Annotated in this window: 183 protein-coding genes and 19 pseudogenes (1 of these 202 only partly in view); 82 read left to right on the top strand and 120 right to left on the bottom strand. The window is 69.4% G+C overall.

What is annotated here, in order from left to right:
- On the top strand, positions 1 to 290 hold the final stretch of the coding sequence (locus tag NUT86_RS01505; protein ID WP_274732834.1) for an ABC transporter permease. The gene continues 622 nt to the left of window position 1, outside the view; 290 of the gene's 912 nt are visible here — the last part of the coding sequence; the start codon falls outside the window, past its left edge; the stop codon is at positions 288 to 290.
- A complete protein-coding gene (locus NUT86_RS01500; RefSeq protein ID WP_274732832.1) occupies positions 287 to 1906 on the top strand; it encodes an ABC transporter ATP-binding protein in 1620 nt (539 codons plus the stop codon). Before NUT86_RS01505 ends, NUT86_RS01500 begins: the two co-directional genes overlap by 4 nt.
- 31 nt (positions 1907 to 1937) lie before the next feature.
- Here NUT86_RS01500 and NUT86_RS01495 read toward each other — a convergent pair whose 3' ends face one another.
- The 3 genes from NUT86_RS01495 to NUT86_RS01485 all read right to left on the bottom strand — a co-directional run bounded on the left by NUT86_RS01495 (position 1938) and on the right by NUT86_RS01485 (position 4814).
- On the bottom strand, positions 1938 to 3230 hold the full coding sequence (locus tag NUT86_RS01495) for a cytochrome P450 (RefSeq protein ID WP_274732830.1): 1293 nt from the start codon (positions 3228 to 3230) through the stop codon (positions 1938 to 1940).
- Positions 3227 to 4015 carry an alpha/beta fold hydrolase gene (locus NUT86_RS01490; protein WP_274732827.1) on the bottom strand — a complete coding sequence of 263 codons (789 nt, stop codon included), beginning with the start codon at positions 4013 to 4015 and terminating at the stop codon, positions 3227 to 3229. The genes NUT86_RS01495 and NUT86_RS01490 overlap by 4 nt, the downstream gene beginning before the upstream one ends.
- A gap of 217 nt (positions 4016 to 4232) precedes the next feature.
- Positions 4233 to 4814, bottom strand: coding sequence for a helix-turn-helix domain-containing protein (locus NUT86_RS01485; RefSeq protein ID WP_159491886.1), 582 nt, complete (start codon positions 4812 to 4814; stop codon positions 4233 to 4235).
- Positions 4815 to 5039: 225 nt separating this feature from the next.
- On the opposite strand from NUT86_RS01485, the gene NUT86_RS01480 reads away from it, so the two are divergent.
- Positions 5040 to 5417 carry a hypothetical protein gene (locus NUT86_RS01480; protein WP_159491888.1) on the top strand — a complete coding sequence of 126 codons (378 nt, stop codon included), beginning with the start codon at positions 5040 to 5042 and terminating at the stop codon, positions 5415 to 5417.
- Positions 5418 to 5795: 378 nt separating this feature from the next.
- A complete protein-coding gene (locus NUT86_RS01475) occupies positions 5796 to 6494 on the top strand; it encodes a hypothetical protein (RefSeq protein ID WP_159491890.1) in 699 nt (232 codons plus the stop codon).
- Between the two features lie 279 nt (positions 6495 to 6773).
- Here the strand turns inward: NUT86_RS01475 and NUT86_RS01470 are convergent, their stop codons facing one another.
- The 3 genes from NUT86_RS01470 to NUT86_RS01460 all read right to left on the bottom strand — a co-directional run bounded on the left by NUT86_RS01470 (position 6774) and on the right by NUT86_RS01460 (position 11024).
- Complete coding sequence (locus NUT86_RS01470) at positions 6774 to 8852, bottom strand: ABC transporter ATP-binding protein (RefSeq protein WP_274732825.1); 2079 nt, start codon at positions 8850 to 8852, stop codon at positions 6774 to 6776.
- Positions 8853 to 9438: 586 nt separating this feature from the next.
- Complete coding sequence (locus NUT86_RS01465) at positions 9439 to 10662, bottom strand: RNA polymerase sigma factor (RefSeq protein WP_274732824.1); 1224 nt, start codon at positions 10660 to 10662, stop codon at positions 9439 to 9441.
- An 8-nt stretch (positions 10663 to 10670) separates the two neighbouring features.
- On the bottom strand, positions 10671 to 11024 hold the full coding sequence (locus tag NUT86_RS01460) for a YciI family protein (RefSeq protein ID WP_148592909.1): 354 nt from the start codon (positions 11022 to 11024) through the stop codon (positions 10671 to 10673).
- A 471-nt stretch (positions 11025 to 11495) separates the two neighbouring features.
- Here NUT86_RS01460 and NUT86_RS01455 point away from each other — a divergent pair, with 471 nt between their 5' ends.
- Complete coding sequence (locus NUT86_RS01455; RefSeq protein ID WP_266437684.1) at positions 11496 to 12563, top strand: AI-2E family transporter; 1068 nt, start codon at positions 11496 to 11498, stop codon at positions 12561 to 12563.
- A gap of 156 nt (positions 12564 to 12719) precedes the next feature.
- Here NUT86_RS01455 and NUT86_RS01450 read toward each other — a convergent pair whose 3' ends face one another.
- Positions 12720 to 13307 (bottom strand): AAA family ATPase, encoded by a 588-nt coding sequence (locus NUT86_RS01450; RefSeq protein WP_274732819.1) that lies wholly within the window; start codon positions 13305 to 13307, stop codon positions 12720 to 12722.
- Between the two features lie 527 nt (positions 13308 to 13834).
- On the opposite strand from NUT86_RS01450, the gene NUT86_RS01445 reads away from it, so the two are divergent.
- Positions 13835 to 14659, top strand: coding sequence for an LLM class F420-dependent oxidoreductase (locus tag NUT86_RS01445; RefSeq protein ID WP_159491900.1), 825 nt, complete (start codon positions 13835 to 13837; stop codon positions 14657 to 14659).
- Positions 14660 to 14684: 25 nt separating this feature from the next.
- Positions 14685 to 15107, top strand: coding sequence for a TIGR03668 family PPOX class F420-dependent oxidoreductase (locus NUT86_RS01440; RefSeq protein WP_202465703.1), 423 nt, complete (start codon positions 14685 to 14687; stop codon positions 15105 to 15107).
- A gap of 20 nt (positions 15108 to 15127) precedes the next feature.
- Here NUT86_RS01440 and NUT86_RS01435 read toward each other — a convergent pair whose 3' ends face one another.
- Positions 15128 to 15625, bottom strand: a complete 498-nt coding sequence (locus tag NUT86_RS01435) for a peptidylprolyl isomerase (protein ID WP_093635967.1) — start codon at positions 15623 to 15625, stop codon at positions 15128 to 15130.
- On the bottom strand, positions 15618 to 16418 hold the full coding sequence (gene yczE / locus NUT86_RS01430) for a membrane protein YczE (protein ID WP_446750815.1): 801 nt from the start codon (positions 16416 to 16418) through the stop codon (positions 15618 to 15620). The genes NUT86_RS01435 and yczE overlap by 8 nt, the downstream gene beginning before the upstream one ends.
- 303 nt (positions 16419 to 16721) lie before the next feature.
- Between yczE and yczR the strand changes: the two genes are divergently transcribed.
- From yczR to NUT86_RS01400, 6 genes are all read left to right on the top strand, one after another.
- Positions 16722 to 18209 (top strand): MocR-like transcription factor YczR, encoded by a 1488-nt coding sequence (yczR, locus tag NUT86_RS01425; protein ID WP_274732814.1) that lies wholly within the window; start codon positions 16722 to 16724, stop codon positions 18207 to 18209.
- A 445-nt stretch (positions 18210 to 18654) separates the two neighbouring features.
- Entirely contained in the window at positions 18655 to 20043 is a 1389-nt protein-coding gene (locus tag NUT86_RS01420) for a sporulation protein (protein ID WP_266437698.1), read from the top strand.
- Positions 20040 to 20627, top strand: a complete 588-nt coding sequence (locus NUT86_RS01415) for an EF-Tu C-terminal domain-related protein (protein ID WP_274732811.1) — start codon at positions 20040 to 20042, stop codon at positions 20625 to 20627. Before NUT86_RS01420 ends, NUT86_RS01415 begins: the two co-directional genes overlap by 4 nt.
- A 120-nt stretch (positions 20628 to 20747) precedes the next feature.
- Entirely contained in the window at positions 20748 to 21635 is an 888-nt protein-coding gene (locus NUT86_RS01410) for a DUF2268 domain-containing protein (protein WP_274732809.1), read from the top strand.
- Between the two features lie 335 nt (positions 21636 to 21970).
- Positions 21971 to 22939 carry an LPXTG cell wall anchor domain-containing protein gene (locus NUT86_RS01405; RefSeq protein ID WP_274732807.1) on the top strand — a complete coding sequence of 323 codons (969 nt, stop codon included), beginning with the start codon at positions 21971 to 21973 and terminating at the stop codon, positions 22937 to 22939.
- Between the two features lie 117 nt (positions 22940 to 23056).
- Positions 23057 to 23653: a hypothetical protein gene (locus tag NUT86_RS01400; RefSeq protein ID WP_159491914.1), complete on the top strand. Its 597-nt coding sequence runs from the start codon at positions 23057 to 23059 to the stop codon at positions 23651 to 23653.
- Positions 23654 to 23701: 48 nt separating this feature from the next.
- Here the strand turns inward: NUT86_RS01400 and NUT86_RS01395 are convergent, their stop codons facing one another.
- From NUT86_RS01395 to NUT86_RS01385, 3 genes are read right to left on the bottom strand one after another with little or no spacing between them, the layout of a single operon-like run.
- A complete protein-coding gene (locus NUT86_RS01395; protein WP_274732805.1) occupies positions 23702 to 25801 on the bottom strand; it encodes a serine/threonine-protein kinase in 2100 nt (699 codons plus the stop codon).
- 51 nt (positions 25802 to 25852) lie between these two features.
- The gene (locus NUT86_RS01390; RefSeq protein WP_274732804.1) at positions 25853 to 28039 is read right to left on the bottom strand and encodes a protein kinase domain-containing protein; all 2187 of its coding nucleotides are present in this window, start codon (positions 28037 to 28039) and stop codon (positions 25853 to 25855) included.
- Positions 28040 to 28043: 4 nt separating this feature from the next.
- Positions 28044 to 28916, bottom strand: a complete 873-nt coding sequence (locus NUT86_RS01385; protein ID WP_274732802.1) for a serine/threonine protein kinase — start codon at positions 28914 to 28916, stop codon at positions 28044 to 28046.
- 288 nt (positions 28917 to 29204) lie between these two features.
- On the opposite strand from NUT86_RS01385, the gene ggt reads away from it, so the two are divergent.
- Positions 29205 to 31049 carry a gamma-glutamyltransferase gene (gene ggt / locus NUT86_RS01380; RefSeq protein ID WP_274732801.1) on the top strand — a complete coding sequence of 615 codons (1845 nt, stop codon included), beginning with the start codon at positions 29205 to 29207 and terminating at the stop codon, positions 31047 to 31049.
- Between the two features lie 374 nt (positions 31050 to 31423).
- A complete protein-coding gene (locus tag NUT86_RS01375) occupies positions 31424 to 32698 on the top strand; it encodes an APC family permease (protein WP_274732799.1) in 1275 nt (424 codons plus the stop codon).
- A gap of 216 nt (positions 32699 to 32914) precedes the next feature.
- Here the strand turns inward: NUT86_RS01375 and cynS are convergent, their stop codons facing one another.
- Both cynS and NUT86_RS01365 read right to left on the bottom strand, forming a co-directional pair.
- On the bottom strand, positions 32915 to 33385 hold the full coding sequence (cynS, locus tag NUT86_RS01370) for a cyanase (protein WP_093635949.1): 471 nt from the start codon (positions 33383 to 33385) through the stop codon (positions 32915 to 32917).
- 189 nt (positions 33386 to 33574) lie between these two features.
- Positions 33575 to 34174, bottom strand: a complete 600-nt coding sequence (locus tag NUT86_RS01365) for a carbonic anhydrase (protein ID WP_274732796.1) — start codon at positions 34172 to 34174, stop codon at positions 33575 to 33577.
- Between the two features lie 122 nt (positions 34175 to 34296).
- On the opposite strand from NUT86_RS01365, the gene cynR reads away from it, so the two are divergent.
- Positions 34297 to 35241, top strand: a complete 945-nt coding sequence (cynR, locus tag NUT86_RS01360) for a transcriptional regulator CynR (protein ID WP_274732795.1) — start codon at positions 34297 to 34299, stop codon at positions 35239 to 35241.
- Positions 35242 to 35541: 300 nt separating this feature from the next.
- Complete coding sequence (locus tag NUT86_RS01355; RefSeq protein WP_274732794.1) at positions 35542 to 36225, top strand: isochorismatase family cysteine hydrolase; 684 nt, start codon at positions 35542 to 35544, stop codon at positions 36223 to 36225.
- Between the two features lie 126 nt (positions 36226 to 36351).
- Here the strand turns inward: NUT86_RS01355 and NUT86_RS01350 are convergent, their stop codons facing one another.
- The gene (locus NUT86_RS01350) at positions 36352 to 36807 is read right to left on the bottom strand and encodes a GNAT family N-acetyltransferase (RefSeq protein WP_274732792.1); all 456 of its coding nucleotides are present in this window, start codon (positions 36805 to 36807) and stop codon (positions 36352 to 36354) included.
- Between the two features lie 592 nt (positions 36808 to 37399).
- On the opposite strand from NUT86_RS01350, the gene NUT86_RS01345 reads away from it, so the two are divergent.
- Positions 37400 to 38398 (top strand): DUF1259 domain-containing protein, encoded by a 999-nt coding sequence (locus tag NUT86_RS01345; protein WP_093635939.1) that lies wholly within the window; start codon positions 37400 to 37402, stop codon positions 38396 to 38398.
- A gap of 133 nt (positions 38399 to 38531) precedes the next feature.
- Here NUT86_RS01345 and NUT86_RS01340 read toward each other — a convergent pair whose 3' ends face one another.
- The 4 genes from NUT86_RS01340 to NUT86_RS01325 all read right to left on the bottom strand — a co-directional run bounded on the left by NUT86_RS01340 (position 38532) and on the right by NUT86_RS01325 (position 41655).
- Complete coding sequence (locus NUT86_RS01340) at positions 38532 to 39155, bottom strand: SUKH-4 family immunity protein (protein ID WP_148589187.1); 624 nt, start codon at positions 39153 to 39155, stop codon at positions 38532 to 38534.
- A 217-nt stretch (positions 39156 to 39372) separates the two neighbouring features.
- Complete coding sequence (locus NUT86_RS01335) at positions 39373 to 39558, bottom strand: hypothetical protein (RefSeq protein WP_274732791.1); 186 nt, start codon at positions 39556 to 39558, stop codon at positions 39373 to 39375.
- Between the two features lie 200 nt (positions 39559 to 39758).
- The gene (locus NUT86_RS01330; protein ID WP_274732790.1) at positions 39759 to 40355 is read right to left on the bottom strand and encodes a GNAT family N-acetyltransferase; all 597 of its coding nucleotides are present in this window, start codon (positions 40353 to 40355) and stop codon (positions 39759 to 39761) included.
- Between the two features lie 364 nt (positions 40356 to 40719).
- Positions 40720 to 41655: an alpha/beta fold hydrolase gene (locus tag NUT86_RS01325; protein ID WP_274732789.1), complete on the bottom strand. Its 936-nt coding sequence runs from the start codon at positions 41653 to 41655 to the stop codon at positions 40720 to 40722.
- 106 nt (positions 41656 to 41761) lie between these two features.
- On the opposite strand from NUT86_RS01325, the gene NUT86_RS01320 reads away from it, so the two are divergent.
- The 5 genes from NUT86_RS01320 (at position 41762) to NUT86_RS01300 (ending at position 47317) form a co-directional block, all read left to right on the top strand.
- On the top strand, positions 41762 to 42493 hold the full coding sequence (locus NUT86_RS01320; protein WP_274732787.1) for a TetR/AcrR family transcriptional regulator: 732 nt from the start codon (positions 41762 to 41764) through the stop codon (positions 42491 to 42493).
- A 608-nt stretch (positions 42494 to 43101) separates the two neighbouring features.
- Entirely contained in the window at positions 43102 to 44115 is a 1014-nt protein-coding gene (locus tag NUT86_RS01315; protein ID WP_308433055.1) for a PP2C family protein-serine/threonine phosphatase, read from the top strand.
- A gap of 445 nt (positions 44116 to 44560) precedes the next feature.
- Entirely contained in the window at positions 44561 to 45547 is a 987-nt protein-coding gene (locus NUT86_RS01310) for an MsnO8 family LLM class oxidoreductase (protein WP_274732785.1), read from the top strand.
- A 437-nt stretch (positions 45548 to 45984) separates the two neighbouring features.
- Positions 45985 to 46722: a VOC family protein gene (locus NUT86_RS01305; protein ID WP_274732783.1), complete on the top strand. Its 738-nt coding sequence runs from the start codon at positions 45985 to 45987 to the stop codon at positions 46720 to 46722.
- A gap of 160 nt (positions 46723 to 46882) precedes the next feature.
- Positions 46883 to 47317 carry a GNAT family N-acetyltransferase gene (locus NUT86_RS01300; protein WP_274732781.1) on the top strand — a complete coding sequence of 145 codons (435 nt, stop codon included), beginning with the start codon at positions 46883 to 46885 and terminating at the stop codon, positions 47315 to 47317.
- Positions 47318 to 47352: 35 nt separating this feature from the next.
- Here the strand turns inward: NUT86_RS01300 and NUT86_RS01295 are convergent, their stop codons facing one another.
- The 3 genes from NUT86_RS01295 to NUT86_RS01285 form a co-directional block, all read right to left on the bottom strand.
- Positions 47353 to 48297 carry an HpcH/HpaI aldolase/citrate lyase family protein gene (locus NUT86_RS01295; protein WP_274732779.1) on the bottom strand — a complete coding sequence of 315 codons (945 nt, stop codon included), beginning with the start codon at positions 48295 to 48297 and terminating at the stop codon, positions 47353 to 47355.
- On the bottom strand, positions 48287 to 49504 hold the full coding sequence (locus tag NUT86_RS01290; RefSeq protein WP_274732777.1) for a CaiB/BaiF CoA transferase family protein: 1218 nt from the start codon (positions 49502 to 49504) through the stop codon (positions 48287 to 48289). The genes NUT86_RS01295 and NUT86_RS01290 overlap by 11 nt, the downstream gene beginning before the upstream one ends.
- Before the next feature lie 202 nt (positions 49505 to 49706).
- On the bottom strand, positions 49707 to 50630 hold the full coding sequence (locus tag NUT86_RS01285; RefSeq protein WP_159491946.1) for a LysR family transcriptional regulator: 924 nt from the start codon (positions 50628 to 50630) through the stop codon (positions 49707 to 49709).
- A gap of 168 nt (positions 50631 to 50798) precedes the next feature.
- Here NUT86_RS01285 and NUT86_RS01280 point away from each other — a divergent pair, with 168 nt between their 5' ends.
- Positions 50799 to 52142 carry a CitMHS family transporter gene (locus NUT86_RS01280; protein ID WP_274732775.1) on the top strand — a complete coding sequence of 448 codons (1344 nt, stop codon included), beginning with the start codon at positions 50799 to 50801 and terminating at the stop codon, positions 52140 to 52142.
- Positions 52143 to 52291: 149 nt separating this feature from the next.
- On the opposite strand, the gene NUT86_RS01275 is transcribed toward NUT86_RS01280, so the two are convergent.
- Positions 52292 to 52801, bottom strand: coding sequence for a hypothetical protein (locus NUT86_RS01275; protein WP_274732773.1), 510 nt, complete (start codon positions 52799 to 52801; stop codon positions 52292 to 52294).
- Positions 52802 to 53089: 288 nt separating this feature from the next.
- Here NUT86_RS01275 and NUT86_RS40565 point away from each other — a divergent pair, with 288 nt between their 5' ends.
- Positions 53090 to 53938, top strand: coding sequence for a hypothetical protein (locus NUT86_RS40565; RefSeq protein ID WP_446750744.1), 849 nt, complete (start codon positions 53090 to 53092; stop codon positions 53936 to 53938).
- 200 nt (positions 53939 to 54138) lie between these two features.
- On the opposite strand, the gene metC is transcribed toward NUT86_RS40565, so the two are convergent.
- The 9 genes from metC to NUT86_RS01225 form a co-directional block, all read right to left on the bottom strand.
- Positions 54139 to 55329, bottom strand: a complete 1191-nt coding sequence (gene metC / locus NUT86_RS01265; protein WP_274732771.1) for a cystathionine beta-lyase — start codon at positions 55327 to 55329, stop codon at positions 54139 to 54141.
- Entirely contained in the window at positions 55326 to 56579 is a 1254-nt protein-coding gene (locus NUT86_RS01260; RefSeq protein ID WP_274732769.1) for an MFS transporter, read from the bottom strand. The genes metC and NUT86_RS01260 overlap by 4 nt, the downstream gene beginning before the upstream one ends.
- Positions 56579 to 57448 carry a sulfurtransferase gene (locus tag NUT86_RS01255; RefSeq protein ID WP_274732767.1) on the bottom strand — a complete coding sequence of 290 codons (870 nt, stop codon included), beginning with the start codon at positions 57446 to 57448 and terminating at the stop codon, positions 56579 to 56581. Before NUT86_RS01255 ends, NUT86_RS01260 begins: the two co-directional genes overlap by 1 nt.
- Entirely contained in the window at positions 57445 to 58656 is a 1212-nt protein-coding gene (locus NUT86_RS01250) for an ATP-grasp domain-containing protein (protein WP_266437781.1), read from the bottom strand. Before NUT86_RS01250 ends, NUT86_RS01255 begins: the two co-directional genes overlap by 4 nt.
- A gap of 15 nt (positions 58657 to 58671) precedes the next feature.
- On the bottom strand, positions 58672 to 59940 hold the full coding sequence (locus tag NUT86_RS01245) for a radical SAM protein (RefSeq protein WP_109886604.1): 1269 nt from the start codon (positions 59938 to 59940) through the stop codon (positions 58672 to 58674).
- A 140-nt stretch (positions 59941 to 60080) separates the two neighbouring features.
- On the bottom strand, positions 60081 to 61370 hold the full coding sequence (locus NUT86_RS01240; RefSeq protein ID WP_274732764.1) for an ATP-grasp domain-containing protein: 1290 nt from the start codon (positions 61368 to 61370) through the stop codon (positions 60081 to 60083).
- 610 nt (positions 61371 to 61980) lie between these two features.
- Entirely contained in the window at positions 61981 to 62727 is a 747-nt protein-coding gene (locus NUT86_RS01235; protein WP_274732762.1) for a right-handed parallel beta-helix repeat-containing protein, read from the bottom strand.
- A 292-nt stretch (positions 62728 to 63019) separates the two neighbouring features.
- Entirely contained in the window at positions 63020 to 63580 is a 561-nt protein-coding gene (locus NUT86_RS01230; RefSeq protein WP_274732760.1) for a hypothetical protein, read from the bottom strand.
- A 115-nt stretch (positions 63581 to 63695) separates the two neighbouring features.
- The gene (locus NUT86_RS01225) at positions 63696 to 68078 is read right to left on the bottom strand and encodes a hypothetical protein (protein ID WP_274732759.1); all 4383 of its coding nucleotides are present in this window, start codon (positions 68076 to 68078) and stop codon (positions 63696 to 63698) included.
- Between the two features lie 283 nt (positions 68079 to 68361).
- Between NUT86_RS01225 and NUT86_RS01220 the strand changes: the two genes are divergently transcribed.
- A complete protein-coding gene (locus tag NUT86_RS01220) occupies positions 68362 to 69246 on the top strand; it encodes a SigB/SigF/SigG family RNA polymerase sigma factor (protein ID WP_274732758.1) in 885 nt (294 codons plus the stop codon).
- Between the two features lie 121 nt (positions 69247 to 69367).
- Here the strand turns inward: NUT86_RS01220 and NUT86_RS01215 are convergent, their stop codons facing one another.
- Together NUT86_RS01215 and NUT86_RS01210 are read right to left on the bottom strand one after the other, a co-directional pair.
- Positions 69368 to 70513 carry an ABC transporter substrate-binding protein gene (locus tag NUT86_RS01215; protein WP_274732756.1) on the bottom strand — a complete coding sequence of 382 codons (1146 nt, stop codon included), beginning with the start codon at positions 70511 to 70513 and terminating at the stop codon, positions 69368 to 69370.
- Between the two features lie 457 nt (positions 70514 to 70970).
- Positions 70971 to 73655, bottom strand: a complete 2685-nt coding sequence (locus tag NUT86_RS01210; protein ID WP_274732754.1) for a SpoIIE family protein phosphatase/ATP-binding protein — start codon at positions 73653 to 73655, stop codon at positions 70971 to 70973.
- Positions 73656 to 74253: 598 nt separating this feature from the next.
- Here NUT86_RS01210 and NUT86_RS01205 point away from each other — a divergent pair.
- Positions 74254 to 74898 (top strand): LysE family translocator, encoded by a 645-nt coding sequence (locus NUT86_RS01205; protein WP_159491974.1) that lies wholly within the window; start codon positions 74254 to 74256, stop codon positions 74896 to 74898.
- A gap of 407 nt (positions 74899 to 75305) precedes the next feature.
- The gene (locus NUT86_RS01200; protein ID WP_244967550.1) at positions 75306 to 76721 is read left to right on the top strand and encodes an MDR family MFS transporter; all 1416 of its coding nucleotides are present in this window, start codon (positions 75306 to 75308) and stop codon (positions 76719 to 76721) included.
- Between the two features lie 155 nt (positions 76722 to 76876).
- On the opposite strand, the gene NUT86_RS01195 is transcribed toward NUT86_RS01200, so the two are convergent.
- From NUT86_RS01195 to NUT86_RS01180, 4 genes are all read right to left on the bottom strand, one after another.
- Positions 76877 to 77152, bottom strand: a complete 276-nt coding sequence (locus NUT86_RS01195; protein ID WP_093635886.1) for a hypothetical protein — start codon at positions 77150 to 77152, stop codon at positions 76877 to 76879.
- A gap of 12 nt (positions 77153 to 77164) precedes the next feature.
- Positions 77165 to 77413 carry a hypothetical protein gene (locus NUT86_RS01190; protein ID WP_127148888.1) on the bottom strand — a complete coding sequence of 83 codons (249 nt, stop codon included), beginning with the start codon at positions 77411 to 77413 and terminating at the stop codon, positions 77165 to 77167.
- An 865-nt stretch (positions 77414 to 78278) separates the two neighbouring features.
- Positions 78279 to 78518, bottom strand: coding sequence for a hypothetical protein (locus NUT86_RS01185; RefSeq protein WP_148588066.1), 240 nt, complete (start codon positions 78516 to 78518; stop codon positions 78279 to 78281).
- Positions 78519 to 79364: 846 nt separating this feature from the next.
- Entirely contained in the window at positions 79365 to 80258 is an 894-nt protein-coding gene (locus NUT86_RS01180; protein ID WP_266437818.1) for a methyltransferase domain-containing protein, read from the bottom strand.
- A gap of 223 nt (positions 80259 to 80481) precedes the next feature.
- On the opposite strand from NUT86_RS01180, the gene NUT86_RS01175 reads away from it, so the two are divergent.
- From NUT86_RS01175 to NUT86_RS01150, 6 genes and pseudogenes are all read left to right on the top strand, one after another.
- Positions 80482 to 81021: a putative immunity protein gene (locus NUT86_RS01175; RefSeq protein WP_266437821.1), complete on the top strand. Its 540-nt coding sequence runs from the start codon at positions 80482 to 80484 to the stop codon at positions 81019 to 81021.
- Between the two features lie 142 nt (positions 81022 to 81163).
- Positions 81164 to 82195: a hypothetical protein gene (locus tag NUT86_RS01170; protein WP_274732746.1), complete on the top strand. Its 1032-nt coding sequence runs from the start codon at positions 81164 to 81166 to the stop codon at positions 82193 to 82195.
- Positions 82196 to 82529: 334 nt separating this feature from the next.
- The gene (locus NUT86_RS01165; RefSeq protein WP_148588069.1) at positions 82530 to 83285 is read left to right on the top strand and encodes a (5-formylfuran-3-yl)methyl phosphate synthase; all 756 of its coding nucleotides are present in this window, start codon (positions 82530 to 82532) and stop codon (positions 83283 to 83285) included.
- An 8-nt stretch (positions 83286 to 83293) separates the two neighbouring features.
- Positions 83294 to 84697: an aldehyde dehydrogenase family protein gene (locus NUT86_RS01160; RefSeq protein ID WP_274732743.1), complete on the top strand. Its 1404-nt coding sequence runs from the start codon at positions 83294 to 83296 to the stop codon at positions 84695 to 84697.
- Between the two features lie 2 nt (positions 84698 to 84699).
- Positions 84700 to 85802: pseudogene (locus NUT86_RS01155) on the top strand (NAD(P)-dependent alcohol dehydrogenase).
- A gap of 318 nt (positions 85803 to 86120) precedes the next feature.
- Positions 86121 to 87035: a class I SAM-dependent methyltransferase gene (locus NUT86_RS01150; RefSeq protein WP_274732741.1), complete on the top strand. Its 915-nt coding sequence runs from the start codon at positions 86121 to 86123 to the stop codon at positions 87033 to 87035.
- A gap of 202 nt (positions 87036 to 87237) precedes the next feature.
- On the opposite strand, the gene NUT86_RS01145 is transcribed toward NUT86_RS01150, so the two are convergent.
- Positions 87238 to 88191, bottom strand: coding sequence for a hypothetical protein (locus tag NUT86_RS01145; RefSeq protein ID WP_274732739.1), 954 nt, complete (start codon positions 88189 to 88191; stop codon positions 87238 to 87240).
- A 1274-nt stretch (positions 88192 to 89465) separates the two neighbouring features.
- Between NUT86_RS01145 and NUT86_RS01135 the strand changes: the two genes are divergently transcribed.
- Positions 89466 to 89819: a beta/gamma crystallin domain-containing protein gene (locus NUT86_RS01135; RefSeq protein WP_093635867.1), complete on the top strand. Its 354-nt coding sequence runs from the start codon at positions 89466 to 89468 to the stop codon at positions 89817 to 89819.
- A 379-nt stretch (positions 89820 to 90198) separates the two neighbouring features.
- On the opposite strand, the gene bla is transcribed toward NUT86_RS01135, so the two are convergent.
- Positions 90199 to 91143: a class A beta-lactamase gene (gene bla, locus NUT86_RS01130; protein ID WP_274732735.1), complete on the bottom strand. Its 945-nt coding sequence runs from the start codon at positions 91141 to 91143 to the stop codon at positions 90199 to 90201.
- A 650-nt stretch (positions 91144 to 91793) separates the two neighbouring features.
- Between bla and NUT86_RS01125 the strand changes: the two genes are divergently transcribed.
- From NUT86_RS01125 to NUT86_RS01115, 3 genes are all read left to right on the top strand, one after another.
- The gene (locus NUT86_RS01125; RefSeq protein WP_274732733.1) at positions 91794 to 93377 is read left to right on the top strand and encodes an alpha/beta hydrolase; all 1584 of its coding nucleotides are present in this window, start codon (positions 91794 to 91796) and stop codon (positions 93375 to 93377) included.
- 353 nt (positions 93378 to 93730) lie between these two features.
- Positions 93731 to 95293 (top strand): alkaline phosphatase D family protein, encoded by a 1563-nt coding sequence (locus NUT86_RS01120; protein WP_274732731.1) that lies wholly within the window; start codon positions 93731 to 93733, stop codon positions 95291 to 95293.
- 777 nt (positions 95294 to 96070) lie between these two features.
- Positions 96071 to 96676, top strand: a complete 606-nt coding sequence (locus NUT86_RS01115) for a hypothetical protein (protein ID WP_274732729.1) — start codon at positions 96071 to 96073, stop codon at positions 96674 to 96676.
- A gap of 69 nt (positions 96677 to 96745) precedes the next feature.
- Here the strand turns inward: NUT86_RS01115 and NUT86_RS01110 are convergent.
- Positions 96746 to 96859 (bottom strand): annotated as a pseudogene (locus tag NUT86_RS01110) (TetR/AcrR family transcriptional regulator); the annotation flags it as partial.
- A gap of 200 nt (positions 96860 to 97059) precedes the next feature.
- On the opposite strand from NUT86_RS01110, the gene NUT86_RS01105 reads away from it, so the two are divergent.
- On the top strand, positions 97060 to 97704 hold the full coding sequence (locus tag NUT86_RS01105; RefSeq protein WP_274732728.1) for an SRPBCC family protein: 645 nt from the start codon (positions 97060 to 97062) through the stop codon (positions 97702 to 97704).
- A 648-nt stretch (positions 97705 to 98352) separates the two neighbouring features.
- Here the strand turns inward: NUT86_RS01105 and NUT86_RS01100 are convergent.
- A complete protein-coding gene (locus tag NUT86_RS01100) occupies positions 98353 to 98616 on the bottom strand; it encodes a transposase (protein WP_274732727.1) in 264 nt (87 codons plus the stop codon).
- 219 nt (positions 98617 to 98835) lie between these two features.
- A complete protein-coding gene (locus NUT86_RS01095; RefSeq protein WP_274732726.1) occupies positions 98836 to 99729 on the bottom strand; it encodes an NADP-dependent oxidoreductase in 894 nt (297 codons plus the stop codon).
- Between the two features lie 70 nt (positions 99730 to 99799).
- On the opposite strand from NUT86_RS01095, the gene NUT86_RS01090 reads away from it, so the two are divergent.
- Complete coding sequence (locus tag NUT86_RS01090; protein ID WP_274732725.1) at positions 99800 to 100375, top strand: TetR/AcrR family transcriptional regulator; 576 nt, start codon at positions 99800 to 99802, stop codon at positions 100373 to 100375.
- 327 nt (positions 100376 to 100702) lie between these two features.
- Here the strand turns inward: NUT86_RS01090 and def are convergent, their stop codons facing one another.
- Positions 100703 to 101362, bottom strand: coding sequence for a peptide deformylase (gene def / locus NUT86_RS01085; RefSeq protein ID WP_187412883.1), 660 nt, complete (start codon positions 101360 to 101362; stop codon positions 100703 to 100705).
- Positions 101363 to 101463: 101 nt separating this feature from the next.
- On the opposite strand from def, the gene NUT86_RS01080 reads away from it, so the two are divergent.
- On the top strand, positions 101464 to 102081 hold the full coding sequence (locus NUT86_RS01080; RefSeq protein ID WP_274732724.1) for an ArsR/SmtB family transcription factor: 618 nt from the start codon (positions 101464 to 101466) through the stop codon (positions 102079 to 102081).
- 405 nt (positions 102082 to 102486) lie between these two features.
- On the opposite strand, the gene NUT86_RS01075 is transcribed toward NUT86_RS01080, so the two are convergent.
- The 3 genes from NUT86_RS01075 to NUT86_RS01065 all read right to left on the bottom strand — a co-directional run bounded on the left by NUT86_RS01075 (position 102487) and on the right by NUT86_RS01065 (position 105807).
- Positions 102487 to 103191, bottom strand: coding sequence for a Clp protease N-terminal domain-containing protein (locus NUT86_RS01075; RefSeq protein ID WP_274732723.1), 705 nt, complete (start codon positions 103189 to 103191; stop codon positions 102487 to 102489).
- A 751-nt stretch (positions 103192 to 103942) separates the two neighbouring features.
- Complete coding sequence (locus NUT86_RS01070) at positions 103943 to 104662, bottom strand: HAD family hydrolase (protein WP_159492005.1); 720 nt, start codon at positions 104660 to 104662, stop codon at positions 103943 to 103945.
- A gap of 224 nt (positions 104663 to 104886) precedes the next feature.
- Positions 104887 to 105807: a ScbA/BarX family gamma-butyrolactone biosynthesis protein gene (locus NUT86_RS01065; RefSeq protein WP_274732722.1), complete on the bottom strand. Its 921-nt coding sequence runs from the start codon at positions 105805 to 105807 to the stop codon at positions 104887 to 104889.
- A gap of 105 nt (positions 105808 to 105912) precedes the next feature.
- Between NUT86_RS01065 and NUT86_RS01060 the strand changes: the two genes are divergently transcribed.
- Positions 105913 to 106527, top strand: a complete 615-nt coding sequence (locus NUT86_RS01060; protein ID WP_371874954.1) for a ScbR family autoregulator-binding transcription factor — start codon at positions 105913 to 105915, stop codon at positions 106525 to 106527.
- Between the two features lie 400 nt (positions 106528 to 106927).
- Here the strand turns inward: NUT86_RS01060 and NUT86_RS01055 are convergent, their stop codons facing one another.
- From NUT86_RS01055 to NUT86_RS01040, 4 genes are all read right to left on the bottom strand, one after another.
- Positions 106928 to 107881 carry a phosphotransferase family protein gene (locus NUT86_RS01055; RefSeq protein WP_274732720.1) on the bottom strand — a complete coding sequence of 318 codons (954 nt, stop codon included), beginning with the start codon at positions 107879 to 107881 and terminating at the stop codon, positions 106928 to 106930.
- 641 nt (positions 107882 to 108522) lie between these two features.
- Positions 108523 to 108969, bottom strand: a complete 447-nt coding sequence (locus NUT86_RS01050; protein WP_274732719.1) for a hypothetical protein — start codon at positions 108967 to 108969, stop codon at positions 108523 to 108525.
- A gap of 411 nt (positions 108970 to 109380) precedes the next feature.
- Entirely contained in the window at positions 109381 to 109770 is a 390-nt protein-coding gene (locus NUT86_RS01045; protein WP_148588086.1) for a VOC family protein, read from the bottom strand.
- Between the two features lie 92 nt (positions 109771 to 109862).
- Positions 109863 to 110423, bottom strand: coding sequence for a transposase (locus NUT86_RS01040; RefSeq protein WP_381679079.1), 561 nt, complete (start codon positions 110421 to 110423; stop codon positions 109863 to 109865).
- A gap of 58 nt (positions 110424 to 110481) precedes the next feature.
- Between NUT86_RS01040 and NUT86_RS01035 the strand changes: the two genes are divergently transcribed.
- On the top strand, positions 110482 to 111246 hold the full coding sequence (locus tag NUT86_RS01035; protein WP_266438033.1) for a GNAT family N-acetyltransferase: 765 nt from the start codon (positions 110482 to 110484) through the stop codon (positions 111244 to 111246).
- Between the two features lie 48 nt (positions 111247 to 111294).
- On the opposite strand, the gene NUT86_RS40560 is transcribed toward NUT86_RS01035, so the two are convergent.
- From NUT86_RS40560 to NUT86_RS01015, 4 genes are all read right to left on the bottom strand, one after another.
- Positions 111295 to 111534, bottom strand: coding sequence for a hypothetical protein (locus NUT86_RS40560; RefSeq protein ID WP_381679077.1), 240 nt, complete (start codon positions 111532 to 111534; stop codon positions 111295 to 111297).
- Positions 111535 to 111928: 394 nt separating this feature from the next.
- Positions 111929 to 112579 (bottom strand): LysE family translocator, encoded by a 651-nt coding sequence (locus NUT86_RS01025; protein WP_148588087.1) that lies wholly within the window; start codon positions 112577 to 112579, stop codon positions 111929 to 111931.
- 318 nt (positions 112580 to 112897) lie between these two features.
- Complete coding sequence (locus tag NUT86_RS01020; RefSeq protein WP_274732717.1) at positions 112898 to 113593, bottom strand: alpha/beta fold hydrolase; 696 nt, start codon at positions 113591 to 113593, stop codon at positions 112898 to 112900.
- A gap of 420 nt (positions 113594 to 114013) precedes the next feature.
- On the bottom strand, positions 114014 to 114145 hold the full coding sequence (locus tag NUT86_RS01015; RefSeq protein ID WP_274732716.1) for a hypothetical protein: 132 nt from the start codon (positions 114143 to 114145) through the stop codon (positions 114014 to 114016).
- 574 nt (positions 114146 to 114719) lie between these two features.
- On the opposite strand from NUT86_RS01015, the gene NUT86_RS01010 reads away from it, so the two are divergent.
- Both NUT86_RS01010 and NUT86_RS01005 read left to right on the top strand, forming a co-directional pair.
- The gene (locus tag NUT86_RS01010) at positions 114720 to 114977 is read left to right on the top strand and encodes a hypothetical protein (RefSeq protein ID WP_093646262.1); all 258 of its coding nucleotides are present in this window, start codon (positions 114720 to 114722) and stop codon (positions 114975 to 114977) included.
- Between the two features lie 342 nt (positions 114978 to 115319).
- Positions 115320 to 115685, top strand: a complete 366-nt coding sequence (locus NUT86_RS01005; protein ID WP_274740346.1) for a hypothetical protein — start codon at positions 115320 to 115322, stop codon at positions 115683 to 115685.
- A 169-nt stretch (positions 115686 to 115854) separates the two neighbouring features.
- On the opposite strand, the gene NUT86_RS01000 is transcribed toward NUT86_RS01005, so the two are convergent.
- From NUT86_RS01000 to NUT86_RS00980, 5 genes and pseudogenes are all read right to left on the bottom strand, one after another.
- Complete coding sequence (locus NUT86_RS01000) at positions 115855 to 116823, bottom strand: alpha/beta hydrolase (protein ID WP_274732715.1); 969 nt, start codon at positions 116821 to 116823, stop codon at positions 115855 to 115857.
- Between the two features lie 533 nt (positions 116824 to 117356).
- Complete coding sequence (locus NUT86_RS00995) at positions 117357 to 117821, bottom strand: cupin domain-containing protein (protein WP_274732714.1); 465 nt, start codon at positions 117819 to 117821, stop codon at positions 117357 to 117359.
- A gap of 30 nt (positions 117822 to 117851) precedes the next feature.
- Complete coding sequence (locus NUT86_RS00990) at positions 117852 to 118583, bottom strand: SDR family oxidoreductase (protein ID WP_274732712.1); 732 nt, start codon at positions 118581 to 118583, stop codon at positions 117852 to 117854.
- 228 nt (positions 118584 to 118811) lie between these two features.
- Complete coding sequence (locus NUT86_RS00985) at positions 118812 to 119606, bottom strand: oxidoreductase (protein WP_159492017.1); 795 nt, start codon at positions 119604 to 119606, stop codon at positions 118812 to 118814.
- Between the two features lie 195 nt (positions 119607 to 119801).
- Positions 119802 to 120033, bottom strand: a pseudogene (locus NUT86_RS00980) (hypothetical protein); the annotation flags it as partial.
- Between NUT86_RS00980 and NUT86_RS40420 the strand changes: the two are divergent.
- Both NUT86_RS40420 and NUT86_RS00970 read left to right on the top strand, forming a co-directional pair.
- A pseudogene (locus NUT86_RS40420) lies at positions 119960 to 120418 on the top strand (NAD-dependent epimerase/dehydratase family protein); the annotation flags it as partial. The pseudogenes NUT86_RS00980 and NUT86_RS40420 sit on opposite strands and share 74 nt — an antisense overlap.
- Positions 120419 to 120486: 68 nt before the next feature.
- Positions 120487 to 120753, top strand: a complete 267-nt coding sequence (locus tag NUT86_RS00970) for a hypothetical protein (protein WP_274740774.1) — start codon at positions 120487 to 120489, stop codon at positions 120751 to 120753.
- 246 nt (positions 120754 to 120999) lie between these two features.
- Here NUT86_RS00970 and NUT86_RS00965 read toward each other — a convergent pair whose 3' ends face one another.
- Positions 121000 to 121239 (bottom strand): hypothetical protein, encoded by a 240-nt coding sequence (locus tag NUT86_RS00965; protein WP_274732711.1) that lies wholly within the window; start codon positions 121237 to 121239, stop codon positions 121000 to 121002.
- A gap of 56 nt (positions 121240 to 121295) precedes the next feature.
- On the bottom strand, positions 121296 to 122435 hold the full coding sequence (locus NUT86_RS00960) for an inorganic phosphate transporter (protein ID WP_159492021.1): 1140 nt from the start codon (positions 122433 to 122435) through the stop codon (positions 121296 to 121298).
- A 702-nt stretch (positions 122436 to 123137) separates the two neighbouring features.
- On the opposite strand from NUT86_RS00960, the gene NUT86_RS00955 reads away from it, so the two are divergent.
- Positions 123138 to 124205, top strand: a complete 1068-nt coding sequence (locus tag NUT86_RS00955; RefSeq protein ID WP_159492023.1) for an NAD(+)/NADH kinase — start codon at positions 123138 to 123140, stop codon at positions 124203 to 124205.
- A 68-nt stretch (positions 124206 to 124273) separates the two neighbouring features.
- Here NUT86_RS00955 and NUT86_RS00950 read toward each other — a convergent pair whose 3' ends face one another.
- From NUT86_RS00950 to NUT86_RS00920, 7 genes and pseudogenes are all read right to left on the bottom strand, one after another.
- Entirely contained in the window at positions 124274 to 124624 is a 351-nt protein-coding gene (locus NUT86_RS00950; protein WP_266437912.1) for a UBP-type zinc finger domain-containing protein, read from the bottom strand.
- Positions 124621 to 126078 (bottom strand): ATP-binding protein, encoded by a 1458-nt coding sequence (locus tag NUT86_RS00945; RefSeq protein WP_266437915.1) that lies wholly within the window; start codon positions 126076 to 126078, stop codon positions 124621 to 124623. The genes NUT86_RS00950 and NUT86_RS00945 overlap by 4 nt, the downstream gene beginning before the upstream one ends.
- Positions 126075 to 127751 carry an FAD-dependent oxidoreductase gene (locus NUT86_RS00940; RefSeq protein ID WP_159492383.1) on the bottom strand — a complete coding sequence of 559 codons (1677 nt, stop codon included), beginning with the start codon at positions 127749 to 127751 and terminating at the stop codon, positions 126075 to 126077. The genes NUT86_RS00945 and NUT86_RS00940 overlap by 4 nt, the downstream gene beginning before the upstream one ends.
- Before the next feature lie 282 nt (positions 127752 to 128033).
- The gene (locus tag NUT86_RS00935) at positions 128034 to 128285 is read right to left on the bottom strand and encodes a hypothetical protein (protein WP_274732710.1); all 252 of its coding nucleotides are present in this window, start codon (positions 128283 to 128285) and stop codon (positions 128034 to 128036) included.
- Positions 128286 to 128325: 40 nt separating this feature from the next.
- The gene (locus NUT86_RS00930; protein WP_274732709.1) at positions 128326 to 130530 is read right to left on the bottom strand and encodes a heavy metal translocating P-type ATPase; all 2205 of its coding nucleotides are present in this window, start codon (positions 130528 to 130530) and stop codon (positions 128326 to 128328) included.
- 380 nt (positions 130531 to 130910) lie between these two features.
- Positions 130911 to 131448, bottom strand: a pseudogene (locus tag NUT86_RS00925) (metal ABC transporter permease); the annotation flags it as partial.
- Positions 131448 to 133679, bottom strand: coding sequence for an NACHT domain-containing protein (locus NUT86_RS00920; RefSeq protein WP_274732708.1), 2232 nt, complete (start codon positions 133677 to 133679; stop codon positions 131448 to 131450). The gene NUT86_RS00920 and the pseudogene NUT86_RS00925, both read right to left, overlap by 1 nt.
- A 601-nt stretch (positions 133680 to 134280) precedes the next feature.
- Between NUT86_RS00920 and NUT86_RS00915 the strand changes: the two genes are divergently transcribed.
- Positions 134281 to 134736, top strand: coding sequence for a hypothetical protein (locus NUT86_RS00915; protein WP_274732707.1), 456 nt, complete (start codon positions 134281 to 134283; stop codon positions 134734 to 134736).
- Between the two features lie 238 nt (positions 134737 to 134974).
- Here NUT86_RS00915 and NUT86_RS00910 read toward each other — a convergent pair whose 3' ends face one another.
- A complete protein-coding gene (locus NUT86_RS00910) occupies positions 134975 to 135511 on the bottom strand; it encodes a hypothetical protein (protein WP_266437930.1) in 537 nt (178 codons plus the stop codon).
- Between the two features lie 458 nt (positions 135512 to 135969).
- Between NUT86_RS00910 and NUT86_RS00905 the strand changes: the two genes are divergently transcribed.
- Both NUT86_RS00905 and NUT86_RS00900 read left to right on the top strand, forming a co-directional pair.
- On the top strand, positions 135970 to 136221 hold the full coding sequence (locus NUT86_RS00905) for a hypothetical protein (RefSeq protein ID WP_266437934.1): 252 nt from the start codon (positions 135970 to 135972) through the stop codon (positions 136219 to 136221).
- A gap of 166 nt (positions 136222 to 136387) precedes the next feature.
- Positions 136388 to 136555: a hypothetical protein gene (locus NUT86_RS00900; protein ID WP_274732706.1), complete on the top strand. Its 168-nt coding sequence runs from the start codon at positions 136388 to 136390 to the stop codon at positions 136553 to 136555.
- A gap of 66 nt (positions 136556 to 136621) precedes the next feature.
- Here the strand turns inward: NUT86_RS00900 and NUT86_RS00895 are convergent, their stop codons facing one another.
- Both NUT86_RS00895 and NUT86_RS00890 read right to left on the bottom strand, forming a co-directional pair.
- Positions 136622 to 137518, bottom strand: coding sequence for an aminoglycoside phosphotransferase family protein (locus NUT86_RS00895; RefSeq protein WP_274732705.1), 897 nt, complete (start codon positions 137516 to 137518; stop codon positions 136622 to 136624).
- Positions 137519 to 138103: 585 nt separating this feature from the next.
- Positions 138104 to 138706: a TetR/AcrR family transcriptional regulator gene (locus tag NUT86_RS00890; protein ID WP_274732704.1), complete on the bottom strand. Its 603-nt coding sequence runs from the start codon at positions 138704 to 138706 to the stop codon at positions 138104 to 138106.
- Positions 138707 to 138779: 73 nt separating this feature from the next.
- On the opposite strand from NUT86_RS00890, the gene NUT86_RS00885 reads away from it, so the two are divergent.
- Both NUT86_RS00885 and NUT86_RS00880 read left to right on the top strand, forming a co-directional pair.
- Positions 138780 to 139601, top strand: coding sequence for a class I SAM-dependent methyltransferase (locus NUT86_RS00885; RefSeq protein WP_274732703.1), 822 nt, complete (start codon positions 138780 to 138782; stop codon positions 139599 to 139601).
- 547 nt (positions 139602 to 140148) lie between these two features.
- On the top strand, positions 140149 to 140745 hold the full coding sequence (locus NUT86_RS00880) for a DUF1707 SHOCT-like domain-containing protein (protein ID WP_159492039.1): 597 nt from the start codon (positions 140149 to 140151) through the stop codon (positions 140743 to 140745).
- Between the two features lie 42 nt (positions 140746 to 140787).
- Here the strand turns inward: NUT86_RS00880 and NUT86_RS00875 are convergent.
- A pseudogene (locus NUT86_RS00875) lies at positions 140788 to 141069 on the bottom strand (IS5/IS1182 family transposase); the annotation flags it as partial.
- A 259-nt stretch (positions 141070 to 141328) separates the two neighbouring features.
- Here NUT86_RS00875 and NUT86_RS00870 point away from each other — a divergent pair.
- Together NUT86_RS00870 and NUT86_RS00865 are read left to right on the top strand one after the other, a co-directional pair.
- Positions 141329 to 142231: an FG-GAP repeat domain-containing protein gene (locus tag NUT86_RS00870; RefSeq protein WP_274732702.1), complete on the top strand. Its 903-nt coding sequence runs from the start codon at positions 141329 to 141331 to the stop codon at positions 142229 to 142231.
- A 199-nt stretch (positions 142232 to 142430) separates the two neighbouring features.
- Positions 142431 to 143245: pseudogene (locus NUT86_RS00865) on the top strand (SDR family NAD(P)-dependent oxidoreductase).
- A 437-nt stretch (positions 143246 to 143682) separates the two neighbouring features.
- Here the strand turns inward: NUT86_RS00865 and NUT86_RS00860 are convergent.
- The 3 genes and pseudogenes from NUT86_RS00860 to NUT86_RS40555 all read right to left on the bottom strand — a co-directional run.
- On the bottom strand, positions 143683 to 144435 hold the full coding sequence (locus tag NUT86_RS00860) for an alpha/beta hydrolase family protein (RefSeq protein WP_093646237.1): 753 nt from the start codon (positions 144433 to 144435) through the stop codon (positions 143683 to 143685).
- A gap of 135 nt (positions 144436 to 144570) precedes the next feature.
- Complete coding sequence (locus NUT86_RS00855; RefSeq protein ID WP_274732701.1) at positions 144571 to 146115, bottom strand: FMN-binding glutamate synthase family protein; 1545 nt, start codon at positions 146113 to 146115, stop codon at positions 144571 to 144573.
- A gap of 549 nt (positions 146116 to 146664) precedes the next feature.
- Positions 146665 to 146853, bottom strand: a pseudogene (locus NUT86_RS40555) (VOC family protein); the annotation flags it as partial.
- Positions 146854 to 147747: 894 nt separating this feature from the next.
- Between NUT86_RS40555 and NUT86_RS00850 the strand changes: the two are divergent.
- Positions 147748 to 148100, top strand: a pseudogene (locus NUT86_RS00850) (transposase); the annotation flags it as partial.
- A 294-nt stretch (positions 148101 to 148394) separates the two neighbouring features.
- Here NUT86_RS00850 and NUT86_RS00845 read toward each other — a convergent pair.
- From NUT86_RS00845 to NUT86_RS00795, 11 genes are all read right to left on the bottom strand, one after another.
- Positions 148395 to 149372, bottom strand: coding sequence for a LacI family DNA-binding transcriptional regulator (locus NUT86_RS00845; protein ID WP_148588237.1), 978 nt, complete (start codon positions 149370 to 149372; stop codon positions 148395 to 148397).
- The gene (locus NUT86_RS00840) at positions 149369 to 151825 is read right to left on the bottom strand and encodes an ATP-binding SpoIIE family protein phosphatase (RefSeq protein ID WP_274732700.1); all 2457 of its coding nucleotides are present in this window, start codon (positions 151823 to 151825) and stop codon (positions 149369 to 149371) included. Before NUT86_RS00840 ends, NUT86_RS00845 begins: the two co-directional genes overlap by 4 nt.
- Positions 151826 to 152149: 324 nt before the next feature.
- Complete coding sequence (locus NUT86_RS00835; protein WP_274732698.1) at positions 152150 to 154216, bottom strand: glycoside hydrolase family 31 protein; 2067 nt, start codon at positions 154214 to 154216, stop codon at positions 152150 to 152152.
- Between the two features lie 74 nt (positions 154217 to 154290).
- A complete protein-coding gene (locus tag NUT86_RS00830) occupies positions 154291 to 155175 on the bottom strand; it encodes a carbohydrate ABC transporter permease (RefSeq protein ID WP_266437967.1) in 885 nt (294 codons plus the stop codon).
- Positions 155172 to 156071, bottom strand: a complete 900-nt coding sequence (locus NUT86_RS00825) for a carbohydrate ABC transporter permease (RefSeq protein ID WP_381679043.1) — start codon at positions 156069 to 156071, stop codon at positions 155172 to 155174. Before NUT86_RS00825 ends, NUT86_RS00830 begins: the two co-directional genes overlap by 4 nt.
- A gap of 130 nt (positions 156072 to 156201) precedes the next feature.
- Positions 156202 to 157446 (bottom strand): sugar ABC transporter substrate-binding protein, encoded by a 1245-nt coding sequence (locus tag NUT86_RS00820; protein WP_274732693.1) that lies wholly within the window; start codon positions 157444 to 157446, stop codon positions 156202 to 156204.
- Between the two features lie 465 nt (positions 157447 to 157911).
- Positions 157912 to 158295 (bottom strand): VOC family protein, encoded by a 384-nt coding sequence (locus tag NUT86_RS00815; RefSeq protein ID WP_159492055.1) that lies wholly within the window; start codon positions 158293 to 158295, stop codon positions 157912 to 157914.
- Positions 158292 to 158462, bottom strand: coding sequence for a hypothetical protein (locus NUT86_RS00810; protein WP_274732690.1), 171 nt, complete (start codon positions 158460 to 158462; stop codon positions 158292 to 158294). The genes NUT86_RS00815 and NUT86_RS00810 overlap by 4 nt, the downstream gene beginning before the upstream one ends.
- Before the next feature lie 217 nt (positions 158463 to 158679).
- Complete coding sequence (locus tag NUT86_RS00805; RefSeq protein ID WP_266437982.1) at positions 158680 to 159894, bottom strand: cytochrome P450; 1215 nt, start codon at positions 159892 to 159894, stop codon at positions 158680 to 158682.
- 34 nt (positions 159895 to 159928) lie between these two features.
- Positions 159929 to 161323 carry an NAD(P)/FAD-dependent oxidoreductase gene (locus tag NUT86_RS00800; RefSeq protein ID WP_274732687.1) on the bottom strand — a complete coding sequence of 465 codons (1395 nt, stop codon included), beginning with the start codon at positions 161321 to 161323 and terminating at the stop codon, positions 159929 to 159931.
- Complete coding sequence (locus NUT86_RS00795) at positions 161323 to 161547, bottom strand: ferredoxin (RefSeq protein ID WP_148588245.1); 225 nt, start codon at positions 161545 to 161547, stop codon at positions 161323 to 161325. The genes NUT86_RS00800 and NUT86_RS00795 overlap by 1 nt, the downstream gene beginning before the upstream one ends.
- Before the next feature lie 851 nt (positions 161548 to 162398).
- Here NUT86_RS00795 and NUT86_RS00790 point away from each other — a divergent pair.
- The 3 genes from NUT86_RS00790 to NUT86_RS00780 all read left to right on the top strand — a co-directional run bounded on the left by NUT86_RS00790 (position 162399) and on the right by NUT86_RS00780 (position 166016).
- A complete protein-coding gene (locus NUT86_RS00790) occupies positions 162399 to 163235 on the top strand; it encodes an SDR family oxidoreductase (protein WP_274740344.1) in 837 nt (278 codons plus the stop codon).
- A 253-nt stretch (positions 163236 to 163488) separates the two neighbouring features.
- Entirely contained in the window at positions 163489 to 164976 is a 1488-nt protein-coding gene (locus NUT86_RS00785) for a cytochrome ubiquinol oxidase subunit I (RefSeq protein WP_274732686.1), read from the top strand.
- The gene (locus tag NUT86_RS00780) at positions 164976 to 166016 is read left to right on the top strand and encodes a cytochrome d ubiquinol oxidase subunit II (RefSeq protein ID WP_159492071.1); all 1041 of its coding nucleotides are present in this window, start codon (positions 164976 to 164978) and stop codon (positions 166014 to 166016) included. Before NUT86_RS00785 ends, NUT86_RS00780 begins: the two co-directional genes overlap by 1 nt.
- A 22-nt stretch (positions 166017 to 166038) precedes the next feature.
- On the opposite strand, the gene NUT86_RS00775 is transcribed toward NUT86_RS00780, so the two are convergent.
- The 4 genes from NUT86_RS00775 to NUT86_RS00760 all read right to left on the bottom strand — a co-directional run bounded on the left by NUT86_RS00775 (position 166039) and on the right by NUT86_RS00760 (position 171069).
- Positions 166039 to 167619 carry a GMC oxidoreductase gene (locus NUT86_RS00775; protein ID WP_274732684.1) on the bottom strand — a complete coding sequence of 527 codons (1581 nt, stop codon included), beginning with the start codon at positions 167617 to 167619 and terminating at the stop codon, positions 166039 to 166041.
- A gap of 169 nt (positions 167620 to 167788) precedes the next feature.
- Entirely contained in the window at positions 167789 to 168295 is a 507-nt protein-coding gene (locus tag NUT86_RS00770; RefSeq protein ID WP_159492075.1) for a gluconokinase, read from the bottom strand.
- 5 nt (positions 168296 to 168300) lie between these two features.
- Positions 168301 to 169245 carry a cyclase family protein gene (locus tag NUT86_RS00765; RefSeq protein WP_274732683.1) on the bottom strand — a complete coding sequence of 315 codons (945 nt, stop codon included), beginning with the start codon at positions 169243 to 169245 and terminating at the stop codon, positions 168301 to 168303.
- Between the two features lie 3 nt (positions 169246 to 169248).
- Entirely contained in the window at positions 169249 to 171069 is a 1821-nt protein-coding gene (locus tag NUT86_RS00760) for a glycoside hydrolase family 15 protein (RefSeq protein WP_266438003.1), read from the bottom strand.
- Between the two features lie 348 nt (positions 171070 to 171417).
- On the opposite strand from NUT86_RS00760, the gene NUT86_RS00755 reads away from it, so the two are divergent.
- The 3 genes from NUT86_RS00755 to NUT86_RS00745 all read left to right on the top strand — a co-directional run bounded on the left by NUT86_RS00755 (position 171418) and on the right by NUT86_RS00745 (position 175284).
- Positions 171418 to 172371 (top strand): DUF389 domain-containing protein, encoded by a 954-nt coding sequence (locus tag NUT86_RS00755; protein ID WP_148588252.1) that lies wholly within the window; start codon positions 171418 to 171420, stop codon positions 172369 to 172371.
- A gap of 185 nt (positions 172372 to 172556) precedes the next feature.
- The gene (locus NUT86_RS00750) at positions 172557 to 173477 is read left to right on the top strand and encodes an aldose 1-epimerase family protein (protein ID WP_266438007.1); all 921 of its coding nucleotides are present in this window, start codon (positions 172557 to 172559) and stop codon (positions 173475 to 173477) included.
- A gap of 31 nt (positions 173478 to 173508) precedes the next feature.
- Entirely contained in the window at positions 173509 to 175284 is a 1776-nt protein-coding gene (locus NUT86_RS00745; protein ID WP_159492083.1) for a cation:proton antiporter domain-containing protein, read from the top strand.
- A gap of 357 nt (positions 175285 to 175641) precedes the next feature.
- On the opposite strand, the gene NUT86_RS00740 is transcribed toward NUT86_RS00745, so the two are convergent.
- The 8 genes and pseudogenes from NUT86_RS00740 to NUT86_RS00705 all read right to left on the bottom strand — a co-directional run bounded on the left by NUT86_RS00740 (position 175642) and on the right by NUT86_RS00705 (position 184148).
- Entirely contained in the window at positions 175642 to 176769 is a 1128-nt protein-coding gene (locus NUT86_RS00740) for a tetratricopeptide repeat protein (protein WP_274732679.1), read from the bottom strand.
- The gene (locus NUT86_RS00735) at positions 176766 to 178100 is read right to left on the bottom strand and encodes an ATP-binding protein (RefSeq protein ID WP_274732678.1); all 1335 of its coding nucleotides are present in this window, start codon (positions 178098 to 178100) and stop codon (positions 176766 to 176768) included. The genes NUT86_RS00740 and NUT86_RS00735 overlap by 4 nt, the downstream gene beginning before the upstream one ends.
- A 92-nt stretch (positions 178101 to 178192) precedes the next feature.
- Positions 178193 to 178444, bottom strand: a pseudogene (locus NUT86_RS00730) (transposase); the annotation flags it as partial.
- 139 nt (positions 178445 to 178583) lie between these two features.
- On the bottom strand, positions 178584 to 179402 hold the full coding sequence (locus tag NUT86_RS00725; RefSeq protein WP_274732677.1) for a thioredoxin domain-containing protein: 819 nt from the start codon (positions 179400 to 179402) through the stop codon (positions 178584 to 178586).
- A gap of 48 nt (positions 179403 to 179450) precedes the next feature.
- Positions 179451 to 180089 carry a hypothetical protein gene (locus tag NUT86_RS00720; protein WP_274732676.1) on the bottom strand — a complete coding sequence of 213 codons (639 nt, stop codon included), beginning with the start codon at positions 180087 to 180089 and terminating at the stop codon, positions 179451 to 179453.
- A 904-nt stretch (positions 180090 to 180993) separates the two neighbouring features.
- Complete coding sequence (locus NUT86_RS00715) at positions 180994 to 181221, bottom strand: hypothetical protein (RefSeq protein ID WP_274732675.1); 228 nt, start codon at positions 181219 to 181221, stop codon at positions 180994 to 180996.
- 135 nt (positions 181222 to 181356) lie between these two features.
- A complete protein-coding gene (locus NUT86_RS00710; RefSeq protein ID WP_274732673.1) occupies positions 181357 to 182544 on the bottom strand; it encodes a M20 family metallopeptidase in 1188 nt (395 codons plus the stop codon).
- 50 nt (positions 182545 to 182594) lie between these two features.
- Positions 182595 to 184148 carry an AbgT family transporter gene (locus tag NUT86_RS00705; RefSeq protein ID WP_274740343.1) on the bottom strand — a complete coding sequence of 518 codons (1554 nt, stop codon included), beginning with the start codon at positions 184146 to 184148 and terminating at the stop codon, positions 182595 to 182597.
- 115 nt (positions 184149 to 184263) lie between these two features.
- Between NUT86_RS00705 and NUT86_RS00700 the strand changes: the two genes are divergently transcribed.
- A complete protein-coding gene (locus NUT86_RS00700) occupies positions 184264 to 185289 on the top strand; it encodes an Lrp/AsnC family transcriptional regulator (protein WP_093647420.1) in 1026 nt (341 codons plus the stop codon).
- 228 nt (positions 185290 to 185517) lie between these two features.
- Here NUT86_RS00700 and NUT86_RS00695 read toward each other — a convergent pair whose 3' ends face one another.
- The 4 genes from NUT86_RS00695 to NUT86_RS00680 all read right to left on the bottom strand — a co-directional run bounded on the left by NUT86_RS00695 (position 185518) and on the right by NUT86_RS00680 (position 189629).
- Positions 185518 to 185718 (bottom strand): ferredoxin, encoded by a 201-nt coding sequence (locus tag NUT86_RS00695; RefSeq protein ID WP_093647418.1) that lies wholly within the window; start codon positions 185716 to 185718, stop codon positions 185518 to 185520.
- A 46-nt stretch (positions 185719 to 185764) separates the two neighbouring features.
- The gene (locus tag NUT86_RS00690; RefSeq protein WP_274732671.1) at positions 185765 to 186985 is read right to left on the bottom strand and encodes a cytochrome P450; all 1221 of its coding nucleotides are present in this window, start codon (positions 186983 to 186985) and stop codon (positions 185765 to 185767) included.
- Positions 186986 to 187120: 135 nt separating this feature from the next.
- Entirely contained in the window at positions 187121 to 188326 is a 1206-nt protein-coding gene (locus NUT86_RS00685; protein ID WP_274740341.1) for an NAD(P)/FAD-dependent oxidoreductase, read from the bottom strand.
- A 703-nt stretch (positions 188327 to 189029) separates the two neighbouring features.
- Positions 189030 to 189629: a TetR-like C-terminal domain-containing protein gene (locus tag NUT86_RS00680; RefSeq protein ID WP_274732669.1), complete on the bottom strand. Its 600-nt coding sequence runs from the start codon at positions 189627 to 189629 to the stop codon at positions 189030 to 189032.
- A 164-nt stretch (positions 189630 to 189793) separates the two neighbouring features.
- On the opposite strand from NUT86_RS00680, the gene NUT86_RS00675 reads away from it, so the two are divergent.
- Positions 189794 to 190606, top strand: a complete 813-nt coding sequence (locus tag NUT86_RS00675; protein ID WP_159492099.1) for an SDR family oxidoreductase — start codon at positions 189794 to 189796, stop codon at positions 190604 to 190606.
- A gap of 257 nt (positions 190607 to 190863) precedes the next feature.
- Here NUT86_RS00675 and NUT86_RS00670 read toward each other — a convergent pair whose 3' ends face one another.
- The 5 genes and pseudogenes from NUT86_RS00670 to NUT86_RS00650 form a co-directional block, all read right to left on the bottom strand.
- The gene (locus NUT86_RS00670; RefSeq protein WP_159492101.1) at positions 190864 to 191304 is read right to left on the bottom strand and encodes a VOC family protein; all 441 of its coding nucleotides are present in this window, start codon (positions 191302 to 191304) and stop codon (positions 190864 to 190866) included.
- 537 nt (positions 191305 to 191841) lie between these two features.
- A complete protein-coding gene (locus NUT86_RS00665) occupies positions 191842 to 192831 on the bottom strand; it encodes a glycine betaine ABC transporter substrate-binding protein (RefSeq protein ID WP_159492108.1) in 990 nt (329 codons plus the stop codon).
- A pseudogene (locus tag NUT86_RS00660) lies at positions 192831 to 193031 on the bottom strand (ABC transporter permease); the annotation flags it as partial. The gene NUT86_RS00665 and the pseudogene NUT86_RS00660, both read right to left, overlap by 1 nt.
- 77 nt (positions 193032 to 193108) lie before the next feature.
- Positions 193109 to 193755 (bottom strand): annotated as a pseudogene (locus NUT86_RS00655) (ABC transporter permease).
- 58 nt (positions 193756 to 193813) lie between these two features.
- Positions 193814 to 193975 (bottom strand): annotated as a pseudogene (locus NUT86_RS00650) (Lrp/AsnC family transcriptional regulator); the annotation flags it as partial.
- Positions 193976 to 194757: 782 nt separating this feature from the next.
- Between NUT86_RS00650 and NUT86_RS00645 the strand changes: the two are divergent.
- The 4 genes and pseudogenes from NUT86_RS00645 to NUT86_RS00630 form a co-directional block, all read left to right on the top strand.
- Positions 194758 to 195156, top strand: a complete 399-nt coding sequence (locus NUT86_RS00645) for a MerR family transcriptional regulator (protein ID WP_274732666.1) — start codon at positions 194758 to 194760, stop codon at positions 195154 to 195156.
- 33 nt (positions 195157 to 195189) lie between these two features.
- The gene (locus NUT86_RS00640; protein WP_159492112.1) at positions 195190 to 195471 is read left to right on the top strand and encodes a hypothetical protein; all 282 of its coding nucleotides are present in this window, start codon (positions 195190 to 195192) and stop codon (positions 195469 to 195471) included.
- Positions 195452 to 196942 carry an MFS transporter gene (locus NUT86_RS00635; protein WP_274732663.1) on the top strand — a complete coding sequence of 497 codons (1491 nt, stop codon included), beginning with the start codon at positions 195452 to 195454 and terminating at the stop codon, positions 196940 to 196942. Before NUT86_RS00640 ends, NUT86_RS00635 begins: the two co-directional genes overlap by 20 nt.
- A 122-nt stretch (positions 196943 to 197064) precedes the next feature.
- Positions 197065 to 197604: pseudogene (locus NUT86_RS00630) on the top strand (Tn3 family transposase); the annotation flags it as partial.
- Positions 197605 to 197657: 53 nt separating this feature from the next.
- Here the strand turns inward: NUT86_RS00630 and NUT86_RS00625 are convergent.
- A complete protein-coding gene (locus tag NUT86_RS00625; protein WP_274740772.1) occupies positions 197658 to 198092 on the bottom strand; it encodes a hypothetical protein in 435 nt (144 codons plus the stop codon).
- Between the two features lie 37 nt (positions 198093 to 198129).
- Positions 198130 to 198252 (bottom strand): annotated as a pseudogene (locus tag NUT86_RS00620) (phosphatase); the annotation flags it as partial.
- A 169-nt stretch (positions 198253 to 198421) separates the two neighbouring features.
- On the opposite strand from NUT86_RS00620, the pseudogene NUT86_RS00615 reads away from it, so the two are divergent.
- Positions 198422 to 198834, top strand: a pseudogene (locus NUT86_RS00615) (MerR family transcriptional regulator); the annotation flags it as partial.
- 280 nt (positions 198835 to 199114) lie between these two features.
- Positions 199115 to 201019 carry a S9 family peptidase gene (locus tag NUT86_RS00610; protein WP_274732659.1) on the top strand — a complete coding sequence of 635 codons (1905 nt, stop codon included), beginning with the start codon at positions 199115 to 199117 and terminating at the stop codon, positions 201017 to 201019.
- 525 nt (positions 201020 to 201544) lie between these two features.
- On the opposite strand, the gene NUT86_RS00605 is transcribed toward NUT86_RS00610, so the two are convergent.
- Positions 201545 to 202525, bottom strand: coding sequence for an alpha/beta fold hydrolase (locus NUT86_RS00605; protein WP_446750743.1), 981 nt, complete (start codon positions 202523 to 202525; stop codon positions 201545 to 201547).
- 638 nt (positions 202526 to 203163) lie between these two features.
- Between NUT86_RS00605 and NUT86_RS00600 the strand changes: the two genes are divergently transcribed.
- Positions 203164 to 203886: an SDR family oxidoreductase gene (locus tag NUT86_RS00600; RefSeq protein ID WP_274732655.1), complete on the top strand. Its 723-nt coding sequence runs from the start codon at positions 203164 to 203166 to the stop codon at positions 203884 to 203886.
- 778 nt (positions 203887 to 204664) lie between these two features.
- On the opposite strand, the gene NUT86_RS00590 is transcribed toward NUT86_RS00600, so the two are convergent.
- Positions 204665 to 205117, bottom strand: coding sequence for a VOC family protein (locus NUT86_RS00590; protein WP_148589518.1), 453 nt, complete (start codon positions 205115 to 205117; stop codon positions 204665 to 204667).
- Positions 205118 to 206850: 1733 nt separating this feature from the next.
- Here NUT86_RS00590 and NUT86_RS00585 point away from each other — a divergent pair.
- Positions 206851 to 207006, top strand: a complete 156-nt coding sequence (locus NUT86_RS00585) for a hypothetical protein (protein ID WP_159492127.1) — start codon at positions 206851 to 206853, stop codon at positions 207004 to 207006.
- A gap of 742 nt (positions 207007 to 207748) precedes the next feature.
- Positions 207749 to 208033, top strand: coding sequence for a hypothetical protein (locus tag NUT86_RS00580; RefSeq protein ID WP_274732650.1), 285 nt, complete (start codon positions 207749 to 207751; stop codon positions 208031 to 208033).
- Positions 208034 to 208051: 18 nt separating this feature from the next.
- Here the strand turns inward: NUT86_RS00580 and NUT86_RS00575 are convergent.
- Positions 208052 to 208967: pseudogene (locus NUT86_RS00575) on the bottom strand (IS982 family transposase).
- A 70-nt stretch (positions 208968 to 209037) separates the two neighbouring features.
- Between NUT86_RS00575 and NUT86_RS00570 the strand changes: the two are divergent.
- From NUT86_RS00570 to NUT86_RS00550, 5 genes are all read left to right on the top strand, one after another.
- Positions 209038 to 209427 carry a hypothetical protein gene (locus tag NUT86_RS00570; RefSeq protein ID WP_037743720.1) on the top strand — a complete coding sequence of 130 codons (390 nt, stop codon included), beginning with the start codon at positions 209038 to 209040 and terminating at the stop codon, positions 209425 to 209427.
- Positions 209428 to 209702: 275 nt separating this feature from the next.
- Entirely contained in the window at positions 209703 to 209909 is a 207-nt protein-coding gene (locus NUT86_RS00565; protein WP_274732646.1) for a hypothetical protein, read from the top strand.
- A gap of 349 nt (positions 209910 to 210258) precedes the next feature.
- Entirely contained in the window at positions 210259 to 210531 is a 273-nt protein-coding gene (locus NUT86_RS00560) for a hypothetical protein (protein ID WP_159492131.1), read from the top strand.
- Positions 210532 to 210636: 105 nt separating this feature from the next.
- Entirely contained in the window at positions 210637 to 211059 is a 423-nt protein-coding gene (locus NUT86_RS00555) for a YjbQ family protein (protein WP_159492133.1), read from the top strand.
- A gap of 288 nt (positions 211060 to 211347) precedes the next feature.
- Positions 211348 to 211938, top strand: a complete 591-nt coding sequence (locus NUT86_RS00550) for a DUF5994 family protein (RefSeq protein ID WP_274732642.1) — start codon at positions 211348 to 211350, stop codon at positions 211936 to 211938.
- Positions 211939 to 212510: 572 nt separating this feature from the next.
- Here NUT86_RS00550 and NUT86_RS00545 read toward each other — a convergent pair.
- From NUT86_RS00545 to NUT86_RS00525, 5 genes are read right to left on the bottom strand one after another with little or no spacing between them, the layout of a single operon-like run.
- Positions 212511 to 214016, bottom strand: coding sequence for a polymer-forming cytoskeletal protein (locus NUT86_RS00545; protein WP_274732640.1), 1506 nt, complete (start codon positions 214014 to 214016; stop codon positions 212511 to 212513).
- Positions 214013 to 217849, bottom strand: coding sequence for a hypothetical protein (locus tag NUT86_RS00540; protein ID WP_274732639.1), 3837 nt, complete (start codon positions 217847 to 217849; stop codon positions 214013 to 214015). Before NUT86_RS00540 ends, NUT86_RS00545 begins: the two co-directional genes overlap by 4 nt.
- 35 nt (positions 217850 to 217884) lie before the next feature.
- On the bottom strand, positions 217885 to 220221 hold the full coding sequence (locus tag NUT86_RS00535) for a hypothetical protein (RefSeq protein ID WP_274732638.1): 2337 nt from the start codon (positions 220219 to 220221) through the stop codon (positions 217885 to 217887).
- Positions 220218 to 225344: a DUF6603 domain-containing protein gene (locus NUT86_RS00530; RefSeq protein ID WP_274732636.1), complete on the bottom strand. Its 5127-nt coding sequence runs from the start codon at positions 225342 to 225344 to the stop codon at positions 220218 to 220220. The genes NUT86_RS00535 and NUT86_RS00530 overlap by 4 nt, the downstream gene beginning before the upstream one ends.
- Positions 225345 to 225378: 34 nt before the next feature.
- Positions 225379 to 226182: a ribosome-inactivating family protein gene (locus NUT86_RS00525; protein ID WP_187413125.1), complete on the bottom strand. Its 804-nt coding sequence runs from the start codon at positions 226180 to 226182 to the stop codon at positions 225379 to 225381.
- 138 nt (positions 226183 to 226320) lie between these two features.
- Here NUT86_RS00525 and NUT86_RS00520 point away from each other — a divergent pair.
- Positions 226321 to 226535, top strand: a pseudogene (locus NUT86_RS00520) (MarR family transcriptional regulator); the annotation flags it as partial.
- Between the two features lie 422 nt (positions 226536 to 226957).
- Here NUT86_RS00520 and NUT86_RS00515 read toward each other — a convergent pair.
- Positions 226958 to 227752, bottom strand: coding sequence for a class I SAM-dependent methyltransferase (locus NUT86_RS00515; protein ID WP_342456215.1), 795 nt, complete (start codon positions 227750 to 227752; stop codon positions 226958 to 226960).
- 152 nt (positions 227753 to 227904) lie between these two features.
- Here NUT86_RS00515 and NUT86_RS00510 point away from each other — a divergent pair, with 152 nt between their 5' ends.
- Positions 227905 to 228573 (top strand): MBL fold metallo-hydrolase, encoded by a 669-nt coding sequence (locus NUT86_RS00510; protein WP_274732630.1) that lies wholly within the window; start codon positions 227905 to 227907, stop codon positions 228571 to 228573.
- Here the strand turns inward: NUT86_RS00510 and NUT86_RS00505 are convergent.
- Entirely contained in the window at positions 228544 to 229026 is a 483-nt protein-coding gene (locus tag NUT86_RS00505; protein ID WP_274732628.1) for an IS5 family transposase, read from the bottom strand. The genes NUT86_RS00510 and NUT86_RS00505 overlap by 30 nt on opposite strands.
- A gap of 393 nt (positions 229027 to 229419) precedes the next feature.
- Here NUT86_RS00505 and NUT86_RS00500 point away from each other — a divergent pair, with 393 nt between their 5' ends.
- Together NUT86_RS00500 and NUT86_RS00495 are read left to right on the top strand one after the other, a co-directional pair.
- Positions 229420 to 230058, top strand: a complete 639-nt coding sequence (locus NUT86_RS00500) for a hypothetical protein (RefSeq protein WP_159492151.1) — start codon at positions 229420 to 229422, stop codon at positions 230056 to 230058.
- A 175-nt stretch (positions 230059 to 230233) separates the two neighbouring features.
- Positions 230234 to 230626 (top strand): annotated as a pseudogene (locus NUT86_RS00495) (transposase); the annotation flags it as partial.
- Positions 230627 to 230686 lie beyond the last annotated feature (60 nt).

Below are 230686 nucleotides of genomic sequence, written 5' to 3'. Positions count from 1 at the left end.
CAGCCTTCCTCGGCGTCGGCGCCGAACCGGACGCCGCCGACTGGGCGGTGATGGTCGACCGCAACCGGACGGGCATGTTCGTCCAGCCCTGGGCCGTCGTGCTGCCCGCCGTACTGATCATGGCGTTGACCATGGGCACCAACCTGCTCTTCGACGCCGCCCTCACCCGCCGCGACCGAACGCCGGGACGGGACCGTGCACCCCGGCCCGTCCGCACCCCTGCACCGCTGCCCGCCGACGGCACGCCCTCCGGGACCGGGCGAGACGAGAAGAGCGACCCGTGCATATGAACCAGCCCACCGAGGCCCAGGACCAGCCCACCGAGGCCCGGGGCCAGGGCGCTCGGGTCCAGGACCTGCGCGTCGACATCGACGGCCGGGCCCTCGTCGACGGAGTGAGTCTGCGGGTGCCACCCGGCCGGATCACCGCCCTGATCGGAGCCTCCGGCAGCGGCAAGACCACCACCGGACTCGCCCTGCTCAACGAATACCCGCCCGGCGCCAGGGTGACCGGCCAGGTGCACACCCCCGACACCCTCGTCGGCTACGTACCGCAGCACCCCGCCACCGTGCTCAACCCCGCCCGGCCGGTCGCCGCCCTCCTCCAGGACATCGCGCGCACCCACGTAAGCCATCTGCCCCGCCGTGCCCGCCGGTCCGAGATCCGGCACCGCATCCTGCGCGCGCTCGCGCAGGCCCAGCTCCACGACGGCGAAACCCTGCTGGACCGCTACCCCCACCAGCTCTCCGGCGGCCAACAGCAACGCGTCGTCCTGGCCCAGGCCCTGCTGACCGGCGCCCGCACCCTCATCGCGGACGAACCGACCACCGGCCAGGACGCAGTGACGAAGCAGCAGATCGCCGACCAACTGGCCGCCGTGGCCCGGGAGGGCATCGCGGTGCTGCTCCTGAGCCACGACCTGGAGGTCGTCCGCGCCCTGGCCCACGACGTCCATGTCCTGCGCGCCGGCCGCATCGTGGAATCCGGCCCGCCGGTACAGCTCTGGAGCAGCCCTCAGCACTCGTGGACCCGGGAACTCCTCACCACTGCTGCCCCCGCCGAGCCGTCGGACGGCCCGCTCGCCCCGAGCACGGACGCCGGGACACCGGCCGGCGAAACCACCTCCGGGCCGGCAGCCGCCGAGGCGGTACTCCAGGTGCGGAGCCTCACCGCCCGCCATGGCAGGTCCACCGTCCTGCAGACCCCCGAGCTGCTTCTCCCGCCCGGCTGTTCGGCCCTCGTGGGCCGCTCCGGCAGCGGCAAGACCACTCTCGCCCGCTGTCTGGCCGGTCTCCACCGGAGCTACGACGGCGAGGTCCTGCTGGACGGCGTCGCCCTGCCCCGCAGCCTCCGCGACCGCACACGCGAGCAACTGGCCGCGGTCCAGTACGTCTTCCAGGACGCCCGAGCCGCCTTCGACGAACACCGCCCGGTCCTCGGCCAGGTGATGCGCAGCGCCATCCGTCTGCGCCGGGTCCCGCGGCCCGAGGCCCTGGCCGAGGCCGAGCGCACCCTGAGCACCCTCGGGCTTTCCGGTGACCTTGTTCGCCGCCGGCCCGCGCAGCTCTCCGGCGGTGAACTCCAGCGCGCCGCCCTGGCCCGCGCCCTGCTGGCCCGCCCCCGGGTCCTGATCTGCGATGAGATCACCTCCGGCCAGGACTCCGTCACCCGCCGGAACCTCCGCACGCTCCTCGCGGACCTCGTACGGACCCACCCGGAGATGTCCCTGGTCCTCATCACCCACGACCGCGACACCGCGACCCTGGCCACCCGTATCGCCGTCCTCGACGACGGCCACCTCGTCGAACAAGGCCCGACCGGCCAACTGCTCACCGCCCCCCGACACCCCCTCACCGCCGCATTGCTGCAGCCGGCACCGGAGGTCAGCGCCGCGTCTCCACAGTGATCACCGGCTCTCCTCCCGTCCGATCGCGGCCCTACTCCCCGGGCGGCACGTCCACCAGCCGCAGCGGCAGCGACTTCAGGCCATGGATGAAGTTCGACACGAGCCGCCGCGGCGGACCGGCGACCGCCAGAGCGGGCAGCAGTCGGCAGGTCTCCTCGTACAACACCCGCAACTGCAGCCGGGCGAGGTGTGCCCCCAGGCAGACATGCGGACCGTCGCCGAAAGAGACATGGGGATTTGCGGACCGGGCGAGATCCAGCCGGTGCGGGGCGGTGAAGACCCGCTCGTCGAAATTTGCCGAACCGTGGAAGACCACCACCTTGTCGCCGGCGCGAAGGGAGCGGCCGGCCATTTCGGTGTCGTGGGCCACGGTACGGCGGAAGCTGAGCACCGGCGGATGCCAGCGCAGCAGCTCTTCCACCGCTGTCGCCATCCCCACGGCGCCCGCGCGCAGCCGGCGGTACGCGTCCGGATGCCGGGCCAGTGCCAGCAGTCCGCCGGGGGCCGCGCTGCGTACGGTGTCATTGCCCGCGATGGTCAGCAGGAAGAAGAACATCTCCAGCTCGGGCGTGGCCAGTTCGGGGTCCGAGGCGAGCACCGTCATCACATCGTCGTCCGGATACCGCCGCTTGTGGGCCGCCAGCTCCCGCGCGAAGCCGAACATGTCCTGGAGCATCGCCGGGGAGCGTGGATTGGCGGGCCGCCCGTCCGGGCCGGATGCGGACGGGCCTGATTCGTCCGGGTCCTGGTAGCCGATGACACGCCGGGTCCAGTCCAGGAGCAGCCCGCGCTCGGCGGCCGGCACACCGAGCAGATCGGCGAGGTTGAGCAGCGCGAAGTCATCGGTGACCGCGGTGACCAGGTCACACACCCCGTTCCCGGCGCGTGCCGTGGCGACCGCCGCCGTCAGCAGACCACGCGCCCGCTCGCGTACGACGGTGCCGAAGCGGTCGACCTGGCGAGGGGTGAAGGCACGGCTGACCGAACGGCGCAGCCGCCCGTGGTCCGGGGGATCCTGATTGAGCATCATGCGCCGGATGAACGGCAGGTCGGCAGGGTCGGGGTCCCGGATCTGGGTGGCGCCCAGGTGCGAGGAGAAGGTGCGGGCGTCCTTCAGGACCCGTACGACGTCCTCGTGCCGGGTGACCGCCCAGAAACCCGGCCCGGCGGGCCAGCCCAGCACCTCGTGCTCCTCCTGCCAGGCCACCGGATACCGGTCACGCAAGAGCCGGTACGCCGCGTGCGGCAGCCCGTCGGCGTACCCGCGCGGGTCGAAGACGTCCGGCACCTTCCGGTCCGCGGCACCGGCTGCGGGCACGGTCATCCGGCCGCCGTTCCGCCCTCGTCGGCGCGCAGGAAGTCCTCGACGGCCCGGATCAGTTCCAGTGGCGTCTCGTCCATGGCGTAGTGCCCTGCCGAGGGCAGCTCGACCAGCTCACTGCGGGTGTACCACTGCATCCAGGTCTGACGTGTCAGCTCGGCGTTCAGCGCGGGATCCAGCGTGCCGGTCACCGCCAGCGCGGGCACCGCCGAGCCCTCGACCTCGGCCGCGAATCCCTCCCCGGACCAGGAGTCCAGCCAGGAACGGAACGCCTTCGGATCGCTGCACTCCAGTGACCGCCGCACCATCCGGTCCAGCCAGGCGGCCGGACGCTGCCCGCCGGTGGTGAGGTCGATGATGGCGCGCCGGTTCTCCGGGGTGTGGGCCGCGGAGGAGAACAGTTCCCACTGCTGCGGCGGCAGCGGCAGACCGGAGGCGGGGACCGGCGAGATGCCGACCATCCGGCGCACCCGTCGCGGCGCCGCGGCCAGCACCCGCTGGACGACGCTCGCGCCCATCGAATGGCCGATCAACGAGAACCGGTCCCAGCCCAGACGGTTGGCGAGCGCCAGCACATCGGCCGCCCCCTCGCCGGTGGTGTACGCACCGGCCGCGTCCTTCGCCTCCCCGTAGCCACGGAGATCGACCAGCGCGTACTGGAACGCGTCCCGGTCGAGATCCGCCCTGACCGGGTCGAAGGCGGACCGGTCGGCGAACCACCCGTGCACGGCGATGACCTTGTGCGATCCCGCGCCGTGCAAGACATGGGGCAGTACGAAGGAAGCCACGCTCACTCCAACCGTGTGACGGAACCTGCCGACGGTGACGGCCGCCGGCCGGGCACGACCACACTGGCCGTAACCTCCCTGCCCTGCAAGAGCGCCACGGGCCCGGTGACCCAGGGGGAGCAGGTTCACCCTGAACCGCACGGGGCCGCCGCACTTCAAAGCGCACTTCAGTGCGCCTGCTGAGCATCATCGCCCCATGGAGGGGCTGCCCGGTGTGTCAGATACCGGGCTCAGCGGCGTGGTCCGGCCCTTCGTCCGCAAGGGATGAGGGCGGCTCCTCGGTGGGGAACAGAATCGGGCTGAGAAGGTGCCGGGTGCGGTCCGGTGCGGGTTCATTGCCCATCCGGGACACGATCACGCCGCGCATCTCACCGATCATCTCGGTGAGTTCGTCCTGACTGAGCCAGAGCGCGTGCTGGCGGTAGCCGACCAGATCAGCGCTCGGGTCGGCACCGTCCCGGTCGAGATAGGCGTTGAACTCGGCCAGCAGGGTGGCCATGGCCGCGGCGAACGCTCGCCGGTGGTCCTCCGCCGACAGCGCCGCGGCGGTGTCGGCGTCGATCACCGCCCGTGCGCGCTGCAGCCGGTACCGGCGCTCGACGGCGCCACGCACCCGTTGTTCGCCGGCCACCTCGAGGAGGCCGCCGTCGGCGAGCAGACCCACGTGCCGGTACACGGTGGCCTTCGAGGTGTCGGGCAGAAGGGCGCACAACTGCGAGGTCGTAAGCGTCCGCCCGCCGGACAGAGCGTGCACGACGCGGAGCCGCACCGGATGCAGGAGCAGGTCGACCGTGTCCATGCGCGCACGATCTCACATCCAATACCTTTCTCAAAGTTGAGAAATGCAGTAATCCCGTGTACGGGGTCAGGCACCGGCGTGGCCGAAGAGACGCGGACCGCCCGCACTTGCCCCAGTAGTGGTTCGTCCGCCGTCACAGCCGTCGGTGCTACTCAGACGCCGCTGATGGTGATCTGAGTACGACGTCGGATGCCGGTCGACAGCAGGCTTCCTAGCCTCTCTGGCATGGACAACTCCGGCAACGCTGCCGATTCCCCTGCTTCCCCTGCTTCCCTTGAGCCCGCCGCCCTCCGTCCTCGGCGTACGGTTGCCGACTGGGGCTGGCTGGCCGTTCTCGCGATGGGAGTGCTGGCGGCGGGCTTCGTTGTGGGGGTCATCGGTCCCTTGTTCGCCATCGCCTGTGATACGTGCCAAGACGGTGTCCGCAACCCGCGGTTCGTCAATGTCCTGATCACCCTCGCCTGGTACGTGGTGCCCGCGACCACGCTGGGGACGGTGGTGGGCATCTTCCTTCCCCGGGGCGGCGCCCGGGCGGGTGTCATCGGCCTGGGGGCTCTGATGGTGCTGCTGATCGCCATGGTGTTCATCGGCCGAGTGGCCTGAAATTGACCGGGTGGCTGCGCCCGAATCGGGAGGCACGAAGAGTCACCGCTGACGAGTGCTCGACGTACAGCAGGCTGCGTGCCTGCTCTCGCGAACGGCATGCCCACACGGCCGACTTAGCCCACCCACCCGACCGGCTTCCCGTCCGCGGCGCAGCCGATCTGGGCCGTCGGCCGGGGGAGCGTCCACCCCGTGTATGTATCGGATGATCGACCGGGTATGCCACCGGCGCATTCAGGGATATGCGGCGCGCGCCCGGCCGGAGGGAGGAATCTGCGCCTTAAACCTCCACTTGGCCTGTCGCGTTTTCCCTTATTGCTCGTTGTCGCTCACGTGATTCCCTGCAGCAGCAGCCCGACCTCGGGCATCAACAGCACCGTGAGACCGCAGAGCGTCAGCTGGGCCGGACGTATCGCCCTGATCGAACCCGCCCCCAGATGGGTCCGCTACGCCCGCTATCTCGCGCCCCATTGGAAGGGCATGGCGCGCCTCGACAGCGCCAACGGCATCGGCGCCCTCCCGGCCGCGCTCCTCCTTCTGCTCGCCGCGTCCCTGCTCTTCGGCGCCGGCGGAGCGGGGGCGGCCCTGGCGGTACGAGCCGCCTGCGGCGAGCCCCATCTGCTCGGATTCTGGCTGGCCTTCGACACCGCCACCGCTTTCGTCCTGGCCACGTCCTATTGGCTGGTGAGCCGCTACGGGCTGCGGTTCTACGACACCGAGCCCGCCGACAACGAGATCTGGCGCCTGGTGACCGTCGCCAACACGGCCTGGCGCGCCCTTCCCCGCTCCCACCGCCGTATCCACCAGCCCCGACTGCGCGCCGCCAATACCGCCGCACGTCTTCTGCTCACCGACCACACCGATACCCGCACCCGCCAGGCCCTGGCCGCGCACACCGAACTCCTGCGCCAACTGTCCGTCACCGTGCTGCCGGACACCCCACCGAACGACCAGGCGGAGGAAGCCCTCACCGCTGCCCTCGCGCACCTGACGGAGGAATGCCAGAACCTCCGGGACACCACCACCCCCACCTCCTCACCCACCCCCCGCCCGTCCCTCACCGCAGCACCGGCCTGACGCCCTGCACCGCCGGCCCTGCTCGGTGGCCACTGCCCCCTCCCCACGGCGCGCCCGCTCTGCCCTCCCGTCACTGAGCCGCAGCGCTGCCGGGTCACACACCTCGCCGTGGGGGCCGCTGGTCTCGGTACATCTGGGAGTCCCTTGGGGCACGCCGGGCACGCCGTCCGGCCACGCCGTCCGGCCACGCCATCCCGCAGGCCGTCCGGCCACACCGACCGAGCAGGTCGTCCGGTCCGGTGCGTGGCAGCAAACATGAGTGGGGGCAGGCCGCGGAGCCTATGGGGCCTCCGCCTCCGCCTCCGCATCCGCATCCGTCTCCGCTTCTGCGGACGCCGAGGTCCTTTCGCCCTCCGTGCTCTTTCTCGTACGCGGAACGGTGTCTCCATGCGGTGCCGGCTGGGGCGCGGGTACCGGCACCGGCACCCCGGGCGCTGGGTGAGCTGAGGGCGCGCAGTCATCCGCGGACCGTCCGTCGGCGGCCGGGTCTGCCGCTTCGCGGGTGTGCTGGTAGGCCCACAGATCCCGGAACGGCCCGGGTTCCGCGACCAGTTCAGGGAAGGTGCCCTGCTGGACGATGCGGCCCTTGTGCAGCACCAGGATGCGGTCCGCGCAGGCGACATTGGTCAGCCGGTGGGTGATCAGGACCACGGCGCGGGTCGCGGCCAGCTTGCGCAGACCGGCGAAGATGCGGTGCTCGCCCAGCGGGTCGAGGGCGGCGGTCGGCTCATCAAGGACCAGCAGCCCGGCCGGGCGGTAGAACGCACGCGTGAGCGCGATGCGCTGCCACTGGCCCCCGGAGAGCTCCTGTCCCCCCAGCCAGTCGCGGGCCAGCACCGTATCCAGCCCGGACCGCAGCTCGGTGAGTACCTCGTCGGCGCCCGACCGGGCACAGGCGGCATGGATATCGGCGTCACCGCCTGAGGTGGGCTGGCCCAGGGTCATGTTCTCCCTGGCGGTGAGCGGCCAACGGGCGTAGTCCTGCGGAACCAGGGCGACATGGGACCACATGGCCTGCGGATCGAGCTCGCCGGTGGGGACGCCGTCCCAGGTGACCGAGCCGGTGGTGGGCAGATACAGACCGCTCAGGAGCTTGGCCAAGGTGGTCTTGCCGCTGCCGTTGTAGCCGACCAGAGCGACGACTTCGCCGCGGCGCAGGGTGAAGGACACACCCCGCACCGCATCGTTCGCCGCCTCCTCGTAACGGAAGACGAGATCCTGCACGGTGATCTGCTGCGGCGGCCCGGGCACCGTGGCGCCGCGGTTCATACGGTAGCCACCGGCCTCCCTGAGGAAAGCGGACCAGTCGTCCATGTACAGGCCGGTGCGCATGATGCGGGCACCGCCGACGACCAGACCACGCAGCGCCATCCCGACCGTCTGCAAGGCGAAGACGGCGGTGCCGGCGTGCCCGACGCTCATCCGGCCGGTGGCCAGCAGCCACACCACTGCCGCCCACACCGCCGCCGAGGCGACTCCTCCGCACAGCGCCCCGAGCACGGACATCCGTGCCCCGGTGTCCGCGGCACGCCGGTCGGCGCGGTTGATGCGATCGGTGATGTGCCGGTAACGGCCGACCAGGAAGGACGACATGGTGCCGGCGCGGATCTGGTCCGCCGCGTAGCGGTCGCCCACATGCCAGCGCAGGATCGACAGCAGCCGGTAGTCGCCGTTGGACCGCAGCCGCGCCAGGTAGCGCACGCGAGCGGCGCTGATCTGCGCCACCGCCTGCGGGAAGCTTGCCAGCGCCAGCAGCGGTAACAGCGCCGGATGCAGCGCGGTCAGGACGCCCGCCCCGGCGATGAGGGAGGCAAGCGAGGCGATCAGGTCCTGGCCCTCGGTGACCAGGTCCTGGGCGACCTCGGCGCCCCGTTCGGCGGCTTCCTTGCGATGGTTGAAGCCCGGGGCGTCGTAGGCGGACAACTCCACCTCGGTGACCGCCCGCAGCAGACCGAGTTCCGCCTCACGGCTCATTTGCGGACCCAGTCGCGAGGACAGCCAGGCCACGGTGATGCCGAGCAGAGCCCGGGCCGCTGCCGCGCCGGCCAGCATCACCAGCGACGGCCAGGCGGCCAGCAGACGTCCGTAGATGTCTCCGCCGGCCAAAAGGGCCGCGATCGTGCCACTGACCGCCAGGAGACCCAGCGCCTGCATCGCGCCGGAGGCGACCTGGCAGACCAGCAGCCCCAGACATGCCCAGCGGTCGATGCTCCAGGCCAGCGCGACCGAACGGCGCACCAGCCGAGGCAGTCGGCGCGCCATGTCCGCCAGCCTGATCTGTTGTCCGGCTCTCTCCCTGCTGCCGGTCCGGTCGACGAATTGCAGCTCCTCTCCGCCGGTTTCTGCCTCGTCGGGCACCTGTTGACGTTTCTCACTCCGGGGGAGACGACGTCGCGTTCTCACCACTGCTGCTCTCCTTCTGCAAGTCGGCGACCACCGGTCTGGGGGATGGTCGAGCCGTCCCCACTGGCTGGTCGTGCGCGGGTGGCCAAGGGACCGAGGGGCGTCAACCGCAGGGCGGACCCGGGTGGCCGGGACCGCAGTGATTCGAACGAGGCCGGACAGTACACAGGGGCGGGCACGAGGTTCACGACTCCTGCGGAGCGACGCGTAAGGGGCACAGACGCTCTAAAGAACGGCCCCATACGCACCCCGTAACGGGTACTCCGGGGGCAGATTGTGGACACACGTTCCAGCGGCCGGTGAACGTCAAGGAGCGCTTGGTCTCTCGCCGTTGAGGCGCACTAGAACAGCACGGGTCACCCCTTCGAGGTATTGCCCGCTCGCCGCCTCGAGCACGGCGAGGGCGCGCTCGGGGATGGCGTCGTCGTCGGGGCCGCACGGACGCGTGGGCCGACCGACAGCTCCCCACTCGCACCATTCAGGTCCCGCCCGTCGCACCATTCAGGGCTCGCCCGGCTCCCTCCCCACCACACCGTCCTCGTCAATCCCGGGGGAGTGCCTGCCGACTGCGCTGAAGGAAGTGGCGTTCAGCCGTGTTGTCCGTGCGGGCGAGCGCCTTCTCGTAGGCCTCGGCCGCCTCGGCGTTGCGGTCGAGGCGGCGGAGCAGATCGGCACGGATGGCGTGGAAGACGTGGTACCGGTCGAGAGGGAGGCTGTCGACGAGGGCGAGCGCCGCCTCCGGCCCCTCGACCTCGGCCACCGCGACGGCGCGGTTCAGGGCCACGACCGGGCTCGGATCGAGAGCGAGCAACTGGTCGTACAGCTGGAGGATCTGCCGCCAGTCCGTGTCGGCCGCGGTCGGTGCATCGCTGTGGACGGCGTTGATGGCCGCCTGGACCTGATAGGGGCCGGGCCGATTGCGCCGCAGACACCGAAGGACGAGGGCTTGGCCCTCGGCGACCAGGGTGCCGTCCCAGCGGCTGCGGTCCTGGTCGGCCAGCAGCACGAGGTCGCCGTCCGGGCCGGTACGGGCGGCGCGCCGCGATTCGGTCAGCAGCATCAGGGCGAGCAGCCCCACGGCCTCGGGCTCGTCGGGCAGGAGCTCGGTGAGCAGCCGTCCGAGCCGGATCGCCTCCCGGCAGAGGTCTTCGCGCACCAGTGACTCACCCGAGCTGGCCGTGTAGCCCTCGTTGAAGATGAGGTAGACGACGGCCAGTACGGCCCGTAGGCGGTCCGGGAGGTCGGCGTCGGCCGGGAGGCGGTAGGGGATCCGTGCGTCGCGGATCTTGCCCTTGGCCCGGACGAGCCGTTGCGCCATGGTCGGCTCGGTGACCAGGAAGGCGCGGGCGATCTCCGCGGTGGTGAGCCCGCCGAGAAGCCGGAGCGTCAGCGCGACCCGGGCGGCGGGGGCGAGCGCGGGATGGCAGCACGTGAAGATCAGGCGTAGCCGGTCGTCGCGCACGGGTCCCTCCTCGGCCGGCTCGCCGCCGGCGTGCAGCAGAGCGGCTTGCGCGTGTCTGTCGTCGCGGGACGCTTCCCGGCGCAGCCGGTCGATCGCACGGTTGCGGGCGGTGGTGATGATCCATCCTGCCGGGCTCGGGGGCAGCCCGGCGGACGGCCAGCGTTCGACCGCCGTGGAGAAGGCGTCCTGGACCGCTTCCTCGGCGACGTCGATGTCACCGAAGACGCGGACCAGGACGGCGACCGCACGCCCGTATTCCTCCCGGAACACGCGCCCGACCTCGGCTGCGGTCGCCTTGGGCATGCCGGAAGTCACCCGCAGGAGCCGTGCTGCAGCGGCCTGACCTCGATGGGGAGGGTGGTGGCGCGGGCGAGCTTGCGGCCCCATTCGAGCGCGGCATCGAGGTCCGGGGCCTGGATGACGGTGAACCCGCCGATGTGCTCCTTGCCCTCGATGTACGGGCCGTCGGTCGTGAGCATCTCGTTGTCCTTCTGCCGCACCACGGTCGCCGTGCCCGGCGGGTGCAGACCCCCGGCGAACACCCAGGCGCCGGCTGCTCTGAGCTCGTCGTTCAGGGCCTCCACATCCCGCATGATCGGCTCCAGGAACTCCGGCGGCGGCGGGGGCCCGTCGGGCTGGTAGATGCTGAGCAGGTAATGCGTCATGGAGTGCCTCCTCGGCCGGTCGCTCGGCCGGTGCTGTCCCGGCCTCTCACCCTCTATACGAACGGCCCCCTCCCGAATCGACACCGTGACACGACCGGCCGAAGATTTTCTTGCCCGCTTCTGCGGCGGGGCGGTGAGACGCCTTCGGTGACCGCGACGACGGCCTGCTCAATTGGGGGAATGCACGCCCGCACACGTTCGAAGACCGCTCCGCGGTGATACCACCTCTGGGTATGCGCCGAGGGTGGGCACCAGCCTCGCGCGCGGCAGTCGTCCCCCTCCCGGCGCTGGTCACGGGAGGGGCGGGAGGCGGTGGCGGGCCAAGTGCGGAACCGATCCGGCGGGGAGCGCGGGCTTTCCCCCGACGCCCACAGGAACGGGCCCCGGCGGCCCCGGGGCACTGCACGGCATACCGCCCGAGGAGTACGGGCCCTGGGCGTGCGCCGGGAGAGGGGGCGTGCGCCGGCCCGTGTGACGGGGGAGGGTGCCGAGGTCTCTCCGACGCTGCGGGTGGCGGCGGGGTACGCCTGGCGCCTGATCATCGTGGGGGCGGCCGCCTACGCGATCTTCGCGGCGCTGGGACGCTTCCATCTGGTGACACTGGCGGTCTTCCTGGCCCTGGTGCTGACGGCCCTCCTGGAACCGGCGGTCAGTCTGCTGAGCCGCTGGATGCCACGATCGGCGGCGGTCACGGTCGGCCTGCTGGTCGGCATCCTGCTCCTCTTCACCGTCCTGAGCCTGATCGGCGCGACCGTCGCAGGTGAGTGGGACGGACTGCGCCGGGAGTTCATCGGCGGCGTGCAGAGAATCGAGCGGTGGCTCGAAGGGCCGCCGGTCCATCTGCGTCCGGGGGCGCTCTCCGATCTGCAGGCCCGGCTGTCGCGGTTCGTGACGAGCCATCGCGCCACCTTGATCAGCACCGCGCTCAGCGGCGTCGGCCAGGTGGTGGCCGTCCTGACGGTGGGGGTACTGGCGCTGTTCTGCTCGATTTTCTTTCTGCATTCGGGCGACCGGATGTGGACATGGTTCGGCGGCCAGCTGCCGGTACGCGGGCGTCACACCGTGCATGCCGCCGGGTGCGCCGCCTGGATCACCTTCACCGGCTACACCCGCGGCATCGTGGTGGTGGCCGCCATCAATGCCGTTCTTGTAGGAGCGGGGCTTTTCGCCCTGGGGATTCCGCTCGCCCTTCCGCTGGCCGTGCTGGAATTCTTCGCCGCCTTCATCCCGCTGGTGGGCTCACCCGTGGCGCTGGCAGTGGCCGCCGTGGTGGCGCTGGCCGCGAAGGGCCCCCTGGTGGCCGCCGTCGTCGTGCTGCTGATCGTGGTCATCGGACAGATCGAAGGCCATGTGCTGCACCCCCTCGTGATGAGCAAGGCGGTCCGGCTGCACCCGGTGGTGGTGGCACTCACGGTCATCTGCGGCAGCGTCACCGCGGGCGTGCTCGGAGCGGTCGTCGCCGTCCCGATGGTCTCGGTGGCCTGGTCCGTCTACGGCGTACTGCGCGTGCCACCCTCCCCGGCTTCCCTGGGCCGCTGAGCGGACTTCCTCGCGGCCTCCTCGTTCTGGCTGCTCGCCGCCGGGCCCGCGGAAGCCGGCCCGCAGGAGCCGTCCGCGGCAACCGGCCCGCGGAAACCGTCAGCGGAGACCGGCCCCGGGAGCGGGCGCCGGGAGCCGGGAACCGCAAGACGCCCGTCAGACGACGGCACCCTCGGTCCAGGCCCGGCTGAGGATCTCGTCGACCGTCTCGTCCACCGTCTGCTGCGAGGTGTCCAGCCACAGTCCGATGTCCCGGGGCGTATCGGTCCGCATCAGCTTGTCCAGGTCCCGCACGGTCCAGTCGGGCCCGTACGCCGTCTTGGGGCGGGACACCTCGCGCGCCTCGACCGCCGCCGGGTCGGGGAGCAGGACGACGACCGCGAGCGGCCTGGTCTTGATGAACCCGGTCATCTCGGCGAGGTATTCGCCGATGAGGATGTCCTGCGCGATGACGGTGAAGCCGGCCTGTGCGTACTCGTCGGCGCAGTGTGCCGTCAGCCGGTAGCGCAGTTCGAGCTGGGCGACGGCGTGCTTCTCCGCGTCGGGCGTCATGGTGATCTGACCCCGGACGATGTTGCGGCGGAAGGTGTCACCGCGCAGGTGGACGGAGCGGGGCAAGCGTTCGGCGAGCGCCTGGGCCACCGTGGACTTGCCGGCTGCCTGGATGCCGGTGATCACCACGACACCGCCGTCGTTCCAGGGTCCCTGCGGTGTGACTCGTCGTCCGGGAGCGTTTGCGGTCATAGTGCGGAAGCTGCCTCTCTCCTGTGGGGGTGGTTGGGGCAGGCCGTGCCACCTCAGGCGCGCTTCTGAGCGGGATGAGATGAGCCCCCGAGAATGCGTGAAGGGGAAAGCAGGACGTCCTCCCGCACTCGCCCGGCGACCATATCGCCGACCAAGTAGGCCGTCGCAAAGCCTTTGCCGCCGGTCCGCAGAACACGAGCAGATTCGGCCACGTGGATTTCTCCTTCTTCGGGCCGCAGAGGGCTGATCAACCCACGAACAGCGACCATCCCGACCATCCCGAACGCCCCGCCCCCCCCCGTACGCCCCAAACGCCCCGTACGGCCTGCCGGTGATCGCCCGGTCGGCCGCACGGATTGTTGTAGCGGCGCCGATCCGGGTACCTGGCCCTGGGGCCTGTTCGCCGGAGCGGTCCGGGCCCACGAGCGTGGGGCCCACGAACCGGCGATGAGACGAACCCGCAAACCCGAGTGCCCGCACACCCCCAAAGCCGCAAACCCGAGTACCCGGAATCCGAGGGAGCCGCTGTGAAGTTCGGAGTGTCGACCTTCATCACCGACCAGGGCATCGCGCCCGCCGCGCTCGGGCGCGCCGTCGAGGAGCGAGGGCTGGACTCCTTGCTCATCGCCGAGCACACCCACATCCCGGTGGACCGCCGCTCGCCGTACCCGGGTGGCGGCGAACTTCCCGAGATCTACTACCGCACCCTCGACCCGTTCGTCGCGCTCAGCGCGGCCGCCGCGGTGACCGAGCGGATCCTGCTGGGCACCGGTATCGCCCTGGTGGCCCAGCGGGACCCGATCATCACGGCCAAGGAGGTGGCCTCCCTGGACCTGGTCTCCGGCGGGCGGGCCGTCTTCGGGATCGGTGTCGGCTGGAACCGGGAGGAGATGGAGAACCACGGCACCGACCCACGCACCCGGGGCCGCCTCGTGGACGAGCGGCTGCGGGCGATGCGCGAGCTGTGGACGCGGGAAAAGGCCGAGTTCCACGGGGAGTTCGTCGACTTCGACCCGGTCTACTCCTGGCCGAAGCCGGTCCAGAGTCCGCACCCGCCGATCTACGTGGGCGGTGGCGAGGCGGCCTTCGACCGGGTGGCCTCCCTGGGCGACGCCTGGCTCGCCAACAGCCTGCCGCCCCAAGAGCTGGGGCCGAAGATCGACCGGCTGCGCAGCATCGCGGGCCGTAGCGTACCGGTGACCGTCTACGCGGTCGCGGACGAGCCCGAGATCATCGAGCAGTACACACAGCTCGACGTGGAGCGCCTGCTGTTCTACCTCCCGACGTTGCCGGAGCCCGAGACCCTGTCGTACCTGGACCGGCTCTCCGACGTCGCGAAACGCTTCCGGTGAGCGGTCGGGCGCCGCGGTGCCGAGGATGACCGGCGACCGGGCCCGGGAGTGCTTCACCCGGGCCCGGATCGCCCGCCTCGCGACCGTCGACGACGCCGGCCGCCCGCACCTGGTGCCCGCGGTCTTCGCCCTGACCGGTGACACCGTGGTCTTCGCCGTGGACCACAAACCGAAGCGCTCGGCCGACCTCAAGCGGCTGGCCAACATCCGCGCCCACCCTGAGGTCTGCCTCCTCGTCGACGGCTATGACGAGGACTGGGACCGCCTGTGGTGGGCGCGGGCGGACGGGACAGCAGCCGTGCTGCCACCGGCCGAGCGGTCGGCGGCTTCGGCGCGCTACGTAACCCTGCTGACGCGCAAGTACCGGCAGAACTACGCCGACCGCCCCCCGCAAGGCCCCGTGGTGGAGATCCAGGTGGCCCGCTGGTCGGGCTGGTACGCCGCCTGACCGCTGAGTGCCTGACCGTGTCAGGCGCCGATCACACCGGACTTCGCGATGACGATGTCGGCCTTGGTGGCGCCGCCGTGCGAGCCGAGGGATTCGATCTTCCTGACGAGCTCCATGCCTTCGACGACCTCGCCGAAGACGACATGCTTGTTGTCGAGCCAGTCGGTGACGATGGTGGTGATGAAGAACTGCGAGCCGTTGGTGTTCGGGCCGGCGTTGGCCATGGAGAGCTGACCGGGCTTGGTGTGCTTGATCTTGAAGTTCTCGTCGGCGAACTTCTCGCCGTAGATGCTCTTGCCGCCGGTCCCGTTACCGGCGGTGAAGTCGCCGCCCTGGAGCATGAAGTCGGGGATCACGCGGTGGAAGCCGGATCCTTCGTAGCCGAAGCCGTGCTGGCCGGTGGCGAGCTCGCGGAAGTTCTGCGCGGTCTTGGGAACCACGTCGTCGAAGAGGGTGAAGACGATCCGGCCGGCCGGGTCGCCGTTGATGGTGATGTCGAAGTACACGTTGTTACTCATGACGGCAATCCTCACATCCGCCGTGACAGGCCCGGCACGCGGCCCCGACCTGCGGCTCAAGGAGGGGAGAGCCCGTCGGCCGCCCGGCCCCTGTATGCCTGCCGCATCCTCGGCTGCCCGCGCGCGGCATCCGGCCATGGGGGAGGGGTTGCGCCGGTGTGCTCCGGTAGGCGAACCAGGGCAGGAAGAACTGAGTGACCGGGCCGACCGCGAGGGCGTACAGCACGGTGCCCACGCCCACGCTCCCACCGAGCAGCCCGCCCACCGCGAGCACGGCGATCTCGATCACGGTGCGGACCAGCCGAATGGAACGCCCGGTCACGGCGGACGCACCGGTCATCAGCCCGTCCCGGGGCCCCGGTCCGAAGCGGGCGCCGACGTAGACGGCGACGGACAGTCCATTGAGGAGGACACCGCCGACGAGCAGACCGGCCCGGGTGGGGAGCCCGAGATGCTGGGGGATGAGGGAGAGACCGAGGTCGGACGAGTACGCCAGGACGAGGATGTTGGCGACGGTGCCGAGTGTCGGTTTCTGTTTGAGGGGGATCCACAACAGCAGCACGAGCACCCCCACGACGGCGCTGATCGTGCCGAAGCTCAGAGAGGTGTAGTTCTCCAGTCCCTCGTACAGGACGCTCCAGGGATTGACGCCCAGCGAGGCCCTGATCATGACCGAGAGACTGAATCCGTACAGGGCGAGGCCGACGAGCAGTTGGGGAAGGCGCCGCAGCGGACGCTCACCGACAGGGACGTAGGTGAGTGGGAGCGGCGATGACGGGCGCGTACGGGACATGAGTCGCGTGGGCCCGGCGCCCTTCTCCGGTGGGGCACTCGCGCGGCGCTCCTCGCGGCGGCGCAGATGTTCGCGCCCGTAGTGGTTCGTGCTGTCCTGCTGCATCCCCAGTCGCCTCCACGGGTGCGCGCCGAGCGCTCTCTGTGCTGTGTGTGCTCAAGGCCAATTCCAAGGTCATTGGCAAGGCCCAGATCCAAGGTCCAGGTCCAGGTCCAGGTCCAGGTCAGGGCCAAGGCCAAGGCCAATACGGCGACTCTGTACAGTGATTGGTCTGGGTAACACGGCCAATCCGGGGAGAGTGGTATGGCGGACCCGAATCCGATCCGTCCCGTGGACAGGGCGGATCGCACCGACCGGGCCCTGGGAAGCCGTCAGCTCGCCGCGATGCTGCCCGACCCGTCGGGAACACGGCCCGCCTACCGCCACCTGGCCCGGGCGATCAGCGCGCTCATCCTGGACGGCCGCATCGCGTTGCATGTCAGACTCCCCGCCGAACGGGAGTTGGCCACCGCGCTCCGCACCAGCAGGGCCACCGTCACCGCCGTGTACGACCTGCTGCGCGAGAGCGGCTACGCCCACAGCCGCCAGGGCTCCGGTACCTGGACGGCCCTGCCGGACGGCCGAGTTCCCAGCGGCATCACCCGTCTCCTCGGCCCCCAGGACACCGCGATCGACCTGGCCAGGGCCGCTCCCGGACTTCCGGAGCAGACACTCACCGACGCTCTCGCCCAGATCGCCCCGCAACTGGCCGAGCACGCACACACTCCCGGCTACCACCCCTACGGCCTCCCGGAACTGCGTGCCGCCATCGCCGAGCGTTTCACCCGGCGGGGACTGGCCACCCTGCCCGAACAGATCCTGGTGACCTCCGGCGCCCAGCACGCGCTCACCCTCGTCCTGGGGCTGCTGAGCCGGCCCGGCGACCGGATCATGGTCGAGAACCCGTCCTATCCGAACGCTCTGGACGCCATGCGCCGCGGCCGGCTGCGCACGGTGTCGGTCCCGGTGACCGACACCGGCTGGGATATCGAGATCATCGAATCGACCTTGCGGCAGGTGGTGCCTCAACTCGCCTATCTGATACCGGACTTCCACAATCCGACCGGACTCCTCATGCCCGAGCACGAGCGCGTCCGCGTGCTGAGCGCCGCGCAACGCTCCGGCACCTGGCTGGTCATCGACGAGACCCTGGCCGACCTCGCCCTCGACGTCCCCGCCCCGCCGCCCTTCGCGTCCCACGCCGCGCCCGGTGGCACCGGCCAGGTCATCACCATCGGCTCGATGAGCAAGACCCACTGGGGCGGTCTGCGCATCGGCTGGCTGCGTGCCCCCGCGCGGCTCGTCACCGAACTCGCCGGCCAGCGGGTCGCCACCGACATGGGCGGCTCGGTCCTGGACCAACTGCTGGCCCTCGCCCTGCTGGCGCGGGCCGGGGACCTGTTGCCGCCCCGCCTGGAACAGATGCGCCGACAGCGCGCCGCCCTGACCACGGCACTCACCGAGCACGCCCCGCAATGGACCTGGCAACTGCCGCCCGGCGGCCTCTCGCTGTGGGTCGACCTCGGCGAACCCATCGCCTCGGCGCTGGCCGAGCGGGCCCTGGATTACGGCGTGCGCATCGAGGGCGGCGCCTACTTCGCCACCGACCCGGGCCTCTTCGAACAGCGCCTCCGCATCCCCTACACCACGCCGCCCGACACCCTGCGCGAGGCCGTACACCGCATGGCCACCGCCCTCGCCGACGGCCTCTCGCAGACATCCACCACCCGACAACCGCACTGGGTCGCCTGAGAGAAATCTGCCTGCCCCTAGCTTTCACCGTCCCCGTGGGAGCGTTGATTCCCCGCACGCGCGCCGCCCCACCCCTTCACTCGGAGCCCCAGCAGCAAGTCCCGGGCGCACAGGAGCGATACGCCCGGGAGCACCTGCCCTCATACCTCCGCTCATACCTGCGCTAATCACTCCGCTTCGACCGGAAAAAGGCAAGCAGTATCACGCCGAGGGGGATATGAATTTCGATCATGGATGCGGGGTTCAGTGTCACCGACATCTCCAGCAGACTGTGCATGGCCGGCCGCCAATCTCGCCATGGTCGCGAAATCCGTGAGTGGTTTCTGTACTCGTCATGAAAGCCGGTGCCGGGCAGGAGCAGCAGGGCTCATGAGGGGGCTCATGGCTTGCGAAGCGGGTACGCGGGCCTCGGCCCTGGGTATGCTCCAGCTCACGGGGGGTGGCTATGACACACACTCAGGAGACAGTGACGCGCCGGGGCAACGAACCCCTGGAACGGATCATCAGCGAATCGGCGTTGAGCCACAAGAGGCTGGCTCATCGGGTGAACGAACTTTCCCATCGGGACGGGATAGCCAGCCAGTACACCCACACATCGGTGGCGAACTGGTGCCGACGGGGAATGGTCCCCAAGTGGCCGACTCCCCAGTACATTTGCCTCGCCCTCTCCGAGGCATTAGGAAGACCGTTAACCGTCCGCGATATCGGAATGCAGGATGCGGATGCGCCGGAAATGAGGCGCGCGGGCCTGGAGTTCGCCAGAAGTCAGGGCGACGCACTCGACGAAGCTGCACACTATTGGAGCGCTGTGAACCGCCGTCAGTTCCTCACCCAGCAGGCATTCGCCGTCTCGGCCTTTGCCACACCCGTAACGCGATGGCTGGTAGATCCGGTGGAGAAGACCCAGGCGCGCAGCAGCGGTCTGGCGGTCGGCCGCGGCCATATCGCCGAGCTGCAGGAGGCCGCCGACGCCGCCCGTGTGTGGGACTCCCGGTATGGCGGCGCCGGATGGAAATCGAAGTCGCTCAGCGAGTACCTGTACGAACGGGTCGCGCCTCTCCTCAAGGGCAGCTACTCCGAGCCGGTCGGCAAAGATCTCTTCCGGGTCACCGCGGAGTTAGCGCGACTGGCGGGCTGGACGGCCTTCGACGCGGGACAGCAGCACGCCGCCCAGCGCCATTTCATCCAGGCGCTCCGGTTGGCCCGTGCCGGCGGGGACGCCGAACTCGGTTCCTACATCCTGAGCACCATGGCGATGCAGGCCTTGATGTGCGGATTCACCTCAGAGGCGATCGATATGGCGCAAGGGGCATTTCAGCGGGACCGACGGCTCGAACCACGGGTGGCGGGGTTCGCGAAGCTGATCGAGGCACGGGCCCACGCCCGCGCCAAAGACCCCGCAGCGGCGAGCAGTTGCCTGGCACACGCCGAGCGCCTCCAGGAACGAGGAGCGGACGGAGCAGGGCCGGCCTGGATCGGTTTCTTCACTCAGTCAAGAATCATCACCGATGCCGCGGAGGTCTTCAGGGACCTGGAAAACCCCCGGGCGACGTTCGCCTGGCACACCATGGGCGGAATGCCGGGCAGCGAATTCATTCGTTCCCGGGCCGTCCGCCTTTCCGTACTGGCCTCGGCACACGCCCAAAACGGCGACCTCGGACAGAGCCTCCACATGGGACGTCAGTCCCTGGAGATCTTCACACGCCTGGGCAGCGTCCGCGGCATGGACTATCTGCAGGTCTACAGCAGGTCACTGGCCCGCTGGCGCCGTGAGCCACAGGTGCGCGACTTCATGACCGACGTCGGCACGGCACGAAGGGCGCTGACCGCGTGATCTTGCCGGAGTTGCAGCCGCCGCCGCCCTTCCTGATGCCCATCTCCGATGTCTTCTCCCTGCATCAGGGCAGGGCGGTCCTGTGGACAGGTGCCATCGAGCGGGGGGAGGTCCGCAAGGGCGACGAGGTAGAAATCGTCGGCCTGGACGGCGGCGGGTGCGGCGTCGTGACGGATATCGATGCGCTGGGAAAACGCGTCAACCAGGCCGGCGCGGGCATGCATGTGGGCCTGGTCATGCGCGGAGCAAGGGTGTGCGACGGCAGGCGAGGACACGTGGTGGCTGCGCCGGGCTCGATGGGTGCTCACACGTACTTCACGGCGGACATCAAGCTGCTGTCCGAAGAAGAGGGCGGTCGGGACATCCTGCCCGGTGACCGTTTGCTCTTTCATGTGCACACCGCTGCTGTATGGGGCGCCGTGACGCTGCCGCAGGGCCTCGACGCGGTCCCTCCGCAAGGGAAAGCCACGGTATCGATCACACTCGACAAGCCCCTCGCCCTCGAAGAAGGCCGGCGATTCGCCTTCCGCCACCACAGTCGTGCCGCCGGTTCCGGCACCGTGACCCGGCTCTTGGCGCAGTGACCATGCGTGGAGATCAGGCGCAGCCGGAAAGCCACAGCGACGGGGGCGGACGCTCCGCCGGTGCCGGCCCCGTAAATACGGCTTGCACCTCCCGTAACGGGAGGTCCTACGGTCCGAGTCATGAAGATTGTTGTTCATGACACGGCGTCCGCCATGCTCGACCTCCTGCAGCGACCGCTGGAGGAGCGGCCCGACGCCCTCCGGGAAATACTGAGCCCGCTCCAGAGCGCGATGTCCGTGGCGGGTGACATGGATCTGGTCCAGATACACCAGCAGGGCAGTGGCTTCCGGCTCGACCGGGAGGACCCGCGGTACCTGTCCGCCCTGCGTCAGATGCAGGACGCGGGGGTGTGGAATCGCGTCGAGGACTCTCTCACCGCCGCGTGGGAGCGGATCAGCGGCGCGGCACCGGGCATCAAGCACGCCGACACCGTGCACGTCGTCCTGGTACTCGGCGACCCCGACGACGAGCATCTGCGGGTCCGCAGCAACGGCTACTTCGGGATGGGCGGGTTCCCGGGTGCGATCCATCTGGTGATGTGGCCCACCGACACGAGCCTGGAGCAGATCGGCAACTGTGCCGCGCACGAGCTCCACCACAACGTGCGCTACGCGAATGTGGTCTGGAACCCGATGACCGTCACGCTGGGGGAGTACGTGGTCGCCGAGGGGCTGGCCGAGGCGTTCGTACGGGAACTCGCCGGCGAGCAGGGCATGGGGCACTGGACGCAGGCGGTGACCGGTGCCGCGCTGGACAGCGCCTACGAAAGGATCACAGCCGACATCGACGTGGCGGGGATGCAGAACCTGACCGCGTATGTGCTGGGCGATGCCACCGCGCAGCTCTTGGGGCAACAGCCTGTGGGGCTCCCGGACTTCGCCGGATACGCGGCCGGACTGCGGATCGTGGACGCGCACTTTGCGGCCTCCGGTCTGACCGCCGCCCAGAGCACCGCCCTGTCGGCGCGCGAGATTCTCGTCAACGCGGGGGTGCAGACCAGCGCGTGACCGCCGACGGCCAGGGAGTGTCTCCCCTGGGGTCCGTCTTCAAAAGGATCTTGCCCAGAGCAGGAGAAACGCGAGTGTGACCGCTGCTTCGTAGGAGGCGGCGGTCTTCTCGTATCGGGTGGCGATGCCGCGTCGCCGTCACCCTGTGCGCCACTTCAGTGACTTGAGTGTGGAACCTTTTCGCGGTGCGAGTCCTCCTATATGGGGCGAAGGCGTGCGCATGTGCGCATCTACGCATGCGCACTCACGCACACCATGAGTCATGCACGACCTGAACATGACGAACGTCAACCTGTGCCGCCCAGCCGGCACTTGGGATACGGAAGGTCTGCTGGATGAAGATTCGCCGCACACTGACGGCCGCCGCAGCGGTGGCCGTATTAACGCCCGCGGCCGTACTGGCCGCGCCCGCGGCCGCGTTCGCAACGGAGCCGGTGTCCGAGGCCGGTCCCCGCACGCCCGCCTCCCCCGATGCCGCCGGGACCGCCGACGGGACCACTGAGAGGACCACCGGCGCGGGTGGCGCCACCGGTGGAGGCAAGGACGCCGGTGATGCCGATGGTGCGGGTCAGTCCTGCGCGTTCGAGTCCGACCAGTTGCAAGCGGCCGTCCACGGGTTGCCGCGCCAGCTGACTGCGGGCGGCGCCTGGACCCCCTTCTCCATGACGCTCACCAACACCACCGGCAAGCCCTTGGAGGAGGTCCAGCCCTTCCTGCGTGTGTCCTCCGCCGAAGATGTCGACCGGCCGGAGTGGGAGCTGGAGACCGAGTACCGCGACGCCAAGACGGGGCGGTGGAAGACCTTCCATGACGCGGAGCCCGAGGACCTCTTCGGCTTCTTCGCCGTCGGGCCGCGCAGCAGCATCACGCTCCAACTGCGCACCCGCGTGGTCAAGGACGCCAAGCCCGGCGCCGGGTACGCGCTCGCCGCCGGCGACCACCGCAACCGCGACGGTTCCTGTGGATCGGCCAAGGAGGCCTGGTACGACTTCACCCTCCTCCCCGCGGGCGCGAAGCCGACGCAGCCCCCGACCGCCAAGCCGGGTGAGCCGGGCAAGCCGGGTGGCACGGCCGAGAGCAGCCAGAGCGCCGCTTCCGGCGGTGGTACGGGTGGTTCCGATTCCTCCGGTGGCCTCAGCCCGCAGGGCGGCGCCCAGCTCGCCGCGACCGGCTCCTCGTCCGCGCTCCCGGCGATCGCTCTCGCCGGCGGAGCCGCGACGGTGGCCGGCGCGGGTGCGGTCATCGGCGTGCGCCGCCGCCGGAAGGGCGTGGCCGGTCCGGGCGCCACGGACATCACCGCGTGAGCCCAACCATTCCCCAAGAACCCACGAACCCAATAACCCAAGGTTCCACGGCCTGAGAACTCAGTGACACTGGAAACAAAGGCTCCAAGGGTCCGAAGAACCAGGAAAGAGATCTTCATGAAACTGCGACGCATCCTGTCTGTCTCGGCCGCGACGGCCGCCCTGCTCCCCGTGGTGGTCGCCGCCGCGCCCGCCTCCCAGGCGGCCCCTGCCGCGGAAATCCCGACGTGCTACGACGTCAGCAACGGGCAGTACCACAACAACGCCTTAGTGGGCCGCTCGTTCGGCATACCCGAGTCGATCACTCTCGGCACTCACTGGACGACCTACACCGCCACGCTCACCAATTCCTCCGCGAAGGAGCTGAAGTCGTTCGAACTCAGCGCCCAGCTGGGCAGTTATGTCTACAACGAGGGCGAGCGCGACCTGAGCCCGTACGGCGATCTGCAGTACTGGGACACCTCGCAGCGCGCATGGAAGACGCTGCGCCAGGCCGATGGAAAAGCCGGCGGCACCGTCCCCGGCCCGAAGACGCTGAAGCCCCGCGAGTCCGTCCACGTGCAGCTGCGGTTCAGGGTGGGTGAAGACCTGCCCCTGGACCACAATTACGACGCGTTCACCGGCCTCACCGGCACCTTCATCGACCGCTACCGCGACACGGACTGCACATCCGACGGCGTCGCCGAGGGTGCTTTCTACCCCCGCAAGGGCTGAAACCCGCGGGGAGGGCTGCCGCCGTCGCGGCCCGGCGGCGGCAGCTCCCTAGTACACCGGCAGCGCCAGCAACGTCGCACGGTTGAGGACGAAGAGGCGATTGGCGCCGGCGGCGATGGAGCGGGACTGGCCGCCGGTGAGGGCGTAGGTCTGGGGCTGGCCCTCCCCGGTGCGTGGCAGGCCGCTCACCCCGGTTTCGTCGCTCTCCACGATCCAGACGCTGTTCCCCTGCACGACCGGGGGCCGCCACGGCGGGGCGACGCCTGCGACGATCATCGGGGCGCCCGCCTGGCTGCCGTCGGCACGCACCGATCGCAGCGCCTCGCAGTCCAGCGCATAGATCACACCGCCGGCCACGGCGGGTGGGCCCCACCCGGCAGTGCCCTGTTTGGGCGGACGCAGTGGGTTGAGGGCCCACAGCTCGTCACCGTCGGCGACCTTCACGGCCGCCAGGCTGTTGCCGCCGAGATAGACGGTGGTGCCGTCGATGGCGGGACGCAGCGGTCCTTCGGCCTGGTCCTTGCGTACCCATGCGCGGGCCCCGTCCTCGGCACGGACCGCGGCCACGTCTCCCGTCTCCGTGCAGAGCACCAGATGGCCGGCGCCGAGGGCCGCGGCGGGGTGGCCGCCCGACAGCGCCAGCGGCGGCCGCCGGGTCCACCGCACCTTCCCGTCGGTCCCCACACAGCGCAGCCGGCCATCGGAGGTCAGCAGGTAGACGGCGTGGGCGTCCGCGGCCAGCAGGGCGCCCACTTCCGCGTCCACCGTCCAGCGGGGGGAGCCGGTGGAAGCCACATAGGTGCGTAGTGTGCCCCCGCCATCGGCGGTGGCCACCAGCCGGTCCCCGACCGACAGATACCCGGCCTCCGCCTTCGCGTCGCCGATCCGCCACCGCTCCCGGCCGTCGGTGACCCGGCGCGCCGCGATGCCGCCCCCGGAGGCAGCGAACACCACCACATCGCGCACCGGCAGCGGAGCCGGCGAGGCGGCGTCGGCCACCTCCTGGAGAGGACCCCACAGAGGTTCCGGGGAGCCCTCGGAGGAGCCGAGCGGCGCGGCCCGTACCTTTGCGGCGGGCGGGATGTCGAAGGGGTCGGACGGGGCGTCAGCACCGTCGCCGCGGCTGAGCCACCAGGCGGTGCCGCCGCCCGCCGCGGCCAGCAGTGCCCCACCGCCGGCGGCCGCTGCCAGCAGCCGCCGCCGGGTGAGGCGGGGGGTGCCGTCGGTCGCGCCGCCCTCGGGGGTGGACGAGGGGCTGGCCGGACGGGCCGTCAGGCGGCGTGCCGCCGCCTCTCGTTGCCGGATCTCCCCGCCCAGCCGACCGGACCTCCACAGCCGTTCGGACTGCCGGGGCGGCGCCGCGGCCTCGACGACCTGATGGGGCAGCGGGCGCGCCGCCGGGTCCTTGGAGAAGCAGGGCATGACGAGGTACCGCAAGCCCTCCGGGACGGCGTCCAGGTCGGGGTTGCCGTGCACGACCTCGTAGAGGACGGCCGTGACCTCGGCGCCGGTGTACACCGTCCGGCCGCCCGCGGCGAAGGCGAGGACGGCGCCGAGGGAGAAGATGTCGGCCGCCGGTCCGACGCGCTTCCCGAGGACCTGTTCCGGTGCGCCGTAGCCGGGGGTGACCGGGATCTGTCCGGTACGGGTGAGGGTCAGACCGTGCTCGGGGCGGGCGATGCCGAAGTCGATCAGTCGGGGGCCGCGCGAGGTGAGGACGACGTTGGGGGGCTTCACATCCCGGTGGACCAGCCCCGTGGCGTGCACGTCCTGGAGCGTGCGGGCCAGTGACCGCGCCAGCTCCCGCACGGCGGCGTCGTCGAGCGGTCCGAAGCGCCCGACGGCGTCGTCCAGCGTGGGGCCGGCCAGGAACTCCGTGGCGATCCACGGCCTGCCGCCCTCCAGTTCGGCGGCCAGCACGCGCGCCACGCCCTCGCTGGTCACCGCCTGCGCGGTCCGCGCCTCCCGGAGGAAACGCTCGGCCAGGTGCCCGTCGTGGGCGAGTTCCGGCAGCAGGACCTTCACCGCGGCGGGGCCTCCGGAGGCGTCCGCTCCGAAGTACACCTTGCCCATTCCGCCCTCGCCGAGGACGCCGTGGAGGCGGTAGGGGCCCAGGCGCAGCGGATCTCCCTGGCCGAGGGGTTTCACGTCGGTCGTCTCCTGGATCGGGAACGGAACGGAGCGGGGCGGTGTGGGGCGTCAGGCGAGCGGGAGGGCGACGGTCCGCTTCTCCTGGCGGACGTACAGCCGGCCGCCCTCGGCGTCGGCGGTCAGGACGAGGGGCTCGGTCTCGTACGTCCAGACGGCCTGCCGGGCGCGCAGGTCGATGGCGCGGAGGCCCTTGTCGTCGGCGCAGTACGCATACCGCTTCCCGATCGCCGGGGCCACGTCCCGGGTGTTCTTCCTGCCGGACAGCCCCTTCTCTTGCCAGTTCAGCGTGCCGGAGACGGCGTCCACGGCGATCAGCCCCCGGTCGGCCTCGGCGCAGTAGACGACTCCGTCGTGGACGACGGGCGCGCCGTACCGCCGTTCCTCGCCCGCGCTGTCGCCGACATCGCGCCCGGTCCCGAAGAGCCACTCCAGCTCGCCGTCGGACAGCCGGCGGGCGGTGAGGTGCTCGGCGCCCAGGTAGAGGTTCCGGGCGTCGGTGACCAGACGGGACGGTGGGGCGCCCTCGAACGTCTCGGAGACCTCCCACAGTTGGCGGCCGTGGGCCTTGTCGTACGCGGAGAGGCGGATGAACTTCGAGTCCCGCCTCGGGCTGCCGCACAGCACCAGCCGGGACCCCACGACGGTGCCGCACAGCGCGGGCGGGAGGCCTTCGGCCTGCGGCCCTTCCACCTGCCTGCGCCAGCGCTCCTTGCCCGAGTCCAGATCGGCCGCGACCAGGTACCAGCGCTTGCCGGAGGCGGTGCGGGCCACCAGGTACGCGATGCCGTCGGCCACGCACAGCAGCTGGTTGAACTGCTCCTTGCCGGCGAACGAGGAGAGTTCCACCAGGGGCTTGCCCAGTTCGCTGTTGGTCTGCGACACCTCGCACACCGCCGGCGACGCCGCTTTCTCCTTGTGGCCCCGCAGGGCGTACACCCGGGTGCCCTCGGTGGCCGACCGCCAGGGCTCGGCGACGTTCGCCTGCCAAGTGGTCTTGCCCGACTCGGCGTTGATGCCGCACAGCACGATCCCCGCGCGCATGGCCAGGTTCCGGCCCACCCTCATCACCTCGCCCCCGAAGTCCGGGCACCACATGGCGGCGCTCCACATCTGCGTCGGAGGCTTCAGCCGGTCGACGGCGTCCTTCTTCTTGGCGCCGCCCCCTTCGTCCCCGGAGCCGCCGAGCAGGGCCCAGCCCCCGCCGCCGAGGACGCCGCCGCCCAGGAGGGCGCCCCCGGCCACGTACAGCAGCCGCCGCCGCGAGACGCCCGGTGAGGGGGCGGCGGCCTCGGCCAGCGGCGCCTCGGCGGGCACCGGCGGCGGCAAGCGGTGCGGCGGCTCGCGCCACACCTCGTCGCTGCGCCGGGAGATCTCCCGCAGCACCGCGTCGGGCAGCAGGTCCGCGAAGCCGCCGCGGTCGACCGGGGCGCCCCCGGCACCGCCCAGCGCGGTACAGAGCTCGGTGGTGGACGGGCGGTGCGCGGGATCCTTGCCCAGGCAACGGACGAGCAGAGGCCGCAGCGACTCGGGAACCCCGCCGAGGTCCGGTTCGCCGAACCGCACGCGGTACAGCAGGTCGCCCGGGGCCCCGCCGCCGAACGGGCCCAGGCCGGTGGCGGCGAAGACCAGCACCCCGGCCAGGGCGAACACATCGCCCGCCGCCGCGTGTTCCAGACCCGCCGCCTGCTCGGGCGACATGAACGCCGGTGTTCCCACGGCACTGCCGACGCTCGTCAGATGTTCGTCGCCGAAGGCCCGGGCGATGCCGAAGTCGATGATCCGCGGGCCCTGCGCCGTCACCAGGATGTTGGACGGCTTCAGGTCGCGGTGCACCACCTCCGAACGGTGCAGCTGCTCCAGCCCGGTGGCGAGGGACGCGCCCAGGGCGCGCACGGCCGGCTCCGGCAGCGGCCCGCCCGCCTCGACGGCCGTGTCCAGCGGCGGGCCGAGGACGTACTCCGTGGCCAGCCACGGGACCGGTGCCTGGGGGTCGGCGTCGACGACCGCGGCACCGTGACCGGAGCCGATGACGCGTGCCGCGTCCGTCTCCAGCCGGAAGCGGGTGCGCAGCGTGGTGTCCGCGGCGAGACGGGTGTGCAGCGTCTTCACCGCGACCGTGCGCCCGCCCGTCGAACGGGCCAGGTAGACCGTGCCCATGCCGCCTCCGCCGAGGCGGGCGAGGATCCGGAACGGCCCGACGGTGTGCGGGTCGTCGTGCAGAAGTGGGGAGATCATGACATCAGTGCCCTTGCGTGGGGAGAGCGGTGGCGAGGACCTCCGCCGACTGACGGGACAACGCCTCGACGACACGGCCGGGCAGCGACACCGGTTCCGTGGCTCCGGTCAGCGCGCCGTACGCCGCACCCGGCAGCAACTCCGCCAGCACCCTTGCCGGTTCGGGCCGGCCCTCCGGGTCGCGCGAGCGGCACGCTGTGACGATGTCGCGCAGGCCGGCGGGGATCTCCTGCCGCTCGGGCACGGTGTGTCCGGTCGCCGCGTACGCCAGCACGGCACCCAGGGCGTAGACGTCGCCGGCCCGGTCCACCGGGCCGCCCGCCGCCAGTTCGGGAGCGAGACAGCCGGTATCCAGCCCGCTTTCCGGCGTGGGGGAGGCCCCTGCCACCGGGTTCGCGCGGGTCGCGCCGAAGCAGCTCAGGAGCGGTCCGCAGGCGGTCAGTAGCACGCCCGCCGGGCAGACGCCACCGTGCACGATGCCCAGGACATGGGCCGAGGCCAGGGCCTCGGCCAGTGTGCCGCCGAGCGTGCGGACCAGCGGTTCCGGCAGTGGACCGCCGTGCGCGGCCAGGACGGCCGGCAGCGGCAGCGCCGGCCGATAGGGGGAGGAGTACCAGGGGAAGGCCGGCGTCCCCCCGAGCCGGCCGACCGGCCAGAAACCGGGCTGGGTCAGCCGGGCCGCCTGCTGCGCCTCGGCCGCGCACCGCGCCGGATCCACGCCGGGGGGCGGCAGACACGCCAGTACGGTGTGCCCGCCGTCAGCACTGCGGGCCAGATAGCGGCGTTCGGGAACGCCCCGGCTTCCGTCGGCGTCGAGACGCGCCAACGACACAAATTCCCCGATCCGCGCAGGATCGTCCTGCCGCAGCCTTTCCACCCTGCTTCTCCCCCGTCAGGCTCGTGACGGACGTGAGCCTATATACGGCGGGGACACGGGCGGGAAGGGGGGACCGCATTCGGGGCGACGGACACCTACTGGCGCCCGTAGTGCGCGTTTTTTACCCGAATGGCGAGCCGGTGTACTGACGTCTCGGGTCCGCTGGGGTTACTGGACGGAAACCTCAGATCTCGCGAAAACCTTGCAGCTCCTCGTTGAACCGCTGATCGAGCGGTGCCAGGGTTTCGGAATTCGCTCCCAACCACACAGTGAAGAGCTGGAGGCCATATGGCTGTCCGTCGTGCCGCTGTCGCCGCCGCGTCTGCGGCTACGCTCAGTCTTTCCCTGCTGGCCACCTCCTGCAGCGTCAACGACGCCGCGTCCGCCGCCGAATCCAAGGCCCACCCGCCCGCGAAGAAGGCCGTGGCCACCGGTAGCGGCGGCGCGGTGTCCAGCGTCAATCCCTACGCCTCCCGGGCCGGGATCGAGGTGCTGCGCAAGGGAGGCAACGCCGTGGACGCGGCGGTGGCAACTGCCGCCGCGCTCGGCGTGGTCGAGCCGTACTCCGCGGGAGTGGGGGGCGGCGGCTACATGGTCTACTACGACGCCAAGGCCAAGAAGGTGCGCACCATCGACGGCCGGGAGACCGCGCCGCGCCGCATGCGCTCGGACTCCTTCCTCGATCCCGCGACCGGCAAGCCCCTCCCCTCCGAGGAGGCGATCAACTCGGGCCTGTCGGTCGGCGTCCCGGGGACGCCGGCGACGTGGGACAAGGCGCTCAAGGACTGGGGCACGCTCTCACTGGCGAAGGCCCTGCGCCCGGCCACCCGGGTCGCCCGCGACGGCTTCGTGGTCAACGACGAGTTCCGGGCGCAGACGGCCATGAACGAGAAGCGCTTCCGCGACTTCAAGTCCACCACCAAGCTCTTCCTGCCCAAGGGCAAACTCCCGGTGGTCGGTTCGCGCTTCCGCAATCCCGATCTCGCCCGGACCTATCGGCAGCTCGCCCGTGAAGGCGTCGACGCGCTCTACCACGGGCAGGTCGGGCGCGATGTGGTGCGGACCGTCCAGAAGCCGCCGATGGCTCCCGGTTCCGCGCACAAGGCCCGCCCCGGCCTGATGAAGGCGAAAGATCTCGCCGAATACAAGCCCGTACGCAGGGATCCGACCCGGACCACGTACCACGGGCTGGACGTCTACTCCATGGCACCGTCCTCGTCCGGCGGCACCACGGTGGGTGAGGCGCTGAACATCCTGGAGAACTTCCACCTCTCGAAGGCCGACAAGACCCAGGCGCTGCACCACTACCTGGAGGCCAGCCGGATCTCCTTCGCCGACCGCAACCGGTGGGTGGGTGACCCGAAGTTCTCGGATGTGCCCACCAAGCCGCTGCTCTCCAAGGAATTCGCCAAGGACCGGGCCTGTCTGATCCGTGCCGACAAGGCGCTGACCAGCCCGCTGGCGCCCGCCGACCCGCGCCACCCGGGCTCGGGCTGCGAGCGCAAGACCGGCAGCAAGCAGCCGCACGAAGGGCCCTCGACCACTCACCTGGTGACCGCGGACCGCTGGGGCAATGTCGTCTCCTACACCCTGACGATCGAGCAGACCGGTGGCTCGGCCATCACCGTGCCCGGACGCGGATTCCTGCTCAACAACGAGCTGACGGACTTCGATTTCGCCCCCCTCACCAAGGGGACACCGGACCCGAACCTGCCGGGCCCCGGCAAGCGCCCGCGCAGCAGCATGTCTCCCACGATCGTCCTGCGGGACGGCAAGCCGATGATCGCGGTCGGTTCGCCGGGCGGCGCCACGATCATCACCACCGTGCTGCAGACCCTGGTCAACCGTCTGGATCTCGGCATGCCGCTCCCCGCGGCGGTCGCCGCACCACGTCTCTCCCAGCGGAACCAGACCGCCACGGAGGCCGAACCGGCCTTCCTCGCCTCTCCCGAACGGAAGAAACTGGACGCCATGGGCCACCGGTTCGTCCTCGCCCCGAAGGCCTTCACTCCGTCACCGGAGATCGGGGCGGTGGCCGCCCTGGAGTTCCTGCCGCACGGCAAGGTCTCGGCGGTGGCCGAACCCAGGCGCCGCGGCGGCGGATCGGCCATGGTGCTCAACGAATCCCGCTGAGGCCGGCCTGTGGAGCCCACTCTGTGAAGTCGGCCTCTAAAGCAGGCCCTCTGAAGCAGGCCCCCTAAAGCAGGTCCAATGAAGTGGGGCCTGTGAAGTTGGCCCCGTGACGACCGATCCCCCTCCAGGGCGCGCCCGGAGGGGGATCGGTCGTCACGGGGGCAGGTGGAGACCTCACCCGGCGGCCGGTGCGACGGAGTGGGTGTGCGAGCGTGCGGGAGTGCGGGCGTGCTCCGGCGCCTTCGGACCAGCCCTTCCTTCGCCGTTCGTACCAGCCCTTCCCTCGCCGTTCGTGGCCGTTCTCCGGAAGCGCCATGTGGGTCGTATACGGTGCGCCGGGTTCGGTGTCTGTAGTGCGGCTGGTGGAGAGTGCGATGGCTGGATCGGTGGGATCAGTGGGCCCGGGGGAGCTGCAACGGCGGCTGGGAGTGACCGACGCTGTGGTGGTCGGCCTGGGGGCGATGATCGGCGCGGGGATCTTCGCGGCCCTCGCCCCTGCCGCCGCCGCGGCGGGCTCCGGACTGCTGGTGGGTCTGGCGCTCGCGGCGGTGGTCGCCTTCTGCAACGCCACCTCCTCGGCCCGGCTCGCTGCCCGGTACCCGGCCTCCGGCGGCACCTACGTCTACGGCCGCGAACGGCTCGGGGACTTCTGGGGGTACCTGGCGGGCTGGGGATTCATCGTCGGCAAATCCGCCTCGTGCGCCGCGATGGCCCTGACCGTCGGCTCGTACGTCTGGCCCGGCCAGGCTCATGCGGTCGCCGTCGCGGCGGTGGTGGCGCTGACCGCCGTGAACTACGCCGGCGTGCAGAAGTCCGCCTGGCTCACCCGGACGATCGTGGCCGTCGTCCTCGCCGTCCTCACCGCCGTGGTGTGCACCGCCCTCACCTCCGGCCAAGCGGACACCGTAAGGCTGGACATTGGTGACGACACCTCGTTCACCGGCGTGCTCCAGGCAGCGGGCCTGCTGTTCTTCGCCTTCGCCGGATACGCACGCATCGCCACCCTCGGCGAGGAGGTCCGGGACCCCGGCCGGACCATTCCCCGCGCCATCCCGCTCGCTCTGGGGATCACACTGGTCGCCTACGCGGCCGTCGCCGTCGCCGCCCTGGTGGTTCTGGGCCCGCGGCAGTTGGCGGAGGCGACGGCGCCGCTGTCGGACGCCGTCCGGGCCGCCGGCGCCGATTGGCTGGCACCGGTCGTACGCGCCGGCGCCGCCCTCGCCGCCCTCGGCTCTCTTCTCGCGCTGATCCTAGGCGTCTCCCGCACCACCCTGGCCATGGCCCGCGACCGGCATCTGCCGCACGTCCTGGCGGCGGTGCATCCGAAGTTCAAGGTGCCTCATCGCGCGGAGCTCGTCGTCGGCGCCGCCGTGGCCGCGCTTGCGGCGACGGCGGATGTGCGCGGGGCGATCGGGTTCTCCTCCTTCGGCGTGCTGGCTTACTACGCCATCGCCAACGCCTCCGCCTGGACACTGGCGCCCGCCGAAGGCGGCCCGCCGCGGATCATCCCGGTGACCGGACTGGTCGGCTGCCTCGTCCTGGCGTTCTCCCTGCCGCTGACCTCAGTGCTCTCGGGCGCCGCGGTCCTGGTATGCGGTGCCGCCGCGTACGGGGTGCGGCGCACGCTCTCCCCCCGCAGGACACCGTAGGCGGGTGCTCCTATGCCGCCGCTCCTACGTCGCAGTCCTCGGCGGGGAAGTCCACGAAGGCCCGTCTGCGGAGGCCGGTTGAGACCGGCGACGAGGCGAAGGGAACGGGGGCGGGCCGGGGGCGGGGCGGGGGCGGGCCATGGCGGACCGGCCCGGCCGGCGACGTCGTCGTCGTGGTCAGCAACGGCCCGCCCCGCACCCTCTCGTCGGACCGGATCAGAAAGGCTTGGTCGGCAGGTACTTGCCGTCCAAGGTGATCACCGCACGGTCGCCGCCCTCGGGGTCGGCCACCTTCTGCACATCCAGTTTGAAGTTGATCGCGCTGATGATGCCGTCGCCGAACTGCTCGTGGACCAGGGCCTTGAGGGTGGTGCCGTAGACCTGGAGCATTTCGTAAAAGCGGTAGATGGTCGGGTCGGTAGGGATGCCGCCGTCGATGGAGCCGCGGGTCGGGATGGTCTGCAGCAGCGTCGCGGCGTTGTCGTCCAGCCCGAGGAGCTCGGCGACGGCCCCGGCGGCGGCCTCGGGCAGGGGGTGCTGGCCGAGCACGGCGGCGGTGACGAAGGCGGTCGACAGTCCGGCGGCGTCAGCGATCTGCTGCCAGGACAGGTCCTTGCGCACCTTCGCCTCGACGGCGGTGACGGCTAGGGCCTGGCGGGCGGCGGGGTCGAACTGGGCGTGGATCATACGAGGTGTTCCCTTCGGTGTGCGGTGTGCGGTGTGCGGTGTGCGGTGTGCGGTGTGTGCCGTTCGCCGGGCAGGGGAGAACGGAGGGATCTGGGGTGGTGGCCCCGGACGGTGGAGCCGGGGCGGTGGTTCCGGAACTCGGGTCCCGGGTGTCGAACGGTGGCCCGGGGACGAGGCGATGGGGCGTGCTCAGGCCGCGGGGGCGGCCGGGCTGCCGACGGGGGCGAGTTCTTCGACGGCGCCGGTGGGGATGTCGTAGACCCAGCCGTGCAGCGTGAGCCGGTTCGCGGCGCGGGCCACCGAGGGGTGGGTGGCGAGGTTCGCCAGCTGGGCGAGCACGTTGTGGCGCACCAGGGCGTCCACGGTCGGTGCGCTGCCCGCACCTGCGGCGGCGCGTGCCCGGGAGGCATCCGCGTGGCGGAGCCAGTCGGCGATCGCCGGCGTGGACGTGAGGTCATGGCTCTCGGCGAGGGCGGTCATGGCGCCGCAGGCGGAGTGCCCGCACACGACGATGTCGGACACGCCCAGCACGGCGACGGCGTACTCGATGCCGGCCGCCACTCCGTCCGGGCCGGGGGCGTAGGGCGGAACCAGGTTGCCGGCGGTGCGGATGACGAACAGCTCACCCGGCTCGCTGCCGGTGATCAGTTCCGGCACCACGCGGGCGTCGGAGCAGCTGATGAACAGCGTGTCCGGCCGGTGACTGGCGGCCAGGCCGGCGAAGAGCTCCGCTTTGGCCGGGAAGACGTGCTGCTGGAAACGCTTCACGCCCGCTGCGAGATGGTGCATGGGTCACTCCCTTCGGTGCGTCGGCCCGGTGTGGCTGACGAGATCCACCCTGCATGGGCTGCATCTATAGAGTCCAAGACTTGCTACCGATGATTCCTATTGCTGACATCTATAGTTGTCCCATGTCGTCCCTGGAGCTGCGTCATCTGCGCTATCTGCTCGCCGTCGCCGACCACGGCAACTTCACCCGTGCCGCCGAGGCCCTGCACATCTCCCAGCCCACCCTTTCCCAGCAGATCAAGCAGCTGGAGCGCACCGTGGGCGCCCAGCTCCTGGACCGCACCGGACGTACCGTGCGACTCACCGACGCGGGGGAGACGTATGTGCACCACGCCCGCCGCGCCCTGCGGGAGCTGGCGGCGGCCGAGCGTGCCGTCCTGGACGTGGCCGACCTCTCCCGCGGCCACCTGCGCCTGGCCCTCACCCCCACCTTCACCGCCTACCTCATCGGGCCCCTGGTGGCGGAACTCCACTCCTGCCATCCCCACATCACCCTGAACGTCCGGGAGATGCCGCAGGATCACATCGAATCCGGTCTGCTGGCCGACGAAATCGACCTGGGCATCGCCTTCCACGGCCCCCACCTGCCCGGCATCACCGCGACCGCCCTCTTCACCGAAACCCTCAGCCTCGTCACCGGCGCCCGCCGGCCCGACAGCCGCGAGGAACCGCTGCCCGTCGAGCGCCAGACGGACGGCGGTACGGAACCACTGTCCGTACGTGACCTGACGGGCCACCAACTTGCCCTGCTCAGCGGCGACTTCGCCACCCGCTCCCATATCGACGCCTATTTCGCCGCCCATCAGGTGCAGCCGCGCATCGCGGTGGAGGCCAACTCCCTTCAGGCGTTGACCGAATTCGTCCAGCGCACCGGGCTGGCCACCGTCTTGCCGGACGCCATCGCCGACGACCACCCCCACCTCGAAACGGTCCCCCTGGAGCCGGCCCTGCCGCCCCGCACCGTCACTCTGCTACGCAGGGAAAACGCCTACCAAAGCGCCGCCAGCCGCGCCTTCACGATCCTCACCCAGCAACTCGTCCGCACTCGCGGCTATACCCCCGCCTGAGGAATCGCCGTCTGAGGAACCGCCGCTTGCGTAAGGGCCGCCCCGCGGAATCGCTCCCCACCTCACCGGATAGACCTGCTTCCGAGTGGGGAGCTAAAAGGCGGCATACAGCTGGACCAGGACACAGCTGGACCAGGGGAGGGGCTGGAAGGCGGGGGGAGGTGCTGCTGGTGGCGTGAGCAGTGGCGGTTGCCATGGTCGTCGTCACGGGCCTGCTACGCGTCAGGCGACGCGAAGCGCAGGGATCCCTCGGCCCCCACCGCGAGCTCCACCCGGACCACGACTGACAGGAGCACCGCCGTGCGGAACCCCCAGCCACTCCTCCATGCCTGGCAGCTCGACGACCGGGAATACCGGCGCCAGGAGGAGCGCCGCGGCCGCCGCTTCGCCTACACGAGCTTCGATCCCACCCGCACGGCGCTGGTCGTGGTCGACATGGTGCCGTTCTTCGTCGACGCCAACCCCTACGCCCGTGGCATCGTCCCGAACATCCAGCACCTCGCCGACCGCCTTCGCACCGCCGGCGGAACCGTCGCCTGGATCCTGCCGGCCCGCACCGAACGCACCCCGGTCGGCGACGAGTTCCACGGCTCCGAAGCGGCCGAGATGTTCCGCAACTCCGGCGGCACCGGCCCGCTCCCCGGCCGGCTGTGGCACGGCTTCACCCTCGGCGCCGACGACATGCTCGTCGAGAAGTCCGCGCCCAGCGCCTTCTTCCCGGGCCGCTGCCCGCTCCCCGAACGCCTGCAGGAGCGCGGGATCGACACCGTCCTGATCACCGGCACGGTCACCAACGTGTGCTGCGAGTCCTCAGCCCGCGACGCCTGCACGCTCGGCTACCGGGTCGTCATGATCGCGGATGCCAACGCCACCGGCCGCGACTGCGACCACAACGCCACCCTGCGCACCATCTACCGGTCCTTCGGCGACGTACGGCCCACAGCGGACGTACTGGCCATGATTGAGGAACAGACACCAGCGTGAGGCACCTGCGACGCAGCCCCAACTTCTCTGGTACTTCTCTGGTACTTCTCTGATCGGCGCACAGCTTGTGGCTGTGGCCGGCGGCGGAACCTTGATGATGTACGCGTCCGCCCGGGTCGACTCGGCTCAGAGCGCCCTTGTCATGAACGTACTGTTCGGGTCGGGCCGATAGTCCGCGAAGGGGTCGCAGTAATGGAACCCGAACTTCTCGTACAGCCTTCGGGCGGGCAGGAAGAATTCAGCGGCGCCGGTCTCCAAGCTCAGCCGTGCGAACCCCATGCGTTGAGCCTCGGCAATGATGTGCTCCAGCAGCTGTGAGGCGATTCCACTCCTCTGCCGTGTCGGCCTGGTACGCATCGACTTCAGCTCCGCGTGGCCCCCGTCCAGTCTCTTGATCGCGCCGCAGCCCACCAGAGCGCCATCGTCCGAGGCCGACCAGAACGTTATGTCGGGCTTCCGAAGGCTGTCGAGGTCCAGGGCGTGCTTGCTCTCCAACGGCGTAAGGGACCGCATTTGCTGGACGTGTTCGTCGAGAAACCTGGCGATCTCCGGACCGGATAGGTCGTCCACCACGATCTTCAACGTGCTCACCTTTCTCCGACTCCCGTTCTTGCGGGGTGCCGGTCAGTCGGCTGTCGGCTCTCGGCTTTTGGATCGCGGCTGTCGGATGTGCGTGCTGATGGGCTGACGTGCTGCGCAACGACACTATGTTGATCTTGACGGCCAAACCAGAGCTTTGGCTCGTCGCGGTGGGCAACACCGGCGTAGGCCTTGACGATGCCGCCAGGCACACCGTCGCGTTCCGGACGGCCGCCGAACGACGGTCCTGAGGTCCGGTGCAGGGGCACTGGCCCATCACCACCACGCGCTGGGCAACGGCCGGCCACGGGCCGATGCCGGGGTCGAGTTGGAATCGTCCAGCCGGACTGGCGCACGGTCAGAGTGCAAAACCAGCACCTGTTCAGCGGCTTCGCGAGTTTCCGGGGTGGTTGAGGGCGAGTGCAAAGGAGTGTTGTACGGCGTGCCGCCTTGCCAGCCTTGGCTCAAGGACCGCGTCGGCGTCATAGGCAGGGCCGAGGGCTGATTGCTTAGCCCACCTGGCCTCATGGGGTGGCGGGGCGGGCAGCGACTCCGCTCTGACGTGCTTCCATCTCGTCATGGAGGTGCTCACGTGATGGCAGCAGACTCACAGCAAGACAGCTATCCGCATACGGGTGCGCCGCGGCGGCGTGTACTGGCCGCGGCTGCCCTGACTCCGATGCTGGCCGGTGCCGCAGCCCCCGCTCGTGCCCTGTCCACCAGGGCGGACGAGGCGAAGAGCCGCAGGCTGGTCGAGCCGGTCCGCACTGCCTTGTCGGACTGGGAGGAGGTGGCCAACGCGCTCGGGCGAAAAGGCGATATGAAGCGCAACTTGATGTATCACACTGCGCTTCCGCGCCATGACCTGCGGGTGCGCTCCCACCGCATCGGCGTCAAACCGGCACTCGCTCTCGGCTCGCATTTCTCCTTCGTCCGGTACACCGACAAGAGCACGCTGTTGATGGGTGACGTGGTGGTCACCGAGCAGGAAATGCAGCCGTTCATCGACGTCCTGCACAAGCACAAGATCGGGCAGACCGCGATCCACAAGCATCTGCTCTCCCAGACTCCCGACATCTGGTGGATCCACGTCCATGCACACGGTCATCACCCGGTGGCCCTGGCGCGCGGCCTGCGCGCGGCGTTCGACCGCACCGGCACCCCGCCCCCGCGGCCGCCGTCCCGGCGGAAGTCCGTCGACCTGGACACCGCCGGCATCGATGCCGCACTGGGCGTCAAAGGATCCGTCGACGACGGCATCTACAAGTCCATCTTCGTCCGCCGTGAGACCATCACCGATGGTCACCTGGTACTGCCTGCGGGCCTGGGATCGACCAGCGCGTTCAACTTCCAGCCGCTGGGCGACGGCCGGGCCGCGATCAGCGGCGACTGCGCCATGATCGCCAGCGAGGTGCAAGACGTCCTGGTGGCGCTGCGGTGTGCCGGGGCCGAGCTCGTCGAACTGCACAACCACGGCTTGACGGACGAACCTCGCCTGTTTTTCGTCCACTTCTGGGCCGTGGGTGACGGCGTCAGACTCGCCCGAGCCCTGCGCCCCGCGGTGGACGCCACCAACGTCGTACCGGTCGGCTGACCCCGCGCGGGCAGCGGGGCCGCCCCCGTGGACCATCTCAGTGCTCCCCCTCGGCACGCCTCACCGACAGGTCCACCCTCAGCGCCCGCCCTCTTCCCAGAGGGCCTGCCGATGCCCGATGCCGCGCTTTGCCTCAAGAGTCTGGCGCCATCTCCTCGGCCAGTTCGTACTCTTCTTCCAGCGCTTCGGTGACCTTCTCCCACAAGGTGGACTCCACGAGCGGGTCCAGCTTTCCGATCGCCGTGCGGAACTCCGCCAGCGCGCTCAGCGGCTCCGGCCCCTCGAAGCGCTGAGCGAACTGCGCGGCCAGTCCCAGGGCGCCCGCCAGCGTCTGGAGGGAGGAGTGTGCCTCGCCCGCATAGCCCGCCGCGTGGTCCCAGCCGTTGGGGTCGTACAGATCGACGCATCCCACCTCGCCGTCCACCATCAGGGAGAACTCCTGGCACTGGCCGAACTCGAACGCGTACTTCGTGGGCGGTGAGTCGTCGTCCGGGGTCCGTTCGCCGAACAGTTCGTCCGGATCTTCCGCCCACGGGCCCTCGGTCTTCAGTCTGCTCGAGTCGAAGTCGACGAATTCGAGAAACCCGTCGATCCGTACCGAGGGGAAGCCGACCGTGGTGAGGAACTTCCGTGTCCCCTCGTGCTCCAGCCGTTCGGGCAGATCCGCCTCTGCAGGACGCCACAGCGACCCCACTCCGAAACAGGACTCCAGCCACTCCGCCGTGGGGTTCTGGGCCGCCGCCATCAACTCATCCATGCTCACGTGGTCTCCCTGACCGTTCTGCTGATGTGTGACACCCACAGTGAACCTCAGGGCACTGACAGCCGGGCCTGACGGGCCCCTCCTCACCGTCCGCCCAATGTGCAACGTCTTGGGTGACCTGACTACCGGACGGATTAAGGCGGTCAGCTCATACGGACCGGCGCCGCTCCCTCGGGCCGCAGCGCGATGACCAGCTGCCGATTCAACGGCGTCAGGCGCTGGGCGAGAGGCTGGTCTGCAGGCGCCAGATCACGTCAATGCCCGTCTCACTCGGGGCCACAGGCCCTTCCGGCACCTGCACGCGCTCCATCTCGGTGAAACCCAAGCGCCGGGCGATGGCTCCGCTGGCGGGGTTGGCCTCGTCGTGATGGATCTCGATGCGGTCGATGCCCGGCATCCGGCGGCCCGCTTCCACCAGGGCGGCAGACGAAGCCACATCAGATCGACAATGAAATTTCCAGTGTGCAAGGCAATTGCCAGTGGTCAAAGAGCCAGCCCCGCTACCTCGCTACCTCCGTCTTGCGTGGCCGGCGACGCTGCCGTCAGCATGTCTCGTGGCAACCACTGGCGCCGGACGGCTGAATCAGAGCGCGTGACTCAGCCGGTGGACGCTTCCGCGTCGCGCAGACCTACGCAGTCCAGCGCCCAGAAGGTGTCGGAGTAGACGAGGGTGCCCGTCATCCAGGGTTCGTGTGCAGCGAGCCGGGCAACTTGGAATGCCGGAGGCGGGATGCGCAGCGACGGTGAGCGGAAGCCGATCGTGTCGGCGCGTTCGAAGCCGCGCTTTGCGTAGTAGCGCGGCGAGCCTTCGAGGAAGACCAGTGGTGCGTGCTGGGCATCGGCCGCTGCGAGGGCGTGCTCGATGAGTCGGGTGCCGATGCCCTGGTTCTGGAATTGCGGGAGCACTCCCAGCGGCGACAGGACCAGGACGTCCACGATCCGGCGCGGGGCGTCGAGCCGGCCGGCGCTCAGCAGGACGTGTCCCACCACCTGTCCCTCGACCGTGGCGACGAACGACATCGGCGCCAGGGACGCTTCCGCGCGGCGAAGGGCGTCCGCGAGAGCCGGCACATGCTCATCGCCCTCGAACGCGGCCAGGTGCAGCGCGCGTACCACCGGATGGTCGTCACGGTGCTCCCGCCGGATCAACGCTTCCGCGCTACGTGGAACTGCTCCGGTGTCATCTGTGGTCACGGCCGCGAGAGTAGAGGGCATCACACCATCCATGCCATCCAATTCCGGACCGCGGATCCGCACTTGCTCAGGCGGCGGCCGCGACCGGCTGGAGCGTTGGCGCAACGGCACCCGGCCACCTCGATCGCCCGATTCGCCTCGTGAAATCCGCGAAGCCCGCTCCCCATTCGTTGCATGCATTCGACGTGCTGCGGTGGCCGGCGCGAAACCCGATGGGTAGCCAGACCCGATGAGGTAGCCGGACCCTTGGCGGCACGAGTGGCTGAAGCCTTCGCCCGTGCCGCGCAGCGACCGGCCGCGGATCCGCCCCACGTCGCTCCGGAGTGTCCAGTTCGGAGGCCTCGCAGGGCGGATCCGCGTGCCTTCAGTTGCCCGGTGCTGGGGGCAGTTGACGGGAGTTGGTGGCCAGTGTGCGGATTTCGGTGGCGACGGTGCCCCATGCGCATTCGGGGAGTTCGTGGCCGACTTGCGGCAGGAGGACCAGGCGCGAGTTGTGGATCCGGGAGGCGATTGCCTTGCCTGCGCTGGGCTTGATGAGCGGGTCGTCCTCCCCGTGGAGGACGAGCGTGGGCCGGGTGACGGCGCTGATCGGTGGGCCGTGCCATTGGGCACCGATCTGGCGGCTCTGTGCCTGCTGGTCGTGGATGCCGCGGTCGGCGTTGCGCTCGGCCGCTTCCCGGGCGGCCGGCTCGTCGAAGGGGCGGCGGGGTGAGGCGAGGAGGCGGGAGACGGCAACGCCGGCCGCGACGGCCCCCTCGGGGGTGTCGGGGAACCTCAGGCGGGCGAACTTCGCCAGGGTCCTCATCCGTATGTACCGCATGGCCCGCAGTCCCGAGGTGTCACCGGGGACGGCGGCCATGGAGGTGAGGCTTCGGACGCGGCCCGGGTGCCGCAGCGCCACGCGTTGTGCGACGGCTCCACCGAGGGAGACGCCCAGCAGGTGTGCCGACCGCCACCCCAGCGCGTCCATGACGGCGACGGCATCATCTGCCATGTCCTCCGCCGTGTATGCCTCTTCACGCTTGGCGAAGAGTGCGGAGATGGGGTTGCGGGTGGGGGTGGCCGGCAGGTGGGTCGACTCGCCGCCGTCGCGCTGGTCGTACCGGGCCACGGCGAAGCCCTGCGCGGCCAGAATCCGGCACAGCCCGTCCGGAAACCACAGCCGGTTGGCGCCCAGCCCCGTGGCCAGCAGAAGCGGCTCACCGTCGGCCCCTTCGGCCAGCGCGTCGAAGGCCAGCCGCACCGCGCCGTTTTCAGCCCAGCGGACCGGGCCCCACAGGTGTTTCCGGGTTGGGGACACGAGAACCTCCCATAACTGTGACCAATAAACTGTGACCGGTAACTGCGACCGCTGTTCGCAGTTTAGAGTAGTGGAACGTCAGAGGACGGAGGAGGCGGGTGGACGAGTGGCACAGGAACCTGTGACGGTCTGGGCGCGGGCCGGACGCGGTGCCCGCGGTCCCGTGGCTGTCCACAGCCACGCAGAGCTGACCGCTGTCGCCGTCGAGCTCGCTGATCAGGGCGGACTGTCGGCGGTGTCCATGCGCCAGGTGGCCAAGGAGCTGGGAACCGGCCAGGCATCCCTTTACCGCTACGTCTCCGGCCGTGACGACCTGCTCGACCTGATGACGGACGCGGTGACGGGGGAGATCGACCTCGACGTCCCGCTCCACGGCGATCCCGTGGAGGACTTGGTCGCCCTGGCGGCCCGGGCCAAGGCCGTCCATCTGCGGCACCCCTGGCTGTCCGACGTCCCGCCGGAACCTCTGCGGCTGGGGCCGAGGGGCATGGACTTCCTGGAATACGCGCTGCGGGCGATGGCGCCCGTCCGGCTGCCCGGACGGACCAAGATGGAAATCGTCGCCCTGATGAGCGCCTTGGTCGCGCAGTTCGCCCGGACAGAAACCCAGGTCGGCCGCGCAACCACCGACCGCCAGGCGGCGCAGGCCGCCTACCTGACCCAGATGGCCTCCCACGGAGATCATCCACATGTCGCGGCCGCCATGGCCGATCACACGGGAGCGGACCCGGCAGAAGATCCCCAGCCGCTGTTCGAGCGGACCATGCACCGGGTGCTCACCGGGCTCGTGCTCGTCGACATCCCTGCGGCCGAGGCCGACGAGGAGAGTGAAACGTAGGCTGGAGGGGTGAGGCTTGGCGGCGCCGCCGCTACGTGGCGGTTGTGGCTGGTCTCGGCCGAAGAGGGCCGGCCGCTCAGCCCCGCATGCGCCAGGACGCCGGGCACCCTGCGGTCCCGGCCCCTGCGCTCCCGGTCCCGGCCCTCGCGCTCTCGGTCCCGCCCGCGCAGGCACTGAGTGTCACACGCAGCCGTGCCGGACCTGTGCTGCGGAGCCACAAGGCACCGGGCCTGGGACGGTCGCCCGGGCGAGGAATGCGACGCGCGCACCCGGCCTGAGAGGCACGAGCGGCAGCAGCGGGCTCTGGAGGATGCCGATGCCGCTGCCGCGGAAGAGACCGAGCACAGGCGAGCAGGTCGGTGCTACAGCCCTTCCTGAAGCTGCTCTGCCCCGGATAACCAATCGCGATGTCGGCTGTTTGGCTGCGGCGGAGGTGTCGACGCGGACAGTTCCGTCGTCGCGGGCGTGCAGGGAGGCATCATGGTCTGATGAGGGTGTTGCCGGTGTGGTCACGGGTACGCCGTTGGGTTCCGGCCGTGGTGATCGCTCTTGCGGCGTTGGTGGATCTGCTGACGCCTACCTCGGTGTCATCAGCTCCTCTCTTGGCCGTGGCGCCCGTGACGGCGGTTTCGCTGTTCGGCCCGGTGGGGATCGTCGGTGTCGGCCTTACGGCCATGGCGGTGCAGGCGGGTCTGGCGTTCGTCGCCGGATCGTACGACTGGCAGGGCGACGCGGCGGTTCAGATCACGCTGGCGTCCGTCACCGCGCTGGCGGTCGGATTGAACCGGTCCCTGCGCATGCAGCACGCGAGCGCGAGCCGGGCACGCTACGCCGCGGAGGTGGCCCAGCGGGCCGTGCTGCCCAGCCCTCCGAGCCGGCTGGGGGACCTGCGGATCGCCGCCCGCTATGTGCCGGCCGAAGACATGGCGCTGATCGGCGGTGATCTCTACGTGATGCAGGAGACTCCGTTCGGGGTGCGCGCCATGGTCGGCGACGTGCGGGGCAAGGGACTCTCCGCCGTTACGGCGGTCAGCGTCGACATCGGGGTCTTCCGCTACGCCGCCGACCACGAACCTGACCTGCCTGCCCTGGTGGGGTGCATGGAAGAGGCCCTGTGGCGCGAAAGCCAGCGCCGGGAGGGCCTGGACGCGACGGAGGGGTTCACCACTGCCCTGATCGTTCAGTTCGCCGACGATCTGAGCCAGGTCCATATCGTCAACCGCGGCCATCCCGCCCCTGTGCTGCTGCATGCGGACGGCCGGGCGCGCGTGCTGGAGCCGGAGGAGGCGGCGCCGCCCTTGGGCATCACCGGCCTGGGGGACTGGTCATCACCGGTGGAGACGTACCCGTTCCCGCCCGGGGCGATGCTGCTCTGCTTCACCGACGGTGTCACCGAGGCGCGCGATCCTGCCGGCGTCTTCTATGACCCCGCGGACCGGGTTCCGCACATGGTGCAGTCCTACCTCCGCCAGACCAGCCATTTCCCGGACCCTTCGACGGTCCTCGACCTCCTGGCCCGCGACGTCAGCCGCCACAGCGGCGGTGCACCCCAGGACGATCAGGCCCTCCTCGCGCTGCACCGGCCGCTGCCACAACAGGACCTCCTCGCCCGGCCTGGTTAACGGCCGGCCACCGGCGGCCGGGCGCACCGCCCGCTCGGCTGTGCAGGCCTCCGACCACTGCCTCCTGGGCCCGCCGCCGAGCGAAGAGGCTCAGAGATCAGGCGGCGGCAGTGCGTCGGAATGGAGCTACGGGCAAATGACGCAGGGCCCCTGCCTCATACGAGACAGGGGCCCTTGCGTGTGGAGCGCCCGGCAGGCCTTGCACCTGCATTTCCCGCCGGCTGGCGGGCGTCTTTCCTTGGACCACAGACGCGCGACTCCGTGTGCTGCGCTGGAGTTGCATCATGATCATACAGGGTTTGGGGGACCGCAGCGCCGCATCGGGTGGGTCAGGCCATCACGGCTTTCCCGGCCCGGGTTTCCGACCGGTCGCCCTGGTTGGTGAGGGAGTCACAAGCAAGATCAACGCCCCCCTCGCCGCACGCAAGATCTCTATGCTGACGACATGTTGGATATACCTCTTTCAGCGCTCGAAGTCGCAATGGTCCAGACGGGCGCCCGAGCCGTGGATACGCTGCGCGACACCGCGGCCTTCGCCCAGGGAGTGGAACGGCTGGGCTACCACCGGATCTGGTACGCCGAGCATCACCATTCGCCCGCCATCGGCGCGTTCCCACCAGTGGTGTTGACCGCGCACGCTGCCGCTTCGACGTCGGCCATCCGTCTTGGTTCGGGCGGAGTGCTGGCGCCCAACCATGCACCGATCACGCTGGCGGAGCAGTTCGGAACGCTGGCTGCCTTGCACCCGGACCGCATCGATCTGGGCATCGGCCGCGGCCCGGGCACCTTCGACGAGGCCATCGCACGGGCACTGCGCCGCGGTGCCGGACCGACGACGGATGCGGAGTACGAGGGCGACGTGGCCGCGATCCTGTCTTTTCTGGTCGACGAAGTCGCACTCGGTCCGCTGCCGGAGCCGTGGCTGCTGGCCTCCAGCACCGCAGGTGCCGCTCTCGCCGCGCGGCTGGGCCTGCCGATCGCCGTCGCACACCACATCCGGCCGGACAACACCCAAGCCGTGCTGGAGTGTTACCGGGCGGCGTTCACCCCATCGCGTTGGTGCGAGCGGCCCCGGGTGCTGGTGTGCGTGGAGACGGTATGTGCCGAGACGGACGAAGAAGCCGCGTGGCGCATCGGACCGATGGACGTCATCAAAGCCGGGCTCCTCAAGGGCCTCAGCGAGATCCCCTTCCCCACACCCGCGGACGCGGCCGCCCACTCCTTCACGGAGCAGGAGCGACAGGCGCTGGCCGGCTTCCGTGCACAGCAAGCCGTCGGGACACCCGAGACCGTCATGCATCGGCTCACACAACTGGCCGGTGAGACCGGAGCGGACGAACTGATGCTGACCACGCCCGTCTACGACCTCGGCGACCGCATTCGCTCCTACGAACTCATCAAGAAGTATGCCGAGGCCACGGCAGCACCGTAGGAACCACGTTGGGACGGTGTCGGTGCCCTCTCCCGCCGGGTGATCCGCAGCCACCATTGGCTACATCTCCCGGCGGGAGAGGGCACGCCGGGAGTCAGAGCTTGGCTCATAGGGCCGTCTGGTTTCGAAATGCGTAATTAAGGCTCAAGGGACGCTGAGTAGGCCGCTGGTGCGGCCGGTCCTGGCCGGCAGTGTGCAGAGGGACGCACTGAGATTGTGGGGCGGTTGGTCAGGGCGTGGTCTGCTCGCATCCGCATCCTGGGGCGGGGCCAACCTGGACATGGCTCTGAGCGCACCCGGACGACCGGGAGTTCGCGGAGCTGCCAAGGAAGCGGCCGGCACGCCCGCAACGCGTACCGCCGGCCTGAGCCATACATGCAGCAGGAGAGCCTGAATTCGCACGCCTGCCCGATGAGGGATCGCCTAAGGTTTGCGGCATGACGCTGCAACTTGTTCAGGTGAACTTCAAGGCCCGGGACGACTCGGCGCTCGGCCGGTTCTGGGCGGAGGCGCTCGGCTGGGGTGTTTCCAGCGAAGGGCCCGGCGTCACCAACCTGGAACCCGCGGGCTTCGACTGGCCGGACCCGGCCGCCGTCTGCATCGATCTCGTCCGCGTCCCGGACCCGGAGACGGTGAAGTGCCGTGTGCACATCGAGCTCGCCACCACCTCCGACGCCCATCAGGCGGAGTTGGTCGCACGTCTGAAGGAGCTCGGGGCGACGCCCGCCGATGTGGGCCAGGGCGATGTGCCGTGGACGGTGATGGCCGACCCGGAAGGCAACGTGTTCAGCGTCCTGGAGCCCCGGGAGCTCTACCGGGACACCGGGCCGATAGCCGCCGTGGTCGTCGACTGCGCCGACCCACGGGCCATGGTCCGGTTCTGGGGCGAGGCGATCGACTGGACCGTCCACGAACTGACCGACGACCGCGCCCTGCTGCGCTCCGTCAAGGGCGTCGGGCCGTACCTGGAGTTCCGCCGAACGCCCGACGACGAGGTCGTATGGAACCGCATCCATCTCGACGTGATGTCCGACCCCGTCGAGGATCAGGCGAAGGAGGTCGCCCGGCTCGAAGGCCTCGGCGCGATACGGGCCGACGTGGGTCAGGGAGACGTCTCCTGGGTCGTCCTGGCCGACCCGGCGGGCAACGAGTTCTGCGTCCTCGGCCGGGGCTGACGCGGAACTCCGTCCGTGCCCTCGTGGCGGTGCGGGAGTGCGCGGCGCCGAGCCGCGCCCTCCCAGGCCGCCCACTCACGACAGCCTGCCCCACGCATACCGCAGGAGAGCCTCAAATCCGCTGGCTGCACGGCAGTCGTCAGCTCTACCATCCCTGATCATGATCACTCGCAGGGAAGACGGATACGAGGTCGCCACCGACCCGGAACGCCTCGATATCGACCTGGTGCACCACTGGCTCTCGACCGACGCGTTCTGGGCTCTGGGCCGCAGCCGCGAAACCGTCGAGCAGTCCATCCGAGGGTCGCTCAACTTCGGCCTCTACGACGACAGTGGCGCCCAGGTCGCTTACGCACGTGTCGTCACGGACTTGGCGACCTTCGCCTGGCTCTGCGATGTCTATGTCGCCCCCACACACCGCGGCAAGGGCCTCGGCACCTGGCTCGCTGCTGCGGTCCGCGATCACCTGGCCCCTTACAAACTCAAGCGGACGCTTTTGTCCACCCTCGATGCCCACGAGGTCTACGCCAAGGTCGGCTTCGTCCCCTTCCCCGACCCTCAGCACTTGATGATCATGAAGCCTGAGCACATCTGAGCAGTGAGAGTCCCCCGGGTTCTGTGTCCGGCCGGTCAGGAAGATCGCGAACCTCGAACAGCCCTGTGCCGAGTGTGCCGTTCCAGCATCAGCCGGGCTGTCGCGGCCATGGCCTCGTCGACCATCTCTCCCTCGAACGACACCGCACCCGCCCCGTTCGCCTGTGCCTCCTCCACGGCGGCGATCAGCCGTGCACAGCGGGCGAGTTCGTCGGGGCCGGGCGAGAAGACTTCGTTGATCACGGAGATGTGGGAGGGGTGGATTGCCATCATGCCCTCGTAGCCGAGAGAGCGGTTCTGTTCGGCGAAGGAGCGCAGTCCTGCGAGATCGGCGATGCGGGTCCACAGTCCGGCGACCGGGTGGAGCGACCCCGCCGCCCTCACGTCCAGCAGGACCCGGGAGCGCAGCGCCAGCGTCTCCGTTCCCTCTGGGCTCCAGCGGTAGCCGACGGCGCGCTCGACATCGCCGCCGGCGCCGGTGAGGGCGCCCAGGTACGCGACGCGCGAGGCAGCTGCCGCGCAGTCGTAAGCCTCTCGCAGGCCGCGAGCCGTCTCCAGCAAGGGCACCAGGGCGATCTGTCCCCGGTGCAGGCCCTGTTCGCGTTCGCACCAGTCGAGCAGCCGGTCGGCGAAGCGTACGTCCTGGGCATGGCGCACCTTGGGGAGCACGATCCCGGTGAGGCCGGGGCGTACGATCGTGCGCAGCTCCTCCGCCTCCGCCCAGCCGTCGAGCGGGTTGATCCGGACGAAGAGCGCCGGAGGGTCCACCGCGTCTGCGGCGGCCTGCGCGATGGCTTCGCCCACCTGTGCACGGGCGGACGGTCTGTCCTGTTCCGGCACCGCGTCCTCCAGGTCGAGGATCACCGCGTCGGCGCCGGCCGCCTGCGCCTTGGGCAGCCAGTCCGTCCTGGTTCCGGGCACGAAGAGCAGGGAGCGCAGCGGGGGCCGGGCCACCGCCGCCGCGTCCGCCTCACACGACACCGTTCTTCTCCAGATCTGCCAGTTCCTGCTCGCCGAGCCCGAGCCATTCGCTGTAGACGAGGTGGTTGTCCTGCCCCAGGGCGGGTCCGGTCCGCCACACCTGCCCGGGGCTCTGCCGGAAGTGGGGGATCACCGCCTGCATCCGCACCGGGCCGAGGTCCGCGTCGTCGACGGTGACGATGTCCTCGCGCTCGGCGTAGATGGGGTCGGCGGCGATGTCTGCGGCGCTGAACACCCTTGAGGCCACTACCTCGTTGCGGGTGAACTCTTCCAGGCACTCGGCGGTGGTGCGCTCCGCCACCCAGGCGCGCAGGCCTTCGTCGAGCCGTCGGCGCCCGGCATGCTGCTGCTCCGCCGTGGCGAACTCCTCCTCGGGCAGCCCGAGTAGACGGGCGATGTTGCATACCGAGCGCAGCGTCGCGGATGTGACCGTGATCCACTCGCCGTCGCGGGAGCTAAAGGTGTTGATCACCGCGGCGGGGGCGACCGCCAATTGGTTGCCGGCGCGCTCAGGCACCGTCCCCAGTTGATCGTGGACGATGACCTGCCACTCGACGAGCCGGAACAGGGGCTCGAAGAGGGCGAGGTCGATCCATTCGCCGTCGAAGTCGGGGTCGTGATCACGGCGGTGGAGGGCGGCGAGGATGGCATAGGCACCCATCAGCCCGGTCACCGCGTCACCGTGCGAGAAGCCGGTGTGCACCGGCGGACCGTCGGGGAACCCGGTCAGATGCACCGCTCCGCTGCGCGCCTCGCCCATCTTGCCGAAGCCGGGTGCGTCGGCCTGCGAGGAGGTCGCGCCGAAGCCGGATACCTGCAGCAGTACGGCCTTCGGGTTGATCCGGTGGACCGCTTCCCAGTCGAGCCCCCAGCTGCGCAGGCGCCCGGCACGCAGGGTGACGATGACGACGTCCGCCCAGGCGATGAGCCGGTGGGCGATGGCCCGGCCGTCCTCGTGGTGCAGATCCAGGGTGACGGAGCGCTTGTTACGCCCGGCGACCTTGAACCACAGGGGGTGGCCGTCCTTCTTCGGTCCCATCGCACGGGCGGCGTCCCCGGAGCCCGGGGGCTCGACGTGCACCACGTCGGCTCCCTGGTCGGCGAGCATCGAGCCCGCCAGTGGGCCGGCCACCACATGGGCGAACTCGACCACTTTCAGCCCGTGCAACTGCCCGTGTCCGCCGGTATCCCGATGCTCTTTCGACACCACGGTGCTCCCTCGCCATCGATGTACTTGCCCGCTTCGGGCCGCGGCACCGGCCGCTGTGGCCGGCCCGCATGCTCCCGAGGGCTCCTAGCGTGGCGAAGCAACAAATACCTGTCCAGCAAAAGAAAACCATGAATCCATGCGCCTTCCGCATAGATCGATTAGGGAGGGGCCGACTGTCGGCGTGCGGTCCGGATGCGGCTCAGGCCCAGGAGATCCCGGGTGGGAGGTCGCGCCCCTGCTCCCGGGATTCCTCCAGTGTTTCCAGGAACCGACGCGCCGCGAGCGGGAGGGGCCGCCGCGCACGCAGGGCGATGTCCAGACGCCGGTCGACCACCGGCTCGACCAGCGGTCGGCAGACGACGGGCCCGGTTCCCATGAGCGGCAGCACCAGGGCAGGCATCGCGGACACCCCCAGGCCGGCCGCCACGAGTCCGCCCACCGTCGCCACGCTTCCCGCCTCGGCCGCCGGTGCCGCATGCGCATCGACCTGGGCGAATGCCGCGTCGGTGAGCCGGCGGACGCTCGAATCCCGTCCGACGGCGAGGAACGGATGGCGAGCCAGGTGCTCCCAGGGCACTTCCTCGCGGTCGGCGAGCGGATGGCCTTCGGGCAGCACCGCGACGAATCGGTCCCGGACCAGGGGACGGTGCTCCAGCTGATCCGACGGCTCGCCGACCGTGGTGATCGCGAAGTCCGCGTCTCCCGACAGGACCCGGCCCAGCACCGACCGTTCCAGACCGTCCATGATGCGCACCGTCACCTGCGGCCGCTGCTTGCGGAAGGCGGAGATCACTTGCGGCAGCAGCACCGCGGCGACCGAGGGGAGGGTGGCCACGGCGACCGTTCCCGACTCACCGAGCAGGAATCGCTCCAGCTCCTTCATGCCCGCTCGGTGGGCGTTGACGATCTGGTCGGCTACCCGCAGGGCCTCGGCGCCGGCGGCGGTCAGCTGCACATTGCGGGTGTCGCGTTCGAGCAGCTGCGCACCCAGTAGCCGCTCCAGATCCGCGACCGCGCGGCTCAGAGAGGACTGCGAGACATGCAGTTCCGCGGCGGCCGCGGTGAAGCTCGCCGCCCGGGCGACGGCCGCGTACGCCGCCAGCTGACGCAAACTGGCTTCCATGCCCAGGGAGCCTATGCGATTGATGCGCAGACCGCATGGATAGATCTCGGTTCGATGCTGGACACCGATCTGTCGCCGCTCGGACACTCTTCCGCAACGCATCGGCGCCCTCAAGGCGCCCTGCTCCCCCGCCGCCGGGAGCCGTATCCGAGAAAGCGAGCGACACCCATGCTGGCAGCTCTGGGCTTTTCCACAATCGGCATTTTTCTGTTGCTCACCATGACCAAACGCGTATCGGTCCTGGTGGCCCTCGTTCTGCTCCCGGTGCTGGCCGCGCTCGCCGGCGGCTTCGCGGGCGAACTGGGCGAGATGGTCCTTGACGGGCTCTCCACGGTGGCCCCTACCGGCATCATGATCGCCTTCGCGGTCCTGTACTTCAGCCTGATGGTGGACGCCGGCCTCTTCGATCCTCTGATACGCGGGATCCTGCGCGTCGCCCGGAACGATCCGGCGCGGATCACTGTCGGCACGGCCGTCCTCACGATGTGCGTGGCCCTGGACGGTGACGGCGCCTCGACCTTCCTCATCACCGTCTCCGCGCTGCTGCCCGTCTACAAGAGATTGGGGATGAGCCCGCTGGTGCTGTCCGGGGTCGTCTGCCTGGCCGCGGGCGTGATGAACATGATCCCCTGGGGCGGCCCGACGGTGCGGGCCATGGCGGCGCTGAAGCTGGACAGCTCCGAGGTCTTCACGCCGGTCCTGCCCGCGATGGGCTGCGGCCTCGCCTGGGTCCTGCTGGCCTCGTATCTGATCGGCCGCCGGGAGCGGTGCCGTCTCGGCGCGCTGACGCCACAGGGCGAGGCGGACGCCGGTACGGAGCGGGACGGATGCGAGCATCCCACCCGTATGGCCGGGGACGGTCCGGGTACCCCCTGGGTGCCGGCGCGGCCTCGGACCTGGCCGAGCATCTTCAACCTGGTACTGACCATTGCGCTGTTGGTCAGCCTGGTCCTGGAGGTGATGCCGCTGCCGGTGCTGTTCGCTCTTGCCTTCACCCTCGCCCTGCTCGTCAACCGCCCTACCTGGGAAGGCCAGCAGGCACTGCTGGAGAAGCACGCCAAGAGCGTGGTACTCGTCACCACGATGATCTTCGCGGCCGGTGTCTTCACCGGCGTTCTGACCGGCACCAAGATGATCACCGAGATGGCCGAGGCGTTCGTATCCGTCGTCCCCGACTCCCTCGGCGGCCACCTGCCGGTGCTGGTGGCCGTCACCGGGATGCCGCTGAGCTTGGCCTTCACCCCGGATGCCTACTACTTCGGCGTGCTGCCCGTGCTCTCCGAGACCGCGGCCGGCTTCGGCACCGACCAGGCAGAAGTCGCCAGGGCCGCCATCCTCGGCCAGATGACCACCGGCTTCCCCCTCAGCCCGCTCACCGCCTCCACCTTCATCCTGATCGGTATGAGCGGCGTGCAGCTCGGCGAACACCAGCGCTTCATCTTCCGCTGGGCCTTCGCCACCACCCTTGTGATGACCGCCGCGGCGCTGCTCACCGGCGCCTTCTCCCTCTGACCCTGCCCCACTTCACCTCCTCCACCCGCCCAGCGAAAGGGCACACCCCGCTCACGGCAAGTCCCTGCGGGGCCCGCCCGCCGCCTGCACCTTCACCACCCGACCGCAGGCCCTTGGCGTCGGGGTGGTCGGGGTCCAAACGAAGCTGCCTAGGTGTCTGCGCCGGTGGGGGTATAGATCTCTGGGTCGGTGGAGAGGTGTCCATTGTCGGGGGTGAGGATGCCGCACAGCCTTTTCACGGGCGTGTAGAGGGGCCGGCTGTCGGGTTCGATGCCGTCCTCGTCGGGGAACTCGAAGAGCCGGTCGAAGGGCACGGTGACGAACGGCCATGCGCCGGAGGTCTCCGCCGAATCGGGGTGGAACTGCCACACGGTGCCGAAGTGCCGGTTGTGGACTTCCCCGACGTACCACGAGGCGGTCTGGAGGAAGTCGCCCCCTTCCTCCAGGTAGGCGTGCTCGGTGGTGGCGTAGCGGTCGCGGATCAGGTCTTCGAGGCGGGCGAGCGAGTCGAGGCTGAAGTCCCAGGTGCCGGGGGCCTGTTCGGCCCAGCCGGGGAACTCTGCGTGCTGGACGGTCAGCCAGGCGTTCAGGACCCGGTTGTCGGACCTGAGCTGGTCGAGCTGTCGCAGTTCCTCGTACTCGGTCTCGTCGATGTCCATATCTGCGACCCTATCGGCCCGGTCGTGTGACTGGCCGTCACGCCAACAGGGCCCATTTCAGGAGGAGTTGGAGGCAGGCTCGGCCGAACATGTGGCGGCTGTGCATCGTGGTCCGATTGACGTGGCCCTCGACAGGGCCCCGGACGCTCTCCTGGAGCATCGCCATGAAATCGACCGGCTGGCCCAAGACGGCCCCGGACGCCTGTCTCAGCTGGGAAGCTGGCTGGTACCCCTCATCGTCCGTGAGGGAGAACAAGGGTGCACACAACACGAGACAGGGGCGTGACGATGGACGCCGGCGACTCCATCTCCGCTGTCAGCGCGCTCGTTGCCGCCGCCGCGGCGGTAGTGGGCTGGTGGCAGGCGCACAGCGCAAGACGCACCGTCAAGGCGTCCGAAGAACAGGTCAATGTGATGCGCGACCAGCTCGCGCTGGAGCGCACCCTGCGGGACGACAGCATCAGGCCCCGTTTTGAAGTCGTCCACACCACGGCCATGCTGCTCCCAGGGGGCGGAGGGCGCCTGACGGTGGAGGTCCTCCAGACCACGGGCGTGCCGCTTGATGAGGTGAAGGTGGAGCTGTTTGCGGGCGGCCGGCAGATCGTGCCCGATGAGTCCGCCGACAGCGTCTACGGCTCCCTGTACTCCGCGCCCGGTAGTAAGTTCACCGTCCGGGCGCACCTCGATGAGCAGACCGCGCAGGCCCCGGCCATCCGCGTCGAACTGTCCGGCACAGAGGCCCGAGGCACCCGGCAGTGGTCTGCGAGACTCGTCGCCCATCCTGCTGTCACAGCCAGCCGACTGCTTGGCTCTCACAGGGACGAGTACTCGGCGGTGACCGCCTCCGGCCTGCCACGGCGGGTGCCCAGAAGCAATCTGGCCCCGCGGCCCGCCGAACAGTCCTGGTCGGGTGGCCCACAGGTGTCCCGAGCCCCCGACGATGTCAGGGGCAGGCTGAGCAATCTGCGCCGGGTGGCCCAGCGGCGACGCAACGCAGGAAGTGACGCGAACAGCCAGAGCTCCGTTCCTGGCAGCAACCAACGCCAGAAGCATTCTGGGGTGGGCCCTGGCGGCCCTGCGACGGTGAAGGGCGTGCCTCCCGGCGACGCTCCGGCCCCGAAGAAGATCCAGCCGTGAAAGGGCACAGCCTTCCGCGTCGTGACCTCCGTTGAGGACGTGGCCCGCCCAGGCCGGCGGCCGAGGAGGACTTCGATGTAGCCGGCCTTGGTGCCGTGGTGACAGAGTGCGGCCCCGACGCCTCCCGGTCCGCCCCGAGCCCACGCGGTGTGCCGGGTGGGCGACAGGCCCGGGCCCGATCCCGGGCCCGGGAAAGAACCTCAGGGCCGCGCGTGGGCGGAGAGGGTGGCCAGGCCCCGGGCCAGGTCCTCCTTGAGATCGTCGAGGGATTCGAAGCCGGCGTGCACGCGCAGCAAGGGGCCTCGGCCCGCCCATGTGCCCGGGAGGCGATGGGTGACCGGATCGGCCGGCACGATCAGGCTCTCGTAGCCGCCGTAGCTGTGGCCGAGGCCGAACAGCCGCAGCTCTGCGAGCAGCGCGTCCACGGCGGGCTTGCCGAGCCCGGGTTCGAGTTCGAGGCCGAACAGGCCCGCGGCGCCGGTGAAGTCGCGGCACCACAGTTCGTGCCCCGGGTCGCCCGGCAGCGCAGGGTGCAGCACGGCGCGCACCCCGTCCTGTTCGCGCAGCCAGGAGGCGAGGCCGACGGCCTGGTGATGGTGCTGACGCATCCGGACGCCGAGCGTACGGAGCCCGCGCAGGCCCAGATAGACATCGTCCGCGCCGGCGCACTGGCCGAGCCGGATCGCCGAGGCGCGCACCGCGGGGTAGGTGTCCTCGGTGCACACGATGGCTCCGAGGATGCTGTCGGCGTGACCGGTGAGGTACTTCGTCGCCGAGTGCACGACGACATCGGCGCCCAGCTCCAGGGGGCGGTGGAAGGCGGGCGTGGCCCAGGTGTTGTCGATGAGGGTGACCACGCCGTGGGTACGGCACACGCTCGTGACGGCCGGGACGTCCTGTACCTCGAAGGTCGTGGAGCCGGGTGACTCCAGGCAGACGAGGCGTGTGGTGGGGCGGATCAGGTCCTCGATGGACTTGTCCACACCGGGATCGTAGTACTCCGTCTCCACGCCCAGATCGGCCAGCGAGTTGCAGAACTTGCGGGTGGGCAGATAGACGGAGTCGCTGACGAGGATGTGGTCGCCGGCCCGGACGAACGACAGGATCGCCGTGGTGATCGCCGCGAGACCCGAGCAGGTGGCGACGGCGGCGTGCCCGCCTTCCAGGTCGGTCAGTGCCGTCTCGAAGGCGCGGCCGGTGGGTGTGCCGAAACGGCCGTAGACCGGCATCCGGCGTTTGAGGGGGTCGGCCTGCGAGGCGTCCATCGCGGCCACGTCCTCGTAGAGCACCGTCGAGGCCCGGTGGATCGGCGGGTTGACGTAGCCGTGCTGCTGCCGCGGGTCGGATCCGGCGTGCACGAACCGGGTCTCCATCGAGGGTTTGCCGGTCATGACACCACTTCCAGATCCGCTTGCTCGTCGTGTGCTGCGGCCGCCGCGGTCCGGCGGCCGCCGAGTACCAGGGCGATGGCTGCCGCGACGGCGCACTGCACGGCGACGGCGATCCAGAACATGCCCAGGTCGTGTGCGCTTTGGTAGTGGGCGAAGAGGAAGCCGCCCACGATGCCGGCGAGGAGGCCGCCGACACCCGCCGTCAGCCGCTGGACACCGAAGGCGAACGCCGGATTGCTGGGTATGCGGTCGACCATTTCCAGGTCACAGCGCAGGAAGAGGAAGACCTCGCCGAGGCTGAAGAGCACGGTGCCGCTCAGCAGGGCAGCGGTGTGCCCCAGCGACATCACGGCCGTCCCGGCGGCCATCAGGGCGAACGATCCGGCCACCAGGCGGCGGTAGTCGGCCCGCGCGATCCAGCCCGACAGCGGCGGCTGGAGCGCCACCATCATGGCGCAGTTGACGAGCATGGCCCAGCCGAGCACCTGGATGTTGTGCACACCCGCGGCGTACAGGCCCAGGAAGCTCTGGAAGAAGAAATAGAGGTAGAAGGCGAGCGCCGTGAAGAGCACCGGTCGCAGGGCGCCGCGCAGGGTCTGGAGCTTCCCGGCGGGGCCGGGACGGTCGGCGCTGATGCCGCCCGGCGGGGCGTCCTGGCGGCGGGCGAGGGGCCGCATGGTGAGCTGGTGGGCCAGGGTGATCAGGCCGAACAGTGCCGCGGCGCCGAGGAGCAGCACCACCGGATCGGCGTCGATCAGGACGGCGGCCAGCAGCGGCCCGAGCCCCATCCCGGCGTTGAGGGCCGCGCTGCTGACGCCGAGGAACAGCGGCCGCAGCTCGTCGGAGACACAGGTGACGATGTACGCCTTGTTCGCCGGGAGATAGAGCGCCGGCCCGGCGGCGACGAGGACCACTGCCGGGTAGGCGACCCAGGGGACCTTCACGGCCAGCCCCAGCAGGAGCAGACCCGTGGTCCGCAGGGCGAGGGAGCCGACCATCGTCCGCTTGAGGCCGAGCCGGTCCACGACCAGGCCCCCCAGGATGCTGCCGCCGAACTGGATGAACGTGGCGACGGCCACCAGTACACCGGCCAGGCGGACGTCCAGGCCCACCGCTTGGACCATCAGGACGCCGATGAACGGCGTGACCATGTAACTGCCGAGTGCGACCACGAAGGACAGCACGATCAGCGACTTGAGGCTGGACGACAGCCCCCTGAACGTGCGCCACTTGGCCGAGAGCGAGGACATCACGCCGACGGCCCTCCGCTCTGCGGACCGGTGACGACCGGCCGGTCCGCGTCCGGCAGACCCCATTCGCTCCAGGACCCGTCGTACACGGCCAGGTCGTCGTATCCGGCCAGCTCGGCCCCCAGCGCCAGGATGCAGGCGGTGACGCCGGAACCGCAGCTGAAGAACAGGCGCCGGCGGTCCCCGGCGAGCGGGGCGAACGCGTCGCGCAGCTGCGAAGCGGGACGCATCCGGCCGTCCCGTTGGAGCTCTCCGAACGGCAGATTCAGCGCTCCGGGCATATGGCCGGGACGCAGCCCCGGGCGGGGCTCGGCGACCGCGCCGGCGAAGCGGTCGCGGGCGCGGGCGTCGAGGACTGCCGAGGCCGGATCGGTCAGGGCCGCGGAGACCTCGTCGCTGCCGACGATCAGGCCGGGACGCGGCCGTGCGGTGAAGTCACCGGGGCGCGCCGCGGGTGTGGGTGCGCCGGTCTCCAGCGGCAGCCCGGCGGCGCGCCAGGCGGGCAGACCGCCGTCGAGCACGGCCACCCGGTCGTGGCCCATGGCCCGCAGCATCCACCATGCGCGGGCACTGGAGTAGAGACCCGCCCCGTCGTAGACGACGACGGTGTCGCCGTCGTCCACGCCGAGCGCCCGCATTTCCCGGGTGAAGTGCCCGCCCCCGGGCATTGTGTGCGGCAGCGGACCGGAGTGGTCCGAGAGCGCGCCGTCGATGTCGAAGGGCCGCGCCCCCGGGATCCGTTCGCCGGCGTCGCGGTGCCCGCCGATCGAGGCGTCGAGCACCACCAGCCCGGGGGTGCCCAGCCGCGGCGCCACCCAGTCCGTCCCGACCAGCGGGCCCGGCAGGGCGCCGGGCGACGGCCCGTTCATCGTGTGCCTCCCGTGGGAGCGGGGGACCACTCGGCGCCGTCGGCGAACCAGGCCGCCACATGTTCCAGATTGGCCGCCACGTCCTCCTCGGTGTCGCCGCCGACGACGTAACCGGCCAGGAAGAGGCCGGACTTGACGCCGCCGTGGAACTCCTGGCCGACCGTGCCGGTGAGCGCGACCTCCTTGACACACGCCGGCTCGTCACCGGAGGGCAGACGGTTCAGTACGCCGTTCGACGGCGGGATGCACAGGGCGCCGGTGGGGCGGTAGCCGGGGGTGCCCAGGGTGCTGGGGAGGCCGCATTCGGCATACAGCCATTCCTTGTCGAGATCGATGCCGAAGGCGTGCCGGACCATGGAGCTGATCATCCCGCCGCCGGTCCGGCTGGCGATCTCGCAGAACACCGTCCGGTCGTCGGGGGTGATCCACAGCTCCGCGTGGAAGGCGGTGTGCGGCGGTGTGGGCAGCTCTGCCAGCACCGCCCTTGCCGCCTTGAGCAGCCGGTCGTGGACCGGGTCCTGGGGTGTCAGCGGGAGGTTGGCCACCCAGTCGTTCGCCCGGAAGGACAGACAGTCGTTGAGGTAGCGGAAAGGGTGGGCGAACACCACCTCGCCGTTCACGACCAGCCCGTCCACGTGGTACATCTGCCCGGGTACGAACACTTCGATCTCGCTCGCGCCGCGCCACGGGCGGGCGAGGTAGGCGTCCAGCTCCGCCTCGTCACGGATGATGGCCGCGCCCAGAGAGCCGGACTCCGAGAGCGGTTTGATGACCACGGGATAGCCGTGCTCGGCGACGAACTCCAGGGCGGTGTAGGCCGAATCCAGGGGCCGGTAGGCGGGAATCTCCACCGGGCCCCCGACAAGGTGGTCCTTCATGACCACCTTGTCGCGGAAGGCCAGGGCGCTCGCGGTCCGCTGTCCCGGCAGGTCCAGCAGGTCACGCAGTTGTGCGGCGCGTACCACGTCCGCCTCGGCGCGGGCGAAGACGGCCGTGACGGCGTGCTCGCGGGCCAGGCGCAGTGCCGTCTTCTCGACGAGCTGATTGGTGTCGTAGTCGTCGAAGGCGTGCACATGGGGCAAGTGGCCGTACCCGGCCGCGAACTCGGTGGTGGTGAGGATGACCGGCACGACACCGGAGCCGGCCAGCCAGCGGTCGTACGGGGTCTTGGCATAGGGCGTCTTGGCGAAGACGAGGACGTGCGGCATGTGCGTGTTTCTCCTTCAGCCCGTCGTCTCGACGAGAGGAAGCCGGCGGCGTGCGGGGACCCGGGAGACCAGCTGCTGCTCCTGGGCGAGTTCGCGGGCGAAGCAGCCGTCCTTGTAGACGCCCGAGAGGCGCTTGTTGGTGAACGCCTCGATGGCCGCGTGGTCGAACTCCAGGTCGTAGCGGACGTCCTCGCCCCCGTCGGCGACCGTGCGGACGAGGATGCCCAGGTGCGGCTCGAAGGTGTTGACGCAGCCGACGATGTCACCGATCTTCTCGCGGCGACCGTCCGCCGACTCCGACAGCACGCTCACCTCGGTGGGGATGGCGGCGAACAGCTGGCGGCCGGCCCGGCACCAGCCGACATGACCGGGGAACCCCATCGCCTTGATCCCGAAGGTCCCGAAGTCCTCACTCACGCCTAGCTGGAAGCCCAGTTCGACGTTCTCGTGCAGCCACTTGAAGTCGCGGTAGGCCTGCTCGATCTCCTCGTAGCTGAGCTGGAGTTCGGGGTGCCGGCCACCGTGGTCGGAGAAGTTGTTGAAGCGGACCGTGTCGACGCCCAGCTTGTTGAAGTAGTGGGCGTAGCGCTCCAGGGACTGGCGGCCGTGGTTGTGCCGGCCGATGGTGACGCCGATGTTGACCCGGAAGGCATCCGACCGGTCGGCGTCCGCGGGAAGCGTGCTGCGGTGGTGCTCGTTGTAGTGGTCGATCCGGCGCAGCACCTCCTCGGTGTTCGCCCCGCTGAAGACGCCCTTGATCGGGTAGCTGCCGTCGTCGATGACGGCCAGGTTCTCGTCGATGACGCCGTGGTAGGTGATGGAGATGGTGCCGTAGCCGTTGACCCGGGCGAGGTCGAGAAGCTCCAGGTAGTTGTCGGCGAGCAGCGGGCGGCCGCTGGTCCAGGCGTCGCCCTTCTCCATCGTCTCGGTGGGCTTGTGGTCGGATTCCTGTCTGAACTCACGGTTGTTGGCGGGACCGTAGATGCGCATGAACTCACCGTCGTACGCGAAGCTGTCCACGTACCGCGGGTAGACGTGGTAGCCGTGCGACTGCAGTCCGGAGAGGATCCGCGGGCCCTCCTCCATGGCGAACGACTTGTCGTAGACCTTCTCGTAGTTGACGAACCAACAGTGCGTACATTTCTGTCCGCAGGTGTTCTTGCCGACCTTGGTGTCCAGGTCGAGGTAGATGTGGATCTCCTCGGGCTTGATCTCCTGGAACGGAGTGCTGAACGGCTCATCTCCGTGGAAATCGTAGGAAATCGGCGCGTTGTCGACGGTCATGGTTCCCCCAGGCGTGGTCGAGTCGGGTGTGCAGCGAGCAGAGCGGTACGGCTGCGATCGGCGCCGGGGCGCCCTGTGGCAGGGCGGCCCCGGACCGAAGCGTGTGGGTGGTGGTGCGTGGTGGTGGCGCGTGGTGCGTGTTACGCGACGGGCGCGGGCTGTGCGGCGGTGCTCGGCGGGGCCGTGCTGCCGGGCGGACCGGCGTCGGGCCGGGCGGTGGGGCGGGCGTCCGCGACGAGGTGCGCCGAGGGCACGGTGGCGTCGGGTTGTGTGGTGACGATGGGCAGCGCCGTCAGCTCGGCCACCGCCGCCACACACGCCGTCGCATCCGCCGCGGCGATGACGGCAGTGCCCAGGCGGTCGGTGGAGGACCTGAGCGGGCGGACCGGGTCGCCCGGCTCCACGGCGACCTCCCACTCCACGATCGTTCCGTGAGTCAGGGACGGTGGTGGGGCGACGTCGGTGACCGTGCCGGGCGGTGCGGTGAAGAAGACGGTCGCGGCCGTGGCGGCCGTGGCCGGCCCGCGCGGCACTCCCGCGCCGACCGCCCATCCGAGGGCGGCGACCCGCCAGTCGATGCCCGTGGTCAGCCGCACCAGGTCGGCGATGCCGTCGCCACCGAGGCGGTTGTGCGTCTCGATCACGATGACGCGGTCGCCGTCCACCTTCACCTCGGTGTGGCTCGGCCCGTCCGTCAGCCCGAGGGCGTCGAGCAGCTGCCCGACCGCCTCCTCGACCCGTGCCCGCCCGCCGGAGTCCAGTGACGGCGGCGGCATCATGTGGCTGACCTCGACGAAGCTGCCCGTTGTCCCCTTCTGGGCGATGCCCACGACGGTGTGCCGGCCGCCGGCGGACAGCGTCTCCACGCTGAACTCCAGCCCGCCGACGAAGGCTTCGAGCAGGGTGCCGCCTGTCCGGCGGTCCGCCGGCAGGTCCGCCGCACGGTCCACCAGAGCCACGGCATTGCTGCCGACGCCGCTGACGGGCTTGGCCACCACGGGGGTGTGCCCGGCGAACAGTCGCGCCACCGCGTCCGGGTCGCCGCCGGAGGCGAAGGCCGGGTTCAGATGCGGCGCCTTCCGTTCGAGGACCCGCCGCATCTCCAGCTTGTCGCGGGTGCGCCGGACGACCGCGGGGGCGACCCCCCGCACACCGAGCCGCTCCGCCGCCGCGGCCGCCGGCTCCAGACCGAGCTCGGTCAGCGAGACGACGGCGGTGGGCGACAACGGCTTGAGCACCTCGTCGACGAACGCGAGGAAGGCCGGGCCGTCGTGGAAGTCGACGGTGTGCACCTGCCGTGTGCCGGCCATCCGCCCGTCGTTCCGGTCGAGGGCCGGAGCCCCGGGCAGCTGTACATGAAGGAGATCACCGGGGAGAGCCTCGGCCGCTCGCGCGACCGTCGGATTGGCACCGATGACCACCAGGGTCACGACAAGGTCTTTCTGGTCTGCATGCTGCGATACACGTCTGGCCCCCCGCTTTCTTCAGGTCCGGGAACGTCCGCCGACGACACCGGGACCACATGAACCGAGCCAACGCCGAACAGGGGCCGCAATGCGACGACCGACCGTTCGAGTGGCTCAGGCGAAGACAAGGTCGCAGCGGCACTCACTCGCTGTCAACAGATATGCGCAAAGCTTGACTTGCCAGAAAGTCCGCTCTGACCTGCATCAAATCCCATGGTTCAGAGGATTGGCCGGAACCATATGATGCCTGTCCCATATCCACCCCTGACGCCTTCCAGCCGATTTCCCCCACACCTCAACCCGCCCGGAATCGAGCGGCAGTTCCTGGTGCCGCACCCTCTGCACCAGGTCAGCGCGCTGGGCGCAAGGGGGACCTGACGCCCTGCCTGGGGGCGGCTTTCAGACAGGGCGTGAGAGTCATCCTTGACGGCAGCCGTTCGTCACCTCCTTGGGCGGGCACGGCCCCCGGAACCGGAGAATCTACGCAAAAGCTCATGCCTCCGGTTCGCGAGGAGACGCAGTGCCCGTACGGCGAACGAGGGGCGGCGCCCCCGCTGTGGTTGCGGTTTCGGCCCTACAGCTTGCTGTTGCCGCCCTTGTTGACGATGCTCGCCTTCCTGCAGTTGTTCCAGGTGAGCCTGAGGCCGGTGCTGCCGCCGCCCTTGCCGCCCCACCTGATCAGCGGGAGCCGCTTGCCGGAGTAGCCGGTTCCGTACTTGTTGCTCTTGAAGACGTTGCCGCGACCGCAGGTCTCGCCCTTCTCCAGCCGACCCCACTCGCTGAACAGGGCGTACTGGCCGGACTTGGTGAAGGTGTTCCCGCTCACCGTGTTGTTCCGGCTGCCGTCCCTGATCCGTACGGGGTCCCCGGTGATCGACGAGAACTTGTTGCCGGTGATGCTGCTGCGTGAGGTCTGCACCAGGTAGACACCGTGCATGTTCCCGCCGTTGCGCAGCCCGGAGAAGGTGTTCTTCCGGATCACGATGCCGGAGGAGTTCTTCACGTGGACGGCGGCGTAGCCGGTGGAGCCGCTGAGGTTCTTGAACGTGTTCCCGCTGACCGTGACGTTCGAGACGTTCCTCAGCAGGATCGCGTTGTCGTGGCCGGAGAACTTCCTGCCGCTGATGGTGAAGCCACCGGGGCCGCCGTCGATGCACAACTGGTAATCGCCCTTGGGGCACTTGACCTGCCCAGGGTACTTGGCGGCGGTGGCACCCCAGCTCGGCTCGGCCGTGCCGCCGAGCAGCAGCACGGTGCCGAGGGCGGTGGCGAGAGCGGCGGTCGGTACGAGACGGCGGGCGCGCGGGGCGTGCGTGGGCATGGGACGACTCCTGTCCGGCTGTCGGGTGGGGTGAGGGGGCGCGGCGGCCGCCCTTCCCCCGGTGGGGCCGGCCGCCGCGACAGCAACCGAGCCTGGGGGACCGGACCCCTTCCGGCAATGGCTTTCGCTGTCCGGGACAGCCGTGCGGCTGTCCGGGCTGGTCAGCGGCTTGTCCGGACAGTTCCGGGCGGGGCATCCGGTGTGGCCTGGACGGGGCGGGGTTGCCGACCCGGAAGGCCGGGATGGCAAAGATCGCATGGCGGGAGCGGAGGGTGAGCTGTCCTGATCAAGGTCAGAACAGCCAGGCCAGGTAGGCAGAGACGGCTATTCCGGCGGTGGACATGAGCGCCAGGCGCTTGGCGATCCAGGCGAGCCGGGTACCGCGTACCGCGGCGAAGAGGTCCTGACCCGTGCCCCTTTGCGGAAAGACGCCGCTCGCCGTTACGGGAAGTGCGGCTGAGCCGATCAGCAGTCCCAGGAAGGCGAAGGCGATGTGGACCCAGGCCGAGCCCATGCCGGCGACGACGTAGCCTGCGCTGCCCTTGCGGACCTGGAGGGTGTCGCCGGGTTCGGCCTCCCGTGTGTTCACTCGGGCGTGCGGACCGCTCGCCAGGCCATCGCTGTCACCGGCCTCGGCCGGGTGGAAGGTGCCGTAGCAGTGGCGCATGCCTCCGCGGCCGCCACCACCGCTGTGGCACTCGCTGACGGTCAGCTTGCCGGCAGTGCCCAAGAGCCCGCTTGCGACGGCGGCCTGATATCCGGATACGCCGCAGATGCCGAGGGCTACCAGCAGGCCGAAGATGCCGACGGCGCGGCCCCCGATGGTGGGCAGCGGGTCACTCGTTATTGGCATGGACAGACCCTATGGCAGAGCCCGCCCATGTCAGCGACGGCATCGGCGTGGACTGCTCCGCTGAGCCTCGAGACCGCCGGCGGCTCGGCTCTTCCCGCGTGTGGGGACATCAGGGTCAGCGTTGGACGAGGGGTGTGCGGGATGCGTGGTGGAGGAGGGCGGCGGGGGTGGTGCGGGAGTCGGGTATGGGCCAGTGAGGGTCCTTGCCGGTCAGTGCGGCGAAGAGGCGTTGCCAGGCTTCGTCGTCCGTGCCCAGGAGCTTCCCGGCCAGGACGGCCAGTTCGTTCGTGGCGTCCTGAACGGCGGCCTGAAGGGCGGTCGGGACTTCCTGGCGGACGGAGACTTCGGCGAGGTAGTGGAGCATGCGGTTGGCCATCGCACCACCGTGGATGATCTCTTCGCCGGAGAGCAGACCCCGTTCGAGAAGGGCGTCGAGGACGGCGGCCCACTCCTTTCGCTGGAGCGACAGGTTCGGGATGTTCCCGATGGCCGCACGGGCCCAGCTGGGGCCGCGGTCGGTCAGGGTGCGGTCGATGAAGCAGGACCAGTATTCGAAGGCCGCCGGCGCGAGCTCGTCCGGCGCGTCCGGCAGCCGGGCGATGGTGCCCCATACCCGCGAGCGAAACGGATCCTGTTCGTGCGCCCGGATCAGGACGTCCCAGTCGCGGGTGTAGGGGAGGGCCAGGATCTCCTCGTGGTCGTACTCCCCACAGGTGCGGAGCTTGGCGACGAGGCGCTCCGTGCTCAGTTCCTTGTCGAGGCGGGTGGTGAGCACCGCGACGGGGTCGGGCGCGGACAGCGCCTTCGTGGCGACCTTGGCGGCGCCCACGCTGAGCAGGCCCCGGTCGATCAGCGAACGGAGACGGTCAGGGCCGCCGTGGCGAAGCGTATTGCGCGCGGCCAGGAGGTGGTCCGGGAGCGGAAGGCGCTTGCCCCACGAGGCCAGCGCATGCTCCACGAGTTCGGGGTCGGCCGCTTCGACCAGAACGCGGTGGTACTCCGCCGACCGCTTGTCGAAGTAGGGCCGGCCGAGCAGCCGTTCGCGGAGTTCCGGGGCGAGCGGGAGGAGATCGTCAGGCCCGTCGGTGGCGCGGCCCTGAGGCAGGCGGGAGAGGATGATCCGGCGGATCTCGACGGTCGAGCTGCTGCTGTGGACGGCCCCGAACAGCGTCGCGTTGATGGTGGGGTCGTCGACTGCCAGGAGCCGCAGATGCAGCTCCCGATGGCGGGAGCTTCGAGCCAGGACGAGCAGCGCGGCGCGGTCGTCGTGGGTGAACAGATGGTCCAGGAGGGCGTCGGGCAGGTGTCTGGTCGCACAGGCGCGCTCGGTGAGGGTGAGCGTGGCCTGCGCGTCCAGCCGCGGCAGTACGGCCGCGAGCGCGTCGGTGCCCGCGTGCAGCAGGAGTCCGGCGCCTGCCGGGGTGAGCACGGTGGTGGGGACGGTGTCCGCGCTGCCGTGCTCGAGCAGCTCGACGAAAGGCCGATCGGCCCAGTCGGTGTCCATGGCGGCGAGCGCGCGCAGCCACCGCTCGGGATCGGTGCCGAGCCGGTCGGCGACCAGTCGGCGCGCGGCACTCACTGCGGCCTCCGCCGGCACATCACGTGTGAACCAGTCCCTCGGGTGCGGCGACATCTCGCGCGCGGGTGTCCGGGCAACCATCTCGCTGGGCGCCACGAGCCCCTGCCGGCAGGCCAACAGGTTGGGCTTCCCGTGCCCGTCGGTCGTCTGCTTGACGAGGCGCCGGCGAGTGTCGGGCGAGGCGTGCCGCTCACACGCCTCCACGAGCCAGTCAGGATGGGACGGACCGGGGAAGTCGGTCATGTGCGTGGCGGCGAGGACGTCGAGCACAGAGGGGTCGGTGGGCAGCGGCGCGGCCGCGACGAGCGTGCGGAGCAGGTGTGCCGAGGCGAGGGCCGCGTGCGGGTCAAGGACCTTTTCCCGCTCCCGTTGCTCGGCGTGGGTGAGTGCGGGGACGGGTGCCTCGGCCGGGTCCGGGGCGTCGGTGGTCCGGGCGTTCGCGTCGAGGCGGGCCAGCTCTTCGGCATCGGGTCGGGGGCCGGCCACGCTCGCGGCTGTGGTGATCAGTTCGGCGAGTGAGCCGGCGAAGGTGCCGACCAGGTTGAGCGCGATGACCCACGCTTCCGGATGGCCGGCCAGATGCTCGCGTACGAGGTCGACGGCGTGCCCGCGTGCCCGGGCGCCGACATGGCCGAGGTACGGGAGGGCCGCCGCGGCCGGCTGGGCGGTGTCGACGAGCCGCTCGGGTCCGAGCAGGCCCCGCTCGACGGTCGCGACGAACCAGCCGTGCAGGCCGGCGTCGTACGCCGTGGAACGCAGATGATCGACCGGCTCGGCGTCGAGGGCGCTTGCGCGGGTGGTGAGGGCCTGGCGGATCGCCTCGTCGACGTCCTCGTGGCGGAGGAGCTCCTCGATGGGCTCGGGTTCGAAGGCGTGCTCGTGATGGGCGGCGACCAGGCATGGGAAGTCGTACACGTAGGGCTCGTGCACGATCTCCCGCATCAGCCGGCGGGTGGCGTTGCGTCCGCGCGGGGTGGCGAAGACCTGGGGGAGCGCTTCGGGGTCTTCGTAGGGCTCGAGCCCTTCCCGGAACCGGTCCAGGCCGTCGGGGTGCTCCAGCGCGGCGGCCGCCTTGGCGAGGACCGAGGACGGGTCGGCGTCGGGGACCAGATCAAGGAGCCGGCGCACGGTGTCCGGGCCACCGCGTTCCCACACCCGGACCACGGAGAAGTGGCGCGCTTCGTCGCTCGCCCACCATCCCCAGGAGTGCAGGACCAGTTCGGGGTCGCCGCTCGTGATCAGCGGGCTGCGGCGGAAACGGTCCTCGGTGGCGAGGAGTTCGGTGCGCAGTGCGGCGTCGAAGGGGACGAGTTCGACGCGGCCCGGGGTGCGGGGGACGCCGGAGGCGATCGCGCGGCGCAGGGAGAGGGTGGCCTTCTGGTTGCGGTACACGGCGGCGTTGACCGTCGGTTCGTCGCACTCGGTCAACCGGCGCAGATCGCGTATGCCCAGGGTGATGTTGCGGCCGAGGGCGGCCCGTACGCGGGGGCCGGACGCCGCGAGCGCGGTGTCGAGCGCGTGCGCCGGCAGCGCGCCCTTGCCGAGCAGGGCGTGCAGCAGCTCGTCGGGCAGGTGGGGGAGCAGCACGCGCAGATCGTCGGGTTCGGCGGCGTACAGCAGAAACCGGTACGGCTTGGTCAGGGCGGGAGGTATGACCGTGGGGCCGGGCTCGGGCACCGTGCCGTCGGCGATGCCGGCCAGAAGGCCGGCGAGGGTGCCCTTGTACCGGGACAGCGAGGTGCGCAGGGTGGCCCAGCGCTGCGGATCCGCGCCGAGTTGGCGATAGAGGAGGATGCGCAGGGGTGCGGTGGGGCCGAGTTCGAGCAGAGCCCGGGCCGCTGTGCGCGCGGGGGCGACGGTGTCGAGGACGACTGCGCTGAGGTCTGGCTGGTCACTGGACGGGCCCAGGCCGGCGGCGATCCGGAGGAGCTCGGGGTGCCCGGGCGTGTGTACGGCGACGCGCAGCAGGGCCGGACAGGGGGGTGCGGCTTCGGCGACAACCGTGGGGTGGGTGCGGTACAGGTCGGCGAGCAGATGCTCGGGACAGCCGGGGTGGGCGGCGAGGACGCGTACGGCCGGCTCCGGCAGCGGCGCGGCCTGATGAGCCGTCACGATGGCGTCCCAGTCAACGGTGCGGCGCCAGGCCGGTTCGGCTTCGCCCGCGCGGAGTCCGGCCACCAGGCCCTCGGACCCCTCGGCGATGGCCACCGCGGCGCGCAGCCGGTCGCCGCCGGTGCCGCCGTCGGTGTCACCGCCGCCACCGCCGCCACCGCCGGTGTCGCCGTCGGCCTCCAGCGCCCTGTGCGCGATCTCGGCAACAGCGGGGTGCAGGGGAGCCGGGCCGGTGGCGGGAGCGAGCAGCGCGCGCAACCGGTCGGGATGCGAGAACAGCCCGAGTACGGCACGCAGTTGCTCGGCCGTGGTCAGCGCGCGGCCGCAGGTACGCAAGGCGTGCTCGGCCAGCTCGGGTGCTTCGCTCACCACGGCCGCACCCACGAAGTGGGGGAGCGCCGGCGCTTCTTGGGTGGTGGCGCAGATACGGGCCAGCAGGGAGGCGAGTGCGGTGGGCTCGGGGTGCCGCCCAGGCGAGAGGATGAGACGCCGCATCCACGGGCGGGCCCCGGCATGCTCGTACACACACTGATCGACGACCGGGTCGGGCCGATCGAGCAGCGCGGCCAGGTCGTCGACGCTGAGACCCTCGGCCCGGGCCAGGGCTCGCCGTACCCGCACGTCGGGGTCGCCGGCCGCCTGCGCGCGGGCCTCAGCGGTGAGGGGCACCCAGGTGAGGTATCGGGGCTCCTCTTCGCCCAGTCGGCGTCGTACCCGCCCGGCATCGCCGGGGGCGGCCCCGGCGAGCAGCAGGGCGAGCAGTTGGGCGCCGCTCCGGCCGTAGCGGGTCACTGAGCCTGATGTCACCGATCGTGTCCCTTGCGTCTGTCGTGCGTCGTCTTCGCACGGTGGTCCGACGGGAACACCCCATCACACAGGCGTGGACCGCTCTTCCAGAGGGTTCGTCAGAGCGCGGAATTCAGCTCGCACAAGGGCTGGGCTCATCGACCGCGACGGGTGCGTGCCGTAGGGCATCTGCCGCCGTGGTTGCCTCGCGAAAATAGTTTCCGCATGGAAGATGTTTTGCGTGTGGACCGAGGGTAGGCGACGGAGCGACGCAGTGACGGGCAACGGAGAGGAGCAGCCGGCCATGGCGACGGCAGTGACGCGGACCGATACATCTGTGACCCGCTCGGAGAGGGAGGCGGCGCCTGAGTCTGCGCGGCCCTCTTTGCCGCTGGTGGATAAAGCCCAGTGTGTGGCCCCGCCGGATGCGCGTCGCCTGTCGAAGCTGTACTTCGAGAGGCTGGCGGCCCTTGAGGAAGGCACGGCGGAGTACCAGTACGCGCGCAACACGCTCATCGAGATGAATCTGTCGCTGGTGCGGTACGTCGCGCGCCGCTTCCGCAGCCGGGGGCAGGAGATGGAAGACGTCGTGCAGGTCGGCACGATCGGTCTGATCAAGGCCATCGACCGCTTCGACGTCTCGCGGGAGAACGAGTTCACCACCTTCTCCATTCCGTACATCACCGGGGAGATCAAGCGGTTCTTCCGCGACACGACCTGGTCCGTGCACGTCCCGCGCCGGCTGCAGGAGCTGCGCGTGGACCTTGCGCGCGCCCGCGAGGAGCTGGAGGGACGCGGCATTCCTGAGCCCTCCGTCGCCGACTACGCGGCTCTCTTGGAGCTGGAGGAGGACGAGGTCATCGAGGGGCTGGTCGCCTGCAACGGCTATGACGCCACTTCCATTGACCGTCCCATTGAAGCCGGTGGCGGCCAGCAACGGACCGGACTCATCGCCGACCTGATCGGCAACGAGGACCCCGCGCTCGCTCTGGCTGAAAATCTCCAGGCTCTCAAGCCGCACCTGGCTCAGCTCGATGAGCGTGAGCGCACTCTCCTTGAGCTCCGTTTCGGTGCGGAGATGACGCAGTCCGAGATCGGCGAGGAGCTGGGCCTCTCCCAGATGCACGTCTCCCGCCTCCTCACCCGCATCTGCACCCACCTGCGGGAAGAAATGCTGGCCACCGACTGACTGCAGGGCGTCCCAACTGCTGGGCGCAGCTTGCCGCTTCCCTTGTGTTGTGGGCGGGCTGCGCCCACAGCTGTTGCCGGAGGACGGGCCACGCTGTCCTCTCCCGGTACAGGCTGGGCGATCAGCTGGGGCCGACGGCCTTGCCCCAGTTCTCACGGACGGTGCGCAGCGCCTTGTTCAGCTGTGCCTCGGTCGGGAATTGCGGTGTGCCCTCGACCGTCGGCAGCCGTGAGGCCAGGGTCGTGTCGAGGGTGCCGTTCTTCGCCATGGCCGCCATCAGCACCGGGCGGGCGTAGTCCACGAGGCGGAGGTTCTGGCCTTCCGGGCTGAAGAGGTACTCCTCCCAAAGCCGCGCCGCGGCCGGGTGGGGGGCGTCCTTGTTGATCGCCTGGGCGTAGTACTGCGAGAAGCTGCCGTCGAAGGGAATGGACACCTTCCACTTCACGCTCGTACCGCGGAGCTGGTCGATGTGCTGGAGGTTGAGGTAGTCCCACTCGATGCTGATCGGTGTCTTGCCCTTGGCGATCGCGGCCGGGCCGGGCTCGGCCCGGTTGTAGTTGCCGACCTTGTCGAGCCGGGCGAAGAAGTCGATGCCTGGCCGGATGTCGTCGAACGACCCCCCGTTGGCGAGCGCCGCCGCGTACACGGCGGCGAAGGCCGAACCCGCGATCGTGGGTTCGCCGTACATCGAGACCAGGCCCTTGTACTCCGGCCGGAGCAGATCCGCGAAGGACGAGGGGCAGGTCCGGACGCGGGCGGCGTCGCAGCCGATGGAGATGTAGCCGCCGTAGTTGTTGTACCAGCGGGCTTCGGCGTCCTTCTGCTCCGGCGGAATCTGGTCGAACTGCGCGACCCGGTAGGGGGCCAGCAGATTCTGCCGCGCCGCGGACTGGGCGAAGGAATCCCCGAGGTCGAGCACGTCGGGGGCGCGCTCCTGGCCACGGTAGCGCTTCACGGCATCGATCTCCTGGCGGCTGTGGACGTCGGGATGGTCGACGACGACCTTGAGGCCGTACTTCTTCTCGAAGCCGTCGATCAGCCCGCCGTAGTTGGCCCACTGGCGTGGCAGCGCGATCGTGTTGAGCCTGCCCTCCTTCTTCGCCGCCTTGATCAGTGCCGCCGTCCCGCCCACTTCCGCGGCGGACCCGGCCCGGGAAGGCGGGACCGGCCGGGTGCTTCTCTCCTCCTGGCACGCACCGAGACCGAGCGCCGCCAGGCCGAGACAGCACAGGAGAGCGCCTGCGCGGACCCGATGATGTGTAGCCACGACGCCTCCAACAGGGCCAGGTGGGGGAGCGGTCCGCCAGGCGGGTGGCGGACGCGGACCAGGGCGAGCCATGAGATGGGCATGGTGCGGTCGCATGGCACCCGTACCGCGACCCCACCGCGGAGGACGGCGCACGCCAGGCAGTGGCGCGGGACCGCCGACGGGGCCCCGCAGGCTCGCCGGGCGGGCGCCGGCCTCGGCGCTCCCGCAGCCCGCAGGGCCACCGACGCCTTGTCACGCGGACGGTCCTGGCGCAACCCCGCCGCGACGGGTCACCGCCCGATGTTTCTCTCGGCAGCAATGGTCCGAACCAGCGTACTCCGCGACTTTGTGGGGCTCTGTCAGGACGGTGATCGGGCCAGGTCATAGCGGCGAGTAGGCGCCACGCGCGTACGGAGGCGCCATGCGCGTACGGAGATGCCACGCCGGCCCCCGGGCGCGGGCGCGCGCCACAGCCTCACCACTCCCCGCCGTCCTCCCAACGGCTGAGGAGGTCCTCCGGCGACTCCTCTTGCGAGGGCAGGGCGCCGGGGCCGACCGCCTGAGCGGCCCAGATCGTCTTGCCCCTGGGGGAGTAGCGGGTGCCCCACTGTTCGGCGAACTGCGCGACGAGGAAGAGGCCGCGGCCGTCTTCGTCGGTGGCCTTCGCCTGGCGGATGTGCGGGGAGGTGCTGCTGCCGTCGGAGACCTCCGAGATCAGGGTGGTGCGGGTGTGCAGGAGCCGGACGTGGATGGGCTCGGCGCCGTAGCGAATGGCGTTGGTGATTAGTTCGCTGAGGATGAGCTCGGTGCCGTAGGCGATGTCCTGCAGACCCCAGTCCGCCAACTGGCGGACGCAGTCATTGCGGACCGGGCCGACTCCCGCCGGGTCACGGGGCACGTCCCACTCGGCGACATGTGCCGGGTCCAGCCGCCGGGCCCGGGCCACCAGCAGCGCGACATCGTCGGTGGACCTGGCGGGCAGCAGCGACTGCATGACGGTGGCGCAGGTGTCCTCCGGCGTACGGTCCGGGCCGGAAAGGGCCGCACGCAGTGCTTCCAGCCCCGCGTCCAGGTCGCGGCTGCGGTTCTCGACCAGCCCGTCCGTGTAGAGCACCAGCCGGGAGCCCTCCGGCAGCGACAGTTCAGTGGTCTCGAAGGGCAGGCCGGTGCCCAGACCCAGCGGTGGGGAGACCGGCGGTTGCAGGAACTCCACCCTCCCGTCGGGGTGGGCCACGGCGGGCGGCAGATGGCCGGCCGTGGCCGCGGTGACCCGCCCGGAGACGGAGTCGTAGACAACGTACAGACAGGTGGCGCCGGTGATCGCCGGCCCCTCCTCGGTGTCCTCGTCCTGCACATCGATGTGCGTCACCAACTCGTCCAGGTGGCCCAGCAGCTCGTCGGGGGAGAGGTCCAGGGCGGAGAAGTTGTGTACGGCGATGCGCAGGCGGCCCATGGTTGCCGCCGCATGCAGGCCGTGGCCCACCACGTCGCCGACGACCAGCGCCACCCGGGCACCGGGCAGCGGGATGACGTCGAACCAGTCACCGCCCACTCCGGCCTGCGCGGGCAGATAACGGTGCGCCACCTCCAGGGCGTCCTGGTCGGGCAGGCCGCGGGGCATCAGGCTGCGCTGGAGCGTCATGGCCATCGTGCGCTCGCGGGTGTAGCGCCGGGCGTTGTCGATCCCCACCGCGGCTCGCCCCGCCAGTTCTTCGGCGAAGGACCGGTCCTCGTCGTCGAACGGAGGGGAGTCCCCCGACCGCCAGAAGTCCACCAGTCCCAGCACCACCCCCCGGGCGCGCAGTGGTACGACAGCCAAGGAATGCACCCCGTGGTCCAGGATGCGTCGGGCGCGTTCCGGGTCCTGGGACCGCCAGGTGGACGAGCCGGCCAGGTCTGGCTCCACCACGGAACGTGCCTGGTCCGCACCCGCTGCCACCGGGGTGCCCGGGACGAACCGGAGCAGCTCGCCGACGGGGTAGAGCGGGTGGTCCGGCGTCAAGCCGGCGATGGCGGCCCGGCGCAGCTCGGTACCCGCCACGGCCGGTTCCTCGCCCTTCAGGACCGGGTCCAGCAGCTCGACGGTGACGATGTCGGCGAACCGGGGGACCGCCACCTGCGCCAGCTCCTCCGCAGTACGCACGACATTCAGCGTGGAGCCGATCCGTGTCCCGGCGTCGTAGAGGAGTCTCAACCGCTCCCGCGCCACCTCGGCGCGCCCCGACAGCCACCTCAGTTCGGTGGTGTCGCGCAGGGTGACCACGCTTCGCTGGTGGGCGCCGTAGGGGGAGGTGGACCGCTTGTTGATGGCCAGCAGTCTGTCCTGGGCCAGGTGCACCTCGTCGGTGGCGGTCCGGTCCGACGCCAGGAGTTCGGCGGTGCGGCGGTCCAGCCCCAGGTCGCCGACACGGCGCCCCTCCGCGTCCGCGGGCAGGTCCAGCAGCCGCCGTGCCTCGTCGTTGACCAGCAGCAGCCGCCCGTCGCGCCCGACGATGAGGACGCCCTCGCGTACCGCGTGCAGGACCGCGTCGTGATGCTCGTACATCCGGGTCATCTCAACCGGTCCCAGACCGTGGGTCTGCCGGCGCAGCCGACGGCTCACCAGCCCCGCGCCGCCTCCGGCGAGAGCCAGTGCCCCGACTGCGGTGCCCAGGAAGAGGGGCAGCTGCCGGTTGACCGATTTCTGCACCTTCTCCACCGTGACCGGTGCGGCAACAAGGGCGATGACCCTGCCCGAGGGGTCCTTGACGGGGGCCGCGGAGACCACGGAGAGGCCCAGGGCGCCCTCGAAGGTCCTGGTGAAGGGCTTGCCGCGGGCTGCTTCGGCGTACGGACCGATGACGTGCTTGCCGATCTGCCGCGGGTCGCTGTGGGTGAGGGTGATCCCGTCGAGCTTGTACACGATGAGGGCGTCGACACCGGAGGCCTTGCGGGCCGCCTCAGCGAGCGGCTGGAGCTTCGCGGTCGGATTGTCGCTGTTCAGCGCCTCCTGAAGCCCCCAGGAGTGCGCGAAGGACTCGGCGGCGGCGAGCGTCCGGTGCCGGGCGTCGGTCATGGTGTCCCGCCGGGCCTGGACGACGAGAGCCACCACCGCCGCCGCGACGAGCAGCACCACGAGCACCAGCTGGAGGAGGAAGACCTCCCGGGCGACGCTGCGCATGGCCCACCAGGGCCGTACGTGCTGCGGACCTCCGGCCCCCGAAGGACGTTCGTCCTGCTGGTCGTCGGCGTCGCTCCCGGCAGGCGCCACACCCGGAAAGGCGGAACGACCGGGCGCGCGGCGTACCCAACGCCGGAAACGACCCGAATTTCCGCTCATGGTTCATATTTACCCTGCTTTGCCTGGGTGGCGGCAAGGCGTGCTACGGCAGCTGCCCGGCCGGCCGGCGGCGTACGGGGACGGTGCCCGACCGGGCCCTCGCGCTCTTCGGCCCGGATGACGACAGCGGGCCATTCCTGCTCGCCCGCAGGCACCGCGTCGGCCTGGGCCTACACACATGCCACCGCAGCGGGGCCGCAGCCATACGGGGGCGGATGGCATCACGACCACTTGGAGCTACGGATCCGCTCGGCGGCTGACATGCATATTGCGAGCGATCTCTTCCCCGACTTCCACGGGGCGTGCGCGCGAGCGCTGCCGCGTGCGGGGCAACCTCCGTCGGTGTCCGGTGATATCGGCATGTGGATGAGCCTGGAGCGGACGGTCCGCCCTCTGCTTGTATTGGCCCCTGGAACGCGGTTCAGGAGGTTAAGGCCACATGGTGTCCACGGAGAGCATTCTCGCGTTCGCGGCGATGTCGCTATTGGTGATCGTGATTCCGGGGCCGAGTGTGCTGTTCGTGATCGGCAGAGCCCTTGCGCACGGCCGCCGCACAGCCCTCGCGACGGTCCTCGGCAACTTGGTTGGTTCATACGCCCTGGTGGTCGCTGTGGCGTGGGGCCTCGGCGCGCTGGTGGAAAGCTCGGCGGCAGTGTTCATGGGCGTGAAGATGGCCGGAGCGGCGTATCTCGTCTACCTGGGCGTGCAGGCGTTCCGGCACCGCAAGGAGATGCGCGCGGCGAACATGGAGGCCCCGGCGGGTGAGCCGCGTGGCGATCTACGCACGATCCTGGACGGGATTTTCGTGGGCGTCACCAACCCCAAGGGCATCGTCTTCTTCGCGGCGGTGCTGCCGCAGTTCGTCGACCACTCGGCGGGCCACGTCCCCCTCCAGATGATGGTGTTGGGCCTGGTCCCGGTCGCCATCGGTCTGATCACGGACACCTTGTGGGGCCTGGGCGCCTCGGCGGCCCGTTCCTGGTTCGCCCGCTCGGACCGGCGTCTGTCGATGGTCGGCGGGGCGGGCGGCTTCGCGATGATCGGCCTGGGCGTAACGGTGGCGGCGACAGGCCGTGCCGACTAGAGACTGTACGGCGAGTCATGAGCCGAGCCAGAGGCGTACGGCCGCGGAAGCAATCGGCGGCATGCACCCGCCTGAATGTGCCCCGGCAAGGACCACTATGCCGGTGAACGTACCTGTAGTGGTCGTGACGTATGGGCGTCGATGAAGCGCCGGCCGTCGGGCCACGGCGTCGCCGACGGATGCACTCGTGAGCGAAAATTCGGGTGAGATCGGCGCGATGATGCGAAACACTCACGCCGACCGATGAGTTTCGCCAGGCGGGCCGGTCTCTTCCCACAATCACCACCCACGTTCGTGCCGACAGCCCTTGGCTGCGAGGCGACTGCGACCAGGAACCCCAGCGAGGTGCTGCCATGTCAGCTGTGATCCAAGAACGACCGGCCGTGCAGGCGGGCCGCATACCAACCGTGGTGCGGCTGCTGGTGCTGGCCACGTTCGTGGTGATCCTGAACGAGACGATCTTGATCAACGCTATCCCGCGGTTGATGGAGTCGTTGCACGTCACCCAGCAGTCGGCGCAGTGGGTATCCACCGCGTTCATGCTGACCATGGCCGCCATAATTCCGGTCACCGGCTGGTTCCTGCAGCGGGTGACCACCCGCCAGGCTTATGCCATCGCGATGGGCGTATTCCTCGCGGGTACCGCCCTGTCAGCCGTCGCGCCCTCCTTCGAGGTGCTGCTGCTGGGTCGGATCGTGCAGGCCGCAGGCACAGCCGTGATGATGCCCCTGCTGATGACCACGTTGATGATCGTGGTGCCCGAGCAGGACCGCGGCCGGGTGATGGGCAACGTCACGCTGGCGATCTCGGTGGCGCCCGCACTCGGCCCTGCCGTGTCCGGGCTGATCCTGCAGGTCGGCTCCTGGCGCATGCTGTTCGTGGTCGTCCTGCCGATCGCGGCTCTGGTGACCCTGTTCGGGCTGCGCAAGGTGGACAACATCAGCGAGCCGCAGGTCAGCTCCATCGACTGGCTCAGCGTCTCCGTGGCGGCGCTCGGCTTCGGCGGCCTGGTGTACGGCCTGAGCCTCCTCGGCGAAACCGACGGCGGGGTCGGGCTCGGCATCGGCATCGTCATCGCCGGGGTCGCGGCAATCGCCGTTTTCGTGATCCGCCAGCTCAAGCTGCAACGCAGCGGCGTGCCTCTGATGGACCTGCGCACTCTCGGACACCGCACCTACGGCCTCTCCTTGGCCCTCATATCCGTCGGTTTCCTGGCGATGCTCGGCTCGATGATCCTTCTGCCGCTGTACCTGCAGAACATGCGCGGGCTCAGCCCGCTGGAGACCGGCCTGCTGGTCATGCCGGGCGGTCTGGCCATGGGACTGCTTGGGCCGACCGTGGGAAAGCTCTTCGACCGGTTCGGCAGCCGGCCGCTGGTGTTGCCCGGCTCGATCGGCATGGTGCTCGCCCTCGGCGGATTCACCCAGGTCTCGATGACGATGCCGTACTGGCAGGTGCTGGGACTGCACGCGCTGCTGATGGTGAGCCTGGCGGCGACGTTCACCCCCGTCTTCACGCTTGGTATGGGAGCGCTTCCTCCGCACCTGTACTCGCACGGCAGCTCGATGCTCGGGACGCTGCAGCAGGTCGCCGCGGCGTTCGGGACCGCGCTTGTGGTGACCGTGATGACCGCGCGCGCCGGTCACCTGGTCGACGATGGCGTCGCCGCCGCGCCCGCAGAGCTGAGCGGGATGAAGCTGGCCTTCGGTGTCGCCGCCGTTCTGTCCTTGGTGACGATCGTCGTCGCCGCGAAACTGCCGCGCCGGATCGCCGCCGCCGACGCCCAAGAGGGCAGCACCGCGGACCAGCCCACCGCATCATGAGGGCTGGGCGGGGCCCGGACCGCCCGAGCTAGGGGAAACACAGCGCAGACCATGGCGACCGGCCAACCGGTACGCAGCCTCGCCCTGAACCTGGTACGAGTGCGCCCCTGCCCGACTCCGGGCAGGGGCGCACTCGTCTCGGTCCTCAAGACCTGCTACGTATGGCCGGCGAGTTGGAGCATCTCGACCCTTCCGTTGCCTCCTCCGTCGTCCAGGACCAGGAATGTGGCGCGTGAGCTCTGGCTCAGGCGGATCTGGAACTGATCGCCCAGCAGCCTCTTGTAGTTCGTGTCTCCGGCCCTCGCGGCTGCCTGGGCGGGGTGGAGTCCCTCGCTCTGGATCGCGTTCTGGAATATGTCGAACGTCGCCTGCTCGGAATTGGTGAGCTGGCCGACGACTTCCAACCGGCTCTTGTCGAACGTCCAGGGCATGGCGCGCGCCGCCTATTCCGTCGTCACGGTGATGTCCTCAAGCGTCAGGTTCTTGACGGCTAATTCGACGCCACCGAAGGCGCGTTCGAACTCATTTCGTCCCAGCCTGAGCGCGTTGACCTCGGTCGCGGACCCGCCGGCCGTCATCTCGAAGTTTCCATCGGCCTTGCAGTCGACGATCACCTTGGTCTGCCTGCCGAAGCCCCAGGTAGGGATGTGTCCCTGCACTTCCTGTGGAGCGAGGCGAAAAGGACCAGCCATGGGTAAAGCCTCCCGTGGTCTCGGAATTTCTTCCTCTCACCTAAATGGCTACCGGGGCTTGCTGTTTCCCGTCAAGATTGCAAAGGGCCGGACAGGGCGGATTCGGACGCCCTTAAGGTGTCGAATAAATCTGCTACGAATAATCGTAGAGTGTCCCCGTCAGTCGTCAGGAAAGTGTCCGCAGATTTGCGGAGGTCCCGTCGTTGCGGGGCCGGACGGCGCGGAATGACGGGGCGGCGGCTCCGCGGAGGCCGTTGCGGGGCGGATGAACGCGTCCGATGTCATGTGGCGATCGGCGGCGGCGCAGAGCGTGGGGAGGGCGCCGGATCCGACGGGCCGGGCGAAGAGGCGGTTGCCGAGTTGCATGACGCGTTCGGCGCCGGCGCGGTGTTCCATACGGGCAGCGGCGGCTGGAGATCGGTGGCAGCGTAGACGAGGTGCGCGGAGGCGACCACCACGGAGAAGCTGACGCCGGCCGGGCGTGCCGCGAGCTCGTGGGCGAAGAGGAGGTTGGCCGATTTCGGCCGCCGCACAGGCAGGCCAGCGCTGGGACAGGCGGCGCTCATAGTTGGGGTCGGCGAGGCCGACGATCGCGAGGGTGTGGGCGCCGCCGGAGACGGTGATGACGCGGGCCCCGGGCGTAGGGGATTGGCGGAGGCCGAGCGGGGGTTCATCCATCCTCCCCCCCCGGAAACCGGTGAAGGTTCAATGGCCCCTGGTCTGCGCGAGCTCGGCGATCCCCGCTATCCCACCCTCGGTCCTGATTGCCTGCGCCACGACGTGGGTCTGTCGCACATCGTGCAGGAGCTGACCCGCAAGGGTATCGACACCTCCCGCGTGGGGCGGGTCGGGCGCAGGCGCTGGTTTATGCCTTGTCCTGGGTCAGCTGGGCACGGATCTGCTTGGCTGCTTCGAGGGCTGAGAGGTCGGTAAGGCCCTCGGCCAGGGGTAGGTGTTCCGCGCAGAACCATTCGGCGTTTTCGGGGTGCCCGGTCCAGCTGTCGGGGTAATCGACGGTGGGGCGGAAGTACACGACGGTGAACTCGTCGGAGGGATTGTGCTTCTTGGTCGCCGAAAATGTGCAGGCTATGCACTTCGGGGGCATCAAGGGCGGGCCTCTCACTCGTCTTGGAACGTTGAAAGAGCATTGTAGAGGCGATGGTTTGAGCCCCGTCGCCTTCTCCTCGACGGGGCTTCGCCGTGCGCTCCCCGGCCCGCCGACTGCCACGGCGACCAAGTCGAGTAGGTCAGCCCTCGTACTCGTCTTTCACCCGGGCCAGTCGCTCGTCGAGGTCGCCCGCTCACCGATGGGCCCAGTTTCGCAAGGCGATGATGGCGTCATGGGTGAGGACGTAGCGGCGAATTCCTCGTCGTCGTACCCGCGCGGCGCCGGCCAGAAGGTCGCGTAGGTCATCGAGGTGGAAGGCGTCGCGTCCGTGGCCTTGCGCCCCTCTTATCCCTGCCGAGGCGCTGACGGGTACCGGGGGCAGGGCTTCGGCGCACGGTTGCCTTGGCGGCGCCGCGCAGGCTCTTGCCGTCCACCGACACGCTCAGCGCGAGCACAGGGGCCAGGGCGTGGCGCACTCCGCGCGGGTCACGCGGGGCGGGCACTTCGGCCAGACGCTCCAGCAGCCCCGGGATCTCCTCGGGGCGGGGTTCGGGCTGCTTGCGGAGTTGGTCAAGAGCAGGCGGGATCGGGGATGACGCGTCGGCAGGCACGTTCTTCCACTCGGATCACGGGGCGTCGAGAACTCCGTGATCTTCGAAGCCCGTGCCTGTCTGTCGGTGTGTGCTTTCAAGACTTGGTTGACGTTCTGTCGTTGGGAGATTGCTTGACGGGATCGCGGGTTGACCGCAGCTCCGGTGACGCGCGGCGCGCACCTGCGCGAGCTGCCTGGCCTCCCTCGACGAACAGCGCTTTGGGCAGGTGGGACAACGCCTGGATCCGCACCTAACCGAGTGCCGGCGGGTGCTCGGCTGGACGGCGTCCCCAGGCCGAAATCAGCGGCGCGAGTGTCAGGTCGAGTTGGCCCGCGTCGATGGCGGCCAGGTGCGCGTCGATCTCGGCGTCGTCGGCCAGGCCGGCCGCGAGCAGTTCGCCGCGCACGTGCCGGATGGTCGCCGCCTCCAGCCGGTCGCAGGCCGGCCCGCCGACCGGGAAAACGCCCCCCGCGGCGACATCTACCAAGCCGGCCTCACGCAATGCCCGCGGCAGGGTCCGGCCGTAGCGCAGGTCCGCGCCGCGGCGCGTCAGCAGCTCCCGGACCGCGTCACGCAGCCGGTTGGCCCGCCGCTGCTCGGGGCCGCTGTCGTCCAGGCATGCCAGTGGCTGCAGAGCGGTATCGGCGTCCTCGATCAGCAGCCAGCCGCCGGGCCGTAGCGCTGCCGCCATCGTGGCCAACGCCCGAGCCCGGTCGGGTACATGGACCAGCACGAGCCGGGCGTGCACCAGATCGAACGTCCCCGGCTCCGGGGGCGGGTCAGCGGCGACGTCGTGCTGGCGCACCTCGTACCCGTCGCCCGTCTTCAGCCACGACGGGTCGATGTCCGTGGCCAGCACGTGCCCGGTCGGACCGACGGCCGCCGCGAGCGCCTCCGGGATACCGGGGCCACCGGCCCCCACTTCCCAGCAGCGCGAGCCAGCCCTGACCCCCAGTCGATCGAAGTGTCCGCGCGTCACACCGTCGAACAGCTCGGCCAGCCAAACGAATCGCTCACCCGCCTCGGCGCGCGCGTTGTCCAGCAGGTACCCGCGGGCGGGAGCGGACTCTCCACCGAGCGCGGTAGTCCCGTCTATCGGATCCGGTCGGCCACTAACGTGCGGCGGGCGGGGCGAGGAGGTCATCACTACATGATCAACCTCCCAGGCCACCAGCGCCACGACGACGGGAGAGGGATGTCTCACACAGCCGGCCAACTCCGTACGTGCTACAGCCGGTTGGTCGGGGCCAGCGGAAGCATCAGATGCAGCGTAACCGGCGCGCTCAGGGCAGTCACCGGCCGCGCGACCGGCATTACCACGCACCGTCGGCGGCTTCAGGCGGTTGACCGGTGGGAGAATCGGACCCGTGACGACCGAATCTGGGGACTTCGAGCTGACCATGGATGAGCTGCGCACCGTCGCGCGCTATGTGGTGGAGAGCGCTGAGGAAGTCCTCCCCGTGTTCGAGGCCGCCAGACCCAACGACCCTCGGCCTCGTGCAGCCATCGATGCCGCGCGGGAGTTCGTGAACGGCGCGAGAAGGACCAAGCTCCAGCGCATCACCTCCTTGGACGCGCACCGCGCGGCGAAGGAAGCGGCCACCGAAGCCGAACGGCTCGCCGCGCGCGCAGCCGGCGACGCTGCCGCTGCGGCTTACCTTCATCCGATTGCGAAAGCCACCCAGGTAGGTCACATCCTGCGGGCCGCTGCAAGCGCGGCGCGCGTGGGGGAGTTGAACGCAGGCGGTGATGCCGCCGTCGGGCTCAAGCTGATCGAGCAGGCTCGACAACGCGCCACACCGGCCTTGATCGATGTCCTCAACCGGTACCCCCTCGCGCCGACCGGCAAGAGCCGTGCTGCACAACTCATGACCATCCTGGACACGTCCTTGCGTACGTCCCGCTAAGGGACACCATCCGCCGTGGGATCGCGAAGCTTCCGCGGCGCGCTGCCTACTACGATCGAGCGATGAGCGATGAGCGACGGCCGCGACGTCGAAGCCAACCGGCAGTCGGCGTCGCGGTGTTGGGGCGAACGCAGAACGGGGGATGGCGATGCCCACATCGGAGTTGAGCCCGGAGGAACAGCATCTGCTGCGGGCGGCGGCGGAGCGTGGAGATGTCTTTGCGCGGTTCCGGCTCGGCAAGGGGCTGCTCGACCGGGGGAACCGGGAAGAGGCGAAGCGGTGGCTCGTGCCGCTGGCCGAGGCCGGTCATGGGGAGGCCGTAAGGGCCCTGGCCTGGTCGGCGAGCCGCCTTGCTCGCACCGATTCCGCTTACGAGGAGGAAGCCGAGCACTGGCTGCGGCGCGAGGCCCGAGTCAGCCAGGATCGCGATGTGCTGGTGGCGATGGCCGTGGAGATGCGCGGGTGGGCCTCAGGGCGAGTGGCGGAGGCGGAGCAGCTGGTAGCAGGGCTGGCGCAGGAGGGCAGCGCTCGGGCCGCCGGCCAGCTGGCCTTCTGGGACGAGGACCGCGACCCGGCGGCCGCGGTGCAGTGGTATCGCCTCGCCATGGAGTTGGGTGACAAGTCCGCCTGGTCGTTTCTCGGCGAATGCCTGTCGGCGCAGGGGCGTTATGCCGAGGCGGAGGCCGTCTACCGTCCGTACGCGGACGCCGGGGATTCCTTCGCCCGACGCAAACTCCAGGAGGTGGTCCGAGCCCAGGGAGAGAGCGGTACGGCCCCTGAGCCCGAGCAGTCTGAGCTGGAGTTCCGTGTAGGGGGACTGCCCGACGCCGTGGCCACCGCCGTGATCACGGCAGCCGTCTTGCCGTTCCTCCAGGCCGTCGCGACCCAGGCCGCCGGAGACGCCTACGCCAAGTCGCGCGCATTGATCAACCGGGTGCTCCACCGCGAGGGCAGCGACGATGCCGACCCTTGCCAAGGGCCGGCCCTGCACCTCGTCCACGACCCGCAAACCGGGACCCGGTTGGAGCTGCGCGGCGGTGAATTGTCCGACGAGGCACTGCACATGCTGACACTGGCTGACCTGGACGCTCTTTCGGCCCCGGACCGGCAGGGCCGTACGGTCACGGTCTACTGGGACCGCGAAGTGGGGCTGTGGCGAAGGCGCGTTCAGTAACGCGGGGAAGCAACGGGAGCGGAATTCCGGGTACGGCGACGGTCAAGGGTTGCCCGCGCCACCGCCACCCGTACCCTCTTCGCCGGAATCTCGCGCTCCGCCGAACTGCATGGCTACGGGCGCATCTGCGCACGGCTGGATCGAACCGGCGTGGACGGCGTGCTGGGGCGCGTGGACGCGTGGACCCGTCATGACAATGACCCCTTCGGACTCCGCGCGCCCTGCCGATGGTCACGGGCCGCAGCAATGATGAGCGGACCGCACGTGATCCAGGTGACGTGACTCCGCACACCTGCCCTTGCGCAGGTGGACAATGCAGTGGAAGGAATCCACGTTGTTGCTTCTCATCTCACCGGACGGTGTCGAGGAGGCCCTCGACTGCGCGAAGGCAGCGGAGCACCTCGACATCGTCGACGTCAAGAAGCCCGATGAGGGGTCGCTCGGCGCGAACTTCCCGTGGGTCATCAGGGAGATCCGCGACGCGGTCCCGGCGGACAAGCCGGTGTCCGCCACGGTGGGAGACGTACCGTACAAGCCCGGCACGGTGGCCCAGGCGGCGCTCGGTGCAGCTGTCTCCGGAGCCACGTACATCAAGGTCGGCCTCTACGGATGCACGACGCCCGAGCAGGCCATCGATGTCATGCGAGGGGTCGTCCGGGCAGTGAAGGACTATCGGGCGGACGCGTTCGTCGTCGCCTCGGGCTACGCCGACGCCCACCGGATCGGCTGCGTCAACCCGCTCGCGCTGCCCGACATCGCCCGCCGCTCCGGCTCCGACGCGGCCATGCTCGACACCGCGGTCAAGGACGGGACACGGCTTTTCGACCACGTGCCGCCCGACGTCTGCGCGGAATTCGTCCGGCGGGCCCACGAGGCCGATCTGCTCGCCGCCCTCGCGGGCAGCGTCAAGGTGGGAGACCTCGGCGCGCTGACCCGCATCGGCACGGACATCGTGGGGGTGCGCGGGGCGGTCTGCGAAGGGGGCGACCGCACCACCGGAAGGATTCAGCCGCGGCTGGTGGCCGCCTTCCGGGCGGAGATGGACCGGCATGCCCGGGAATACGCAGCCGCCGTCGCCGCCGCGAGCTGACCGCCGGCATGCCGACGCGTCAGTCCCGTCGCGCGCACGGGACCCTTGGCGAACGCTTCGCCGTCCTCGATCCGTCCACGGGTGAGGCCTTCGACGAGGCTCCCGACCAGCAGCCGGACGTGTTGGACGCCGTCGTCGGCCGGGCCTGTGAGGCCTGGCGCAGCTGGCGGGCCGACCCCGTCGCCCGCGCCACCGCGTTGCGCGCGGCGGCCGACGCCGTAGAGGGGGCCGGGGCCGACCTCGCTCCGCTGCTCACCCGTGAACAGGGCAAACCCCTGGCTGAGTCGTATGCGGAGATTGCCCGCGCGGCGGCCCGCCTGCGCTACTTCGCCGGCCTGGACACCCGCCCTCAGCCGATCACAGACGGTCGGCCGGTGCACAGCGAGATCCGCTGGCGTTCGCTCGGGCCCGTCGCCGCGATCGTTCCGTGGAACTTTCCCCTCCAGCTCGCGTCGGCGAAGTTCGCGCCCGCACTCGCCGCGGGCAACACGATGGTGCTCAAGCCCTCTCCGTTCACGCCCCTCGCCACACGGCTGCTGGGGTCCGTCCTCTCCAGCGCCCTCCCTGAGGACGTACTGACGATCGTCACCGGTCGTGAGCCCCTCGGCGCCCGCCTCGCGACTCATCCAGGGATCCGCCACGTGACCTTCACCGGTTCGATTCCCACCGGGCAGGCTGTCGCGGAGGGCGCGGCCGCGTCGCTAGCCCGGGTCACCCTGGAGCTGGGCGGTAACGATGCCGCCATCCTGCTGGAGGACGTGGAGGTGGAGAGGATCGCGGACCGGCTGTTCTGGTCGGCGTTCCGCAACTGCGGGCAGGTCTGCATGGCGGTCAAGCGCGTCTACGCCCCGGCCCGGCTCTACTCCCAGGTGGTCGAAGCCCTCGCGCAGCGCGCGAAGACCGCCGTCGTCGGAGCCGGGCTCGACCCGGGCTCACAGCTGGGGCCGGTCAACAACGCCCCCCAACTGGCCCGGGTCGAGCGCTACACGGCCCAGGCCCTGGCAGACGGCGCCCGAGCCGTGGCCGGTGGCCACCGCCTGGACCGGCCGGGCTACTTCTTCGCCCCGACGATCCTGGCCGATGCCCCGTCCGACAGCCCGGTGGTGACGCAGGAGCAGTTCGGCCCTGTCCTGCCGGTGCTGCCGTACAGGAGCCTCGACGAAGCCGTCGAGGCGGCCAACGACACCGGCTTCGGGCTGGGCGGCTCGGTCTGGGGGACCGACCTCGACCGGGCCGAGGCGGTGGCCGGCCGGCTGGAGTGCGGGACGGCATGGATCAACCACCACGCCGAACTGTCCCTCGCCCAGCCCTTCGCGGGCATCAAGCAGAGCGGTGTCGGCGTCGCGGGCGGGCTGTGGGGGCTCTACGGGAACCTCAGTCCGTTCGTCGTGCACCGTCCGCAGGAGGCGTGACGATGAGGTTCGGTGCAGCGGTACTGCGCTCGTACGAGAGCCGATTCGCCGTCGAGGAGGTGATCCTGAACGCGGGGCCGGCCGACGGCGAGATCCTGGTCAAGATCGCGGGCTGCGGGATGTGCCGGACCGATCTCGCGGTCCGGCGTTCGGCGGGCCGCTCACCGCTGCCGGCGGTGCTCGGCCACGAAGGGTCCGGGATCGTGGTCGAGACGGGCGGCCCGGGCACCGGCCTGAGCGTCGGCGACCATGTCGTGCTGAGCTTCGACTCCTGCGGACACTGCCGGAACTGTATGGGCGCGGCTCCCGCGTACTGTGACTCCTTCGCCTCGCTCAACCTCTTCGGAGGACGCAAGGAGAACGCGACGCGGTTCACCGACGTGGCCGGGGGCGCACTGGCCCCCCGATGGTTCGGCCAGTCCTCGTTCGCCGAGTACGCGATGGTCCCGGCCCGCAACGTCGTCCGGGTCGACCCCTCGCTGCCCATCGAACTGCTCGGACCACTTGGCTGCGGCTTCCTCACCGGCGCCGGAGCGGTCTTCAACTCCTTCGGCGTCGGCCCCGGCGACACCCTCGCGGTCTTCGGCGCGGGTGCGGTGGGTCTGGCCGCGGTGATGGCGGCACCGCCGGCGGAGCGGTGACCGTGGCCGTCGACCGGCACCCCGAACGGCTGGCCCTCGCGGAGCGCTTCCACGCGATCCCACTGAACGCCGCATCCACCGGCCTGCCCGACCGCATTCAGCAACTGACCGACGGCGGAGCACAGTACGCGCTGGACACCACCGGCTCTGCCCAGCTCATCAACGACGCGCTCCGGGCCCTGCGCCCGACCGGCCACCTCGGCCTGGTGGCCCGGCTCCACACCGCGCTGCCGCTCGAGCCGGGGACACTGGACCGCGGCCGGAGGATCTCCCACCTCTGCGAGGGGGACGCGGTGCCGGGACTGCTGATCCCGCGGCTGACCGGGCTGTGGCAGGCCGGGCGGTTCCCCTTCGACCAGCTGATCCGTACGTACCCGCTCGCCGACATCAACGAGGCCGAACGCGACTGCGACGCGGGCCGCGTGGTCAAACCCGTCCTGCTTCCGGAGGGGAGGGCTCCGTGAGCGAGGCGTTCAACGCCACGCCACTGCCTATCTGATCGACTCCGATCGACCGCCAGCCAGCGGCCGGCCATGGACACCGCACCGCCGTAGCCGGCCGACGTGGCGAACTGCCCCACGCCGAGCCGGCCGGATTCCTGAACCGGGCGGCCGAAGGGCTGTGCGCCATCGAGTACACCCCGAGGAACGGGTCGCGCAGAGCTGTAGCGGCGTGCGCTCACCGCAGATCCACCACCAGATCCACCATCAGATCCACCATCAGATCCACCATCAGATCCACCATCAGATCCATCATCCGTATTCCGCGCCAAGGGAGGACACATGGTCGGCACAGCGCATCGGAACACCGGCGTGGAAGACGTGGAAGGAGGTGTCGGCCTGACCGCTCTCCTGGTCGCCGCGGCACGGGCGATCGAGACCCACCGCCATGACAGCCTGGCCCGGGACGTCTACGCAGAGCACTTCGTACTCGCCACACCGGCCTGCGCGGGCTGGCCGGTCCGCGTGCAACAGGTACCGGATGGGGACGCGAATCCGCTGTGGGGACGATTCGCGCGTTACTTCGGCCTGCGGACCAGGGTCCTCGACGACTTTCTCCTCCGGTCGATGCACGCGGGCGCCCGTCAAGTCGTCCTACTCGGGGCGGGGTTGGATTCGCGGGCGTTCCGACTCGATTGGCCTCCCGGCTGCGTGATCTTCGAGATCGACAGGGAAGGCGTGCTGGCGTTCAAGCACAAGGTGCTCGGCGGACTGTCGGCCACCCCGAAGGCAGCGCGCGTACCGATCCCGATCGATCTGCGCGCCGACTGGGTCGGAGCACTGACCGACGCCGGCTTCGACACGGCCGCACCGAGCGTCTGGCTGGCCGAGGGGTTGCTGTTCTACCTGCCCAACGCCGCCGAGACGTACCTCATCGACGCGGTGGACCGGTTGAGTACGGAGGGAAGCGCCCTGGCGTTCGAGGTCAAGCTCGAGAAGGACTTGCTGGCATACCGCGACAGCCCGCTCTACACCTCGACGAAACACCAGATCGGCATTGACCTGCTCACCCTGTTCGACAGAGAGCCGCGGCCCGACTCCGCAGGAAATCTGGCGGCCAAGGGCTGGTCCACATCGGTCCACACCCCCTTCGACTTCACCCGCCGGCATGGACGCGGCCCGCTGCCCGAGCAGAACGACGCACTGGCGGGAAACCGGTGGGTGTTCGCCAACAAGCCCTGCGCTGCGGGCACGTGACGGCCCGGCAAGCGGTCCGAGGCCACCAGGCCAGAGGCGACATCCTGAAGAGACAACGACACCGGCGTGCGCTTCAGGGGCAACAAGCCGGACACTCCGAGCCACGGGAGGCGACCGGGGCGTAGCTCCACCGGCAATGCTGCTCCCGGCCAACGACCGTGTGATCCACAACTGCCTGGATCGGTCAAGGCGGCACCCTTGCTCAGGCATCCTCGACTACGCGCACAGACGGAGACCGCAGTTTCCTGGTCTCGGCCGGCAACGCTCGGCGCTCCGCGTTCCGAATGCCTATGAGCTCGTCGTCCCACCCCGAATCACGCAGCTCGGCGTCGGTGCTGATCACCTCTGCGTCGCTTCGGCCGGTGCCCGCCAGATGGCCGATGAACCCAAGTGGCAGCCGCTCGATGCGCCACCCCGGCCATGCGGCGGCCAGCTTCGCTCTGAGCTGCGACGTCACGGCTTCCGCCGTCCAATACTGAAGTCGGCGTGAGAGGAGATCGATAACCGCGCCGGATCCGGCTACCCCCTCCTCTGGTAGGGGATAGGGGTCGTGCGCAAGCAACTCCGTCGTGAGCGGCTCGCCGTGCTCAGCCAGCCAAGGTATGACGTCGTCGACGTGCAGCTGGAAGTCCCGGACCACACGATCGGTGCCAATGATGCTCACCATCGCGTCCGTGAGCGCGAACCACTCGGCGCTGGTCTCGTGGTACAGGACCGATATCTGAAGCCGGGCAGGGTCCCAGTCGACGAACCAGCCCTCACGCGAGGTCAGTCGAGCTGCGGCCGGCGACGGCGCGTTGCCCTCGGCTGAAGTCGCGGCAGGTTCGACCGGCCCGAGCCCTGGGCGCATGTCGACGAAGTCCTCGTGCCCGCCCCAGGCATACCCGACGTCCCAGTCGGCCCACCCCCGAGCCATCGCCCGCCGCTTCGCGAAGACCTCGTGGTAATTGGCGCCACGGCTCCACAAGCCGCAACCGTAGAAGCGGTGCCGACGAGTGACGAGATCGAACGCGACACCGCGGCAGAAATATCCTGTGTCCAGAGCTTCTCGCGCACTGCCGTCATTCCCCGGCACGCCGGCGAGCCGAATCCACTCGATCAACGCATCACGATCACTCTCGCCGACGAGATCCCATGTTCCCCACTTCTCTGTCACCGTCCAGCAGGATCCGTCTCCGTCCCGAAGGAAGTACGCGGTGTGGCAACTCATTCCGGAACCTTAGGCAATCTGCGGTTGGGAGCAACATTGCGAGGTTGCGTCGGCGCTGGACCTCCCGGTTGAGGCCTGGTAGCCGGCCGCCGCGGCGCCCGCGATGGTGCCGCTCCTGGTCGGTCTTCTCGGGGATCGTGTGCGCGAAGCCGTGTCGCCGCAGGTAGCCGCGGAAGCCGCGAGAGCTGTAAGCCTTGTCCGCGATCACGTGGCCAGGTCAGCGGCGTGGCCGACCCGGGCCGGTCCTCGTTCGTGCGCCGAACCTGCATAAGGCGACCGCTGCGGCTCTCTTGGCTGTTGTACGGATGCGCACAACTTGCCCTTGCATTCGAGTCGTTCGGTACCACCCCACTCTCTCCTGATTGCTGGTGAGAACGCGAACCGAAATGATCTGAACCGCGACCCGATGGATAGATGGATAAGCAGTCCGCCGCGACCGGGATTCCGCCCCCTAGAACTTCCGTGGCCGATCATGTGCGAAGCCAGATGGCGAGGGCGGGTGCGGTGGGGTCGATGCGGAGGAATGCGTAGCCGCCTTTCCAGCATTGGGTGGCGACGGCCTCGGGCGTGCTTGAGCTTGTTGAGGCCGTTCGTCGGTGTTGCGTTTGCTGTGCCGCTCTTCGCCGAAGCAGGATGCTCTATCTGGATTCAGACGAGTTGCTGGGAGATTTCCCCGGCTTCGGCGATCTCCTGCCGGTCGGAGCTGTCAATGATGTCGCGGAGGGGTTTCGGGGCCCGTGGGCGATGTTCATCACCGGACCTCCGGAGTCGCCGCCGGTGGGAATCCTGGACACCTTTTCCATGCAGAAGTCCGAGCCGCCCGGTCGGTGTAGCGGTTGCAGCGGTGGGCGTCCGGCATACGACGCGCAGGTCCTATTGCTTGAGCACGGGGGAGTGGCAGGTGTTTTGGCCCCGGTGCAGGTGGCGCCCCACCCGTACTGCCGCACGGCCTGGTCGGGTGGACACGGGCCGTACTGGTGGTCAGATACCCGCTGGGCAAAGAAGTCGTGGCCTGGTGTGTCCCGTTCCCGTGTTCCAGGAGGCCTACGTATGTCCTGGTCAAGGCCCATTTCATCGTTCGGGCGTCCCGAACTGCCTGGCTTTCGTTGCGGCTGGGACGGATCACCCCACAGTCTCGGGTCAACCGAGCACCACATCGAGGCCACCCACGGTGGTTGCGAAGTGAGCTCGTGGTTCGACATCCGAAGCAAGGAGCACTTGTGATCTCAAAAACGAAGAAGGCTGCGCGTTCCGTGGCCGTGGCGTTCGCCGCGGCCGCCGCGTTCACTGTGACTGTGCCGACCGGCAACGCTTTCGCCATCGACGAGGTCCCCTGTCGCGGTGGGGAAAACTTCCTGAAGATCTGGTCCCACAGCGACGGGAAGCAGAGCGTGGACTGCTACGCGAACCGTGGGAAGATCTCCTTCGGCGGGTGGTGGGTCGACAAGATCTCCACGGGGAACAACGACTTAATCTACTACGACGCCAATGGCGATTCGGTGAAGGTCGATCGGTGGCACGAGATCTCCTACCCGAACCGTCCGCCGAAGGTCAACGAAATCGAAATCCTGTGACGAGTCGACGAGTCGACGGGTTGACGGGTTGACGAGTTGGTTCCCGGGACGGCCGTTTCCACTGAGTGTCCATTCCTGGATACTGCCGCTTCCCGGGCGCGCAGCGGATTTTCCGTAGCGTGAACCTGCTCGCATCCGGCTGTTCACTGATGCCGGCCAGGCCTCTCCGGGCGTGGCCGGCATCGTGTTATGAGTCGGCAGTTCGTTGTGAGTTGCAGGACGTCGAGAGCCGTTCCTTGCCCGAGGCCCGATTCGTCGTGCTGATCAGTCTGGGGCGGTGGTTCTCCCCGAGCCCGGAACACACGGTGACCGCCGCGCCCGGACCGCTCGGCGTTCGGTCACCGCGGCGCCCGCCTGCAGCGCATGAGCCGGCCTCCTGCTACGACAGCGTGTCCGCCACCACGGATGCCGCTTCCGCGATCAGTTTGTTGTCGAAATCGGCGTCCTTCTTGAAGCGGTTCGACATGATCGCCACGGCGATGGGGGCGCGGCCGGGGGGCCACACCACGGCGATGTCGTCGCGGGCGCCGTAGTAGGTGCCGGCTCCGGTCTTGTCGCCGACCACCCAGCCCTTGGGCATCCCGGCCCTGATGACCTCGTCTCCGGTGGTGTTGGTCCGCAGCCACTTCGTGAGCTGCTTGCGATCGCCCTTGTCGAGGACGTCCCCGAGGACGAACGCGCGCAGATCCTTGGCCAGCGTCCGCGGCGTGGTCGTGTCCCGCGTGTCGCCCGGGGTCCACTGGCTCAACTTCGGCTCGATGCGCTCCATCCGGGTGACGTCGTCACCGATCCCCTTGAGTACGCCCTCGAGGCGCTTGGGTCCGCCGAGGTCCTCAAGGAGCAGGTTGGCCGCGGTGTTGTCGCTGTAGCGGACGGCGGCGTCACACAGCTCGCTCAGGCTCATCCCGGTCGCGACGTGCTTTTCGCTCACGGGAGAGGTGGCGACCAGATCGTCCTTGGAGTACTTGATCACCCGGTCCATCGCGCTCGGGGAGTGCTTCCGCAGTACGGCACCGGCGGCCAGTGCCTTGAACGTGGAGTTGTACGAGAACCGCTCGCCGTCTTTGTAGGCCACCTCGCGCCCGGTGCCGGTGTCGACGGCGTAGACACCCAGGCGCGCGTCGTACTTGCGCTCAAGCTTCTTGAATTCGCTGGCGAACGGCTTCGCGTCCGCACCCGTCCTCGTCTTCGCGGCGGACGAGGACGGCACGTCGGACGGAGACGACGAGTCCGGGGCACCGCCTTGGCCGCAGGCTGCCAGCGGAACGAGGGCGAGTGTGGCAAGCGCACCGACAACGGCGCGCCGGGCACGGGTGTGCGGCATGATCCAAACCTCCAAGTCGCCCCGTATGCAGGGCTATAGGGGAGAGAGCGCACGGCCCATCCCGGTGAGTGGTCATCTGTACCCGGCCACCTTCACCTCTGCGCGGCTATGCGGTCCAATACACTCATGCGCTGTTTCATGCTGAACTGGCATAGAAGTGCAGGAGAGTTCAGGCCGTGAATCTCGTCGGAGCATGTCGCGCGCGTTCGTCAGCGTCAGCGAGCGCGGGAGTTCCACCGTCGGAGCGGCTGCTGCCGCCCGGATGTCCCAGTCGGTGGCCGGCCGTCGCGACTGCGCGATGCGGTGGACCTGCGGCCCGCACAGCCCGTCGCCGCGACCGACCTGACGACCGCAGCGGCAGAAGTCCTCTGCCCCTCGGCGACCTGTTGCTGTGCTCCCTCGACGGGCCGTGGGACTCGCCCTGATCTGGCGGGCCCATCGGCGAGATCACGCTCGGCCGGGAGTTCGCCCTTCTGGACACTGGATACGACGGACGCGGACGCACCGCGTAGGACTCCAGGACCATATGCCCCGGCAGTCCGTCCACCCACAGTCGGACACACTGTGCCCTGCTGACGGATTCGCCCCAACTTCCTTGTGCGCAAGGGTGAGTGCGTCCCACACGCACCGATCCGAAGGGCCATCCCCACGTGCGAAGCAGACGAATAGCCCCTGTCCTGGCGGCGAGCGCCGTCGCGGCGGCACTGGTTCCGACACTGACGCCGGCGACCGCCTCCGCCGCTGAGAACCCCTTACCGCAGCACCTCGAGCAGAGACCGGCGTGGCACCGCTGCAGCAGCGCAACCCCTGCCTCCTTTCAGTGCGCCACCATCAAGGTCCCGTTGGACTACAGCCGTCCCGGCGGCAAGAAGATCGACCTCGCGATATCGCGGATCAAGGCGAGCAGTTCTGCCGAACGCCGCGGTGTTCTGCTGGTCAATCCCGGGGGACCGGGCGGCCAGGGCCTCGATATGCCACAGGTCCTGTCGGCCGAGCTCCCCAAGTCCGTGACGAGAAAGTACGACCTCATCGGCTTCGATCCGCGGGGTGTCGGCCAGAGCTCCCCCCTCAGCTGCGGCCTGACCGCCGAGGAGGAGAACTGGCAGCGTCCCTACAAGGCCGCAACGTTCGCCAAGGACGTCAAGTGGGCCCGGACCGTCGCCGAGAAGTGCAACGCCAAGCAGGGCGACAAGCTGCGCCACATCACCACCCGCAACACCGCCCGTGACATGGACGTGATCCGGGCCGTGCTGGGCGAGAAGAAGATTTCCTACCTCGGGTACTCGTACGGCACCTATCTCGGAGCCGTCTACACGCAGTTGTTCCCGAAGCGCAGCGACCGGATCGTCCTGGACAGTGCCATCGACCCCGCACGGATCTGGCGAGGGATGATACAAGTCTGGGCGGAAGGCAGTGAGCCCGCGTTCACGAGGTGGAGCGAGTGGACCGCCCAGCGGAACGCGACCTACAAGCTGGGCAACACCCCGGACAAGGTCCGTAAGACCTTCTGGGGTCTGGTTGCCCGGGCCGACCGGAAGCCGATCGAGTTCAAGGGCGCCATGGTCAGCGGTGACGACATCCGCGCGGGGCGCGCCATGTTCTTCAGTGTGCGCGATGCCGCCGAGGAAATCGTCGAGCTGAAGAAGGCCGCCGACGGCAGGGCCCCGGACTCCAACCCTGACACCGGGACGCCCGAGCGACCTGCACCGCCGTCATTCGGCCGTGCCGTGCCCTCGGACAACGCCAGCGCCGCCTTCTGGGCAGTCGCCTGTGCCGACACCCGTGCCTGGCCGCGCGACCCCGAGCAGTACCGCCGCGACGCCATCCGGGACAAGGCCAAGTACCCCTTGTACGGCGACTTCGCGTCCCACATCAAGCCGTGCGCGTTCTGGAAGAAGAACGGCAGCGAACCCGCCACCACGATCGACAACAAGGTCGGGGTACTCACCCTGCAGAACGAGTGGGACTCCCAGACACCTCTGTCCAGTGGCCTCGGCATGCACCGGGTCATGAAGGGCTCGAGGATGGTCACGGTCGCCGGGGGCGCCGGACACGGCATCTACGGTTCCAAGTCGTGCGCCGACAAGACGGCCACCGCGTACCTGACCACGGGCAAGCTCCCCGCGAAGGACGTGACCTGCCAGGCACCCGCGGCCGCACGTGAGCGCAGCAGCGCAACCAAACTGCCGCTTCCCCCGCCTCCGGGCATCCCGGGGATGCCCGGCCGCTTCTGACCCGTTCCGGACGAGGTGATGTGACGTGGGGCTTCTGCACGGGCGGAGGCCCCACGTTATGTGGAGACCGCGCAGGTGCGTCGTGACCGCCGCCTCCTGAGTGCCGACAAGGCTTGCACGGCCGTCGGCCTAGGACAGCTCGGCGAGCGGCCGGTGTGGCGTCAGTCGGCACCTTTCAGACTCTGAGAGGGCGTTTGGGGAGTCGTGCCCGTTTCTTCGCGTGGCTTGAATTAGTTGGGCCCGGCGCCCCCGCCCATTCACCGAGCCGAGGGGTGCCGGCTCCCGCGGGTGAGTAGACATGCGCGAAGTCGTGCAGATACGCCTGCCGTCGAGCCACCCAGGGAGCACTGACCATGGCAATCCAGCGACGCCAACTCCTCCGATCCGGCCTTTTTCTGGGCGCCGGAGCCGCTCTGCCCACCGCTCTCGCGAGCGCCGGACCCGCTCTCGCCGCGCCGGCCCTCGTACGGAGCGGACGCCCCGCCCTCACCCACGGCGTACAGACCGGCGACGTCACCGCGCACGGCGGCGTCGTCTGGACCCGGGCCGACCGGCCCGCCCGGATGGCGGTCGAGGTGAGCACCCGCCCCGACTTCGGACGGTCGGTGACCATACCCGGCCCCGTCCTCACGGCCGAGACCGACTTCACGGGCAAGGTCAAACTGTCCGGGCTGCCCGCCGGCAGCGACGTCCACTACCGGGTGCGGCTCGCCGACCCCGGCGACGCCTCGCTCGTGGGCGAGCCCGCGACCGGCCGGCTGCGCACGGCGCCCACTGTCCGCGACGACGTGCGCTTCGTCTGGTCCGCCGACCTGGCCGGCCAGGGCTGGGGCATCAATCCGGACGCCGGCGGCTACCGCATCTTCCGGGCCATGGCGGAGCGCGACCCGGACTTCTTCCTGTGCAGCGGCGACTTCTGGTATGCCGACGGCGTGATCCCCGAGACCCGGACCCTCCCGGACGGCAGCGTCTGGCGCAACCTGGTGACCCCGGAGAAGTCCAAGGTCGCTGAGACCCTGGCCGAGTTCCGCGGTCAGCACAAGTACAACCTCATGGACGAGAACCTCCGCGCCTTCGCCGCGGCCGTCCCGCAGATCAACCAGTGGGACGACCACGAGGTCCTCAACAACTGGTATCCGGGCGAAGTGCTCACCGACACCCGCTACACCGAGCGGCGCGTGGACGTCCTCGCCGCCCGCGCCCGGCAGGCGCTCTTCGAGTACCTGCCGATCGAGACGGGTCCCAGCGGCGACGGCCGCGTCCACCGGGTCATGCGTTACGGGCCGCTCCTCGACGTCTTCGTACTCGACATGCGCAGCTACCGGGACGCCAACAGCGCGAACACCGGCCCCGCCACGGACAGCGGGATCCTGGGCGCGAAGCAGGTCGCATGGCTCGAACGCGAGCTGGCGGCCTCGCGGGCGACCTGGAAGGTGATCGCCGCGGACATGCCGCTGGGCCTCGTGGTGCCGGACGGCACCGCCCAGGAGGCAGTAGCGCAGGGCGACGGCGGCGCTCCGCTGGGCCGCGAAGGGGAGATCGCCCGGGTCCTGTCCTTCATCCACCGGCGGCACATCGCCAACACGGTCTGGCTCACGGCGGACGTGCACTACACCGCCGCCCACTACTACGACCCGGACAAGGCGGCCTTCCAGGACTTCACGCCGTTCTGGGAGTTCGTCTCCGGCCCGCTCAACGCCATCGTCGCCAACGAGCCCAACAAGCTCGACGGCACGTTCGGCCCCCAGGTGCGCTTCCAGGCTCTTGCCCCGGACGCGGAGCACAACAATCCGGCGTTCGGCCACCAGTACTTCGGCGAGGTCGACATCGACGGCTCGTCCAAGGTCATGACCGTACGGCTGCGCGACATCGACGGGAAGGTGCTCTACTCCGTGGCAATCGACCCGCAGCGCTGAGGAGCCCGCAGGACCAGGAAGGGCGCAGGCCGGGACACGTCGTTCGCGTCTCGGTCTTGCCCTCCCGGCGTACCCGGTAAATGTCTCAAGTGCCCGCCCAGGCACTCAAGCAGGACGGGTGGTCCGCAGGAGTCGTGCTTACCGTCGCGCCAGTACGGACAGTCCGGGCTCGGGTCGGGCTCTCGCTCTCGCTCTCGCTCTCGCTCTCGCTCGGCGAGGATGCCGTGCTTGACGAGTCACTTGAGCTCCGAGCGGACACCCCCGATGCATTTCGGCTGGAAGCCGAAGTCCGGGGCGCCTACCCACACCCCTCAGGCGACGACAGCACGACTACTCAAACTCGCGCGAAACTCCCTCTCAGACGCGTGGCGCTCGGCCACTGTTCAGCCATCGTTCGTGAGATTCGGCGGCCCACGAGTTTTGAGAACCTACAGCTCCTCATCCGACGCGGCGGACGTCCCACGCGTACTGCTCCCCACACCCGACCAGACTGATGACCTCGACCGAGTTCCCTGGCGGTGTGTGGGACAGGCCAAGGCCCCCCGTGACGGGACGCATCAGGCCGGGCCGCACCCGTACGGAGATGCGCGAGCCGAATCCCACCTCCACCAGGTGGAAAGCCAGCCCAGGCTCCCCGAGCACCGTCCAGGACTGGCCGGCGCGCGTCTCGCCTCTTTGGCGAATCCGGTGTGCCGCCCGCCGGGCTGCGGCATCGTCGTCTCCAGCGCCCCGTCCGAGGGCGCGCTCGGGTGAAGGCGAAGCGGCTGGAGGGCTGCCATGGGTGAGCGTGAGTCGTGGACGACGGAGGAGTTCGGCGCCTCGCACGAGGGCGCGGTCGGTGTACTCCTGGCCGACGGCACCGTTCCGGGCCCTGTCTTCTTCCAGATGAATTCTGGTGGAGGTGGGCAGTCGGTCTCGCAGTGGAGTGTCTACGACGGCCACTTCGCGCATGTACCGCGGGCGGCCGCGCTGCGCGCGGTGTGTTCCTGCGGCTGGAACGGCACAGAGCACCGGCTGGACTGGGACGAGATCGGCGACCAGGAGCTGGCCAAGGCGGGCGCGTTCGCGGCGGATGCGTGCCTGGAGGATTGGGACGAGCACACCGTCATGGTGGAGAATTCGGCTGTACCTCTGCCGGAGACGGTCACCGGTCTGCTGGCTCAGCTGGCGGGGGAGATCGAGAGGCTGGCGAAGTCCTCACCGCTGGCGGCCGTTCGGGCGGCCCGCCGACTGGAGGTGACGGCTGCACAGGTCGGGTACTGGCCGGCCCACGATGCCCGGCGGGACGTGACCGCCGAGCAGGCCGCAGCCGCCCTCGGGCTGAACGAGGACGCGGCGCGGAAGCTGATGGCACGTCTTGGCCGTTGGAGCCCCTACCGCTGAGCTTCGGCTTGGGCGCGGCGGCGGACATGGGCAAGGCCCTTGCAAGCACGCTGAACTGCACCTTTGTGGGGAGAGCGCGGATGCCCCGTCGCCGGCGATGTGGTCCCAGGCGCGTTCCGTGATCTCGGCTCGCACCTGGGCCCGATGGCGCTCCCTCGGGTTGTTCGCACCCGTCGCCGCCATGGCCCGCTTTACCCCACCTGTCTAGCTACATCCTCAGGAGTCAGTTAGAAGCTATCGCGCACCCATTGCTTCACTTCGCCGTAGCGTTATAACCTCTAACGAACACTTGAGCTTATATCTCACTGCGGGCGCGCGGTGTCGCTGCGCGCCCTGCCCGAACAGGCAGCTCTTACGCCCCCGACCGATAAAGGGAGAACTCCATGTCCGGCATCCGCAGCACCGGCGTCCGCGCCGCCCTGTTCACCGCCCCGCTCTTACTCGGTCTCCTCGGTACCGCTGCCGCACCCGCCGGGGCCATCGGCTCCCTCACCTCCCACCCGGACAAGTCCCTCACCTGCCGCGGGAAGGGCGTAGACCCCGACGCTCTCGTCCGCCACCGGACCGAGATCGTGATCAACGCCCCGCTGCGCACCGTCTGGAAGCTGCAGACCGACGTGGAGCGCTGGCCGTCCTGGCAGACCCCCGTCGAAACCGTGGAACGCCTCGACCATGGCCCTTTCCGCAAGGGTTCGGCATTCCGCTGGACGACCCCGATACCCCCCAACCCGTCGACTCCCGCCACCAGCCTGGATATCACCTCGACCGTCCAGCAGATCAAGCACAACTCGTGCATCCGCTGGACCGGCCCCGCGATCGGCGAAGGACTGCGCATCGAAGGCGTCCATGTGTGGAACTTCACCAAGGCCAAGGGCGGCGTACGTGTGAGCACCGAAGAAACCCACACCGGCGCACAGGTCGAAGCGGACGTTCCCACCGCGACCAAGCTCCTCCGCGAGGGCCTCGAAGCTTGGCTGCGCGACCTGAAGTCCGCCGCCGAAGCCCGCGCCCATAACCGGCCGCACTGACCCACCAACCGGACCCGCGCCCGCTGAGCGTCAGTCAGCGGTACAGCCGGGCCGCCGATCCGACGGTCCGAAGGAAACGGCCCAAGCCTCGATCGGGCAGTCGTCGGGCTGGTCAGCTACGGCACTCAGCGGCCAACTCCAGCACTCGGTCACAAAGTTCACCCGTGTGTGCTGCGTCGTAATTCGAGCATGTGATGCCATCCGGGGGGATGTCCTCCTAGGACTTCCCTGGCGACCTTCTGCAGGTCGAGTGCGCCTTGTACACCAACTACCGCCAGCTCGCCCAGGGGAGAACCCCTCCCAGGCCGCCGTCCTGCGCCGCACCCTGCAGCGGCTGTCGGTACGGATCGCCACGCATCCGTACTAGGCGAGCATCCCCGGCCGGCGTCGACGGCCGGGACGGCGCTCAAGCGGCGGACTGGGCACCGGATGCTGGCCGGGAGCAGCAGTCGAGGCTCGCGAGGCAGGTCGCGTGCGGCGAACCGGGCACCGCAACCGGCAACCCGCAACCGCACCATGTGTCCATCGCATGCCTGGATGCGTGAGGTGGGCGGCGGCTAGAGCGACGGCCACCTCGGCGGTTCGGCATGGTCGGGCTCGGTGGAAGCGCCGGGATGGTGGACACGGAACTGTCCGTCGTGCAACGGGTCAAGGGGTGCACCAACACGTACAAGACCGTGACCTTCTCGCCGGACGGGAAAACGCTCGCCGCTTTGTCTGACGACTGCACGTGCGGCTGTGGGACACGGCGACCCGGGCAATATCACGCCACTGAACACCCGTCCGCACCCGGTGCAGAATCCCGTCGATCACCTTCCGATGGTCCCGCCACCTGCCACAACGCCTGTTGCTGACCGGCAGGAACGGCCTCAGCCGTTCCCACTCCTCATCCGTGAGATCACCCCGCCCCATGCCCGGACCAACGCGCGAGACAGGCGATAGTCCGAGCCGTCTCCGCACCGGGCGGCGACCGGCCCGTCCGGAAACGCGCCGACGGCCCCACCGGATCTCGACGGAGGGCGCCGCGGTCGCCCTTGTGGGCGAGGCGTAACCGCCCCGGTTTCGTCCGACGCCGCTTCACCACCCGCCAGTGACCGGCCGTTCGGCGCGGGACGCCGGGCGGGCCGCGGCTCAGACGACCAGGACCCGGCGCCCCCGGGTGTGGCCGGCGCGGCTGTCGGTGTGCGCCGCCGCTGCCTCGGTGAGCGAGTACGACTTCTCGACCGGGATGTGGAGCCTGCCCCGCGAGATGAGGTCGACGGCCTCGGCGAGCGCGTCCGGCACGCTCCCGGCCACGCCGGAGAACCGGACGCCCAGCTGCGGCGCACCGAGGTCGGCGATGGAGACGACCTTGCGCGGGTCCCCGGTCAGCTCGACGAGTTCGCGGATCACGCCCGAGCCGGCCAGGTCGAGGGCCGCGTCGACCCGGCCCAGGTGCCGCACCCGTTCGACCCAGCCCTCGTTGTAGGTCGTGGCGAGGGCGCCCAGGCCGCGCAGGTAGTCCTGGTTCGCAGCCCCGGCCGTGCCGATCACCGTGATGCCGCGCTCGCGGGCGATCTGCAGCACCGCCGACCCGACGCCGCCGGACGCGCCGCTGACCAGCAGCGTCTGCCCGGGCCGCACGCCGACCTCGCGGATGACGCGCAGCGCGGTCTCCACCACCGACGGGTACCCGGCCGCCTCCTCGAAGGTCAGCCCCTCGGGCATCCGGGCCCAGGCCGACAGCACGGCGAATTCGGCGTATGTGTCGGCGCCTTCGCCGAACACGCGGTCGCCGACCTCGACCCCCTCGACGCCCTGGCCGACCTCATCCACCACCCCGGCGGCGTCCAGTCCGACCCCGGCGGGCAGCTCGACCGGATGGGCTCCCAGGACCTGGCCCTCCCGGATCCTCCAGTCGACGGGGTTGACACCCGCCGCCCGTACGGCGATGCGTATCCGACCGGGGCTCGCGTGGGGCTCCTCGGCTTCCACCAGTTGCAGGACCTCGGGACCGCCGAACTCGGCGAAACTAATTTTCCTCATGCCGCCGAAGATAGACCTAACCGTTAGGGTTTCACAACGGTTATGGATTCATACCTGGTAGTGTCAGGGCATGACCGAGCCGTCCGGACGCCGCGAACGCAAGAAGGCCGCGACCCGTCAGAAGATCGCTGACGCCGCGCTGCGGCTCTTCCTGGAGCGCGGGTACGACGCCGTGGGCATCCGTGACGTGGCGGCCGAGGCCGACGTGGCCGTCACCACCGTCTTCGCCCACTTCGCCTCAAAGGAGGCCCTGGTGTTCGAGCGCGACCAGGACTTCGAGCAGCGCCTCACGAGGGCGGTAACCGACCGGCCTCCGCACGAGCCGCTCATCCCGGCGCTGCACCGCGAGGTCCAGGCCCTGGTGCGGCACTGCACGGCGGAGGGCAGCGCCCCCGTCCGACGCATGATCGAGGAGTCACCCGCCCTGCGGGAATACGAGGAGTCGATGAGCCTGCGTCACGCGCAGGCGCTGGCAGCGGCGCTGGCCGCCGATCCCCACCTGTCCCGGAGTGCGACGGCCTGCCGGGCGACCGCGCGGTTCGCCATCGACGCCTACGCGCTGGCCTGCCGGGCGGACGATCCCGGGGCCACGGTGGACGAGGTCTTCCGGATGATCAAGGCGGCCTGGGAAGCCACCGCGCCCTGAGCCGGGGACGCCGGCGCGCTGCGGACGGCGCCGGGGCCGGCACACGATCCCGGAGAAGACCGACAGTCAGGCCGCCCGCCTGCGGGAGGGCTCCCCGCGGCGGGCGGCCCGCGGCAGCCCTCGTCATCTGGCTCCACACATAATCGGCCGGACAGCTCCTAGGCGGGCACGGGCACCGCGGCAGTGGGGGAGGGCAGCCGGGTGAGCCGTACGGCCCAACCCGGCCGTATCAGGCAGGGCGGAGCAGTCCTGGACCTTCACCAGCGCCCGTAGCTACGGGACGTCGTCCTCCCCGGCACGCCTCAACTGAACTTCAGAGAACACCAGTCACTTGCCGAGCCGATTCGCCGCCGAGGCGCGCCGGGCGAACACCTTGTCCTGGGAGTCCTGCATCTCCCGGAGAGCAGCTTTCCGCTCCCGCTGTGCGAGCCGGTCCAGATACAGGTGGCCGTGCAGGTGATCGGTTTCGTGCTGCAGACACCGGGCGAAGTACCCCCTGCCCTCGATCACCAGAGGATTGCCGTCCTTGTCGACGCCCCGGACGACAGCACGGTCGAGGCGAGGGACCACGCGGTAAGGGCCGGGGACTGACAGGCAGCCTTCGGGTTCTTCCACCAAGTGACGGTCGTCGGCGGATACTTCCTCAAGAACCGGGTTGGCGATATGCCCAACGTGACGCACACCCCACTCATCCGTGATGTCCCACACGAACAACTGCAGATCCACATCCACCTGGTTGGCGGCGAGCCCAGCCCCCTCCGCTACCTGGTTGGTGGCGAACATGTCATCGATCAGCCTCGCCAGCTCCGCCGTGCCGAATTCAGTCACCTTGCGGCACCGGCGGCGCAGTATCTCCTCCCCGACCACGGTGATCCTGCGCACCGCACCACGCTCCACCTCCGGCGCGAGCCGTGGATAGGACTCGACGGGCTTGCCCTGCACACGCACCCGGCGATCCCGCACCGTGTCACCGAACCCAACAGCCATGAACCATCAATCCCTTCTACGCAGCGCCTAGCCACCGGCACCCAGCCGCCGAGAGACCTGACGGCTTGCCAAGTGCTTTGCAAAGTAGCAGGCTTTGCAAAATGAGTGATGGAAACCGTCGAGTCGAAGCCGCGGAGGCCCTGCAGGACCGGGCCCGGCGGCTCCTGCCTGACCACCCCGTACGAATTGCCCTGCTCGACCTGATCGCCGAAACCGGCACCCTCACCTCCACCGAGGCCGCCGCCCGCCTGGGGCACAGTTCCGGCCTGTGCTCCTTCCATCTGCGCCAACTCGCCCGGTACGGCCTCATCGAAGAAGCGCCTCACCATGGAGGCCGGGCCCGGCCGTGGAGGCTGCGATGGGACACTCCCCAGCACACGGGCGAGGAAGAGTCGGAAGAATTCACCGCCCTCGCCCGCGGGCTGGAGGACGAGAGCTACCAGCACTGGCTGGCTCACCGGGACCAGGCGCCGGCGGGGTGGCAGCAGGACGAATCCTTCAGCACCGTGCTCCACCTCACCCCGGCCGAGACAGCCGAACTCGCCACCTCCATCCGCCGCCTGCTCGCCGGCTACCGCAACCGGGGGGATCACCCCGCCACACGCTCACCGAATGCCGTGGCTGTAGCCGCAGTCACCCGACTGTTCCCGCTCCTCACCGAACATCAGCTGCCACCGCAGTCCACGCCAAGCCGCGTTGAGGGATCGACCGATTCCTGAGCAAGATCAATTAATGGCCATCCCGAAGCCGGGGCGACGCGGGACCAGAGCCCTTTCAAGTACACAAAGCCACACCGAAAGATGCTGCACACCTCGGACAACTCCTCTTCAGAGGTGGGCTGGTGTGGAGGCGGCTGCGTACAGGGGCTGAGTGCGGAAGGCAGGAGCCGGTTCTCGTGGAGCCGCTACCGTTGGAGGGAGCTTGCGAGCGGCTTGTGCGATGCTGGCGCTTGCTGACCTCTTACTGACGGTTTCGAAATGAGTCGTAGTGCACGGCTGCCTCTCACCCACCGTGCACTACAACGTTTTGGCGGCGTCGGGTGGGGGTTGGCGGCACAAGCGCACCCTCCCGTGTCGGGTGGGAAGGCTGTGCCGCCCGGTCCTGCGCGGCGGCTGATCGTCTGGCTACTGCTCGTTGCGTGCGGCGGACCGTTTGGTGATCTTGGTCTTGATCGTCTCGCGCAGTTCGTCCGGCGTGAAGCCGAGGTTGTGCAGGATCTGCGCGGCTGGGCTCTCTTCGGTGCGGATCAGGCCCAGTAGTGCGTGTTCCGTGCCGACCCAGTCGTGGCCGAGGTCGGCCGACGCGCTGCGTGCCTGCTCGATGGCCTCCTTGCTCTCCGGCCGGAACGCGATGTGTCCCCGCAGTGCCTTCTGTCCGGCCGGCGGCATCGCTTCCTCGATTGCGTCGCGGATGCGTTGCTCCGACCCGGTTTTCGCGATCAGTACCTCGTATGCCAGGCCCCGGGGTTCTCCGAGCAGGCCGAGCAGGAGGTGTTCGGTGCCGATGGAGTCGTGCTTGTGCGTTCGGGCGGCCTCCTGTGCCAGCACGATGCTGTGCCGGTTCAGGTTGGTGTACCGCTCGAAGGGGCCGGGTGCGTGGCGCTGCTGGGCGGCCTGCTTGGACACCCCGATGGCGTCGCCGATCTCGGTCCACGACGCGCCGGCCTGCTTGGCCTTGCTGACGTAGTGGTCGATGAGCTGGTCACCGAGGTCGGACAGGGTCTGGGCGCGCAGTCGCGCCTCGCTGATGCGGGCCAGTTCGTTGGCCTCGGGGAGTTCCTCGTCGAGTCGGGCGATCAGGTCGGCGAGGCTGATGTCGAGTGGACTCATGCGTCAACCTTAAGTTGACGATCGAGGGTCGTCAACCTGTAATTGACGATCGCCCCCGGGGCTGCTCCCGCAGTGTCGTGCGACGACCCGGCGCCGCTCGGGCCCGGTCGCGACCCGCTGGACCGCTTCGGAATTGCCTTGTGGAGCTTGGAAGTTGAGGGGCGGGCCGACAAGATTCTTCGCGTGATGCCTGCCGGCCTGGTGCCTGATGATCTGTGGGAACGTGGGGCGCCGTTGCTGCCTGTCCGTCCGCCGTCTCGGGCGGAATCGAGCGGATCGTCGGTGGGTGTGAATGTCATGGTCAGGTCATGGAGCGTCGTGGCGCACCGCTCCAGCAGCAACGCCCCTCGCCGCTGGAGCCGCGGCGCCCGCGAGTGCGGCACCGTGGTGAATGAGAAGGGAAGGTGCGGCGCGGTCGCCCCCCGGCGGTCGGGAGGTACTGACGCGCATCGGGGCACCGGATCCTCCTACCCCGGCAGCCGGCTCCGCACGTCGTACCGGGGCCGTGGCCAGGGGATCCCCACGGCGATTTCCCGTAGCGACGCCTCGGGCCATGCTGGCCCCTGGTCGGGCCTGAAGAGCAAGTTGACCTGATGAGCCAGTTGAACGGCGTCGCCCCGTCGGTGTCGCGGGATGCCGGGCACCTCATGGCCTGACGAGGCGGTGGCGCCCGCACCGCAGGTCACCCTGAATGCCACCCGGCCCGCGGCCCGTCATGAAGTCCGCCGCGGGCCGGGCCGCCGTCATGACGTCATGCCGTCGTCGTCCCGGGCCCAGTGGGGCCAGTGCCCTGGGCAGGGATGCGGGCATCGGCCCATCCCTGCACAGCCGGCTCTGCCAGCGAGTGGACCCACCAGTCGGCCAATGCCGTCTCCCTGTCGCTGGGGCGGGGGCCGACTCCGAGTACCCGCATGCCCGCGCCTGCGGCAGCTTGGATGCCGCAGTGGGAGTCCTCGACGGCCAGCGTGTCAGCGGGGTCCACCCCACAGAGTTGGGCGGCGGTGAGGTAGACGTCCGGATGAGGTTTGGGTCTCGTGGTGTCGTTGGGTACCACAATGTGGCTGAAGCAATCCCGGAGTCCAGCCATTCCCAGGCAGGACTCGACGACTTCAAGCGGGCAGTTGCTGGCCACGGCCAGCGGGGCGAACTGCACGGTCGAATGCACCAATTCCGGCGCCCCGGGCATGGTGGTGGGGTCTGCGGCGACGAGTTCACGGAAGTGCTTGAGCAATGATTCCGTCATGTCCCCGGTCAGTTCCGGTCGCCCGGCCACATCGGCCATTAAGCGCCCGCATTCGGTGTAGTGCAGCCCTCGCGCCTTTTCCGCGAATTCGTCCGAGAGCGCGCAGCCGTAGCTGTGCAGCACCATGTCACGGGCGTCCTCCCAGTGGCGTTCGGTGTCCATCAACGTGCCGTCACAGTCGAAAACGACGGCCGCGGGGGTCCAGGAAAGGATGCTGTCTGCGGTCATTCGGGAGTCCGTTCTGATGGGGCCCGAAGGCGCCGATGCGACCGGTCGCGAGAGAGGCAGGGCAGCGTCGGTTCCACGGACGCCCGGCACCGGGCCGAGGGATTCCGGCAGGGCAGATCCCATGGAGAGGAGTTCTTCCGCTCCAGCCGGAAAATAGCGATCGTTACGTTACGGATAGCAACACAGAGAGGTCAACCAATTCACAATTGTCAATATTGTGTGCTCTACGTATAACTGAAGGTGCCGCAAGCCGTCTCTGTGCCTCCCTGGAGGATGCGGAATGCACACGTCGAGCCGTGCCGGGTGCACAGCACGCGTGCGGGTGGGGTCAGTTCGGTGAACCGGGAGGCCTTCAGGCTGCCGAAAAGGGGCCGGCTCAGCCTGCCCCGACTGCGGTACGAGGCGGCCTGGCGGGCGGCTTCCAACAGCACCATGCCAGGCACGTGATCGGTGGGATGGTCGAAGAAGAACGGGTGCAGCGGGTCGGCCGGCGAGACCAGCAGCTCGCCCTGGTCGAGAGCGAGGACCGCATCATGCGGGTGATTCACGGTCAGCTGTGCGGCCGGCGGGTGGTACCAGCCCTCCGGAGGGCGAGCTGGGATGGCATCGACCGCGCTCCTGGCGCGCAGCGCGGTGAAGCGCGCGCCGTCCAGGAATCGCACGCCCCCGCCACCTTGGCCGAAAGCCACCCCGCACGCGGCGAAGGTGACATTCAGTCGCAGTCCGACGGCGGACTCGTCCGGCGCCCGCCGTACGGCGCTGACCCGTGCCGAGCAGGTGATTTCGGTCGCTCCGGCGCGGGCCGGCAACTCGTCGGCGGGGCTGAGGTGGAAGTACAGGTCGGTGATGACCGCACGGAAGACCTCCGGAACCGCGTAGAACCGCAAGGGAATGTAGAGACCGAGCTGACGCAGTGTTTCCACCAGAATCAGCGGGCTGTGCCGCTGCGACCCGTCGCGGGGGAACGTCGCATGCGCGCGTGGCCATGACGCCGCCGCCAGGAAGACGTGCGGGGTATCGGTCGGCCGTACATCCGTAAGGAGGACCTCTGCCACCGAGGTCCGGTGCACCAGCTCCCGCTCGACGGTACGGGACCAGCTGAGCGGCTCACTCTTTCCGACGGACCTGACCGTTGAGGTGCTCATACGACCAGGGAATACCGAAATTCGAACATGCGCACCCTTGAATTCCGGGGCGCGGGGAGCGGTAGGTTGCCTTCCGGCGGAACGGGAACAACGTTTGAGGTGTACGTGCAGATCCGGGCGGAAACGACGCGCAGGTTCCTTCTTGAGGCGGCGGCAACCTTGTTCGACGAGAAAGGGTACGCCGGTACCAGTATCAGCGACATCAGTGCGCATTCCGGTCGCACCAGCGGGGCCATCTATTTCCACTACGCCAGCAAGGAGAAGCTCGCCCTCGCCATCGTCGAGGAACATTTCGCCACGTGGCCGCATTTGATCAGCCGCTACCGGCAGCCCGGCCTGCCGGCCTTGGAGAAACTCGTCGGGCTGAGCTTCGAGGTGGCACGCGCCTTTCGAGACGACATCGTCGTCCGGGCCGGAGCACGCCTTTGGGCCGAACGCAAAGCCATCAACGCCCAGCTCCCTGCACCGTTCCTCGGCTGGATCGAAGCCGTTACACAGCTACTCGAAGAAGCCGCCCGTAACGGTGAACTCGCTGCCGATGTGCCACCTGCCGCCACCGCCCACGGCATCGTCTGCTCCTTCTTCGGTCTGCACACCGTCTCCGACGCCCTGGAGGGACGCCGGCACATCGAGGAGCACCTGCATGACCTGTGGACTCTGCTGCTCCGCGGCCTCCAGGCCGAGCCTGATCCCGCCGGTCTGCTCGGTCGCGTGCGCTGAGCGGCGCGCGACGTCCACCGATCTTGCAGACGTTGAGGAAGGTTGCAGTCCGCAGCTGCGCCTGTTCCAGTGGATGGGCCGCGGGGATCGTCGGGGAGCGGCGTGGCCGTGCACCCGGGTGTGCCGTGCGGGGTGCCCGGTGAGAGCGCCCGTGCGGCGGCGGTCATTTGTGCGGTCCCACGGGGTCGTCCCGCGTCCCCACCGGCCTCGGCCTGGCCGCTGGCGTGCGATGTCGAGGTGGTCGACGGACGAGGACGGCACGGGCGGCTTTGTAGGTGAGAGTGAGGTTCTGTCACAGATCACGGGGAGTGGTCACGGCGGGCGATACCGCTGTTCGAATCGAGGTAGGGCACAGGCTATGGCGGTTCGCCGCCGTGCCCGCGTCCCGGACCGTCTTGGCTCAGCCCAGGGCGTCCATCAGGGCGGTGACATAGGCATCCAGCCGCTCCTCCACGGCTCGCGTCGTCAGCTCTGCCCTCCCTGCTTCCCGCCACGGCTGCGCCACCAACTGCACTTCTTCCCAGAACGCCAGCCCGTCCCGCACCTGCCAGTACAGCCGCTCGCTCGCGGCCGCGGCCAGCACCCCGCCGGCCTCCTCATACGCCTCAGCGAACCGCAGACCCCACGCCGGGCCGTGCAGCAGCGCGAGATTGGTCGAGCAGTGCGCCACATCGAGATCCGCCGGGCCCCAAGAGGTCGCTGCCCAGTCGACGACGCCGGTGATCCGGGGACCTGCCGACTCTGGGGGCGACACGTCGAACAGCACGTTGCCGGGTTGGAAGTCCCGGTGCAGGAATCGCCCTTCATAACGCGGCGCGGGCCTGCGGATCACGTCGATCGCCGCGGCCCATGCCGCCGCGTCGGCGCCCTTCGGAGTCACGACGGTGTCGGCGGTCGTCCACGCCACATACTCCCGGGGCCGCTCGGCGGGTCGCAACGCGTGGATCGCAACGAGTTGACGGGCCAGCAGAGGAACGCGCGTCTCCAATCCCTCATCGTCGAGGACCGTCCGCCCCGCCAGATGTGTCATAAGGAGCGATGGATACTCGCAATGCGCGGCGGCCGGATCAACCGCGACCAGTCCAGGAGCCGGCACGCCGGTCCCCGTGAGCAGGGTCAGGTCACCGGCCTCCCTGTTCAGCCAGTCCTCGGCATGCTCCACGTTGACGAAGGTCCGCAGTACCAGGTCACGGGTGCCTCCGTCCGGTCTGCCGATGGTCAGCCGCCGCATTTCGGCGGTGATGCCGCCGTGCAGCACCTCGGTTCTGACGATCCGTTCGCCGACCTCCAGGTGCCGGCTCACCCAAGCCAGTGTCAACGGCCGGACAGCCGCCGCCTCGTCGTGGTTGGTCACCGTGCCACTCCATCATCCGGACGACGGCACGCGCAAAGCCTTTCGTTGGAGGCGATGGCAACCCTGCTCTATTCCTCGTGTCCGTTCAACGGCACGTCTCGCAGCTGCTGCAGCCACCGTTCAGGCACCCGCATCGAGCCGTGGCCACAGCCTGGATAGACCCCGTCAGCGGGCACAGGCAGTGATCGCCAGGAGCCGTCACAGGCGGTGGCGAAGTAACTGCGAGCGGGGGGAATGCACAGGGCACGGCCTCATCGCCGACATCACCGAGGAGAATGACTGAGCGCCCCGATCGGCCCCGAGGACCTCACGCGCGAAGTCCCCCTGGAGGTCGAGCCAGTCTCGATTGAAAGCGGGGCAGCCTGGCCGGGCTGTGTGTTGACCGTCGTGGCGCATGCTGGCTCCGGCGTCCGACGCCAGGCTCTTCATGGTCGACGAACTGCTTCTGGACCTCGCGCACAGAGCACGAGGCCGTGTGCGGCGCAGCGTCATGACGACGAAGTCCCCTCCGAACAGGGCGCCCCCGAGGGCGCGGAGGCCGTCGAGGTGGCGCCAGTGAGGCGCCCGACGGGCCGCTGATGAGGCCCGTCGGGCGAGGTTCCTTTGTCGTCGAGCACATGAGCTCTCAGGAAAGCGTTGGCCTAGCGCCATGCGGTACGAAGAACGGGATCGATCTCTGCCAGGACCTCGTGCAATTGACGAGCCCCCAGTGCAACACGGTTGTCGGTGTCTTGCGACATCTCCTCACACAGCCGTATCGCATTGTCCCGGTCGCTGGTGAAGATGCTGAATACATCGACGATTGCGGTGTGGATCCAATCGCTGTGATTCGAGTTGGCGACTGCCAGTGCGGACGCGACTATTGTCAGCCCGACTCTGTCCTTTCGCCGAAGCAATGCTTCCGTGGTCCGCCGGGTGACAAAGGTGTCACCTGAGTCGAGCACAAGCTCCAGCAGCGGCCCGAGGGCCTCCTGCATCTCGGCGAACGCTGCCAGGCCGTGACCGGCGTCCGCCCGGTCACGGTAGTCATGACTTCGCCCGAGCTCGCCTAGTGCCACGACAGCTGCCTGCCGCAGGTCAGCGTCCACCTGTTTGCCTCCCTCCCACGACTCCGGTCAATGTACCGTCGAGGCACCTTATGAGGAGATCGCCAGGACGGGGCCAAGGGCACGGTGCCTGTGTGGCCGGCGGCCGTGACGGCCGCATCAGGACGTCCCTATGCGTGGACGACGGCCTTTCGCGCAAAGCCATCCACACATTGGCCCCTCGTTCGTCACTTAAAGGAGCGTCTATTCCGGCGGGGTGTTTGGTTTGGGCTTCAGGCTGGTGTCGGTGATGGCTTATGGGGCCTCTGCCAGTGTTCGGTGCCAGTCACGGCGGGCAAGCTCCCCGCCGGGCGGTGGGGCGGGTGATCGCAGGGCGCCGGCCGCGAGTACATCAGCACAAAGGGCGATTGAGGGCCGCGCCCCGGGCTGGGGTGCGGCCCTCGGCGCATGTGGTTACGAGGTCCAGCCGCCGTACGGCACGGTGATCAGCTCCATGGCATGGCCCGCCGGGTCCATGAAGTACACCCCGCGGCCGCCGTCGTTGTGGTTGATCGCGCCGGGCTGTTGCCGGTGCGGGTCGGCGTAGTGCTCGACGCCGCGCTCGCTGATCCGCGCGTACGCCGCGTCGAACTCCTCCTCGGAGACCAGGAAGGCGTAGTGCTGCATGGCGATGTGGTCCGCGGGGATCGTGGCGAAATCCAGCGTGACGCCGTTGCTCAGGCCGACCGCGATGAACGGGCCCCACTCCGCGGTGATCTCAAGGCCCAGCAGGTCCGCGAAGAACTGGGCGGACTCCCGGTTGTCCCGGGCGTGGACGATCGTGTGGTTCAACTCAACTGACAAGGAATGCCTCCGAAGGCATCTCCCGACACCTCCATGCCTCACCCAGCCGGTGACCGACACGCGATGTCCCGGTAGATCCTAGCCGCTGTTGTCTACGAAGAAGTGCGTCGGCGGTAGTTGATGAGAGATGCGGCTGTACCGACGAAGGCGAGGAAGTGCGCGGCCTGGCGTTCGCAGCGGCGATGCAGGCGCCGGCATCCGGCCAGCCAAGAGACCGTCCTCTCGACGACCCAGCGTTGGCGGCCCGCTCGTGTGGAGGGCTCGGTGCCCCTTACGGGCAATGCGGTGGCGGATGCCCCTCTTACGGAGCCACTGCGCAGGTGGTCGTAGTTGTGACCCTTGTCCGTATGGAGCTTGACTGGGCGCCGACGACGCGGGTCGCGTCGGGGAGCGGACGGGCGGGACCCCCGCGCCAGTGGCTTCAGGCGGAGGCTGTCGTGCATGTTGGCACCGGAGATGCCCAGTGACAGGGGCAATCCATTCCGGTCCGTGATCAGGTGGATTTTCGATCCGCTCTTGCCGCGGTCGGTCGGACTCGGTTCGGTCAGTGGCCCCACCGTGTTCGCGCCTAGGGCGTGTATCAAATGTGCTGGTCGCCGACGTGACACCGGCGGCGAGCGATCCAAAATCACGTGCAACCTGCGCCCAGTCATGCTGGGATCATTCGTTGTGAATGTCCATTTCCTCAATGACGCCGACTTGACGGACAGGATGGAGCAGAATCTGGCGGAACATGCCTGTCATCTGCATCGGAGCATGAGCGCTGCGACCGTTACAGAGACTGATGACCTCCTGGTCGCCGACAGCAGCCTGGACGACGACACTTTCAACATCGTTGCCGCGGCCCGCTTCACCGCCACCACCGCCACGGCACGTATCACCGAGACCGCCCGGACACTGGCTCGCACCGGCCGCCGCTTCTCCTGGTGGGTGGGGCCCGCCTCAAGGCCACCGGACCTCACCGCCCTCCTGACGGCGGCTGGTCTGCCAGCATCCGAACAGGAGACGGCGATGTGGGCCGAGCTGGACGACACACTGCCGCTGCCCGCCGCCGCAGGGCTGGACATCCAGACGGTGGCCACGCCCGAACAGCTCGCCGACTACGCCGCGGTTCTCGCCGCGAACTGGACCCCGCCCGCTGACACAGTCCGCCGCTTCTTCACCCAGGCCGCCCCGCAGGCCCTGGCCGCACGCTGCCCGGCCCGCTACCTGGTCGGCTACGTGGACGGCCGTCCGGTCTGCTCGGCCGAAGTGTTTCATCACGCGGAGGTTGCTGGGATCTACAACATCTGCACCCTGGCCGCCCACCGCCGACGCGGCTACGGCGGTGCCATCACACTCGCCGCACTCCACACGGCCCGCGACCGAAACCACCACATCGCGGTCTTGCAGGCGTCCACCGACGGCGAGCCCGTCTACCGCCGACTGGGGTTCCGCTCCTGCGGCCAGTTCACCGAACACACCATCACCCCCTGAACACCGCGAACTCCCCAAGCCATCAGCCCACTTTCACAACGGTCCTGGTCACAGCCACTCGTTGATGGCCGCGACGAGATCGGTCGCCTCGTAGCGGACCGCGAGCTTGTCATCCCTCGTGGCAACCTCCCGGTTGAAGCCTGGTGGCCGGCCGCCGGGGCGCCCACGATGGTGCCCGGTGCCGGTGCTGGTCGGTTTTCTCGGGGATCGTGTGCGCGATGTCGCGATGTCGCGTCGCCGCTGGTAACCGCGGAAGCCGCGACCGCGGGAGCTGTAAGCCTTGTCCACGAGCACGTGGTCAGGTCGGCGGCGTGGCTGGCCCGGTCCGGTGCCGTGGCCTCTCCGTTCTGCCGCGGATGCGCGGGGTGGCGTCCAGGACCTGAAGACGCTCCACCCAGCCAAGACGGGCACCCAACTCTGGGCGATGACCGGTGTCTCGCCGATGCTCGGCGAGAACGACGACCACAGATCTACAACCAGGCCGCCGCCCTTCGCCAAGCAGCACCACCTCGGCATGCTGGCCTTCTGGGAGGAGAACCGGGACGCCAATGCCCGCTCCGGCGCGCTGTTCAAGCGCACCAACATCCCGCTGGCGCCGTACGAGTTCTCGAAGGCTTCTCGCAGTAACGATCGGCTGGCATCGGTCAGCTCACCTGCGATGGGCGCCCTCAGCGCTCAGCTGTCAGCGCAGGGCGACCGCCGCGCCCGTTCGTTCGGTGGCGATCCTGACGGCGAAGCCCGCCAGCGCGGTGCCCATCGCATACCGGTGCAGGCGCTGCCAGAGCGGATGCCGGGCGAAGAACCCGGCGACGGATCCGGCCGTCACGATGAAGAACGCGTTGCCCACGACCCCCACCGCGATCTGGGTCAGCCCCAACAGCAGCCCCTGCAGGCCGACATGGCCGCGTTCCGGGTCGACGAACTGCGGCAGCAGCGAGATGTAGAGGATGGCAACCTTGGGATTGAGCAGGCAGGTGAGGAAACCCATCAGGAAGAGCTTGCGGGCCCCGTCCTGCGTCAGCTCCTGGGGCGCGAGAGCGGATCGGCCGCCCGGCCGGACGGCCTTCCAGGCCAGCCAGAGCAGGTAGCCTGCCCCGGCCAGCTTGATCGCCAGGTAGATCTCCGGCACCAGCGCGAAGACGGTGGCGATACCGGCGGACACCGCGAAGAGGTAGACCAGGAAGCCGAGGAAGACCCCGGCCAGTGAGATCAGCCCCGCCCGGCGGCCTTGGGCGATCGAGCGGGAGACCAGGTAGATCATGTTCGGCCCCGGCGTCAACACCATGCCGAGCTCCACCACCGCGATCCCCGCTATTGCTCCCAGCCCGATCACAGCACAGCCTCCGTACGCGCGTTCCTCAGGCGCAACCTAGCAGCCCACGGCCGTGTGCGGCTCAGTGCGCCGGGCCGAGACAGCTGTCACCTCTTGCCACACTGACTGTGACCAAGTTCGAGACCGGCGAAGTCGCGGCACGACTTGACCCTCCCGCAGTGGAAGACATTGCAATGGGAACACCGGCTGCGAGGAGAAGGTGCCCATGTCCGCTCCTTCCGCCGCTCGTTGAGGAGGTCGTGGGGAAGGGGGCCGCCGTGGCTCGTGTCGGACGCGGAGGCCCGGCGGATCGCCGGCTCGGCTCGTCCGCGGCCGTCGTCACAGGCTCAGTAGCAGGTCCCGGACTGCTGCAGGCCGGGACAGGAACGGGTGGTGGCCGGCGTCGAGCTCGACGACGCTGCCGGCCCGGCGGGCGAACTCGCGCTGCAGGCGCGGCGGGGTGCCCCGGTCCTGAGCGCAGACGAGGTACGTCGAGGGCACCTGCTGCCATGCGGCCGCCCCGACCGGCTGCCCGGTCACCTGCAGGCTCTGCCGGGCGAGGTGGTCCGCCGCCTGCGCCTGGACCTCGCAGTCGCAGTCCTGCAGGAACGTGTCCACGAGCAGCTCGGGGCGGACCCCGAACGTGCTGGCGTCGGGGTCGACGTCGAGGAACGGGGCGGGGCTGCCGTCCCCGAACTCCGACAGGCTCTGCCCGACCTCGGGCAGGTAGCTGGAGACCAGCAGCAGGTGGCGCACCGACCCGATTCCCGCGGCGGCCTCCGCGGTGATGATGCCGCCGTAGCTGTGGGCGACGACGACGGTCGGCTCGTCGCCGGCCTGCAGCACCTGCCGCACCGCGGCAACATCCTCGGGCAGCCCCGGACCGCCGACGCCGCCGGGCAGGCCCGCCTCGCCGCAGCTCGGCAGCGCCGGGGCTACGCTCGGCACCCCCCGCTCCTGCAGCAGCTCGGCGGTGCGGTGCCACCACCACGACCCGTCTCGCACGCACGCTCCGTGCACGAACACGACTCTCATCGCCACCTCCAAGTCGGCCTCGACTGCTCCCAGGCCGGCGTTCCGATCGTCATGGCCCGGGTCTCGTGTTGTCAGCTTCTCCTTTGATGGAAGCTCGGTCAGGCCGGTCGAGCAAGATGTGGTCGATGGCCCCGGTCGATCGCTGTCGGCCCTGATGACGGCCTTGACGCTGCCGGGTAGGGGTCGAGGGCCTGGTTCCAGTCGCGCATCTCAGCCTCGCACCGACTGCAGGTGGCCCACTGTGCAGCCGTAATGCGCTGCTGAGCCCGCCGGGCAGGATGTGCGTTGTGGGGGACTCCTGGCCGCGCTGCCGATCCGGGGAGGATTCCAGGTCAGGCACACCACCGCTGCTCGCCGGGCCAACCGATACCGGTTGGCTGATCTCGTCGGCCTCAGCAGGCCTCTGACCTGCGGCCGCTCTCAGAGTTGGTCGAGGTTGAGTTGGATCGTGTGGAGACCGTCCGGGCCGCCGATGGTCAGTTGCACTGTGGAGGTGAGGGTGAGGGAGTGGTAGCGGCAGAGGAGCGGTAGTGCGCGGGCTGTTCCGTTCATGAGGTGGGTGCGTGACCGTCTCACGGTGCTGATGGCGACGGAGTTTGCCGCGATGCTCGTATGCATGGACCGCACCAACGCGTAGGGAGCCGAAGACCGCACCACTGACGCCGTCCAGCGCTTCACCGGCCGCTCGCTCACCGCACAGCTTCCGCCATTCGCCGAACGCGAGATGACACGAAGCAGCTGACGCTCAGCCCTTGGGGCCGGCCTCCCGGGCTTGCTCGCCGCCGGGTACGGCTGTCAGTGCCCCGCGGCCCTCGCGTACCCGTCCGCGGCGCGGCACCTACCCCGGGCGCGCGGCGGTGGACGAGCGAGCGGAAACGGCCTCAGGCTCGTGGCGTGGCCCGAACGGGGCCGTTCGGCGGGATGACCGTGGCCAGCCGTGTCGTTTGGATCATCGCGGGGCCGACCCACCGCCAGCGTCACTTCGCAGCATGGTCCGCAGAATCAACCCTTCCAGGTGTGCGGCGGTCTTACCAGGCGTAGCGCTCAGAGGGGCAGGGTCTGTCGACTCGTACGGGTAAATGTCTGGCGACTCGTACGGGTAAATCGAATGGAAAAGGTGTATTCCATGGTGCTCGATCGCAACTTCTGCCTGGACGTTCCGGAGGGTTTCGATGATTCGGATGCTGAGACTGGGGTGCATCCCATCGCTAGGAAGCTGTTCCTCGGCGCAACTGCCGCGGAAGCTTTCGGGAAAGCTCATGAGTGGTTGCGGGAACAAAGCGTCCGCCTGGTAGACGTATCTTGGACTGTCTTGGACGGCGAGGACGAGCCCTGCACGTTGAGCATCTATTTCGCATTCGAGCTGGATCCCGAAGACGCCTGACCACGGCGGTGCAGTTGCGCTTGGATCAGCCGGTCGTTGGCCCGAGATGCCATCCACTTTCCGAACGTGATCCGTGATCCTTTGGTGGCAGGAGGTCCTCATGCGGTATCCGCATGGAGGTGAGCTGACGTCCAAGGAGGCGGAGCCTCGGCCGTGTGGTGGGGCGTCAATTGCCGGAAGCCGGAAGCCGGAAGCCGGAAGCCGGAAGCCGGACAGCAGCGGCGGGATTGAGGCGGCTGCGGAAGCGGGGGCTTGGGCCGGAAAAGATCGTCCGTAAGCTTCAGGGATGGTGGAGACTGTGGGGCAGTTCTCCGCGATGTGATCAGGAGCCCAGTGGACGACATGGAATTCGCCGAAGCTCTGGAGACGGTCCTGCGGGACCTCCAGGCGCAGTGCGCGGTGCAGCCGCACATACGTGAGGACGACGAGTTCGGGATCACGCTCTGGGCCCCGGACGGTTCAGGTCAGGGCCTGACGTCATCGCTGGGTGGCACCTCCGCGGAGCGGTTGGTGCACCTGGCGGACCAAGTCCAGGACTGGGCGGTGGAGGCACTGTGGTCCGAAGGCGCATCGGCGGTCTGGCCGCAGTGCCCGACACACCCGGACACGCATCCGCTGACGGCGACAGTGCGCACGGACACGGCGGTGTGGGTGTGCCCGAAGAGGCGAACGGCAGTGGCGCGGATCGGGGAGCTGCAGACCCAATAGAGCGGGCTGGGCCCGCGGCCGGCGACAACCGGTGCTGGCCGTGCGGCGGCTGTGGCCCCGGGGGCCGTAGCTCTGGCCCCGGGTGCCGTATGTGGGTGGCGTGGCTCAGCCCGAACCGGGCACGGGCATCTGCTTGAGGCCACTACGCACCGCATTCTGCAACGATCAGTCAGGCCTGGTCGGTTCCAAGGGCGTTGCGCAGGAACGCCGTTGCCTGGTCGATGGCTCCGCGGGCGGCTTTGGAGTGACTCAGTGAGTTGAGCATCATGAAGTCGTGGACCGTGCCGTCGTAGCGCACCGTGGTCACCGGAACGTCGGCTGCGCGGAGCTTGGCGGCGTACGCCTCGCCCTCGTCGCGCAGCACGTCGGCCTCGTCGACGATCAGCAGGGCGGGCGGCAGGCCGGAGAGCTGCTCGATGGTGGCGTGGTTGGGAGACGCGGTGATCTCCGCGCGTTGGTTCGGGTCGGTCGTGTAGGCGTCCCAGAACCATTCCATCAGCTCGCGGCTCAGGTAGTAGCCGGTGGCGAATTGGTCGTAGGAACCGGTGTTCATGGCCGCATCCGTGACCGGGTAGTACATCGACTGTTGTACGAACGTGACGTCACCGCGCTCCTTGGCCATGAGGGCGAGTGCGGCGGTCATGTTCCCGCCGACCGATTCCCCGGCCACTGCCATGCGCTGTGCATCCAGCCCCTTGGACGCCCCCTCGTGGGCGATCCACTGCGCGGTGGCGTAGCCCTGCTCGATGGCCACGGGGTAGTGCGCCTCGGGCGACGGCGTGTACTCCACGAAGGCCACTGCCGCACGGGCGCCGACCGCCAACTCGCGCACCAGGCGGTCGTGGGTACCGGCATTGCCCAGCACCCAGCCACCGCCGTGCATGTACAACACGACGGGCAGTGTTCCGGTGGCGCCCTGCGGCTTGACGATGCGTACCCGTACATCGCCCACCGCTGCCGGAACCGAAACCCACTCCTCGTCGACCGGCAGCTTGTCGACGGGCGCGGCCTGGAGGTCGTCGAGCACCTTGCGCGCTGCGGTCGGATCCAGCTCGTACAGGAACGGATGTTGCGAGGTTGCGTCGGCGAGCTCCTGTGCCTCGGGCTCGAGGACGATTGAGGCGGTTTGACCAGCCATGGGAATGCTCCCTGGGAAATCCGAGAAGCGCATCATAAAGAGCGCGGGGCGCTGAAGAGCGCCGCGCTGCGCTTGGGCTGCGGGGCGGTCGGAAGAGCCTCCGCCCTTGTGCAAGCCCCTGATGGGGATATTTGTCCATTGTAATTGCCCGTCCTCCGCGGATGCATTCCAAGGAACCGTCTGATCCATTCGACGGGTGCTCGGCTCGGTGACGACACGGCCTCCTCGATGACAGGCTCGCCGAGGAGCGGATACGCCGACCGACCTTCACTGGCGGGATCGTGTGTGATTCGAGCGGGAATGCTTCAACGCCGTGGTTCGTCCATCACCGGTGGTGGTGCCGATCTGCTGCGCCCCATAGGGCACGTACTGGAGTGAGAGGCGTTCTGCGGACTTTGCCGCAGATGGCGCCACGCACGTTGAAGGGCGCGCACGAGTCCACCCCGCCGTCGATGCGTTGCCATTTCACCCACGGGAGCGGAGAGCCACATGCTCACTCCGGGGCACTGGGACGCCCCACTTGCTCATCGCGGTCAGTCCCGGCTCTCAGTGGCGGGTCCTGGGCGGGGAGCTCGTAGGTGCCGGCGCCGGGCCAGCTCTTCGTCGTCGACCAGAGTGAGCATGGGCTGACCCGGTGCGCACATCATGGTGACGAGGAAGCGGCTCCGGGAGTCCGTCCGGTTGTTTCCGTCCTGGTAGTGGATGACATCGCCGCCCGGCTCCCAGAACGTCTCCCCGGCCTTGACCACCCGCTCCGGCTCGCCTTCCAGCTCGAAGAGCATCTCCCCCTCCAGCATGTAGCCGAAGGCAGGTCCCGAGTGCCGGTGCGGAGGGGTGCCGGGATCGCCGGGAGGGAACTCGACGACAACCGTCATCGCCTCCGCCCCCTCCGGAACGAACGGCGGTTTCGCCGACTGCAGCACGGTGAGCGCCGTCTTCCATGCTTCGGAGCGCGGTCGACTCTCGGCGCTGCCTGCCGCCTGTTCGTCGTTCGGCATGGCGAGGTCTCCAGTGGTGGGCCGGCCGGGTCAGGTGAGCCAGTCGGTGTAGTGGGTGGGGGCGATGCGTGCGTCGCCCTTGGTGGTGAGCACATCGCCGTTGACGGCGGCGAACATGCCGGCGGTGTCGTCGGTGACGACCGTCCGGCCGTCGGGTCGGGCGTTCAGGGTGATCCGGCCGAGTTCGTCGAGGGGATGGACGTCGGGCCCGCCGACGTTGAGGGTTCCGTTCAGAGGGGTACCGGCGGCGACTTCGGCGACGGTGTCGGAGACGTCCTGGGCGGCGATGGGCTGGAGTGGGGTGGTGGGCAGGCGGACGGTGTCGCCCTCGGTGGACCAGGACATGAAGGCGTTGATGAACTCCATGAACTGGGTGGCGCGGACGATCGAATAGGGGACCGGCCCGGCCTTGAGGATGTCTTCCTGCAAGACCTTGGCGCGGTAGTAGGCGAGGTCGGGCACCTGGTCCGCGCCGACGATCGAGAGGATGACGAAGTGCCCCACCCCGCCCTTGTGGCCGGCGGCCAGGAGGTTGTCCATCGAGGTTTGGAAGAAGGCGGGAGAGGCGTCGTCGAAGGTCGGGGAATTAGTCAGGTTGACGACGCCGTCGGCTCCGGTCACCGCCTCCTCCACGCCCTGGCCGGTGATCACGTCGACACCTGTGGACGGCGAGTGCGGCACGGCTTCGTGTCCGGCGGCGTTCAGCTTCTTCACGACCTGCGAACCGATCAGACCGGTACCGCCGATGACTGCGAACTTCATTGGTCACCTTTCGTCGCGCACCGATAGGCCATGCGTCCAGATTGCGGCGATATGGCGCACGGTGCACGCCGGTCCGTGCGTTCCTGGGTGCGACGGTGGCGCTGCGTGGCTGCAGCATCACTGATGGCGATTGACGTATGGGTCACCCCTGGGAACGCTGGTGGTCGCTGCGCCCCCTTCCGCGATCGGTGAGACACCACCTAGGTGCCGTCCCGAACGGGCCGTAAGTCAGGTGGTCTTGGTCTGGCCGCCGTCGATGACGAATTCGGCACCGGTGATGTTGCCGGCGCGCGGGGAGGCCAGGAAGACAACGAGGTCGGCCACTTCTTGGGGTTCGGTGATGCGTCCGGTGGAGATGCCCATCTGCTGGGGGACGACCTGGTCCAGGGCCTCCTGTGCCGTGCCGCCTGCGCTGGCCGCGACGGTGTCGGCGAAGGCGCCGGGGGCAGTCCAGAACGGGGTGCGTACGGGGCCGGGGGCGACGGAGTTGACGCGGACGCCACGGGGAGCGAACTCCTCTGACAGAGCCTTGGTGAGGTTGCTCAGGGCGGCTTTGGCGGCTGAATAGTCCACCACCATGGGGAAGGGCAGCCGGGCATTGACCGAGCTGATGTTGACGATGGCCCCCTCGCCGTGGGCCAGCAAGTGTGGCAACGAGGCACGGCTGGCGCGCACCGCGCTCAGGAACGTCATGTTGAGGGCATGCGTCCATGCTGCGTCATCGACGTCGAGGAAGCCGGAGCGTGGGTTGGTGGCACCGACGTTGTTGACCAGCACGTCGATCCGACCGTGCCGGTCCGCTGCCTTCTGGGCCAGCGTGTCGGCGCCGTCGGCGTCGGCCAGATCGACGGGGTGGAAGGTGATGTCGTACCGCTTGCGCAGGGCTGCCAGCTCAGCCGTTTCGGTGCGGCTGCCGACAACCACGCGCGCGCCCTCACGGCCGAGTGCCTCGGTGACGGCCAGGCCGATGCCCTTGCTGCCTCCAGTGACAACGGCGACCTTGTCCGTCAGGTTCAGCTCCACCGGGATCTCCTCCTGCGTCAGGCTTCCAGCATTGCCAAATGCGTCTAAAACACTCGCATTGAGTGAGTATCGATCCTCGCTTCCGAGCAGCGTCATCGCCACACCGCCTGCGCTGAGGAGTCCCGCGCATCGCCGCCTTGGTGGGCCTGGATCGTCACGGTTCCGTCGGCGCCGGGACCGTGACGGCAAACCTCAGGCCAGGTCCATGAGCTGGCTGACGGTCCAGGCCTGCCAGCCGATCCGGCCGTGCAGCGGATACCAGCCGGGGCGCAGACCACGGCTCAGCAGCCGGACAGCGACGACCAGCAGGGCGGTGTACGCCAGCCCGAAGGCCGGTGGCGGGCACGAGCGCGATGAGCGCTCCGCGTACGGCGCGTCGCCCAAGACCGTCCCCGGCGTGGACGAAGCAGCCCGCCACCGCCAATGCCGGGGGCCATCGAGAGGCGGCTCGTCGTCTCGTGGCCCCTCCCGCACGCATTCTCGTCACGGGTGCCACCGGAGCGGTCGGCGGCACCGTGATGCGCCGGCTGACCGCGACGGGTTATGAGGCATATGGGGTCAGCAGCCGTGGCGGCAGCTCCCCGCGTCAGTTCGCCTGGCGCATCGGCACCGAGGAGCCGCCCGACGCGCTGCGCGTCCGCTGGCACACGGTGGTCCACTGCGCTGCCGACACCCGCTGGCACCTCTCGGCCGAGGAGTCGGAGCAGGCGAATGTGGCTCCGCTGCGTGCCCTGCTGAAATGGATGGACGAGAGCACTCGCCTCATCCATCTGTCGTCCTCCTACGCGACCGGACTGACCGGCAGGGTGGAGCCCACGTCATTCGACGCGGACCGGAACACCTACGAATGGTCCAAGGCCGCCGCCGAGCGGAGAACGGTGTGCCGGGGCTTGAGCAGCTGCGCTATGTGTCGGCGGACCAGTGGAACCGTTTCTATCTGTCCTTCGCACGGGAGTACTTGGACCGGGCACAGCTCATGCGCGTCACGGCCTTCCAGGCGTACCAGAGTTATCTGTCGATCACCGAACCCTTTGAGGTGACGCACAGGGCGGAGCCCATCACGTCCACGCTCTACCGTTCCATGCGACGCTGGGCCGAGACCCATGCGGCGACCGCTCGCCGCGTCCCGGGGCCCTGGCGTCCGTGAGACGGCCTGTCGGCGCAGCATGCTGTGGCCCCGGCTGCCCAGCAGAGGGGTGGGTGCTGCACCGCTCCTCGCCCCGGCGGCAATCCCGGCTGTCAGAGCCGTTGCTCCTCCAGCCAAAGCACGACCAACGCAGCGAGTCCGTATCCCACACATGCTGGTGGCGCCATCTCCCCGGGGCCGGGGCCGGGGCCGGGTCCGGGGGCAGGGCATCTCGGATACCTGGCGAGTGGAGTGGCAGCGTCGGAGTCAGCCGGGAACGATCAGGTCGATCCCGTAGGCCGCGACCGCGAGGCAGGCGGCGAAGCACAGCACGGCCGTGACAGCTGCCACCTTCTGGTGCCGACCCGGGGGCGTGCCGGGGGCGGGCTCTCCGTGTCCGGCGCGGGCCCACGCGGCCAGTCCGAGCGAGAACATCACGACCACCACCACGGTGATCCCGAGGCTGACGCCGAAGACACCACCGAGAGTGCCCCAGTTGATGACCATCCCGCTTCCCCTTCCTCTGCACTCTCCCCGACGACAGCGCGCCCGGCCGGACCGGCTCAGGCGGCCGGCTTCACCGTGGGCTTCGCGGCGCTCGCCGGCACCTCATTGACGTTCTCCGAATTCACCGGGCGGCGGCGCGAGAGCACGTAGAAAGCCGCTGCGGCGGCCACGGCGACGCCCGCCACCAGGGCCACCCCCACAGTGCCCCGACCGGCCACCCACGCCGCCACGCCTCCCACGGCGGCCGCGGCCGGCAGTGTCAGCAGCCAGGACACCGCGATCCGCCCGGCGACGCCCCAGCGCACGTGTGCCAGCCTGCGCCCCAGCCCCGCGCCGAGGATGCTGCCCGTGCACACCTGGGTGGTCGACAGTGCGAAGCCCATGTGCGAGGAGGCGAGGATGACCGCGGTCGCGCTGGTCTCGGCGGCGAAGCCCTGCGGGGCCTGGATGTCGGTGAGTCCCTTGCCCATGGTCCGGATGATCCGCCAGCCGCCCGCGTAGGTGCCCAGCGAGATCGCCAGGCCCGCGCTCAGCACCACCCACCAGGGCGGCCCCGCGCCATGGCTGAGCACCCCGCTCGAGATGAGCGCGAGGGTGATGACCCCCATCGTCTTCTGGGCGTCGTTGGTGCCGTGCGCCAGCGCCACCAGGGACGCCGACCCGATCTGTCCCGCGCGGAAGCCCTTTCCGACGGCGCGGCGCGAGGTCCTCCGGGTGATCATGTAGGCGAGGTAGGTGGCCAGCAGCGCCACCACGCAGGCCACCACCGGCGAGGCCACCGCGGGGATCACGATCTTCTCGATGATCGCTCCGAAGCGCACCGCGGAACCTCCCGCCCCCACCCACACCGCGCCGATCAGCCCGCCGAACAGGGCGTGGGACGAGCTTGAGGGCAGCCCGAGGAGCCAGGTGACCAGATTCCACAGGATCGCCCCGATCAGCCCGGCGAAGATCATCACCAGGGATACTTCGCTGTCTTGGACTATGCCGCCCGAGATCGTCTTGGCTACCTCCGTGGAGAGGAAGGCGCCGGCCAGATTGAGCAGACCCGCGACGGCGACGGCGACCCGGGGGCTCAGCGCCCCGGTGGCGATGGAGGTGGCCATCGAGTTGGCGGTGTCATGGAACCCGTTGGTGAAGTCGAAGGCCAGGGCGGTGAGGATCACGGCCACGAGCAGGAAGGAGACAGATGCCATCCCGGTCCTCCACGTCGAGGGCGGTCCGGCCGCGCGGCCCCACCTAGCCCTGCGTGCGAACCGCCGGTCCCCTCCCACGCTAAGTGCCGCTCCGGATCGCCGCCAACGCGACGGCGCAGGCCGGTCGGTGGGGGCCGGCTGCGGTCAGCGCTGTGCCGGACTCAGCGACAACGACCCGGACACCGCCCGCAACGACGTTCACCGGAAAGACGTCGCTACTGAGCGTATCGGCCCCTGATGACCCCGTGCGGTCTACGGGGCTGTCGCAGGCCAGGCGGTCACGAGGCTGGTTATGGCGACGCTGAGCGGCACACACCGCGAGCCCCTGCCACTCATGCGAGCTGATCACCGTGGCGGGCCGCAGCGCGATTGCGGGCTCTCAGTTGGGAAATTACGCCGCTTGGCATGAGCTGCTGCCCCAATGGAGACCAGGGGTGCCCGCTAAGATGCCTTAAGAATGCAAACATCCCTATATGCGAGCTATCGTCCTTCGGTCTATCGGCCTTCGGTTCGCTGAAATCCGGGATGGCGCGTCAGGGCGGGGGCCGGTCCGCTCACGGAGTGGGCGTCCATGGTCGGCCCTATGCGGTGATGGTGCTCGTGGCACATGGTCGCCAGACGGGACGCGAAGCCCGCGACCGTCCGGAACGGGTGTTCCCACAGCGGCGAGCGAACCGAGCACCCGGATGGAAAGGACGCTGAGTGAGCGTGCAACGGGTGGGCGTCGTCGTCCACGGAGGCCGTCCCGGCGCTGTGGCGGCCGCCGACGTCGTCCGACGGTGGTGCGAACGCCAGGACGTCGGTTGCGTCGCCATCGACGTGTGGAGCCAGGAGGAACTGCGGCGAGATGCGCGGGAAGAGGTCGGTGCGGCCGGCAGTCCCGACCTGATCGTCACGCTCGGAGGAGACGGCACCTTCCTGCGCGGAGCACGCCTGGCCGCGCAGAACGATGCGCTTGTCCTCGGTGTCGACCTGGGCACCCTCGGCTTTCTGACCGAGGTTCCGGCCGACGATGTCGAGTGCGCACTGGACAGCGTCCATCGCGGCCAAGTGAACGTCGAGACCCGCCTGATGCTGACGATGCGGGCGTCCTGTCCACTGCAAATCCCCGAGGGCATGGAGGCCCTCCTGCGCTACGGCCGGGGTCCCTCGCTACCGCCTCCGTCGGTGCGCCCCGAGTGTGCCGTCGCCCGGGACTGGGGGATGGCCCTGAACGTGACGGCTCTCAACGACATCGTCCTGGAGAAACTGGCACGCGACCGGCAGGTCTCCCTCGGGGTGTACCTCGCGGGCCGGCTGCTCGCCTCCTACTCCGCCGACGCTGTCCTGGTCGCCACGCCCACCGGATCCACCGCCTATAGTTTCGCCGCCGGCGGCCCCGTCATCTCCCCCCGGGCCGACGCCATCGTCTTCACCCCTGTCGCTCCGCACATGGCCTTCAACCGCTCGGTAGTTGCCGCACCCGACGAAGCCGTCGCACTACGGGTCCTGGGACATTCCGGCCGCGCGGCGGTCAGCGTCGACGGTCAGTTGCGCGGCGTCCTGGATCCAGGGGACTGGATCGGTGTCTACGCGGCTCCGCAGCGCCTGCGCGTCGTACGGCTCGGGCCAACCGACTTCTACGGCAGGCTACGTGAGCGCATGCGCCTGACCGATGCCCCCGCGACCGCCGAAGCCGACGCCGACATCACCCCCATGTGGCCCCACACCAGCCCACCCCCCGATGACCTCGCGCACCTGCGCCTTCCGCCCCTGCCCACGCACGGCTGAAGCGACAGGCTGGGCGCTTTGGCAGGTCGGCCCAGGCCGCCGCGCGATGAGATCTCGGGCCCTTCTGCCTATCCCAGGCGGTCGGCCCAGTCCTTGGGGACTCGTCCCGCGGGGCCGGGGGTGGGCTGATCGGCCGGGTGGCTCTCAGGGGGAGCCAGGTGGGGGCCCGAGGCGTACATCTCCGAGGTCTCGTAGTTGTAGAACCACGTTTCGCCCGGTTCGAAGCTGCGGATCACCGGGTGCCCGGTGGCCCGCGTGTGGGACGTCGCGTGCTTGCCGAGCGAGTCGTCGCAACAGCCGATGTGGCCGCACTGTGCGCAGCGTCGCAGGTGGAACCACCAGCCGCCGGCGACGTCGCACTCGGCGCAGCCGGTTCCGCTGGGCGGGACCGAGGGATCGATTCCGTTCGGGGAACTCATGAGGGCTCCTGTGGGGGAGGGGAGTCGGGTGAGGCCAGCGGGAGGCGTACCTGGAACCGGGTGTCGCCGGGGGAGGAGTGGAACCGCAGGTCCCCCTGGTGTTTGTTGACGATGATGCGCCAGGAGATGTCCAAGCCGAGCCCTGTGCCCTCACCCACCGGTTTGGTGGTGAAGAAGGGATCGAAGATCCGGTCGCGGATCTCCGCGGGGACTCCGGGACCGGTGTCGCAGAACTCGACGAGTAGATGGTCCCCATCACGCGCGGTTCGTACGGTCAACGTTCCCTCTGCGTCCGTACTGTTCATCGCCGAGACGGCGTTGTCGATCAGGTTCGTCCATACCTGGTTGAGCTCGCTGGGGTAGGCCGGGATCTTCGGCAGGCTGCGGTCGTAGTCCTTGACGACGGTGATGTGGGGGCCGATCTTCGCGGAGACCATCAGCAGGGTGCTGTCCAGCAGTTCATGTACGTCGGCGACCTGGAAGGGCGCCCGATCGAGTTGCGAGTACTGCTTGGCCGCGGTGACCAGGGCCGAGACGCGGTTGGTCGACTCCTCGATCTCGTTCATCAACAGTTCCGTTTCGACCGTGTAGTTGAGCCACCGCACGGCACCTTCGAGGGTGTCCTCGTCCACGACTGCGGCGATCTGGTCCAGCCAGTCGGTGTCGAGGCCGGCCTGTACGAAGGTCGGCGCGAGCTGCCACCCGTCCCCGATGCCGTGGTCGTCCAGCCAGTCGGCAATGGTGTCCTCCCGGTCGGAGGCCTCCAGCGGACTCAGGGCGGTGGCCTTGGCGACGCGCTCGGCCGTGCGTTCCTGGACGTCGATGAGTGTCTCCAGACTGTCCCGCCGGTACGGGCGCGCCGCGATGATGCCGAGCTTGTGGCGCATCCCGGCAACACGCTCGCGGAGCGCGGACGTGGCGCGCACGGCCGCGGTGGCGGGGTTGTTCAGTTCATGGGTCAGCCCCGCGGACAGCGATCCGAGAGCCAGGAGCCGTTCTCGCTGGCCGACGGCCTCCTGGGCGCTCTTGGTACCGAAGAAGAGACCTTCCAGCAGGTGCACGGCCATGGGAAACCACTCGCGCATGATCGCGGCGAAGGTCTCCGCCGGCAGCACGAAGAAGCGTGCGGGCTCGATGACACGCAGGGAGCTGTTGTACACCTGCCGCAGGCGGTCACCCAGGTAGGCCTGGAAGGCTCCCGCGTACACCCCGCGGCTGGAGCTCCTGGTGATCTCCACGTCGTAGTCCCCGATCCGGCGGGAGAGCACGATGGTCCCTTCGAGCAGCACGTAGAAGCATGTGGCGTCGTCGCCCTCCCCGTACACGGGCCCGGGCGCGAACTCCTCCACACGGCCTTCGCGGCAGAGCCGGGCGATCTGTTCGGGGGCCAGCTTCTCGAACAGGAACAGTGAGCCGAGTTCCTCCTGGCTGCACGGCATCGGCCGGCTGTTCATGACTGCTCCAGGTATCGGTGGGCGAGCATGACCGCCATGGCTCCCTCTCCTACTGCGGAAGCGACACGCTTGGCGGACTCGGCGCGTGCGTCTCCGGCCACGAACACGCCCGGGACGTTCGTTTCCAAGTGGTAGGGCGGCCGGTCCAACTCCCAGTCGGCCGGTGGGCGCCCGTCCGCGGTCAGATCGGGGCCGGTCAGGATGAACCCGCGGGAGTCCCGGAGCACCGTGCCCTCCAGCCAGTCAGTCAGCGGGGCCGCGCCGATGAAGACGAACATCCACTGGGCGTCGACGAGTTCGGTGTGGCCGGTCGCGGTGTCGCGCAGGGTGATCTGCTCCAGCTGATGCGCTCCGTGGGCGGCGTCGACGACCGTGTTGGTGCGCACGGAAATCGTGGGCGTCTCGTCGACCTGCTGGATGAGGTAGTGCGACATCGACGTGGCCAAGGAAGACCTGCGCACCAGTACGGTGACCGACTTGGCGCTCCGGGCCAGGTATATCGCGGCCTGACCGGCGGAGTTCGCGCCGCCGACGATGTAGACGTCATGGCCTTGGCATGCGGCCGCTTCGGTCAGGGCCGAGCCGTAGAACACTCCGCAGCCGGTCAACTCGGTCACCCGGGGTGCCTCCAGCTGCCGGTACGACACGCCGGTCGCGAGGATCACGGCGTGCGCGGCGACGGCGGAGCCGTCCGAGAACCGGACGACGCGCGAGGCGCCATTGACCTCCAGCCCGGTGACCTCGCGCGCGGTCAGTATCTCCGCACCGAACTTCGCCGCCTGACGCCGGGCCCGGTCGGTGAGCTGTGCCCCGGACACTCCGTCCGGAAAACCGAGATAGTTCTCGATGCGCGAGCTCTGGCCCGCCTGGCCCCCGGTGGCGGAGCGCTCGACGAGGACGGTCCGCAGGCCCTCGGAGGCCCCGTACACCGCCGCACCCAGACCGGCCGGTCCGCCGCCGATGACGACCAGGTCGTAGAAGTCGGTCGCCGGGGTCGTCGCGAGGCCGACCCGGTCGGCGAGCTCCTGGTCCTCGGGCTCTATCAGGGCCGTGCCGTCCGGAGTGATCACCAGCGGGAGCCGCCGGCCTTCCTGGCCCGCGGCGCACAGCAGCCGCTGTCCTTCCGGTTCGTCGGACGAGTACCAGCGGTACGGCACCTGGTTGCGGGCCAGGAACTCCCGTACGGCCGACGAACGCGCCGACCAGCGGTGCCCGACGACCTTGGTGACGGCCACCGGCCGGTGATCGGTGGCCCGCCAGGCCTGCAGCAGATCGTCGAGGACGGGGTAGAGCTTCTCCTCGGGCGGCTCCCAGGGCTTGAGGAGGTAGTGGTCGAGGTCGACGACGTTGATCGCGTCGATGGCCGCGTCGGTGTCCGCGTACGCGGTCAGCAGCACCCGCCGGGCGCCGGGGTAGATGTCGAGGGCCTGCTCAAGGAACTCGATGCCGTTCATCTTCGGCATCCGGAAGTCGGCCACGATCACCGCGACGGGGCCGCCGCGCAGCTTCAGCTCGCGCAGGGCGGCAAGGGCGGACTCGCCGGACTCCGCGCGCACAATGCGGTACGACCCGCCGTAGCGTCGCCGCAGGTCACGGGCGACAGCCCGCGACACGCCCGGGTCGTCGTCCACAGTCAGGATGACGGCCCGCGCTGGACTGGCGGCCTGATCCATAGGCATCCCGTCCCCGAGTCGATCGCCCTGCCACACCGACTTCACGTGCCTGTCCCGGCACGTCAGTGCGCCAGTAATGCCCATCTTATGGGTGATGGTCATGCTTTGCTACGCATGATCGGGAGGGCGGCCTCTACTGAGAGCTGACGACACCCTCACATGGCGTGGCAGTCACGGCGGTCGCCCGCCGGCCTTCGCGGCCCACAGCGTCCGACACGGTGAATTTGCTGGTCAGGCCGCCTGAGGGTCGGCGAACCGACACCCTCCCCCGATCTCACGGAGTCATACATCCATCGGCGGCAGCCCGGACAACACCTTCTCGATCGTGATGGGGAAGTCGCGCACGCGCATACCGGCGGCCGCCGGGTCGCGGGTCGACCACAGCCTCTTCCTCAAGGGCCGCGCCGGCCCCCCCCAGATCACGCCGCCGGTCAACTGCGAGGGCCCCGTCTTCGCGTTGAGCACGCGACCGACCGGGAACACGCCCGGCATCCGCCGCAGACGGATCGCGGCGGTGTCCGCGTCGATCCCCACTTCAGGCGGTGTCCGCGTCGACCCCCACTTCGGGCGGTGGTCAGCGCACCCGGCGGTCCTCCAACGGGGCGGCTGTCAGCATGTCATCGGTGGTCTGGGGCAGGTGCGGTGTGTGGTTGACGAGCCGGGCCGAGTTCGCGACGACGGCGATGCTGCTGGTGTTGTGGAGGAGGGCGGCGAGGACCGGGTTGATGGAGCCGCCGGCGCCGGCGACCAGGCCCAGGAGGTTGACGCCGATGGCGAGGCCGTAGTTCTGGCGGACCACGCGCAGGGTGTGGCGGCTGAGTTCGACCACGGCGGGTACCTGTCGCAGGTCGTCGCCGGGCAGGGCGATATCGGCGGTTTCCAGGGCGACGTGGGAGGAGTGCGCGCCCATGGAGATCCCCACGTCGGCGAGTGCCAGGGCGGGGGCGTCGTTGGTGCCGTCGCCGACCATGGCGACCGTGTGGCCCTCGGTCTGCAGATCGCGGATCAGCTGGAGTTTGCCCTCGGGCAGGGCGTGTGCGTGGACCTCGGTGATGCCGAGGGTGTCGGCGACGACCTGCGCGGTCTCGGGCGCGTCGCCGGTGAGCAGTATCAAGCGTGAGACGCCGAGGTCGGTCAGCTGCTGAATGACGCTGCCGGCGCCGGAGCGTACGGCGTCGGAGACGCCGAGCAGGCCGATCAGTTCGTCGTCGTGGGCGATGCAGATGACGGTCTCACCACTTCCGCGGAACTGCTCGGTCCAGCCCTGTGCTTGTTGCGTCAGCTCGACGCCGTGTTGGCGCAGCAGCGCGGGGCTGCCCACGAGCAGCCGGGTGCCGTCGAGTTCGGCGCGCATGCCCATTCCGAGGACGACTTCGCAGGCCTGGTGGAGGGGCGCGCGGAGGTGCTGTTCTTCGGTGTGGGCGACGATGGCCTGGGCGAGGGGGTGGCGGGCGTGCAGTTCACAGGAGGCGGCCAGGCTGAGGACTTCGTTGGCGGTGTGACGGTCGCTGAGGGTCACGACGCTGGTGACCAGGGGGTGTCCGTAGGTGAGGGTGCCGATCTTGTCGAAGACGACGGTGCTGACCCGGCCGACGCCCTCCAGGTGGGTGCCGCCCTTGATGAGGGTGCCGCGGCGCGCGCCGTTGCCGATGGCCGCGCTGATGGCGGTGGGCGTGGCCAGTCCGGCCGCGCAGGGGCAGGCGATCAGCAGCATCGTCATGGCGCGGCGGGCGTCGCGGGTGACGACGTAGGTCAGCGCGGCCAGCGCGAAGGAGACGGGGACGAAGCGCTGGGTGAAGCGGGTGGCGACGGTCTGGATCGGCGCCCGGTCGGACTGCGCCTCCTCGACCCGGCTGATGATCCGGCCGACGGTGGTGTCCGCTCCCACGGCCGTGGCACGGACGGTCAGGGAACCGGAAGTGACGATGGTTCCGGCATAGACCTCCGCCCCGGCGCGGGCGTAGACGGGCAGCGCCTCGCCGGTGATCGCGGCCTGGTCGACCAGGGCTTCGCCGGTGGCGACGTGCCCGTCGACCGGGATGCGGTGGTGTTCGTACACGGCGACCACATCGCCGGGCGTGACCTCGTCGAGCGCCACCTCGGTCTCGACGCGCCCGGCGCCGTCCGCGCCTTCGTCCCGTACGAGCCAGACGCGTTCCTCGCCGATGGTGAGCAGCTCCTCGATGGCGCGCCGGGTTCGGCGGAGCGTCAGGGTCTGCAGGAATTCGCCGATGTTGAGGAGCCAGAGGACGGCGAGGGCGACAACGTTCTCGCGCAGGACGAGTGAGATGACGGTCGCCGCGGTGACGAGGATGTCGGTTCCGGGGTGGCTTCGGCCGCGCAGTGAGCGCAGGGCGCCGCGGAAGAAGGGCAGGCCGGTGAAGAGGGTGATCGCGCCGAGGAGGCCGGACGAGCCTGCGGTGATGCGGGGGCGGCGCAGCAGGCGGCGTAGTGCCACGAAGGCGAGGACGGCGCCTCCGACGACCAGCCGGGCCAGTTCGCCGGTGGAGGAGTCGGGGACGGAGCGGGTGGCCTTGGCGGGCGTGGACGTGGGCGGGGCCTCGTCGAGCGCGGCGACGAGGCGGTCGATGTCCAGGAGATCCGGCGCCATCCAGATCACGACGCTGCCGGTGCGCGGGAAGATCCGCAGCGCCCGGAAGCCCCGCACGCCCATGAGCCGCTCATCGACCAGCCCTGCGCTGCCGGGGCGCGCCCGCACCCAGGGAACGGTCAGCCGGGCCCGGCCACCGGCCACGGAGCGTACGACCACATCGGACATGGTCAGTAGTGCTCGTGCCCATGGTCGTGCTCATGGCCCTCGGTGGCCACCGCGGAGGGTGGCGGGACCTCTTCGCCCAGCGACGTACGGGCCTAGGCGAGGACATCACCGGCCTTGAGCCGGGCTTCCTCCGCGGCCGAGGCCAGCCAGCGGCCGGCCAGGATTCCACCGGCCAGACCTCCGACAACTGCCTTGCGGGCGGCGGGCTTTGCCTGGGGGAGTCGCTTAGCGGCGCCTTTGATGATCAGGGCCCCCACCACTCCGGAGACCGCGTGGTGAGCCAGCCGTCCCGCCGCGGCGCCGGCGAGTGCGACGGGGTGCATAAGGACTCCTTCCCTCCGTACCGGCTCCTTCAAGTGTGCGTCTGGAACGCTGTCCCGGGGAGAGCCGAGCGCGGTGCCTGTCGTACGGGCGGCACGCCGTGCCGTTGCCAGCCGGCACCCCAGATAGATGACGAACGCGAGGGTCGTGACATACGGGCTGATGGGGATCGTGCTGCCGAGCGCGAGCAGAATGCCGCCCTCCATCGCGCACAGCGCGAAGACGACGCTCAGCACCGGCAGCAGCACCGGGGACGCCGTGAGGCGCGCGGCGGCGGCCGCCGGGGTGACCAGGAGCGCGAGCACCAGCAACGCCCCGACGATCTGCACGCACAGGGCCACCGCGAGGCCGAGGACCAGCATGAACGCCAGGGACAGCGCACGCACCGGCACGCACCGGCGCGCCCCGGGCCTCGGCCACCTCAGGGGCGACGCTGGCGAAGGCCAGCGGCTTCCAGACGAGGGCGAGAGCCAGCAGCACCACCACCGACGTACCGAGCAGCCACGCCATCTGCGGAGTGCCGACCGCGATGATCTGGCCGGTCAGGATCCCGAACTTGTTCGCCGCCCGGCCCTTGTAGAGCGACAGGAAAATTATCAGCCCTGCCGTCGCCCGCCATCCACCGGAGCCGACAACGCTGCAGAAGCGGGGTGGTTCAGCGGGTCGTGATGGATGTGGCTGCGAATGAGGAAGTCTTGGAGTTCGCGGTGGCGGAACTGGTAGGCGATCCCGGCGGTGCGCGTCAGACCCACGTCGCAGCACCAGTCGAGGAAACGGCCGAGGCGCCAGGGCAGTGGTTGGTTGGACCACCAGGGGCGGGTGCAGAGCAGGAAAGCTATGTAGCGGACACCTGCGGCGCCGAGGGCTGGGCCGGCGCCGGTCCTGAACAGGGGGCCGAACGCACGCCAGGGCCTGAACAGCGAGTCGAGCGCACCCCGGTAACCGCATCTGAACAGGCGGTGGTAAAGGATCGCGAGCACACGTCCGCCGCCGAGACCGAACAGAAGCATGTAGATGAATACCGCCCCGAGCGCGAACACGGGGCCCAGGGCGAACCAATAGAAAGGGACGAAACCGAGTCCGACCACAAGCCCGGTCGCGAACCCGGTCACGAGGTCGTCCCGCACCATGCCGCGCGGCGACGCGTTTCCGTGTGACCTGCGAACTTCGGGTGCGTCCGAGAGCACGCCCGCCAGCCCGACTCCGACCATCGCTCCACCAGCGAGCCCTACCACCAATCCGTAAACGAGCCCGATCACCAGCCCGACCACATGCCCCATGCCGACCACGACTACGAGCGCTCCCCAGAAGAGCCCACCCACAAGCCCGTTCACGAACTGGCGTCTTCCAGCAGGGGTTCTGGCAGTTACTCGTTCCAGCCGCGACGGTACGGGCCAGGGAGGGATTCCGACGAGAAGACTGCCCGCCACCATGAGCGTCACGTTCGTTGCGTACACGTTCCAGCTATCGAGCAGGGCGGCAGGTAGGTCAGCGGTGGCCCACAGCGCGAGGGTCAGTAGGACGTGGACGGTGCGGGCGCGGCGGTGGCCGGTGAGCGGCCACAGTTCATGGAGTACGAGGTCGGTGCCTGATAGACGCCGTCCGGCCATTTCGCCGGCGCTGGTGGTGTTGGTGTGCAGGTAGCGGGCGAGGACTGTCAGCCAAGTGCGTACCTGAAGCCGCGTGTAGGGCGCTGTCGTGCCGCCTGTCGAGGAAGCGGTGAGGACGTACAGATCCAGCAGGTGGTCTCGGATCTGCTCGGGGGACTGCAGGGTGGGCTTGAGGAGGTCCACGGGATCACGGACCCAGCTACCGTCGGGGTGACGTTCGTCGTAGACGGCGAGGGCTACGGTCAGCCGCCAGGGTGTGGACAGGCCCCGAGCCAGTGGACTGGCCGGGGCGGCGCGGAGTGCGTTCAGAACGGGTTCCCAGCGGGCCGGGTTGCGGGCGCGGCCGGTGACGAACGCCTCGGTCGCGGCCAGGCTGACGGGGGCGATGTTGATACGGGAGGCGTCCTGTGCCCACTGATCCGCCTCTCCAAGAGCGACGTAGGGGGCGCTGCGGCAGGTGAGAACAAGCTGGCCCTTGGTGATGCCGTGGAGGTAGGTGTTCATAGCCTCCAAAGCGGCTGCAGCGCGGGAGCCGTGACCGGGAGTATCACCAGCATCCATTTCGTCGAGCCCGTCCAGCACGGGGAGGACCAGTCGGGCGGCGACGAGGGCGGCTGCTGCGGTGGGGCGTAGCCGGTAGGTACGGGCGAGATGCTCGGCGAGCCAGTCCTCGAGCTTGTTCCTGCTGGGGTCGAAGGTGGATAACGACAGGCGTACAGGAACGGGACCGCCCGGCGCCCGGTCGGCGAGGAGGAGCAGCATGAGATGGAGGGCAAGTACGGTCTTGCCGGCCCCGGGCGCGCCGGTGATGACGAGGCGGCCGGGCCGAAGAGCGCGGTAGTAGGTAGCGGCTTCCTCCAACGTGCCGTGGGGTGCTGCGCCTGTGGCGTGGTGGGCGGGGGAGGGGAGGAAGGTGAACTCGACGTTGATGGTGCGGTCGCTGCCGCCGAGGAGTCTCTGGCGGGCTTCCTCCTCGCGTTTCCTGATGTCGACGGCGAGGCGGTCGGCGAGTCCGGCGGTGTCGGTGTCCTGCCAGGCCTGGGAGCGCGTCGCCTGGTGTAGGCCCACTATCGCCAGCACCAGGCTGACCAGCCCGACCGCCAACCCGCCCGGGTCCACCTCCCCGGTTCCCGCCCGAACGGCTATGGTGACCGCCACCCCCACGGCCACCACCGTCAGCGCCAGCCATCTCCACCACGTGTGACGTGCCGCCCCCATGTGCCCTCCTCCCCAATGGCTTCGTTGTTCAGAAAACTCAACGCCGCAACGGTGTTCACGGCGTCGTTGTTACCGGCACCCCGACCCTCTCGGAGCACCTTCCCCCGAGAAGGTGCACCTTTTCCTGCATCGGATATGGCTTCGACACTCGCATCCTGGTAGCTCAGGGTCACCTTTTGCTAACTCTGCATCAGATTACCGGCTCGCCCGAATACACGAGGTGAGCTTCCCAGAAAGCCCCCCGCAGCCCCCTCTCATCGCCTGAATCAAATCCCCGGGTTTCTCTCGTCCTCGTTCGGGGATTTGAGAGTTCGCCCCGGTCACCGGCTGCGTGAGTGGAATCGAAAAGCGGTGGCCACGGCAAGGGAGCCCAGGACAACAGCTCCCGTAACCAGCGGGTCAGACTCGTGATGCCCTGGCTGCCAGTCGTAGCCAGGCTGCCGGAGCGGCTGGCCGAGCCTTCCGTGGTCGCCCCTGCCCTCGCACCCTCGCTCAGGTTCTGCGGCCCAGTGGTGCCGGAGGCGGCCGTATCAGGCATCTTGGACGGGGCCGGGCCGGTCATCGTTCTCGTCCCAGTGATGTCGAGCCCGGTTGGCTGAAGGTGAGCCTCGGCACGACGCCGGAAAACTCCCCCGCTTGTCGCCCAGAGCCGTCCTCGGGGGATCGACATGATGAGCGCCCGCATGGAGGCGTCCTCATCAGCGTCATCATCAGCCGACTGCGCGGCCCTGTCGGGGCGATTCCGCTGGTGGCCGCCTACGACGTCCGCGAGGGGGTCTGGAACCCGACGATGCCGCTGCTGTTCCAACGAGGCATCGGATCCGGACACCGCGCATTCACACCAACCGCGCTCCGAAAGCTGCTGATCAACGCGCCGGCCGCCACCGGCTTGACCGATGCCGACGGTGAAGCACTCACCTTCTCGCCCCACGACTTCCGAAGGATCTTCGTCACCGACGCCATCATGAATGGCCTACCCCCGCACATTGCCCAGGTGATCTGCGGGCAGAAGAGCATCGACACCACGATCGGATACAAGGCGGTCCTTCCCGCCTAATCGATCGATGCCCACCAGGCGTTCATCGCCCGGCGTCGATCCGCCCGCCCCAGCGAGGAGTACCGGATCCCGACTGAAGAAGAGTGGGACGCCTTCCTCGCGCACTTCGAGAAACGGAAGGTGTCCATCGGCACCTGCGCACGTGCCTTCGGGACCCCATGCATTCATGAGCACGCTTGCTTCTCTGAACTTCGGGTTGAACCCTGGCCGCTGGGATGCCCTGGTTCTGGCTCGCCGGTCAGGGCAGCAATCTGCGGGTAGAGGCCCAGGCCAACAGTTGATCGCGGGTGCGTCCAGGTGCCAGGTAGCCGAGCAGAGTCTCTAGATGGGCCGTCAGATTCTTGTGCCACCGAAGCCGGCAGATCTGCTCGATGGCCAGGTCGCGCCATCCGTCGGCAAGGGCGGCAGCCTGTGCGGGCGTGATCGTCAGTGCGTCAAGCGTGTCGGCCGCCAGCGCTTCGGGGCTCCAGTCGGGGTCCGTGTCGTCGGGACCCAGCCTGTCGATCACCCACATCCGGAGCATGAAGTCCTGCTGTACCCGCGTCAGGTGTCCCTCGCCGTCGGCGAGCATGAGCCGGTTGGCGAGCAACGACAGCTTCGCCCACTGGCCGCGGGCTTCTTGTGGGTGGGCGGAGTCGTAGGCATGTCCCTGCGCGGCGACGCGTGCTGTCTCAAGCTGCTGACCACGGGCGTTCTGGATGAACGTCTGCAGCTGGTCGAGTGTCCACGTGCTCGGGTCGCGCCCGAGGTCTTCTCGGTCTGCGTCGCTACTCACGGTCCGTGCTCCTGGTCGTAGGCATGCCGAGGCTGGTGGGGGCCGTCTGTTCCCGTCGGTTGATCTGACCGAGCTTGTCCTCGGCGCCGGCCAGGCTAACCCGCAGGCCTTCGACCTCGCCGAGCCAGCCCTCACGGGCTCCGCCTCGGCGATGCGGGCGATGAGGTTGTCGCGGATTTCGACGAGCCGTGCCTGTTGGGTGGGGTCTGGTCTCAGGAGTGAGCATCTGACACAAGCGGGCTCATGGACACACGGAGTTCCGAAGGCGCGTGCGCAGGTGCCGATGGACACCTTCCGCTACTCGAAATGGGCGAGGAAAGCGTCCTACTCCTCTTCTGTCGGGATTCGGTGCTCTTCGCTGGGGCGAGAAGCTCGTCGGCGGGTGATGAACGCGCGATGGGCCTCGATCGTCTCGGCGGGGTAGACCGCTTTTTACCCATTGTCGTGTCAATGTGCCTGTGACCACAGATCACTTGGGCGATATGCGGCGGCAGGCCGTTCATGATGGTGTCGGTGACGAAGATCCTTCGGAAGTCATGGGGCGAGAAGGTGAGAGCCTCGCCGTCAGCGTTCGTCAAGCCGGTGCCGGTCAGGGCATTGATCAGCAGTTTCCGGATCGCGGTCGGCGTGAACGCGCGGTGCTCGGAGCCGATGTCGCGCTGGAACAGCAGCGGCATCGGCGGATTCCAGATCTCTCTCGGACGTCGTAGGCGGCCACCAGCGGTATTGCCCTGCTGGGCCCGCGCAGACGGCTGATGATGGCACTGAGGACGTCGGCGAGTTCCGGGCTGACCAGCAGGAGTCGTTCGGTGTCGGTCTTGGACGGGGCGACCTGACCCCGCCCAACGAACACGGCTTGCCGAGATCCGCGACAACTTGATCGCCCGAATCGCCGAAGCCGAGACGGAAGGCTGGCTCGGCGAGGTCGAAGGTCTCCAGGTCAGCCTGGCTGGCGCCGAGGAGAAGCTCCGCCGGCTCGACCGGGGCCACGGGCAGCATACGGTCGTGGGCCTTGGCGTCCCCACCACGCGTGGTGATCGATGAACCCACGAAGGTGGGCTGCCGCATGGCCATCAACCAAGATCGAGAACGGGTTCGAAGAAGCGTGCGTCAAACGCCCTTCAGAACACGATCAAGTGCCGCCCGGCCTGCGGGTCCCCAGTTCGGCTTGCCGCCGGGAAGGCCCCGATCTCCGTTCTGCCCCATGAGCATCAGGAAGAGGCTTTTCATAGCGGCCAGCCCGCGGGCGCGCCGGATCGCCGCCTCGTCTGCATGCGCGTACATGTCGAAGAACCGTGAGGCCGTGCCCGCGGGTAGCAGCACCCATGCGGCGGCGAGGTCCCACGCCGGATCGCCGGCGAACATGTCACCGAAGTCGACGATGCCCGAGAGTGTTCCGTCCGAGACGACGACGTTCGCGGGATGGAGGTCGCCGTGCACCCACACCGGCGGGCCCTCCCATGCGTGGGCCGCAACGGCGTCGTCCCAGACGGCCCGGACGTCGGCAGCGATGTCGTCGGGGGCAACGGCCTGGAAGAAGTTCTCGAAGCCGTCCGTGCAGTTCCTGGGGTGGGCACCGCGGTCCGTAGTGGTCGGCGCCTCGACGGGCGCTTCCACATGGAGCGCCTGGAGGAAGCCCGCCAGCGTGTCGGCCGCGTGGGCGCCGCGGCTGATCGAGCTGTGGTCCAGCGGCTCGCCAGGAACCCATGTCATCACGGTCCAGTGCTTGGGGAAGCGCTCGGACGGTTCGCCGAACCGCACCGGGGTCGGCACCGGGAGCGGCAGGCGCGGGGCCAGCACGGGTAGCCACCGCCGCTCCTTGAGCTGGAGCTCCGGGGTAGGGTCCATCCGCTGCATGCGCACGGCCAACTCGTCCCCGAGGCGCCACATTTGATTGCCCCAGCCTCCCGCCACCTCGCGGATGGCCAGCCCTGCAAGGTCTGGATGTTGCTCCTGCAGCAGCTCGCGGACCAGGTCTGCGGTGATCTCGATCTCGGTGTCGGTCATGCGAAGCCACAGTACCGAGGCGGCAGGCGGAGCGGGCGGAACAGCTCCAAAGTTCAGAGAAGCCTGCGTCCGCTGTTCCCTCCTGCGCCCCGATCTTGCCCAGCGGGGTCGGCTCACGGAGATCCGCGACAACCTTCTCGACCGCATCGCCGAGGCGGAGAGGGAAGGGTGGCTCGGCGAACTCGAAGGACTTCGTTGTCTGCCTGGCCGGAGCCGGATCCAAGATTGACCAAATCGACTTCGCGTGAATGCGTGGACCGGTGAACCTCGGGATTCCGACTCAGTGCCCCGCGACGCACGAATAGGCACTGGGCCGACATGCGGGTTGAGAGCGTGAACACCGCCACCTGGACCTGGCCGGCTGCCGGTGCCCGGTGAAGGCGAAGGGGCCCAGCCCAAGGTCCGCCGCCGCGGCGCCGCCCGCGCGGAGTTCGTGCTGGAGACGGTGTACTGGGATGCGGGCCCGGCTGTTGCCGAGGCTGCTGCGGGTGAGGCGATCGCCGGGCTTACCAGCCTGCTTGCGCCCGGCGACAGCCGATGCCGAGGCCTCTTCTCGGCGCGGACCATTGCGGGCTGCAAGTCAGGTCAGCCTGGCCGCCGTTGCACGACGCCGGCGAGCACCGTGGTCACCAGCTTGTTGACGGTTGCCGTAGTCGGCGGGTCGGGGTCGCGGTCTGCGAACAGGAGATGCCCGCCTCCGACCAAGGAGAGGGTGAGTGAGTCGATGTCGGCGTCGGCCGAGATGCGGCCCATTGCGCGCTCGTCGGCCAGGTAAGCGGAGACTGCGGTCGTGACCTGGGCGAGGATCGCGATGCCGCCTCCGGGCGTGGCTTGTCGCAGCCGCGCGCGCAACTCGTCCCGGAAAGTGATGAGCGGGATGATCGCCACGGGAACCGGTCCGAACAGGGTGGTCAGCGCGCTGGTGAGGTTATCGGTCACGGTGCCCGTGCCGACGGTCTCGCGCAGCCCATGTGCTTGCGTTTCGAGCTGTGCGGCCCGGTCGAGCACGAGCTCGGTGAGGAAAGCGTCGAAGTCGGTGAAGTGCCGGTGCAGGACGCCTTTGGCGCAGGCTGCCTCGTCGGTGACGGCCCGGCTGGTCAGCCCGTTCGGGCCATCCCGCAGCAGCACGCGTTCGGCGGCGTCGAACAACTGCTGCCGCGCGTCACGAAGGTGTACCCCGGTCGGCACTTACAGATCCTCTCGTGCGCCAGGCTCCCTGGCATCCATTGGCATGTGGGCGCTCGCCCACTAAAGTGAACGCATGCCCACTTTACCGCGAGAGCAACCCGAACCGGCACAGTCGCATCAGGCTCGGCGGACTGCCGAGTCTTTCGGCACGGATGCGCAACGCTACGACCAGGCCCGACCGGGCTACCCCGATGGCCTGGTGGCGCGTATCGTCGCCGGGAGCCCGGGGCCTGACGTGCTCGACGTAGGCTGCGGAACGGGCATCGCGGCCCGCCAGTTCCAGGCCGCCGGTTGCGCCGTGCTCGGCATCGAGCCGGATGCGCGGATGGCCGACCTCGCGCAAGCCCGCGGCCTGCAGGTCGAGGTGGCGACCTTCGAAGCCTGGGAGCCGGTTGGCCGAGTGTTCGACGCATTGATCGCCGCCCAGTCGTGGCACTGGGTGGACCCGGTCGCCGGCGCAGCGAAGGCGGCCCAGGTGCTGCGTCCGAACGGGCGCCTGGCGATCTTCGGGCACGTATTTGAGCCGCCCGCCGAGGTGGCCGAGCCGTTCGCGGCTGCTTACCGTCGGGTGGCGCCCGACTCCCCGTTCGGCAATCAGCCGGCGCGACGTTCGCTGGAGATGTACCAAGCGGGGTACGCGAAGATCGCCGACAAGATCCGCGAGACCGAGCAGTTCCACGAACCGGAACAGTGGCGATTCGACTGGGAGCAGTCCTACACGCGTGACCAATGGCTGGAACTGCTCCCCACTACCGGCGGCCTCACCCGACTTCGTCCCGATCAGCTGGCCGAGATACTGGGCGCGGTCGGCCATGCCATCGACGCTCTGGGTGGCCGCTTCACGATGCACTACACCACTCTGGCGACCACCGCCGTACGCGTCGGCACCCCTTGATCCGCTGCCGCACGGTCGCGCGGGCTCGCGGGCTCGCGCACGTTACTCGTCCTCGGACACGCCCGGATCACGCAGCGGGCGCAGGCCCCCGGGCAGCTCGGGGTGCTGGAAGGAGTGCCGGCCGAGCATGTTGATTATGTTGATGTGGTGCCGCACGAACGGGCGGTGGAGTCGGGGGGTGGGTGGCGTCCAGGCAGGCGGAGATCGCGTCGCAGCGTGCGGGCTCGGGATTGGCGTGCTGCCGGTCCCGGAAATTGGCGTTTCCAGGTGGTGCCGGCGCTGGGCCGGCCCGACTCCTCAACGTCGTCCTGAGGGCTGCAACGAAACTGTCCAGTTCAGAGAAGCGACCAGGCCGAAGAAGACCGTTCCTGCCAGAGCGCTCGCATGGTTTCGACGGCACGCACAGGCCGGCCGGGCCGCCGCCCTTCAGCAGCCGTCCGGGGTCCAGCCCGCGCGGACACCGACCCCAGGGCCTCTCCGGCGGGTTGCATGCCCCGCCTCAGCGTCAGGCCGGTGGGTGCTCCGTCCGTGCGGTTACAGTCGCACCATGACTGATGGGGAGCAACGGTCGGAGCTGACGACGCCGGGCATAGTGGAGCTTCGGGCAGGAGATGCCGACCGCGAGTCGGTGGCTGAGAAGCTGCGGGTCGCGGCGGGCGAAGGCCGCATCGACTTGACCGAGTTGGAGGAGAGGCTCGATCGGGCTTACGCCGCGAAGACGTACGGCGAACTCGACGCCCTGGTCGCTGATCTGCCACAGGAGCGGCCTTCCGACTCGCGTTCTGGCACTGACGCGGAAACCCTCGTCCTCAAGCCCCGCCTGGGCAACATCGAGCAGAGCGGCCGGTGGACAGTTCCCCGGAGGGTCGTCGCCGAATGCAAAATGCTGCACATCGTGATCGACTTCACCGAGGCAACCTGTGCGTACCGTGACGTCACCGTCGAGGCGAGCTGCGGAACGGGCAACATTCAGTTGATCGTTCCGCAGGGCTGGGCGGTGCGGATCGACGGGACGAGCACCAATACCGCTCACATCAGCAACAAGGCCACCGCGCCGACAGACCCGAGCTCCCCGACGCTCACGATCGTCGGACACCCGCGAGCCGGCCGCATCAAGATCAAACAGCCCCGCCGGAGGCGATAGCCTGCGCTCGCGCGGCCCGGTTCCCAAGCACTGTCCGCTGGGTCACGAGCGGAGCCAGAGACGTACGGCGGCAACGGTCACCGTTCCGTGGAAACGTATGCGCGCTTGTCGAAGCGAGTGGCCACGGCCCGGAATCCTTGAGGGCATTGATCGTTCGCTCGACTTCATTTCGACGCTTGCAGATCGCCCTGTCGAATCCGGCAGCCGGCCACCTGCGCTGCCGCGGCGTTGGCGGGTGGCGCGCTGGTCCTTCCGCTCCGGAATCGTGTGCTTGATCTGACGACGCCGCAGATAACTGCGGTTCCGGCGGGAGCTATACGCCTTCGTCACCGGTGACACCACTCATCGGACAATGCCTAGGGGGCCTCTACGGCTTTCTGATCCGGTCCGAGTCATCACCAAGGGCGGCTATCCCCAACGGGGTTGCCGGCCTTCCGAGTTGCCCTCCGGGCGGAATTCGGCATTCCACACCCCACCGCAAAACCACTGGTACAGACGTGCAAAGATCCGGACAATGATGCGGGCGCTCCCCACACCTATCCGGAGCGCACCGTCTGATTTCGCATACCTCATGGAGTCATACGTGACCCAGTCTTCCCGGCGTGCACGCGCCCTGTGGCGTCTCGTCACCTCAGCGACCGCCGTCGTCCTGGCCGGTGCCACCGCCGGCACCGCTCTGGCCGACGCGCCTGCGACGACCGGTCCGGCGAAGAACGTCACCCGGAGCGCTGCCGCGGCCGGGCAGCGCAAGCCCACCCCGGCCGCGCCGTTCTTCTTCCTCTCCGGGATCCTGCCGTCGGGCCAGATGTACGCCTACATGCCCGATGGGAAGGGCGGCTTCGACGGCCGGTCGGGCGCCTACGTCTGGCCGCACTTCAGGTACGGCGTGTCGATCGACCCCGATCTGACCGGCTACCAGGACGGCGCGTACCACGTCATGGACGATGGTGCGCTGAATCTCTGGCGCAATGGGCGCCTCAAGAAGGTGGCCACCGGCTGGGGTCAGTACAACCTCGTTTTCTCCCCCGGCACCCTGGGCGGCGCCAAGCACCCCGACCTGCTGGCCCGCGACAAGCAGGGCGTCCTGTGGCGTTTTCAGACCAAGGCGGACGGCTCGCTGGCACCGCGCGTCAAGGTCGGCCTCGGCTGGAAACAGTTCACCCAGATCGCCGGTCAGGGCGACCTGACCGGCGACGCCAAGCCGGACATCGTCGCCCGCGACAAGCAGGGCGTCCTCTGGCTGTACAAGGGCACGGGCGATCCGCGGAAGCCGTTCGCGTCCCGCGTGAAGGTGGGCCCCGGATGGAACCAGTTCAACAAGCTGGTGGCCACGGGTGACGTCGACAGCGACGGCCACAGCGACCTCCTCGCCCGTGATCCCAAGGGCAACCTGTGGCTGTACAAGGGCACGGGCAAAGCGTCGTCACCGTTCACGTCCCGGGTGAAGGTCGGCTCTGACTTCAACCAGTACCGCGATCTGTTCTAGCCATCTTGGGCGGTGACCCCGTTATGCCGCGGGCGGTGGCCGGTGAGGATGGTGTGGGTGCCGATCCGGCGCCAGACCATGTGGCGTGTGCCGCGCATCTTCTCCTGGCCGGTATCCCCGGGTCGGCCCGGCGGTGTCGGCGCTTCGTATGCTCGCGGTGCGGGGAACCGGAAGCTGACCACTTCGGAGGCGAACGACCATGTCGGAAAAGCGTGTTGTCCTGGTGACGGGGGGGGAACGGGAATCGGGGCCGCCACCGCCCGGCTGCTGTGCACGGCCGGGCACCAAGTAGTGATCTCCGGACGGCGGCCCGAGCCGCTGCGTCGGGTGGCCGAGGAGACCGGGGCGCTGGCCCACCCTTCCGACGCCGCCGACCCCGAGGCCGTGCGCGAGCTCGTGGAGACGACGGTGACGGCGTACGGGAGACTCGACGGTCTGGTGCTCAACGCCGGAATCGGGAGGGGCGGCGCGGTCGGCGACACCGCGGTCGAGGACTGGGAAGAGCTGATACGGACCAACCTCACCGGCCCGTTCCTGCTGCTGCGTGCCGCGCTGCCGCATCTGCTGGCGGCCCGCGGCGCGGTGGTCGCGGTCGCCTCGGTCGCCGCGCTCCGCAACAGCGTCGGCAACGCCGCCTATGCGACGTCCAAGGCGGGTCTGCTCCACCTCTGCCGCTCCCTCGCCGTCGACTACGGGCCGCAGGGGCTACGGGCCAACGCGGTGTGCCCGGGCTGGGTGCGTACGGAGATGGCCGACCAGCGGATGGCGCGGTTCGCGGCGGAGGCGGGGCTGGCGGGCGGTGCCGAGGCGGCATACGAGGAGGCGAACCGGCTGACCCCCGCCGGGCGGCCCGGTGATCCGGAGGAGGTCGCCAAGGCGATCGACTGGCTGCTGTCGCCGGCCGCGTCCTACGTCAACGGGGCCGTCCTCACCGTCGACGGCGGGGTGACCACTGTCGGCGTCGGCGGTGCCGCCTTCGACCACCGGATCGAGGCGCGCACCCCGCGCCTGTAGCGGACTGCCGGACAGGCACTGCGTCCGTTGACCGGGTGTCGGCCAGGGGGTGCGCCCTGCGCTCCGACTCAGGTCATTAGCCCAGGTCAGAGAGATCCAGTCATCGGGAACATCTCTTCGCACCCCAGGCGGAGCGGACAGCCGCACGGGGGACTTGATGAGAGGCGGCAGTGTGTGCCAGGTGCTGCTCCAGCAGGTCGACGGTGCCTACGATGTCTCAGGGGAGAGCACCCGGGCGTACCGCACCGAACAGACCGTGTCCTCTCGCTGTAGTGGCCTGGAGATCGTCGGCCTGCATCGGCGCGATGCCGCCCGCGCGCTCCGCGGGGTGCGGCCTCAGCACCGTGCGCAGCTCGTTCCGATGCGCATGGACCACCCACCGCTGGGAAGACCGCCCCACCCGACGACCCTGCCCCACACCTATCCGAGCGAGCCCTTCACATGTACTGGTCGGCCCAGGCGCTGATGATGTGGGCGGCTCGCTGTGCTTGTCCTCGGGCGGTCAGGAGGTGGTCTGCTCCTTCGAGTGAGACGAAGCTTCGCGGGTGCCGTGCCTCGTTGAAGATCTCGCCGGCGTTGGCGATGTCGACGGTGTTGTCGGTCGGCGAATGCAGGACGAGTAGCGGCAGGTCCAACTCGCCGATCCGGTCCCGCAGGTGAGCACGGCGGACGTCTTCGACGAAGGCGCGCTTGAGGACCAGGGTCCTCCCGCCGACGAACCACTCGTGCGACCCCTCACTGAGCACGCGATCCACGACCGCGTCGTACTGTCGCTCGACGTGGCTGGGATCGACCGGCGCCCCGATCGTGGCGACCGCGCGGACGCCGGTTGCCTCGGCCGCCGCGGCGAGGGCGGCGGCGCCTCCCCATGAGTGCCCCACCAGCAGGTCTGCCGGAGTCCCTCGCTCCGCCATCATGGCTGCGGCACGGATCGTGTCCTGGACCTTGACGGTGAAGGAACCGTCCCCCCAGTCGCCGTCGGAGTCCCCGATCCCGAGGTTGTCGAAGCGCAGCATGCCGATCCCCTCGCGTGCCAGCTGCTTGCTGACACGCGACGCGGCCGGAGAGCCCTTGCCGAGTGTGAATCCGTGCACGAAGATCCCCCAGCCGCGGATCTCGCCGTCCGGCAGGTCGATCGCTCCGGCCAGTTCGGGGCCGACGACGCTCGGGAATCTCACTTTTTCGCTCATGTTGTGATCACCTAGGCAGGGGTTGTTCGTGGAGCAGGTTCGTGGAGTAGGGAAGACAAGGGTGCCACCGGCCGGCTCCACGCGCGCGCTCCGGGCAGGGGAGCGGCGAGCGCGGTGCCTGCCGTGATCGGCACGTCAGGCGGTCGGCTTCTGGTCGGAGGGCTGCTCGGTGGTGAGCAGTGCGGTGATCTCCTCGGCGAGGTGCGGGCCCAGCTCGCCCCAGCCGTCCTTGTAGCCGTAGACGCCGGCCAGGGTGCGGGCCTCGTAGTCGCCGTTCATGATCTCGATGTCCGTGGCCGTGATGAGCGCCGGGTGGGCGACACCGACGGCCGCCGAGACCTTCAGCAGCTCCTTGCGGAGGGTGCGCAGGTAGACGGCGGCCCGGGTGGCCTTCGAGGCCGGGTCGAGGCCGCGGGCCAGCCACGGGCTCTGGGTGGCGATGCCGGTGGGGCACTTGTCGGTGTGGCACTTCTGCGCCTGGATGCAGCCGATCGACAGCATCGCCTCACGGGCCACGTTGATCATGTCGGCCCCCAGAGCGAAGGCGACCGCGGCGTTCTCGGGCAGGCCGAGCTTGCCGGAGGCGATGAACGTCAGGTCGTCGGTCAGCCCCCGCTCGGCGAAGGCGCCGTAGACCCGGGAGAAGCCCATCCGGAAGGGCAGCGACACCGAGTCGGAGAAGGTGAGCGGCGCCGCACCGGTGCCGCCCTCGCCGCCGTCGATGGTCACGAAGTCGACACCACGGTCACCCCGCGCCATCAGCGTGGCCAGCTCCTGCCAGAACTCCATCTCGCCCACTGCGCTCTTGATCCCGACCGGCAGGCCGGTCTCGGTGGCGAGCAGTTCGACGAAGTCGAGCATCGAGTCGACGTCGCCGAACGCGGTGTGCCGCGACGGGGAAGCGCAGTCCTCGCCGAGCGGGATGCCGCGGATCTCGGCGATTTCCGGTGTCACCTTCGCGCCCGGCAGCATTCCGCCCAGCCCGGGCTTGGCACCCTGGGAGAGCTTGATCTCTATCGCCTTGACCGGGGCGCCGGCGACCACGTCCTTGAGCTTGTCGATGTTGAAGCTGCCGTCCTCGTTGCGGCAGCCGAAGTAAGACGTACCGATCTGCAGGACGAGGTCGCCGCCGTTGCGGTGGTACGGCGAGAGACCGCCCTCGCCCGTGTTGTGCAGGGTGCCCGCCAGCGCCGCCCCCTTGTTGAGCGCAGTGATCGCCGCGCCGGAGAGCGATCCGAAGCTCATCGCCGAGATGTTCACCACGCTCGCCGGCCGGAACGCCTTGGCGCGCCCGCGCGGCCCACCCAGCACCTTGGCTGAGGGCAGTGGGGCCTGCGGGTCGTGCAGGTCGGGCAACGTGCCGGCGAACGTGCGCTGCTTCAGGTAGGCGTGCCCCTGCGTGTGCTCGACGTCGTTGTCGGTTCCGAACCCGAAGTAGTTGTTCTCCCCCTTCGCCGACGCGTAGATCCAGGTGCGCTGGTCGCGGCTGAACGGGCGCTCCTCGTCGTTGGAGGTCACTATGTACTGCCGCAGCTCCGGCCCGATCGTCTCCAACAGGTACCGGGCGTGCCCGAGCACAGGGAAGTTCCGGAGCAATGCGTGCTTCTTCTGGACAAGGTCACGGGCGGCCACCAGTGCCAATGCTGTTGCGGTGGCCGTGGCGATGCTCCGGGCGCGCATGAACGTTCCTCTCCTCGATGCTCGACTCCATTGCCATGTGGTGGAGTCGTCGTGCCGGGCGTTGGGCGGCAGGCACGACCCAGCGGGCGTCAGCGTTCGTCGGAGAACGCCAAGTGATACTAGGGGCTCACCCGGACCAAGGGGCGCGGGTGGGGTGGTCTTCCCCGTGGTGGGTGGTCCCAGTGCGTCGGAACAGGTTATGCACGGTGATGCTCGCGTAACACGGCGTAACGTCTGAGCGTCGGCCGAGCCGGGCGAGGCAAGGGCTGCCGGACGGTCTCGTCGAGGGCTGCCAAATACAGGCCGGCTTGCCGAGCCCGGGGTTCGGGAGGCGAGCGAGCAGGGCGGCGACACCAAGATCGACTTGGGTAGACGGAAGTCCGGAACCCTCCGCACCGCGCTCTGGCTCGTGAGAAATCGGACCTGGGCGTCTGGCCTGTCCTTGCCGATCGCCGGTGCGAGGTGTCCCGCTGCCGGGCCTGCTGAGGCATGTCCCGAGGTGAGCCGCCCGATCGCCCCGTTGCTACGGCCCGGCCCCGCATCCCAGGGGCTGCCTGACGGCCCTTCAATGAGCTCGATGAAGGGTGGCCCGCCTGTGGTGAAGACGATGCGGTAGTCCCACTCACCAAGCCGGTCGGACACAGGGTCACTCCACTCAACCCCGGCGGCACGCTGAAAGTCCTGCATCGCTCGATCGAGGTCCGGGACCACAAAGCACACATGGTAGAAGGCAGTCATCCACCGTGATCGAGCACGTCATCCCTAAGACCCAGAGGTTAAGCGACAGTTGAGTGCTGGCGTCGGAACCCTTGATCGCTGACTATCTGTGGTCGGTGAGCAGTCTGCTCACTGGTAGGTCGGGGAGAGGCCCGCGGGGCGCGGGGTGCGGCGGGGGCTATGCCGCAGCGTCCGCTCAACGCATAACCTCGTGGCGGTTGAGGGGTGGGGTGTGGAAGAGCCGGTCGTCGAATCCGTTGGGTACAGCGCTCCGTGCGAGGACTGCGGGGCGCGCCTGGAGCGTTGCGGTGTTCACAGTCTGATCGGTGGCACGTTGCGATGGGACGTGGAGTCCATGTGCAGGGCCTGCGGGCAGGCTACGGCCGACTGCGGCCAAGTCCTTCCTGCCCGGCTGAGGGGCCGGCTGCTCACCGATCACGGGCCGGCCACGTTGCACGTGACGGATCCCTCGGTGGAGCGTGTCACCCTCATGCGGGTCCTGCGCGCTGAACTCGGCATCGGTCTGACGGAGGCCAAGGCTGTCCTGGGCCAGGTGCTGGCCGGGGCCTACTCAGGAACGCTGCCTGAGGTGGAGTACCTAGCCCGCAAGCTACGTAGAGCCGGAGTCGATGCGGTAGCTACCCGCCCCTGAGGCACTGTGGGCGTCGGGGGCTTGAGCAGGTGCCGGGATCAAAGGTGCTGCCGGTCAGCGGTGTGCGGCGCACGTCGGCATAGGCGCGGACAGTGATGCCGGCCTCGCCGGCGCGTTCGTGAATGTGCTCGTGCTGACCGCTGAGGGTTGCTCGGGTACGCACTGCGCCCCATGATCGACAACATGAGTACGGAGATCGCGGTCGAGAAGACCTGGCGCCTGCTGCTGCAGCGCCACCCTGACGCATGTCGAGGCGGTAGTCCTACGTGCTGGTCAGTGGATGCGCCTGGCGTGCGTTGCCGCCGTGCTTCGGGTTATCGAAGTCGACTGTCCATCGCCGGTTTCTGATCTGGTCGCATGCCGGCGTGTGGGGACCCACGACAGCGAAGGGCTGAAGCCGATGGTCGAGGGTCACCGAACGAGACACGACCCGCACCGCAACCGGTACTTCAAGCCCCAACGCCTGCACGCCGACAAAGCGTATGACCGGTCCGACCCGCGAAAGTGGCTACGGGGAAAGCGGATCGGCGTGCGGCTCGCCCGCAAAGGCATCGAGTCCAGTGAACGGTTAGGGCGGCGTGGACGGGTGATCGAGCGCACCATGTCGTGGCTGTCTCAGTCACCACAAGCACGCCGAATGGGATATCAATGCTCGGGCTACTTCCATCAGGCGCCGGCTTGAGCACCCACACCATGGCGACTATCTGCGCCACGAGGCCAACGACCGCGCACGCCTTGCCTTACCACTGCCAAGCAGCACAGGAATAAGCCGAATTGGTCAGCAGGATGGTTGTTGGATTGTGGATACGACGAAAGCCCGGTGGCGCGAGCCGATATGGCTTGCGCCACCCGGAACCGGTCACACCTCCTGCTACCGCCGTGATGGTCGCAGCCGGGAGGCGCGGGAGGGTCAGAAGTCCAGGTCAGGGAATTCCGCCTCCAGCTCCAGCTCCGGCTCCGAATCGAGAACCGGCCGGCAGGGACCGGTGCTGGCGCGCAGAGTGATCAGCGGTTTCAGCAGGACATGCCGGGGTGACGAGGCAGGTGAGGTGAGCCGCTCCACCATCAGGTCCACGCCGATCCGGCTCATCTCCTTGGCCGGTATCTCGGCCGCGGTCAGCGGTGGGCTCACCTGCTCCGCCCAGCGGCTGGCCGCCACGCCGACGACCGAGAAGTCGCGCGGTACGCTGCGGCCGTGACGGGTCAGCCCGCGGTAGATGCCCTCCAGGGCGGCTTCGTTCATGACGACCAGGGACGTGGTGGCCGGATCGTCCTGCAAGATCCGTTCCACAACGTCCTCCCCGGCGCCGACATTGTCGCCGCTGGGGTACGCACGCGCGGTCAGTTCCATCTCCTGCATCGCCTCGGTGTAGCCCTCGTTCCCGAGCAGCGCGTACCCGTACCCGCTGTTGACGATCTGCTCCGACTTGTTGACGAAGGCGATTCTGCGGTGGCCCAGTTCGGCCAGGTGCCGAACGCATCCGTTTGCCAGGCCGGCGAAGTCGAGATCAACCCAGCCGACCCCGTCGGTTCCGCTGTTCCGGCCGATGGCGACGAAGGGGAAGGCCGCTTCCGTAAGATGCTGGATGCGGTCGTCCTCCCGGCGGACCTCCATCACGATCACTCCGTCCACGCGCCGTTCACTGACCATCCGCCGGAACGCGGGGTCCTTCCCCGACTTGCAGGGCGTGAGCAGCAGGTCATAGCCGTATGTGGTGGCGGTTTCCGCCACCCCGCCGACGAAGGCGAGCTGCACCGGTGGGTAGTCCCGGTTGGCGCCGGACGGCGGGTAGAGCAGTGCGAGCGTATGTGTCAGGTCGCGGGCCGCAGCACCACTATGGGTCTGGGCGCCGCGTCCTGTTGCCAGGTTGACTGTGCGCTCCGTCATGGTCCGTCGGCTGGGAGACGTTGTTCGGCCCAGATGGTCTTGCCGGTGGGGGTCTGGCGGGTGCCCCAGCCTTGGGTCAGCTGGGTCACCATCTGCAGTCCTCGTCCACCTTCGTCGTAGGTGCGGGCACGGCGCAGATGAGGGGAGGTACTGCTGGCGTCGGAGACCTCGCAGATCAGGGTCCGGTCCCGGATCAGCCGTAGCCCGATGGGGGCGTCCCCGTAGCGGATGGCGTTGGTGACCAGCTCGCTCACCACCAGCTCGGTGATGGACGCTGCGTCGGTGAGCCCCCAGGTCGCCAGCTGACGGGAGGCCTGCGCACGGGCATCGGCCACGATTGCGGGATCTGACGGCAGCGACCAGGCGGCGACCTGATCGGTGTGCAGGGCACGGGTGCGCGCCAGGAGCAGAGCCACGTCGTCGGCGGGGCTCTCGGGCAGCAGGGCCCTGAGGATGATGTCGCAGGTGACGTCCAGCGAGGGCTCGGCGGAAGCCAGGGCTCCACAGAGTCGTTCAAGGCCGACACCGAGATCGTGGCCGCGGGCTTCTATCAGGCCGTCGGTGTAGAGGGAGAGCAGGCTTCCCTCGGGGAGTTCCAGCTCGGTGGGCTCGAAAGGCAGGCCGCCGACTCCCAGAATCGGCCCCGGGGTGAGTGGGACCACTTGGGCCGTGCCGTCGGGGAAGAGCACGACGGGTGGGACATGGCCGGCGCTGGCCATGGTGCAGATGCGGGATACCGGGTCGTAGACCGCGTAGAGGCAGGTAGCGCCGATCTGACCGGGGTCGGGCTCGTTCCGGACGTCGCTGTCCGAGGTCAGGTGGGTGACCAGTTCGTCGAGGTGGGTGAGCAGCTCGTCCGGGGGCAGGTCGACTCCGGCGAGCGTGCGCACCGCTGTACGCAGTCGGCCCATGGCGGCCGAGGCATGGATGCCATGGCCGACCACGTCGCCGACGACCAGGGCTACGCGAGTGCCCGACAACGGGACCACGTCGAACCAGTCGCCGCCCACTTCGGCGCCCCTGCCGATCGGCAGATAGCGGTGCGCCACCTCGACGGCCGCCTGCTTGGGGAAGTGACGGGGCAGCAGACTGCGCTGGAAGGTCAGGGCATTGGCGCGTTCCCGGGAGAAACGGCCCGCGTTGTCCACACTGCCCGCCGCCCGGCTTGCGAGCTCCTCGGCGAGGAGCAGATCATCCTGCTCGTAGGGGTTCGAGCCTTCCGCGCGGGCGAAGACCACGACTCCGAGCGTCAAGCCCCGCGCTCGCAGGGGGGTAGCCATGATCGAGTGGAATCCGTGCTCCGCCGCGGTACCGGATCCCCCCACGCCGGCGGCGACCCACCGGGTGAAGTCGGGGTCGTCCGTTCCGCACAGCACCGTTCGACCGCTTGTCAGGGCACGTGCGGGGGGTGAGCGGGGAGGATAGGTGTCGGCCTCGCCGATCTCGGTGTCGGCTTCGGGAACCCCGTCGGCGGTCCGGTGCGCGACCCGGCGCAACACCACGGCGGCGTCGGCCGGCCCGGGCGGCGGTTCCTTCCCGCGGGTCACGGAGTCGAGCAGGTCCACACTGACGGAGTCGGCGAACCGCGGAACGGCCAGGTGGGCGAGTTCCTGAACCGTGCGCCTTACATTCAGGGTGGTTCCGATACGGCTGCCCGCTTCGTTCAGCAGGGCCAGGCGCTGCCGTGCGGCAACCTGCTCCGTACTGTCGAACGCCGCGGCCCCGACACCGGCCACCCGACCGGTGTCGGGGCTGCGGACGGGCCACATCTCGATGGTCCAGGCACGCCGGTGAGCGGACGGCGTAGCTGGGGCGAGGTGCTCATAGCGGCTTGGCTTGGCCTCCTCTGCGACCCGGCGGACGCATCGCAAAAACCCCTCGTCAGAGCGGCCGCCGCCCAGCAGGTCCGAGTAGGGCCAGGTGCCCGCCTCAGCCGCCTGCCCCTGTCCGGATTCGACAGCTTCGGCTTGCCCTGCGGCCGTCTGCGCCCCGTCGCCGTCGGCGGGCCTGCCTGTCATACGCCCTGCCGGCGAGGACTGCTCGCCGCCGTGCGCGACCGCGTTCCACTGCCATGAGCGTGACGTGGTGCTGTAGGTGGAGAGCGCAACGGAGGACTGGGCGAATGCCCACTCCACCATCCGTCGGTCGGACTCCGCCTCGCCCGCCCCCGCGGTGGCGGTCACGACGAACGCCTGGGTCGTTCCGTCGTCACGGAGTGTCGGATGAAGGCGCAGGGGCAGATCGACGCGGTGGCCATCCCGGTGGCGGACTGCCGCTGTGCCGCTCCACTCCCGGGCGTCGAGCAGGCAGGGCCCGGCCACCTCGGGGTATTCCCCGTTGATCAGGAGGTCCGAGACGGGGTGTCCGACAATCTCCGGGGGGCGATAGCCCAGCAGTTTCCGAGCCCCTTCACTCCACCCTGTGACCATGCCCCCCACGCTGATGATGGCCATGGGAACATGGTTCGGCCACCCAGAGTGACCAGTTTCCCCCACGGAGGTGGCCATTCTTGCTCAATTCGCCCGAGCGCCATTACTCACAGTCCCATAGTGCCTGCGCGAAATGAATCGAACAAGCTGCACTGACACTCAGGGATCGAGGCAGATCCGGTCGGAATCGTCGGCCATGGACACGAGGGACACGATCAGAACCGGCGTCGTCGGCTGTGGAGAGGGTTTGCCGGAGAGCCCTCCGCGGGACCGGCCGCTCGGAAGTGCGCACAGCCGAGTGCGGCTGTGCGACCGACGACCTGGTGACGTGGCAAGAGGCCCCCTTGTTCAGCCCGGAAACCTCACATCCAGGGTGGATCCGCGGCGTACGAAGACGGGGATGCAATCCAGTGGAGCATCAGCTGTGGTGGTCTGGCCGCCGTCCTGGACAGTTCCTGTGGCGGCGGCCTTCCAGTCGGCACCGGCCGGCAGGTAGACCTGGCGGTGCCGTTCGCCGAGTCGGGTCACCGGGGAGATCAGCAGGTCCGGGCCGCACAGGAACTGGTCCTCGACCGTCCACGCGGCCGGGTCGTCGGGAAAGCCGAAGAACAGCGGCCGGATGACCGGTGCACCGCAGTCGGCTGCGGAGACCATCTGACGGTGAAGATACGCACGAAGGTCCTGGCGTAGCCGCAGCTGCCGGGTCAGGATCCGGTAGGCATCCTGCCCGTAGGACCACAGCTCGTTGGGTCCACCGGTTCGGCCGGCAGCGAAGGCGTCCCGCGGTTCGCGGTGGCCGTGCATCCGCAGCAGCGGGCAGAAGACGGCGAACTGGAACCAGCGGATGAGCAACTCCCGGTAATCGGGGTCGTCCGGGTCGCCACCATGGAAACCGCCGATGTCGGTGGTCCACCACGGAATGCCACTCAGGCCCGCGCTCAGCCCGGCGCGCACCTGCGCCGCGAGTGCCTCGAAGGTGGCCGGGATGTCACCCGACCACAGAGCCGCCCCGTAGGCCTGGCTGCCGGACCAGGCGGACCGCACCAGGCTGACAGGAACGTCTTCGCCTTCGGCCCGCATATGCTCGAAGAATCCCCGCACATGTTCGCGCGGATACAAGTTGGCCACCGCCCGGCCGGGACCCGCCGCGTAACGCAGGTTGCCGAATTGTTCGGGGTACATCTCCGGTTCGCAGGCGTCCAGCCACCACAGCCGGAAGCCGAGATCGTAGTAGTTGCGCTTGATACGGCTCCAGATGTAGTCACGAGCCCGCTCGTCGGTGGGGTCGTAGAACACCACGGGCAGGGACTTGTCATCGACCTGACTGTCGGGGAAGACGTGCTGGAACGGCTGGCCGTGCTCCGTTCCCAGCAGCAGCCGCTCATCCCGCATGTGCGGGTAGTTCTCGCTCACGACGCTGACGGACGGCCACACGGACACCAGCGGCCGTACGCCCATACTCGCCAATTCCGCCACCATGCCGGCCGGGTCGGGCCAGTCGGCAGCATCGAAGCGCCAGTCGCCCAGATGCGGCCAGTGGAAGAAGTCCACGGCGATGACCGACAGAGGAAGACCCCGGCGTTGGTATTCGCGAGCGACGCCCAGCAGTTCCTCCTGTGTCCGGTAACGCAGGCGGGACTGCCACAGGCCCAGGGCCCATTCCGGCAGCGCGGGAGCGTGCCCGGTGGCATCGGCATAGTTGGCCATGATGCCGGCGGGAGTCGGACCGGTGGTGATCCAGTAGTCGATCTGATCGGCGGCGTCGGCGACCCACCGGGTCTGATGGGCGGCCAACTCCACACGTCCGACGGCGGGCAGGTTCCACAGCAGACCGTAGCCTCGGGAGGAGAGGGTGAAGGGGATGGTGACCTCCCCGTTGCGCTGCACCAGGTCGATCACCATGTGCTTGTGGTCGAGGCGCCCGTGGGAGTGCTGGCCCAGCCCGAAGAACTGTTCACCGTCATAGGCGGCGAAGCGCTGTTCCAGCTGATAGCGGCCCTCGCCGACCGGTGTGAACTGGCGGGGACCGGGCCAGGCGAAGTGACCGACGGACTCCCGCAGCAGCTCGGTTCCGTCCTGCGTGCGCGCGAAACGCAGGTGGCCCTGGGGAGACAGCTCTACCCGCAGCCGCCCGACAGTGAGGATCCGGCTGCCGTGGGGACCCACGCCCAACTCAGCGGCCGCGGCGGCAGGGGGCGCACTCAAGGCTCCCGGCAGGTCGTCGCGCACACGATGTCGGGCCGAGCGCACCCGGACACTGTCGGCTCCCCAGGGTTCCACCCGCAGTACGTGCTCGGCGTCACCGAACTCGAGGCAGACGGCCGGACGGGAAGAGGCGGGAGGCCGGGAGCTGGTCCCGGCTGCGTCGGACGTGGAGGCGGAGGGTGCGGGCCTTGTGCCGTCGGGCGGAGACATACTGCTCCTTTCTCACAGGGCTGTTGTACGGGTCAGTTGCGGTGCAGGGGCGCGAGTGGCGGTTCACGGCGCGGTCAGTCCGTGACCGCTTCATTGGTGAGTCCGGCAGCGATGTGCCGCTGGGCAATGGTCAGAAGCAGCGCGGCGGGTAGGGAAGCGATGACGGCGGTGGCCATTACCGCGTTCCAGGTGGTGGTATTGGTGCCGGCACCGATGTAGTCGTACAGACCCAGCGTGATCGGCTTCCACGTGGTGGTGTTGAGATTGAGCGTTGCGGCGAACAGGAAGTCGCCCCATGCGAAGAGGAACGCGAAAAGGCCTGCTGTGATCAGTGCGTTGCGGGATATGGGAAGCACGATCTGCCAGAAGATGCGTACCGCGCCTGCACCGTCCAATGCCGCTGCCTCCAGCAGGGATCGGGGGATGGCGGTCATGAAGGCCCGCAGGATGAGCACGGCGAAGGGGACGGCAAGCGTGGTGTCGGCCAGGATCAACGCCAGGGCCGAGTTGAGGATCTGGACGGAGGCGAAGATCTGGTACAGAGCGTTGGCCATGACGATGCCGGGCACGAGTTGGACGACCAGCAGCACGCTCAGTAGCGTCCTGCCGCCCGGGGAGCGCAGCTGCGCCAGCGCGTAGGCCGCCGGCGCAGCCAGGGTCAGCGTCAGGACCGTGGCGCCCGCGGCGATGATCAGGGATGCCAGCAGATGGCCCCCTTGCTGGGACAGCGCGTCCCGATAGCCGTTGAGTGTGCCGCCGAGTGGCAACCAGTGCGGTGAGGGCCGGGCCAACTGCTGATTGGTCTGGAAGGACGCGTTCACCATCCAGTACAGCGGGAACAGCATGACGGCGACGACGGCGACACCGAACGCGGATTTCGCCCAGGTGGGTACGGCCGCCCGGCTCCGTCCGCCACGGACCGTGGCGGGCCGGCTCCGAGCAGCGCGGGCGGCGGTCATGCGCGGGCTCCGGGATCAGCGCGCAGCGCGCGCAGGTACAGCAGGGCGAAGACGGCGGCCACGATGATGAGCAGATCACCCGCGGCCGCTCCGAGGCCGAACTCCGACAGCCCGCCGAAGGACAGCTGGTAGGCGTAGGTGGTGATCGTGTGGGTGGCGTTTGCCGGGCCGCCCTTGGTCATCACCCAGATCACGTCGAAGACCTTGAGCGTGTAGATCAGGCCGAGCGTCACGACGATGCCGATCACGGGTCTGATCTGGGGCAGCGTGACATAGCGGAACTGCTGCCAGTGGCCGGCGCCGTCCAGGGAAGCCGCTTCATAGAGCTCCGTCGGGATGGCCAGCAGCCCGCTGTGGAGGATCACCATGTTGAACGGCACACCGATCCAGATGTTGCAGATCAGCACTGAAGCCATCGCGGTGTTCGGGGTGTTGAGCCACGGCACCGGGTCCTGGACCAGGTGGAGGGTGAGCAGGATCTGGTTGACGACGCCGTTGCTGGTGTCGAGCAGCCACCGGAACAACGTGCCGCCGACGACCAGGGGCAAGAGCCAGGGGATCAGCATGAGCGACCGCAACAGCGGGCTGAGCGGAAACGAGCGGCGAAAGAACTCCGCGAGTCCCAGGCCGATCGTGAACTGGAAGAAGAGTGAGCCCGCAACGAAAATCACGGTGTTGACGACGGCAGTGGCAAAGGCGGGGGTGCTCAGCAGTCGGCGGTAGTTGCCGAGGCCGATGAACGGGGCGTTGCCGCTGTACAGGGAATTGATGTCGTAGTCCTGGAAGGACAGCACCACATTGCGGGCCAGAGGATAGAGGTAGAACACCGCGACGAATACGACGACCGGCACGATGAACCCGATACCGAGCCGTCTGCCGCGAGCCGCCGGAGCCACGGAGCGGTCCGGCGGCGGCCTTTTGCAGCCGGCGACCGCCGCCGAGCTCTTGGGCACTTCCGGAACCACGGCTACCTCTCCGGGAGGGCGGCCGTCGGCGTGTACCACCCACGGGTCAGCGGCCCGGTGCTCATTGCGTCGCCTGCTTCTGGGCGTCAGTCAGCGCCGCGCCGGGCGACTTGCTCCCTGACAATGCTGCCTGCACCGCGGTCCACAGCGCCTGCGAGTACTTCGGATAATCCGGCCCGACTTCCGCCGTGCGGCTCTTGGCGCTTCCGATGGTCTCCACGAATGTCTTCATCGCGGGCACAGCAGCACTGAATTCCGCGGCCACCTCCGGGTCGGACGGCACGTAATTGGTGAGCTTGGCCCACTCCAGACTGTTGCCCTTCGACACCATGCACTTGATGACCTCGGCTGCCTTGCGAGACTTGTGCCCACCGCTGCCGGCCGCCCACACCTCACCGCCGAGCGCACCGGAGGAAGTGCCCCAGGCCGGGGCGGGCACCGGCACGATACCGAAATCCTTCATGCCTGCCTTTCGTAACAGGGGCAGCTCCCAGGGACCATTGATCATCATAGCCAGCGAACCGTTTGCGAATTGCTCCCCGACATTCATCTGATTCCAGCTGAGCACGTCCTTGGGCGCAGAACCGGAGGCGACCAGGTCCTTCAGGAGACTCAGCGCCGACACGGCCTCCGGCGAATCGAGCTTCTTCAGGGAGGCACCAGCGCTGAAGAAGAAGGACTCGAACTGGAAACTGCCTTCTTCCGTGGCCGGCACGGCAAAGCCGATTCCGTGCACCTTGTCGCCCTGAGCCAGCTTCTTGGCCGCGATGCGCAACTCATCCCACGTGGCGGGCGGTTTGATGCCCGCCTTCTCAAGCATCGACGTGTTGTAGTAGAGCGCCAACTGGTTCACACCGGGCGCCACACCGTACTGCTTACCCTGGTATTTACCCGCGGCGACGATGTTTGGATACATTCCGTCGGTCTTCACACCGGCCGCGCCGAGGTCGGCGAGCGCTCCCGTGGCGGCGAGCTGCTGTAGGTCAGGATTGTCCAGGAGAATCAGGTCCGGTAGCGCCCGGCTGTTCGCCAACTGGAGCACTTTTGTGCGCAGGTCCGGCACAATCTGCCGCTTGATGGTGACCCCCGCCGGCTTGCCGCACCGAGTGAGCTGCTTGGCCAGGGCACTCCGCCCGGGTTCGGAACTGTAATAGTCCATTTCGGTGAGAGTGATCTTGCCGCTTTCGGTGGGCCTGGGCCGCGAGCCATCACCGCCGCAGGAAATCAGCAGCAGGCCGGCTGCGGTGACCGTCGCCGCCAAAGTCCCGATTAACCGGATGCGACGGCATTCAACAGAGGTGCGCATAGCGGCTCCAAGGGGAAATCGGTGCGCAGACACTGACATGCGCGACCCAGGCCTTGGCCTTCTGTCGACGCGCGGAGAGGCAGACACGGATCGGAATGCGAAAGACCGCAAGGCATTTTGCTGCATTCTCGCGAAAGGCATATGAAACTGGCTTTCCGTCAGGCCTGTGAACCGCAGACGATCACGCGATCATCCGGCTCTCCTTCAGCAAGCCGTGGATGCTTCTCAGGCCAGTGGCGGATCGCTCGATCATCGGGTGTGAAGCGCCGTCCTCGCCCGCCACGGCGAACGTGTCGGCCTCGCGCTCCTGCCCGGTCCCGGAGGCGGGGCAGGAGCGGCAGACGCAGCCGGTCTCGCCGCGCCAGGTCTCGTGAGCCGTCCTTGACCGGGGCCCGTAGTGAACGGAGAAGGTGACAACGTTTCCGTTGCTCTTGCTATGCGCTGCCGGCAGTTCTCGGAAACAGCTCAGCGCGGGGCAGGTTCGAACAGTTCGATGAGGTTGCCGGCCGGGTCTGCCAGCAGGATCTGGCGTCCACCAGGGCCCGCGATGACGTCGCTGCGGAAGGACAGCCCGGCGGCGCGCAGTTGGTCGATCTCGGTGTCGAGGTCGTCCACAATGAGATGGATGCGGTTGCGGCCCGGCGCGGTGGCGTCATCGGGCGTGGCCCTGGCGCCGGAGCTCGCCGGCCCGGACAGCAGCAGCCGCAACGGGCCGCGGACCACGTCGGCGAAGGCAGGCGCGGGGTTGGTGTGCAGAGTGAAGCCGAGGTGGGTGGTGTAGAAGTGGACCGCGGCGGCCACGTCGTCGACGATGTAGCGGACGCTGGCGAGCTCGTCGGGTGTTGTCACGGTTGGGTCTCCCGGTTCGTGGCGCGGGCGAGGACGGGCAGCAGGTGACGGACGCGGGTGCCGATCTCCGTCGTCATGCACCTGAAGGCGGGGTGGCTTGCCTGGTCGTTGCCACTGGCGGCAGCCGGGCCGCGGATGCTCCAGTGGATCAGTCGCCGCTTGTTCACGTCGAACACCTTGACATGCTGGGCCAGCAGATTGCGGGACAGCCGCACCGTAACTGCCGGCCCACACCCCGGTCCGTCGCACCGTCCCAAACGGTGCGGGCCACCGGAGCAGCCGGCAATGGCCAGGCGCAGTTTCCGTCGGCTACGTGGCCAGGTAATCGCCGTCGACCACACGGTGGTACCCGTACGGGTATGCCCGCAGCTGCCGCGTTCGGCGTCAGCTCTGTTCGATGTGCAGGTGGATGGGGCCTCGCAGGATGGGGCTGGGCCGGTAGGGCGGTGGGTCGGTGACCAGTGTGGGTCGTTCCAGGCGCCGTACGAGCGCGGTCAGTGCGGTTTGGGTCTCCAGCCGGGCCATCGGGCCGCCGAAGCACAGGTGGATGCCGCTGCCGAAGCCCAGGTGCTGGTTGTCCTGTCGGTCGGGGTTGAAGCGGTCGGGGTCGTGGAAGCGGGCCGGGTCGCGGCTGCCTGAGGCGAGCATGAGCATGATCTGCGAGCCCTTGGGGATGACGGTGTCGGCGATGGTGATGTCGCTGTATGCCGCTCGCCAGGGAATGATGTGCACGGGGGGCTCATAGCGCAGCAGTTCCTCGACGAGCGGCACGATCAGGTCCGGTTCGTCGCGTAGCCGTTGCAGAATCTGCGGGTGGCGCAGCAGGGTGAGCATGCCGTTGGTGATGAGGTTGACGGTGGTCTCGTGGCCGGCGATGAGCAGCAGGTTGGCGGTGCTGACGATTTCGTCGTCGGTCATGCGTCCCTCGGGTCCGTCGTCGTTGGCCATCCGTGCCAGGAGGTCGTCGCCGGGCCGGCCGTGGCGTTGTTCCAGCAGTCCGCCGAGGTATTGGGTCAGGTCATTCCTGGCCTGCATACCGTTGTCGAGTTTCTCCTTCGGGTCGGTCTTGGGGTTGTAGTCGAGCGAGTCGACGATGGCGTTCACCCACACGTGGAACCGTGGTTCGTCCTCGCGCGGCACACCGAGCAGGTGGCAGATCACGGTCACGGGGAACGGGTAGGCGAAGTCGTCGACGATGTCGATCCGCTCCTTGCCCGCGAAGTCGTCGATCAGGCCGTTGACGACGGCGGTCAGGTCGGGTTCCATGCCGGTCACCAGGCCCGGGGTGTGCGGGGGGCCGAAGTGGCGCATGGCCAGGCGTCGCAGGCGGTCGTGCTCGGGCGGGTCGAGGTTGATGAAGGAGGGTGTGGTGTGTGCTTCGGCCGCGGGCATGGGCCGTGACAGGTGGCGGACGTCGGAGCTCAGATGTGGGTCGTGCAGGATGCCGGTGAGTTCGCGGTAGGTGCTGATGACGTAGCTGCCGTCCTCCTGGAGGGCCACTGGTGTCTTGCGCAGTTCGGCGTAGAGCGGGTAGGGGTCGGCGCGGGAGGAGTGGTCGAGGATCCGGTGCAGGGTGTCGGGCGTGTGGGTCGTGGTCATGTCGCTTTTCCTCCTGTGTCCTCCTGCTTCCTTCCTACTGGTGGTGCTGCCACGCGGCGGTGACACGCCGCTCTCCTGGGTCGTGGCCGGTGACGACCACGGTGGCGCCCTGGGCGAGCAGCTTGGGGCTGGGGAAGTCGACGGGCACGGGTTTTGCGTCGGCGGGCTCGTCGGGTGTGGGGCAGGGGGGAGGGAAGGGCGCGGCCGTCTCGATCAACTGCCGGTAATGGTCGAGCCACTTGGCGTTGTTGAAGCTGACTGCCGCGGTGACGCGGCCCTGATAGCCGTATGCGGCGACGAAGCGGTGGTCGGGCACGGACCCCTGGGTGACGACGACCTCGTCGGCGAAGGTCGGCACACCGACGGACTTGATGTTGACGCCGAACTGGATCGACCAGAACGTCGGGATGGACAGGTGTGGCCAGCGGTCCGCCTGGGCGCTGAGCATGTTGTGCGCCGCGACTTTGGCTTGCTCCACGGCGTTGACCCAGTGTTCCAGTGAGATGAGTCGGTATTCGTAGATCGGGTTCGGGCAGCGTGCCACGTCTCCGGCGACGAAGATGTCGTCGGTGATCAGGCCGTTGAGGTCGAGGGCGCGGCAGCCCGTGTCGCAGGCGATGCCCCATGGGCCTGCCGCCAGTCCCGAGCCGCGCAGCCACTCGGTGTTGCGGATGCCGCCGAGCGCCACCACCGCCACGTCGGCATCGATGGTGGTGCCGTCGGAGAAGTGGGCGCGACGGAAGTGCCCCTGGGCGTCGCCTTCCAGCTTGGTGACTTTGACGCCGCAGCGCAGGTCGACGCCGTGGGCGCGCTGCATGTCCGCCGCGACCCCACCGATCATGGCGCCGAGTGCGCCGACCAGCGGGGCCGGTGCGAGTTCGGCGACGGTCACCGGGATGTCCCGCTCGCGGCAGATGGAGGCGATCTCGGAGCCGGTGAAGCCCGCGCCGATGATCAGTACGCGGGAGGGCCCCGCCGCCATCGCCCGCTGCAGGCTCTCGGCGTGCTCGCGGGTGCGGACGACGAACACGCCGTCCAGGGCGGCCTCGGCCTCGACGAACCAGGGCCGGGCCCGCACTCCGGTGGAGATCAGCACGCGGTCGAAGGGAACATCTCGGCCGTCGGCGAGATGTACGTGATTGGTCGCCAGGTCCAGCCCGTCGGCGGGCACGCCCAGCAGCCACTGCGCATCGATGTCACGGCGTCGCGGCAGCGTGGTGTTCCCGGCCGGCACCCACCCGGTCAGTACCTGCTTGGACAGCGGGGGCCGGTCGTAGGGCTCGCCCAGCTCGTCGCCGATCATGGTCAGCGATCCGGTGAAGCCCTCCTCGCGCAGGGCCTCCGCGGCCCGCAGTCCCGCCAGTGACGCCCCGACGATCACGATGCGGCCTTCCCGTCGGAACGCTTGCAAGGTGTCGGCGCTGCCCATCACGGCGACGCCTCCACCGGTGCATCCTGCCCCTCCAGCTGGTCGACCAGGATGGCCTGGAGCGGGCAGGCCGCCGCGGCGCGCAGCACCTGTTCGCGCTGGACGTCGTCGGGCTGCGGGTTGTACATCAGCGCTTCCTCGCCGTGCATCCGGAAAGCGTCCGGAGCCAGGAACGCGCACTGCGCATATCCCTGACACCGGGAAAGATCAACGACAACTTTCATCCCGAACTCCGTTTCAGGACTGCAAAGCTGCGGGCCCTGAGGCAGCGCCGGTACGGCGCCCGAAGCGCGAGGAACACCTTCGAAGGGGGGATTCGGCTGTTGCTCACCCCTGCGCATACGAAAGGGGGGCACCACGCACGTCAAAGGTCTCCGCAGAAAGGTCTCCGTAGAAAGAACTGAGCATCGCGAATGAGGCCCGGGCATCTGCCAAACCGCCCGGAGAACCTGACCTTGTTGTCAAAAGCGTATCCCGCACACACGCCGCCCGCACCCCGGGAAAGGGACATACGGGCGTCGGCAAACCCGGCATCCGAGGGCTGACCGAACAGGAATTCCTCAATGTCCTCAACCCGGGCGCTACCAGCAGCAACTCGACCGCGGCGCCGCCTACCTGGCGTCGATGACCGGCGAGTACGGGGCCTGCCCACCGCACCCTCGTTACCAACGCCACCCCCTTTCGTCCTGGAGGCCCAGGGCCCGCAGGGCATGTTCGAGACGTCCTGGACGATCAGCGAGGCCAGGGGTCATTGCGGATCAACGGCGGGGACGACAGTCGCCCCCGTTGCCATCGTCGAGCGGGCTTGGCGTCATCCTGGTCCTGGTGGGCCGCATGATGCCGGCCGGCAAGGGCCCGGGGCGGCTCCTAGCCCGACCGTGTGACCTGCCCTGTCGAAATGCGGCTGCGTGCGTGCCGGTTCGTCCCGCCCGAGGCGCAGGGTGCTTTCGTCTGGAGGCCTGGTATGCGACGGCTCCTGTGTCTGTCCTGGCGAGCGGCTGGCTCCAGACCTTCCTCATGCACCCCGCTCGTTTTCGGCTGACGTGCCGTCCGAAACGCCGAAGGAGAGATCGTGGTGGCAGCAAAAGTCGAGAACCGCGGGACCACGTCCACGCAGCTTCTCAGAGGCCAGAAGGCGCTGGTGACCGGCGCCAACTCGGGCATCGGCCTGGCGACCGCCGTTGCCCTGGGCCGGGCCGGAGCGGACGTCGTGGTGAACTACGTCGTCGGCGCGCGCGAGGCAGAGAATGTCGTGAAGGAGATCGAGGGCTTCGGGGTCCGCGCCTACGCCCATGAAGCCGACGTGTCCGATGAGGACCAGGTGACCGCCATGGTCGCGCGGATGGTCGAGGAGTTCGGCACCATCGACATCATGGTGGCCAACGCGGGCCTCCAGCGGGACGCGGCCGTGACGGAGATGACGCTCGCCCAGTGGCAGAAGGTCATCGACGTCAACCTGACCGGCCAGTTCCTGTGCGCGCGGGAGGCCGCCAAGGAGTTCATCCGGCGCGGCGTGGTGGAGGAGGTCTCCCGTTCGGCCGGAAAGATCATCTGTATGAGCTCGGTCCACCAGATCATCCCGTGGTCGGGCCATGTGAACTACGCGTCCTCCAAGGGCGGCGTGGGCATGCTGATGACGACCCTCGCCCAGGAGCTGGCTCCCCAGCGGATCAGGGTCAACGCGGTCGCACCCGGAGCCATCCGCACGCCGATCAACCGCGACGCCTGGTCCACGCCCGAGGCCGAGGCCGACCTGCTGCGCCTGATCCCGTACCGCCGCGTGGGCGACCCGGACGACATCGCCAACGCCGTCGTCGCCATGGCGTCCGACCTGCTCGATTACGTCGTCGGCACCACGCTCTTCGTCGACGGCGGAATGACGCTCTTCCCCGGCTTCGCCACCGGAGGCTGATCCTCGATGCAGGCCGGACTTCCGTAGCAGGCTGGGAGCGGCACTCGGCTGGTCCGTCGCCTTCGCCACCAGCTCGCGCCGTGAACGCGCCGTCACCATGCCCGAGACCGACGCGGCGGCCGCCCGGGAGTCCGGACCGAAGGAGCCTGCGCCGCCTCCCTGACGACGGCCCCGGTCGGCCCCTTACGGTCGCCCCTCTGCATTCCGTCCCCCTCAGCCCCGCCACCCCGCAGGGCAGACCATCGAGGCGCACATGCTCAGCACAGCTGCCCTTCTGGCGAACGGCACCCCGGCCCAGCTCCTGCCCGCCCGAGAGCTCATGGCCTTCACCCTGGCCTCGCACATCCTGCTGGTCCCGTTCGGCGTGGCACTGCCGTTCATCACGTTGCTCATGCACCACCGGGCGCTCCGCCGCAACGACCCCGTCGCCCTCACGCTCGCCCGGCGCTGGTCGGCGGTGATGGCCGTCCAGTTCGCCATCGGCATCGTCACCGGCACCGTGCTGTCCTTCGAGTTCGGCCTGCTGTGGCCCGGCATGATGGGCCGCTGGGGCGACGTCTTCGGACTCGGGTTCGGCGTCGAGGCATGGGCGTTCTTCCTTGAGGCCGTCCTGATCGCGATCTACCTCTACGGCTGGCGCCGGCTCAAGCCCTGGACGCACTTCTGGCTGGCCGTACCGCTCCCGCTGGCGGCCCTGATGGGGGCGTTCGGCATCATCGCGGCCAACTCCTGGATGAACACCCCCCAGGGGTTCAGCCTCGACGCACAGGGCAAGCCGGTCCACGTCGACGTGCGGCAGGCGGTCTTCACACCGATCTTCGGCCCGGAGTACTGGCACTTCGTGGTCGCGATGCTCCTGACCGCGGGCTACGTGGTCGCCGGTGTGTATGCGGTCGGCTGGCTGCGCGGGCGCCGCGACCGCTACCACCGGCTCGGCTTCACCGTGCCTTTCACGGTCGCCGCGATCCTCACACCGGTTCAGTTCATGCTCGGCGACTCCGCCGCTCGCGCCGTCTTCCACAAGCAGCCGATCAAGTTCGCCGCCATGGAGATCGTCTGGAAGACCGACACCCACGTACCGGAGTACATGTTCGGACGGCTGCACCCCGACGGGACGATCTCCGGCGGGCTCAAGATTCCCCAACTCGACTCGGTTCTCGCCGGCTTCAGCACGAAGACCAAGGTGACGGGCCTGTCGTCGGTCGCCGCGAGTGACCGCCCGACGGCGACTCAGGCCACCATCGCCCACTGGGCCTTCGACATCATGGTCACCATCGGCAGCGCGCTGATCCTGCTCGCGCTCTGGTACGCCTGCTCCTGGTGGCGACACCGGGACAACCCTGGCAGCCGCTGGTTCTACCGCTGCGCCGCGATCGCGGGAATCGCCTGCCTGGTCACCGTTGAGTGTGGGTGGATCACCACGGAGGTCGGGCGGCAGCCCTGGATCGTCTACCACCACATGAGGGTCTCGGAGGCGGTGACCAGTACTGGGGCCGGGGCGCTGTGGGCGATGTTCGGCATCGTCATGGCCGTGTACGTGGCCGTGTTCGGCGCGTTCCTGGCGGTCGTGCTGAAGATGCGCACCCGCTGGCGCATCGCTGACGAGGGCTCGGCCGCCGTACATGCCGAACTGCCACCGGAGGCCGACACACCCTATGGGCCCAGAAGCGAGCCCGAGCCCTCAGCTGCCGGGGCCCCGCCCGCCGGCGGGTCCGATCACACCCCTGGCGGTGCGTCGTAATGGCCGCATTCATCGCATGGGTGCTGGTGCTCGCGATCGCCGCCTACGCCTGCGCCGGGGGCACCGACTACGGCGCGGGCTTCTGGGACCTCCTGGCCGGCGGCGCGGAGCGCGGCAGGCGGCCCCGCTGGCTGATCGACCACGCCATGGCACCGGTCTGGGAGGCCAACAACGTCTGGTTGATCTTCGTCCTGGTCATCATGTGGACCGGCTTCCCGACGATGTTCCAGGCCGTCTTCTCGGCGATGTGGCTGCCGCTCGCCCTCGCCGCCGTCGGCCTGGTGCTCCGCGGCGCCGGATTCGCCCTGCGCAAGCCGACCCGTCGCCTGGCCCAACGACGCATCTACGGCGCGGTGTTCGCCATCTCGTCACTGCTCACGCCGTTCTTCCTCGGGACGGTGCTCGGCGGCATCGCCGCGGGCCGGGTCAAGGTCGGCACGACCGCCTCCGCGGACGCCTGGGCCAACGGAACCTCCGTCCTCGTGGGACTGCTGGCCGTCGCCGCCACCGCGTTCCTCGGGGCGGTCTTCCTCTGCTCCGATGCCCTGAGGTACGGCGCCGACGACCTCGTCGACTACTTCCGCCTGCGGGCGCTGATCGCCTTCGCCGCGGTTGTCGTCCTCGCACTCATCGGCCTGCCCGTCACCCGCAACGACGCCGGTTACGTCCGGGACGGCCTCACCGGGGGCCCGGGCCTGCTCCTGATCATCCTGGCCGCGGTCTGCGGTCTGGCCACGGTCCTGCTCCTGTGGCGCCGCTCCTACGGAGGGTCCCGCTACACCTCGGTGGCGAGCGTCGCTCTGACCGTCGGCGCCTGGGGCTTCGCGCAGCGGCCCTATGTGCTGCCCACCTCGCTGACGGTGGCCGAGGCGGCCGGCGCCGCCCACACGCTGCGCTGGCTGGTGATCGTCACGGCCATCGCGATCGTGCTGGTCGGTCCGGCGCTGGTGCTGCTCTACCGGCTGGCCACCATGGGGGAGCTGGAGGAGCTCACCGACGCCGACACCCGGGCCGCCGGAGTCCCTGGGGACAACCTGTAGCGGCGCTGCGTACGACGCACCGTCAGCCCAGCCGGGCGGCGATGTGGTCGCCGACCCGCAGGGCGTTGGCGATGGCGGTCAGGGACGGGTTCACGGCGCCGATGCTGGGGAAGAAGCTGGTGTCCACGACATAGAGGTTGTCGAGGTCGTGCGCCTTGCAATGGACGTCGAGGGCCGAACTCCTCGGGTCGTCGCCGAACCGCACGGTGCCGGCCTGGTGCGCGGTGGCGCCGATCGGCATGCCCTTGTGCAGATAGATGCTGTGATCCAGCAGGTGGTGCTCGTGCATGCCCAGATGCCCGAGCATGCCCTGGAGCTTGTGCTGGAGGCGCTTCAGTGCGGCGATGTTGTTCTTCTCGTCGAGGGTCAGGTGGATGGCGTCGTCCTTGTCGAGGGTGACCCGGCTCCCGGGCAGCGGGAGGTCCTCTCCGCACAGCCAGAAGTCGACGGCGTGGTGCGCCAGTACCTCGAAGGGCATGTCGGGCGAGACCGCGCCGGCCCAGCGTGGTGCCTCGCCATGAATCTGCTCGGAGTCCGACTTGCCGAGCATCTGAATGCCGCCGAGCGGATACTCCCAGTCGTCCGCGCCCAGGTACCAGTCGTTCAGCGCCAGGGTCTTCTGGAATCTGGTGGGATTCGGTTCCTTCGACACCGCCATCAGGGCCAGGTTGTTGTGACGCATGTAGTGGCGTCCCACCACGTCCGAGCTGTTGGCCAGGCCGCCGGGGTGCTTGTCGTTGGCCGAACGGAGCAGCAGGACAGCGGAGTTGACCGCGCCGCAGGCGACCACCACGATGTCGGCGCTGAATCCCTCGGTCGCTCCGTTCTCGAGCTCGGCGACGACCCTGGTGACGGTGCGTCCGGTCGCGTCGGTCTCCAAGCGCCGCACATGGGCGTGGGTCACCATCGTGACATTGCCGTACGAGAGCGCCGGGTCGACGCAGATCACCTGCGCGTCGGACTTCGCGCCCATCAGGCAGGGGAAGCCGTCGACCCGGTCGCACCGGATGCAGACGCTGTCATGGGTGGCCCGGCCGTGCTCGTCCTGGGTGAGGTTCACGCCGATGGGCAGGTGGAAGGGGTGCAGGCCGGCCTTCTCCAGATCGTCGCTGAGCTGCTGGATGCGCGCCTCGTGCTCGACCGGCGGGTATGCGTACTGCGCGCTGGTCGGCCCTCCGGTGGGGTCCTCGCCGTGCCGGCCGTGCACCAGGTAGAGGTGTTCGGCCTGGGTGTAGTACGGCTCCAGGTCCTCGTAGCGGATCGGCCAGGCCGGAGAGATGCCGCCGTGATGGCGCAGTTCGCCGAAGTCCTCGGGCCGGAGCCGGAAGAGCGCGGCGCCGTAGAACTTGGTGTTGCCGCCGACGTAGTAGTTCACCTCCGGGGGGAACTCCTTGCCCTGCTTGTCGTACCAGAACTCGGGGGCCCGGTACTTGCCCTTGACGAAGACGGCGGTGGAGTCCCAGTTGTCCCGCTCCCGCGGCAGGTAGCCGCCGCGTTCCAGGATCAGGACCCGCTTCCCCGTGGGGGCCAGCCGGTGCGCGAGCGTACCGCCGCCGGCTCCCGTACCGATGATGATGACGTCGTAGTGCTGATCGTCGGTCATGAGAGGGTCCCGCTTCTAGGAGTCGTCGGCTGTCCTGGCCGTCGTGCCCGTCCGGGGACCGCTGCGCTGTTCCGGAGGGGCACCCGCACAATCGGGATATTTCCGTGCCAATTTCCAAACTAGGGGGTGGGTTGGGTAGCGGCGACCCGGGAGCCGGACAGGTGCGTCGTCACCCGATCTCCCGCACGGTGCGTACCGCCTCGTCGACGATCGTCCGTGGGTCGGCTGTCGCATCGACGGTCAGGCCGGGCTCGTCCGGCCGCAGCGGTTCGAGGTCGGCGTACTGGGAGTCCAGCAGCCGGGCGGGCATGAAATGGTCCATCCGGCCTGCGACCCGTCGGTCGGCGGTCGCCCGGTCGAGCGCCAGATACAGGAACCACACGCCTGCGCCTGCCTGGCGGAACAGATCCCGGTACTCGTGCTTGAGTGCCGAGCACGCCACCACCCCGCCCTGGCCGTCGTGGGTTGCCCTGCGGATCCAGTCGGCGACGGACATCAGCCACGGCCGGCGATCCTCGTCGTCGAGCGGGTGGCCTGCGGCCATCTTGGCGCGGTTCGCGGCCGGGTGGAGGTCGTCCGCCTCCAGGAAGGGCACCATGAGCCGCTGCGCGAGTAGCCCTCCCACGGTCGACTTCCCTGACCCCGAGACGCCCATGACCACCACGACCGAGGGCATCGCGGTCAGAGGACGGCGATGGGGTTGACCGGTGACCCGGTGGCATCCGGCAGCCTCAGCGGGGCGATCACACAGAGGAACGACCAGCGCCCCTCCGCCGCGCAGAGCGGCGCCAGGTCCTCGAACTGCAGGTAGTCCAGCAGGTGAAGGCCCATGGCGTGGATCGCCAGGACATGCACGGGGAAGTCGACGCCCTCGGTGGAACTGGGGGCGGTGTCGTTGTTGCCGTCGCCGCCGAGCACGGCGACCCGCCGGTCTGCCAGGAACTCCAGCGCGGACGGATGGAGTCCGGCGCGCGCGTCCGCCGCGTGCCAGGCTCCCAGTTCGGCGCGGCGTCGGCGGTGGCCGACCCGGACGAAGAGAAGGTCGCCCTCGGTCACGCGGACGCGCTGGGCGGTCTCGGCCGCGGTCAGGTCGTCGACGGTCACATGATCACCCGGTTCGAGCCACCGCACACCACGCAGCCGCGGGATGTCCAGCAGCACTCCGCGTCCGACGATCCCGTCGCGAGCGGCCTCGATGGAGAGCGTGGTGGCCCCGTCCGCCGTGACGCTGCTCGCGGCCACGCCGCCGTGCAGCGTGCCGTCGAAGATCACGTGACAGAGGGCGTCGATGTGGCTGTCGGCGTCGCCGTGCACGTTCATCGCGAAGCTGTCCCTCGCGAAGTGGAGCCCGCCCGGGACGTCTTCCTCCGGCTGCCCGCTCATCCGGTGCCTCGCGGGCTCCGGATTGTCCGGACCGGGCAGCGTCTCCACCGGCGCGGCGAGCGTCACCGTCCGGCCGGTCCGCACCTCCCGGGCGGCGGCCAGCACCCGGGCGGGAGTGAGCGCGTCCAGAGCACCCCGGTCCCCCGAGGCCCAGGCGGCGCGTGAGAGCAGACGCCGGTACAGGACGTCGAACTCGTCCGCGGTCAGCCGTGGCGGTTTCGCCGGGCGGGCATGGGTGACCATGCGTCAGCGCCCTTGCTCCGCGTCGAGCGCCTGGTCGAGAGTGGTGGCCGCCATGATGAGCGACAGGTGGGTGAACGCCTGCGGGAAGTTGCCCAGTTGCTCCCCGGTCGGACCGACCTCCTCGGCGAAGAGCCCGATGTGGTTGGCGTAGGTCTGCATCTTCTCGAAGGCGTAGCGGGCCTGGGCCAGCCGGCCCGCCCGGGCCAGTGCGTCGACGTAGAGGAAGGTGCACAGACTGAAGGTGCCCTCCGAGCCGCGCAGCCCGTCCGGCGATGCCGCGGGGTCGTAGCGGTAGACGAGGCTGTCGGAGACGAGCTTGCGGTCCATCGCGTCGAGCGTGGAGAGCCAGGCCGGGTCCTTCGGTGCGATGAACCCGACCCTCGGCATGAGCAACAGGGAAGCGTCCAGGACGTCACCGCCGTAGTGCTGGACGAAGGCGCCCTCCTGCTCGCTCCAGCCGCGTTCCATGACCTGCTCGAGGATGGCGTCCCTGGCGCTGCGCCACTTCTCCACGTCGGCTGGCCTGCGGAAGTGCTCGGCCAGGCTCAGCCCATGGTCGAAGGCGACCCAGGACATCACCCGGCTGTAGGTGAAGTCCTCGCGGCCGCCGCGGGTCTCCCAGATGCCCTCGTCCGGCCGGTCCCAGGCGTCGGCGAACCAGTCCAGCGCCCTGGCCATCGCCTTCCAGCCGCGGTAGGTGGCCTGCTGCCCGATCTCGCGGCCCTGGGACACCCCGTAGAGGGCCTCACCGTAGATGTCCAGCTGGAGCTGGTCGGCGGCGCCGTTGCCGATGCGGACGGGGTAGGAGCCGCGGTAGCCCTCGAAGTGTTCGAGTATCTCCTCCGGCAGGTCCGGATTGCCGTCGATCCGGTACATCGTCTGGAGCGGCTCATCCTCCTTGCCCTCGCGCTCGTGCAGCCTGTCCACCAGCCAGTGGACGAAGGCGGTGGCCTCCTCGACGAAGCCGAGGTCCAGCATGGCCCGCACGGACAGCGAGCCGTCGCGTACCCACGTGAATCGGTAGTCCCAGTTCCGCTCTCCGCCGATCTGCTCGGGCAGGCCCGTGGTGGCAGCCGCGATCAGAGCACCCGTGGGGGCGTAGGTGAGGAGCTTGAGGGTGATGACCGAGCGGTGCACCAGCTCGGGCCACCGTCCCCGGTAGCGGGACTGGTGCAGCCAGTTCTGCCAGAAGAGGCCGGTGTCGTCGACCTGTGCGGTGAGCCCGTCGACCGTCAGAGGTGCGGGCGCCTCGCCGCCGGAGGCGCAGACCGTGAACACGGCGCCGCCCGACTCGCCGGCCCTCAGCGTCACCCTGCCGTACACATCCTGGCCGTCCCGCTCCAGCGGGAAGGAAGTCTGCAGGTGCGCGTCCATCCCCGGGGCGCGGAACAGGCCGCTGTTCTCGCCGAGCTCCAGCCGGTGCTCGGCCCGGCCGTAGTCGAAGCGCGGCCGGCACTCGAGCATGAAGTCGACGGTTCCCCGCACGGCACGCACCACGCGTATCAGGGTGTGACGGTCGCTAGCGGTGCGGGTCCGGTCCGGCGGCATGAGATCAACCACCTCGCCCACGCCGTCCGGTGACATGAACCGGGTCACCAGAATGGCCGTGTCGGGGTAGTAGAGCTGCTTGCAGGTCGCCTCGGGGTGCTCGGGAGCCAGCCGCAGATACCCGCCGCCGTCGTGATCGAGCAGCGCGGCGAAGATACTGGGCGAGTCGAACCGGGGAGCGGCGAACCAGTCGACGACGCCCTGCGACGAGACGAGCGCGGCGGTCTGCAGGTCGCCCACCAGGCCGTGCTCGGCGATGGGAGGGTAGCGATCCATGGCTGCTCCGGCGTCTCGGAATGGCCCCTGGGGCCACTATCCGCCACTCGGGTGGCCCTTGCCACGTCGCGGTGGTTGACGGCCGCTCGCCCGCTGCCGCCGCCCACGGTCGGGCCGGCGCCCTTACGGCGCCAACGGCGGCCGGCCGCAGACCCGCCGCGGCCAGGGCCTTCGCCGGTCGTCGAAGTGACCACGGATGCCGGAGCCGAGTAGCGCACTCGGCTTGCCGACCCCCTCCCTTCGGGCGTTACTGACGGGGTTCGACCGGTCACAGACGGGTCTCCCGATTCCGGCGCTCGGGCGCCGCAGCGCCGCGGTGTGCCCGCCGGCCGGCGATGGAGGTTGTGCATGGAGATGATCCACGTCCGACTGGTGAGTCCCCCTGATCTCACTCCCCGAGCAGTGGGACTGCTGACCGGCGACCGCTATGTCTTCAACCTGGTCATCCTCCCTGAACAGGCGCGCAACCCCGACGGCGACGCGATCGAGTGCGACATCCTGGCGGGTGCGGCCAACGCCGTGCTGCGCGGGCTGCGCGAGCTGGGAATCGACCGCCGCGGATCCCTCGTCATCGAACCGGTCGAGATGGCCTTCTTGGGTACAGCGGCCGAGGCGCAGCAGAAGCAGCTCGGGGCGCTCGCGCACGCGCCGGTCTGGGCGGAGGTCGAAGCCCGCATCCGCGCCGAGGGCACCTATCTGCCGAGCTTCTATGTCTACCTGGTCATCGCAGGCGTCATCGGGGCGGTGGGAATCATCACCAATTCCCAGATCCTGATCGTCGCGGCGATGGTCGTCGGACCGGAGTACGGCGCCATCACCAGCGTCGCCCTGGGCATCGACCGCGGCAACGGCACCAGGGTCCGGCAGGGCTTGTTCGCCCTGACCGCGGGATTCCTGCTGGCCATCGTGGCGACCCTCCTGTTCTCGTGGGCGATCCGGGGCTTCGGTCTCCAGCCTGAGGCATTCGACCTGGGCCTCAGGCCGGTCTCCTCGCTCATCAACACCCCCAACGTCTTCTCCGTGGTCGTTGCGGTGCTGGCCGGCATCGTCGGGATCGTGTCCCTGACCCAGGCCCGGACGAGCGCGTTGCTCGGTGTCTTCATCTCGGTCACCACCATCCCGGCCGCCGCCGACATCGGCGTCTCCTGCGCGTTCTCCAGCTGGAGCGAGGCGCGCGGCTCCTTGATTCAACTCCTGCTCAACATCGTGCTGCTGATCGTGGTGGGCGTGCTGATGCTCAGATTCCAACGGGCCGTCTGGCGGCGCATCAGCCGGGGCAGCGGGGTCTCGGGCGGCAGGTGAGGCCGCCGCCCCGGCCGGCTGCTTTTCTGCGGCCCCCAGAGGGTGAACGTGCCGGGCGATTCCGCCCGCAGGAACGTGTCGCGCTTGACCGGGCCGGTGCGGGACCGCACCCTCCCGACGAGGGGCCCGACGCCACAGGCCACCACGCCCATGTCCACGGACCCGGCGGACCGAGGAGGCCACGCGTGCAGGAGAGCCGCACCGGACGGCAACTGACCCTCCGCCACGGCGCGCACAGTGCCGTCATCGTCGAGCTGGGCGCGGCGCTCCGGTCGTACGCGGTCGGTGAACGTCCCGTGGTCGACGGATTCGCCGAACAGGACCAGATCAACGGTGGGCGCGGCCAGATCCTGGTGCCGTGGCCCAACCGGATCCGGGACGGCCAATACCACTGGGGCGGGCAGGACCGGCAGCTTCCGCTCACCGAGCCTGGAGGCGGCAACGCCATCCACGGGCTGCTCCGGTGGGTCGCATGGCGGGTCGAGGAAGTGAGTGACAGCCGGGCCGTTCTGGAGGTCCCGCTGTGGCCGCAGCCGGGCTACCCGTTTCACCTGCACGTCCGCGCCGAGTACACCCTGGGTGAGGGCGGGCTCGAAGTCGCCGTCACCGCGCGCAACCTTGACGCGAGCGCCGCACCCTACGGCTTCGGCCAGCACCCTTACGTCATGGCGGGCACCGCCGTCGTCGACCAGGCGGTGTTGACCGTCCCCGCACGGACGTGGCTGCGCACCGACGAGCGCGGCCTGCCGGTGGCCGCCGAGCCGGTCGCCGGGACCGAGTACGACCTGCGAACGCCACAGCCTGTCGGAGCGCTCCGGCTGGACACGCCCTTCGGCGACCTCGACCGGGACGCGGACGGGCGGAGCGTGGTCCGTCTGGCCCACCCGTCAGGTGCTCTCGGTACGGACGTGTGGCTCGGTGAAGGCGCCCACTACGTACAGCTCTACACGGGCGACACCCTCACACCGGGGGATCGACGGCGCGCGCTCGCCATCGAGCCGATGACCTGCCCGCCGGACGCCTTCCGCAGCGGCACCGGGCTCGTCAGCCTCGACCCCGGCGAGCAGCACACCGTCCGGTGGGGGATCACGCCGTGGGGTGGGTGACGGCGCCGTCACCCACCCCAAGGAGCCTCCCGTGACGACGGACCAGGTGCTCATCGGCGTGGGCCTGATCCTGCTCCTCGCCGTCGGATCGCAGATCCTGGCCGGCCGCCTGCGCGTCCCCGCCCTCATCGTCCTCCTGCCGGTCGGCTTCGCCGCCGGCGCGCTGATCGACGACGTCAATCCCGAACAGTTGCTGGGGGCGGCGTTCTCACCACTGGTGTCGCTGGCCGTCGCAGTGATCCTCTACGACTCGGGTCTCGGACTGGATCTGGCGCTGCTGAAGGGGCACACCCGCCGTGTCGTCGTCCGGCTGATCTGGATCGGTGTCCTGATCACCTGGCTGCTCGGCACGCTTCTCGCCGCGGCGCTGCTGGGCATGTCCCAGCGGGCAGCCGTCATGATCGGCGCGATCCTCGTGGTCTCGGGGCCGACGGTCGTCGGACCGCTGCTCAGCTTCGTGCGGCCCAAGGACCGGCTCCAGCGCATCCTGATCTGGGAAGGCTCCCTCATCGACCCGGTCGGCGGCATCCTGGGAGCGCTTGTCTTCCACGCGGTCGTGGCGAGCACGGGCCACCATTTCGGCACCGTGGTGGGAGGTTTCCTGGCCAGCGTGGGCGTCGGAGCCGCCGGGGGAGTGGTCGGGGCGGCTCTGCTGTGGGCGCTGTTCCGGGTGCTGCGGCTCGGCGAGGTGCTGGGCACCACGGCGCAGCTCGCCGCCGTGATCGGTGTGGCGGCGTTCTGCGACGTCCTGCGCGGCGACACAGGACTCATCGCCGCCGTGGTGATGGGCCTGGCGGTGGCCAACCTCCCCGGCATCGACGTCCCAGCGCGTCGGCCGTTCTTCGAGACCCTGGCCAGCCTCATCCTGGGCCTGCTCTTCATCTCGATCTCGGCCACCGTCACCCCGCATTCGCTGCGCCATGTATGGCTGCCCGCGCTCGGGCTCGCCGTCTTGCTGGTTCTGGTCGTCAGGCCGCTGGTCGCGGCCGTGTCAACTCTCGGCACCGACCTGACGCGCGGCGAGCGGGGCTTCATCGGCTGGATGGCGCCGCGTGGCATCGTGGCGGCCGCAACGGCGTCGACGTTCTCGGCCGCCTTGGTGGCCAAGGGGATCGGCGGCGCGTCGGAGATCCTTCCGGCTACGTTCGTGGTCATCGTCACGACCGTGACGCTCTATGGCCTGACCGCCTCGCTCGCGGCTCGGCGCCTGGGCGTTGTGCGCCCCTCCCGCTCGCGTCCGCTGCTGGTCGGCGGCGACCCCTGGGTGGTCGATCTGGGTGTGGCCCTGAGGTCGGCAGGGCTGGAGGTGCTGATGTGGTCAGGGGAAGAGGAGCAGCGCGAACGCATCCGGCAGGCAGGGATCGAGCTTGCGCCCGGGGAACTGCTGGCAGCCGCCACCGGTGGTGCTGCCGAGTTGGAGGGCATCACGGCGGTGTACTTCCTTACCGCCGAGGACGACTTCAACGCACTGGCGGCGGTGATTCTGCGTGGCACCGTGGAGGAGACGGTGCATCGCCTCAACGCACCGCCCGAGAGCCACGGCGTGGTGGCGCCGTTCATCGGCGGCGAGATCCTGTTCGGCGCCGATCTGACCTGGCCGGCACTCGCCCGCAAGTACGCGGACGGGGCTGCCGTCCTGGCACAGCCCGCTGGTGATTCGCTGCCGCCCGACTGCGATCTGCTGTTCCTGGTGCGGCCGGACGGCCGCCTCGACCCGGTCATGGAAGGCAGCACACCGCTGCCCGGCCCGGGGGACACGGTCGTCCTGCTGGCCCCGGGCGGGCGGGGAGGCCGACCCGAGGTCTGAACCTGCCGGTCCTGGGGCTGGGGCCAGGACCCCGCCAGAGGTTCAGGCTTCGGCCCCGAAGGCCGTGCCACACCTTCCGAGCTGACCGTGGCGCTCCACGTCGCTCGGCCCCGAACGATGCCCTCAACCGGGGCGTGAGCCGGTCTGTTTCGGCCCCCGTGACGCGATACGGTCCACCTCCCAGCAAGCCCGCGCTATAGGGGCAGCCGTGAGACCGCGTGAGAGTATCGCGCATGCGCGCAGCGGCGGGCTGCTAGCCAGGCATTTCATGCACGGCGGCGTAGAGCTGCGCCGCCATCGGCGCGTGTGCCTCGGACAGTGCCGGCTGGGGCTCTGCCCATACGGCCGGGCCGTTCTTCACCGGGTCTTGTTCCGGTCGAACCAGATCGTGGCGAATGTCGGCGCGATTCCTGCCCAGAGCAGTACCTGCGGCAACGTCCGCTCTTCCCACGGGACTTGGGTGATCAGCAGGGCGCACAGCATGGCCCAGACGGCCTGGGCCACCACGATGCGGGCCCACCGGCGGCGGCGTATCAGGGACTGCACGTTGAGCCGGACGCCGGCGCGCCGCCGCCGGTAGCGGAGGAGGGCACCGACGAGCCAGATGGCGGTCATCGGCACGAGGTCCCACAAGCGCTGGCCAAGTGGCAGTGGCAACTCCCGCTGCACCTCGCCCTCGACGGCGAACAGGTCCATCCCCGCCCCGGCGAGGCAGACGCAGAGCAGAGCAAGCCACCGCACGCCGCGCAGCATGCGGTACGTGGCCTGGTCGAGACCGCGCTGCAGCTCGGTGGAGTCCGGCGCGGAGGCAAGCCCGGTGGCGTAGAGGTCGGCGGCCTGGGGGGCCTTGACGCCCGGGGCCTCGGCGGCCTTGCGGGTCTGCGCGGCCAGGGCCTCGGCATGGGTGGGGTCGAGTCGGAGGATGGCGCGTTCGAGCTGGTCGGCGCGGGTGATGTTGCCCGAGAAGGTGGCGATCTGGTGGGCGATTTCGTGGGCGTAAACCTCTTCGGGGCCCAGCCGCAGCGCCTCCGAGGCCAGGTCGGCCGCCTCGCGGTAGACAAGGTCGACCTCGTGGGGCTCGGGCTTCCTGGAGCCGTTCGCCTGGAAGTAACGGACCATCGACATGCGGCACACGGCGTCGGCGAGCATCGTGTAGCCGTACCAGTGCTGCGGGTCGGCTCGCACCGCCTCGCGCAGCACGGGCTCGGCCGCGCGCCATGAGCTGTTGGGCCCGCTGGTCAGTGCCTTGGCGCGCAGGATGAGTACGTAGAAGTCCTCGGGGGCGATTTTGAGGGCCTCGTCGGCCGCCTCCAGGGCTTGTTCCGGCTGCTGCATTTTGAGGTGGCAGTAGCCGAGCTCGATCCAGGCGCGTGTGTCGCCGGGGTCTTCGACGAGGTGCTGCGACAGCAGGGCACGGGCCTGGTCGTAGCGTTCGAAATCGATGAGGGCCTGGGCCTGTTCGACAGCTGGGTGCAGTGTGGTCACAGTTTCCGCTTCTTCTTCAGATAGGCCACCAGGTCGTCGTACATCCCGCCGTCATTCGCGTACATCGCCACGTTGCGGGCAGACGCGAACCACGGCTCCGTCGAGGGCGCGATCTGTCCCGCCGCGGCCAGCAGGTCCTTCATCCCGATCAGGCGTACGGTCCCGGTACGGGCCGAGTCCAGCAGCGCGTGCTCGGCCGCGGCCTCGCACACATGGGCCAGATCGGCGCCGGACAGGCCGTCGGTGGCCTTGACGAGCTTGCCGAGGTCGACGTTCTCGATGGGCCGCTCACGCAGGTGATAGCGGAGGATCGCCTCCCGGGCGGGCCCGTCGGGCGGCAGCACCAGCAAGGTCCGGTCCAGTCGGCCGGGGCGGCGCAGAGCGATGTCCACGTCCCAGGGCACGTTGGTGGCGGCCAGCACGAACACACCCTCGTTCGCCGCCGCTTCGACTCCGTCCAGCTCGGTCAGCAATTGGTTGACCGTGTTGCGCATACCGCTGCTCTGGGTGCGGCTGCGCTTCCCGCCGAGCGCATCCAGTTCGTCCAGGAAGATCACGCACGGGGCCTGGCGGCGGGCAGTTTGGAAGAGCTCGTGCATGTTGCGCTCGGAGTTGCCGATCCACATGTCGAGCACATCGTTGACCGACACGGACAGGAAGTTCGCCCCGAGCTCACCGGCGACGGCCCGCGCGATGAAGGTCTTACCGCAGCCGGGCGGCCCGTACAGCAGTAGCCCCCCTCGCAGACTCTTGCCGTACAGGCGGCGCAGCTCCGGATTGCGCAACGGCGCCAGAAAGGCCGCCTCCAGCCGCTCCTTGACCTCCTGCATGCCGCCCACATCAGCGAGGCGGACGGGCCCCGGGCGTTCCACGTCCCAGGCAGCGGCGTCTCCAGGGTCACCGCCGCCGTCGACGGCGAGCGGCGCCTCAACGAACCGGGGCGGCACGGCATCACCGACCTGATCCTGGGCCGCCTTCCAGTCGAAGCCCGGGCTCGAAGCGGGGGCGGGAGACGGCCCGAGCACCGAGTCCTGTGGCGGCACGGCGGCGGGGGCGGGAGGCCGGGCGGGTACCGGAGCTTGTGGCGGCGAGGGAAGCGCGGCTTCGCCGGGGGTACTTGCCGGAGTATGTGCCAGGGCCCGGACCATCAACTCGCGTGCCTGGACATCGCCGGGCGCGTGCTGCAACGCCGCAGCAACCTCCCCCACCGCGGCGTCACCGTGCCCCGCGCCCAGCAGCAACTCGGCGAGGTGCAACCGTAGGGGTACGTCATCGGGCGACGCCGCAACGGCGGTGCGCATGCTCTTGATCAGGGGGGATTCCGCCGACATGGCCCACACTTTACGGAACCGGCGCGAGTGACTTGCGGGCGCCCGCGACGTGCTCTGCGCACGACTTGCTGTGTGAGGACGTCTCGAGGACCCCGATCATCTGTGGGCCGTCGCCCTTTTTTCGGGACGCGCGGCCTGGCCTTGCGGGCGCCGGCCGCGTACTGATGGGCCCGGCACGACGTCGAGTCCACACCGACCATGCTCCAGTCGATCCGTCCGCTGAGATCGGCATCGACTTGGACAGCGTGGAGGATTCCGTCCCAAGTGCCGTCCGCCGACCAGCGGCGATGCCGTGAGTAGGCGGTCTTCCCGGGTCCGTACCGGTCCGGCAGGTCCCGCCAGGGATCCAGGCAAGCCACCGACAGTGCGGGCCCCGGCAGTAGTCCAATGCCACGCCTGTTGGGCATCGGCCGGCGCGCACGGAGCACGCCGGCCGAGGAGGGCAGCAAAGTGACCGGCCGTGGGGACCGGCCTTCGTCTACGTCACTTCTTCAGGTCCTTCTCCACCGCGGAGTTGAAGGCGGCCACGCTGAACGGTGCGTCCTTGCCCTGCAGGGAGTCCGGGCCCAGCACCGTGCCGTTGAGCTTGATCGTCGGGGTGTTCTTGACGTCCTTGACGGAGTTGAAGGCGTTGGAGACCTCCAGCGCCCACCGGTCGTACGTGCCGTCCTTGACGGCCTTCTGGAAGGCGGCGTTCCCCTTCAGAGCCGGGACGGTGTTGGCGACCTTGATCAGGTAGTTGTCGTCGGCGAACTTGTCCGGGCCGCGCTCGTTCGGGTGGAACTCCTTCGAGTACAGCGCGTACTTGTACTTCAGGAAGGCGTCCGGGCTGACGTTGAGGGAGGCGCCCAGCGCGCTGAGCGCGTTCTTGGAGCCGGTGCCCTGGAGGTTGTTGTCGAGGAACGTGCCCAGGTGGTAGGACGCCTTGTACTTGCCGTCCTTGATGTCCTTCTCGACGGTGGCGCCGACGGTCTGCTCGAACGCGGCGCAGTAAGTGCAGCGCGGGTCCTCGAAGAGCTCCAGGGTGTTCTTGGCGTCCGCCTTGCCGACGACGATCGTGGTGCCCTTGGGGCCGCTGGTGTTGGCGGGCTTGACCAGCGGGCCGGTGGCGGCCTTCGCGTCGTCGCCGCCCATGGTGGCGACCGCCACCCCGATACCGCCGGCTATCGCCAGGACGCCGACGATCGCGCCGCCGACGATCAGCTGCCGGCGGAGCCGGTCCTTCTTCGCCTGCCGCTCGCGCTCGGCGCGCAGCCGCTCGCGGGCTGCCTGCTTGTTGGCCTGGTTGTTGCGGTTGCTCATGGCTGTTCCTGCTCCGTGCGAATCCGTGGGTCGGGTGGGTGCTGTGGTCTACGCGGCGAGCGCGCAGGGCGGTCCACGGCGCACGACGCAGTGCACGAGCAGGGGGACGGCGCGGGCGGGGTGCCCGGACCGTTCGGGAGCGGGCGCCGGGCGGCGCGGGGCGGCGATGGCACTGATGACCGCGACGGCGAGGAGCAGCGGGCGGAAGGCGAAGCCGGCCACCGCGCCCAGCAGCCGGCCCAGCGCGGCCTCCCCACGGCGCAGCCAGCCCGCGGCCAGCAGCCCGATGACCAGATGTGCCGCGAGCAGGACCGGCCAGCTCACTGGCCCGGCCTGGTCCTCGGGCAGCCGCGTCAGCGGTGCCCCGATCGGGTCGCACAGCAGCGAGCGCAGCGGACTGGCGACCGGGCTGCCGGCCGCCCCGTAACAGGTGTCCTGACCCAGACTGAAGACCAGATCGGCGGCGAGTTCCAGAGGGACCAGCAGCGCGGCGATGCGCCAGTATCCGCGCTCCTGGTCGGCCAGCGCATAAGCGAGGACGAACACGGCGGTGCTCAGCGCGGCGACGGTGGTCAGCGGCAACGGCATACGGGACAGCAGCACATGGGACGCGGACGACAGCGTGACGCACAGCGCCGTGAAGAGCGCCGCGCGCAGTGCCCGCAGATGTGCCGCCGAAATGTCCATCGCAGCCGAGTTTGCCATGGGCAGGGATAAGCAGCGGGTTAGGGGGTGAAGCCGTACGGACTGGAGGATACGGCGCGTACGGAACTCCTCGGACCCGTGGTCACTACAGGCCGGGAATCCGGCCGTTCGGAAGAGGTCCACGAACATCTGGTGGACGACACGGGCGCGGGCGCCGGAGGAGTGCGCGAAGTCCACCAGCAGCGAGGCGAAACCCTCCTCGTCGGCCGCGATGGCCGCATCGATGGCGCGCTCCGTCCAGGTGACGGACCGTCACGTTTGTGGCTGTCTCGTTCGCCGCGAAGTGCCGCACCCGGGAGGGCGACGAACTCGCCTCGGCGAGGAGGCCAGCGCTGGCGCTGGTCAAGGAAAAGGCAACCGCATAACACGCAGGCCGATCCTTCTTCGGGCTCAACCGCTCACGCACCAGGTAGGCAAGCTCGTCCCGGTTGGGAGGGCGATGGTGCTCCGCAGGCGGGCACGGCGGCCCTCGGTGTGGGATGGCGCGTGCTGGCAGCGGGCCTGTGGCGTGTCCCTATAGGCGGCAGCCGTTCATCGGTTGCCTTCACGGTTCCGACCACCCCAGCGGTCGGTGCCAGCACTCCACACGCCATCCGATCGGCAAGCGACCGGTCGCCCCAAAGTGGCCGACCACTCCAACAGCACCGCCCGGCTCCGCGCGGTTGAGGTCGTTCTCGCGTGGCGAAAGCGATGCCGTCCGAGAAGTCTTCCAGCTGGTCAGACCCGACTCTCAAGAACCCGCGTCATAGGGGCAGCTGAGACGAAGCCCCCGCCGGAATGCTCCGGCGGGGGCTTCTGCGCGCTGTGGTGCTGCGACGGCGTGTGATATCCGGCGTGGCACCGTAGTGCTCCGGATCACCGACTGCATCGGTGCTGGAAGGGGGTGTCAGGCCCCCTTGCGCAGTCGTTCCGTGATCTCGTGGCCGATGCCGGGGGTCACCCGATTGTGCGGGGTGACGATGCCGAGTGCGGTGGCCGAGTCCGTGGCGCGCAGGTCGACGACGGCTTCGGCTATTTCGGCGAGAGATAACGCTGCCGTATGGGCACGACGCCACGCGACAACGCCGGTCCCGGCAGCCACGGCAGCCAGGGGCCACCACAGCAGTGCGAGCATCGCGTACAGCGCGGCCCGGGCGCCGGGTGGTGCTGTTCCGGCGGGTCGTACCGCCGACGGAGGTGAGGCGCCCTCAAGGTGGAGGCCGACGCCGGGCCGAGGCCTTTCAGAGTGCTGGGTTCTTGCGGGCGAGGGTCATGCGCAGTCCCGCAGCGGTTCCGACAGTCGTCCCAGCAGTCCCGCGACCAGGGAGGTCTGGGCGGGCACCGTGTCGGGATAGATGAACTCGCCCCGGGCGTGGGCGTTGTCGCCGACTGCGCCCATGCCACACAGCACGGGCAGGCCGAGGGCGGCGACGAAGTTGGCGTCGCTGGCGCCACCGACGGAGGCGTCGGGCAAGTCGCCGCGGCCCTGCTCGCGGGTGACCTCGCGGGCGAGGGCGAGGAGGCGGGCGGAGGAGGCGGTCAGGGTCATCGGCGGCCGGTTCCAGGCGTGGTCGATCTCGATGCGGACGCGGCGGTCGCTGACCCTGATGGCGTCCAGCGCATCGTCGACCCGGAGCTGTTCGGCTTCGCTGCTGACTCGGACGTCGATACTGGCGGTGGCCTGCCCGGCGACGACGTTGGTGCCGGAACCGCCCTTGATGAGCCCGGTGTTGATCGTGGTGCCCTTGCCGGGCGCGGCCACGGCCGCAGCGGCGACCACGAACTCGGCCAGCGCGGTGATCGCGCTCGCGCCGTCCTGAGGTGCGAGCCCGGCGTGTGCCTCGACGCCGGTGGCCGTTACCCGGAAGATCCCACAGCCCTTGCGGGCGGTCTTGACCGCACCGTGGGCGGTCGGCTCCAGCACCAGCGTGGCGTCGGCCTTCTGCGCGACCTCCTCGATCACCGGCCGCGAGGACAGCGAGCCGATCTCCTCGTCGCCGTTGAAGAGAAAGGTGACGGTGGGCACCGGTACTCCGCTCGCCCTGGCCAGCTTCAGGGCCCAGATGCCTTGGACCAGGCCGGTCTTCATGTCGAAGATGCCCGGCCCGCTGAGCTTTTCCCGGCCGTCGTCGGACCCCTCCGGCTGCTCCCATCCGGCGAGGGTGCCGGTCGGCCATACGGTGTCGTAGTGGCCGACCAACGCGATGTGCCCGGCGCCGGTGCCGGTGTAGGTCAGAGTGAGGGTGTCGCCGCACTCGCCGCCGGGGTGGCGCTGTGCGTGGTCGGGTCGGCCGAGTCGGTGGACGGTGAGCGAGTGCAGACGGTCCAGGCCCGCCGCGAGGCCGGGCAGGTCGTAGCTGCTGGTCTCGTGGCGGACAAGAGTCAGGATGTCGGTGACGATCTCTGGCGAGACCTCCTGGGCGCGTGCGGTGAGGGCGGCAGCGGGAAGTGCGGTCATGGTCTGCTTTCTCGTACGGGGCTGGGGGCGGTGTTCCGCAGAGGGCCGGGTCAGCTGACACCGAAGGGGAGGCCCAGCAGGTACCAGGCCACGAAGAACGCGATCCAGACGACCCAGACGACGGCGGCGATCGGGATCGTGAGGGAGGCCAGGGTGCCGATCCCGGCGGACTTGCGGTATTGCTGGATGAATCCCAGGGCCATCACGAAGTACGGGCTCATCGGGGTGACGCAGTTGGTGACCGAGTCGGCGACGCGGTAGACGGCCTGGGTGGTCTCGGCCTCGATGCCGATGAGCATCAGCATGGGCACGAGCACCGGGGCGGCCAGCGCCCACAGCGCGGAGCCGCTGGTGATGACGAGGTTCATGAACGTGATCAGCACAGCGAGGGCGACCAGCACGGTCCAGCCGTGCATGTGCAGGTCGCGCAGCGTCTCCGCGCCCTTGACGGCGAGGATGTTGCCGATGTTCGTCCACTTGAAGTAGGCGAGGAACTGGGAGATTGCGAAGAACAGGACGAGGATCGGCGCCATCGACCGGGTGCCGTCGGCCATCGCGGCGATGATGTCGCGGGCGGCGGAGAAGGTGCCGGTCATCCGCCCGTAGACGGTGCCGAGCACGGCGAAGAACACACCCAGGACGAGCGCCATCCCGCCGACCAGCGGGGAGTCGACGAGGCCGCCGTTCTCACCGCGTAGTGGTGAGGACGAGGGGATCATGGCCACCACCAGGAACGCTATGAGGCCGACGGCGACCAGCCCGGTCATGCGCAGCGCGCGGCGCTGCTGCCCGGTGACCTCGATCGTCTCCAGTTCTTCGGCGTCCGGCGCGGCGACCGGTTCGTCGGGCTCCAGGTCCCGGCGGCGGGCGAGGACCTTGTCGACGACGAGGGTGATCACCAGGGCCACCAGGACCGACGAGCCGACCCCGAAGAAGTAGTTGGCCAGCGGGGTGACGACGTAGTCCGCGTCGATGGTGTGGGCGGCGGCGGTGGAGATCGAGGACAGCAGTACGTCGGTGGTGGTGAGCGACGGGGAGGCGTCGTAGCCGGCGGAGACCGATACGTAGGCGACGATGCAGCCGAGCACCGGACTGCGGCCCGCCGCACGGAAGATCAGTGCGCCGAGCGGCATGAGGGTGACGTAGGCGGCGTCGCCGGCGACATGGCTGACCATGGCCGTCATCGACAGGGCGAAGGTGAGGTACTTGCCCGGCACCCGCGCGACCATGCGGCGCAGCAGGGTGGAGAACAGTCCGCTCCGCTCCGCGACGGCGATGCCGAACATCACGGTGAGGATGGTGGCCAGCGGCGGGAAGGCCGCGAAGTTGTCGACGGCTCCCTCGACGGCCATGGTGAGGCCGTCCTTGCTGAGCAGGTTCTGCACCTTGATGATCTCGTGCGTACCGGGGTGCACGGCGCTGACGCCGACCGCCGCCAGTACGGCGCTGAGGACGGCGATGACCCCAGCGAGGATCCAGAACAGCCAGAAGGGGTTGGGGAGTTTGTTGCCTATCTTCTCGATCGCCGCGAAGCTCCGGAACGCGGTGCGCAGGATTCTCGACTGTGGCTCGTTGGCCTGAGGCTGAGCGGAGGTGGCACTCATCGATACCTCTTCGTGCATGCGAGGGATGTTCCTGCGAACAGTGGCATTCAAGTGAGAGATTCTCTAGCCTTTGGATGTAACGGTAGGATTAACCGGCAGTTTAGAGTGGGGGACCATGACCCGCCCTCTCCTCGACGAGCTCGACCGGCGCCTCATCGGCGCGCTGCACGTGGCCCCCCGGGCCGCCTGGGACGACATCGGCGGGATCCTGGCCGCCGACGCCAGCACGCTCAAGCGCCGTTACGACCGGCTGCACCAGGCCCGGATGGTCCGTGCGATCGGGCATGCCTACTGGGGCATGCACTCCACGGCGATGCCGGTCCACGTTTTCCTGGACGTCACCGGCGAAACCCCGCTCACCGTCCTCCACCGGCTCAGCGATCTGCCCCACCTCCAGCTCCTGGCACAGATCTCCGGCGACGACCCCGTCTACGCCGTCATCCACGCCCCGTCCGAGGCCGCCACCAGCGAGGCGATCGACCGGCTGTACTCCGTCCCCGGCGTCCGCCGCGTCAACTCCCTGCCGGCCCTCAGTACCCTGCGCCGGGGTATGACCTGGGACCCCCAGTTCCTCACCGACGCCGAACGCGCCGACCTGCTGAAGCTCACCGGCGCCCGCCGGGAGGGCACCGCGACCGCGACACCCCCCGCCAAGCCGCTCACCGAGGCCGAACGCGCCGTCGTCGCCCAGCTGATCCAGGACAGCCGCGCATCCGCCGCGAGCATCGCCCGAGCGGCCGGCCTGGCCACCTCCACCGCGCACCGCGTCGTCCGCCGGGTCCTCGATGAGGGATGGGTCAAACCGCGCCTGGAGATGGTGTCGGAATGGCTCGGCTTCCAGACCCCCTTCCTGCTCCGCCTGCGAGTGGCCCCAGGCGGAACGCCGGACGTCATGCGCCGCATCGACCAGCTCCCGCAGACCCGGCTCGCCGCCCACGTCGCCAGCGACATGTCCGTCCTCGTCATGGGCCTGGTCACCGACCGCGCCGCCCTGGCGCTCTTCATCGACCACGAGCTGGCCAAGATCCCCGGCATCCTCGCCGTCAGCGTCGACATCATGCTCGCCGAACCGCGCCGCTACTGGCTGGACCGGGACCTGACCTCCGGCCTCGGCGCATTCCACGCGCCGACGCTGCTCTAAGACGTCGTTTCCGTCGGTGAGTCGGCGGTAGCCGATGAGGGCCGCGGCCATGCCGACGAAGGGCTGTGCCGACGAAGGGCTATGCCGACGAAGGCAAGGAAGTGCCCGGCCTTGCGCTCGTAGCGGCGGTGCAGGCGCCGGCACCCGGCCGGCCAGGACACCGTCCTCCGGTGCCCGCGGAGCCGGTGCGGCTCCGCGGGCCGCCCCGCCGCTGCCGGGCGGAGAGGTTCAGGGGGTGTCGTGCACCTGGATGGCGGCGGCCGGGCAGACGGCGGCCGCTTCACGGGTGAGGGCGTGCTGGTCGTGCGGAGGCTCCGGCTCCAGGACGACGACGATTCCGTCCTCGTCGCGTTGGTCGAAGACCTCGGGGGCGATCAGGACGCATTGTCCGGCGCCGCAGCACTTCTCCTCATCGACGGTGATCTTCATATGGGGGTCTCCTTCGGTCGGGGGTCGTAGGTGTGCTGTCGTGCCGTCACCAGCGGACGGGGACCGCGCTGAGGCCGCCGACCAGCAGTCCTTCCAGGCGTTCGAGGTCGGTGGCGGGGATGTCCAGTTCGAGGGAGGGAAGCCTGCGCAGCAGAACTTCGAGGGCGACCTGGAGTTCGGTGCGGGCCAGGGCCTGGCCCAGGCAGGAGTGGGGTCCCGCGCCGAAGGCCAGGTGAGGGTTGGGAGTGCGGGCCAGGTCCATCTCGGCGGCGTTCTCGAAGGCGGTCTCGTCCCGGTTCGCCGCGGCCATGGCGCACACCACCGTGGTGCCGTTGGGGAGGACCTCGCCCCCGATCTCGACGTCCTCGGTGAGGAAACGCCTCAGGCCGAACCCACCGTTGGCGTCGAAGCGCAGCGCCTCCTCGACGGTGCTGCGTACCAACGAGGGGTTCTCCAGGAGCCGTTCCCACCGGGTGCGGTCGGCCAGCAGCATGGCGACCATCTTGCCGATCATGTTGGCCGTCGTCTCGTGCCCGGCCACCAGCAGACCTATGCCGGTGCCCAGCAGCTCGGCGTCCGTCAGCGCCTCACCTTCGCCGCTGCTCTCCTCGATCAGGGTGCTGAGCAAGTCGTCGGTGGGCTCGGCACGTTTGGCGGCGATGTGGCCGGACATGTAGGCCACGAGTTCGCCGACCGCCGTCTGCCGTTCCTGTGCGGAGTACCGGGTGAGGTTGAGGAAGTTGTCGGACCAGTAGGAGAAGCGGTCCCGGTCCTCGGCGGGCACGCCGAGCATGTCGCAGATCACGTAGACCGGCAGCGGGAAGGCGAAGTGCGCCTTGAGGTCGCCGGAGCTGCCGCGGCCGGTCATCTCGTCGAGGAGCTGGTCCGCGATCGCGGTCATCTGGGGCCGCAGGGCGGCCATGCGCTTGGCGGTGAACCACTTGCCCACCATCCGGCGCCACCGCTGGTGGTCCTCGCCGTGCCTCGGCACGGAGAAGGGCGGCTCCGAGGTGTCCGCTGCGGCCGACGTCGTGGCTCCCTCCTGTGCATTCCCGGTTCCGCCGTCGAGGTCCTTCCGGGTGAAGCGGGGGTCCGCCAGCATCTGCCTGACGTCGTCGTAGCGGGTCAGCAGCTTGGCCTGGCTGCCGTCGGGCACGGTGATGGTGGCCACCGGGCACGTGGCGCGCAGCTCAGCCCACTCCGCGGCAGGCTCCAGCGCGGTCTCGTAGGCGAGGGGGTACTGCCGTATCTGCTCGTTCGGGCTCATGTGCTTCTCCTTCACGGGAATTGACGGGAGTCGACGGGGGCGGGGTGTGGGTGCCGCCTACGGGCGGTGACCTTGCACCGGCTTCCCACGCCTGTCTGTGCGGCTGCGGAGGGCTGCCGGGCCTGGTGCGGCGGGTCATGGTGCGGAGCGGACCGTGGTTGCCAACTCTCCGTTCCGCGGAGCGACGAGGTGCTTTTGGCGCAGCAGCCGGGACTGTTTGGGCATGTTCCAGCCCAGGACGCCGGTCACCTCGCCGTTCTCCCGGTACACAGCGACGAAGCGCCCCTGGGCCGGGTCGCCTTCGGCGATATGGGTCTCGGCGGCCGGAGTGGGCAGACCGTGTACCTGGAGCTTGGCGTCGTACTGATCGGTCCAGAAGTAGGGCGTCGGAGTGTAGGGGCGTTCGGCGCCGAGGAGGTTCGCCGCGACGGCCTGGGCCTGCTCGGTCGCGTTGGTGCGATTCTCCAGGCGCAGCCGCCTGTCCAGCCCTTCGTGATGCCAGGACGCCGCGTCTCCGACGGCGTAGACACCGGGCGCGGCACGGCAGTAGGCATCGCACTCCACGCCGTCGCCGAGCGCCAGCCCGCTGCCTTCCAGCCACTCGGTGGCCGGCCGCGCCCCGATCGCCACGACGACCGTGTCGGCGCGCAGCACCTCCCCCGAGGCCAGACGGACCCCGCACACCCTGCCCCCGCTGCCGGCCAGGGCCTCGACAGCGACCCCGAGACGCAGATCCACCCCGCGCTCGGTGTGGAGACGCGAGAGGAAGCCCCCCACCCTGCCGCCGACCTGACTGCCCAGCAGGACGGCCCCGAAGCCCGCGAGCGTGACCTCCACGCCCATGGCACGGGCCGAGGCGGCGATCTCCGCACCCAGCACACCCTCGCCCACCACCACCAGGCGGCGACCGGCCGCCAGGTCACAGCGCAGCGCCAGCGCGTCGTCGAGGGTGCGCATCACATGCACTCCCGCGAGTTCTTCCTGGTCCGGCAATATTCGGGGGCGCAGCCCGGTGGCGATGACCAGCGCATCGCCACGCACCACGCGCCCCGTGGCGGTGGTCACCGCACGCTCCACCGCATCGCACATGACAGTCGGCTCAGCGCGGATGAACTCCGCCTCCAGCGAGGCGAGATGCTCCTGCGAGCGCAACTGGGTCCGCGACGGCTCCCAGGCGCCGGTCAGCACCTGCTTCGACAACGGCGGGCGGTCATAGGGGAGATGACGTTCGGAGTCCAGCAGGGTCAGCTGTCCCTCGTAGCCCTGACGGCGCAGCGCCTCCGCTGTCGCCAGGCCGGCCGACGAGCCACCGACGATCACCACCTTGCCGGGGCGGGTCACCACGCCGCGCCCGCCGGGTCCACGGAGCCCCGAGGGGAAGCCGCTCCGGGAAACGGGCCTCGGTCAGTTCGGTTCCACATATGAACGACTGCTCTCCTCACTTCATTCGACAGGGAGCTGCGCGGCACGGCCGACGCGCGACGGGACGGGGTCTCACGTGCCTGGGCGGAAGCCCGGTGCCGCAACCGCGATTCATACCCGACAACTGTAGGTTAACCGACAGCTGTCGTATTGCAAGCGGCCGTGGCTCTTCGGGCTGCGTCAGCGGGGGCGGATGTGCGCGCGGATGTGCCGAATCCGGCGGATCGGGGTCTGGAGCCCGCGGCGGCAGGCAGGGGGAGGGGGCTTGGGGCGGCAACCGCAGAGGGGCTTGGGGGCGGCGCAGTGAATGTGCGCCCCCAAGCCCCTCTGCGCAGGCTGATGGGCGAAAGCGCAGATCAGAGGAAGGGCCCGTGCCGACCGGGCGGGCGCGGAGTCGGTGGGTGCCGCTCCGGGAGGGGCGGAGAGCTGATCGCGGTGCGCGAGGCCGGTGGTTACGGCATGAGCGCACGCACACCGTTCGCGTGCAACGAGGGGCGCGAGCGGGGGTCGCGTAAGGCGGGTCAAGAAGGGGCAGCGCCAGGCAGGGGCGGTCTCATCGCCTCACGGGTGCAGCCCGCTCCGGCGCAGGGTTCTCGGCCGGCGGCCCTGCGTGCGGGGTCGTTCAGGCCGGCCGGGCGAGTGTCGCGGCGACCAGCTGCGGCCAGATCGCGGTGGCGAAGCGTTCCGGCGTTCCGGGGCAGCCGCGGTGGAGCCAGTCCGCGATGGCGCCGAGAAGTGCTCCGGAGACAAAGGCGGCCGCGGAGTCGTCCGTACCACCCTCGCTGTCGGTGAGCTGGGCGGAAAGCCTCGGCCGGATGGATTCCGTCATGCGCTGCAGGAGGTGGTTGATCACCCGGGCGCTGCCATCGGCACCGAGAAGAGCCTCATAGAGAGCGCGATGTTCGGCGACATGGGCGAACATCGCCGTGAGGGAGGGGTGCGAGCCCTCCTTCGAGGAATCCCCCTCCGAGGAATCCCCGGTCACCGAGAGCGCCGAGGTGGCGGAGAGCAGCTGGTCGAACATCTCCGTGCATGCCGAGGCGGCCAGGTCATGAACGTCTGTGTAGTGCTCGTAGAAAGTCGAGCGGTGCACGTCAGCGCGGCCGGTCACGTCGGAGACCGAGATCTGGCTGAGGTCACGGTCACCGATCAATTCCAGCAGTGCGCCCTCCATCGCGGTACGGGAGCGGCGGGAGCGGCGGTCACTTTGCTGAACGGGCACGGAGTCATTGTAGTGTCACCCACACCTGTGGGATACCCGACAGGTGTCGGATTCATGCGAGACTTCGCCGGAACGGCATCTCCGACGGTTCGCGGAGCCCGGCCCGCAGCCCCGCACGCCCCAAACACCCGGCAGTTCTGCCGGCCATCGAGAAGGTGGAAGACATGAGCCAGTCAGTAGTCGTCGTCATCGGTGTCGGCGGGATGGGAGAGTCCATCGCCCGCCGTCTGGGCTCCGGAGCCCGGCTCCTGATCGCAGACTTCAACGCCGAGGCCCTGGAAGCCGTCCGTGCGCAGCTGGAGAAGGACGGGTACGCCGTAACGGCCGCCCCGGTCGACGTCTCATCCCGGGAATCCGTCTGCGCGCTGGCTCGCCAGGCCGCCGACCTCGGTCCGGTGCGGACCGTGGTCCACACGGCCGGACTCTCGCCCGCGCAAGCGTCCGTCGCCGCCATACTCGCCGTCGATCTGCTGGGAGTCGCACTCGTGCTGGAGGAATTCGGCCAGGTCGTCGCCCCAGGCGGTTCCGGCGTGGTCATCGCCAGCATGGCCGGCCACCGAAACTCCGGGCTGTCCGGCGAAGAAGCCGTGCAACTGGCCACGACACCGGCCGACGAACTGCTCTCCCTCCCGGTCGCGGCCAAGGAACGATTCTCCGGCCCAGGGGCGGCCTATACCTTCTCCAAGGAAGCCAACCTGTTGCGCGTGAGGGCCGCGAGCTCCATCTGGGGCGCACGGAACGCACGGATCAACTCCGTGAGTCCCGGAGCGATCGCCACCCCCATGGGGCAGGCGGAACTCGTCGGCGAACACGGGGACATGATGCGAAGGATGATTGCCGCCTCCAACGCCAAGCGAGCCGGAACAGCGGCCGACATCACCGACGCCGTCGCCTTCCTCGTCGGCCCGTCAGCAAGCTTCATCTCCGGCACCGATCTGCTCGTGGACGGCGGCGTCACGGCACTCGCCACCGGCTGACGTCACTGGCTCGGCTGATGCCCCTCACCGGCGTCTGCGAGGGTGAGGCCCCCAGGGCCAGTTCGGGCGCGTTCTTCGTCGTACACATGACGATATGCGACCCGTTCCCGGTGAAGGCGATCGGTACGTTGCGCGGGGTTCCGTCCTTGGCGCCGTAGGCCAGGCGGGTCACGTAACGGGCCAGCAGATGCTCCTGGCTGATCGGGCGGTTCAGAACCTCGATGATCTCTTTCGGTGCATGGTTCGGTTCCTCCCTCTCAGCGCAGTTGCTCGGCCAGGCCGACGATGATGCCCTCCGGGCCGCGGAGGTAGCAGAGCAGATGGCTGTCCTCGAACCGGGCGATCTCGCCGACGAGTTCGGCGCCGTGAGGGCGCAGGCGGGCAACGGTGTCCTCGATGTCGTCGACGGCGAACATGACGCGGTGCGTGCCCAGAATGTTGTGCGGCCGGTTGCGCGGCCCAGCGCTGATCACCGCGGGGCTGCGGTACTTCGCCAGCTCGAGCCGGCTGTGACCGTCCGGGGTCCGGACCATCGCGATGTCACAGCGGACGCCGTCGAGTCCGGTGCACTGGTCGGCGAAGAGGCCCTCGACCTCCGCCCTGCCCTCCAGCTCCATACCGAGTTCCACGAAGAACGCGATGGCGGCATCCATGTCCTCGACGACGATGCCGACGTTGTCCATCCGCTGAATCGCCATGCTGGTTTCTCCTTCTTCCTCGTGCGGCCGATGGTGGCCGCTGATGTCCCTGGGACGGAGCCGGTGCACGTTCTCGACATCCTCAGACTGCCGAACTCACCACGACGGTTGTCTGTGGACTTCGGACAGTGACAAACCCTGTCTATAGTTTCGGCTCGTACCACCAGCCCGGTCCGGTCGGCAGCCGTGAGACGGCCTCGGCGAGCGCCACGGATATCGGGTTCTCCACACGTCCAGCCTGTGACGCCCGACGGTGAACTGCCCGGCGGGCTTCTCAGCTCTGCTGCATGGATCAGCGCAGCTCGCGCGGCACGGTGTCGGGGCGGCAGGTGGGGCAGACCACCGCTGCCCCCGCTATCCGGAGCCCTACAGGGCCGGCCGCCAGTGCTCGCTCCCAGCTCTCTAGCGGGATTTCAGACCTAACAGGTCTAGGGCGCGTCGTTCGGATCATGGTGTCCCGGCCCTCCGGACGGCAGCTTCTACGCGAGCGGCAGGGCGCTCTCCTCCTGCTCGTCGGCGCTCGTGCGAATCCGTCTGTCAGCCTTCCCGGATGAAGCCCTCCCGCACCAGCCAGTCCTTCGCCACCTCGTGCGGGTCCTCCCCGTCCACGTCCACCCGCGCGTTCAGCCGCTGGGCCTCCGCCCCCGTCAGCCGCTTGGTGATCGGGGCGAGGAGGTCGGAGATGGCGGGGTACTTCCTCATGGTGGCGCTGTTCATCTCGGGTGCCGCGTTGTAGTTGGGGAAGAAGTGCCGGTCGTCCTCCAGCACCCTCAGCTTGAGTTCGGGAATGCGGCCGTCGGTGGTGGCCGCCACGCCGAGGGCGCAGGCCGCGCCCTCGGCGACCTGGGTGTAGACGACGCCGTCGTCCATCTTTTTGAAGTTCCCGCGCTGGAGGGCGAATCCGTACGTCTTCGCCACGCCCGGCAGGCCGTCCTCGCGCACCGAGAACTCGCTTCCGCCACAGATCGTCGCCGCGCCCGGGTCCTTCTTCGTCAGACGTGCCACGTCGGAGAGTGTGCGCAGCTTGTACTTCTGCGCATTCGCCTGGTTCGCGACCAGCGCGTAGGTGTTGTTGAGCGGGGCGGCGGGCAGCCAGGTGATGCCGTTGCGGCGGTCCTCCTCGCGTACGGCCTCCCACTGCCCGTGCGGGTCGACGACCCGCTTGGTGTGACCGAGGTAGGTGATCCAGGCCGTGCCGGTGTACTCGTACATCCCGTCCGCCGCACCGGACTTGACCGCCTCGCGGGCACCGATCGAGCCCTGGATGTTCGTCCGGTCCAGGACTTCCGCGCCGGCCGCTTTGAAGACCAGCCCCATGATCTGACCCAGGATGATCTGCTCGGTGAACTCCTTTGAGGTCACGGTCAGTTGGGCGCCCTTCAGCGGTCGCCCCTTCCCGACGGAGCCGGGCCGCACCGAGTCGGCCAGCGGGCTGCCGCTGGTCAGTCCGCAGCCGCTCAGCCCTGCGACGGCGAGCAGCAGGGCGCCCGCGCCTGCGACGGCCGTCCGTACCCGGGCCAGGCGCATCAGTCCACCTCCAGGCCGCGTGGGCGTTGCAGCAACTCGACGAGCGTCCCCAGCCAGTCCACGATCAGCGTCATGGCGACCGTCAGTACGGAGCCGAGCACCAGCACCGGCATGCGCTGGTTGGTGATGCCGGAGGAGACCAGGTCCCCGAGTCCTCCTCCTACGCCGGAGGTGGCCGGCGTAGGGGTGCCGACGTTCAGGCCCGGCGGATCGGGCGGATCCGCCGGGGCCCGTGGCGCCGGACGTCGGGGAGGTCGGTTCGACGATTTCGGCAGAGTCAGCCACGGATCCCCCGTGAGATGGTGAGCCGTCCGATCAGCACGTACACGGCGTCGAACGGCAGGGCTGGGACGACGATTCCGAGCGTCCCCGACAGTACTTCGTGGAGCGTGTTCGCACTGCCCAGGCTGGAGATCCCGCGGAAGATCTGGTTGCCAGGCCCGGGCCCTGAGGCAAAGGCCGCGATCGCCGCGATGGCCATCAGCATCTGGGTCGACACCGGGACACCGGTGAGGATCGGCGGCCGGGCGAGGGGCACTTCGACCCTGAGCAGCTGGGCGAACGTGACATCCCTATGCCCTTGGCGGCCTCGACGAGGGCCGGGTCGACTCCGCGTAACCCGACGACCGCGTTACGGACCACCGGCAGCAGTCCGTACAGCGTCAGCGCGGTGACGGCCGGCGCGACGCCGAGGCCGACGACCGGGACGAGCAGTCCGAGGAGAGCCAGGGAGGGGACGGTGAGGATGCTTGCGGTCATGGTGATCGCGAGGTTTCCCGCCCACTCGGTGCGGTAGGTGAGGACGCCGATCAAGACCCCGAGCACCGTAGCGACGACCATGCACGGGAAGACGGCGCTGGCGTGCTGATGGTCGCCCACCAGCAGCTGCTGGCAGCGGGTGCCCAGGTACTCCCAGAAGGTCACTTCTCGGTCCCTTCCTCAAGGCCGGTCCTCCAGCGGTCAGCGGTCCATACGGCGCCTGCCGCGACGTCTGGCGCACCAGTGGAGTGATCCGGAGCGGCACCGGATTCTCCAACGTGATTGCCGTCGAGGCCCGCACGATGCCATCGAATTCCACCATCCGGTCGATCACGCGCTGCAAGTCGGCATTCGAGCGTGCCACCAAACGGCACAGCATGTCACCACCCCGCCAGCGGCGAGGAGTACTTGTGCCGCGCCCGACGGGAGCCGCATCACCGGCTCAGCAAACTCGCACTGCTCGCCAACCGCTGACCCACCCGGGCATCCGAAATGCCCCCCGATGGTGAGGGGACGGTACCGGATCGGAGGGATTCCCCGTGTCCGTGACAGGTCGTTGGACACGGATGACGGCGTCGCCGGCACGCGGGGGCGTACGAAACGGCTGGACCGGGAACGTAGGCGGCCGGGTAGGGCAAGACAGCTGCGATGTGGTGGGCCCGGCCAACATTTGGCCATCTTGATGCTCCATCAGCTCCATCGTCGCCGTCGAGATGGCCGACTGCTGGTGGTAGTTGGGTGGGGGAGGGGCTGAGGCTCCGACGGTCGAGACTGTGACCGTGGGGCATGGCCGAATGGTTCGGAAGCGCTCCTGAGGGAGGGAAAGGGGCCGGGCCTCGGTCGGCGAAGATTCAGAATGGCGATCGCCTCTGGAGCCCGATCACCAGTGCCGGATACATGGCAAGGCTTCCCGCACTGCGCTGGTGAAAGGTCGGCGAGGTGGAGCCGACGGGGCGGAACAGCGTGACCGACTGCGAGGTGCTGACATCGTCCAATGCAGACAAAGTTGGCCTGATTCACGCTCTCTGAGCAGCCATCTGGCCATAGGAATGAGAATTCTCCTTCCCTGTGGAGATCTCGTCGCGACGCTGAGTGATGTGCGACTTGATCTGATGCGCCTCGGACGCTTGACCTTGACGCCCGTGTCAGGGTTTTAGCGTCCGAACCATGTTGAAGGAGATCGAGATGCGGATCGGGGAGCTGGCGAACCTGACCGGCGTCAGCGCCCGGTCCCTGCGCTACTACGAGCAGCAAGGCCTCCTGGCGCCCCTCCGCGCGGAGAACGGCTACCGCGTGTACGGCGAGCTCGACGCCGTACGGGCCGCCAACATCAAGGACGCCCTCGACGCCGGCCTCACCCTGGACGAAGTCCGCCCCGCGCTGGTTAAGGGTTGCCTGGACGTGCCGCTGCGTGAAAGCCCTTACTGCGCCGAGGAGTTGCGGCGGGCCACCGACTGGCTCACCGCGCTGGACGACCGGATCGCCGCGCTCCAGGAGCTGCGCGGCCGGCTCGCGAAGCACATCGACGAGACCGTCACCCGCCGCCCCGTGGAGGGCACGGACTGACGGCCGCCACCGAATCGCGGGCCGGAACCTACGGTGCCGCGCCGATCAGCCGTGTCCTGTCACTGGCCCCGGGCCGCCTTCGCCGCCGGAACCGACGACATGGTCATCGCCGGGGTGCTCCCCGAGACCGCCGCCGACCTGCGGGTGAGCGAGCCGGCGGCAGGCCGGCTCGTCACCGTCTTCACGCTCGTCTTCGGCCTGGGCACACCGGTCATGCCTGCACCCTCCCAGGCCCGCCTCGCCCGACGACACGGCATGAGGATCGATCGAGTTCGCGTCACCACCCTGAGCACCCATGAAGCCGACAGGCCCTGAACAACCATTGGAGTACGAAGTGACACTTCTTGACACGGAACCGGGAACGGGAGCGCCGGATACCGGCGTGCCCGCAGGTAGACGCCGGTGGGCGCTCGTTCTCCTTGCCGGAGCGCTGGCGCTGGACGTCAGCGGAGTTGCGGTCATCAACGCTGCGTTGCCCTCCATCGGTGATGAGTACAACATCGACGGCTCCACGCTGCAGTGGACGATGACGGCCTATGCCATTGCCTTTGCCGGGTTCCTCCTGTTCGGGGGCAGGGTCGCAGACGTCCTGGGCCGCAGGAAGATCTTCGCAGTGGGCATCGCACTGTTCGCCGCGGCCTCGCTGGGCGCCGCGCTCGCCCCGACCGTTGGGGTGCTGATCGCAGCTCGTGCACTACAGGGGATCGGTGCGGCCCTGTCCGGCCCTGCGTCGCTTGCTCTGCTCAGCCAGATATTTCCTGAAGGACCGCAGCGGAACCGGGCGCTCGGGGTCTATGCGGCGACCGGCGGGTCCAGCTTCAGCGCCGGGCTGGTTGCGGGCGGGGCCCTCACCGACTTCCTTGGCTGGCGCTCGGTGTTCGCCGTCAGTGTCCTCGCCGGAGTTCTGATCCTGGCAGCGGTCCGGGCACTGCTTCCTGCGGGCCGGCGCCAGCCGCACTCCCTGGACATCCCGGGCGCGATCCTGGTCACCCTGGGTATAGGCCTGGTCGTGTACGGCGTGAGCGAGGGCAGTGAAGTCGGCTGGTGGTCCGCACAGGTCCTGATCTCACTGGTGTTGGCCGTGATCGGGCTGGCGGGCTTCGTGGTGTGGGAGATGGGGCGTACGGAGCCGCTGCTTCCGATGAGTATCTTCCGCAGCCGCCCGGTGAGGGCCGCCTCCCTCACCGGTGCTGTCTTCTACACCGGTGCCGGTGGGCTGCTGTTCTTCTCGCCGCTGTACGCGCAAGGGATACTCGGTTACTCGCCGTTCGAGTCTGCACTGGCCGTCCTGCCCGTGGGCGTAGTCGTGATCATCAGCTCGCAGACCACCGGACGTCTGATGTCGCCAGCGGCCTACAAGCCCCTGATGGCTGCCAGCCTGCTTCTCATCGGAACCGGCGTCACACTGTGGGTGGGCACACCTGAGGACGGCTCGTACTGGGCGCACATGCTCCCCGGCATCGTGGTCATGAGCACCGGCCAGGGTTTGGGATTCGGCGCGATGACGGCCGCCACGCTGGAGGGCCTGCCGCTCCACCAGCACGGAGTCGCTGGTGCGGTCAATGTGACCGCGCAGCAGATCGGCAACAGCGTCGGTTTGGCCATCTTGGTCGCTGTTTCGACCGGTGTCAGCGGCGGTGCCACAAACTCAGCCGATCAGCTGTCAGGTTTTCACGCGGCATATTGGGTGGCGGGCGCCATCGGGCTCTTGGGCGGGCTGACCGTACTGCTCACCAGGTTTCCCAAGGCGGACACCGCGCCATCAGCCTCCGAGGAGAGGCCCTGACAGCGCTGGCCGGACATACCTGAACATGCCCGGCAGCCGTGTCGTCCCTGCCCTCGATGAGGGCAGGGACACGAGTCATACTCCGCTCCGACTGCATCCTCCCGGCAGAGCCGCCCGATGGGCAGGTCCGCGCGTACGACCTGCTGCGGATGTTCGGCAGCGAGGGACGGCCGACCCCGCTGGGGCAGGCGTTCGCGGAGCATGGGCGGTCCGGCAAGACCCTGCACCTGCTACGGATGATCGCCCCCGTGGACGACCCCTACCGCAGGCAGATGAACCGTCAGCTCACCGTGCAGGAGCCCCGCCACAAGCCGGCCCGGGACACCTGCCACGGCAAGCGCGGCCAGATCATGCAGGCGTACCGCGAGGGGCAGAAGGACCAGCTCGGCGCACTCGGCCTGGTCCTGAACGCGGCCGTGCTCCGGACGATCCGTAACCTGGACGCCGCCGTCGAACAGCTCCGGGCCCTGCCGCCCGAGGAACGGGGCACGACGTCCTGGACGAGCACGTTGCCCAGCTCTCCCCGCTCAAACACGCGAACCTCAACGCGCTGGGCCGCTGGCCGACCGCTGCGGGGGGGGGGGGACAGCATCCGCGCTTCGGTCCCTGTCGACGGCGGCCTGCGCCCACTGCGCGACCCGGCTTCCCCCGCGGACGAGTGACTTGCCGGTGGGCCGGCGCCTTCCTCGTAGGGCGGCGCCGGCCTCGGTTCTCCTCAGCGGGCTGCCGCCCATTGGTGGGCGCTGCCCTGGTGAACGGCGGCGTAGATGCGGTCGCGCAGCAGGTTGGCGTCATGGTCGGTGAGGGTCCGGTCCAGGTGCCGCAGGACTACCTTGAGGAGCACGTTCTTCTGGTCCGGGCGGGCTCCGAGCCGCTGCAGCGCCTGCGGCGGCAGTTCCGCGCACGGCGTCTGCGTGAGGATCTCGACCGCCTCCACGCAGTCAGCGTCTGGGCCCAGGGCGTCGCGGACCCGGTCTCCGAGATCTTCCGCCAGGTCGTCGCGGTCTACCGCGACGGACAGGTCCCGGCGGATGGCCGGCATGGCGGAGACGGGCCGGTAGGGGGCCAGGCCCGTCAGCTGGGCGGCCACGGACGGTTCGGCCGAGCGCAGGACGCGGATGTCCGGGATGCCCTTGAGCAGCATCAGCATCCGGTCGAGTCCCAATGCCGAGCGCGAGGCCGCTCCACGCGCCGTCGAAGGCCGCATAGACGCCGGACCGCACGTCCGCGTCCTCCAACTCGTGCAGCGCGGCCAGGCACTCATGGGGACCGAGGTTCCCCGAGACCGCAGCGAACGTCTCAAGGGCCCGGCGATGGTCGGCCCCCGCGATGGGACAGTCGGTGCGGCCGTTATGGCCGCCGCGATAGAAGGTTGTCGGGGCAGGGGCGTTGAGTGGCTTGTTGCACTTCTCTCCTATGAGATGGGTATGGGGTGGCGCCGCTTGACCTTGTCGCGGCGACAACGTTTCTACTGGCGCCATGCGAATCGGAGCGCTCGCCGGCACCGTCGGCATCGCCACCCGCGCCGTGCGGCACTACCACCGCATCGGGCTGTTGCCCGAGCGGCCGCGGCATTCCCACTGCTGTCGTGGGTACACGCTGCGCGATGCTGTGGAGCTGGCCCACATCCGCCATCGGGCTGAGCTCGGTCTGAGTCTGCTCGAAGCGAAGGATGTCCTGGCGGACGACGCGGGCAGGGGTCTTCTCGAATTCCTTGCCGGGCTGGACGCCGACCTGGCCCGCCAGGAGGAGGCCATTCGGCAGCGCCGCACCCGCCCGGGTCGGCTGCTTGAGCAGGCCGAGCGGACCGGGTGGTTGCCCGCTGAGGCCCCCGTCCTCCTGAACTCGCCGCCTTCTTCGAGGATATGGCCCGCGCCTCGGCGCGGTTGCCCCGGCGCCCGTGCGCGGGCTGATCGCCCAGTTCTACGCCGGCGACCCCACGTCCGCGGTCGCCGCGATGAGGGCACGAGCAGGTCCTGCCCCCAGCACCTTCACCATCTCGGGCACGTGGTCGACGGCGGGTGGAACGCCTCATGTGGCGACGGTGATCTCGTGACCGGAACCTCAATGGCGTCGCGCCAAACCCGCGAGTCCTCATCGGCCTCTCCGGAGCCGGACCCCGCAGAGCATCAACCAACCCCAGCCGCAAGCGGCTTCAAGGAAGGAAGCACCATGGCACTGCCAGAACTGATCACGATTGAGGAGCTCTTCGGCTCACCCGAGCGCACACAGGCCTCGATCTCGCCGGACGGCACCCGGATCGCCTGGCTCGCGCCGTGGAAGAACCGGCTGAACGTGTGGGTGAGCAGCGTCGACAGCGACACCGACGCGCGGTGCGTGACCGCTGACGAGACCCGCAGCGTGATCAGCTACTACTGGACCGACGATCCGCGCCGGCTGCTCTACACCCAGGACACCGACGGCGACGAGAACTGGCACGTCCACCGGGTCGACCTCGAGGATCCGGACGCCCCCGTGGTCGACCTCACGCCCTTTCCCGGGACGAAGGTCCTGGAGCTGGACCTGCCCGCCGAACGCCCTGGCAAGGTGATCGTGCAGCTCAACGCCAGGAAGCCCGAAGAGTTCGACCTGGCGGAGATCGACATCATGACCGGTGAACTCGCCGTTCTGGCCCAGAACCCGGGCCACGTGTACGGCTGGCTGTGGGGCGCCGACGGCGAGCTGTTCGCCCGCACCCTGACCGAGGAGGGCGACTTCGCGCTGTCGCGCTGGAACGCGACGGCGGGCGAGCTGGAGCTGATCACCACCTTCGATGGCGCCGACTACCCGGTGGGGATCAACCCGTTCGAGATGGCCCCGGACGGATCCGGTGTGTGGATCGGTTCGACGCGAGGCACTGACCTCACCCGCGTGGTCCGGGTCGACCTGACCACCGGAGCGGAAACCGAAGTCGACAGCCACCCGACCCTGGACCTTGACGGGTCCCGGCGCGCCGTCGCGGGTCTGTCGTCGCCGCTGATCCGTAACCGGCGCACCGGCGCGCTGCTCGGCGTGCGCTACCTCGGGGAACGGCAGGAGATCCGCCCGGTGGACCCGGGCTTCGCTGCCGTATTGCGGAACCTTGAGCCGCTCTCCGACGGAGACCTCGGAGAGCTCTCGTCCGACGACAGCGGGCAGCGATGGGTCGCGAACTTCGTCCACGACCGCGACCCCGAGGTCACCTACTACTACGACCACATCACCGGCGAGAGCCGACTGCTGTTCCGCCCCTACCCGCACCTCGCCCCGGACACAATGGCCCCCACGAGGCCGGTGACGATCACCGCGCGGGACGGGCTGGCCCTGCCGTCGTACCTGACACTGCCGGTGGGGATCGAACCGTCCGCGCTTCCGATGGTGCTGCTGGTCCACGGTGGCCCCTGGTTCCGGGACAGTTGGGGATTCGACCCCGAGGTGCAGATGCTGGCCAACCGTGGCTACGCCGTGCTCCAGGTCAACTTCCGCGGCTCCATCGGCTACGGCAAGTCCCACACGCAGGCCGCGATCGGGGAGTTCGCCGGCGCGATGCACGACGACCTGATCGACGCCGTCGACTGGGCGGTCGCCCAGGGCTATGCCGACCCGGGCCGGATCGGCATCTTCGGCGGGTCCTACGGCGGCTACGCCGCGCTCGTCGGCATCTCGTTCACCCCGGACCGCTTTGCCGCGGCCATCGACTACGTCGGCATGTCGAACCTGGCAAACGTCATGCGCTCGCTGCCCCCGTTCCTCCAACCCGCGCTCGTTGCCAACTGGTACCGCTTTGTGGGCAACCCCGCTGATCCCGAGCAGGAGGCCGACATGCTGGCCCGCTCGCCGATCAGCCGGGTGGAGCACATCCGTACACCGTTGCTGGTGGTGCAAGGCGCGAACGACCCCCGCGTCGTGAAGGCCGAGTCCGACAACATCGTCGCCGCGCTGCGGGAGCATGGGGTCGAAGTCGAGTACATGGTCAAGGACGATGAAGGGCACGGGTTCCTGAATCCGGAGAACCGGATCGACATGTATCGAGCGGCCGAACGATTCCTGCGCCGATACCTGGGCGGACGGCACGGGCTCCTCGAACCGACCATGTAGGACACGGTCTGAGCAGACCTCAGCCTGGTAGCCATTGCACCGCCAAGTCCACCTTGCAGGTGACCCCACGGTCCTACATGAATGCCTCGTGTTGGTTTCAGAGCCGGTGGCAGCGGCCAGACGTCGGTGGCATCGGTGGCATCGGTGGCATCGGTGGCATCGGTGGCATCGGTGGCATCGGTGGCATCGGTGGCAGAGGCCAGCGGTCGTGAGGTGTGGTGTGTGAAGTGCGGTCGGATACGGTCGCCTTGCTGCGTGACGCACGCACCGGACTGCTTGGCCGGCTGTCGCCTCCAGCGTCTTCACGACCGCCGCTCCAGTGCGGCCGGTGGCCCCGAGGACCAGCGCCCGCGAGATATCGGCGTTCCGCGGCTTTCCCTTGGCCTCATGCGACAGCAATCACCGAAGTGGCTGGGGAGTGGTCCCGTGATGGCTTCGGTGAAGGGCGGTGGAAACCACGTCGAAGCTAGCCGTACGCCGTACGGTCGTCGGCGGCACAGGAGGCGACGCCGTCCTGGGGCGCCGTCAGGACGTGGGGCGCCCCCATCGGCGGCCCAGGAGGACGGCTCCTGCGCCCGCGATCAACGAGCCGGCGGCGATGCCGGTGAGTGCGGTCTTGGTCCGGGCGGCATGGGGGGACCCGGTGGCGGGCAGCTCGGGCCGGGCGGATTCGGCTGCCGTGGCGGCTTGGAGGACGAGGTCGGTGACCGCTTCGGGGTGGGTGATCATGGCGATGTGGGAGGAGTCGATCTCCACCGTGTGTGACCCCGCGCGCTTCGCCTCGAAGCGTTCCTGGTCGGGGTTGATGGTCCTGTCCTGTTTCGCGACGAGGAACCACGAGGGGATGTGTTTCCAGGCGGCCACCTTGGCCTTCTCCGAGAACGCGGTCGTTGCCACTGGCCGTTGGGTCACCGCCATGACCCTCGTGGTGCTCTCCGGCAGGTCGGCGGCGAAGACCGGGCGGAGCCTGTCGGGCTTGAGATAGAGGTCGGTCCCGCTGACGCCGCCGGCCCGGTAGGGAACGGAGTTCGTGGCGGTGCCGAGTTCGCTGGGGAACCGGGCGGCCAGGGACATGCCGCTCTCGCCCACGTCGGGCATCAGTGCCGATACGTACACCAGGGACTTCACCCGGCCGTTGCCCGCGGCGGCCGAGCTGATCAGGGAACCGCCGTACGAGTGTCCCACCAGCACGAGTGGGCCCTTGATGCTGTCCAGCACGGAGGCGATGTAGGTGGAGTCGCTGTACAGACCGCGTAGCGGGTTGGCGGGGGCGATGACGGAGTAGCCACGGCGTTCGAGCCGCTCGACCACCCCGTTCCAGCTGGAGGCGTCCGCGAACGCCCCGTGCACCAGCACAATGGTGGGTTTGGCCGTGGTCGTGGTCGTGCCGCCGTCCGCGGCGGCAGGGGCTGCCACGGTCGCGCACAGGGCCATGGCGCACCCGGCTGCGATGAAGTGTGTGCGACGTATTCGGCGCCGTGAGCCGGGTGCCGGGCATGCTGCCATGGCGTTCTCGCTTTCCGTGAGGCCTACGGCATCTGAGTGTTCCCCCCTCCGCACCGGCAGGCGCGGCCGCGCACTCCAATCGGGTGGTCCGATGACTGTCCAGTGCCGTGCGTAGAGCACTGGCTCGACCGGCTTGCCGTCGTAGCAACCGTGCCACTGAGCGAACGTCCGGTCGCCTCGGGGAAAGCCACTCCCTGGATCAGGTCGCCATCGGCTGTGAGCCGCCGGCCATCGCGATCCGTGCAGAGGGCCCCTGCGGTTCGTAGGCCGGGTCCTACACGACTGTTGATCGTTGGCGGGAGAGCAGGCGGCCGCGAATGCGTGGGGTGTGCATATGACGTCCGTTTCCCCTCGTCAGGGACCGATTCGTGTCGGTGTTGTGGGTCTGAGCGCGAGCGGCGGGTGGCGATCGAGCCGGCCCGCCAAGGCGCCAGCGTCACCGTCACTGACATCGACGAGGCCACTGCGGCCGTGACCGCCGACGGCGCTGCGCGCGGCTTCCATTCCGGTTCCGGGCCAGCCGGGACACGCCGGACCTGGTAGTCAGTATCTTCAGGCGGAGAGTGGTCAGTGAGCGATGAGTCCGCTCTTTGCGTCAGGTCTGCACAGCCGTCAGCATCCGTGCCGAGGAGATCACCGTGCTACTGGCCAGAAAGACAGCGATCGTCCATGGCGGTTCCGGAGCAGTGGGGGCGGCTGTTGCTCGCGCCTTCGCACGCGAAGGCGCCGCGGTTCACCTCACCGGACGAACCGTGCCGCCCCTCGAAGACGTCGCGCGACGCATCCAAGACGAGGGCGGGGTCGCCCACGTCGCCCAGCTGGACGCGACGGACCGCGACGCCGTCGACCGCCACGCCGATGCCGTGGCGGCCGCGGGCGACGGCATCGATATCTGCTTCAACGCCACGTCCAACGATGACATGCAGGGGAGTCCGCTCCTCGACATGGCCCTCGCCGACGTGCTCCGCCCGGTCACGAAGGCGGTGACGACCACCCTCACCACAGCCACTGCAGCAGCACGGCACATGGTCCGCCGTGGAAGCGGCGTCCTCCTCGTCATGGCCGGCGGCCGCGAGACCATCCCCGACCTGGGAGGATCACACATCACCTGGTCCGCCCTCACAGGCGTCTGCCGGCAACTCGCAGCGGAACTCAGTCCGCAGGGTGTCCGCGTCGCCTGGCTTCTCTCACCCGGCTCTCCCGCACCCGGTGAGGAGAACCGGGCCGATAAGGCGGCGCTCCTGGCCGAGCGCCCCGCCTACGACGACGTCGCCAACGCCGCGGTCTTCGCCGCCTCCAGCTGGGCCCGCACGATGACAGCCACCGAACTCAACCTCACCGGTGGGCTCGTACCAGACTGATGCTTTGACGGTCACGGGTGGCATCGGGGTGGCCGGCAGCTCGCGCGATGCCGCTGGCTGCGAAGACACTGTCCGGCTCGCCCCGCCGCACCGCGTCCGTGAGCTCTGCGCGGCCGCGCCTGGTGAGCGAGCCGCCGCTGCCTAGGTCGGTCACGATCCCCACCAACCGCCTGCGGGCAGCGGATGACCGATCTGCTGCAGCAACCCTTCGCCCTCACGTGCGACGTCGAGGTTGCGCCGGCCGTGCCCCGGCCACGTCTTGAACGCTGCCCGGCGGCCAGCGGTGCGCATGTGGGGGCGGGCGGCAGCTCGTTGTTCATGAGGAGCCTCCTGGGGGGCATGCCCGCTGCCCGGACGATGCTGAGGAACTGCTCAACTCCCTGCACTTTCAGGTGGGGTTTGTAGCCGCCTGCGAGGACGCTGATCTGGCAGACGCAGCGGGAGGCGCCGATCCGCTGGGCGAGCGCGAGGGCTTCGCCGGCGGTGGCGGCGCTGTGGTCGATCTCGGCCTGACGCAGCAGTCCTTCGGCCTGGCGTCTCCGTTGATTCCGGGGGGAGGAACGCCCCTTCCTCAGGTCTCACCGCCCCAGCCCGGACGGCTACGCAGCCCCTGTCGCAGCCGGCGCCCACCACCAGACCCACCTCTGGGACCAGCCCGTCTACGTCGCCCCCTACGCCCGCGCTGCCGCTGGCTCGAACGCTCCGACCTCGCCGTTGCCGCCACCGGCGCCGTGTACCTCGAAGCCTCCGGCCTCCCGATCTGCCTGGGAAGGATGAACTACCCGGAATTGGTGTCGGTGCGGGCGAAAATACCCTCCAGCATTCCGGTGGCCTGCCCGACCTCGATCAAGTAACCATCAGGATCGCGCAGGTAGCAGCGGACTTCGGCACGCCGGTCGATCGGCGGAGTCAGGAACTCCGCTCCCTTCGCGCTCCATTGGGCGTAGCAGGCCTCGATGTCGGCGACCCGCAGGTTCATGAAGCTGGAGACGGTGTGCGGTTCACTGGGTGGTACCAGCGTCACGTCAGGCTTGTCCGGGGTCGGGCCGCCACCCGGATTCATGATGATCCAACTGTTGGCGAGCTTCACGATGCAAGGGTTCTCGTCCAGGACTACCTGCCCGCCGAGCACCTCGCTGTAGAAGCGGCGCGAGCGCACAACATCACGCACCGTCAAGAAATGCGTCATCAGCAGCCCCTCACTCGGGGCTGGAATGCCGTCGTTGTTCATCTCTGGACCTCTATCCGCCGACCGCGATACCCGGCGCATTGATTTCCACGAGCCCGACGCAGCCGAGCCGCACACCGCTGCGGTGCCGCTACGCCCATACAGTCCAGTGTCGTGCAGGAGCCGTTTCACTGGTCAGGCCGTGCCGGTTGATGGAGGCACCGCGGTAGACCGTCGGCATCCCTTGGGGGATTCGTGCAGCCGCCAGCGGCACGCGCCTCCAATCACCGGGACGGGAAGAAGCCGAAGGTGTGACCGACACCTTGGCGATGGCAGCGAGTCCCGTGGTGGCGCTTCCCCTGTATTTGGCTTCCACTTCCATGTCATCGCGTCCCGGTGCCCGCTGCAACCCGTGGCTCCCGGCCGGCGCCCGAGCGACCCGTCTGTCTGCTTCGAGGGGATGTATGGGGCACCTGTCGGTCACCGACGGGAGCGGTGACCGCCTGCCAGGCGGGGCGGGTCAGGCAGGTGACGACGGGAATGGAATCATCTGACCATGCACTGGGCCTGCGCAACTCTGCGCGATCAACCACCTCACCGCACCCGGCTGGGGGTTGAACCGGTCCATGGCACTGTTACCCGCATTGCAACTGCGCCTTACCATTTGTGACGACCTTCGAACGCGAGGTCAACGGGTGGACCGCTTTCGCCGGAACGTAGGCCTTCCGTCAGCAGGGCCGAATTGGCGCCTCGACTATTGGGTAAAGAATTCTACAAGGGGTGCGATTCAGCGCCCTGGGGATTGCCAGGAGAGCCGCTGACGGGAATACTGAAAATCGATCGTGCCAGGGAAGGCGCGGAAGCGCGCTGCGTGTGACCAGATGTGCCTCACGCAGCGTTTCCCTTGTCCAGGCACTAGCAAAGTCGGGGGATGTGGCAGTGCCCAATGACCTGTTGGCGAAAACGGGTTCAGGGTGCCGGAGCGTCACAAAGCGATGAGTTGCCTCCGCCGTTGATGCCTTTCCTCATCGAGGGCTGCGAGCCAGGAGGCTCCAGCAGATCACACCCCGTTTGCGGATAGTGCGAATGGGCATCGGCGCAATCGGCAGTCCCGGCTTCGCACCACCTTCGAGGCCGGTCCTCATGAGGGAGGGCCGGCCTCGAAGTTGACCCGTAGGGGCGCTAGAAACGGCCTCCACGGCCGAAACCGCGTCCTCGACCAAAGCCGCGTCCACGGCCTCGACCGCGTCCACGTCCATAGCGGCGTCCACGTCCACGACCGTAGCCACGCCGGCCGTAGTCGTCCCAGTCATCGCCATGCCTGCGGGGGAACACACTTCGGAAGCTCATCATGCCTCCTTGGATCTGTGATGATCATCCAGCTGTCCAAAGCTTTCCAGCTGAACCACATCCCACGCTACGCCGTGACGCGAGCCGAAATCAAACGGGAGATGGCTGAAAGTTGAGGTAAATTTTCCGCTTCTTCGCGTACTCAACGTGGCCGCTGATTGCTCTCTGGATTCCCACTTTTCCGCCCAGGCTTATAGGATTCAGAGTCGCGATCTCATCGCGCGGTCTGCACTCTGGGTCACGGCACCCAAAGGTACAGCTATCGGGGCCAACGCCTTGTCCGCATCAATTCAGTGATTAATGGTCAGGCGAGCCGGTGCAGTCGACGTCTACGATCTGTGCCACTTGCTTCGCCATCTCTGTCAACACCTCCGACGGCGGCAACGTTTTGATGAGTGCAGGGTCCATGGCTCGCCTTGGTATGAGCGTGCTACGCCTCGTTCAAAATGCTGGACGATGCAGAACGGCGGCTGCGCGAGAGGTTCGCCGCCTACCTGCCCGAGAAGGAGACCCAGTTGGTGGCCGCCGACCAATGGCCTTTTGGCGCCTCCTCGTTCTCCGCCTCCACCACCGCAGCCGTTTGGCGCACCGTGCCCTCCTGAGGCGTAGTCGCCTGCGCCGACAAGTCAATCCCCATACCCCGGATCTGGACCGGTTCGAGCACCGACGTGCGCACTCGCACGTAGTCGAGGTGCCGGGCGCGTCTCATGTCGTAATGACCAGCCACCCTGGCCTGATGGCCCATGTGATTGAAGACGCAGCCCAGCACACGGGCGCTCGCCTCCGGGGCTGAGGGCCGGTTGTCGGGAACCGGGCCCCGGTTCCTGATCCCGTGCAGGCGCAAAGATCTCAGCCCTTCCGGGCGGGGTGGAGCCTGGAACCACCACCATCGACCCGCGCAATCTCCGGGAAGTACGCGAAAAGACACCCTCGGCAGAGCCTGCCGACAAATAATCGTCCACGACATCTCATGACAACGGTTAACACTTGAGGCACCCTCATGTCCCAGCTCCCGATGCCTTCCGGCCTGTCAGGACCGCTGTGTGAACTCATGGTGCGCCTCCACGAGCTTCACGCCTTGGCTGGTTGACCGAGTGTCCGGCGCCTAGAGAAGGAGGTGCCCTACAGCCATTTCACGGCCCATCAGATGTTCACTCAGCCCGACCTCCCCAAAGCCACGGCGCCACGACCTCGCCGCGAGCGATACCGTTTTACGACCGACCGTTCACCGCGATTCCCTATGACGACGTGTGCGAGGCTCTGGCCGTGAGCCCAGCCAGACGTAAGGTTCTTATCCTCGACTGCTGCTTCTCAGGACGAGCGGTTCAAGAATCAATGGGCACCGTGGCGGAACTCGCCGCCACTACCGGCACCTACGTGTTGAGCTCGATATCCTCGCCCCGCGCCGCAATCGCGTCCCTGGGCAAGCTCTACCCCGACTTCACAGGCATGCTGATCGACATCCTTGAGCGGGGAGTCAAAGGCGCTCCTGAGCTACTCGACATTCGGACGATCTATCACACCCTCAGAGAACGCCTGGCGGGCCAAGGAGCGCCTCAGCCAAAGATGACGAGTCGGGGAGGAGTTCCCTTGGCACTCGGCTTGAGCCACGCTGCTGACGCCGTCTAGATGATCTAGTCCAAGGGGTCAGTGATCGTAGGCGATCACTGAGCGTAGGACGGTTTGTCCGGTGGCGTCGTTGTGCCAGATCGCGGCGGTCAGTGCGAGGATGCGTTGCATGACGCGGACTATGACACCTCCGGGTGTGCGCTCTCGGTGCCGTTCGAGGTCAAGCTGTCCCTTGAAGGTCTCGTTGATCGATTCGATGACCTGTCGCAGCGGCTTGAACAGGGCTGCTCCGGGCCGTTTCCGTTCACCTTTACGGGCAGGCCGCAGCAACTGGACTCCATGCTCGGACAGTTCGCGTTCGAAACCCACGGCCGAAGTAGTTCTTGTCGCCGATGAGAGTCTGTCGGGGGCGCTCTCGCAGAAGCTCGCATTCGGCTGCCAGGAGGTCAAGGAGGGTCTCGCGTTCGTCGGCCTCGGCCCCGGTCAGGGCGAAGGCGATGGGCAGGCCCTGAAGGGTGCAGACCAGGTGCAGGCGCAGGCCCCAGAAGAAGCGGCTGTGGCTGGCGCAGTAGCCGTATTCGGCCCAACCTGCCAGGTCGGAGCGTTTCACGGTCTCGCGGGAGCGGCCGCATTCCACCGGGGTGGAGTCCACGCCCCATACGTCGTCGCTCCACACCGAGGTGGTGGTGGCCAGGATCCGGTTGACGCTTCGCATCAGACCGGCGGCCTTGCGCAGCCGCTTGTTGTAGCCGGGCTGCTGGGGCAGGTGGGGGAAGAGGTGGCGCAGGTGGGCACGGGCATGGCGGAGCCATTTGGCCTCGGAGGTGTAGCCGAGTATGGCCTGCATCGTGGCGAGGGTGACCAGTTCGGCATCGCTCAGGCGGGGCGTAATGTCGACCGGCGGGCGCCATGGCGCCAGGTCGGGATGCTCCTTCAGCATGTCGTCGGTCGTTGCATCGAGTGCTGTCGCGAGGGTGTCCACGTCGTTCGTCACAAAACGATCTTGGACACCCTCGTTCTCGTCTCCGCAGGCACCCCTTGGACCACACCACCAGGAGGAACCAGTGTCATACCCGCAACTGCTCACCCCCGAGGAGAAGCTCGCCGACGCGAAGAAGCTGTTGAGCCTCCCGCGTATCGTCGTGATCTGCGGCTCCACCCGCTTCATGACCGAGATGAACGAGGCCGATCTGCGGGAGACCAAAGCCGGAAAGATTGTCGTCAAACCGGGCTGTGACATGAAGTCGCCGCACGAACTCTGGTCCGATCCTGTCGAGGCCGAGGCGCTGAAGGTTCGACTCGACGATCTGCACCGGGCGAAGATCCGGCTCGCTGATGAGGTGCTCGTAGTCGGCGACTACATCGGAGACAGCACTCGAGCCGAAATCGCCTACGCCCGGTCGCTGGGCAAGCCCGTGCGGTTCACGCACCCCGAAGTCGACCCTGACGCCTGACCGCCCGCTGCCACCTCGACAACCAGGGCCGGCAGCCCGCCGCCTGACCGTCTCGCGGTGGCTTCGGCCGCTGCCCACCCCACACCCTCCGCAGGCATCCCTTGGAATTGATCATCTAGGACCATCCGCACTCGCCCCCCGTGGCCTCCAGCTCATCGACCCGGCCACTGTGCGCGCGGTGGTCCGCCAAGCCGTCCGCGACATCCGCACCGCCCGGTCTCCGCCGCCGGACGGTCCGATGGCTGATCCCGCGCTCGCTGCGCTGCGCTGAACTGTTGACGACCTCGCTGCCAGTACCCACGCGATTCGGCTACCTCCTGCTCGACACCGCTGACCACCACCGGATCGACACCGTCGGCGTGCGGTCCAACGCGATGGTCGTGGTCAGCGCCGGCAGGGGGGTGCCCAAGCGGCGCACAAACCGCCTCCGCGAACTCCTGGTCTCGCGTGGATTCGGTGGACCGCCGCCCGGAGTACGGTGAACAGGTCAGGACATTTCGAGCGCTCCCGTCCTTGCCGGAGTCGGAAGGCCGGCGGCGGGCCTGGCAAGCTCATCTCTCCACTCGTCGGTAGCTCGCCGCGGAGAGCACGACAAGGGCGAAGAGGACGCCAACCGTTCCATGACTGGCGGCGGTAGGTGTGAGCATTCACCCCGTGGGCACCTCATAGGCCAGACAGAGAGAGGCCGGCATGAGACCTGTAGAACCGAGTGCCTGCGGGGACGGCCGAGGCCCGTATCGTCGCCGCATCCCTTGAGACCGCGCGCCGGGTCGCAGAAGTTCTCCGGCACTGCGATGAGCGCGACGCAGTTCTCCCCCAGAGGTAGCAGTCATGGCATCACTGACCGAGCGGAAGGCGTACCGCGAGAAGATCATGCAGGCGCTGTATGAGGCCACTGAAGGCAACCGCCTTCTGGGTGTCACCGGGGCCAAGCTGGCGCAGGATCTCGCGATCCCGGCAGAGGATCTGGCTGCCGCCTGCACGTATCTGGTGGGCGAGGACCTGATCACGGTCGACTGGGCCGCAGGCAATACGCCGGCCATGGTCACGCTGACGCACCAGGGCATTCGGCGCATGGAGGCTGAGGAAGAAGAGCACGGTTGACGCCTTGCTCAGGCGGCGTCCGACCCCCTCGGCTGCGAGCGGAGGCCCGGAGAACAACCCATCCGGCCGTTAGTGCCGCTCCTCCGCGGCGGGTACCGGTGAACCATGGCTGGCACCTTCACCACCCGCACCCTCACCATTGCAACCGGCGCCACGGAGACCATGCACGACCTGACGAACGCATGCTCCGCGTTTCTCCGGGAGGCCGCTCATGGGCGAAACGGACTGCTGAACGTCTTCACCCCCCACGCGACGTCCGGTCTGGCCGTGATCGAGACCGGCGCGGGCAGTGACGATGATCTGTTGGCAGCCCTGCGCGGCATTCTTCCCGCGGACGACCGCTGGGGGGACCGCCACGGTGGTCCAGGCCGCGGCAGCGGCCACGTGCTCCCGGCTCTGGTGCCACCACACGCCACGTTGCCCGTGGTCGATGGCGAGCTGGAGCTGGGGACCTCGCAGTCCCTCGTACTGGTGAACACCGACCGTGACAGCCCCGAGCGCCAGGTCCGGCTCTCCTTCCTCGGCTGACCGGACGACCCACGCGGTCCTGCGGCTGACAACCCCCGTCGGCAGCCGATCTCGTACGAGAGCGTCCGGCTGCCCGCATGGAGGCGCTGCCTCTTCTCCATTCTTGGGCCGCCTGCTCCAAGGTCTCCTGTGCCGTTCGCCCCGTTGCTCCGGATCGGCTCGGCGAGCCTTACCAGGAGTAAGCTGGAACCACCGAGGGCAATTCGTACACCAGCCTCCATGCTCGTGTCGTTTTCGGCGATTCACGACACCGGGCCGGTGTGGTTGGCCCGGGGCAAGGTCCGCGTCATGACCACGACCATTCCGTATACGCCGGCGGTCGAAGACCGGACCTCTTCGCTGCCCCTGCGACTCATGCTGGCACCGGCCGGCACCGCACCAGCTCTGCTCGACGGTGCGTGGTGGCCCCGCTCCCGTGACCTCACGGCGGAACTTCCCGCACTGACGGCCGTCCTCGACGCGCTGTGGGGGCGGATCACCCGCGTCACGGTGAACCCCACCTTCTGGCCGGTCATCCCACGGAAGGTGCCCGTCGACGGGCATGTGGTGGGTGTCGGCTGGTTCACGGCCGAGCAAGACCCCCACAAGCTGCTGCTGCTCTCCTACAGCATCGGCCGCTGGGACCTGCTGGTCATCCCCCCGGAGACCAGCCCGGCCACCGCCGCCCGGCTCATGACGGAGGCCGCCGATCCGCTCGGCACCCTCACCGCGAGCGCCCTGATGAACGAAGCGGAGCAACGCCGGATCGCGGAGGAGACGGAACTGTCCCTCGTCTCGGTCTGGGACTCCGAAGGCGGCCATGGAGCAAGCCTGCCGACCTCTCGTTCCTCCGCCCGAGCAGTCATTGCTCAGGTACCAGACGCGACGGAAAGTATCTGAGCATCGTGGAAGCTTCGAGAGCGCGGCATCGATTCCCGTAACCCGCTTCGGAGGAAAGCCCCAGGCCAACAGCCTGGGGCTGATCTCTTATCCGGACTGTCTCCCACGGTGCGCCGTTCGCGCGCCGCAACATGCCAAACAGTGCCGCGTTGGCACATAGTGCTGGATGGGCGGCAGCGACGCACCCACGAAGGCCGGTAGCGACGCGCGCCCCGGTCAAACCGGACCCGGAAACCGACGCTCGTCTGGGCTGTGTCGACTACTTCGGGGGGCGTTTGCCAGTGTTCTCAGGAGGTGGTGGGGTGCCGGGCAGTTGATCAACATCGGATGCGCTCGCTCTCCCACACCCTGAAACAGGAGCGGGGCGGGAGCACCGGTGACGATGCGACCCTCTTCCTGATCGAGCGGCGCGGGGGTGCCGCCGACCACCTCGCCGTCCTGGAGTGAGCCGACAGCCGCACCACTATGCGGCGGAGCACCGAAAGACGGCCGGAGCCCGGCAGCGGTCGCCCCACGTGACCGCTGTGGTGCGCCGGCCGGCGGCCTCGTTCCCCGTGATCACCCGGATCGGCTCACTTCCCGGCCGGGGGTTCCGTGGTGGTGGTGTCCTCGGCGGCCGGGAGGTCCTGGAGGGCCTCCGCGGTGGTGGAGTTCCGCTCGACCTTCCAGTAACCATTGTTGATCGGATTGCCCGGCTTCCACCGGAAGATGTAGCCACGGTCGCCGTCGTAGTCGTAAGCCGGTGCGTAGAGGTAGCCCCCGTACCGCGTGTTGCTCATGCTGATCGTGTCGTTGTGGGCAAGGACGCCCTTGCCGCCCCGGGTGACGTCGACGTCGGCGTTCAGTGAGCCCGTGACCTTGAGCGAGCCGGTGACGCTTCCGTTGACCTGCATGTCCTTGCCGACGACGAGCTTGCTCGGCGTGTAGACCGTGACGTTGTGGTAGAAGACGGACTCGCCGGCGGTGCCCGTCTTGAAGGACTTGTTGACCTGGACGTCCCCGTCCGCCGTCAGCTTCCCGGTGATCTGGGCCGTGCCACCGGCCGAGACGTTTCCGTCGACGCGCAGTTCGCCCGTCGCGGTCAGCTTCTTGCCGTTGAGGACGGAGACGGGGTGGTTGAACTTCGTCTCGGACGTGCTGCCCGTCGTCAGGCTGCCGTCGGCCTGGAGGGCGCCGCTCACCGTCAGCTGGGCCAGCGTCTGGTCCGTGACGCACACGGTCAGGTGGTCCCAGCGCACCACGAAGCCGCCGTCCGGGGTGGGCGTGACCGTCTTCAGGGCGAACGCCGTGTCGCGCCGCACCGTGTTGGCCGGGACGTCGTACTTGCTGCCGCCCGCGATCGCGGCGTCGGTGACGCGCCGGTCGTCCATGTACAGCTCGTGGCTGTCGCCCCGTACGTGGTGCCACTCCAGGCGGACCGGCGCGTTCGCGGCGATGCGAGTGGCCGGCGGGCCGCCCTGGCTCTTGAGGGCGACGAGGGCGCGGCCGATACCCGGGGCCGGGTCGGCCCCACTGCGGAAGGGGAACTTCGCGACGTCCAGGGTCGTGGTGTGGGGCGTGTCGGGGATCGTCCCGTCCGTCGTCGCCCACTCCTCGATCTCGATCCTGGCGACGCCCGCCTTGTCGCTGACCATGATGCGGCGGAGCGTGAGGTACAGCCCGTCGACGGTGACCTCGCTCTCCCCGCCCTGCGGCGCGATGCTGAACCGCACCTTCGACGGTCCCGCCTCGCCCGCCGCCGGGAACACCGCGGTCTCCGCCGTCGGCACCGCGAGCAGGACGTCGGACTGTACGTCGACGACGGTCCAGCCCGAGTCGGGCTCGACGTAGGCGGAGATGCCCTCGCCCGTGAGTGCCAGGTCCTGGGCGAGGGTGCCGACGGGCAGCACGATGGCGATCTTGCTGCACCGTACGGGCGTGCTGCCGCTGTTGGAGATGACGAGGTCGATGTCGGCGTAGGAGTTCTCGTCCTCGTCGCCCGGCTTGACGTCCGGCGGGCTGGCGGTGAGCGGGTTGGGGACGGTCGTCAGGGCATAGGTGAGCAGGGGGCCCTGGTCCGCTCGGGGCGCGTCGGTCATCGGCGGTCTCCTTCGGTCTCGGCGGCGGGGGTGGGGCGGAGGGTGAGGCGTCCGGTGCGCAGGGCGGGGGCGGGGTGCGGGTGGTGGGCCTCGCCGTCGGCGGCATAGGTGTCGGCCTCGGTCCACCGGTCGCCGGTGGCGCTCTCCACCCAGGTCCAGGTGCCGTGCCGGTCGGAGGGGCGGGGCAGCAGGAGCGCGGACGGGTGCGCGGCGTGGCCGCCGTTGCCCGCGGGGTCCGGCTCGGGCGCGTACGGGGTGGCGGGCAGTGGGCCCAGCCGGAAGGACACCGGGAGCTCGGCGAGGGGAGGTTCGACGAGCCGGGCGGGCAGCCGTACCTCCGCTGTGGGAAGGATGTCGGTGGTGGCGTGCACGGTGCCGCGCGGGTCCGCGAGCAGGGTGAGGAAGGCCGCGTCGCGGTTCTCGGGGTCGCTGCCGGGCGGCCGGGCGGGCAGCGTGAGGGAGGATCCGGTGCCGATGGGGGCGAAGTAGTCGCGGGCCTCGTCGGGGAGTTCGGGGGTGTCGAGCACGGTGTGCAGCAGCCTGTAGTCGGTGGCGCGGTGGTCGCCGTGGAAGTAGCCGACGAGGCCGTCCGCGAGCTCGTTCCGCTCGCCGAGCCGGACCGGCCAGCGGTAGGAGGGGTAGCCGGGTGGGGTCCCCTCGCGCAGGTTCCGCCAGGCGGGGTCGGCGTACGGCGGGCCGTCCAGGTCGATGCCGAGGCGGACGCGCAGGAGCGCGAGCGGGCGGCCGAGCAGCACACTCGGGGTGTACGGCGGAGGGGCCTCGCCCAGGGGCGCGGTCGTGGACAGGGTGCGGTCGATGACCGTGAGGAGGGAACGCAGGGCGGCCGGGCCCCGGTCGGCGGCGGTCAGGGCCACCAGGAAGTCGTGCAGGTGCGGGTAGGCGTCGCGCAGTTCGCCGATCGTGCGGTAGCGGGAGTACGGCAGCGGGTGCCAGGTGGCCCGGGGGCGGCCGTCGGGCGGGAGCGTGGTGCGCAGCTCGCCGAGCGGGGCCCCGTCCGGGGCGTAGGCGTACAGCGCCCGGTCCAGGTAGCCGGGGACGAGCCAGGCCGCGACGGCCGTGGTGTCCGGGTCGCTCGACGTGGTGAGCGGGTTGAGGTCGTCGCGGGCGTCGAGCAGGGTGAACCCGGCGCGGGCCGGCTGGACCAGGCGCGGGGTGAGCTGGGTGAAGCGGTACCAGGTGGGCGGGTTGATGGTGTGGTGGCCCTGGGCGGGGTCGGCAGGGCTCCTGAGCGAGGGGGTGAGCTCGGCGGGGAGCTCGGGGGCGAAGCGGCGGGCGGGGACGCCGACGCCGATGACGTCGCCGGGTTCGTTGCCGGCCGCGAACAGCAGGGCGCGCGGGTCCGGGAAGATCGCCGGCAGGGTGTGCCCGAAGCGGTCGATCACGGCAAGCCGCTCGAAGGCGAACTGTCCGGCGCGCAGCGGCTGGTAGAGGGAGGCGTTCCAGCCGGTGAAGGGACGCGGCCGGGCGCCGGGGTCGGGCGGCAGGGTGCGGGCGGCCGCCTCGGTGAGCGCGGTGCGCAGGTCGGGCGAGAGCCGGGAGTGCGGGTTGAGGGAGGCCGGGGTGTGGCCGCGCGCCGTGAGCTGCTCGGTGAAGCCGACGAGCGGCTGCGCGAACAGGTCGGCGTCGTCGGCCTGCCGGGCCAGGGAGCGCAGGGCACCGGCGGCCGGCCCCGGGTGGGTCCGGGCGTACTGGCGCAGCGCGGCGGCCGTGGTCTTCCCGGGGGTGGGGGTGAGGAACTGGCGGCCGCGCAGGCTGACGGGGACAGGGTGGGCGCCGGTGCCGAGCCAGCGGTAGGAAGTCCCGTCGAAGCTCCAGTTGGCACGCCCGGCGCCCGCACCGCCCGGGTCGCCCTGCCACTCGATGGGGAAGTAGTCGACCTTCCACTCGAAGAACAGCGGCGACCAGGGCTGGCGCCAGGGGGCGGTGTACGTGCCCGGGGTGCCGACCGCGTTCTCCTCCGGCGCGCGCATGGCCTCGGTGAGCGCCGTGACATCGCCCGCGTAGCCGGCGGCGCGGGCGAGGGCGCGTGCGTTGGAGGGGGCGAGGTGGAGCAGCTCCCGCAGCAGGGAGGCCAGCACCCCGGCCAGGCCGTCGGGGGCGGGCAGGTGGGGTGGCGCGGGGGTGTTCGCCTGGCTCGCGGAGACCGTGGTCCCGGCGGCCCGTACGCCGGTGACGAGCGCGGCCGGCCAGCGGCAGGCGAGCGGCGGGGCCTCGTCCTCCTCCGCGTCGTCGTACGTGGCCTCGGGCACCGTGTAGAGGTCGGCCGTTGCGGGCTGCTCGGGGTCGGGCGGGAGGGGCCGGTCCTTGGTGCCGCGGATCACGACGACGGGGTCGTTGGGGAGCTGGAAGCCGGGCAGGACGTCCCGTTTGAGGACGACCTGGTCGGCAGGCAGCCCGTGGGCGTCCTGGTAGGCGCGGATGGCGTCATTGAGGTCGTCGGGGGATTCGGCCCAGGGGATCGCGGCGCGTAGCGTCGCGACGGTGTCGCGCGCGGCCTTGGCCTCCTCGGTCGCGGTCCTCACCAGCGCGTCGAGCCGTTCGCGGTAGGCGCCGGCCGGCTCGCCCGGGGCCTCGGGGACCTTGGGCAGGTTGGCGGCCCACCACAGGTCGTAGAGCCTGCGCTGCGCGCCGATCAGGTCCTGGACCGCGGCGTCGTGGGCGGCCTGGGCGGTGTTGAGCCGGGCCAGGACCTCGGCGTACGCGGTCCGGGCGGCACGGGGCCGGCGGCGTGCGCCCTCGGCGGGGGCATCCGGTGGGACGTCCTCCAGGACCCAGGTGTAGCCCGCGTGGGTGGGGGTGAACCAGGAGGCGTGGACGGCGCGTTCGGCCCGGAACTGCCCGTCGGGTTCGTCGAGCAGGTCGAGTACGCCGGAGTGGACGGCCGAGAGCAGCGCGGCGAGCTCGGGCGGGGCGCCGGCCCGGCGGCCCGCGTGCTCCGTGATCGCCTTGGTGGCGTGCTCGGTGTTGTTGCCGACGCCGATGGTGACGTAGTCGGGCCGGTCGGAGGCGGGCATCGGGCTGCCCTGGCGCTGCCAGGCGATGTCGAGGACCGTGCCGTGGCAGACGGTACGGGCGCTGTCCGGGGCCGTGCCGTCGGCGGTCCAGCGCAGGGCGGCCATGCGGGCCGCGAGGTCGCCGGCCAGCGGGTCGGCCGCGGGGTCGCCGTACCAGCCGGCGACGAGGTAGTTCAGCTGCCACGCGGTCCGCGGGTCGAGGTCGTCGGTGCGGTCGTGCACGGAGAACACATCGGTGTTGTACGGCTGGTAGGCCGCGAACGTGGGCAGGCCGGGGCCGACGGCGGTGAGGAACAGCCCGCCGGGGGTGCCCGGTTCGCTCCATTCGCCCGTGGCCAGATCGACGCGGCGCCCGATGCGGGTGAGGCGCCCGTCGCGGTCCATGTAGGGGCTGGTGCCGAGGGCCGGGTCGAGGTGGTCGCTCTCGACGATCCAGCCGGTGTCGGTGCGCTCCCCGGACGCCGTGGCGACGGCCTGGCGGACGACCAGCCACCGGTTGGGGACGAGCGGGAAGACGGGGACGCCGTCGCCGTCGGTGTCGGTGCCGTGCGTGAGGGCCTCGGGCAACTGCCAGTGCAGGTAGATGCCTTCGCGCGCGGGGTCGGAGTTGAAGGCGGTGTCCGTGTTGGAGAACGCGGGTGGTTCGGGTGACAGGTTGAGCCGGGTGAGGGCGTAGTTGGCCTGCCACCGCTGGAAGACCTCCGCTAGGCGGACCCGTTCGTTGACGGCCAGGGCCTCGATCTGCATGGGGACGACGAGCGGCTGCTGTGCGGCGGCCGCTCCGGGGGTATCCGTCACTGCGCCTTCCTGCCCTTTCTGTGGACGGTGTGCGGTCATCGGGCCGGCTCGCGGGTGATGAGCTGGCGGAGGGGCGCGTTGACGAGCTGCGTGGCGAGCCCGGCGGGGCCGAAATCCGCGGCGGCCTGCTGGCCGAGGGCGGTCAGCCGGGCGCCGAGCGCGCGCAGCAGGCCCGTGCCGGCGGTGGGGCGCAGGTCGAGGACGGCGGGGCGGCCTGCCGGGTCGGGGCGCAGGTGAGCGTCGAGCCCGTCGGGGCCCGGGGGGTTCGGGAACGCCTCGTTGGTGATCTCTCGGGCGACGGGGGCGTCGACCCTCCGGAGATTGATCGTCCGGCGGCCTTCCAGGTCGGTGTCGATGCCGAAGGAGAGTCCCTCCGGCGGCTCGGCCAGCTCGATCTCGTCGGGCACGTCAGCGAAGAGCACGAGGAGCACGTCGGGGCCGAGAGCGTCCTGGCGCAGCACGGCGATGGGCTTCCGGGTGTCGCCGTGGCCCCGGTAGGGGCGGACGAGCAGGCCGGGGCACTCCCGGACGAGCGCGGAGCGGATGAGGACGCCCGCTCCGGGGGTGACGGCTTCGTCGCCGCGCGCCCAGGGCGCGGCGATACGGGCGACGGCGGCGTCGAGTTCGCCGGTGATGGCGATGCCGGCGGCGCCGGAGACGAGGGCGGTGAGCCAGCCGGGGTCGACGTAGAACACCCGCAGGGACTCGGCGGGCAGGGCGCTCTCGTCGGGGACGAGGGCGGGGAAGGGGATGTGGTGCAGCAGACGCAGCTTCCGGAGCCAGGCGGTGACGGGTTCGGCGTCGTCGGCGAGATGGGCGGCGAGGGCAGTGCGCAGCGCGGTGGGCGGGTCGGCGAGGAGGGCGGCGGTGCGGGCGGCCCGGCCCGCGCCGCGGTGTCCCGCCGCGGGGGCATGCAGGGCGGGGTCCGGGGGCGGGGGGACGGGCCGGGCGACGGCGGGGTGGGTGGCCGCGCGCAGGAGGCGGGCGGCGGTGCCGTCGGCCGCGAGCTCCTCCAGCAGGCCGCCGAAGGGGCGCGGGCCCATGGCCCGGGCGTGGAAGGCGGCGTCGCGCGACGAGGCCTGTGTGCCGAGGCCGGGCGCGGTGAGGCGCTGGGCCATGGCTGCCGCGCGGGCGCGGGCCTTGGCGTGCCAGGCGGACAGGGTCGCGGCGAAGTCGGCGTCGGCGAGCGCGAGGGCCCGGCCGAGCGTCCAGGCCGCGCCCCAGCCCGCGTCGAAGAGGCCCCAGGCCCGCTCGTAGACCATGAGCTGGGCGGCGCTGGTCCAGCCGGGCTCCGGGGTGTCGGGGAGCTTCTGGGCGGGTTCGGCGGTGAACGGCCCCCGGTACCAGGCGTAGGTGTCCTCGCCGGTCTCCAGCCGGTAGGGCAGCGGCACCCGGCCGGACTCCAGGTGGGCGAGGGCGCTCGCGCGTGCCTCGGAGCCGTCGCCGGCCGGGGGCGGGGGCAGGCGCAGCAGCAGGTCGCGCTCCTGGCCGGTGGAGTCGAAGAGGAAGTGGCGCACCCGGCCGGCGAATCCGCCGCCGGGGGCGGGGTCGCTGGTGAAGGACCAGCTGTGCAGCGCGGCCAGCCGGACGGTGACCTCGTGGGTGAGCCGGCCCGCGTCGGCGTCGGCGAGGATCGACCGGCAGCCCTCCAGGGCGACGAGGTGCGCGGCGTACCGCGCCTGGACGGTCCGGTCGGGCAGCCGGGAGGAGACGACGACGGCGTAGGCGCCCTCGGCGAGTTGTTCACCGCGCAGGCCGGTGTCGGTGGTGACGTCGCGGACGTGCAGGAGGTGCCGGAGCTCCTCGGTGCGGGGCACGACGGTGGCGAAGACGTCGCCGGGGATGTCGACGGTGCGGCACGGCGCGGTGGGGTCGCCCTCGATCTGGGAGGGGGCGATGCGGGGGTGTCGTACGCCCTCGGCATCGGTGAGCAGTTCCTCGGCGGTCCGGGTCACGGTCACGGCGTCGGCCCGGGGGTCGGCGGGGAGCTCGCCCTCGGCGAACACCAGCAGGGCGAGCCAGGGTTCGGCCGGCGCGGCGTCTGCGCGGCCGGGTTCGTCCAGGCGCCGCATCCAGGGCAGCAGCGGGTTGGCCAGGGTCAGGTGGGCGAGGGTCGTGGAGTGGTCGGCGTGGGTGCCGGGGGCGGGGTTGACGGCGTGCACCTGGTCGTCGGCGAGCGCGAACTGCGGGGCGCGTACCTCGAAGGTCTCCTCGACGGGCGCGAGGTAGCCGCCGGTGTCCACGCCGGGCAGGGTCTGCTCGGCACGGACGCGGTACAGCCCGGCGTCGATGGCCGGTTCGCGGTTGTCGCGGAAGTGCAGGACGAAGCCGGGGTCGGTGACCGGCACGGGGGCGTCGAGCTGGTCCGTCATCGTGCGGCCCCTTCCGAGGCGGTGGCGGAGAAGGTGGTGAACAGCGCGGCGGAGGCGACGGTGCCGGGCGGCAGCTGCCAGCGCCCGGTGACGGCCGGCCCGTCGGCGCCGAGGTCGACGACGGCGACGGTCGCGTCGTCGCAGGCGATGAAGGCCCGGCCGGCGTCGGGGGTGAAGGTGAGGGACAGCGGCGCGGCGCCGAGCGGGAGTTCGGCCAGCAGCTCGCCGCCGGCCACGACGGACACGGCGGCCGCGTGCCGCACCCAGGCCCGGTCGCGGGGGTCCAGCGTGAGGGCGACCGGTGCGGCGCCCACGGCGACCTCGGACTCCTTGACCGTGACGGGCGGGGAGGAGTGCGGCTGCTCGTAGAGGGTGACGACGTGGCCGGTGTCGCCCGTCCTGCGGAGGACGACGGCCCGCCGGGCCGAGCTGGTCAGCATCGCCAGCGCCGTGCCGGGGACGGTGAAGTCGTACGGCCTGTACGTGGCGCCGCTGGTCGGCACCGGCATCACCTGCACCTGGCCGTTGCTGCCCGCGGCGGCCCCGTAGACGTACACCCGGCCCGTCTCCCCCGGAGTGACGAACGTGGGTGTGGCGGGCCCGTAGACCTTGCCCCGGAGTTCACCGGCCGAGGTGTCGTAGGTGACGGTGCTGCTGGCGTCGTTGGCGTTGGCGTACAGGCGCCCCGCCTCGACGTCGACGGCGATGCCGCCGAAGTTGCGTACGTCCTGGTGGTCGACGCGCGTGTGCACCGGCGGGGTGCCCCCGGTGAGGTCGACGGAGGCGGCCGCCCAGGGCGCCGGGCAGGCGACGACCGCGCGGGTGGCGTCGCGCCTGACCGCGAGGACGGTGGGCCGGCCGCCGAGGGTGAGGCCGGCGCGCGGCGGCCTGGCCCGCTGGGCGACGGTGTCGATGACGGCGATCTCCTGCCCGTCGGGCCCGATCGCGTAAAGGCTCGCGCCGTCCACGGAGGTGACGGCGAGGTACGGGCCGGGCCGGCCGACCGGGACCCGGCCGATGACGGCCGCGGTGAGCGGGTCGACGGTGAGGATCTGCCCGGTGGTGTCGTCGAGGACGAGCAGGACGGGGTCGGGGTGCGGCGGCGCCGGGTCCTGGGTGAGCAGCAGCGGGTCGGCGTCGAGGCCGAGGGTGCGGGCCCCGTCGGCGTACGCGCTCACGGTGCCGTTGGGGAGCGGGCTGCCGGGCAGCAGACCGGCAAGGGCGCTGTGCATCCGGGTGCGGGCGGTGCCGGCCGAGAGCGTGGCGAACTCGTCGGCGAGGACGCCGACACCCGCCCCGTCCGGCTCGGCCAGGTGCACCGGGGAGCCGCCCGGCACGGCGTCGGGGTCGAGGGGCAAGGGGGCGTCGGGGGTGAGCTTCTCCTGGGCGAGGTCGCGTTCGGCGATGGGGCCGAGGTCCTGGCCGACGGTCTTGGGGCCCGGCACGGTGACGCGCAGCCCGGTGATGTGGTCGAGCAGGGGGTCCTGGCCGAGCGTTTTGTCCTGGGGGACGTCCGGGTCGCCCCAGAGGGCGAACGGCACGTTCCCGCGCTGGGTCTCGACGCGCCAGAGCTCCTCGCCGGGGACGGCGCGCCAGTTCGCGGTCTGTCCGCGGCGGGTGTCGCTGAACGCGACGGTGACGTGCAGGAGGCCGTCGATGTCCTTCTTGCCCATGGGGCGGATGTCGACGGTGCCCTCGCCTTCTCCGACCGGATCACGCTGGTTGAACTGCGCCCGCGCGGTGGGCACCACACTGGAGACGGCGAAGGAGAAGCCCGAGGGGTCGGCGAGCCAGGGTTCCGTACCGGCCTCGACACGTGCGGCCCGCAGCTCGGGGTCGGCGTCGGAGTCGGTCAGCAGGCCGGTGAGGGGGTGGGCGGTGAGCGGCTTCGCGGGCGGCAGGAGCTGGGTGCGGAACTCGTTCCAGTCCAGGTGCGCCGGGCCGGTCAGGGAGGCGCCGAACCGCACGGTGACGGTGATGAAGACGAACTTCGCGGTGACCGTGCCGCCGGTGGGCGGGCCCCAGAGGTCGAGCGAGGCGCCCAGTTCGCCGCGGACCGTGAACAGCAGCCTGACCTTGGCGCCGACACGCACCGAGATCCCTGCCCGGAAGTGCAGGGGCGCCCACTGGATGAGGATGTCGGCCTTGGCGGTCAGCCACGCCTCGACGATGCCCGCGCTGTAGCGCACGTCGAGCAGGCCGCCGGCCATGACGGCGTTGGGGGTGAGGGCGAAGTAGGCGGCGCCGGTGAGGGAGACGGCGGAGCCGACGGACCAGGTGAAGCCGAGACGCGGGACGACCGGGAAGTGGCGGGGCACCGGATAGCTCGGGTGGTAGCCGCCGACGGTGAGGACGAAGTCGCCGGCGTGGTCGCTCGGGGCGAACCACGAGGAGAAGGCGAAGCCGCCGGTCAGGACGCACGACGGATCGATGACGTAGGAGTCGACGAGCTGGGCGGAGGCGGTGAGTTCGCCGCGCGCCGACTGGAAGACGACCCGCAGGTCGACGCCGATACGGGCGTACGCCGTGCCCTTCTTGGGGAAGCTCGCCACGGCGTGCCCGAGGAGGGCGACGGTCAGGTCGTGGCCCGCTTCCAGGAGGAGCAGCACGCGGGCGCGGAGGAACTCGAAGGAGGTGAAGTCCAGGCCGCCGGCCAGCCAGATCTGCCCCTCGCGGGCCGTGACCCAGGGCGGTGACCCGTCGGTGAGCCGGGCGAGCGCCTGCATCGGGTCGTCGGGCAGGTCGCCGTCGAGCCCGGCCACGAAGGGGAAGGTGCTGACCTCGTCCTGGCGGGGGACGCGTACCGAGCTGTTGTAGCCGAAGCCCAGCGCCACGCCGGTCACCCGGAACGGGGGCGGGCCGCCGAACGCGGCGGTGGCCCGTCCGAAGACGAACATCGATGTCGTGCCGCCCGTCCTGCGCTGGTAGGCGCCGACCGCGGTGACGCCGAAGGTCGGCATCTCGATGGCGAGCTGGCCCTGCACCATCAGGTCGTAGCCCGGCTGCCGGCGGGTGATCAGCCCCCCGCCGACGCGCAGCGGCGGCCGCTCGAAGGAGACCAGCAGCCCGTCGAGCCGGGGCTCCGGCAGCAGGGGGTCGCCGTCGAGGTCGAAGCCGAGGCCGAGTCCCTGCACGGCGATGTCGAGTCCGGCGGCGCCCAGGGAGCCGTCGAACATGAACCACAGCAGGCCGCGCTCGTAGGCGAGCCCGATGCGCTGGATCTGTACGGGCCCGAAGGCACGGCCCACGTCCACCCACAGACCGCCTCGGTCGGCGGCCGGTGCGGCGGAGCTCTCGGCGGGCAGGCCGCCGTCCGTGCCGGCGGCGGGGAGCGCGTGGGCGGGCGGTGTCGTCGGCGACGTCGGGGCGGACATGCCCACGGACAGCTCCAGGATCGCCGGACCCAGGCGCAGATCGGCACGGGCGGCGGGCCCCGCCTTGAGTCCGACGGCGGGCAGCGGGCCGACCGCGGCCGTGGTGAGGAGACGGTTGACCGTGGCCGTGATCGTGGCGTCGAAGTCGCCGGAGCTGTAGACGACTTGCAGGTTCTCGATGCCCAGGTCGCCTGCCGGGGGCAGGTACTCGCCGACGAGCGGCAGGGCGGAGAGGTCGAGCCGGGCGGAGAGATCGAGCCCGACGCAGAAGCGGGGGGCTCCGCCCGGGGGTTTCACGCGGGCGAACTTGGCGCTGTCGAGGGCAATGCTCAGATCGGCGGGAATGCCGTCGGCTGCCTCCGGGAAGAGGGCGGCGATCCAGTCGCGCAGGGAGACGCGCAGCGAGTCGTCGCCGGCAGCCCGGTACGTGGCGACGAAGACGTCCGTGCCGCCCCCGGCGGTGTCGAAGAGAAGATCGAAGCGGAAGCCGTCGACGTCGAGGGTGCCTCCGTAGCGCACACCGGTGGAATCCCGGGTGACGGCCGCGCCGAGGGACGCGGTGAGGCCGTCCGCGATCGTGAGATCGCCCTGGCAGACGAACTCGGTCCGCACGGTGCCGGTGGTGTGGGAGACCCAGAGGCTGGTGAGTGCGAGGCTCTCGACGGGGCCCGGCACGTCGGTGAGGCCGAGCGCGGACACGACGTCCCGGATGCCGAAGGACGTGCCCGCGGTGAGCCCGCCGTAGAAGGACCAGCCCTGACCACCGCCCACTTGGGCGGCGGAGACATCGATGCTGATGGCCTGGCCGAGCGACACGGTCCCGCCGAACCGGGCCACGAAATTCTCGTCACGGCTGTAGGACAGGTCCAGGGACAGGCCGCGCAGCGTCAGCCCGGGAGCGATGTCCCAGGTGCCGGTGAGCTTCGTCCGGACGAGGTAGGCGTCCCCGAGGTCGGCCGCGAAGCTGAGCTCGGCGCTGCCGAGCCCGTCCGGCACCTCGGCCACGGGCATGCCGAAGGAGGTGAGCAGCTCCCGGACGTCGACGGCTTCGCCGCCGCGCAGCCGGCCGGTGACGCGCAGGTCGGGGAACCACAGGGAGATGTCGAGGCCGAGGGCGGTGGCTCCGCCGGGTGCCTTGAGGTCGAGTGCGGCGACGACGGCCATGGACGTCGCGCTGTACGCCCCGTCCTTCCGGTCGAGCCGGTAGTCGAACCCGGCGACGTGGTCGGGCGAGAACGCGAATTCCTGGAGGCCGGCCGCGGTGGCTGCCCAGACGGCGTCGCCGGCGAAGGAGCGGCCGAGGGTTTCGAGGGCGCCGGCGAAGGCGCCGGGCTGGACGGGCCGTACGGCGGCGGCGAGGCGGCCGGGCCCGTCGGCGGTGACCGTGGCGGTCACGTCGGTCTTGTCGTGGACGGCGTCGAGGAGGAGCGTCGTCGCGCCCTCGGCGGTGACGGTCACCCTCACGCCGGTCACGACGAGGGTCATGGCGGTGCCGGCGGCGGGCCACTCCTGGGAGGCGCAGACCAGGGGGAGGGTGAGCCGGGTGCCCTCGGGGTCGATCTCGGGGGGACCGGAGCCCGCGGCGCCCTGGAGGGTGCCGTGCGGGAAGGCGGTGAGCACGTCCCGTAGGGAGTCGGGTAATTGGGCATCGACGGAGGTCAGGGTGGGTGGGGAGCCCAGGGTGAGGATGTGGGCGCGCAACGCTTCCAGGTCGACGGGGGGCTGGCCGCCGGTCTGCGGTGCGTTCATGCCGGTCTCCGCTCTGTCGGCAGGGAAGGGTCGGTCATTCACCGGCTTCAGGGCGCCATTTGGCGCCGCCGCCGATCATCGCTTCGGCCTCGACCTGGACGACGGTCTTGCCGAGGAGGGTGAGGGCGTCGGTCCCGCCGTTCGACTTCTTTGTCAGCTTCGCCCACTTCAGGATGGCGTCCCGGAAAGGCGGAGTGGTGTAATCCGTGTACTGCCCGGGGGAGTAGTGCAGCTTGACGGTGACGGTGGACTCCTGACCCAGCCCCGCCGCCCACTTCTGCGTGAAGGACTTGGCGAACAGGCCGAACCTGGCCATCTCCGCCGTCATCCGGGCGATCACATGCAGCCCGGCCTCGGCCCCCGCGGTGTCGTCACGCCGCCCGGCTACCACGTCCCCGAGGTAGGTGTGGAGCTTGCTCAGCCGCCCTTCCATCGTGCTCCGCGACAGCGTTTCCTTGTCCGCTCCTTGTCCGTACTCGGCCTTCACGAAGTCCGACCCCTTCCTCAGGGTCATCCCGGTGGGGATCAGCTGCCTCCGGCCTGCCTCGTCGAGAGCCCTCTCCTTGTCGTCCCAGGCACCCATGAAGTCCGTGCCGCCGTCGTGCGTCCAGCCGCGCAGGTAGAGGTTTCGCTTCAGGAAGTAGAGCTGGACCGTCCTGGTCGCGTCCAACCGGACATCGACCATGAAGAAGCGCGCGTCTCCGGTCTGCCCCGGCGTGAACGTCGCGTACCGCTGGCGGAGGAACACCAGCATTTCGCTGACCCGTTTCGCCCCCGCGGCACTCGCCGGGCTGAAGTCCAGGGCATTCCCCAGTACGTCGTCATGCTCCAGGGCCATAGAAAAACCCCTCCCACCCCAGGCGCGGCCGATACGCAGATCGCTTATCAAGTCAGATCAGGGGTATGCCCGACAAGTATGCGTCTGGGGCTGATAACACCTTTCGGACATGGGTGAATCCCGAACCACATCGAAGAGCGACCCACCGCCCACCTGGTCGAGATCGCACGGCAGGGCGTCGGCATCCTCGGCCCCCCACCCCGGCCGCCACGCGCCTCGAATACATCGCCCGCTTCACCGACTTCGGCTCCAAGAGCATCGCCCGCCCCGCCGAGCAAGCCCGCGACATCCTCCACACGAAACCCGCAACGACCCCGGACGGCACCGCCGCGCCACGCCCAGATCGCGCATAGCCGGCCGTCTGGAGGAGATTTCGCGCGGCATCGCAGCTGGTGAGTCCGCTCGACGTAGGGTCGGGCGCCTGGGCAGGCCGCTGTCGACCATCTCGCGCGGGATCGCTCGCAACGACGGCGGCCATGAAACTACCGGGCCTCCGTCGCAGCCAAGAGACAGAGACATGCCCGCGGGCTCGGCGGCGCCCCAAGGCCGCCAAGCCCGCCCAACTCCCCCTACTGCTGACGGGCCGGATTACGTGCGCGAAGAGATGCGCCGTCAGGTTCCCTACGGGCCGGGGCAGTTCAGGTGCGATGACCGCCAGGGCGAGACATCCACTCCGGCCCACCGGCCTGGAGATGTCCGGAAGCCGCAGTTTCGCGCGCGTGTTCCTCGCTGTCCGAAGTCGCAGGGAAGCGGGTTCCAAAGGCTGACCGTCAGGTCATGGCATGGGTCGTTGTGCGGTGACCGTGAAGTAGTCGAGGGTGCCTTCACGGTAGGCCCGCAGGAAGTTGCGAGGCCAGGTGCCGGGCTCCCACATGCGCGCCAGCCAGCGGTCCCAGCCAGGCCATACCGACGCCCCGATCGGGGTGGCACGCACCCCGGTCAGGCCGGCCCGTTCGAGGCTGCCGGTGAGCTGCGGGACGGTGTGTGCGACGTCCAGGCCGGTGCTGTATGTGTCGAGCAGTTCGGCCAGCCGCTCGGGTCGGGCCGGGTCGGCGTCGGGGACGAAGAAGCTGGCGATGACGGCACGGCCGCCGGGCCGCAGCACGCGTTGGGCCTCCCGGGCGAACGCGTCGAGGTCGCGGAAGTGCTGGGCGGCTTCCACGCTGTACAGGCAGTCGAACTCTCCCTCCGCGAACGGCATGCTTTCGGCTGCTCCGTGTGCGAAGCGCAGCTGTTCGGGGCGGCGGGCCAACAGATCGGCGTTGGCCTGTTCAGCCCGCTTGAGCTGCTGTGGATGGATGTCCATGCCGGTGACGTGCCCGAAGCCGTACTCCTTGAGCGCAACTGCGCAGCCGACCCCCAGGCCCGACCCGACCTCCAGGGCTCGCGGCTCCTGTGCAGCCGCCAAAGTGGCGAGCACGTGGCGGTACATGGCCTGTTGGCTGCTGATCCGGTCGTGTTCGGTCAGCGGCTGGTCGAGGTCGATGTCCTGCCAGTAGCCGAAGTTGATGAACCCCCCGCCGAACAGGGACATCGAGCTGAGATCGGCCGGACCATACGCTTCCTGCACTGCGGGCGGGATGGGGTATGGGGTCGCCCCGGGCCGCTGCGTCATCTGCACCTCCGCGATGTAGAGCGCGCCGCCACCGTGGCGACCGCACACCCAGTACTACCCATCGGCAGCACGACCAGCGTCAGAGTGTCTGCCCTCGATCCGGTGGTGTGGGGCACCGCGACGTCGATGACCGCCGAGGCACACCCGCTGCCGCGCTGTTCACGGGGTGGAAGCCCGGCGAGGGGCTGGCCGCGCCGAGCGGGAAGGCCACCGCCGCACTGGTCACCCACCTGCACTGGGAACACACCGACGCGTCCGCGCTAGCGGACGCGCTGACGCCGGGGGCACCGGTGCTGCGACCGGCGCCCGGTCACGGCGACGACGTGGACAATGTGACGACGCTGCCGGCCGAGCGCGAGCTCGCCCTCCACCGGCTGGCTGCCGAGGTCGTGGATGCCTGGTCCACCCGCGAGGTCGGGCCGTTCCGCGTCACCGCGGTCCCTTCCGTCGACGGGCTGGGTGACCCGCAGCTGAACTGGCTGGTGCAGGCCGACGGGCAGCGGGTCTTCCACGGCGGCGACACGATGTTCCACGGCTACTGGTGGCTCATCGCGCGCCGGTTCAGCCCGTTCGACGCGGTGTTCCTGCCCGCCAACGGCGCGGTGGTCGACGCCGCACCTGCAGCCGCCGAGCCCGCTGCCCGCCGCGATGGCCCCGATACAGGCCGCCGCGGCCGCGGAGATCCTCGACGCCCGGTACGCAGTGCCGATGCACTACGAGGCAGAGCAGCCGGACAAGCTCGCGGGCTACGTCGAGGTCTTGGACCCGGAGAATGAGTTCCGCACGCACGCCGGACGGCGCGCACACGTGCTGGCCGTCGGGGAATGGCTGGACCTGGCCATATGACCGGAAACTCCGAGGGCATGGTCGGCGGGCTCGCCGGCCGGGGTCCCTTTTGACGGGCCGGCGGCGTGCTGATGGGCACGGACGATCGTGGAATCGACCGCGACAACCCAGCCGAGGTCGCCTTCGGCTTCGGCCTGGGGCAGGAGCGCGGTGAACATCCGTTGCCATGTGCCGTCGGCCGCCCACTTCCGCAGCGAGTTGTGGGCTGCCTTCCACGAGCCGAACTCCGCAGGCAGATCCATCCAGGGCGAGCCGGTGCGGTACTTCCAGGCGATGGCGTCGATCGCCTGTCGGTGTCCCGCCACCTGCCACCCCGCTTCGGGGCCCCGGTCTGGCAACAGCGGCTCGATCCGGGCCCATTGGGCATCAGCCAGCGACACCATCGGACCAATGATCAGATGGTCCGGAGGAAACGGCCTGAGCTGTGCCGCATCTCGCCTTCGCGGAGCCCGGAACCCGTATCGGCTTGGCGGGCACGGCGGAATTGGCGGAAGCGGTGCGGGACCGAGGCGGCGACGGGTCGGTGGAGCGCGTGGTCGCTCGTATCCGTGCGGATCTGACTTCGGACCACAGTCTGCCGGGCAGGCACAGAGATCGTGCCCGCCCGGCAGACTGCCTGCTGATCACCCACCAGCCAGACACCGGGCCCGCACGCCCGGACCTCCATCGCGCACCAAGTCGTTGTCCACACGGCGTAAGTGCCGAGCCGCAGCATTGTTACGTTCTCATCATGCGGCCATGGAGCGGCCACTAATTCGGCCCCCGACATTGTCCGCATGACGCAGAAGACAGGCTCCCGTTCCCGTGCCGTACGCCTCGCGCTGCTGCTGGCCGTATCCGCCCTTGCCCTGACCACGGCCTGCGGGGGCGCCGCCGAGTCGTCCGACGGAGGGGTCGCTTCCGTCAGCAACGCGCCCTCCACCGACCAGACCAAGGACGGCGCCGACGCGTCCAAGGGCGGTGCGTCCAAGGGCAAGAGTGCGTTCTACGACGCACAGATGAAGTATGTCCAGTGCATGCGTACGGAAGTCGATAAGGACTTCCCCGATCCCAAGCTGAGCGGCCACCTCGACTGGACAATGATCGAGGAACTTCGGATCTCGATGGGCACCGAGAACGCCACCAAGGGCACCCGGCCGCGTCAGGCTTGCGGGGCCGAGATGCGGAAGGCCGCGAGTCTGGAGCCGCCCCGCGACACGCAGAAGGACTACGAGTCGATGCTCGCGCACGCCAAGTGCATGCGAGCCAAGGGCGTCTCGAAGTTCACCAACCCGCAGCTGCAGGACGGCAACGTCATCCCCGGCGGTGACCCGAACCCCACCTCGCCCGAGGTCTCGTCGGACTCGTCCACCTACAAGCAGGCCCGCCAGGCCTGCAACGACAAGCTCCTCGACGGCCTGGACGGCAGGCAGTGAGCACGATCCGGGCGGTCGTGCCGACGCGGTGGTCGCCACCGCGGATGTGGCGGCAGACCTCGAAGCCGTCGATGCTGGGCAGCATCAGGTCGACCACCGCGATCTCAGGAAAAGGGGCTCCGCCTCCCGGGGCTCGGACGCTGTCGGGGCGGTCTGACCAGCAGGATCCATCTGGCTGGTCATGGTCACCCGCGCCGACCTGCACGATTCCGCAGCCGCCAACGAAGTCCCCTTCCGCCTCCGCCTGATGCCCCCCGAGATCACGATCGTGTGGGCCGACTCCGCCTCCGCCGGCAAGCTCGTCGACTGGGCAAACCAGCACCTCAACCTCACGATCAAGCCGGTCAGCCGTCCCAAGGACACCTCCGGCTTCGTCATGCGGCCCCGCCGCTGGATCGTCGAACGGAGCCTTGCGTGGATGATGCACGCCCGCCGTCACGCGAGGGACTACGAACGGCTCATCCAACACTCCGAGACGCTGATCACCTGGGCGGCCATCACCCTCATGATCAGGCGCCTGGCCCGGAAGGCACCACCCCAGCTGGCCGAGGAAACGAGCGCCGGCCGGCACCTGACGGCGCTTCGCTTCTTCTACTCGGTGCCTGACCCGAAGACCGGCAGCCCAGAA

Source organism: Streptomyces sp. G7(2002) (genome assembly GCF_028870195.1).
GTDB lineage: Bacteria > Actinomycetota > Actinomycetes > Streptomycetales > Streptomycetaceae > Streptomyces > Streptomyces nigrescens.
Note: the sequence above shows the minus strand (reverse complement) of the source record. Positions and strands in the feature narration are given on the sequence as shown.

What these genes read in the sequence shown, in the direction of transcription:
- NUT86_RS01500 (WP_274732832.1), top strand. Translation starts at nt 287, where the DNA reads ATGAACCAGCCCACCGAGGCCCAGGACCAGCCCACCGAGGCCCGGGGC.
- NUT86_RS01495 (WP_274732830.1), bottom strand. Translation starts at nt 3,230, where the DNA reads ATGACCGTGCCCGCAGCCGGTGCCGCGGACCGGAAGGTGCCGGACGTC.
- NUT86_RS01485 (WP_159491886.1), bottom strand. Translation starts at nt 4,814, where the DNA reads ATGGACACGGTCGACCTGCTCCTGCATCCGGTGCGGCTCCGCGTCGTG.
- NUT86_RS01480 (WP_159491888.1), top strand. Translation starts at nt 5,040, where the DNA reads ATGGACAACTCCGGCAACGCTGCCGATTCCCCTGCTTCCCCTGCTTCC.
- NUT86_RS01465 (WP_274732824.1), bottom strand. Translation starts at nt 10,662, where the DNA reads ATGCCCAAGGCGACCGCAGCCGAGGTCGGGCGCGTGTTCCGGGAGGAA.
- NUT86_RS01460 (WP_148592909.1), bottom strand. Translation starts at nt 11,024, where the DNA reads ATGACGCATTACCTGCTCAGCATCTACCAGCCCGACGGGCCCCCGCCG.
- NUT86_RS01450 (WP_274732819.1), bottom strand. Translation starts at nt 13,307, where the DNA reads ATGACCGCAAACGCTCCCGGACGACGAGTCACACCGCAGGGACCCTGG.
- NUT86_RS01440 (WP_202465703.1), top strand. Translation starts at nt 14,685, where the DNA reads ATGACCGGCGACCGGGCCCGGGAGTGCTTCACCCGGGCCCGGATCGCC.
- NUT86_RS01435 (WP_093635967.1), bottom strand. Translation starts at nt 15,625, where the DNA reads ATGAGTAACAACGTGTACTTCGACATCACCATCAACGGCGACCCGGCC.
- yczE (WP_446750815.1), bottom strand. Translation starts at nt 16,418, where the DNA reads ATGTCCCGTACGCGCCCGTCATCGCCGCTCCCACTCACCTACGTCCCT.
- yczR (WP_274732814.1), top strand. Translation starts at nt 16,722, where the DNA reads ATGGCGGACCCGAATCCGATCCGTCCCGTGGACAGGGCGGATCGCACC.
- NUT86_RS01420 (WP_266437698.1), top strand. Translation starts at nt 18,655, where the DNA reads ATGACACACACTCAGGAGACAGTGACGCGCCGGGGCAACGAACCCCTG.
- NUT86_RS01410 (WP_274732809.1), top strand. Translation starts at nt 20,748, where the DNA reads ATGAAGATTGTTGTTCATGACACGGCGTCCGCCATGCTCGACCTCCTG.
- NUT86_RS01405 (WP_274732807.1), top strand. Translation starts at nt 21,971, where the DNA reads ATGAAGATTCGCCGCACACTGACGGCCGCCGCAGCGGTGGCCGTATTA.
- NUT86_RS01400 (WP_159491914.1), top strand. Translation starts at nt 23,057, where the DNA reads ATGAAACTGCGACGCATCCTGTCTGTCTCGGCCGCGACGGCCGCCCTG.
- NUT86_RS01390 (WP_274732804.1), bottom strand. Translation starts at nt 28,039, where the DNA reads ATGATCTCCCCACTTCTGCACGACGACCCGCACACCGTCGGGCCGTTC.
- ggt (WP_274732801.1), top strand. Translation starts at nt 29,205, where the DNA reads ATGGCTGTCCGTCGTGCCGCTGTCGCCGCCGCGTCTGCGGCTACGCTC.
- NUT86_RS01375 (WP_274732799.1), top strand. Translation starts at nt 31,424, where the DNA reads ATGGCTGGATCGGTGGGATCAGTGGGCCCGGGGGAGCTGCAACGGCGG.
- cynS (WP_093635949.1), bottom strand. Translation starts at nt 33,385, where the DNA reads ATGATCCACGCCCAGTTCGACCCCGCCGCCCGCCAGGCCCTAGCCGTC.
- NUT86_RS01365 (WP_274732796.1), bottom strand. Translation starts at nt 34,174, where the DNA reads ATGCACCATCTCGCAGCGGGCGTGAAGCGTTTCCAGCAGCACGTCTTC.
- cynR (WP_274732795.1), top strand. Translation starts at nt 34,297, where the DNA reads ATGTCGTCCCTGGAGCTGCGTCATCTGCGCTATCTGCTCGCCGTCGCC.
- NUT86_RS01345 (WP_093635939.1), top strand. Translation starts at nt 37,400, where the DNA reads ATGGCAGCAGACTCACAGCAAGACAGCTATCCGCATACGGGTGCGCCG.
- NUT86_RS01340 (WP_148589187.1), bottom strand. Translation starts at nt 39,155, where the DNA reads ATGGATGAGTTGATGGCGGCGGCCCAGAACCCCACGGCGGAGTGGCTG.
- NUT86_RS01335 (WP_274732791.1), bottom strand. Translation starts at nt 39,558, where the DNA reads ATGCCGGGCATCGACCGCATCGAGATCCATCACGACGAGGCCAACCCC.
- NUT86_RS01310 (WP_274732785.1), top strand. Translation starts at nt 44,561, where the DNA reads ATGTTGGATATACCTCTTTCAGCGCTCGAAGTCGCAATGGTCCAGACG.
- NUT86_RS01305 (WP_274732783.1), top strand. Translation starts at nt 45,985, where the DNA reads ATGACGCTGCAACTTGTTCAGGTGAACTTCAAGGCCCGGGACGACTCG.
- NUT86_RS01300 (WP_274732781.1), top strand. Translation starts at nt 46,883, where the DNA reads ATGATCACTCGCAGGGAAGACGGATACGAGGTCGCCACCGACCCGGAA.
- NUT86_RS01285 (WP_159491946.1), bottom strand. Translation starts at nt 50,630, where the DNA reads ATGGAAGCCAGTTTGCGTCAGCTGGCGGCGTACGCGGCCGTCGCCCGG.
- NUT86_RS01280 (WP_274732775.1), top strand. Translation starts at nt 50,799, where the DNA reads ATGCTGGCAGCTCTGGGCTTTTCCACAATCGGCATTTTTCTGTTGCTC.
- NUT86_RS01275 (WP_274732773.1), bottom strand. Translation starts at nt 52,801, where the DNA reads ATGGACATCGACGAGACCGAGTACGAGGAACTGCGACAGCTCGACCAG.
- NUT86_RS40565 (WP_446750744.1), top strand. Translation starts at nt 53,090, where the DNA reads ATGGACGCCGGCGACTCCATCTCCGCTGTCAGCGCGCTCGTTGCCGCC.
- metC (WP_274732771.1), bottom strand. Translation starts at nt 55,329, where the DNA reads ATGACCGGCAAACCCTCGATGGAGACCCGGTTCGTGCACGCCGGATCC.
- NUT86_RS01260 (WP_274732769.1), bottom strand. Translation starts at nt 56,579, where the DNA reads ATGTCCTCGCTCTCGGCCAAGTGGCGCACGTTCAGGGGGCTGTCGTCC.
- NUT86_RS01255 (WP_274732767.1), bottom strand. Translation starts at nt 57,448, where the DNA reads ATGAACGGGCCGTCGCCCGGCGCCCTGCCGGGCCCGCTGGTCGGGACG.
- NUT86_RS01250 (WP_266437781.1), bottom strand. Translation starts at nt 58,656, where the DNA reads ATGCCGCACGTCCTCGTCTTCGCCAAGACGCCCTATGCCAAGACCCCG.
- NUT86_RS01245 (WP_109886604.1), bottom strand. Translation starts at nt 59,940, where the DNA reads ATGACCGTCGACAACGCGCCGATTTCCTACGATTTCCACGGAGATGAG.
- NUT86_RS01235 (WP_274732762.1), bottom strand. Translation starts at nt 62,727, where the DNA reads ATGCCCACGCACGCCCCGCGCGCCCGCCGTCTCGTACCGACCGCCGCT.
- NUT86_RS01230 (WP_274732760.1), bottom strand. Translation starts at nt 63,580, where the DNA reads ATGCCAATAACGAGTGACCCGCTGCCCACCATCGGGGGCCGCGCCGTC.
- NUT86_RS01220 (WP_274732758.1), top strand. Translation starts at nt 68,362, where the DNA reads ATGGCGACGGCAGTGACGCGGACCGATACATCTGTGACCCGCTCGGAG.
- NUT86_RS01210 (WP_274732754.1), bottom strand. Translation starts at nt 73,655, where the DNA reads ATGCGCAGCGTCGCCCGGGAGGTCTTCCTCCTCCAGCTGGTGCTCGTG.
- NUT86_RS01205 (WP_159491974.1), top strand. Translation starts at nt 74,254, where the DNA reads ATGGTGTCCACGGAGAGCATTCTCGCGTTCGCGGCGATGTCGCTATTG.
- NUT86_RS01195 (WP_093635886.1), bottom strand. Translation starts at nt 77,152, where the DNA reads ATGCCCTGGACGTTCGACAAGAGCCGGTTGGAAGTCGTCGGCCAGCTC.
- NUT86_RS01190 (WP_127148888.1), bottom strand. Translation starts at nt 77,413, where the DNA reads ATGGCTGGTCCTTTTCGCCTCGCTCCACAGGAAGTGCAGGGACACATC.
- NUT86_RS01185 (WP_148588066.1), bottom strand. Translation starts at nt 78,518, where the DNA reads ATGCCCCCGAAGTGCATAGCCTGCACATTTTCGGCGACCAAGAAGCAC.
- NUT86_RS01180 (WP_266437818.1), bottom strand. Translation starts at nt 80,258, where the DNA reads ATGACCTCCTCGCCCCGCCCGCCGCACGTTAGTGGCCGACCGGATCCG.
- NUT86_RS01170 (WP_274732746.1), top strand. Translation starts at nt 81,164, where the DNA reads ATGGCGATGCCCACATCGGAGTTGAGCCCGGAGGAACAGCATCTGCTG.
- NUT86_RS01160 (WP_274732743.1), top strand. Translation starts at nt 83,294, where the DNA reads ATGCCGACGCGTCAGTCCCGTCGCGCGCACGGGACCCTTGGCGAACGC.
- NUT86_RS01150 (WP_274732741.1), top strand. Translation starts at nt 86,121, where the DNA reads ATGGTCGGCACAGCGCATCGGAACACCGGCGTGGAAGACGTGGAAGGA.
- bla (WP_274732735.1), bottom strand. Translation starts at nt 91,143, where the DNA reads ATGCCGCACACCCGTGCCCGGCGCGCCGTTGTCGGTGCGCTTGCCACA.
- NUT86_RS01120 (WP_274732731.1), top strand. Translation starts at nt 93,731, where the DNA reads ATGGCAATCCAGCGACGCCAACTCCTCCGATCCGGCCTTTTTCTGGGC.
- NUT86_RS01115 (WP_274732729.1), top strand. Translation starts at nt 96,071, where the DNA reads ATGGGTGAGCGTGAGTCGTGGACGACGGAGGAGTTCGGCGCCTCGCAC.
- NUT86_RS01105 (WP_274732728.1), top strand. Translation starts at nt 97,060, where the DNA reads ATGTCCGGCATCCGCAGCACCGGCGTCCGCGCCGCCCTGTTCACCGCC.
- NUT86_RS01100 (WP_274732727.1), bottom strand. Translation starts at nt 98,616, where the DNA reads ATGGGGCGGGGTGATCTCACGGATGAGGAGTGGGAACGGCTGAGGCCG.
- NUT86_RS01095 (WP_274732726.1), bottom strand. Translation starts at nt 99,729, where the DNA reads ATGAGGAAAATTAGTTTCGCCGAGTTCGGCGGTCCCGAGGTCCTGCAA.
- NUT86_RS01090 (WP_274732725.1), top strand. Translation starts at nt 99,800, where the DNA reads ATGACCGAGCCGTCCGGACGCCGCGAACGCAAGAAGGCCGCGACCCGT.
- def (WP_187412883.1), bottom strand. Translation starts at nt 101,362, where the DNA reads ATGGCTGTTGGGTTCGGTGACACGGTGCGGGATCGCCGGGTGCGTGTG.
- NUT86_RS01080 (WP_274732724.1), top strand. Translation starts at nt 101,464, where the DNA reads ATGAGTGATGGAAACCGTCGAGTCGAAGCCGCGGAGGCCCTGCAGGAC.
- NUT86_RS01075 (WP_274732723.1), bottom strand. Translation starts at nt 103,191, where the DNA reads ATGAGTCCACTCGACATCAGCCTCGCCGACCTGATCGCCCGACTCGAC.
- NUT86_RS01070 (WP_159492005.1), bottom strand. Translation starts at nt 104,662, where the DNA reads ATGACCGCAGACAGCATCCTTTCCTGGACCCCCGCGGCCGTCGTTTTC.
- NUT86_RS01065 (WP_274732722.1), bottom strand. Translation starts at nt 105,807, where the DNA reads ATGAGCACCTCAACGGTCAGGTCCGTCGGAAAGAGTGAGCCGCTCAGC.
- NUT86_RS01040 (WP_381679079.1), bottom strand. Translation starts at nt 110,423, where the DNA reads ATGACTGGGCGCAGGTTGCACGTGATTTTGGATCGCTCGCCGCCGGTG.
- NUT86_RS01035 (WP_266438033.1), top strand. Translation starts at nt 110,482, where the DNA reads ATGGAGCAGAATCTGGCGGAACATGCCTGTCATCTGCATCGGAGCATG.
- NUT86_RS01020 (WP_274732717.1), bottom strand. Translation starts at nt 113,593, where the DNA reads ATGAGAGTCGTGTTCGTGCACGGAGCGTGCGTGCGAGACGGGTCGTGG.
- NUT86_RS01015 (WP_274732716.1), bottom strand. Translation starts at nt 114,145, where the DNA reads ATGAACGGAACAGCCCGCGCACTACCGCTCCTCTGCCGCTACCACTCC.
- NUT86_RS01010 (WP_093646262.1), top strand. Translation starts at nt 114,720, where the DNA reads ATGGTGCTCGATCGCAACTTCTGCCTGGACGTTCCGGAGGGTTTCGAT.
- NUT86_RS01005 (WP_274740346.1), top strand. Translation starts at nt 115,320, where the DNA reads ATGGAATTCGCCGAAGCTCTGGAGACGGTCCTGCGGGACCTCCAGGCG.
- NUT86_RS01000 (WP_274732715.1), bottom strand. Translation starts at nt 116,823, where the DNA reads ATGGCTGGTCAAACCGCCTCAATCGTCCTCGAGCCCGAGGCACAGGAG.
- NUT86_RS00995 (WP_274732714.1), bottom strand. Translation starts at nt 117,821, where the DNA reads ATGCCGAACGACGAACAGGCGGCAGGCAGCGCCGAGAGTCGACCGCGC.
- NUT86_RS00990 (WP_274732712.1), bottom strand. Translation starts at nt 118,583, where the DNA reads ATGAAGTTCGCAGTCATCGGCGGTACCGGTCTGATCGGTTCGCAGGTC.
- NUT86_RS00965 (WP_274732711.1), bottom strand. Translation starts at nt 121,239, where the DNA reads ATGGTCATCAACTGGGGCACTCTCGGTGGTGTCTTCGGCGTCAGCCTC.
- NUT86_RS00960 (WP_159492021.1), bottom strand. Translation starts at nt 122,435, where the DNA reads ATGGCATCTGTCTCCTTCCTGCTCGTGGCCGTGATCCTCACCGCCCTG.
- NUT86_RS00950 (WP_266437912.1), bottom strand. Translation starts at nt 124,624, where the DNA reads ATGAGTTCCCCGAACGGAATCGATCCCTCGGTCCCGCCCAGCGGAACC.
- NUT86_RS00945 (WP_266437915.1), bottom strand. Translation starts at nt 126,078, where the DNA reads ATGAACAGCCGGCCGATGCCGTGCAGCCAGGAGGAACTCGGCTCACTG.
- NUT86_RS00940 (WP_159492383.1), bottom strand. Translation starts at nt 127,751, where the DNA reads ATGGATCAGGCCGCCAGTCCAGCGCGGGCCGTCATCCTGACTGTGGAC.
- NUT86_RS00930 (WP_274732709.1), bottom strand. Translation starts at nt 130,530, where the DNA reads ATGTCCGATGTGGTCGTACGCTCCGTGGCCGGTGGCCGGGCCCGGCTG.
- NUT86_RS00920 (WP_274732708.1), bottom strand. Translation starts at nt 133,679, where the DNA reads ATGGGGGCGGCACGTCACACGTGGTGGAGATGGCTGGCGCTGACGGTG.
- NUT86_RS00895 (WP_274732705.1), bottom strand. Translation starts at nt 137,518, where the DNA reads ATGACCGACACCGAGATCGAGATCACCGCAGACCTGGTCCGCGAGCTG.
- NUT86_RS00885 (WP_274732703.1), top strand. Translation starts at nt 138,780, where the DNA reads ATGCCCACTTTACCGCGAGAGCAACCCGAACCGGCACAGTCGCATCAG.
- NUT86_RS00880 (WP_159492039.1), top strand. Translation starts at nt 140,149, where the DNA reads ATGACTGATGGGGAGCAACGGTCGGAGCTGACGACGCCGGGCATAGTG.
- NUT86_RS00860 (WP_093646237.1), bottom strand. Translation starts at nt 144,435, where the DNA reads ATGAGCGAAAAAGTGAGATTCCCGAGCGTCGTCGGCCCCGAACTGGCC.
- NUT86_RS00855 (WP_274732701.1), bottom strand. Translation starts at nt 146,115, where the DNA reads ATGCGCGCCCGGAGCATCGCCACGGCCACCGCAACAGCATTGGCACTG.
- NUT86_RS00845 (WP_148588237.1), bottom strand. Translation starts at nt 149,372, where the DNA reads ATGACGGAGCGCACAGTCAACCTGGCAACAGGACGCGGCGCCCAGACC.
- NUT86_RS00840 (WP_274732700.1), bottom strand. Translation starts at nt 151,825, where the DNA reads ATGGCCATCATCAGCGTGGGGGGCATGGTCACAGGGTGGAGTGAAGGG.
- NUT86_RS00835 (WP_274732698.1), bottom strand. Translation starts at nt 154,216, where the DNA reads ATGTCTCCGCCCGACGGCACAAGGCCCGCACCCTCCGCCTCCACGTCC.
- NUT86_RS00830 (WP_266437967.1), bottom strand. Translation starts at nt 155,175, where the DNA reads ATGACCGCCGCCCGCGCTGCTCGGAGCCGGCCCGCCACGGTCCGTGGC.
- NUT86_RS00820 (WP_274732693.1), bottom strand. Translation starts at nt 157,446, where the DNA reads ATGCGCACCTCTGTTGAATGCCGTCGCATCCGGTTAATCGGGACTTTG.
- NUT86_RS00805 (WP_266437982.1), bottom strand. Translation starts at nt 159,894, where the DNA reads ATGACCACGACCCACACGCCCGACACCCTGCACCGGATCCTCGACCAC.
- NUT86_RS00800 (WP_274732687.1), bottom strand. Translation starts at nt 161,323, where the DNA reads ATGGGCAGCGCCGACACCTTGCAAGCGTTCCGACGGGAAGGCCGCATC.
- NUT86_RS00795 (WP_148588245.1), bottom strand. Translation starts at nt 161,547, where the DNA reads ATGAAAGTTGTCGTTGATCTTTCCCGGTGTCAGGGATATGCGCAGTGC.
- NUT86_RS00785 (WP_274732686.1), top strand. Translation starts at nt 163,489, where the DNA reads ATGCTCAGCACAGCTGCCCTTCTGGCGAACGGCACCCCGGCCCAGCTC.
- NUT86_RS00780 (WP_159492071.1), top strand. Translation starts at nt 164,976, where the DNA reads ATGGCCGCATTCATCGCATGGGTGCTGGTGCTCGCGATCGCCGCCTAC.
- NUT86_RS00775 (WP_274732684.1), bottom strand. Translation starts at nt 167,619, where the DNA reads ATGACCGACGATCAGCACTACGACGTCATCATCATCGGTACGGGAGCC.
- NUT86_RS00770 (WP_159492075.1), bottom strand. Translation starts at nt 168,295, where the DNA reads ATGCCCTCGGTCGTGGTGGTCATGGGCGTCTCGGGGTCAGGGAAGTCG.
- NUT86_RS00765 (WP_274732683.1), bottom strand. Translation starts at nt 169,245, where the DNA reads ATGGTCACCCATGCCCGCCCGGCGAAACCGCCACGGCTGACCGCGGAC.
- NUT86_RS00760 (WP_266438003.1), bottom strand. Translation starts at nt 171,069, where the DNA reads ATGGATCGCTACCCTCCCATCGCCGAGCACGGCCTGGTGGGCGACCTG.
- NUT86_RS00755 (WP_148588252.1), top strand. Translation starts at nt 171,418, where the DNA reads ATGGAGATGATCCACGTCCGACTGGTGAGTCCCCCTGATCTCACTCCC.
- NUT86_RS00735 (WP_274732678.1), bottom strand. Translation starts at nt 178,100, where the DNA reads ATGTCGGCGGAATCCCCCCTGATCAAGAGCATGCGCACCGCCGTTGCG.
- NUT86_RS00725 (WP_274732677.1), bottom strand. Translation starts at nt 179,402, where the DNA reads ATGAGCAACCGCAACAACCAGGCCAACAAGCAGGCAGCCCGCGAGCGG.
- NUT86_RS00720 (WP_274732676.1), bottom strand. Translation starts at nt 180,089, where the DNA reads ATGGACATTTCGGCGGCACATCTGCGGGCACTGCGCGCGGCGCTCTTC.
- NUT86_RS00715 (WP_274732675.1), bottom strand. Translation starts at nt 181,221, where the DNA reads ATGCTCGCACTGCTGTGGTGGCCCCTGGCTGCCGTGGCTGCCGGGACC.
- NUT86_RS00710 (WP_274732673.1), bottom strand. Translation starts at nt 182,544, where the DNA reads ATGACCGCACTTCCCGCTGCCGCCCTCACCGCACGCGCCCAGGAGGTC.
- NUT86_RS00705 (WP_274740343.1), bottom strand. Translation starts at nt 184,148, where the DNA reads ATGAGTGCCACCTCCGCTCAGCCTCAGGCCAACGAGCCACAGTCGAGA.
- NUT86_RS00700 (WP_093647420.1), top strand. Translation starts at nt 184,264, where the DNA reads ATGACCCGCCCTCTCCTCGACGAGCTCGACCGGCGCCTCATCGGCGCG.
- NUT86_RS00695 (WP_093647418.1), bottom strand. Translation starts at nt 185,718, where the DNA reads ATGAAGATCACCGTCGATGAGGAGAAGTGCTGCGGCGCCGGACAATGC.
- NUT86_RS00690 (WP_274732671.1), bottom strand. Translation starts at nt 186,985, where the DNA reads ATGAGCCCGAACGAGCAGATACGGCAGTACCCCCTCGCCTACGAGACC.
- NUT86_RS00675 (WP_159492099.1), top strand. Translation starts at nt 189,794, where the DNA reads ATGAGCCAGTCAGTAGTCGTCGTCATCGGTGTCGGCGGGATGGGAGAG.
- NUT86_RS00670 (WP_159492101.1), bottom strand. Translation starts at nt 191,304, where the DNA reads ATGGCGATTCAGCGGATGGACAACGTCGGCATCGTCGTCGAGGACATG.
- NUT86_RS00665 (WP_159492108.1), bottom strand. Translation starts at nt 192,831, where the DNA reads ATGCGCCTGGCCCGGGTACGGACGGCCGTCGCAGGCGCGGGCGCCCTG.
- NUT86_RS00645 (WP_274732666.1), top strand. Translation starts at nt 194,758, where the DNA reads ATGTTGAAGGAGATCGAGATGCGGATCGGGGAGCTGGCGAACCTGACC.
- NUT86_RS00635 (WP_274732663.1), top strand. Translation starts at nt 195,452, where the DNA reads ATGAAGCCGACAGGCCCTGAACAACCATTGGAGTACGAAGTGACACTT.
- NUT86_RS00625 (WP_274740772.1), bottom strand. Translation starts at nt 198,092, where the DNA reads ATGCTGATGCTGCTCAAGGGCATCCCGGACATCCGCGTCCTGCGCTCG.
- NUT86_RS00610 (WP_274732659.1), top strand. Translation starts at nt 199,115, where the DNA reads ATGGCACTGCCAGAACTGATCACGATTGAGGAGCTCTTCGGCTCACCC.
- NUT86_RS00605 (WP_446750743.1), bottom strand. Translation starts at nt 202,525, where the DNA reads ATGGCAGCATGCCCGGCACCCGGCTCACGGCGCCGAATACGTCGCACA.
- NUT86_RS00590 (WP_148589518.1), bottom strand. Translation starts at nt 205,117, where the DNA reads ATGAACAACGACGGCATTCCAGCCCCGAGTGAGGGGCTGCTGATGACG.
- NUT86_RS00585 (WP_159492127.1), top strand. Translation starts at nt 206,851, where the DNA reads ATGCTGGACGATGCAGAACGGCGGCTGCGCGAGAGGTTCGCCGCCTAC.
- NUT86_RS00560 (WP_159492131.1), top strand. Translation starts at nt 210,259, where the DNA reads ATGGCATCACTGACCGAGCGGAAGGCGTACCGCGAGAAGATCATGCAG.
- NUT86_RS00555 (WP_159492133.1), top strand. Translation starts at nt 210,637, where the DNA reads ATGGCTGGCACCTTCACCACCCGCACCCTCACCATTGCAACCGGCGCC.
- NUT86_RS00550 (WP_274732642.1), top strand. Translation starts at nt 211,348, where the DNA reads ATGACCACGACCATTCCGTATACGCCGGCGGTCGAAGACCGGACCTCT.
- NUT86_RS00545 (WP_274732640.1), bottom strand. Translation starts at nt 214,016, where the DNA reads ATGACCGACGCGCCCCGAGCGGACCAGGGCCCCCTGCTCACCTATGCC.
- NUT86_RS00535 (WP_274732638.1), bottom strand. Translation starts at nt 220,221, where the DNA reads ATGACGGACCAGCTCGACGCCCCCGTGCCGGTCACCGACCCCGGCTTC.
- NUT86_RS00530 (WP_274732636.1), bottom strand. Translation starts at nt 225,344, where the DNA reads ATGAACGCACCGCAGACCGGCGGCCAGCCCCCCGTCGACCTGGAAGCG.
- NUT86_RS00525 (WP_187413125.1), bottom strand. Translation starts at nt 226,182, where the DNA reads ATGGCCCTGGAGCATGACGACGTACTGGGGAATGCCCTGGACTTCAGC.
- NUT86_RS00505 (WP_274732628.1), bottom strand. Translation starts at nt 229,026, where the DNA reads ATGGTGTCGCTGGCTGATGCCCAATGGGCCCGGATCGAGCCGCTGTTG.
- NUT86_RS00500 (WP_159492151.1), top strand. Translation starts at nt 229,420, where the DNA reads ATGACGCAGAAGACAGGCTCCCGTTCCCGTGCCGTACGCCTCGCGCTG.